The sequence below is a fragment of the Amycolatopsis circi genome (assembly GCF_003385235.1).
GTDB classification, from domain to species: Bacteria; Actinomycetota; Actinomycetes; order Mycobacteriales; family Pseudonocardiaceae; genus Amycolatopsis; species Amycolatopsis circi.
Genome location: NZ_PQIA01000023.1, coordinates 1 through 202,078 on the forward strand (window position 1 = coordinate 1; position 202,078 = coordinate 202,078).

Annotated in this window: 219 protein-coding genes and 3 tRNA genes; 114 read left to right on the forward strand and 108 right to left on the reverse strand. The window is 68.5% G+C overall.

Annotation, left to right across the window (positions count from 1 at the left end):
- Positions 1–128: 128 nt before the first annotated feature.
- The 3 genes from D0D37_RS46535 to D0D37_RS12315 form a co-directional block, all read right to left on the reverse strand.
- Positions 129–269, reverse strand: a complete 141-nt coding sequence (locus D0D37_RS46535; RefSeq protein WP_158242475.1) for a hypothetical protein — start codon at positions 267–269, stop codon at positions 129–131.
- A gap of 99 nt (positions 270–368) precedes the next feature.
- Positions 369–1,118, reverse strand: coding sequence for an SGNH/GDSL hydrolase family protein (locus tag D0D37_RS12310; protein ID WP_116200643.1), 750 nt, complete (start codon positions 1,116–1,118; stop codon positions 369–371).
- A gap of 212 nt (positions 1,119–1,330) precedes the next feature.
- Complete coding sequence (locus D0D37_RS12315; RefSeq protein WP_116200644.1) at positions 1,331–1,960, reverse strand: NAD(P)-dependent oxidoreductase; 630 nt, start codon at positions 1,958–1,960, stop codon at positions 1,331–1,333.
- 88 nt (positions 1,961–2,048) lie between these two features.
- Between D0D37_RS12315 and D0D37_RS12320 the strand changes: the two genes are divergently transcribed.
- Positions 2,049–2,612, forward strand: a complete 564-nt coding sequence (locus tag D0D37_RS12320) for a TetR/AcrR family transcriptional regulator (protein WP_116200645.1) — start codon at positions 2,049–2,051, stop codon at positions 2,610–2,612.
- Here D0D37_RS12320 and D0D37_RS12325 read toward each other — a convergent pair.
- Positions 2,609–3,094, reverse strand: coding sequence for a GbsR/MarR family transcriptional regulator (locus D0D37_RS12325; protein WP_116200646.1), 486 nt, complete (start codon positions 3,092–3,094; stop codon positions 2,609–2,611). The two genes, D0D37_RS12320 and D0D37_RS12325, sit on opposite strands and share 4 nt — an antisense overlap.
- 94 nt (positions 3,095–3,188) lie before the next feature.
- Here D0D37_RS12325 and D0D37_RS12330 point away from each other — a divergent pair, with 94 nt between their 5' ends.
- Both D0D37_RS12330 and D0D37_RS12335 read left to right on the forward strand, forming a co-directional pair.
- Positions 3,189–4,088 (forward strand): ABC transporter ATP-binding protein, encoded by a 900-nt coding sequence (locus D0D37_RS12330; protein WP_116200647.1) that lies wholly within the window; start codon positions 3,189–3,191, stop codon positions 4,086–4,088.
- Complete coding sequence (locus tag D0D37_RS12335; protein ID WP_116200648.1) at positions 4,085–5,680, forward strand: ABC transporter permease; 1,596 nt, start codon at positions 4,085–4,087, stop codon at positions 5,678–5,680. The genes D0D37_RS12330 and D0D37_RS12335 overlap by 4 nt, the downstream gene beginning before the upstream one ends.
- Positions 5,681–5,682: 2 nt before the next feature.
- Here D0D37_RS12335 and D0D37_RS12340 read toward each other — a convergent pair whose 3' ends face one another.
- Positions 5,683–6,024 carry a hypothetical protein gene (locus tag D0D37_RS12340; RefSeq protein ID WP_116200649.1) on the reverse strand — a complete coding sequence of 114 codons (342 nt, stop codon included), beginning with the start codon at positions 6,022–6,024 and terminating at the stop codon, positions 5,683–5,685.
- Positions 6,025–6,143: 119 nt separating this feature from the next.
- Between D0D37_RS12340 and D0D37_RS12345 the strand changes: the two genes are divergently transcribed.
- Positions 6,144–7,385: an MFS transporter gene (locus D0D37_RS12345; protein WP_116200650.1), complete on the forward strand. Its 1,242-nt coding sequence runs from the start codon at positions 6,144–6,146 to the stop codon at positions 7,383–7,385.
- On the opposite strand, the gene D0D37_RS12350 is transcribed toward D0D37_RS12345, so the two are convergent.
- On the reverse strand, positions 7,356–8,525 hold the full coding sequence (locus D0D37_RS12350) for an MFS transporter (RefSeq protein WP_116200651.1): 1,170 nt from the start codon (positions 8,523–8,525) through the stop codon (positions 7,356–7,358). The genes D0D37_RS12345 and D0D37_RS12350 overlap by 30 nt on opposite strands.
- Positions 8,525–9,508 (reverse strand): NAD(P)/FAD-dependent oxidoreductase, encoded by a 984-nt coding sequence (locus tag D0D37_RS12355; protein ID WP_116200652.1) that lies wholly within the window; start codon positions 9,506–9,508, stop codon positions 8,525–8,527. Before D0D37_RS12355 ends, D0D37_RS12350 begins: the two co-directional genes overlap by 1 nt.
- A gap of 91 nt (positions 9,509–9,599) precedes the next feature.
- Between D0D37_RS12355 and D0D37_RS12360 the strand changes: the two genes are divergently transcribed.
- Positions 9,600–10,178, forward strand: coding sequence for a helix-turn-helix domain-containing protein (locus D0D37_RS12360; RefSeq protein ID WP_116200653.1), 579 nt, complete (start codon positions 9,600–9,602; stop codon positions 10,176–10,178).
- Here D0D37_RS12360 and D0D37_RS12365 read toward each other — a convergent pair.
- On the reverse strand, positions 10,175–10,720 hold the full coding sequence (locus D0D37_RS12365; RefSeq protein WP_116200654.1) for a TetR/AcrR family transcriptional regulator: 546 nt from the start codon (positions 10,718–10,720) through the stop codon (positions 10,175–10,177). The genes D0D37_RS12360 and D0D37_RS12365 overlap by 4 nt on opposite strands.
- 183 nt (positions 10,721–10,903) lie before the next feature.
- Between D0D37_RS12365 and D0D37_RS12370 the strand changes: the two genes are divergently transcribed.
- Positions 10,904–11,662 (forward strand): nuclear transport factor 2 family protein, encoded by a 759-nt coding sequence (locus D0D37_RS12370; RefSeq protein ID WP_116200655.1) that lies wholly within the window; start codon positions 10,904–10,906, stop codon positions 11,660–11,662.
- Here the strand turns inward: D0D37_RS12370 and D0D37_RS12375 are convergent.
- Together D0D37_RS12375 and D0D37_RS12380 are read right to left on the reverse strand one after the other, a co-directional pair.
- Positions 11,646–12,740: a winged helix DNA-binding domain-containing protein gene (locus D0D37_RS12375; protein WP_341867980.1), complete on the reverse strand. Its 1,095-nt coding sequence runs from the start codon at positions 12,738–12,740 to the stop codon at positions 11,646–11,648. The two genes, D0D37_RS12370 and D0D37_RS12375, sit on opposite strands and share 17 nt — an antisense overlap.
- Before the next feature lie 23 nt (positions 12,741–12,763).
- Entirely contained in the window at positions 12,764–13,606 is an 843-nt protein-coding gene (locus D0D37_RS12380) for an NAD(P)H-binding protein (protein ID WP_116200657.1), read from the reverse strand.
- Positions 13,607–13,701: 95 nt separating this feature from the next.
- Between D0D37_RS12380 and D0D37_RS12385 the strand changes: the two genes are divergently transcribed.
- Positions 13,702–14,658, forward strand: a complete 957-nt coding sequence (locus D0D37_RS12385; RefSeq protein WP_116200658.1) for a helix-turn-helix transcriptional regulator — start codon at positions 13,702–13,704, stop codon at positions 14,656–14,658.
- A complete protein-coding gene (locus tag D0D37_RS47890) occupies positions 14,655–15,122 on the forward strand; it encodes a hypothetical protein (RefSeq protein WP_244223487.1) in 468 nt (155 codons plus the stop codon). Before D0D37_RS12385 ends, D0D37_RS47890 begins: the two co-directional genes overlap by 4 nt.
- Before the next feature lie 3 nt (positions 15,123–15,125).
- Here D0D37_RS47890 and D0D37_RS12400 read toward each other — a convergent pair whose 3' ends face one another.
- The 3 genes from D0D37_RS12400 to D0D37_RS12410 form a co-directional block, all read right to left on the reverse strand.
- On the reverse strand, positions 15,126–15,911 hold the full coding sequence (locus D0D37_RS12400) for a metal-dependent hydrolase (RefSeq protein ID WP_116200659.1): 786 nt from the start codon (positions 15,909–15,911) through the stop codon (positions 15,126–15,128).
- A gap of 150 nt (positions 15,912–16,061) precedes the next feature.
- Positions 16,062–16,415, reverse strand: a complete 354-nt coding sequence (locus tag D0D37_RS12405; RefSeq protein ID WP_116200660.1) for an STAS domain-containing protein — start codon at positions 16,413–16,415, stop codon at positions 16,062–16,064.
- 220 nt (positions 16,416–16,635) lie between these two features.
- Positions 16,636–16,941: a WhiB family transcriptional regulator gene (locus D0D37_RS12410; protein ID WP_116200661.1), complete on the reverse strand. Its 306-nt coding sequence runs from the start codon at positions 16,939–16,941 to the stop codon at positions 16,636–16,638.
- A gap of 152 nt (positions 16,942–17,093) precedes the next feature.
- On the opposite strand from D0D37_RS12410, the gene D0D37_RS12415 reads away from it, so the two are divergent.
- The 4 genes from D0D37_RS12415 (at position 17,094) to D0D37_RS12430 (ending at position 20,037) form a co-directional block, all read left to right on the forward strand.
- On the forward strand, positions 17,094–17,510 hold the full coding sequence (locus tag D0D37_RS12415; RefSeq protein WP_037807276.1) for an ATP-binding protein: 417 nt from the start codon (positions 17,094–17,096) through the stop codon (positions 17,508–17,510).
- Positions 17,507–18,283 (forward strand): SigB/SigF/SigG family RNA polymerase sigma factor, encoded by a 777-nt coding sequence (locus D0D37_RS12420; RefSeq protein ID WP_116200662.1) that lies wholly within the window; start codon positions 17,507–17,509, stop codon positions 18,281–18,283. Before D0D37_RS12415 ends, D0D37_RS12420 begins: the two co-directional genes overlap by 4 nt.
- Before the next feature lie 64 nt (positions 18,284–18,347).
- Positions 18,348–18,767 carry an ATP-binding protein gene (locus D0D37_RS12425; protein ID WP_162834185.1) on the forward strand — a complete coding sequence of 140 codons (420 nt, stop codon included), beginning with the start codon at positions 18,348–18,350 and terminating at the stop codon, positions 18,765–18,767.
- Between the two features lie 259 nt (positions 18,768–19,026).
- The gene (locus D0D37_RS12430; protein ID WP_116200664.1) at positions 19,027–20,037 is read left to right on the forward strand and encodes a helix-turn-helix domain-containing protein; all 1,011 of its coding nucleotides are present in this window, start codon (positions 19,027–19,029) and stop codon (positions 20,035–20,037) included.
- Positions 20,038–20,065: 28 nt separating this feature from the next.
- On the opposite strand, the gene D0D37_RS12435 is transcribed toward D0D37_RS12430, so the two are convergent.
- From D0D37_RS12435 to D0D37_RS12445, 3 genes are all read right to left on the reverse strand, one after another.
- Positions 20,066–23,779 carry a S8 family peptidase gene (locus D0D37_RS12435; protein ID WP_116200665.1) on the reverse strand — a complete coding sequence of 1,238 codons (3,714 nt, stop codon included), beginning with the start codon at positions 23,777–23,779 and terminating at the stop codon, positions 20,066–20,068.
- Between the two features lie 86 nt (positions 23,780–23,865).
- Positions 23,866–24,519 carry an alpha/beta fold hydrolase gene (locus tag D0D37_RS12440; protein ID WP_116200666.1) on the reverse strand — a complete coding sequence of 218 codons (654 nt, stop codon included), beginning with the start codon at positions 24,517–24,519 and terminating at the stop codon, positions 23,866–23,868.
- Between the two features lie 234 nt (positions 24,520–24,753).
- Positions 24,754–25,416, reverse strand: a complete 663-nt coding sequence (locus D0D37_RS12445; protein ID WP_116200667.1) for an HNH endonuclease family protein — start codon at positions 25,414–25,416, stop codon at positions 24,754–24,756.
- Positions 25,417–25,657: 241 nt separating this feature from the next.
- On the opposite strand from D0D37_RS12445, the gene D0D37_RS12450 reads away from it, so the two are divergent.
- The 5 genes from D0D37_RS12450 to D0D37_RS12470 all read left to right on the forward strand — a co-directional run bounded on the left by D0D37_RS12450 (position 25,658) and on the right by D0D37_RS12470 (position 29,430).
- On the forward strand, positions 25,658–26,695 hold the full coding sequence (locus D0D37_RS12450) for a tetratricopeptide repeat protein (protein ID WP_116200668.1): 1,038 nt from the start codon (positions 25,658–25,660) through the stop codon (positions 26,693–26,695).
- Positions 26,696–26,770: 75 nt separating this feature from the next.
- Positions 26,771–27,661 carry a hypothetical protein gene (locus D0D37_RS12455; RefSeq protein WP_244223488.1) on the forward strand — a complete coding sequence of 297 codons (891 nt, stop codon included), beginning with the start codon at positions 26,771–26,773 and terminating at the stop codon, positions 27,659–27,661.
- A gap of 10 nt (positions 27,662–27,671) precedes the next feature.
- Complete coding sequence (locus D0D37_RS12460; protein WP_116200670.1) at positions 27,672–28,037, forward strand: VOC family protein; 366 nt, start codon at positions 27,672–27,674, stop codon at positions 28,035–28,037.
- 18 nt (positions 28,038–28,055) lie between these two features.
- On the forward strand, positions 28,056–28,592 hold the full coding sequence (locus D0D37_RS12465) for a helix-turn-helix domain-containing protein (RefSeq protein ID WP_116200671.1): 537 nt from the start codon (positions 28,056–28,058) through the stop codon (positions 28,590–28,592).
- Positions 28,593–28,650: 58 nt separating this feature from the next.
- Positions 28,651–29,430, forward strand: coding sequence for a class II aldolase/adducin family protein (locus tag D0D37_RS12470; RefSeq protein ID WP_116200835.1), 780 nt, complete (start codon positions 28,651–28,653; stop codon positions 29,428–29,430).
- A 6-nt stretch (positions 29,431–29,436) separates the two neighbouring features.
- Here D0D37_RS12470 and ppk2 read toward each other — a convergent pair whose 3' ends face one another.
- From ppk2 to D0D37_RS12490, 4 genes are read right to left on the reverse strand one after another with little or no spacing between them, the layout of a single operon-like run.
- The gene (ppk2, locus tag D0D37_RS12475; RefSeq protein ID WP_116200672.1) at positions 29,437–30,327 is read right to left on the reverse strand and encodes a polyphosphate kinase 2; all 891 of its coding nucleotides are present in this window, start codon (positions 30,325–30,327) and stop codon (positions 29,437–29,439) included.
- 51 nt (positions 30,328–30,378) lie between these two features.
- Entirely contained in the window at positions 30,379–31,890 is a 1,512-nt protein-coding gene (locus tag D0D37_RS12480) for a hypothetical protein (RefSeq protein WP_244223489.1), read from the reverse strand.
- 48 nt (positions 31,891–31,938) lie between these two features.
- Entirely contained in the window at positions 31,939–32,691 is a 753-nt protein-coding gene (locus D0D37_RS12485; protein WP_116200673.1) for a hypothetical protein, read from the reverse strand.
- Positions 32,691–33,284, reverse strand: coding sequence for an RNA polymerase sigma factor (locus tag D0D37_RS12490; protein ID WP_116200674.1), 594 nt, complete (start codon positions 33,282–33,284; stop codon positions 32,691–32,693). The genes D0D37_RS12485 and D0D37_RS12490 overlap by 1 nt, the downstream gene beginning before the upstream one ends.
- Before the next feature lie 122 nt (positions 33,285–33,406).
- On the opposite strand from D0D37_RS12490, the gene D0D37_RS46540 reads away from it, so the two are divergent.
- On the forward strand, positions 33,407–33,556 hold the full coding sequence (locus D0D37_RS46540; protein ID WP_162834186.1) for a hypothetical protein: 150 nt from the start codon (positions 33,407–33,409) through the stop codon (positions 33,554–33,556).
- A gap of 87 nt (positions 33,557–33,643) precedes the next feature.
- Here the strand turns inward: D0D37_RS46540 and D0D37_RS12495 are convergent.
- From D0D37_RS12495 to D0D37_RS12525, 7 genes are all read right to left on the reverse strand, one after another.
- Positions 33,644–33,717 (reverse strand) — tRNA-Arg (locus D0D37_RS12495).
- 42 nt (positions 33,718–33,759) lie between these two features.
- Positions 33,760–33,848: transfer RNA gene (locus tag D0D37_RS12500), tRNA-Ser, on the reverse strand.
- A gap of 66 nt (positions 33,849–33,914) precedes the next feature.
- Positions 33,915–35,624 carry a phosphatidylglycerol lysyltransferase domain-containing protein gene (locus D0D37_RS12505; protein ID WP_116200675.1) on the reverse strand — a complete coding sequence of 570 codons (1,710 nt, stop codon included), beginning with the start codon at positions 35,622–35,624 and terminating at the stop codon, positions 33,915–33,917.
- 46 nt (positions 35,625–35,670) lie between these two features.
- On the reverse strand, positions 35,671–37,650 hold the full coding sequence (locus D0D37_RS12510; RefSeq protein ID WP_116200676.1) for an acetoacetate--CoA ligase: 1,980 nt from the start codon (positions 37,648–37,650) through the stop codon (positions 35,671–35,673).
- Positions 37,647–38,255, reverse strand: a complete 609-nt coding sequence (locus D0D37_RS12515; RefSeq protein WP_116200677.1) for a TetR/AcrR family transcriptional regulator — start codon at positions 38,253–38,255, stop codon at positions 37,647–37,649. The genes D0D37_RS12510 and D0D37_RS12515 overlap by 4 nt, the downstream gene beginning before the upstream one ends.
- A gap of 11 nt (positions 38,256–38,266) precedes the next feature.
- On the reverse strand, positions 38,267–39,157 hold the full coding sequence (locus tag D0D37_RS12520; RefSeq protein ID WP_208719920.1) for a quinone oxidoreductase family protein: 891 nt from the start codon (positions 39,155–39,157) through the stop codon (positions 38,267–38,269).
- 86 nt (positions 39,158–39,243) lie between these two features.
- Positions 39,244–39,876 carry a dienelactone hydrolase family protein gene (locus D0D37_RS12525; RefSeq protein ID WP_116200678.1) on the reverse strand — a complete coding sequence of 211 codons (633 nt, stop codon included), beginning with the start codon at positions 39,874–39,876 and terminating at the stop codon, positions 39,244–39,246.
- Between the two features lie 104 nt (positions 39,877–39,980).
- Between D0D37_RS12525 and hisC the strand changes: the two genes are divergently transcribed.
- Entirely contained in the window at positions 39,981–41,039 is a 1,059-nt protein-coding gene (hisC, locus tag D0D37_RS12530) for a histidinol-phosphate transaminase (RefSeq protein WP_116200679.1), read from the forward strand.
- On the opposite strand, the gene D0D37_RS12535 is transcribed toward hisC, so the two are convergent.
- Positions 41,032–41,793, reverse strand: a complete 762-nt coding sequence (locus tag D0D37_RS12535) for a sulfite exporter TauE/SafE family protein (RefSeq protein WP_116200680.1) — start codon at positions 41,791–41,793, stop codon at positions 41,032–41,034. The two genes, hisC and D0D37_RS12535, sit on opposite strands and share 8 nt — an antisense overlap.
- Positions 41,794–42,124: 331 nt before the next feature.
- Positions 42,125–42,469, reverse strand: coding sequence for a VOC family protein (locus tag D0D37_RS12540; protein ID WP_116200681.1), 345 nt, complete (start codon positions 42,467–42,469; stop codon positions 42,125–42,127).
- Between the two features lie 78 nt (positions 42,470–42,547).
- Here D0D37_RS12540 and D0D37_RS12545 point away from each other — a divergent pair, with 78 nt between their 5' ends.
- Together D0D37_RS12545 and D0D37_RS12550 are read left to right on the forward strand one after the other, a co-directional pair.
- Positions 42,548–43,246: a FadR/GntR family transcriptional regulator gene (locus D0D37_RS12545; protein WP_116200682.1), complete on the forward strand. Its 699-nt coding sequence runs from the start codon at positions 42,548–42,550 to the stop codon at positions 43,244–43,246.
- 108 nt (positions 43,247–43,354) lie between these two features.
- Positions 43,355–44,167: a class I SAM-dependent methyltransferase gene (locus D0D37_RS12550; protein ID WP_116200683.1), complete on the forward strand. Its 813-nt coding sequence runs from the start codon at positions 43,355–43,357 to the stop codon at positions 44,165–44,167.
- Positions 44,168–44,295: 128 nt separating this feature from the next.
- Here D0D37_RS12550 and D0D37_RS12555 read toward each other — a convergent pair whose 3' ends face one another.
- On the reverse strand, positions 44,296–44,784 hold the full coding sequence (locus tag D0D37_RS12555; protein ID WP_116200684.1) for an FBP domain-containing protein: 489 nt from the start codon (positions 44,782–44,784) through the stop codon (positions 44,296–44,298).
- An 88-nt stretch (positions 44,785–44,872) separates the two neighbouring features.
- On the opposite strand from D0D37_RS12555, the gene D0D37_RS12560 reads away from it, so the two are divergent.
- Positions 44,873–46,345 carry an adenylate/guanylate cyclase domain-containing protein gene (locus D0D37_RS12560; protein WP_116200838.1) on the forward strand — a complete coding sequence of 491 codons (1,473 nt, stop codon included), beginning with the start codon at positions 44,873–44,875 and terminating at the stop codon, positions 46,343–46,345.
- Positions 46,346–46,387: 42 nt separating this feature from the next.
- On the opposite strand, the gene D0D37_RS12565 is transcribed toward D0D37_RS12560, so the two are convergent.
- Positions 46,388–46,846 carry a MarR family winged helix-turn-helix transcriptional regulator gene (locus tag D0D37_RS12565; RefSeq protein ID WP_208719921.1) on the reverse strand — a complete coding sequence of 153 codons (459 nt, stop codon included), beginning with the start codon at positions 46,844–46,846 and terminating at the stop codon, positions 46,388–46,390.
- A gap of 73 nt (positions 46,847–46,919) precedes the next feature.
- Between D0D37_RS12565 and D0D37_RS12570 the strand changes: the two genes are divergently transcribed.
- Positions 46,920–48,110 carry an FAD-dependent monooxygenase gene (locus D0D37_RS12570; RefSeq protein ID WP_116200840.1) on the forward strand — a complete coding sequence of 397 codons (1,191 nt, stop codon included), beginning with the start codon at positions 46,920–46,922 and terminating at the stop codon, positions 48,108–48,110.
- A 39-nt stretch (positions 48,111–48,149) separates the two neighbouring features.
- Here the strand turns inward: D0D37_RS12570 and D0D37_RS12575 are convergent, their stop codons facing one another.
- Positions 48,150–49,148, reverse strand: coding sequence for a beta-ketoacyl-ACP synthase III (locus D0D37_RS12575; protein WP_116200685.1), 999 nt, complete (start codon positions 49,146–49,148; stop codon positions 48,150–48,152).
- Positions 49,149–49,351: 203 nt separating this feature from the next.
- Here D0D37_RS12575 and D0D37_RS12580 point away from each other — a divergent pair, with 203 nt between their 5' ends.
- The 3 genes from D0D37_RS12580 (at position 49,352) to D0D37_RS12590 (ending at position 50,909) form a co-directional block, all read left to right on the forward strand.
- Positions 49,352–49,822, forward strand: coding sequence for an Lrp/AsnC family transcriptional regulator (locus D0D37_RS12580; protein ID WP_116200686.1), 471 nt, complete (start codon positions 49,352–49,354; stop codon positions 49,820–49,822).
- A gap of 165 nt (positions 49,823–49,987) precedes the next feature.
- Positions 49,988–50,395, forward strand: a complete 408-nt coding sequence (locus D0D37_RS12585; protein WP_116200687.1) for an SsgA family sporulation/cell division regulator — start codon at positions 49,988–49,990, stop codon at positions 50,393–50,395.
- 79 nt (positions 50,396–50,474) lie between these two features.
- A complete protein-coding gene (locus D0D37_RS12590; RefSeq protein ID WP_162834187.1) occupies positions 50,475–50,909 on the forward strand; it encodes a hypothetical protein in 435 nt (144 codons plus the stop codon).
- A gap of 42 nt (positions 50,910–50,951) precedes the next feature.
- Here D0D37_RS12590 and D0D37_RS12595 read toward each other — a convergent pair whose 3' ends face one another.
- The gene (locus D0D37_RS12595) at positions 50,952–52,049 is read right to left on the reverse strand and encodes a S1 family peptidase (protein WP_116200689.1); all 1,098 of its coding nucleotides are present in this window, start codon (positions 52,047–52,049) and stop codon (positions 50,952–50,954) included.
- A 389-nt stretch (positions 52,050–52,438) separates the two neighbouring features.
- Here D0D37_RS12595 and D0D37_RS12600 point away from each other — a divergent pair, with 389 nt between their 5' ends.
- From D0D37_RS12600 to D0D37_RS12610, 3 genes are all read left to right on the forward strand, one after another.
- Positions 52,439–55,213 (forward strand): ATP-binding protein, encoded by a 2,775-nt coding sequence (locus tag D0D37_RS12600; RefSeq protein ID WP_341867981.1) that lies wholly within the window; start codon positions 52,439–52,441, stop codon positions 55,211–55,213.
- A gap of 204 nt (positions 55,214–55,417) precedes the next feature.
- Positions 55,418–55,978, forward strand: coding sequence for a DUF1345 domain-containing protein (locus tag D0D37_RS12605; protein ID WP_162834205.1), 561 nt, complete (start codon positions 55,418–55,420; stop codon positions 55,976–55,978).
- A gap of 43 nt (positions 55,979–56,021) precedes the next feature.
- A complete protein-coding gene (locus tag D0D37_RS12610; protein WP_116200692.1) occupies positions 56,022–56,342 on the forward strand; it encodes an antibiotic biosynthesis monooxygenase family protein in 321 nt (106 codons plus the stop codon).
- 46 nt (positions 56,343–56,388) lie between these two features.
- Here the strand turns inward: D0D37_RS12610 and D0D37_RS12615 are convergent, their stop codons facing one another.
- The 4 genes from D0D37_RS12615 to D0D37_RS12630 all read right to left on the reverse strand — a co-directional run bounded on the left by D0D37_RS12615 (position 56,389) and on the right by D0D37_RS12630 (position 60,026).
- Positions 56,389–57,102: a G1 family glutamic endopeptidase gene (locus tag D0D37_RS12615; protein WP_116200693.1), complete on the reverse strand. Its 714-nt coding sequence runs from the start codon at positions 57,100–57,102 to the stop codon at positions 56,389–56,391.
- A gap of 198 nt (positions 57,103–57,300) precedes the next feature.
- Positions 57,301–58,356, reverse strand: a complete 1,056-nt coding sequence (locus D0D37_RS12620; RefSeq protein WP_116200694.1) for an ABC transporter substrate-binding protein — start codon at positions 58,354–58,356, stop codon at positions 57,301–57,303.
- Position 58,357: 1 nt separating this feature from the next.
- Positions 58,358–59,233 (reverse strand): ABC transporter permease, encoded by an 876-nt coding sequence (locus D0D37_RS12625; protein ID WP_116200695.1) that lies wholly within the window; start codon positions 59,231–59,233, stop codon positions 58,358–58,360.
- Positions 59,223–60,026, reverse strand: coding sequence for an ABC transporter ATP-binding protein (locus tag D0D37_RS12630; RefSeq protein WP_116200696.1), 804 nt, complete (start codon positions 60,024–60,026; stop codon positions 59,223–59,225). Before D0D37_RS12630 ends, D0D37_RS12625 begins: the two co-directional genes overlap by 11 nt.
- 184 nt (positions 60,027–60,210) lie before the next feature.
- Between D0D37_RS12630 and D0D37_RS12635 the strand changes: the two genes are divergently transcribed.
- Together D0D37_RS12635 and D0D37_RS12640 are read left to right on the forward strand one after the other, a co-directional pair.
- Positions 60,211–61,803, forward strand: a complete 1,593-nt coding sequence (locus tag D0D37_RS12635) for a sensor histidine kinase (RefSeq protein WP_116200841.1) — start codon at positions 60,211–60,213, stop codon at positions 61,801–61,803.
- Positions 61,800–62,456 (forward strand): response regulator, encoded by a 657-nt coding sequence (locus tag D0D37_RS12640; RefSeq protein WP_116200697.1) that lies wholly within the window; start codon positions 61,800–61,802, stop codon positions 62,454–62,456. The genes D0D37_RS12635 and D0D37_RS12640 overlap by 4 nt, the downstream gene beginning before the upstream one ends.
- 57 nt (positions 62,457–62,513) lie before the next feature.
- Here D0D37_RS12640 and D0D37_RS12645 read toward each other — a convergent pair whose 3' ends face one another.
- Both D0D37_RS12645 and D0D37_RS12650 read right to left on the reverse strand, forming a co-directional pair.
- On the reverse strand, positions 62,514–63,170 hold the full coding sequence (locus tag D0D37_RS12645; protein ID WP_116200698.1) for a hypothetical protein: 657 nt from the start codon (positions 63,168–63,170) through the stop codon (positions 62,514–62,516).
- A 121-nt stretch (positions 63,171–63,291) separates the two neighbouring features.
- Complete coding sequence (locus D0D37_RS12650) at positions 63,292–64,128, reverse strand: SDR family NAD(P)-dependent oxidoreductase (RefSeq protein WP_116200699.1); 837 nt, start codon at positions 64,126–64,128, stop codon at positions 63,292–63,294.
- Between the two features lie 66 nt (positions 64,129–64,194).
- Between D0D37_RS12650 and D0D37_RS12655 the strand changes: the two genes are divergently transcribed.
- A complete protein-coding gene (locus D0D37_RS12655; protein ID WP_116200700.1) occupies positions 64,195–64,950 on the forward strand; it encodes a trypsin-like serine peptidase in 756 nt (251 codons plus the stop codon).
- Positions 64,951–64,963: 13 nt separating this feature from the next.
- Positions 64,964–65,185, forward strand: a complete 222-nt coding sequence (locus D0D37_RS12660; protein ID WP_208719922.1) for an RNA-binding S4 domain-containing protein — start codon at positions 64,964–64,966, stop codon at positions 65,183–65,185.
- A 367-nt stretch (positions 65,186–65,552) separates the two neighbouring features.
- Here D0D37_RS12660 and D0D37_RS12665 read toward each other — a convergent pair whose 3' ends face one another.
- A complete protein-coding gene (locus D0D37_RS12665; RefSeq protein ID WP_116200702.1) occupies positions 65,553–66,494 on the reverse strand; it encodes an Ldh family oxidoreductase in 942 nt (313 codons plus the stop codon).
- Positions 66,495–66,586: 92 nt separating this feature from the next.
- Between D0D37_RS12665 and D0D37_RS12670 the strand changes: the two genes are divergently transcribed.
- A complete protein-coding gene (locus D0D37_RS12670) occupies positions 66,587–66,868 on the forward strand; it encodes a DUF2277 domain-containing protein (protein WP_116200703.1) in 282 nt (93 codons plus the stop codon).
- 8 nt (positions 66,869–66,876) lie between these two features.
- Here the strand turns inward: D0D37_RS12670 and D0D37_RS12675 are convergent, their stop codons facing one another.
- The 3 genes from D0D37_RS12675 to D0D37_RS12685 form a co-directional block, all read right to left on the reverse strand.
- Entirely contained in the window at positions 66,877–67,089 is a 213-nt protein-coding gene (locus D0D37_RS12675; RefSeq protein ID WP_116200704.1) for a KTSC domain-containing protein, read from the reverse strand.
- Between the two features lie 397 nt (positions 67,090–67,486).
- Positions 67,487–67,981 carry an ImmA/IrrE family metallo-endopeptidase gene (locus tag D0D37_RS12680; protein WP_116200705.1) on the reverse strand — a complete coding sequence of 165 codons (495 nt, stop codon included), beginning with the start codon at positions 67,979–67,981 and terminating at the stop codon, positions 67,487–67,489.
- Between the two features lie 35 nt (positions 67,982–68,016).
- Positions 68,017–68,484, reverse strand: a complete 468-nt coding sequence (locus tag D0D37_RS12685; protein ID WP_116200706.1) for a helix-turn-helix domain-containing protein — start codon at positions 68,482–68,484, stop codon at positions 68,017–68,019.
- A 165-nt stretch (positions 68,485–68,649) separates the two neighbouring features.
- Between D0D37_RS12685 and D0D37_RS12690 the strand changes: the two genes are divergently transcribed.
- The 16 genes from D0D37_RS12690 (at position 68,650) to D0D37_RS12760 (ending at position 78,293) form a co-directional block, all read left to right on the forward strand.
- On the forward strand, positions 68,650–68,910 hold the full coding sequence (locus tag D0D37_RS12690; RefSeq protein WP_116200707.1) for a helix-turn-helix domain-containing protein: 261 nt from the start codon (positions 68,650–68,652) through the stop codon (positions 68,908–68,910).
- Positions 68,907–69,812 (forward strand): YqaJ viral recombinase family nuclease, encoded by a 906-nt coding sequence (locus D0D37_RS12695; RefSeq protein WP_116200708.1) that lies wholly within the window; start codon positions 68,907–68,909, stop codon positions 69,810–69,812. The genes D0D37_RS12690 and D0D37_RS12695 overlap by 4 nt, the downstream gene beginning before the upstream one ends.
- Positions 69,809–70,618, forward strand: a complete 810-nt coding sequence (locus D0D37_RS12700) for a recombinase RecT (RefSeq protein WP_116200709.1) — start codon at positions 69,809–69,811, stop codon at positions 70,616–70,618. The genes D0D37_RS12695 and D0D37_RS12700 overlap by 4 nt, the downstream gene beginning before the upstream one ends.
- Entirely contained in the window at positions 70,615–70,983 is a 369-nt protein-coding gene (locus D0D37_RS12705) for a hypothetical protein (RefSeq protein WP_116200710.1), read from the forward strand. Before D0D37_RS12700 ends, D0D37_RS12705 begins: the two co-directional genes overlap by 4 nt.
- Positions 70,980–71,246: a hypothetical protein gene (locus D0D37_RS12710; protein WP_116200711.1), complete on the forward strand. Its 267-nt coding sequence runs from the start codon at positions 70,980–70,982 to the stop codon at positions 71,244–71,246. The genes D0D37_RS12705 and D0D37_RS12710 overlap by 4 nt, the downstream gene beginning before the upstream one ends.
- Positions 71,225–71,569: a hypothetical protein gene (locus D0D37_RS12715; protein ID WP_116200712.1), complete on the forward strand. Its 345-nt coding sequence runs from the start codon at positions 71,225–71,227 to the stop codon at positions 71,567–71,569. The genes D0D37_RS12710 and D0D37_RS12715 overlap by 22 nt, the downstream gene beginning before the upstream one ends.
- A gap of 148 nt (positions 71,570–71,717) precedes the next feature.
- Entirely contained in the window at positions 71,718–71,954 is a 237-nt protein-coding gene (locus D0D37_RS12720) for a hypothetical protein (RefSeq protein WP_116200713.1), read from the forward strand.
- Complete coding sequence (locus D0D37_RS12725) at positions 71,954–72,838, forward strand: helix-turn-helix domain-containing protein (protein WP_116200714.1); 885 nt, start codon at positions 71,954–71,956, stop codon at positions 72,836–72,838. The genes D0D37_RS12720 and D0D37_RS12725 overlap by 1 nt, the downstream gene beginning before the upstream one ends.
- Positions 72,835–73,350, forward strand: coding sequence for a zinc finger domain-containing protein (locus D0D37_RS12730; protein WP_116200715.1), 516 nt, complete (start codon positions 72,835–72,837; stop codon positions 73,348–73,350). Before D0D37_RS12725 ends, D0D37_RS12730 begins: the two co-directional genes overlap by 4 nt.
- Before the next feature lie 16 nt (positions 73,351–73,366).
- Positions 73,367–73,900 carry a hypothetical protein gene (locus D0D37_RS47395; RefSeq protein ID WP_208719923.1) on the forward strand — a complete coding sequence of 178 codons (534 nt, stop codon included), beginning with the start codon at positions 73,367–73,369 and terminating at the stop codon, positions 73,898–73,900.
- Positions 73,897–74,406, forward strand: coding sequence for a WhiB family transcriptional regulator (locus tag D0D37_RS12740; RefSeq protein WP_116200716.1), 510 nt, complete (start codon positions 73,897–73,899; stop codon positions 74,404–74,406). Before D0D37_RS47395 ends, D0D37_RS12740 begins: the two co-directional genes overlap by 4 nt.
- 46 nt (positions 74,407–74,452) lie before the next feature.
- Positions 74,453–74,734: a hypothetical protein gene (locus tag D0D37_RS12745; RefSeq protein ID WP_162834188.1), complete on the forward strand. Its 282-nt coding sequence runs from the start codon at positions 74,453–74,455 to the stop codon at positions 74,732–74,734.
- 40 nt (positions 74,735–74,774) lie between these two features.
- A complete protein-coding gene (locus D0D37_RS12750) occupies positions 74,775–75,638 on the forward strand; it encodes a hypothetical protein (RefSeq protein WP_116200718.1) in 864 nt (287 codons plus the stop codon).
- Between the two features lie 3 nt (positions 75,639–75,641).
- The gene (locus D0D37_RS46545) at positions 75,642–76,364 is read left to right on the forward strand and encodes a hypothetical protein (protein ID WP_162834189.1); all 723 of its coding nucleotides are present in this window, start codon (positions 75,642–75,644) and stop codon (positions 76,362–76,364) included.
- Between the two features lie 176 nt (positions 76,365–76,540).
- Positions 76,541–77,035 (forward strand): helix-turn-helix domain-containing protein, encoded by a 495-nt coding sequence (locus D0D37_RS12755; RefSeq protein ID WP_208719924.1) that lies wholly within the window; start codon positions 76,541–76,543, stop codon positions 77,033–77,035.
- Complete coding sequence (locus D0D37_RS12760) at positions 77,028–78,293, forward strand: PBSX family phage terminase large subunit (protein WP_116200720.1); 1,266 nt, start codon at positions 77,028–77,030, stop codon at positions 78,291–78,293. Before D0D37_RS12755 ends, D0D37_RS12760 begins: the two co-directional genes overlap by 8 nt.
- Here D0D37_RS12760 and D0D37_RS12765 read toward each other — a convergent pair.
- On the reverse strand, positions 78,250–78,531 hold the full coding sequence (locus tag D0D37_RS12765) for a hypothetical protein (RefSeq protein WP_116200721.1): 282 nt from the start codon (positions 78,529–78,531) through the stop codon (positions 78,250–78,252). The two genes, D0D37_RS12760 and D0D37_RS12765, sit on opposite strands and share 44 nt — an antisense overlap.
- Before the next feature lie 33 nt (positions 78,532–78,564).
- Between D0D37_RS12765 and D0D37_RS12770 the strand changes: the two genes are divergently transcribed.
- From D0D37_RS12770 to D0D37_RS46550, 3 genes are read left to right on the forward strand one after another with little or no spacing between them, the layout of a single operon-like run.
- Positions 78,565–80,163: a phage portal protein gene (locus tag D0D37_RS12770; protein ID WP_116200722.1), complete on the forward strand. Its 1,599-nt coding sequence runs from the start codon at positions 78,565–78,567 to the stop codon at positions 80,161–80,163.
- Positions 80,135–82,048, forward strand: a complete 1,914-nt coding sequence (locus tag D0D37_RS12775) for a phage minor capsid protein (RefSeq protein WP_116200723.1) — start codon at positions 80,135–80,137, stop codon at positions 82,046–82,048. The genes D0D37_RS12770 and D0D37_RS12775 overlap by 29 nt, the downstream gene beginning before the upstream one ends.
- Complete coding sequence (locus D0D37_RS46550) at positions 82,036–82,290, forward strand: hypothetical protein (RefSeq protein ID WP_162834190.1); 255 nt, start codon at positions 82,036–82,038, stop codon at positions 82,288–82,290. The genes D0D37_RS12775 and D0D37_RS46550 overlap by 13 nt, the downstream gene beginning before the upstream one ends.
- Before the next feature lie 5 nt (positions 82,291–82,295).
- Here the strand turns inward: D0D37_RS46550 and D0D37_RS12780 are convergent, their stop codons facing one another.
- Together D0D37_RS12780 and D0D37_RS12785 are read right to left on the reverse strand one after the other, a co-directional pair.
- Positions 82,296–82,568, reverse strand: a complete 273-nt coding sequence (locus D0D37_RS12780; protein WP_116200724.1) for a hypothetical protein — start codon at positions 82,566–82,568, stop codon at positions 82,296–82,298.
- On the reverse strand, positions 82,565–82,786 hold the full coding sequence (locus D0D37_RS12785) for a hypothetical protein (RefSeq protein ID WP_116200725.1): 222 nt from the start codon (positions 82,784–82,786) through the stop codon (positions 82,565–82,567). The genes D0D37_RS12780 and D0D37_RS12785 overlap by 4 nt, the downstream gene beginning before the upstream one ends.
- 135 nt (positions 82,787–82,921) lie before the next feature.
- Here D0D37_RS12785 and D0D37_RS12790 point away from each other — a divergent pair, with 135 nt between their 5' ends.
- From D0D37_RS12790 to D0D37_RS12895, 22 genes are all read left to right on the forward strand, one after another.
- The gene (locus tag D0D37_RS12790; protein ID WP_116200726.1) at positions 82,922–83,599 is read left to right on the forward strand and encodes a hypothetical protein; all 678 of its coding nucleotides are present in this window, start codon (positions 82,922–82,924) and stop codon (positions 83,597–83,599) included.
- A 20-nt stretch (positions 83,600–83,619) separates the two neighbouring features.
- Positions 83,620–84,624 carry a major capsid protein gene (locus D0D37_RS12795; protein ID WP_116200727.1) on the forward strand — a complete coding sequence of 335 codons (1,005 nt, stop codon included), beginning with the start codon at positions 83,620–83,622 and terminating at the stop codon, positions 84,622–84,624.
- The gene (locus D0D37_RS12800) at positions 84,624–84,905 is read left to right on the forward strand and encodes a hypothetical protein (RefSeq protein ID WP_116200728.1); all 282 of its coding nucleotides are present in this window, start codon (positions 84,624–84,626) and stop codon (positions 84,903–84,905) included. Before D0D37_RS12795 ends, D0D37_RS12800 begins: the two co-directional genes overlap by 1 nt.
- 69 nt (positions 84,906–84,974) lie before the next feature.
- Positions 84,975–85,397 carry a head-tail connector protein gene (locus tag D0D37_RS12805; protein ID WP_162834191.1) on the forward strand — a complete coding sequence of 141 codons (423 nt, stop codon included), beginning with the start codon at positions 84,975–84,977 and terminating at the stop codon, positions 85,395–85,397.
- Complete coding sequence (locus D0D37_RS12810) at positions 85,388–85,717, forward strand: hypothetical protein (protein WP_116200730.1); 330 nt, start codon at positions 85,388–85,390, stop codon at positions 85,715–85,717. The genes D0D37_RS12805 and D0D37_RS12810 overlap by 10 nt, the downstream gene beginning before the upstream one ends.
- Before the next feature lie 13 nt (positions 85,718–85,730).
- Positions 85,731–86,075 carry a hypothetical protein gene (locus tag D0D37_RS12815; protein WP_208719925.1) on the forward strand — a complete coding sequence of 115 codons (345 nt, stop codon included), beginning with the start codon at positions 85,731–85,733 and terminating at the stop codon, positions 86,073–86,075.
- Positions 86,072–86,500 (forward strand): minor capsid protein, encoded by a 429-nt coding sequence (locus tag D0D37_RS12820; protein WP_116200731.1) that lies wholly within the window; start codon positions 86,072–86,074, stop codon positions 86,498–86,500. Before D0D37_RS12815 ends, D0D37_RS12820 begins: the two co-directional genes overlap by 4 nt.
- 28 nt (positions 86,501–86,528) lie before the next feature.
- Positions 86,529–87,050: a hypothetical protein gene (locus D0D37_RS46555; protein WP_162834192.1), complete on the forward strand. Its 522-nt coding sequence runs from the start codon at positions 86,529–86,531 to the stop codon at positions 87,048–87,050.
- A 30-nt stretch (positions 87,051–87,080) separates the two neighbouring features.
- Complete coding sequence (locus D0D37_RS12825; protein WP_162834193.1) at positions 87,081–87,599, forward strand: phage tail tube protein; 519 nt, start codon at positions 87,081–87,083, stop codon at positions 87,597–87,599.
- The gene (locus tag D0D37_RS12830) at positions 87,599–88,144 is read left to right on the forward strand and encodes a DUF7426 family protein (RefSeq protein WP_116200733.1); all 546 of its coding nucleotides are present in this window, start codon (positions 87,599–87,601) and stop codon (positions 88,142–88,144) included. The genes D0D37_RS12825 and D0D37_RS12830 overlap by 1 nt, the downstream gene beginning before the upstream one ends.
- Positions 88,145–88,329: 185 nt before the next feature.
- On the forward strand, positions 88,330–90,735 hold the full coding sequence (locus D0D37_RS12840; protein WP_116200734.1) for a phage tail protein: 2,406 nt from the start codon (positions 88,330–88,332) through the stop codon (positions 90,733–90,735).
- The gene (locus D0D37_RS12845) at positions 90,735–91,619 is read left to right on the forward strand and encodes a phage tail family protein (RefSeq protein ID WP_116200735.1); all 885 of its coding nucleotides are present in this window, start codon (positions 90,735–90,737) and stop codon (positions 91,617–91,619) included. Before D0D37_RS12840 ends, D0D37_RS12845 begins: the two co-directional genes overlap by 1 nt.
- 15 nt (positions 91,620–91,634) lie before the next feature.
- Positions 91,635–92,834 (forward strand): hypothetical protein, encoded by a 1,200-nt coding sequence (locus D0D37_RS12850; RefSeq protein WP_116200736.1) that lies wholly within the window; start codon positions 91,635–91,637, stop codon positions 92,832–92,834.
- The gene (locus tag D0D37_RS12855; protein ID WP_162834194.1) at positions 92,834–93,964 is read left to right on the forward strand and encodes a hypothetical protein; all 1,131 of its coding nucleotides are present in this window, start codon (positions 92,834–92,836) and stop codon (positions 93,962–93,964) included. Before D0D37_RS12850 ends, D0D37_RS12855 begins: the two co-directional genes overlap by 1 nt.
- A complete protein-coding gene (locus tag D0D37_RS12860) occupies positions 93,964–94,713 on the forward strand; it encodes a hypothetical protein (protein ID WP_116200738.1) in 750 nt (249 codons plus the stop codon). The genes D0D37_RS12855 and D0D37_RS12860 overlap by 1 nt, the downstream gene beginning before the upstream one ends.
- Positions 94,714–94,749: 36 nt before the next feature.
- Complete coding sequence (locus D0D37_RS12865; protein WP_116200739.1) at positions 94,750–95,136, forward strand: hypothetical protein; 387 nt, start codon at positions 94,750–94,752, stop codon at positions 95,134–95,136.
- Between the two features lie 27 nt (positions 95,137–95,163).
- The gene (locus D0D37_RS12870; RefSeq protein ID WP_116200740.1) at positions 95,164–96,156 is read left to right on the forward strand and encodes a glycoside hydrolase family 25 protein; all 993 of its coding nucleotides are present in this window, start codon (positions 95,164–95,166) and stop codon (positions 96,154–96,156) included.
- Between the two features lie 2 nt (positions 96,157–96,158).
- A complete protein-coding gene (locus D0D37_RS12875) occupies positions 96,159–96,467 on the forward strand; it encodes a hypothetical protein (RefSeq protein ID WP_116200741.1) in 309 nt (102 codons plus the stop codon).
- Positions 96,468–96,470: 3 nt separating this feature from the next.
- Positions 96,471–96,821 (forward strand): hypothetical protein, encoded by a 351-nt coding sequence (locus tag D0D37_RS12880; RefSeq protein ID WP_116200742.1) that lies wholly within the window; start codon positions 96,471–96,473, stop codon positions 96,819–96,821.
- Positions 96,808–97,110, forward strand: coding sequence for a hypothetical protein (locus tag D0D37_RS12885; RefSeq protein WP_116200743.1), 303 nt, complete (start codon positions 96,808–96,810; stop codon positions 97,108–97,110). Before D0D37_RS12880 ends, D0D37_RS12885 begins: the two co-directional genes overlap by 14 nt.
- Before the next feature lie 12 nt (positions 97,111–97,122).
- Entirely contained in the window at positions 97,123–98,166 is a 1,044-nt protein-coding gene (locus tag D0D37_RS12890) for a hypothetical protein (RefSeq protein ID WP_116200744.1), read from the forward strand.
- A 29-nt stretch (positions 98,167–98,195) separates the two neighbouring features.
- Positions 98,196–98,783, forward strand: a complete 588-nt coding sequence (locus D0D37_RS12895; protein WP_162834195.1) for a hypothetical protein — start codon at positions 98,196–98,198, stop codon at positions 98,781–98,783.
- An 8-nt stretch (positions 98,784–98,791) separates the two neighbouring features.
- Here D0D37_RS12895 and D0D37_RS12900 read toward each other — a convergent pair whose 3' ends face one another.
- The 6 genes from D0D37_RS12900 to D0D37_RS46560 form a co-directional block, all read right to left on the reverse strand.
- A complete protein-coding gene (locus tag D0D37_RS12900) occupies positions 98,792–99,253 on the reverse strand; it encodes an NUDIX hydrolase (RefSeq protein WP_116200746.1) in 462 nt (153 codons plus the stop codon).
- Between the two features lie 80 nt (positions 99,254–99,333).
- Positions 99,334–99,975 (reverse strand): dTMP kinase, encoded by a 642-nt coding sequence (gene tmk / locus D0D37_RS12905; protein ID WP_116200747.1) that lies wholly within the window; start codon positions 99,973–99,975, stop codon positions 99,334–99,336.
- Positions 99,972–101,432 (reverse strand): B12-binding domain-containing radical SAM protein, encoded by a 1,461-nt coding sequence (locus tag D0D37_RS12910; protein WP_116200748.1) that lies wholly within the window; start codon positions 101,430–101,432, stop codon positions 99,972–99,974. The genes tmk and D0D37_RS12910 overlap by 4 nt, the downstream gene beginning before the upstream one ends.
- Positions 101,410–102,228, reverse strand: a complete 819-nt coding sequence (locus D0D37_RS12915) for a DNA glycosylase family protein (RefSeq protein ID WP_244223490.1) — start codon at positions 102,226–102,228, stop codon at positions 101,410–101,412. The genes D0D37_RS12910 and D0D37_RS12915 overlap by 23 nt, the downstream gene beginning before the upstream one ends.
- Positions 102,229–102,302: 74 nt before the next feature.
- Positions 102,303–102,689, reverse strand: coding sequence for a hypothetical protein (locus D0D37_RS12920; RefSeq protein ID WP_162834196.1), 387 nt, complete (start codon positions 102,687–102,689; stop codon positions 102,303–102,305).
- Positions 102,690–103,084: 395 nt separating this feature from the next.
- Positions 103,085–103,429, reverse strand: a complete 345-nt coding sequence (locus tag D0D37_RS46560) for a hypothetical protein (protein ID WP_162834197.1) — start codon at positions 103,427–103,429, stop codon at positions 103,085–103,087.
- Between the two features lie 609 nt (positions 103,430–104,038).
- Between D0D37_RS46560 and D0D37_RS12930 the strand changes: the two genes are divergently transcribed.
- Entirely contained in the window at positions 104,039–105,379 is a 1,341-nt protein-coding gene (locus tag D0D37_RS12930) for an NsdA family TPR-like regulatory protein (protein WP_116200751.1), read from the forward strand.
- A 3-nt stretch (positions 105,380–105,382) separates the two neighbouring features.
- Here D0D37_RS12930 and D0D37_RS12935 read toward each other — a convergent pair whose 3' ends face one another.
- Complete coding sequence (locus tag D0D37_RS12935; RefSeq protein ID WP_116200752.1) at positions 105,383–105,940, reverse strand: NUDIX hydrolase; 558 nt, start codon at positions 105,938–105,940, stop codon at positions 105,383–105,385.
- 76 nt (positions 105,941–106,016) lie between these two features.
- Between D0D37_RS12935 and D0D37_RS12940 the strand changes: the two genes are divergently transcribed.
- A tRNA-Ser gene (locus D0D37_RS12940) sits at positions 106,017–106,105 on the forward strand.
- Between the two features lie 323 nt (positions 106,106–106,428).
- Here D0D37_RS12940 and D0D37_RS12950 read toward each other — a convergent pair.
- Together D0D37_RS12950 and D0D37_RS12955 are read right to left on the reverse strand one after the other, a co-directional pair.
- Positions 106,429–107,349 (reverse strand): tyrosine-type recombinase/integrase, encoded by a 921-nt coding sequence (locus D0D37_RS12950; RefSeq protein ID WP_116200753.1) that lies wholly within the window; start codon positions 107,347–107,349, stop codon positions 106,429–106,431.
- 206 nt (positions 107,350–107,555) lie between these two features.
- Positions 107,556–108,047, reverse strand: coding sequence for a MarR family winged helix-turn-helix transcriptional regulator (locus tag D0D37_RS12955; RefSeq protein WP_116200754.1), 492 nt, complete (start codon positions 108,045–108,047; stop codon positions 107,556–107,558).
- Between the two features lie 516 nt (positions 108,048–108,563).
- Between D0D37_RS12955 and ypfJ the strand changes: the two genes are divergently transcribed.
- Positions 108,564–109,499: a KPN_02809 family neutral zinc metallopeptidase gene (gene ypfJ, locus D0D37_RS12960; RefSeq protein ID WP_116200755.1), complete on the forward strand. Its 936-nt coding sequence runs from the start codon at positions 108,564–108,566 to the stop codon at positions 109,497–109,499.
- 20 nt (positions 109,500–109,519) lie between these two features.
- On the forward strand, positions 109,520–110,497 hold the full coding sequence (locus D0D37_RS12965; RefSeq protein ID WP_116200756.1) for an NAD(P)H-quinone oxidoreductase: 978 nt from the start codon (positions 109,520–109,522) through the stop codon (positions 110,495–110,497).
- Positions 110,498–110,548: 51 nt separating this feature from the next.
- On the opposite strand, the gene D0D37_RS12970 is transcribed toward D0D37_RS12965, so the two are convergent.
- Positions 110,549–111,748 carry a cysteine desulfurase-like protein gene (locus tag D0D37_RS12970; RefSeq protein ID WP_116200757.1) on the reverse strand — a complete coding sequence of 400 codons (1,200 nt, stop codon included), beginning with the start codon at positions 111,746–111,748 and terminating at the stop codon, positions 110,549–110,551.
- 102 nt (positions 111,749–111,850) lie between these two features.
- Here D0D37_RS12970 and D0D37_RS12975 point away from each other — a divergent pair, with 102 nt between their 5' ends.
- Positions 111,851–112,432, forward strand: coding sequence for a bacterial proteasome activator family protein (locus tag D0D37_RS12975; RefSeq protein WP_116200758.1), 582 nt, complete (start codon positions 111,851–111,853; stop codon positions 112,430–112,432).
- A gap of 251 nt (positions 112,433–112,683) precedes the next feature.
- Here the strand turns inward: D0D37_RS12975 and D0D37_RS12990 are convergent, their stop codons facing one another.
- Positions 112,684–113,835 (reverse strand): epoxide hydrolase family protein, encoded by a 1,152-nt coding sequence (locus D0D37_RS12990; protein ID WP_116200759.1) that lies wholly within the window; start codon positions 113,833–113,835, stop codon positions 112,684–112,686.
- Between the two features lie 69 nt (positions 113,836–113,904).
- A complete protein-coding gene (locus tag D0D37_RS12995; protein ID WP_116200760.1) occupies positions 113,905–115,158 on the reverse strand; it encodes a polysaccharide pyruvyl transferase family protein in 1,254 nt (417 codons plus the stop codon).
- Positions 115,159–115,272: 114 nt separating this feature from the next.
- Between D0D37_RS12995 and wzm the strand changes: the two genes are divergently transcribed.
- The 3 genes from wzm to glfT1 are packed head-to-tail and all read left to right on the forward strand — an operon-like array spanning position 115,273 to position 117,953.
- The gene (wzm, locus tag D0D37_RS13000; protein ID WP_116200761.1) at positions 115,273–116,226 is read left to right on the forward strand and encodes a galactan export ABC transporter permease subunit Wzm/RfbD; all 954 of its coding nucleotides are present in this window, start codon (positions 115,273–115,275) and stop codon (positions 116,224–116,226) included.
- A gap of 3 nt (positions 116,227–116,229) precedes the next feature.
- Complete coding sequence (wzt, locus tag D0D37_RS13005) at positions 116,230–117,045, forward strand: galactan export ABC transporter ATP-binding subunit Wzt/RfbE (protein ID WP_116200762.1); 816 nt, start codon at positions 116,230–116,232, stop codon at positions 117,043–117,045.
- Positions 117,045–117,953, forward strand: a complete 909-nt coding sequence (glfT1, locus tag D0D37_RS13010; protein WP_162834198.1) for a galactofuranosyltransferase GlfT1 — start codon at positions 117,045–117,047, stop codon at positions 117,951–117,953. Before wzt ends, glfT1 begins: the two co-directional genes overlap by 1 nt.
- A 59-nt stretch (positions 117,954–118,012) precedes the next feature.
- Here glfT1 and D0D37_RS13015 read toward each other — a convergent pair whose 3' ends face one another.
- The 4 genes from D0D37_RS13015 to D0D37_RS13030 all read right to left on the reverse strand — a co-directional run bounded on the left by D0D37_RS13015 (position 118,013) and on the right by D0D37_RS13030 (position 121,082).
- The gene (locus D0D37_RS13015; protein ID WP_116200764.1) at positions 118,013–119,203 is read right to left on the reverse strand and encodes a hypothetical protein; all 1,191 of its coding nucleotides are present in this window, start codon (positions 119,201–119,203) and stop codon (positions 118,013–118,015) included.
- A complete protein-coding gene (locus tag D0D37_RS13020; protein ID WP_116200765.1) occupies positions 119,200–119,622 on the reverse strand; it encodes a hypothetical protein in 423 nt (140 codons plus the stop codon). Before D0D37_RS13020 ends, D0D37_RS13015 begins: the two co-directional genes overlap by 4 nt.
- 32 nt (positions 119,623–119,654) lie before the next feature.
- A complete protein-coding gene (locus tag D0D37_RS13025; protein WP_116200766.1) occupies positions 119,655–120,422 on the reverse strand; it encodes an ESX secretion-associated protein EspG in 768 nt (255 codons plus the stop codon).
- Between the two features lie 81 nt (positions 120,423–120,503).
- Positions 120,504–121,082, reverse strand: a complete 579-nt coding sequence (locus tag D0D37_RS13030; protein ID WP_116200767.1) for a TetR/AcrR family transcriptional regulator — start codon at positions 121,080–121,082, stop codon at positions 120,504–120,506.
- A gap of 117 nt (positions 121,083–121,199) precedes the next feature.
- Between D0D37_RS13030 and D0D37_RS13035 the strand changes: the two genes are divergently transcribed.
- On the forward strand, positions 121,200–122,039 hold the full coding sequence (locus D0D37_RS13035; protein ID WP_116200768.1) for an NAD(P)H-binding protein: 840 nt from the start codon (positions 121,200–121,202) through the stop codon (positions 122,037–122,039).
- Between the two features lie 78 nt (positions 122,040–122,117).
- The gene (locus tag D0D37_RS13040) at positions 122,118–122,360 is read left to right on the forward strand and encodes a hypothetical protein (RefSeq protein ID WP_116200769.1); all 243 of its coding nucleotides are present in this window, start codon (positions 122,118–122,120) and stop codon (positions 122,358–122,360) included.
- On the opposite strand, the gene D0D37_RS13045 is transcribed toward D0D37_RS13040, so the two are convergent.
- The 3 genes from D0D37_RS13045 to D0D37_RS13055 all read right to left on the reverse strand — a co-directional run bounded on the left by D0D37_RS13045 (position 122,357) and on the right by D0D37_RS13055 (position 125,818).
- Positions 122,357–123,355 carry an acyl-CoA dehydrogenase family protein gene (locus D0D37_RS13045; RefSeq protein WP_167493522.1) on the reverse strand — a complete coding sequence of 333 codons (999 nt, stop codon included), beginning with the start codon at positions 123,353–123,355 and terminating at the stop codon, positions 122,357–122,359. The two genes, D0D37_RS13040 and D0D37_RS13045, sit on opposite strands and share 4 nt — an antisense overlap.
- Positions 123,356–123,431: 76 nt before the next feature.
- Positions 123,432–125,342 carry a glycosyltransferase gene (locus D0D37_RS13050; protein ID WP_116200770.1) on the reverse strand — a complete coding sequence of 637 codons (1,911 nt, stop codon included), beginning with the start codon at positions 125,340–125,342 and terminating at the stop codon, positions 123,432–123,434.
- Between the two features lie 5 nt (positions 125,343–125,347).
- Positions 125,348–125,818: a GtrA family protein gene (locus tag D0D37_RS13055; protein WP_116200771.1), complete on the reverse strand. Its 471-nt coding sequence runs from the start codon at positions 125,816–125,818 to the stop codon at positions 125,348–125,350.
- A gap of 145 nt (positions 125,819–125,963) precedes the next feature.
- Between D0D37_RS13055 and dprE1 the strand changes: the two genes are divergently transcribed.
- From dprE1 to D0D37_RS13070, 3 genes are all read left to right on the forward strand, one after another.
- Positions 125,964–127,331 (forward strand): decaprenylphosphoryl-beta-D-ribose oxidase, encoded by a 1,368-nt coding sequence (gene dprE1, locus D0D37_RS13060; protein WP_116200847.1) that lies wholly within the window; start codon positions 125,964–125,966, stop codon positions 127,329–127,331.
- Positions 127,328–128,083 (forward strand): decaprenylphospho-beta-D-erythro-pentofuranosid-2-ulose 2-reductase, encoded by a 756-nt coding sequence (gene dprE2, locus D0D37_RS13065; protein WP_116200772.1) that lies wholly within the window; start codon positions 127,328–127,330, stop codon positions 128,081–128,083. The genes dprE1 and dprE2 overlap by 4 nt, the downstream gene beginning before the upstream one ends.
- A gap of 92 nt (positions 128,084–128,175) precedes the next feature.
- Positions 128,176–128,808 carry a VC0807 family protein gene (locus D0D37_RS13070; RefSeq protein ID WP_116200773.1) on the forward strand — a complete coding sequence of 211 codons (633 nt, stop codon included), beginning with the start codon at positions 128,176–128,178 and terminating at the stop codon, positions 128,806–128,808.
- On the opposite strand, the gene D0D37_RS13075 is transcribed toward D0D37_RS13070, so the two are convergent.
- The gene (locus tag D0D37_RS13075) at positions 128,805–129,050 is read right to left on the reverse strand and encodes a helix-turn-helix domain-containing protein (protein ID WP_116200774.1); all 246 of its coding nucleotides are present in this window, start codon (positions 129,048–129,050) and stop codon (positions 128,805–128,807) included. The two genes, D0D37_RS13070 and D0D37_RS13075, sit on opposite strands and share 4 nt — an antisense overlap.
- Positions 129,051–129,256: 206 nt before the next feature.
- Here D0D37_RS13075 and D0D37_RS13080 point away from each other — a divergent pair, with 206 nt between their 5' ends.
- On the forward strand, positions 129,257–129,976 hold the full coding sequence (locus D0D37_RS13080) for an ESX secretion-associated protein EspG (RefSeq protein ID WP_244223491.1): 720 nt from the start codon (positions 129,257–129,259) through the stop codon (positions 129,974–129,976).
- Here the strand turns inward: D0D37_RS13080 and D0D37_RS13085 are convergent.
- The gene (locus tag D0D37_RS13085) at positions 129,973–130,341 is read right to left on the reverse strand and encodes a MerR family transcriptional regulator (protein WP_116200775.1); all 369 of its coding nucleotides are present in this window, start codon (positions 130,339–130,341) and stop codon (positions 129,973–129,975) included. The two genes, D0D37_RS13080 and D0D37_RS13085, sit on opposite strands and share 4 nt — an antisense overlap.
- A 108-nt stretch (positions 130,342–130,449) precedes the next feature.
- Here D0D37_RS13085 and D0D37_RS13090 point away from each other — a divergent pair, with 108 nt between their 5' ends.
- On the forward strand, positions 130,450–131,142 hold the full coding sequence (locus D0D37_RS13090; protein WP_116200776.1) for an SDR family oxidoreductase: 693 nt from the start codon (positions 130,450–130,452) through the stop codon (positions 131,140–131,142).
- A gap of 45 nt (positions 131,143–131,187) precedes the next feature.
- Here the strand turns inward: D0D37_RS13090 and D0D37_RS13095 are convergent, their stop codons facing one another.
- From D0D37_RS13095 to glf, 4 genes are all read right to left on the reverse strand, one after another.
- Positions 131,188–131,835 (reverse strand): hypothetical protein, encoded by a 648-nt coding sequence (locus D0D37_RS13095; protein ID WP_116200777.1) that lies wholly within the window; start codon positions 131,833–131,835, stop codon positions 131,188–131,190.
- Positions 131,836–132,051: 216 nt separating this feature from the next.
- Entirely contained in the window at positions 132,052–133,104 is a 1,053-nt protein-coding gene (locus tag D0D37_RS13100; RefSeq protein WP_116200778.1) for a decaprenyl-phosphate phosphoribosyltransferase, read from the reverse strand.
- Positions 133,101–133,619, reverse strand: a complete 519-nt coding sequence (locus D0D37_RS13105) for a phosphatase PAP2 family protein (RefSeq protein WP_116200779.1) — start codon at positions 133,617–133,619, stop codon at positions 133,101–133,103. The genes D0D37_RS13100 and D0D37_RS13105 overlap by 4 nt, the downstream gene beginning before the upstream one ends.
- Positions 133,612–134,835 (reverse strand): UDP-galactopyranose mutase, encoded by a 1,224-nt coding sequence (gene glf, locus D0D37_RS13110; protein WP_116200780.1) that lies wholly within the window; start codon positions 134,833–134,835, stop codon positions 133,612–133,614. Before glf ends, D0D37_RS13105 begins: the two co-directional genes overlap by 8 nt.
- Positions 134,836–134,924: 89 nt before the next feature.
- Here glf and D0D37_RS13115 point away from each other — a divergent pair, with 89 nt between their 5' ends.
- Positions 134,925–136,937 (forward strand): DUF6541 family protein, encoded by a 2,013-nt coding sequence (locus tag D0D37_RS13115; protein ID WP_116200781.1) that lies wholly within the window; start codon positions 134,925–134,927, stop codon positions 136,935–136,937.
- A gap of 40 nt (positions 136,938–136,977) precedes the next feature.
- Here the strand turns inward: D0D37_RS13115 and D0D37_RS13120 are convergent, their stop codons facing one another.
- Positions 136,978–137,865: an LLM class flavin-dependent oxidoreductase gene (locus D0D37_RS13120; RefSeq protein ID WP_116200849.1), complete on the reverse strand. Its 888-nt coding sequence runs from the start codon at positions 137,863–137,865 to the stop codon at positions 136,978–136,980.
- 57 nt (positions 137,866–137,922) lie between these two features.
- Between D0D37_RS13120 and D0D37_RS13125 the strand changes: the two genes are divergently transcribed.
- Positions 137,923–138,747, forward strand: coding sequence for an HAD family hydrolase (locus tag D0D37_RS13125; RefSeq protein ID WP_116200782.1), 825 nt, complete (start codon positions 137,923–137,925; stop codon positions 138,745–138,747).
- 115 nt (positions 138,748–138,862) lie between these two features.
- Here D0D37_RS13125 and D0D37_RS13130 read toward each other — a convergent pair whose 3' ends face one another.
- Both D0D37_RS13130 and D0D37_RS13135 read right to left on the reverse strand, forming a co-directional pair.
- The gene (locus tag D0D37_RS13130) at positions 138,863–139,594 is read right to left on the reverse strand and encodes a lysophospholipid acyltransferase family protein (RefSeq protein WP_116200783.1); all 732 of its coding nucleotides are present in this window, start codon (positions 139,592–139,594) and stop codon (positions 138,863–138,865) included.
- 65 nt (positions 139,595–139,659) lie between these two features.
- Complete coding sequence (locus D0D37_RS13135; protein ID WP_116200784.1) at positions 139,660–141,177, reverse strand: hypothetical protein; 1,518 nt, start codon at positions 141,175–141,177, stop codon at positions 139,660–139,662.
- A 194-nt stretch (positions 141,178–141,371) separates the two neighbouring features.
- On the opposite strand from D0D37_RS13135, the gene D0D37_RS13140 reads away from it, so the two are divergent.
- Positions 141,372–143,294 (forward strand): DUF6541 family protein, encoded by a 1,923-nt coding sequence (locus tag D0D37_RS13140; protein WP_244223492.1) that lies wholly within the window; start codon positions 141,372–141,374, stop codon positions 143,292–143,294.
- Positions 143,295–143,513: 219 nt separating this feature from the next.
- Here the strand turns inward: D0D37_RS13140 and D0D37_RS13145 are convergent, their stop codons facing one another.
- The 3 genes from D0D37_RS13145 to D0D37_RS13155 form a co-directional block, all read right to left on the reverse strand.
- The gene (locus tag D0D37_RS13145; RefSeq protein ID WP_116200785.1) at positions 143,514–143,933 is read right to left on the reverse strand and encodes a hypothetical protein; all 420 of its coding nucleotides are present in this window, start codon (positions 143,931–143,933) and stop codon (positions 143,514–143,516) included.
- Complete coding sequence (locus D0D37_RS13150; RefSeq protein ID WP_116200786.1) at positions 143,930–144,397, reverse strand: hypothetical protein; 468 nt, start codon at positions 144,395–144,397, stop codon at positions 143,930–143,932. Before D0D37_RS13150 ends, D0D37_RS13145 begins: the two co-directional genes overlap by 4 nt.
- 115 nt (positions 144,398–144,512) lie before the next feature.
- Positions 144,513–148,484, reverse strand: a complete 3,972-nt coding sequence (locus D0D37_RS13155; protein ID WP_162834199.1) for a nucleic acid/nucleotide deaminase domain-containing protein — start codon at positions 148,482–148,484, stop codon at positions 144,513–144,515.
- Between the two features lie 264 nt (positions 148,485–148,748).
- Between D0D37_RS13155 and D0D37_RS13160 the strand changes: the two genes are divergently transcribed.
- The gene (locus D0D37_RS13160; RefSeq protein WP_162834200.1) at positions 148,749–149,282 is read left to right on the forward strand and encodes a hypothetical protein; all 534 of its coding nucleotides are present in this window, start codon (positions 148,749–148,751) and stop codon (positions 149,280–149,282) included.
- 47 nt (positions 149,283–149,329) lie between these two features.
- Positions 149,330–150,850 carry a tachylectin-related carbohydrate-binding protein gene (locus tag D0D37_RS13165; protein ID WP_162834201.1) on the forward strand — a complete coding sequence of 507 codons (1,521 nt, stop codon included), beginning with the start codon at positions 149,330–149,332 and terminating at the stop codon, positions 150,848–150,850.
- A gap of 179 nt (positions 150,851–151,029) precedes the next feature.
- On the opposite strand, the gene D0D37_RS13170 is transcribed toward D0D37_RS13165, so the two are convergent.
- Genes D0D37_RS13170 through D0D37_RS13200 form a run of 7 tightly spaced genes read right to left on the reverse strand, consistent with a single transcriptional unit; the run spans position 151,030 to position 157,555 of the window.
- The gene (locus tag D0D37_RS13170; RefSeq protein ID WP_208719926.1) at positions 151,030–152,043 is read right to left on the reverse strand and encodes a lysylphosphatidylglycerol synthase transmembrane domain-containing protein; all 1,014 of its coding nucleotides are present in this window, start codon (positions 152,041–152,043) and stop codon (positions 151,030–151,032) included.
- Positions 152,044–152,057: 14 nt separating this feature from the next.
- On the reverse strand, positions 152,058–153,302 hold the full coding sequence (locus D0D37_RS13175) for an acyl-CoA reductase (RefSeq protein ID WP_116200790.1): 1,245 nt from the start codon (positions 153,300–153,302) through the stop codon (positions 152,058–152,060).
- Positions 153,299–154,351: a LuxE/PaaK family acyltransferase gene (locus D0D37_RS13180; protein WP_116200791.1), complete on the reverse strand. Its 1,053-nt coding sequence runs from the start codon at positions 154,349–154,351 to the stop codon at positions 153,299–153,301. The genes D0D37_RS13175 and D0D37_RS13180 overlap by 4 nt, the downstream gene beginning before the upstream one ends.
- On the reverse strand, positions 154,348–155,757 hold the full coding sequence (locus tag D0D37_RS13185) for an AMP-binding protein (protein WP_116200792.1): 1,410 nt from the start codon (positions 155,755–155,757) through the stop codon (positions 154,348–154,350). Before D0D37_RS13185 ends, D0D37_RS13180 begins: the two co-directional genes overlap by 4 nt.
- A 56-nt stretch (positions 155,758–155,813) precedes the next feature.
- Positions 155,814–156,545, reverse strand: coding sequence for an SDR family NAD(P)-dependent oxidoreductase (locus tag D0D37_RS13190; protein ID WP_116200793.1), 732 nt, complete (start codon positions 156,543–156,545; stop codon positions 155,814–155,816).
- Entirely contained in the window at positions 156,538–156,810 is a 273-nt protein-coding gene (locus D0D37_RS13195) for an acyl carrier protein (RefSeq protein WP_116200794.1), read from the reverse strand. The genes D0D37_RS13190 and D0D37_RS13195 overlap by 8 nt, the downstream gene beginning before the upstream one ends.
- Before the next feature lie 13 nt (positions 156,811–156,823).
- Positions 156,824–157,555, reverse strand: a complete 732-nt coding sequence (locus D0D37_RS13200) for an acyl-ACP--UDP-N-acetylglucosamine O-acyltransferase family protein (protein WP_116200795.1) — start codon at positions 157,553–157,555, stop codon at positions 156,824–156,826.
- A 191-nt stretch (positions 157,556–157,746) separates the two neighbouring features.
- Here D0D37_RS13200 and D0D37_RS13205 point away from each other — a divergent pair, with 191 nt between their 5' ends.
- Entirely contained in the window at positions 157,747–158,853 is a 1,107-nt protein-coding gene (locus tag D0D37_RS13205; RefSeq protein WP_116200796.1) for a DegT/DnrJ/EryC1/StrS family aminotransferase, read from the forward strand.
- Complete coding sequence (locus D0D37_RS13210; RefSeq protein WP_116200797.1) at positions 158,850–159,803, forward strand: Gfo/Idh/MocA family protein; 954 nt, start codon at positions 158,850–158,852, stop codon at positions 159,801–159,803. The genes D0D37_RS13205 and D0D37_RS13210 overlap by 4 nt, the downstream gene beginning before the upstream one ends.
- Here the strand turns inward: D0D37_RS13210 and D0D37_RS13215 are convergent, their stop codons facing one another.
- From D0D37_RS13215 to D0D37_RS13250, 8 genes are all read right to left on the reverse strand, one after another.
- Positions 159,804–160,538, reverse strand: a complete 735-nt coding sequence (locus D0D37_RS13215) for a hypothetical protein (protein ID WP_116200798.1) — start codon at positions 160,536–160,538, stop codon at positions 159,804–159,806. It abuts the gene before it with no gap.
- The gene (locus D0D37_RS13220; RefSeq protein WP_116200799.1) at positions 160,535–161,035 is read right to left on the reverse strand and encodes a SigE family RNA polymerase sigma factor; all 501 of its coding nucleotides are present in this window, start codon (positions 161,033–161,035) and stop codon (positions 160,535–160,537) included. The genes D0D37_RS13215 and D0D37_RS13220 overlap by 4 nt, the downstream gene beginning before the upstream one ends.
- 121 nt (positions 161,036–161,156) lie before the next feature.
- Complete coding sequence (locus D0D37_RS13225) at positions 161,157–161,387, reverse strand: hypothetical protein (protein WP_116200800.1); 231 nt, start codon at positions 161,385–161,387, stop codon at positions 161,157–161,159.
- 15 nt (positions 161,388–161,402) lie between these two features.
- Positions 161,403–161,999: a Uma2 family endonuclease gene (locus tag D0D37_RS13230; RefSeq protein ID WP_279630287.1), complete on the reverse strand. Its 597-nt coding sequence runs from the start codon at positions 161,997–161,999 to the stop codon at positions 161,403–161,405.
- A complete protein-coding gene (locus D0D37_RS13235; RefSeq protein ID WP_116200801.1) occupies positions 161,980–162,597 on the reverse strand; it encodes an acyltransferase in 618 nt (205 codons plus the stop codon). The genes D0D37_RS13230 and D0D37_RS13235 overlap by 20 nt, the downstream gene beginning before the upstream one ends.
- Entirely contained in the window at positions 162,597–163,781 is a 1,185-nt protein-coding gene (locus D0D37_RS13240; protein WP_116200802.1) for a glycosyltransferase family 4 protein, read from the reverse strand. The genes D0D37_RS13235 and D0D37_RS13240 overlap by 1 nt, the downstream gene beginning before the upstream one ends.
- 70 nt (positions 163,782–163,851) lie before the next feature.
- On the reverse strand, positions 163,852–164,781 hold the full coding sequence (locus tag D0D37_RS13245; protein WP_116200803.1) for an NAD-dependent epimerase/dehydratase family protein: 930 nt from the start codon (positions 164,779–164,781) through the stop codon (positions 163,852–163,854).
- Between the two features lie 26 nt (positions 164,782–164,807).
- On the reverse strand, positions 164,808–165,956 hold the full coding sequence (locus D0D37_RS13250) for a DegT/DnrJ/EryC1/StrS family aminotransferase (protein WP_116200804.1): 1,149 nt from the start codon (positions 165,954–165,956) through the stop codon (positions 164,808–164,810).
- A gap of 114 nt (positions 165,957–166,070) precedes the next feature.
- On the opposite strand from D0D37_RS13250, the gene D0D37_RS13255 reads away from it, so the two are divergent.
- A complete protein-coding gene (locus tag D0D37_RS13255; protein WP_116200805.1) occupies positions 166,071–169,148 on the forward strand; it encodes an AfsR/SARP family transcriptional regulator in 3,078 nt (1,025 codons plus the stop codon).
- A 61-nt stretch (positions 169,149–169,209) separates the two neighbouring features.
- Entirely contained in the window at positions 169,210–170,394 is a 1,185-nt protein-coding gene (gene lhgO / locus D0D37_RS13260) for an L-2-hydroxyglutarate oxidase (protein WP_116200806.1), read from the forward strand.
- Positions 170,395–170,490: 96 nt separating this feature from the next.
- Here lhgO and D0D37_RS13265 read toward each other — a convergent pair whose 3' ends face one another.
- The 3 genes from D0D37_RS13265 to serS all read right to left on the reverse strand — a co-directional run bounded on the left by D0D37_RS13265 (position 170,491) and on the right by serS (position 173,338).
- Positions 170,491–171,492 carry a DUF3558 family protein gene (locus D0D37_RS13265; protein WP_116200807.1) on the reverse strand — a complete coding sequence of 334 codons (1,002 nt, stop codon included), beginning with the start codon at positions 171,490–171,492 and terminating at the stop codon, positions 170,491–170,493.
- A gap of 77 nt (positions 171,493–171,569) precedes the next feature.
- Positions 171,570–172,043: a hypothetical protein gene (locus tag D0D37_RS13270; protein WP_116200808.1), complete on the reverse strand. Its 474-nt coding sequence runs from the start codon at positions 172,041–172,043 to the stop codon at positions 171,570–171,572.
- Positions 172,044–172,069: 26 nt separating this feature from the next.
- Positions 172,070–173,338 carry a serine--tRNA ligase gene (serS, locus tag D0D37_RS13275; RefSeq protein WP_116200809.1) on the reverse strand — a complete coding sequence of 423 codons (1,269 nt, stop codon included), beginning with the start codon at positions 173,336–173,338 and terminating at the stop codon, positions 172,070–172,072.
- A 153-nt stretch (positions 173,339–173,491) separates the two neighbouring features.
- On the opposite strand from serS, the gene D0D37_RS13280 reads away from it, so the two are divergent.
- Positions 173,492–174,772 carry an aspartate aminotransferase family protein gene (locus D0D37_RS13280; protein ID WP_116200810.1) on the forward strand — a complete coding sequence of 427 codons (1,281 nt, stop codon included), beginning with the start codon at positions 173,492–173,494 and terminating at the stop codon, positions 174,770–174,772.
- Between the two features lie 49 nt (positions 174,773–174,821).
- The gene (locus D0D37_RS13285) at positions 174,822–175,358 is read left to right on the forward strand and encodes a DUF4240 domain-containing protein (RefSeq protein WP_116200811.1); all 537 of its coding nucleotides are present in this window, start codon (positions 174,822–174,824) and stop codon (positions 175,356–175,358) included.
- A 33-nt stretch (positions 175,359–175,391) separates the two neighbouring features.
- Here the strand turns inward: D0D37_RS13285 and D0D37_RS13290 are convergent, their stop codons facing one another.
- Genes D0D37_RS13290 through D0D37_RS13305 form a run of 4 tightly spaced genes read right to left on the reverse strand, consistent with a single transcriptional unit; the run spans position 175,392 to position 178,638 of the window.
- A complete protein-coding gene (locus D0D37_RS13290) occupies positions 175,392–176,306 on the reverse strand; it encodes a haloalkane dehalogenase (protein WP_116200812.1) in 915 nt (304 codons plus the stop codon).
- Between the two features lie 37 nt (positions 176,307–176,343).
- On the reverse strand, positions 176,344–176,796 hold the full coding sequence (locus D0D37_RS13295; RefSeq protein ID WP_116200813.1) for a DUF350 domain-containing protein: 453 nt from the start codon (positions 176,794–176,796) through the stop codon (positions 176,344–176,346).
- A 54-nt stretch (positions 176,797–176,850) separates the two neighbouring features.
- The gene (locus D0D37_RS13300) at positions 176,851–178,017 is read right to left on the reverse strand and encodes a glutathionylspermidine synthase family protein (protein WP_116200814.1); all 1,167 of its coding nucleotides are present in this window, start codon (positions 178,015–178,017) and stop codon (positions 176,851–176,853) included.
- Positions 178,018–178,638, reverse strand: coding sequence for a hypothetical protein (locus D0D37_RS13305; protein WP_116200815.1), 621 nt, complete (start codon positions 178,636–178,638; stop codon positions 178,018–178,020). It abuts the gene before it with no gap.
- A 97-nt stretch (positions 178,639–178,735) separates the two neighbouring features.
- Here D0D37_RS13305 and D0D37_RS13310 point away from each other — a divergent pair, with 97 nt between their 5' ends.
- The 4 genes from D0D37_RS13310 to D0D37_RS13325 all read left to right on the forward strand — a co-directional run bounded on the left by D0D37_RS13310 (position 178,736) and on the right by D0D37_RS13325 (position 181,983).
- On the forward strand, positions 178,736–179,719 hold the full coding sequence (locus tag D0D37_RS13310) for a septum formation family protein (RefSeq protein WP_116200816.1): 984 nt from the start codon (positions 178,736–178,738) through the stop codon (positions 179,717–179,719).
- A gap of 3 nt (positions 179,720–179,722) precedes the next feature.
- A complete protein-coding gene (locus D0D37_RS13315) occupies positions 179,723–180,073 on the forward strand; it encodes a metallopeptidase family protein (protein ID WP_116200817.1) in 351 nt (116 codons plus the stop codon).
- 141 nt (positions 180,074–180,214) lie between these two features.
- Positions 180,215–181,468, forward strand: coding sequence for an MFS transporter (locus D0D37_RS13320; RefSeq protein WP_279630288.1), 1,254 nt, complete (start codon positions 180,215–180,217; stop codon positions 181,466–181,468).
- Between the two features lie 56 nt (positions 181,469–181,524).
- Positions 181,525–181,983 (forward strand): hypothetical protein, encoded by a 459-nt coding sequence (locus D0D37_RS13325; RefSeq protein WP_208719927.1) that lies wholly within the window; start codon positions 181,525–181,527, stop codon positions 181,981–181,983.
- A gap of 27 nt (positions 181,984–182,010) precedes the next feature.
- Here the strand turns inward: D0D37_RS13325 and D0D37_RS13330 are convergent, their stop codons facing one another.
- The 3 genes from D0D37_RS13330 to pheA form a co-directional block, all read right to left on the reverse strand.
- Positions 182,011–182,676: a DUF4232 domain-containing protein gene (locus D0D37_RS13330; RefSeq protein ID WP_116200820.1), complete on the reverse strand. Its 666-nt coding sequence runs from the start codon at positions 182,674–182,676 to the stop codon at positions 182,011–182,013.
- A 188-nt stretch (positions 182,677–182,864) separates the two neighbouring features.
- Positions 182,865–183,482, reverse strand: coding sequence for a histidine phosphatase family protein (locus D0D37_RS13335; protein WP_116200821.1), 618 nt, complete (start codon positions 183,480–183,482; stop codon positions 182,865–182,867).
- Positions 183,479–184,384: a prephenate dehydratase gene (gene pheA / locus D0D37_RS13340; protein WP_116200853.1), complete on the reverse strand. Its 906-nt coding sequence runs from the start codon at positions 184,382–184,384 to the stop codon at positions 183,479–183,481. Before pheA ends, D0D37_RS13335 begins: the two co-directional genes overlap by 4 nt.
- A 98-nt stretch (positions 184,385–184,482) precedes the next feature.
- On the opposite strand from pheA, the gene D0D37_RS13345 reads away from it, so the two are divergent.
- The 4 genes from D0D37_RS13345 to D0D37_RS13355 all read left to right on the forward strand — a co-directional run bounded on the left by D0D37_RS13345 (position 184,483) and on the right by D0D37_RS13355 (position 188,077).
- Positions 184,483–185,106, forward strand: a complete 624-nt coding sequence (locus tag D0D37_RS13345) for a macro domain-containing protein (protein WP_116200822.1) — start codon at positions 184,483–184,485, stop codon at positions 185,104–185,106.
- Positions 185,107–185,238: 132 nt separating this feature from the next.
- Entirely contained in the window at positions 185,239–186,174 is a 936-nt protein-coding gene (gene coaA / locus D0D37_RS13350; protein WP_116200823.1) for a type I pantothenate kinase, read from the forward strand.
- A 162-nt stretch (positions 186,175–186,336) separates the two neighbouring features.
- Positions 186,337–186,486 carry a hypothetical protein gene (locus D0D37_RS47120; protein ID WP_167493523.1) on the forward strand — a complete coding sequence of 50 codons (150 nt, stop codon included), beginning with the start codon at positions 186,337–186,339 and terminating at the stop codon, positions 186,484–186,486.
- A gap of 34 nt (positions 186,487–186,520) precedes the next feature.
- On the forward strand, positions 186,521–188,077 hold the full coding sequence (locus tag D0D37_RS13355; protein WP_162834203.1) for a DUF1841 family protein: 1,557 nt from the start codon (positions 186,521–186,523) through the stop codon (positions 188,075–188,077).
- 12 nt (positions 188,078–188,089) lie between these two features.
- Here D0D37_RS13355 and D0D37_RS13360 read toward each other — a convergent pair whose 3' ends face one another.
- Positions 188,090–189,004: a hypothetical protein gene (locus D0D37_RS13360; RefSeq protein WP_208719928.1), complete on the reverse strand. Its 915-nt coding sequence runs from the start codon at positions 189,002–189,004 to the stop codon at positions 188,090–188,092.
- 108 nt (positions 189,005–189,112) lie between these two features.
- On the opposite strand from D0D37_RS13360, the gene D0D37_RS13365 reads away from it, so the two are divergent.
- The gene (locus D0D37_RS13365) at positions 189,113–189,433 is read left to right on the forward strand and encodes a nucleotide pyrophosphohydrolase (RefSeq protein ID WP_116200826.1); all 321 of its coding nucleotides are present in this window, start codon (positions 189,113–189,115) and stop codon (positions 189,431–189,433) included.
- Here D0D37_RS13365 and D0D37_RS13370 read toward each other — a convergent pair.
- A complete protein-coding gene (locus D0D37_RS13370; RefSeq protein WP_116200827.1) occupies positions 189,422–190,846 on the reverse strand; it encodes a 3'-5' exonuclease in 1,425 nt (474 codons plus the stop codon). The two genes, D0D37_RS13365 and D0D37_RS13370, sit on opposite strands and share 12 nt — an antisense overlap.
- Before the next feature lie 192 nt (positions 190,847–191,038).
- Here D0D37_RS13370 and D0D37_RS13375 point away from each other — a divergent pair, with 192 nt between their 5' ends.
- Both D0D37_RS13375 and D0D37_RS13380 read left to right on the forward strand, forming a co-directional pair.
- Positions 191,039–191,851, forward strand: a complete 813-nt coding sequence (locus D0D37_RS13375; protein ID WP_116200828.1) for an excalibur calcium-binding domain-containing protein — start codon at positions 191,039–191,041, stop codon at positions 191,849–191,851.
- A gap of 61 nt (positions 191,852–191,912) precedes the next feature.
- Positions 191,913–192,539 (forward strand): response regulator, encoded by a 627-nt coding sequence (locus tag D0D37_RS13380; RefSeq protein ID WP_009085782.1) that lies wholly within the window; start codon positions 191,913–191,915, stop codon positions 192,537–192,539.
- A 1-nt stretch (position 192,540) separates the two neighbouring features.
- Here D0D37_RS13380 and D0D37_RS13385 read toward each other — a convergent pair whose 3' ends face one another.
- Entirely contained in the window at positions 192,541–193,497 is a 957-nt protein-coding gene (locus D0D37_RS13385) for a helix-turn-helix transcriptional regulator (RefSeq protein ID WP_116200829.1), read from the reverse strand.
- Positions 193,498–193,555: 58 nt separating this feature from the next.
- On the opposite strand from D0D37_RS13385, the gene D0D37_RS13390 reads away from it, so the two are divergent.
- Together D0D37_RS13390 and D0D37_RS13395 are read left to right on the forward strand one after the other, a co-directional pair.
- Complete coding sequence (locus D0D37_RS13390; RefSeq protein ID WP_116200830.1) at positions 193,556–194,695, forward strand: epoxide hydrolase family protein; 1,140 nt, start codon at positions 193,556–193,558, stop codon at positions 194,693–194,695.
- Between the two features lie 999 nt (positions 194,696–195,694).
- On the forward strand, positions 195,695–195,976 hold the full coding sequence (locus D0D37_RS13395; RefSeq protein WP_162834204.1) for a hypothetical protein: 282 nt from the start codon (positions 195,695–195,697) through the stop codon (positions 195,974–195,976).
- A 317-nt stretch (positions 195,977–196,293) separates the two neighbouring features.
- Here D0D37_RS13395 and D0D37_RS13400 read toward each other — a convergent pair whose 3' ends face one another.
- The 3 genes from D0D37_RS13400 to cydB form a co-directional block, all read right to left on the reverse strand.
- Positions 196,294–197,475 carry a GAF domain-containing sensor histidine kinase gene (locus tag D0D37_RS13400; protein WP_116200832.1) on the reverse strand — a complete coding sequence of 394 codons (1,182 nt, stop codon included), beginning with the start codon at positions 197,473–197,475 and terminating at the stop codon, positions 196,294–196,296.
- Between the two features lie 70 nt (positions 197,476–197,545).
- A complete protein-coding gene (gene cydD / locus D0D37_RS13405; protein WP_116200833.1) occupies positions 197,546–200,836 on the reverse strand; it encodes a thiol reductant ABC exporter subunit CydD in 3,291 nt (1,096 codons plus the stop codon).
- A 50-nt stretch (positions 200,837–200,886) separates the two neighbouring features.
- Complete coding sequence (gene cydB / locus D0D37_RS13410; RefSeq protein WP_116200834.1) at positions 200,887–201,888, reverse strand: cytochrome d ubiquinol oxidase subunit II; 1,002 nt, start codon at positions 201,886–201,888, stop codon at positions 200,887–200,889.
- Positions 201,889–202,078 lie beyond the last annotated feature (190 nt).

A 202,078-nucleotide genomic window follows, 5' to 3' on the forward strand; every position in this document is an offset into this window, starting at 1 on the left:
ACAGGGGAGCGGGCCCCCATGGGGGCCCGCTCCCCTGTCGGGCCCCGCCGGAGAAGAGTTCCTCCCCGAACTCCCTCCGGCTGACGACGTCCGGCAGCCCCCTCGGCTCCCGGGCGCCGCCCGTCTCGCTACTTGGCAGTGCCGGTGTCGTCGAGCGGCTCGTGGTTGCCGTCCGGCTGCACTCCCCGGTTCGCCCCGGGAGCGGGGCTCGTCTTGACGGGCGGAACGGTGGTTCCCGGCTGCCGCTCGTCCTTCTGATCCGCAGGCATGTGGCCCTCCCTTTCCTTGGTTCGCCCTTTAGGACGCATCCAGGGTGCGCCTAGATACACGGAGCGCCAAAGTTTTGGGGACTTTTGTGAACCTGCCGGTCAGGACGGCCGCGTCACCTCCCCCGGATGCCGACTGTCAGTGACGATCGGTAATCCCTCCGAGAGCGCGGCGGCCCAGGCGCGGTAACCGTCCGGGCCGGGGTGGAAACGGTCAGCAGCGAACATTCCCGGAAGGAGCAATCCCGGTGCCAACGGAACATGCGTGACCCCGGGAAGCCGGGTCAACGTGCGTGCCGCCCGGTCGAGCGCGACGGACCGCGCGCCGAGCACGTCCCGCAGCGGCCGGGGCAGGGACGGGAAACTCGCCAGCGGCGGCACCCCCGCGAGGACGACCGGGACGTCGCCGACCCTTCGCCGCACCTCGACGACGATCGCCAGCAGATCACGCCGGTACCGGGCGGCCGAGTGCAGCTCCAAGGTGTCGTTCACGCCGAGGACGACGACCACGACGTCAGCCGCCCGGACGCGCGGAACCAGTTCGTCGAGAACCACTCGCGCCGACGCGCCGGTGATGCCCAGCGCGTGCCACTGCACCTCCCGGTCCGGGTACGCGCGGGAAAGCCCCACCGCGAGCTGGCCGGTGAGCGCCTCGGTGTGGGTGAGCGCGCCGACGCCGTCCACTGTCGACTCGCCGATCACGGTGAGCCGCAACGGTCGCCCGAAGCCGAGAGTGCCCTCGATCGGTCCGTCGGCGCCGGGAAGCCGCGGAGTCGCCCGACGCACCCGAACAGCCTGCGCGACCAGCACCGGTGCCATCAGGAAAAGGAGGAACAGCCGAAGAACTGCCATGCCTCCGACAGTAACGAGGGCCCACGACAGAACCGGGCCCGCGGAGGGAGTTGTCCACAGGGGATGCGAGTTGTGGACAACCCTGGGGATAGTTTGGGGAGCAGCTGTGGACATGTCTGCGACTGCCGACAAAACCACCCGGCAGAAATCCGCTCAGCAGGCACGTCCGCCGCCAGGAAAGCCGCGGGTGTCGGCAACAGCAGACAGCCGCGTTACTGGCTGATCGACACCGTCTTCCCCGCCAAAGACTCGTCCTCAGCCGCGTCCAGCAGATACCGGGCCACGTTCGCCCGCGAAACCTGGTAGCTCCCCCGCACATCCGACCCCACCTGGCTGCGGATCCGAGTCCGCGCGGGCTTGTCCGTAAGCCTCGTCGGACGCACGATCGTCCACCGAACGTCCGAGGCCTCGTGCAGTACCGACTCCATCCGCCGCAGGTCGGCGTATCCATTGCGCAGCACTGCCCCCAGCAACGGCTTCAGCAGCAGCCGCGAGAACAGGCTGTCTCCCTCCGCAGCCAGACCGGACGCGCTCACCACCACAAACCGCGTCTGGGACCCGCGCAGCGCGGACACCACCGAGCGGGTGCCGTCGGAGTTGACGGTCGTCGGCTTGAGGTCCGTAGGGCCCAGGGCCAGGACAACAGCGTCACGACCAGTCACGGCGTCGGCCAGGCGCGGGTCGGTCAGGGAGTGAACCGCGACGTCCAATCGGGGATGCGCGGGGACGGTCAACCGCGCAGGGTCGCGGACCACGGCGGTTACGTGCCATCCGCGCGCCAGCGCTTCCCGCACCGCCAGGCCGCCGATCCGGCCGCTCGCGCCTAGGACGGTGATCTTCATCAGAGGCCTCCAAGGAGGGGTGAGTGAACACTTACCAGCTAGGGTGAGTGAACACTCACCACGCTGAGAAGACCCTCAGGGAGCACGCATGGGAAGCCGCGAGGAGATCGTCGCCGCGGCAGCGACGATCATGCGGGAACGCGGATACGCGCACGCCACGACGAAGGCGATCGCGCAGGCCGCGGGCTACTCGGAAGCCTTGCTGTACAAGCACTTCCGCGACAAGACCGCACTCTTCCTGGCAGTGCTGAAAGAGGAGTTGCCCGACCTCGTCGCCACGGCGGCGAGGCTAGCCGAGAACCCCGGGAAGGCAGAACTCGGCGACAATCTCGCCGAGCTGAGCACCACGGCGTTGGCCTTCTACTGCGCGAGCTTCCCGATCTCCGTCTCGATCTTCTCCTCGCGCGACCTGCTCCGCACCCACCGGAACACCCTCGAAAACAGCCCCGGCCTGCCGATTCAGCACGTCGCCGGCTACCTCGCCGCAGAGGTCGAACTAGGCAGGCTGCCCAGCGATCTCGACGTCGAAGCGGCGGCCCGGCTGCTGCTCGGCGCGTGTTTCCAGGAGGCGTTCCTCGCGTCCTTCGAAGAACGAGAGCCGCGCCCAGACCTCGCACACCGGCTCGCCGCGACCCTCGAAAAGCTTGGCTAGTCGCGGTTTTTCCGCACCTCGTGCCACCGGTCGTACAGGTTGTTGACCTCGACCAGCATGAACGCCAGGAAGTCCCGCATCTCGGCGAGCCGTTTCCCGGCGGGCGTGTCCGCGCCAAGCGCGTCGATGCCGTCGCTGGCCGCGTCGCGCCACATGATCAGGAAGCGGTCGCGCTTGAGGAAGGTCGCGTACCAGAGGTCGTCGTAGAGCCGGTAGTGGTCGCGGCGCTCGCCGGGTTCGCGGACCTTCTTCACGAGGCCGATCTGGTCCAGATACCGCACCGCGCCGGAGATCGCGGCCGGGCTCACCGACAGCTGCTCGGCCAGTTCGGCGGCCGTCAGCTGCCCCGAGTCGGTCGTCATCAGTGCCGCGAAAACCCGCGCTGACATGCGCTGCATGCCGATCTGAGCCATCACGAGGCCCAGGCTTTCGACGTACCGGCGGACGGCGTCCTCGTCCCGCTTTGTCTCAGGCGTCGTCATCCGTCCATCCTCTCCCACGAGCGTCCAGAAGATCACTCGGTCCAAACGTTTTCTTAACTTCACAACTTCGTGAAAAGAGTGTAGCTTCCGAACCATGGGAAACGCCATTGCGATCTCCGGCCTGCACAAGGCATTTGGCCGGGTGAAGGCCCTCGACGGCCTTGATCTTCAGGTTCCCGTGGGGGAAGTCCACGGATTCCTCGGCCCGAACGGCGCCGGGAAGTCCACCACGATCCGGGTGCTGCTCGGGCTGCTGCGCGCCGACGCCGGCGAGGTCCGGCTGCTCGACGGCGACCCGTGGCGCGACGCCGCGAGCCTGCACCACCGGCTCGCCTACGTGCCCGGCGACGTCAACCTCTGGCCCAACCTGTCCGGCGGAGAGGTCATCGACCTGCTCGGCAGGCTGCGCGGCGGGCTCGACCAGAAGCGCCGCGAGGAACTCGTCGAGCGCTTCGACCTTGACCCGCGCAAAAAGGGCCGCACATACTCCAAGGGCAACCGGCAGAAAGTCGCCATCGTCGCCGCTCTAGCGTCCACTGTGGACCTTCTGCTGCTCGACGAGCCGACCTCGGGCCTCGACCCGTTGATGGAGGCCACTTTCCAGGAGGTCATTCAGGAGGAACGCGCGCAGGGCCGCACCGTGCTGCTGTCCAGCCACATCCTCGCCGAGGTGGAAGCCTTGTGCGACAAGGTAAGCATCATCCGCAACGGCCGCACGGTCGAGTCCGGCACGCTCGCCGAACTGCGCCACCTCACCCGCACCTCGATCTCCGCGGAGCTGTCCGGACCGCCGAACGGCCTGGCCAAGCTCTCCGACGTGCACGACCTCAAGGTCGACGGCAACCGCGTCCGCTTCGACGTGGAAACCCGCTCGCTGGATGACGCGCTGCGCCAGCTGACCCAGATCGGCGTGCGCAGCTTGGAAAGCAGGCCGCCGACGCTCGAAGAACTCTTCCTGCGCCACTACGCGGACGAACTCGAGGCAGGGAAATGACCGGCGCGCTCAACGGCATCGGACCGCTGACCCGGCTGGCCCTGCGCCGCGACCGGATCATCCTGCCGATCTGGATCGTCCTGCTCAGCTTCATCCCGGTGGCCACGATCAGCAGCTACGACCAGTTCTATCCGACCGCCGCGAGCCGGGCCGGGCTCGTCGCGTCGGCCGCCGCGAACCCGTCGTTCGCGCTGCTTTACGGCCCGGCGTTCAACCTCGGCACGGCAGGCGGGTTCATCGCCTGGCGGATGGGCGGGTTCCTGGCGCTGCTGACCGGCCTGATGGCGGTCTTCACGCTGACCCGGCACACCCGAGCCGAGGAGGACACTGGCCGCGCCGAACTGCTCGCGTCCACTGTGGTCGGTCGATACGCGCCGCTCACCGCCGCGCTCGCGGTGACCGGTGGCGCAAGCGTGCTGATCGGGGTGCTGCAAGCGATTACGCTGGCTTCGAAGCTGCCCGCAGCGGGTTCCGTCGCGCTCGGCGCGAGCACTGCGCTCGCCGGCCTGGTCTTTACCGGCGTCGCTGCGGTAGCCGCGCAGCTCGGTGAGTACTCGCGCACCGCCAACGGCATCGGCACGGCCGTGCTCGGCGTCGCGTTTCTGTTGCGTGGTGCGGGTGATTCGACCACCGACGCGCACTGGCTGTCGTGGATTTCGCCGCTCGGCTGGGCGCAGCAGATCCGGCCGTTCGCCGAAGAACGCTGGTGGGTACTGATTTTGCCCGTCGCGACCATGCTCGTGCTGTTTGCCGTGGCCTACGCGCTGCTGCCGCGCCGGGACGTCGGCGTCGGCCTGCTTCCGCCGCGGCTCGGACCCAGTGAGGCCGCCCCGTCGCTGCGGTCGCCGTTCTCGCTGGCCTGGCGGCTGCAGCGGGGTCCGCTGCTCGGCTGGCTGGTCGGGCTCGCGGTCGGCGGCGCGCTGTTCGGGACGATCGCGCAGGGCATTTCCGGCCTGGTCGGCGGCACCGAACAGAGCAGGCAGATCTTCGAACGGCTCGGCGGCTCGCACGGACTCGTCGACGCTTTCCTCGCGACGATGGTGAGCCTGTTCGCGATGCTCGCCTCGCTTTACGGCGTGCAGGCGACGCTGCGGATGCGCACCGAGGAAACCGCGATCCGGCTCGAACCACTGCTGGCCACGCGGGTCGGACGGCTGCGCTGGGCCGCGAGCCACCTCGTGTTCGCGTTCCTCGGCAGCGCGTTGCTCGTGCTCGTCGGGGGCGTGCTGCTCGGGCTGTCGAACGGGCTGCGCAGCGGTGACGTCGGCCGTTCCGTGGGGAACATGGTCGCGGCCGTCGCGGTGCAGGTGCCCGCGGCGTGGGTGATCGTCGCGGTGGCCGCGCTGATCTTCGGGCTGCTGCCGAAGCTGGCGACCGCCGCCTGGGGCGTGGCGGCGCTGGCGTTGCTGATCAGCATGTTCGGGCCGGTCGTCAACGCGCCGCAGGTGCTGCTGGACGTGTCGCCGTTCCAGCATCCGCCGAAGGTGCCCGGCGAGGTGTTCACCGCGGTGCCGCTGGTGGTGCTGCTGGCCGTCTCGGCGGTCGTCCTCGCGGCGGGCTTGACCGGCTGGCGACGGCGCGACGTCGGCTGACGTCAGCGTTCGTCGCGGACGAACCCGGTGGTCGGAGCCAGCGTGGTCGGCGGGGGTGCCGACGGGCTCGACGGCGTGGGGGTGACCGACACCGTGGCCGTGGTGGTGCGCGGCGGCGGAGCCGGAGGTGCGGGCGGGCGGTGGGTCACGGTGATCGGCGGCAGAGGGAGGCCGGTCACCGTGACCGTCACCGGTTGCACGGACGGCGGGGTGGGCGGCGCCGACTCTCCGGCTGGTCGCGGAGTGCGACCGGCGACCAGCAGCGCGGCGACGAGCAGGCCGCCAGCAAGCCCGGCGAGACCGGTCACGACGACATAACCCCAGGTGGGAGCGGTGTCCGACATCCGGCACCTCCTCGCCGCACAGTCACTCGGCTACGAGGGTTTCGTCGCGTTGATCATAGGCGTCGTTACGCACTGTGCAACTTGATATATACCGACTCAACTTATGTCACACTGCTCTTATGAGGGGGATTCTTCGCTCGCCGGACTTCCGGCGGCTCTGGCTAGCCGACGGCCTCAGCCAAGTCGGGAACCGCATCGACTTCCTGGTCATCCCACTAATAGCCACCACGACGCTCGCCGCCTCCGTGACCGAGGTTTCCCTGTTGCGGACCCTGAGCACGCTGCCGTACCTGCTGATCGGGCTGCAGGTGGGAGCGTGGTGCGACCGGATGCGCAACCGGCCGGTGCTGATCACCGCCGACCTCGCCCGCGCGGTGCTCATCGGTTCGGTGCCGGTCGCCGCGGTGTTCGGGTCGCTGACGCTGGGCCATCTGTACGTCGTCGTGCTGCTGGCGGGCGGGTTCACGGTCTTCTTCAACGTCGCGCACCAGGCCTACCTGCCGAACCTCGTCGAGCGCGGCGAACTGCCCGACGCGAACGCCCGGCTGCAGACGAACCTGTCCGTCGCCGCGATTGCCGGGCCCGGCCTCGGCGGGATGATCGTGCAGTTCATCGGGGGCGCGGGCGCGATGGCGGTCGACGCGTTGACCTACCTGTGGTCCGCCGCGTGGCTGCGCCGCATTCGCACGCCTGATCTGCGACCTGAGCCCACTGAACGGAACCTCCGCCGCGAAATCGGCGAAGGCTTGCGGACGGTGCTGCACAACCCGATCCTGCGCGCGATCGCCCTCCACGGTGCCGCGTCGAGCCTGTTCCAGTCGATGTTCATGGCGGTGTCGATGGTGTTCATGGTCCGCGACCTGCACGTCGCACCCTTCATGATCGGCTTGCTCGGCACCATCTCGCTGCTCGGCGCCCTGCTCGCGAGCGGAATCGCGCAACGGCTCGGTGCTCGCTTCGGTGCCGCACGGGCGCTGTACTTCGGTGCCGCCGTGTACAGCGTTTCGTTCCTGTTCAACGCTTTCGCGACGCAGGGCTGGGGTCTCGCTTGGTGGGTCGCCGGCGGTTTCGGGTCGAGCTTCGGGATCATCGTGCTCGGCGTGTTCGAAACGAGCTTCCGGCAGGCGATCACCCCGCATGAACTGCTGGGCCGCGTCTCGTCGGTGTCGCAGACGGTCATTTTCGGCGTTGCCCCGCTCGGCAGTCTGATCGGCGGCTTCATCGCCGAACTCACCACCACCCGGGTCACGCTGTACGTGTGCGGCATCGGAATCCTTGTGGCGTCGGCGATTCTGGTCGCTTCGCCGCTTCGCAAGATGCGTGCTCTGCCGCTAGCCGAGGGAACGGTCAAGAAAGATTAGCGGGACCGCAAGCGCGGCCAGGACAGCGCCGATGAGGCTGACCCACGTGAGAGCAGTGCCCTGGGTGAGCACGGCTGCCGCCAGGACGGGAGTCGCGCTGATGCCCAGCTGGAAAGCCGAAACCGTGGTCGCTCCGGCCAGGGTCGGAGCGTCGGCGGCGATGGCGAAGACCCGGCCGTAGATCGCCGGATTCAGTACGAAAGCAGCGATCCCGAGCAGGAACACCGCGGGAATCACCGCCCACGAACTGTGGATCGCGAGGACCATGACTACCGAAAGAAGCACGATCGCGACGGCTCCGCTCAGGAGCGCGGTGTGCGGCCGCTGGTCGGAGACGCGTCCGCCGATGGACAGGCCGACGAAAGCGCCGATACCGAAGAGCGCGAGGATCGCGGGGATCCAGACCGTGGGGACGCCGGTGATCTCGGCGAGCATGGCCGACAGGTAGTTGAACGTGATCATGTACGCCGCCGTGGTCAGGATCGTGATCACGTAAATGCCCCACAGCCGCGGTTTGCGGATCGTGGCAAGCTCCCGCGACACGCTTGGCCTAGCCATCGACCGGGTCGCCGCGGGGATCCCGAGCGAGCACGCGACGACTCCGGCGAGCGTGAGCGCGACCACCGCCCAGAATCCGCCGCGCCACTGGGTGAAATGGCTGATCAAGGTGCCTGCCGGTCCGCCCGCGACCATGGCCACGCTCAGGCCGCTGACCACCACGCCGGACGCGCGGGCGTTGCGGTCCGGGGTGACCAGGCTGATCGCGGTCACGGACGCGACGGCGAAGAAGCCGGCGTAGGCGACTCCCGAGACCACCCTGCTCACCAGCAAGACCTGGTAGTCCCCCAGCAGCCCGGCGGCGACGCTGACCGCGAACACTCCCTGGGTGGCCATCAGCGCGGTGCGCCGGGGCCAGCGCAAGCTGAGCACAGCGAACGGCGGCCCGCCGATGACGACCCCGAGCGCGAACGCGGTGATGAGAAACCCGGCCGAGGACAACGAAACCTGGAGATCGTCGGCCACCGCGGGCAGCACGCCCGCCAGAAGGAATTCCGCGCTGCCCATCGCGAACAGGCTGAAGGCAAGCAAGTACACGCCGACGGGCAGCCGCCGGGACGTTTCGACGGTGTCGCTGGTCATCAACGGTTCCCACCTTGCCTGGAGACCGCGGCGGACAGCTCGCGGTCGAGCAGCCAGCCCGTCATGGCGATGCCCGCGGCGGAACCCGCACCGGCCGCCGAAACGACTTGGGCACGCGGATTGACGACGTTCCCGGCTGCCCACACCCCGTCAACGGCCGTGGCACCGGCGGCGTCGACCGGGACCAATCCGCTCACCGGGTCCCGTTCCGCACCGAGCGCGGTGAGGAGCGCGTCGTGCGGCTCCGGGCGAGTGCCGACGAAGATCGCGTCACACGGCACCGTCGTGCCGTCTGCCAGTTCGATTGTCACCGGCGCTTCGTCGCCGTCGCTTGCTACGACTCGGCTGACGGGCGCGTCGATGAGGCGCACACCGTAAGCACCGAGCCGCTGTCGTTCAGCGGCGTCGACCTTGGCCCCGTTGACGCAAAACGTCACCGACGGGCTGTAGCGGCGCATCAGCGCGGCCAAGTGCGCCGAGTGCGGCGCTATCTCGCTGCCGACGACCGCGATGGCGCTCCCGCGGACCTCATAACCGTGGCAATGCGGGCAGTGATGCACCAGCGACGCCCACCCCGCGGCCAGGCCGGGAACCTCGGGGAGTTCGTCGGTCAGCCCGGTGGCGACCAAGATCGACCGGGCACGCAGACAGCTCCGGTAATCCAGCCGCAGCTCGAACATCCCGTCCTCGGCGCGCCGCACGTCGGTCACCGTCCCCCGCGCCAGCGTTCCGCCGTACCGGGTGAACTCCTCCTGCCCGGTCGCGACGAACTCCTTGGGAGCCATGCCGTCCCGCGTCAGATACCCGTGCATGTGGTCGGCCGGTCCGTTGCGCGGCGCGCCGCCGTCCACGACCAGCGTCGCGAACTGGGCCCGCGCCAGCACGATCCCCGCCGACAGACCGGCGGAGCCGCCGCCGACGATGATGCTGTCCCACACCGTCTCCGTGAGCGATTCGGCCGAGGGGCGTGTTGTCGAATCCATGTGGATCACCTCCACGACCAGGATCGGAAGACGGGACCGGCAGCGGCAAGAAACGTTGCCGTTTCCGGGACACCTTGGTTGACTGCGCCGCATGAACGACCATCCGACCGTCGACGGCGTGCTCGAACAGATCGCGCCCCGGCTGCGGCGTGCCAGGGACAAGCAGGGCATCAGCCTCGCCGACCTCGCGCGGTCCACCGGCATCTCGACCAGCACGCTGTCCCGGCTGGAATCCGGGCAGCGCAAGCCGAGCCTGGAGCTACTGCTGCCGATCACCGCGGCGCTGGGCATCCCGTTCGACGAGATCGTCGCCGCGCCCCGGATCGTCGACCCGCGCGTGCCCCAGCAGCCCGCCAAGAGGGACGGGCGCGTGCTGATCCCGCTGTCCCGGCACCAGGGAGAACTCCGCGCCTACAAACAGATCATTCCGGCGCACGACGAAGAGCCCCACCTGCGCACCCACGACGGGCACGAATGGCTCTACGTGCTTCGCGGGCGACTACGCGTACGGCTGAGCGATCACGACTTCATCATGGGGCACGGCGAAGCAGCCGAGTTCGACTGTCACATCCCGCACTGGTTCGGCGCCGCGGGCAAGGGCGACGTCGAAATCCTCAGCCTCTTCAGCAAATCCGGCGAACGCATCCACCTGCGCACCGGCCGTCGCTAGACCTTGCGCAGACCGTCGAGCAGCACGCGCACGAGATGCCGACTGTCCGGCGTAAACCGCTCCACCGCGAGCGCGCCGACGATGAGCGCGCGCAAGTCTTCGCCGTCGATGTCCGCGCGTACAGCGCCTACGGCTTGCGCGCGTTCCAGAAGCGCAGTGAGGTTCACGCGAAACCGCTCCGCTGCTTCGGCCTTGTACGCGGAACCGCTTGTCTCACCGAGCGCTTCGCAGATCGCACGGTTACGCGACGCCTGTTCGATGACGCGCGTGAAGTAGTCGTAGAACGCTTCGCCGGGCACGTCGGAGTCGATCAGCTGCTGCGCCTCGACGCCGTACTGCTCCAGCCGCTCCACCACGACCGCCTGGAACAGCGCTTCCTTGCTGGGAAAGTGCCGATAGACAGTGCCCGCGCCGACGCCGGCGAGCCGCGCGATGTCGTCGAGCGGCACAGAGAGCCCGTCGACGGCGAAGGCCGCTTCGGCGGCAGCCAGCACGCGGGCGCGGTTCCGGCGCGCGTCCGCGCGGAGCGCAGGCTTCTCCACCGGCGATCTCCTCTGCTCTCAAAGTGGTGCGGTCGTCCGATTCTTCCCCGGAACGATCGCCGCCGCTTCTGACCGTGTCTCAGATCTCCAGGTCACCGTTGACAACCGGAGTGACAACTCCGTATCTTCGTAAGCGGGTGCCCCGTTCCGATTATCCGCTTGTCTTCCCGAATGAGGTTTCTGATGCCCCGCACCGTGTCCGAAGTGGCCGAGATCGTCGCGAACGCGTTGAGCGCCTTCGACGCCGCGCCGTTCGCTGATGTCCTCGCCGAGGACGCCGTCTACGAAATCCCGTTCACCGGCCACCGCTCGACCGGCCGCGACGCCGTACTGGCCACGCTCGGCGCGGGCAGCGCCGTCGCGGCCCGGATCGGCCTGGAGAAAGTCGAGGTCACCACTACCGAAACCGCGGACGGATTCGCCGTCGAACTCGTCGCCGCGGGCCGGAACCCGCACACCGGACACAGCTATCGGATCCCGTCGTCCGCCGGGTTGCTGACCGTGCGGGACGGCGAGATCACCCAGTACCGCGACTACCCGAACAACGGCGCGGCAACCACGTTGATGGGGACGAAGGAGGTCTTCCAGCGCTTCCTCGACGCGGCGGTCGACAACCGCTGGGATGACCTCGCCGACCTGTACTCCGAGGATGTCGTGATCGAAATCCCGTTCGCGCCGGCGGGGGTGCCGAAGGTGACGCGCGACCGCGAGGAGTTGCGCAAACGCTTTCACGAGGCAGGAGCGCGCCGCCGGATCACCAAGGCGGACCGGGTCGTGGTGCACGAGACCGGCGACCCGGAGGTGCTGGTGGCGGAGTATGACCTGCACGGGGAGTACGAGGGCAAGCCGTATGTGTCGACGTACGCGATGGTGCTGACGGCGCGGGACGGGCGGATCGTGCACTCGCGGGATTACTCGGGGGCGCCTAGGTTCGAGGAGTAGTCCCGCGGATGTCGTGGTTCGCGTCTGGAGCCGCGAACTCCAGCAGGAGAGAACCTTCAGTCTCGACCTCGGTGCGTTCGGCGGCGGTCAGCGTCCGGAACGGCTCGATCTCCAACGTCGCCGACGTCTTGTCCCGCCGGAGCTTCCAGGCACCGACGACCTGACCGTCCACCAGGAAAGCGGCGCGCATCCCGTTGCCGGTCATGACGCGTTTTCGGTCTTCGGCGGAGATCACCCGGGTGCGGTCGGCGTGCGAGGCCAGCAGGTTGTCGTACTCGGGCAGGAAGCGGGCCGGCGCGGGAATGTCGGCAGCGGGGCGTGGTGCGTCCGGCAGGTCGAACAGTTCCGTCCCGCGTTCGTCCCGGAAAACCGCCAGCCTCGGCCGCAAGCTTTCCAGGACCGGACGCAGCCGGGTTCGGCCTGCCCAGGTCTGCACGTCGGCGGCCGAGGCCGGGCCGAAGGCGGTGAGGTAGCGCAGCACGATCTGCTCGGCATCGGCGGCGGAGTCCGGTTCGGTTCCGGTCCAGTCGGCCGCCGCCGCGTACCGAGTCGTGCCGCCGACGCCCCAGACCGCGCGGGGCGGCACCTGCACCAGCGGCACGCGGTTGCGCACGACGGTGGTGAGCGCGTGGGGATCGCGGTCGGACCACCGCTCGTGCAATGCCGCCCGGAGTTCCTTGGGGGCAAGAGGCCGGGCGCTGAGCAGCGCCCGGCCCGACTCCGCCACGGCCGCGCGGTCCAGACCGGCCAACGGAGCCTTGAACGCGGTGTCGAGTTCGCGGTCGAGCGCGTCTTGCGACCACGGACGCAAGACGCGATAGTCCGCCACGGTGACCAGGTGAACGGTGCTGCGCATCAGCGCGACCCGCACCAGGCGACGCTCGGTCAGCGCATCCGCCAGGTCGGCGGTGCGGAACGCCCGAACCCGGCTCCAGAGTCCGAAGTAGGGCGCATACGGTGCCTGCGCTTGCATGCCGACCAGCCGCGCAACCGCCTCCTCGACGGTCGCGTCGGCTCGTTCCAGCAGCCACTGGCGGGCCAGCAGGGCTCGTCCCAGCGCTCGCCGCCCGAGTGTCACGATGCGGTCCTCCCGGTCGTCGATCAGCTGCTGAAGTCGGCTCGGTGGTCTGCGGCCCACTGGGCATAGGTGCGAGCCGGGCGCCCGGTGATCTGCTCGACGATGTCGTTGACCGGCGCGGGTTTGCCGACCGTGTGCGCCATGAGGTCGAACAGGGCCGCCAGGAACTCGGGATCCATGAACTGGCTCATCTGTTCGCGGACGGGTTCCGGGTCGAGGTCTTCGACGGTGAGCGGGCGGCGCAGTGTCTCGCCGAGAATCCGGACCTGGTCCGCCTGGGTCAACGAGTCCGAGCCGGTCAGGTCGTAGGCCCGCCCGGCGTGTCCGCCGCCGGTCAGGATCCGTGCGGCCACCTCCGCGACGTCTCGCTCGTGCACGGCGCTGAACGCCGCTTCCGCGTAGGGCGCGCGAATGACGTCGCCGCTCTGAAGCTGCATCGCGAACGTCAGCGAGTTGACGGCGGGGAACAACAACCGCAGGAACGTCCACTCGATGCCGGTCTCCTCGACGGCCCGCTCCACGTCGCGGTGGTACTGGGCGATCACGTCGGGCTGCTGTTCGGCACCGGGAACGACCGCTCCCGAGGACAGCAGCACCAGCCGTCGCACCCCGGCCTGGACCGCGGCCGCGAGCAGCGGAGCGACGTCCATCCCGTACTGGAGGACCAAGAAAGCGGCCTCGACACCAGCCAGCGCCGGCGGCAGCGTCTCGGGCTTGGTCAGGTCTCCGCGGACGACGTCGACTACGTCCGGGAGCCCGGCCCGCTCCGGAGCACGGGTCAGCGCCCGCACCGGGACGCCCGCGGTGATCAGCTCCTCCACCGCCTGACGTCCGAAGTGGGCCGTGGCTCCGATGACGAGATACATGAGTTGGTCCTCCGAGCGGTTCGTTTCCTGACTTGTCCTGACCATAGGAGCGGATTAGGCAAGCTACGTTCCTATTCGCGCGGGATACTGCGGAAATGCTGGAAACCTCGGCGCGGCTGCTGCGCTTGCTCTCGCTTCTCCAGACACCCCGCGAGTGGACCGGAGGCGAACTGGCCGAACGGCTGTCGGTCAGCGCCCGCACCATCCGCAACGACGTGGAGCGCCTGCGCACCCTCGGTTACCCGGTGCACGGCAGCCGCGGCGCGGTCGGTGGCTACCGGCTCGGCGCCGGAGCCGCGCTGCCGCCGCTGCTCCTCGACGACGAGGAGGCGGTCGCGGTGGCGATCGGGCTGCGGACCGCTGCCGGAGGCACGATCACCGGAGTCGAGGAGACTTCGCTGCGCGCGCTGGCCAAACTGGAGAAGGTCCTGCCCGCCCGGCTCCGGCGGCGGGTCGAAGCCATCCAGCGCTACGCCGTCGCGGTGCCCCGGGACGACCTCGGCCCGCGGGTGGACGCGGACGTGCTCAGCACCCTCACCGCCGCTTGCCGCGACCACGAACGCGTGCGCTTCGACTACCTCGGCCACGACGGCGCCGAGAGCCGACGAGACGTGGAGCCGTACCAACTGGTCAACTGGGGACGCCGGTGGTACCTCGTCGCGTTCGACGTCGAGCGGGCCGACTGGCGGACCTTCCGGGTGGACCGGCTCAGCCCGCGCACCCCGGGCGGTCCCCGGTTCGTTCCTCGCTCGCTTCCGGAGGAGGCTGTCGACCGGGTACGCCGGGGCGCGTCCTCAGCTTCGTGGCGTTACCGAGCGCGGGTCTTGGTGCAGCTGTCCGCGGAGCGGCTTGCGGAGCGGATCAATCCCGCTGTCGGCGCTGTCACGCCGGTTGACGACAACCGGTGCGTGCTGGATACGGGTGCGGACAGCGTCGAGACTCTTGCTGTTCATCTCGGTTCGCTCGGGGTCGATTTCACGGTGACGGAACCGGCTGAACTCGTTGAAGCGCTGCGGGTTCTCGGGGAACGGTATCGGCGGGCTATCGCGTGAGTCTCACTGAGCCGATTGGCCCAGAGCACCGGCAGCGCGGCGAGCACGCCGCCGAGGCCAAGCCGCGCCTCCCGGTGGGCGTAAGCGCGCTCGGCTTCCGTGAGCGTGTCCGGGAAATCGAACGCTGCGGGGTCGCGATACCAAATCGCGCCGATGTCCTCCAACTCGACGGTTCGATGCTCGGCGAACAACGCCCCTCGCCAGCGTCCGTCGCGCCCGATGCGGGCATCCCCGGCACCGAACGACGTGCCCGGTTTCTCGTCGACGTCGCTCTGTGTTTCGCGCAATGGAACAAGCCCGACCGCGCGTACCGGACTCTGCTGGCCGCCGAACGGACCGCGCCCGGGGAAGTTCGCACCCGAGCGACCGTCCGCCACCTGGTGAGCGACCTGTTGCAGCATCCCGGGCAGGCGTCCCTCCCCGGTCTGCGCCAGCTCGCTGCCCGGACTCATGCACGGGCGTAGTCGCTACTGAGTCGCGGTCTGGGAGACCGGAGGGGTGAACAAATGCTCCACCGTCCCCACCGTCCAATCCCACACTCCCGGCACCAGCAGCACTCCCGCCAGCGCGAACACCGGGAACACCAGCCGCGTCTCCACCTTCTTCCCGGTGTGCAGCCGCAGCGGCTTGGGCGGGCGGAGTTCGTACCAGGTCTCCCCCGCGATCGGCAGCGGGAACAGGAACGGGCAGCCCGACTCGGTCAGCGAATCGCCGAGGCAATGGACGAAACAGCCAGCCGCGACGGCCACCCCGAGCCAGCCCGAGATGTCGGCCAGCTGGGCCACCCGGTCGTCTGGTGCGGTGAAGTACCACCAGACCACCGCGCCGCCGTACGGGAGCAGCAGCCAGTCGCCTAAAGCGGCGACGGCGAGCAGCAGACCGAACAACAGCACGCCCAGCACGGCCCAGGCCCCACCGGCGGTACAGCCAGCGGAGGTAGCCGCGCCGAGGGCGATGGCGAACAGGAGGGTGTGCGACAGGTGCCGGTGCGTGCCGGTCACCTTTTCGTCGCGCGGACCCTTGGTCAGGGCGTATACAGCTGCAGACACCCGGCGCAGCAGCCAGGACAGCGCGCCGGTCAGCCAGCCGAACAGGCGGGTGGCGCTGGCGCTGGGGTGGTCCAGGTCCGGCAGCAGCGCGAACCCGGCCGTGGTGGCCGCGAAGACCACCGCCTGGTGCACTGTGCCGACGCCGACCGCGGGCGCGAGGGCGAGCCCCGCGCACCAGCCGGTCAGGGCGTGCGTGCGCCCCATCATGATGGTCGTCCCCCAGGTCGCGAGCCAGTCACTGATCCGGCCAAAAGCAGGCCGGGCACGTAACCGTTGTTACGAAGCCATTAGGCCGTGCCTGCGGTCGGATCAGCAACGATCGGCACAGTCAGCCCGCGCGACCGTATCGGGAGATCAGGCCGGAGGTTCCTCCGACACGCTCAGGTGTTCGGCCACGCCGGTGAGTTCGATCACCCGGCTGACGGCCGGGCTCGGCACGACCTCGAGTTCGACGTCCTGTTCCCCGGCCTGCCGCTGGGCGTGCAGGACGACGTTCAGCGCCGAAGAATCGAAGAAGGTCACCCCGGTGAGGTCGGCCACCACGCGACGGGAATTCTTGTCCGCGATCAACCCGGCAAGTGCTTCCTGCAGCTGCGGGCTGGTGAGCAGATCGAGTTCACCCGTGACCACCACCCTCGGCTCGGCGGCCGCGGTGTCCAGCGTGAGGCCGAATCCGGGCGGAGTGGCGTTCTGGTCGGCTGCGGGCATGCAGTTTCTCCTCGTCAGGCGCTGCTCCTGCGCCGGTACGCGCCTGTAGTACTCAAGCGGCAACCGTGTCACGGTCCCAAGCATCTGGAGACTCAACCCTAACCCAGTGGGTGACCGCCGCCGCGTCGGCACACGGATACACCTTGGCGCGCGGGCGACCGGCGGACGCACGACACCCCGCGCGCCGCAGGTGGGCACGCGGGTATGGGGGTCGGTCGGCTCAGGCGGACACTGTCTTGCGCTTGGCCCGCCGTTCGCGCATGAACAGCTCGCGGCGCTCGATCTCGCCGAGGCCGCCCCAGATTCCGTACGGCTCTTCGACGGTCATCGCGTGCTTGCGGCACTGCGCCAGCACCGGACAGGTCTGGCAGATCGCCTTCGCACGGGACTCGCGGCGCTCGCGCGCGGAACCTCGCTCATTGTCGGTATGGAAGAACAGGCTGCTGTCCGCTCCGCGGCAAGAGCCTTGAAGCTGCCACTCCCACTCCTCGGCCACCACGTTGGGCAGTCGGCTCACGTCAGCCATGTCGTCCCCACCTTTCCCGGGATCAGCACACTCGATTCGCTACATGCCCGCCGGTCGCGGCGGTCAAACGCGGGTTTGGTTTGCTCACCCCCCGGGCATGTGGCAGATCGGGCACGAAAGACTGGCGTGGGACGCCGGAGAGAGGACAGCACGTGGAGGAGAACGCCCCGCTCGAGCGCGAGGACGCACAGCTCATCGAGGTGCGAACGGCGGCTATCCCGCACGTGGTGCCCACTCTGCGCACCATCGTGGCCGACATCGCCATGCGCCAGGACTTCGACCTGGACGCGGTCGAGGATCTGCGGATGGCCGTGGACGAGGCCTGTTCGATGCTGCTGCCCTCGGCCGCCGACGGCAAGCTGACCTGCGTGTTCTCCTGGCTGGAGGGCCGGATCGAGGTCACTGTGTCGGTGGTCTCGGACCGCGCCGAGCACGGCGACGAGACGGGTCTGTCCTGGCAGCTGCTGACCGCGCTCGCGACCTCCGCGCGGCGCACCGTGACTCCGGCCGACGGCCGGTACCTCTCCCGGGTGCAACTGGTCCGGGAGAGTGAGGCGGCCAGCTCGTGACGAACCCCGCCGGCGGCGACAAGCCCACCGACGTGGCAGCACTGTTCCACGAGCTGACCGAGCTGCCGGAGCATTCGCCCCGCCGCGAGGAGATCCGGGACCGGCTGGTGCGCGAGCATCTCGAACTGGCCCGCAATCTCGCCCGGAAATTCCGCAACCGCGACGAGGCGATGGACGACCTCGTGCAGATCGCGACCGTCGGCCTGATCCACGCGGTGGACCGCTACGACCCCACGCAGGGCACCGACTTCCTCGCCTTCGCGGTGCCGACGATCTCCGGCGAACTGCGCCACCACTTCCGCGACAACAGCTGGTCGGTCCGGGTGCCGAGACGGCTCAAGGAACTCAACGCGACGATCTCGGCCGCGCGCGAGGAACTGACCGTGCGGCTCTCCCGCGCGCCGAAGCCCAGTGAGATCGCCCACCATCTCGGCGTGCCGATCGAGGACGTCTACGAGGGCCTACGGGCCGGACAGGGCCGTTACGGGGCCTCGCTGGACAACCTGCTGGAGAACTCCGCGCACACGCGCTTCGGCGCGCCGGACGCGAACCTCGGCCAGGCCGAACTGCGCGAGGCGCTGCGGCCGATGCTCGACAGCCTTCCCGAGCGCGAGCGCAAGATCGTGGCGTTGCGTTTCGGGTCCGGGATGAGCCAGTCGGACATCGCGCGCCGCGTCGGGGTTTCCCAGATGCAGGTGTCCCGGCTGCTCGCGGCGACGCTCAAAAAGCTCCGTACCGGACTCGCCGAGACCGACCTCACCGAGGGCACCTGATTCGTCTTCGGCCGAGTTGGGTAAACACCACATGCGAGCGAAGCGTTCGGGAGGTGCAGAGGCCATGACGACGTCGAGGATGCCAACCAGGAGCACCGGGGCGGCCGCCGCCACCGTGCGCCTGGAGCTCCCGGACGACGTCACCGCGCCCGCCATCGCCCGGGCCCAGGTTCGCGCCGCGCTCGCCCGGCTCGACGTTCCCGCCCCGGTGTGCGACGACGTGCTCCTGGCGACCTCCGAGCTGGTCACCAACGCCTTCGAGCACGGCGACCGGCCCGACCGGCTCGAGCTTCGCCTCGAAGACGGCGAACTGATGATCCGGGTTTTCGACACCTCGGCCTCCCTTCCGCAGTTGAAAGAACCGGTCGCCCCCTCCGCGACGCGCAGCCGGGGGCTTCAGCTGGTGCGCGCGCTGTCCCGGCGCTGGGGTTACGCCCCGGCCGAAGGCGGGAAGTGCGTATGGGCGGCGTTCGGCCTCGGCTGACGCCGGCCGCCCATCAGAAGTCCGGCCGCGCCGAGCACTCCCAGTCCGACACCGAGCCAGCCCACGAAATGCCTGGTCGTCCGAACCTGGGGAAGTCGCGGGCGGGAGCGGCAAAGTCCGTGAGGGGAACCCTGGGGGACTCAGAGTCCCTCAGGGTTCCCCTCACGGACATCAGCACCCCCGCCGCCCGCGCCCGGCAGAGCCGCGCTGTCCGGTTTTGTCTCGTTCGCTCCCGTTGCCGGTGCCTTACGCTCGCCGGATGCTGGACGCAATCGGGGTGACCGGGGACGAGGAGCGGGTCTACCGGCTCCTCGTCGGGATGTTCGACGCCGGACCGCGGCAGGTGGCCGAGCAACTGGGGCTCAGCCCGGCGCAGGTGTCGGCGATCCTGCGTTCGCTGCACGCCAAGGGGCTGGTCAGCCTGGTCGCCGGGGACGAGCCGAAGTACGCGCCGTCGCCGCCGGACGTCGCGTTCGGGCCGTTGCTGATGCGCGGGCAGGAATCGCTGGAGTGGGCGCGCACCGCGGTGAGCCGGATGGCCGAGGAGTACCGCGGCGGCGCGCGGCGGCGGGACGCGACGCAACTGGTCGAGGTGATCACCGGCAGCGCGGCGATCCGCCAGCAGCTGACGAACATCCAGGTCGGCGCCCGGCACGAGTTGCGGTGGTTCTGCCGGGCCGGGCACATCGCGATGGCGTCCGGCGAGAACGCCGACGAGTACGACGCGCTCGCCCGCGGCGTGCGGTACCGGGTCGTCTACGAGCGGGCGATGCTAGAAGAGCCCGGCATGATCGAGAACGTCGCGCACGGGATCCGGCACGGCGAGGAGGCGCGTTCGTCGACCGTGGTGCCGGTGCGGCTGGCGATCGCGGACGGCACCATCGCGTTGTGTCCGCTGGTGCAGAACCTCGACGGCTCCGGCGAACCGACCGCCGCACTGATCCGCGACAGCAGTCTGCTGGCCGCGCTGATCGCGTTGTTCGAGAGCTATTGGGAACGCGCGTGGCCGTTGCGCGCGGACGGGACTCCGCAGGACGCCGAGCGAACAACTGGCGGCTCCGGCCCCGATCGGGACGAACTGCATCTGTTGTCGTTGCTGGTCGCGGGAGTCACCGACAAGGCGATCGCGACCCGGCTCGCGGTGAGCCAGCGGACCGTGCAGCGGCGCATCCACGACCTGATGACCCGGATGAACGTGCAGACCCGGATGCAGCTGGCGTGGGAGGTCAGCCGGCAGGGCTGGCTCGACGAGCCCGCGGCAGCCGGATAACCGCGAGGGTTATCCGGCTGCCTCTTTCTCAGGAGAGCCCGTAGGCCCGGATCACGGTTTGCTGGACCGCATTCCCGGCACCGTCGGAGCCGTGCACGCGCAGCGCGACGAATCCGTTGGTCCGGTCCAGCCGCGGATGGTCGACGACGGCACGGAAGCGGCCGCCGCCGAGGCTGTCCATCCGCTTGACGTTCGTCCACGTGCGACCGTCGTCATAGGACACTTCGACCGACAGCTGCGGATTCTTCGGCGCTGCCATGCCGTCCTGGTTGCGGACGGTGAACTCGACCGGCAGCGAACGCCCGGCGCGCGCCTTCTGCGTCAGGTCGGTCTGCACGCCGTAATCCACCTGCAGCAACGGAAGCAGGTCCGTTTTGCCTTCGGCGGGCCGCTTCGACCCGAAGGTCCACGACGTTTCGGTGTGCGTGCCGTACGCCCAGTCCGGAGTGGACTTGGTCAGCGACAGGTCGAGCCGGTACTTCGCCGGGTCCGCCGAAGCGGGGAACTCGCCCCACGCCGCCGGGCCTTCCTTGACGAGGTTTCCGTCCTGGTAAAGCTTCGCGCTCACCTGGTCCGGCTCGTCGTCCCAGCCCGACTCGGAAAACGCGTAGTGCGAGGTTTCCGGGTCGGCGAACTCCGGGATGCGGAAGGCGAAAGTGTCGCCGGTGCGCGACGTTTCCAGTCCCGCGCCGCGCGGGATCGCCGGCCGGACCACTGGCGCGTACCAGTTTTCCGTCGCCCGCTGGCCGGGGTTGAAGGTGTGCGGCTGTTCGAGCATGCCGACCGCGAGCGGCTGGAAAGTGTCCCAGCTGAGCTTGTTGTTCACCCGGTGCTGCCAGATCGTCTCGTCCGTCGAAACGATCTCCTCGCGGGCCGTTCCGGTGTGCGCGTACCGCTGATACTGATTGATCGCGGTCTTTTCCCAAGGCCGCCAACCGAACCGCTGCTCGGAAAGCCACTCGTCCTTGCCGGTCGCGTGGTAATTCGCGGTGACCGTCGCGCTGTTGCGCTCGTTGACCTGATAGACGATCTTCTGCGGGATCTGGTCGTGTGTCACCTGCATGATGTCGTACAGGTACGGGCTCACCGGCGTGCCCTGCAGGAACATGCTCGTGAAACCGGATTTGGCCCGGTCCGCCAGCTTCATGCCTTGTTCGTTCGTGATCCGCACGGCGGGAATCGGCAGGCGATTGCCGCGCGGCTGCCAGTGTGCGTAGGTGTGCTCGTCGGGCAGGCTGACGACCATCACCATCGCGGCGCCCGCGGCAGCGGCCTGTTTCGCTGCGGTATCCGGGTTCGTGCCGTCCTTCGCGGGGGTCACCAGTGCGATTTTCCCGCGCGCCTTGGCATATTGCTCTGGCTTGTCGCCGTCGACCGGAACGACGCCGAGCCACTTGAACCCGGAAATCGCCGGAGACGACGCGTAGTAGAACAGTTCGGTCTTGATCCCGAGCCACGGCAACGTGGTCGCGGTCAGCATCGGCGCGGTGAGCTGCCACCGGGTGCCGAATTCGAACGTCCCGTTCTTCACCTTCTGCGTCGGCGTCACGTAGATGTGCCGGACGCCGGGGAATTCCATGACGTAGTTCGAGATCTTGCGCGAGCCGAATTCACGGTGCGCGTAGCTGCTGATGATGTTTTCCAGCGTCGACGGCCGCGGCGTCTTGATCTCCACCGGCACCGCGTTCCGCGCGTCCAGCACCAGGTTCAGGTCCTTGGTGATGGAGAACTCGGGGTTGAGCACGATCGCGAGTTCCTCGTCCGGAGCCAGTCCGGTGTGGAACATCGCGCGGGCGTAGTAGGTGCCTTCCGGAAGTTCGGTGACGAACGGGTGGTCGCTGACGACGTCCCGGACGATGTCGTAGCGCATGTCGTCGCCGAAGATCTGGAGATCCATCGGGTGCGCCTTGCCGTCGCGGCCGATGCCGGTGACGGTCACCTTGTGCTTCGGCGGCTCCTTCACCAGGCCGACCGTCGTGTGCACCGCGCCGACGAGAACGCTGCCGGTGTAGTTGCCCGGCACCAGCGCGGCCGAGTCGACGGTGATCGCGACCGTCGCGGTTCCGTTCGCGGGAACCTCCACAGTGGACTTGTCGAGCTTCACCGCGGCACCCGGCGTCGCACCGTCGCCGCGGCGCAGGTCGAGCTTCGGGGTGATGGTGACCGGCGCGGAAGTCGTGTTGCGGTAGGTGATTTCCTTGCGCACCGGACCGCTGTCGTTGGTGACCGGGCCGAGGTTCAACGTGCCCGTCGCGAAGACTCCGGGATGCACCGCCGCAGCGGCGACGTCCACTCGGCCGCCGCCCTGCTGGAAGGCGTTAAGCCCCGCAGACGGTTTCGACGTGCTGGCCAAGCCATCCTTGAGCTGCTGCGCGGTCCATTGTGGATATCGCTGGGCCAAGATCGCCGCTGCACCAGCAACATGCGGCGTCGCCATCGACGTGCCGGACGCCGCGGTGTAGTACTGGTCCACTACTTCACCGAGCGAGGTACCAGCCGCGCGCGCCGCGACAATTCCCACGCCAGGCGCGGTGATGTCCGGCTTCACAGCCTGGTCGCCCTGACGCGGACCCATGCTGGAGAACGGAGCCAGCTCGTCCTTGCGGTCCACCGCACCGACGGTCAACGCGGAATCCGCGGTACCCGGCGTGCCGATGGTCGACGCGCCGTTCTGGCCGTCGTTGCCCGCGGCGACCACGAACAGCGCGCCAGTGCGAGCGGTGAGTTCGTTGAGGCCGACGCTGAGGTCGTCCGTGCCGTCGGTCGCGCCGCCGCCGAGGCTCATGTTGATGACCTTGGCACCGGACGTCGCGGCCCACTCCATCCCTTGCAGGACTTCGGAAGACGAGGCCGTGCCGTCGTCGCCGAGCACCTTGCCGACGTACAGCTTCGCGCCAGGCGCCGCACCCTTGCGCGTGCCGCCCGCAGCAGCGCCGGTGCCCGCGATGGTCGCCGCGACGTGCGTGCCGTGGCCGAACCGGTCGATGACGTCCGGGCTGGTCGAGAAGTTGACCGACTTAGCGACCTTGCCCGCGAGATCCGGGTGGTTGGGGTCGTAGCCGGTGTCGAGCACGGCGACGGCGACGCCGGATCCGTCGAATCCGGCGGCCCACGCCTCCGGCGCCCCGATCTGCGGGACGCTGCGGTCGAGCGACGCGTGCACCTTGCGGTCCAGCGTAATCCGTTCCACGCCACCGGAAGCGGCGTGCGGACCGGTGAAGGACTGCCAGAACTCGCCGGCGCGCTTCTTGTCTTCCCGCACCGCGCGGCCGTTCACGCTGGGCAGTTCGGCACCCTGCGTGGTGGCGGCGAGCGTCGGCACGGAAGCGATCGAGACGCCCTTGGAGTAGTGCGCGATCATCGGCACCGTCGGGCTCGACTCGTCGGCGTACCCCTGCGCAATCAGGTCGGTGACGTTGAACAGGGCCTTGTCGAGGCGCTTGTCCGCCACGAGCGACACCGCGTCGGCCGGGATGACCTGCAGTTTGCCGTCCACTTCGGACTGCGTGAAGCGGATGTTCTCCCGCCCCTTGCCCGGCCGGACCGTCGCGATCTGCCGGCCGCCTTGAACGCTTTCGACTTGCACGACGTCACCGGTGAGCAAGGTGACCGTGTGCCGCTCACCGGGACCAGGCGCCGGTGAACCGCTCGCGGGCTCAGCCGCCGCGGGCGCCGCCTGGCCGAGTGTCGCGACCAGTGCGCCCGTGCAGCCGAGAGTGATGGCTCGTGATCTCCACGTCATCGCACAAGATTCGGGGCGAGCCGGGGTTCACGTCACTACCTCTCGGTGTCGCGGTTGTGACATGTCGCAACTGGGACAGCGCCTGGTTAGCCAGCCACAGTCGCGTAATAGGCCATTAGGCGGTCCGCCAGTTCGTCCGGACGGCTCAGCAGCGCGAGATGGGAACCGGCCATCTCGTCCGCGTCGAGCCCCAGCCGCTCGCGCGCGACCCGGCGCAGCAGGTCTGCGGAGAAGAACCGGTCGTCGCGGAAGAGCAGGACTTTCGTTGGCACGTCCGGCATCCGCTCGCCCGGCCACGCCGCGCTGTACTCGACGCTGTTCTGATCCCGGCCGCGGCGCTCGTTCTCCGCGGCCAAGTCGGCCGGGAGATCCGCCATGAACTGCTCGGTGACGCTCAAGCCGTCGGCCGATTCGAAGCCGACGTTGCCCCACCACTCCCCCGGAGCCTCGCCCGGCGCGGGCACCATCCCGGCGACGAACACGAGAAGCCGCGCGCCGACCCGGTCCGCCACCAGCGGCGCGGTGAACCCGCCGTAGGAATGGCCGACCACGACGACGTCCCGCGCATCGCCGATCGCCGAGACGACGGTGTCGGTGAAGTCAACGAGCGTGGCCCGCGGGTTCTCGATCGGCAGGTCCGGGGCCACGACGTCGTGCCCGGACGCCTTGAGCCGCTCGGCGACCAGGTGCCAGTCCCAGCCGCTGCCGCCGCCCCCGTGGATCAGTGCGAAAGTCGCCATAGGGCCCAGCTTGTCATGGGTCGTGAGTGTTTATCCCGGTTAGAACCCAATGCCGCGTAGCTTAATTTGATCATGGTCTCTGACCTGCGGTTTCTTTGCGACAAGCAAGGGCATCGCGAATCTCCGGCGGCGACCACTAAGTCCGTCGTCGCTGGTCACGAGCCTTACAATATGAGACCGGTTTTCATTGTCAACATAAGCTACGTGGCATTGGGTTAGAACCGGGATAAACACTCACGAGGCCGGGCAGCGCTTCAGCATGTCCTGCAGCGCGGTCTTCTCCATGTCCGTGATCGTCAGCCCGTAGAAGTGCTTCACGGTGACCCAGTCGGTCGCGTAGGTGCACCAGAACGACACGAGCGGCGGCTTCCACTCGTCCGGAGCCTTGTCGCTCTTCTGCCGGTTCACGCTCGCCGTCACGGCGAACAGCTGCGGGCGCGTGAGGTCGTTCGCGAACTGCTCGCGCTTCTCCTGCGTCCAGTCGCGCGCGCCGCTCACCCAGGCCTGGCCGAGCGGGACCATGTGGTCGATGTCGAGCTGAGTCGCCTTGGTCCAGGTCTGGCCGTCGTACACGCTGACCCACGTGCCCGCCGTCGGCTTGCAGTCGCTGCCCGCCTTGACGTCCTTGCCCGCGCGCTTGAGGACGACCTCGCGGGTGTCGCAGCTGTCGCCCTGGCTGTCCCAGTGTTTGAACTTGTCTCGCGAATAGCCGGTCATGGTGCCGCGCGTGCCGATTTTCAGCTCGGACAGTTGCTTCGTCGCCTCCGCCGCCGACGCCGGTGCGGCCTCGGACTTGGTGTCGCCGACTTCGCGCTGGCCGTACCAAAACCCGGCGACAGCGATGAGCAGCACGACCGCGAGCAGCACGGTGCGCTTGGTGGGGAACGGCCGGGCCATGGTGCGCGGGATCCTCTCGGGCGGGGAGTTCGGGGAGCCGGAGTATGCCTGTCGCCGGGCCGGTAATCGCGCAGACACTCTCGGCAGTGCCGGAGGCGTGGCAAGGACCACGTCGGACCAGTTGTTGCCCGGCAACGAAAAACCCCAGATCAGCGGGGGTGGATAACGCTCGCGAAGGTGTCACGTCCTCGGCCGCGCGAACGATTGCTTCAGTGGGGAGCCGGAAAGGAGCGGGTCCGAGATGCCCGGGCGGCTGCGGAACTGGAACACACGCGTTGACGACTACTTGCGCCGGAAGGCGGCGGAGGGCGGCAACGTCGTCGCGATGACGCGCGTCGCCGCTGACCTGCGCGAACGCGGCGATTCGGCGGAGGCTGAGGAGTGGTACCGGCGGGCCGCCTCGGGCGGCGACCGGATCGCGATGACCGCGCTGGCCCACCTGCTGGCCGAGCGCGGTGCCGAGGACGAGGCTGCCCGCTGGTATCACGAAGCCGCGCAAGCCGGTGAACCGCACGGGATGCTCGGATACGCGCGTACCTGCGAAAACCAGGGTCATCTCAACGACGCCGAGCACTGGTATGCCGCCGCGTTCCAAGCTGGTGCGCGGGAGGCGGCCGGACAGCTCGGCCACTTGCTCGTCGAAGACGGCCGGTACTCCGATGCCGAAGGCTGGTGCCGTGCTGCCGCGGAGGAAGGCGACACGACGGCGATGCTGGACCTCGGCATCGTCCTGCGAGAACTCGGCGCACCCGACGAGATGGCCCGCTGGTGGCGGGCCGCAGTGGAAGCGGGCGAACTCTCCGCGACCTGCCTGCTGGGCCGGGAAGCAGAGCGGGCCAACCGGGAAGGCGACGCCGAGCGGTGGTTCCGTCGCGGCGCGAAGGGCGGACACGTCGAGGCGAAGGTGCGGCTGGGGCTGCTGCTGCATCGCCGAGGCGACCTCGAAGAGGCGGAGAACTGGTACCTCGAAGCCGCCGAGACGGGCGACGCGGCGGCGATGACCAACCTCGGCGTCCTGGCCCGCAACCGCCGCGACGACGGCGAGGCCGCCGCCTGGTACCGCAAGGCCGCCGAGCACGGCAGCATCCCGGCGCTCACCAACCTGGGACATCTCGCCGAAGCCCGCAGCGACCTGGCACAAGCGGAACGGTGCTTCCGCGTCGCCGCGGAGACCGGCGACGTGCAGGGAATGCTGAGCCTGACCCGGATGCTGCGCGCCCGCGGCGCGACCGCCGAGGCCGACCACTGGCAGGCCCTCGCCGCCGACCGTCCACAGTAGACACTGAGTTCTCGGGGTCGATCTCCGGGATCTTCCCGGATGTTCCCCGGCACCGGGGCGGCTAGCGTCGATCGAGTGTTCAGACGCGTGCTTCTCGCCATCCTCGCCGGTATCGCGGTGTTCCTGGTGCCGTGGACCGTCTACCTCGGACTGACCCTGCCCGAGCACTTCGACACGAGCCAATGGCGGGTCGCCTGGGTCGGCTTCGACATCGTCCTGCTGCTGTGTTTCGCCGCGTCCGTGCTGCTCGGGATGCGCCGCAGCCGCGCTGCCGTCCCGATGCTGGCCGCCACCGCCGCGCTGCTGTGCTGCGACGCCTGGTTCGACGTCGTCCTCGACTGGGGCGGCTCCGACCAGTGGGCCAGCCTCGGCACCGCGCTGCTCGCGGAAGTGCCGATCGCGGTGTTCCTGATGCTGCGTGCGCGCGCTCTGCTCGCCGGCAACGCGCGACCGCGGCCGCTGACCATGCGCGACATCACCGTGCACACGAACCCGAACTACCAGCGGGTGCTCCGGCTCCTGCCCGCCACTTCGGCCGAATTGCGCGCGCAGCTCCCCTCGATCGACGTCCCGGCCGCGCTGCTGACCCTGAACCACGCGGGGTACACCCGGCGCACCCGCGACGGCCGCTGGCACCCCGTCCCGCAGAGCACGAACGAGGCGAAGCTGGAGGACTACCCCGAGGAGGACCGGCCGAAGCTGGCCGCCTACCTGGACGCGAAGTACGACCGCGAGGTGCGCCTGATGGCCTGGGCCGCCGAACGACGCGACACCTTCGACGGCTGGACCGCCGGGAGCCGTGCCGCCATGCGGCTGAACTACAAGGACTTGAAGGAGTTCGAAGCGGAGTACCTGGAACTGGTGCACCGCTACGCCGCCCGCAAGCCCGGCCCGTCCGACGACGCACGTGCTCTGGCGGTGCGGTTCTACGCTTTCCCGGAGCCGAAACCCGCTGAGCTGGCGTAGGTTTCGAGGCATGATCCATCACGTGCAGGTCGCCTGCCCAGCGGGCGCGGAGGACGACGAGCGCGCGTTCTACACCGGCGTGCTCGGCTGGACGGAACTGCCGAAGCCGCCGCTGCTGGCCGCCCGCGGCGGCTGCTGGTTCCGGGTCCCCGGGGTCGGCGGCCCGGACGGCGAGCTGCACGTGGGCGTCGAGGAGGATTTCCGTCCCGCGCTCAAGGCGCATCCGGCGTTCGTGGTCGACGTGGACGCCGTCTCCGCCGCGATCGAAGCCTCCGGACGCTCCGTGACCTGGGCCGATCCGGCGGAAATCCCCGGCAGGCGGCGGTTCCACGCCTTCGACCCGGTCGGCAACCGGCTGGAGTTCCTCGCCGGCTGAGCCGCTTACAGTGTGGGGATGAGCCAGGAGGCGGCAGAGGCCGAGCAGCGGATCACGCGACGCTTGCGCGAGCTTCGCCTGGAACGCGGGCTCACCCTGGAGAAGGTCGCCGCCGCCGCGGACATCACCCCTGGCTACCTGTCGCGCGTCGAGAGCGGACAGCGCGTGCCCAGCCTCGGCACGCTCGTGGTGCTCGCGCGCGTGCTGGACGTCAGCGTCGCCGATCTCGCCGCTTCCGAGGAACGCAGGTCGCCCATCGTCCGGCGCGCGGACGCCATCACGTATGGCACCAGCGGCGCGTCCATGACCCACCTGTCCCCTCCGTCGTCTGGCCTTGAGGCGACGTTGGTGACGCTGCGCGGCAAATCCGTCCCGCCGCGCCCGACCCAGCACCGCGGCGAAGAGTGGCTGCACGTGGTCAGCGGCCAGCTCGAACTGACCCTGAACGGCGAAACCCACCTGCTCGCGGCCGGTGATTCGGCCCAGTTCCCCGGCACCACCGAACACACCCTGCGCGGCGCGCCCGACGCGGAAGTGCTCGTCGTGATCGCTTGACACTCATTGTGCCTCGGAGGCACCCTGATTGCCAGACAGGCAACACAGGGAGATGCTGATGACCGACGCCCCGGTAGCCGAACTCGACCTCGACACCCTGCCTGAGCAGCTGGATTCCGTCGCCGCCGAACGCGCGCAGCGCAAACGTCAGCTCGCCGTCGCCTTCCGCCTGTTCGCGCGGTACGGGTTCGACGAGGGCATCGCTGGCCACCTCACCGCGCGCGACCCGGAGTTCCCGAACCGGTTCTGGGTCAACCCGTACGCGGTGCACTTCTCCCGGATCAAGGTCAGCGACCTGCTTCTCCTTGACGAGAACGGAAAAGTGGTCGAAGGAACGCGGCGTACGAACAAGGCCGCCTTCGCCATCCACTCGACCATTCACGAGGCGCGCGAGGACGTCGTCGCCGTCGCGCACGCACACACGATCCACGGGCGCGCCTGGTCGGCGTTGAACCGCCTGCTGGACCCGATTGTCCAGGAATCCTGTGCGTTCTACGAAAATCACGTGCTCTTCGACGAGTACAAAGGCCTGGTCCTGGAACGTGACGAGGGCGTGCGTATCGCCGCCCGGCTCGGGTCGAAACGGGCCGCGATCCTTCGCCACCACGGTTTGCTGACCGTCGGACGCAGTGTCGGCGAGGCAGCGTGGTGGTTCATCACCATGGAACGCGCCTGCCAGATGCAACTTCTCGCCGAAGCCGCGGGTACGCCTCGCGTCATGACCGCCGAAGAAGCCACGCTCGCCGCCCGCCAATTCGGCAGCGCGAACATGGCACGCAACAACTTCCATTTGCTGGAGGACCTGATCGTCGAACAGGAACCGGACGTGCTGGACTGACCGGTTTCAGTCGCCGACCGCGTCCCGCCCGCGCTTCACGATCAACGGATCCGGCTCCCCGACCACGGTTTTGTCCTTGCCCTCGTAGTCGAAACGGGACAGGAAATACCGCATCGCGTTGATCCGGGCGCGCTTCTTGTCGTTGCTCTTGATCGTGATCCACGGCGCGAGATCGTTGTCCGTGCGGAGGAACATCGCTTCCTTGGCCGCGGTGTAGTCGTCCCACTTGTCGAGCGACTGCAGGTCCATCGGGGACAGTTTCCACTGCCGCACCGGATCGACCTGCCGGATGATGAACCGCGTGCGCTGTTCGGCCCGGGTCACCGAGAACCAGAACTTCGTGACCGTGATCCCGCTCTCCACCAGCATTTCCTCGAACAGCGGCACCTGGTGCATGAACTGCTCGTACTGCTCCGGCGAGCAAAACCCCATCACCTGCTCGACCCCGGCGCGGTTGTACCAGGACCGGTCGAACAACACCAGTTCGCCCGCGGTCGGCAGATGCTGGACGTAGCGCTGGAAATACCACTGGTGCGCTTCGCGGTCGCTGGGCTTGGCGAGCGCGACCGTCCGAGCGTGGCGCGGGTTGAGGTGCTCCATGAACCGCTTGATGGTGCCGCCCTTGCCCGCGGCGTCGCGCCCCTCGAAGAGAAGCACGTGCCGGCTGCCGGTCTCGCTGATCGAGTTCTGCAGCTTGAGCAGTTCGACCTGCAGCAGGTACTTGGTCTCGTCGTACTCCTCGCGCGGCATGCGCTCGTCATAGGGATAGTTCTCCCGCCAGGTGTCGACGGCCTTGCCGAACGCGTCGATCAACACGGGATCGTCGTCGTGATCCTCGCCGACCGAATGCCCGTCGATCTCGAGCCGATCGATGTACTCCCGCACGTCCCGCAACATGCGGCCGACCTTAAGCAGGGCAGGTGAACGGCAGGTGTCCCGCGCAGGCAGTCAGGACGCCGGAACCAGGTACAGCCGCGCGGTCCCGTACATCGGCGCGGAAATCGTCCAACTCCCCAGCGAGTCGGGCGGCGGCGCGCCCTGGACCCGCCGCAATGCGAGGTCCAGCTTTCGCGGCCGCACGGTGTAGTCGAAGAAGGCGAAGTTCACCCGAAGCAGCCCGCGCGACAGCCGTCCGGCCCGCGCCTCCAACTCGTCGATCGCCCCGGGCATGCGGCCGCGATCGGAGAACACGTCGATGATCGCGCAGTCGCAGGTGTAGGCCAGCACCCCGATCTCGTCGGCGCTGGCCACCGTTCTCCCGGCCGCCAGCCTGCCTACTTCACGGCCGATTTCGGCGTACTGCGCACTCGTCGTGTAGTTCGACGTGAACGGGGCGAAGTCGCGCGGCAACCCGGCCCCGGCATAACCGACCACGCTGGCACCAATCAAAGCTACGACGGCAGCCGTCCCGGCCGCGCGCTCGATTCGGAGGGCGGAACCGGCCACGACCGCGCAGACGAACAGTGTCGCCGCGACGATTCCGGGGCCGTAATACCAGTGGTACGGCGGCACTTTCAGGGAAACGTACGCCAGAGCGTGCCCCGCTCCGGCCATGGCGAGCGCCGCGAACGGGAGTATTTTGCGGCAGGCCGCGTTGCCGCGCAGCACCAGTACCAGCCAGCGCGACCCGGCCAACGCCGCCAATCCGACGCACAAGAACGCGAGCACCGTTTGCCCTGGCAGGTATTGCCAGTACAGTCCGACGCCGTTGCCGAATTCCCACTTCCCCCAAGCCTGTCGCGCGCCCTGCAGGGTCTTGATGACGAGAGTGTCCGGAACGGCGGCTCCCAAGACGACCCAGCTGAACGCGAACCAGGGCACCGCGACCAGCGCCGCGCCTTGCACGCTGCGCAGGCCGTCGACCCAGAACCGCCGCCGGATCAGGAAAATCACTCCCGCGAAGAGCAGCAGATCGACCCGGACCAAGGTCAGCGCGCCAGCCACCAGCCCGAAAGCGAACGGCCGCCGCTCCACCGAAAAGACCAGCAGCCAGCAAAGCCCGGCCGCGCCGAGTTCGACTTCCATGCCGATCGACGACACCAGCAGCGGGTTCACCGTCAACGCGGCGATCGCGAGAACCGGGAACCAGCGAGGCAATCCGGCAACCGCGCCCACCCTCCGGAGCGCCTGCACCAGTAGTACCTGACCGGCCACATACAACACCCCCGCGGCGAGAACCGCGTCCCGCAGCACGAACGTCAACGCCGCCAAGGAAAGCACGTTCAACGGCGAGGTCGCCGTATTCGAGGTGCTGTCGGCCAGCAATCCCCAATTTCCGTGGAAGGCGAGATTACGCGCGTAGCTCAAGGTGATATAGGTGTCGTCGATGAGATGGCCGTGCACCAAAAGAAAGAACAATGCCGACGTGGCCGCTACTCCGAGCAGCAGCCAATCCACCCGCCTTCGGGCCGGAATCAGCTGTTCCTGCCCTGTTTTAGGCGTCGTCAAACCCAGTGCCATTATTACGTTTCCCCCAGCAGCAGTCTTCGTGCGACGACCGGTCCGGCGCTATCTCCCCGGAAAGTCGTGGACGCTTCCGTCGCGCATGGTCACTCGGAATTTCCGGCTGTAATCGTCAAGCGGAGAACCGCCCTCGACGAATTTCACGACGAAAGTGCCGTCGTTCAGCAAGGCGGGAGTCATCGAGTCGTCCGGCCCGTACAACTCCACCTTGGCCACGTCGGGGGTGGCGACCCCGAACACGACGCTCGGCCGGTGGGGATTGGTGACGCTGGTGAAGCCGCAGATCGGGCGAGTGGCGTTGAGGTAGGCGTAGCTCTCCCGCCCGTGGATCCAGTTCTTGGCGTCGGTGACCATCAGGCCGGAGTTCTGGTCGTAAAGGCCGGAGCCTTGGCCGTGATAGAGAACGCAGACCGCCGCGAGCGAGGCGTTGCGGATGACGAGGTAACCCCGCTCCGCGTCCTGATCAATCTTGAGCGTCGAGCGCCAACTGCCCCGGTCAGGCAACGCGACTCCGAAAGCGGGGGCGCTGTCGAGGCAGGCCTTGAGCAGTCGCGCATCCCCGGTGTCCGGCTTGGCACCAGCCGGAACCCGCGTCAATTCCGGACTGGCGTCGTGCACCGGCGAGAACACCATCGTCGCGCCCAAGGCCAGCGCGCCGACTCCCGAGGCGACCGCCAGCGGGAACCCCAGCTTCCGGCGCCGCCGCGCGCGCAGTCCCGGAGCGAGCCGGTTCCACATGGCTTCCTTCAGGAGGTCAGGCATCGGCCGGTCGGGCGGCAGGTGGAGATCGTCGGCCATCAGAATTCCCCTCCAGCCAGTACGTCGGTGTCCTTCAGCAACTCCCGCAACCGGGTTCGCGCCCGCGAAATCCGCGCGCGCACGCTCGGTTCAGCGATCCCGAGCACCGCGGCCGCCTCCGCGTTCGACAAACCGCCCAGCAGGCAAAGCTCCACCGCCCGCCGCTCCGCCCGCGGCAGTTTCGCGACCGCGTCCAGCACCGCCTGGAGCCGCCGGTCCGCGTCGACCTGGCCAGCCACGTCCTCGGCATGATCGCGGACCACCGGATTGCGCGGCAGCCGCGTCAGCACAGCCGCGAACCGGCCGAGGCGGCGTTGTTCCCGGCGGGCCAGATTCGCGGTCACGGTGTACAGCCACGGCCGGGCGCTGTCGTTCACCAGCGTCACCTCGCCGAGGCGACGCCACGCGGTGAGGAAGGTCAGCGAGGCCAGATCCTCGGCGGTGGCCCAGGAACCGGTCAGCCGGTAGGCGTAGTTCCACACCCCGGCGACGTGCCGGTTGAACAACTCTCCGAACGCCGCGACGTCCCCGCCCGCGGCTAGCGCCCACAACTCCTGGTCGCCGCCGGAGGAATCCGGTCTCTCGGCCGGCATCCCCCACCCCCAGCTCTGCTCCGCAACTGTCGTCACAACCCCATGTCCCCGCACCGAGCGGGAGCGTTGCATCCGGATGATCCGGCCCGCCACCACGTATACCGCGGGGATTCATCGAGAGGATGTCCGAGTACGGCCGCGCAAGGGACGAGCTGTCTTCGATCGCGCACTCGCAGACGCGAGCCATGCTGGAGCAGCCCAGGAAGCCACTGCCCGAAGACGCGGTCAGCACACTGGTCCGGCTCGCCGCCCACGGGCGGGAGAAATGGTGATAGGCCTTGCCTCCGGAAACAAGTGAGGGCCTTGCTTCCGTAAGCGGAAACAAGGCCCTGACCTGTTTTACTGTCTCGACCAGACAGTGCGCCCGAAGGGATTCGAACCCCTGACCTTCTGATCCGTAGTCAGATGCTCTATCCAGCTGAGCTACGGGCGCGTGTTCAGTTGTTAACCTAGCACCCGCCGAAACAGGCACCAGCGGAGGCTCCGGGATTTGAACCCGGGAGGGGGGGTACCCCCAACCGCATTAGCAGTGCGGCGCCATAGACCAGACTAGGCGAAGCCTCCTGGGTCCTAACGACCACTGCTCAGATAGGTTACACACCCCTCCAGCCTCTCCGGAAGGGACCCCCCTCAACGGTGCAGCACCCTGCGTAACCAGGGCGAACGGCCGCCGAGGCCCTCTGCCTCGAAGGTGGCGATGCCGACGCGAGGCAGTGACCCGACGCCCGGGTACACGAGGTAGCGCGGGACCCACCGGGGCTGGAACTTGGCGTTGAACCGGTAGAGGCTTTCGATCTGGATCCAGCGCGAGAAGAAGTGCAGCACCTTCGCCGAGAGCCGCGCGACCGGGCCCGCTCCGATGCGCTGGCCCTGTTCCATCAGGGCGCGGAAGGCGGCGAAGTTGAGCGACACGTGGTCGATGTCGTGCTCGCGGGAGTACAGCAGCAGCTCCGAAATCATCAGCTCGTTCACGCCGTTGTCGACGGTGCGGTCCCGGCGCATCACGTCCAGCGACAGGCCCCGATCGCCCCACGGCACGAACTGCAGCACGCCTCGGACGCGCCCGCCCTGTTCCGCGGTGACGATCACCGAACCGGGATCGCCCATGCGGCCCAGCGCCATCGAGAAACCGCGTTCGGTCTCGGTGCCGCGCCAGGTGGCGGCCAGATGGACCAGCTCGGGCAGTTCGCCGGGACGCAGATCCTCGGCTCGGCGCACCAAGACCTTGTAGCCAGCCCGCTTCGTCCTCGACGCGGCCTGCCGCACGCCGCGCATCACGCGGCCTTCCAGCGTGAACGTCTCGGTGTCGACGACCGCCTCGTCGCCGATTTCCAGGACCTCCAGGCCGAACCGGGCCCACACCGTCGCGCCCAGTTCGGACGCGCCCATCGCCGCGGGAACCCAGGCGTTGCGCTGGCAGATGTCCAGGTACTCCTCGATCGCGCCCGGCCACGCCTCGTGGTCGCCGAGCGGATCGGCGGACGTCAAGGCCACCCCGGCGATCACGCGGAACGTGACGGCTGCCTTGCCGGTCTTGGAGAAGACCGCGAACTTGTCGCGGCGCAGCGCGAAGTAGCCCAGCGAATCCCGTTCCCCGTGCTGCTTCAGCAACTCGTGCAGCCGCGCCAGTTCGTCGTCGGTCAGCTCCGGCGCGGGTTCGGACGAGCGCAGCAGGAAGTACGCCGACACCAGCACGCCGGTGATGCTGAAGACCAGCCCGATCGACGCGGACAGATCCTCGAACCACATCTCGTGGAACACCGCGGGCCCGCTGACGCCGGTGAGCGCGAGCGCGGACTGGGACAGCCGGTCGCCGAAGCCCAGCGGATCGAGCATCCGAACCGGCGCGACCGACAGCAGCGCGAAGTTGAGCACGAACCCGGCGAGCACCAGTTGAATCAGCACCCGCAGTGCGCGCCAGCGGCCGACGGTCGGGTCCGGGCGGGCGATGAAGTACCGCCGTGTGCCGAGAAGCCCGGCCAGCAGCACCATCGACACCACGCCCGCGCCGAACACATGCCGCAGCCCGAGGTGTGACAGCGTCAACAGCGCCGCGAAGCCGACCGCCAGCTGCCAGGCGCGGCGCTTGCGGCGGCGGAGCCCGGCGGCGAGCATGATCAGCAGCACACCGGTGACCAGCGACACAGCGGCGGCGGCAGTGGTCGCTTCGCTCGGCAGTTCCAGCCATTTGGCCACGTGCCCGCGCACGTCACGGCCCACCGGAACGACCGTGGACACGACCGTCAGCAGGCCGGCCAGCCTGGTCACCCATGTGATCGCGACGACCGACGTGACGCCGGCCGCCTGCCAAGTGTGCTGCGCGCGTGTCCCCGTCACCACGCGTGCAACACGCACGGCCTTGCCATGCTTCCCCCCATTGGCGCGTTCAGTGCGCGGCGAGTTTGACAAAGGGGCCCAGCGCGGCCGGGTTGGCCAGCGCGTCCCTGCTCACCGCCCTCTCCGGCGCGACTCCGGAGAGGATCCGCTTCACTGGTACTTCGCACTTCTTACCGTTCAACGTACGGGGAATCTCGGAAACGACCAGGAACCGATCGGGTACGTGTCGTGGCGACAGCGCGTTGCGAAGCTCTTTCCGCAGGTCAGGCTCCACTTCTTCGAGGGTGACACCAGCGGTGAGTACTACAAAACACAGCAGTTGCCCGTCGTCGTTGCCCGCCGCTGACGTGTCGATGACCAGCGAGTCGGCGACCTTGGCGAAGCTTTCCGCGACCCGGTAGAACTCGGCGGTGCCCATCCGGACGCCGCCGCGGTTGAGCGTCGAATCGCTGCGCCCGTAGACCACCGCCGAACCGCGGCGCGTGATCTTGACCCAATCGCCATGCCTCCAGATACCCGGATACGTCTCGAAGTACGCCTCGCGCAGCCGGGAACCGTCCGGGTCATTCCAGAACGAGACCGGCATCGACGGCATCGGTTCGGTGATCACCAGCTCGCCGACCTGCTCGACCACCGGCTCGCCGTGGTCGTCGAACGCCGCCGCGGCCACGCCCAGCGCGCGGCAGGACAGTTCGCCGAGCCACACCGGCACGTCCGGCGCGGCCGCGACGATCGCCGCGCACAGGTCGGTGCCGCCGGAGACCGAGCAGATCTGCACGTCCCGCCCGATCGCGTCGGCGATCCAGCGGAAACCCTCCGACGACAACGGAGAACCGGTCGAGCCGACCACGCGCAGCGCGCTGAGGTCGTGGCGCTCGGCCGGGGCGAGGCCAGCTTTGAGGCAGCTCTGGATGAACGGCGCGGACGTGCCGAAGTAGGTGACGCGGTGCTGTTCGGCCAGATGCCACAGCGCGTTCAGGTCCGGATGGCCGGGACTGCCGTCGTACAGCACGATCGTGGCTCCGACGAGAAGTCCGGAGGCGACGAAGTTCCACATCATCCAGCCGGTGGTGGTGAACCAGAAGAACCGGTCGCCCGGCCCGAGCCCGCTTTGCAGGCCCAGTGCTTTGAGGTGTTCGACGACGATGCCGCCGTGCCCTTGCACGATCCCCTTCGGGAGCCCGGTCGTGCCCGAGGAATACAGGATCCACAACGGATGCGCGAACTCCACCGGCTCGTACGCCAGCTCTCCGCCAGCGTGTTCGGCGAGCATCGCGTTCCAGTCGATGACGCCGTCGAGAGTCCCGTCTCCCAGGTATTTCACCAAAACAGTGGCTGCCAGCGCCGGAATCTGTTCCCGCAGCTGCTGAACAGTGTCGCGGATGTCGAATTTCCGGCCGTTGTAAGCATATCCGTTCACCGCGATGAGCACCTTCGGCTCGATCTGGGTGAACCGGTCGGCGATCGCACGGATCCCGAAGTCCGGGGAACACGACGACCAGATCGCGCCGAGGCTGGCGGTGGCGAGGAAAGCGATGAGCGTCTGCGGGCAGTTCGGCGCGAGCGCGACGACGCGATCTCCTTTGCCGACACCGAAAGCGCGCAACGCGGCCCGCGCAGCGGCGACGTGCGCGCGCAGGTCGCCGTAGGTGAGTTGCTCGGCGAGACCGTCTTCGCGGTGGAAGATCACCGCGAGTTCGTCGTCGGCCTTCGTCGCGCCGCCTGTGTCCGGGCTCAGCGAGTGTTCGGCGTAGTTGAGCGTGCCGCCGTCGAACCATTTCGCGTCCGGCATCGCGCCGGACAGGATTTCCCGCGGCTGCTCGTGCCAGCGCACGCCGAAGAACTCCGCCACCGCGGTCCAGAACTCCGGAACGTGCTCGACCGAGTAGTGCCACAGGTCGTCGTAATCGGCCAGGTCGACGCCGCGTTGCTCGCGCAGCCATCGGCGGAAGGCTTCGATCTTCGTGTCAGCGACCCGGTTGGGGTCGGGTCGCCAAAGCACCTCGGGAACTGCGGCGTTCTCGGTCACTCGCCGATGCTAACCCCGGGATGCTCGCAAAGTCCGGTTACGCCAGTGCCCACTCCGGACAGCAGCGCGCGGACGACGTCCAGGACGAACTCGCGCGTCAACTCCTGATGGCCGAACAGCGCACGGAACACGACGGGAGCGGCGAACAGGTCCAGCAGCAGGTCGACGTCCTGGCCGGGGCGGAGTTCCCCGCGTTCCTGCGCCTTGCGCAGCGACCCGACGCAGGCCTCCCGACGAGGGGCCCAGAACGTGGCCAGGAAGTCTTCCCGCAGTTCCGGGTCGTCCGCCAGATCGACGGTCAGCGCCGGGAGGACCCGACCGAAAACCGGGTCCTCCAGCCCGATCCGGAGGGCGTCGAGGTGGCCGACGAGATCGCAGGACGTGCACCCGGTGTCGAGGTCCACGACCCCGGTGCGCGCCTCCGCCAGCGCCGCGACCACCACGTGCTTCTGGCTTTTCCACCGGCGGCGGATCGCGGGTTTGGTGGTGCCCGCGCGCTGGGCGATGGCCTCCATGGTCAGCGCCGAATAGCCGGATTCCCGGATCAGTTCGCACACCGCGACCAGCACGGCGTGGTCGATCCGCTCGTCCCGTTGGCGCGCCATGGATTCTCCCGCTATTCGTTGAGCAGAACGACCTTACCGAACGATTTCCCGTGCTCCACGTGCTGGAGGGCGGCCGCGGCGTCGGCGAGCGGGAACACGCGGTCGCGCACGACGGATAGCTGGCCATCGGCGACCAGCTTGAGGACGCGGTCCCACGACTTCCGGCGTTCTTCCGGCGACACCGAGGTGAGACTGAACGCGAACAGCGTCGGCGACGTCTGGAAATTGCTCATCAACGCCCCGAAGGCTTCCGGTTCCGGAATGCCCGCGGTCCCTCCACAAAGGACATAGCGGCCGTTGGGACGCAACAGTTCCAGGTGCTCGCGGACCTGCGGGCCGGCCACGGTGTCGATGACGACGTCGTAGGTCTCCCCGGGACGCTCACGGGTGCGGTCGACGATTTTCGCGGCACCGAGCGCTCGCAGCCGTTCGCCGTACTCCGGCGAGGAAGTCACCGCGGTCACCTCAGCTCCGCGGGCGTGGGCGATCTGGGTCGCGAGCACGCCGATCCCGCCGCTCGCGCCGCGGACGAGCACTCGCTCGCCGGGCCGCACCGCAGCACGACGCACGGCACCTTCCGCGACCAAGGCGTTGACGCCCAAGGCGACCGCGTCGGCCGGGTCGAGGTTATCGGGCACGGGGTACAGCTGATCCGTGTCGGCCACGGCCTGCTCGGCATAGCCGCCGGAAAGGATCAGCGCCAGCACCCGCTGGCCGTTTTCGATCCGCCCAGCGACCTCGACGCCAGGCACCGAAGTAACACCGTTCCGCAGGTACATGAGGTCGACGTAACCCACGCCGATCGCCTCGACCTCGACCACGGCTTGCCCTGGCCCGGGAGCCGGGTCGGGTGTTTCGGCCAGGACGAGCCGCTGCTGGGGTTCGACAAGCACCGCTTTCACGGGGTGGTTCCTCTCGCTTTAACATTCCGATCCGGATCGGAACATTATTCGAGCACGCAGCGCCCCGTCAAGGGCACTGCCGGAGATCAGCGGAGGTGCGCGTCGAACCAGGCGAGGGTGCGCTGCCAAGCCTCTTCCGCCGCGCTGGGGTCGGCGTCGAAGCGGTGGTTCGCGCCCGGATAGCGCACGACGTTCGTCGCGACCTTCGCCGACGCCGCGGCCTCGCGCAGCTGCTCCACCTCGGCCTCGCCCGCCTCGTCGCCGGCGTCGCCGTACATGCCGAGCCACGGGCTGGTCACGCGGCCGGCGATCTCGAGCAGCTTCGGTAGCTCCGTCACCGCCTGGCCGCCGACGCTCACCGCCGCGCCGAACTTGCGGTGCGAGGCGACTACCAGCGCCGCCGTGCCACCGAGGTCGAAGCCGACGACGCCACGCAGATCGGCGTCGACACCGCGGTCGGTGAGCCATTCCAGGGTGCGGTCGGTGGCGTCGAGGAGATCGCGCTGAGTGAGCTGTTCGCCGGACTCGATGTGCGGCGTGACGGTGAGCCAGCCTTCGCCGGCAAGGCTTTTGACCAGCAGCAGAACGCCGTCGGTGACCCCGCTGCCCTCGTGCAGGACCACCAGGCCGCCGCGAAGCGCGCCGTCGGGTTCGGCGAAGGTGAGGCGCAGGGTGCTGCCGTCGGTACGCTGGTGATCCACGGTGGTCGTCGACGTCATCGCCTCATGCAATCACCTTCGGGTGAACATTGGGAACCTTTCCGGATCGGCCGGGGCGAGATACGGTGACCCCGTCGTCCCGTGAAAACCGAGGAGTTCCGACGATGCCGTCCCTCGCCCCCCGCCCTGACCTCGATTCGTTGCCGAAGTACGTCCCTGGCCGGACGATCGAAGGGGCCATCAAGCTCGCGAGCAATGAGGTGCCCGGCGGTCCGCTGCCGAGCGTCCAGGCGGCGATCACGGCTGCGGTAACCGGAGTGAACCGGTACCCGGACAACGGTTCCCAGGCCTTGCGCGAGCGGCTTTCGCGTCGGCTGGACGTTCCGGCCGAACGGCTCGCGATCGGCTGCGGCTCGGTTTCGCTGTGCCAGCAGATGATCCAGGCGCTGTGCGGTCCCGGCGACGAGGTGCTGTTCGGCTGGCGGTCGTTCGAGGCCTACCCGATCGTGGTCCAGGTGGCGCTCGCGACGGGCGTGAAGGTTCCGCTGACGCCGGAGCACGGGCTGGACCTCGACGCGATGCTGGCGCGGATCACCGACCGCACCAAGCTGGTGTTCGTCTGCAACCCCAACAATCCGACCGGCACCGTGCTGCACCGGGACGAGATCGAGCGATTCCTCGAAGCGGTGCCGCCGCACGTGCTCGTGGTGCTGGACGAGGCGTACAAGGAATTCGTCACCGACCCCGAGGTTCCGGACGGCGTCGAATTCACGCGGACGCACAGCAATGTGGCGGTGCTGCGCACGTTCTCGAAGGCGTACGGGCTCGCCGGGCTGCGCGTCGGGTACGCGGTGGCGCCAGAGCCGATCGCGCAGGCGCTGCAGCAGGTGTACGTGGCGTTCTCGGTGAACAGCATCGCGCAGGTGGCCGCGATCGCGTCGCTCGACGCGGAGGACGAACTGCTCGCCCGGTGCCGCGAAATCATCTCCGAGCGCACCCGCGTGCGGGACGCGTTGCTGGAGGCGGGTTACGAAATCCCGCCGACGCAGGCGAACTTCGTGTGGTTCCCGCTCGGCGAGCGCACCGCGGCTTTCGCGGAGCACATGCTCGACCGGAAGCTGATCGTGCGGCCGTTCCCCGGCGAGGGCGCGCGGGTGACGATCGGGACGCCGGAGGAGAACGACCTGATGCTGGCCGCGGCCAAGGAATTCCAGGCTATTTGAGGATGAGCTGCACGACCGCGGCGAGCCCGATCACGACGATCACGCCGCGGAGCACGGTGGGCGGCAGCTTGCGGCCGATCCTGGCCCCGAGCTGCCCGCCGATCGTGGACCCGAGCGCGAGCAGCCCGATCACCGGCCAGCTCACCGGGGCGACGAACGCGTAAATCGTGCCCGCGACGATGTTCACGACCGCGGACAGCACGTTTTTGACGCCGTTGAGGCGCTGCAGCGGTTCGGACAGCAGCATGCCCATGACGGCCATCATCATCACGCCCTGCGCGGCGGTGAAGTAGCCGCCGTAGATGCCGATGACGAAGAGCAGCCCGAACAGCAACGGCCCGGCGTGATGCTCGCTCCCGTTGGCCTCGCGGCGCTTCTGCACCCACTTCGACACCTTGGGCTGAACGATCACGAGCACGACGGCCAGCCCGACGAGCACCGGCACGATCTTCTCGAAGGCGTCCTTGGGAAGCGTCAGGAGGAGAATGGTGCCGCCGATGGCCCCGAAGAACGAGGCGACGGCGAACCGCACTACCTGCGGCCAGTACCCGACGAGTTCGTGCCGGTAGCCATACGCGCCGCTGATCGTGCCGGGCGCGAGCCCGACCGCGTTGGACGTCGTAGCGGTCACCGGCGGATACCCCAGCGCGACGAGCACCGGGAACGTCACGAGCGTCCCGGAACCGACGACGGTGTTGATGGTCCCGGCCCACATCCCGGCGATGAAGATGACGACGGCATGCCACCAGGTCATAAAGCACTCACCCGGAGACCCTAAGCAGGACCCTCGGCACTCGGCGACGCGATGTGTCCGGTCAGACACTCGAAGGAACCGCCGGAGGGCGCGCTGACGGCTTCGTGCCGGGCGCGATTTCGGCTCGCCGACTATCCCGTCGGGCACGCGCATCCGACGGGATCAGTCCTGGCGCGAACGTGCGCTCAGCTTCGCGCTTCGACCTCACCACCCCTCCGCAACCGCATCTCCGTCGGCGCACCTGTCGCCCGCGTTCCGGCTCAATCGCCGATCCGCACTCCGTCGGCCGTCAGCCCGAGTCCCGGCTCCGCCTCAGCCGCTCGCCGGTACCTCACCGTTCAAAAACGCAAAACTCGTTCCCCTCCGGATCCGCCATCACGTGCCACTCCCGGTCCCCTCCTCGCTGCGCCACCATCCGCGCCCCGGCCGCACTCAGCTCCTCCGGATCTCCCCACACGTCCAGGTGCATCCGGTTCTTCACCGTCTTGCGCTCCGGCACCGGGTTCAGCCAGATCAGCGGCCCCTCGCCGCCGGGGTCGACGATCGCGACCGGCCAGTCCGGCGAGCGCTCGCCGGGCGGACTCCGGCGGACATAACCCAGCGCCGAGCACCACCAGTCCGCCAGTGCCTGATGATCAAGAGCGTCGAGCGCCAGGTCTTTGAACTTCGCGGGCATGATCCCCTCCCCTTCCTGCCAAGGATGGTGACACCCGCCACCGACAATTTCCCGCGTCCCGAGTCGCCACCTGCCAGGATGGGCGGCGTGGCCCACGAAACCGACCAGGTCTGGAGCGCCACGGTCGACCATCTGCGCGCGATGATCGACTCGGGCGAGCTTCCGCCGGGCTCGCGCCTGCCCGCGGAACGCGCGCTGTGCGAGCAACTCGGCATCAGCCGCGGGTCGTTGCGGCAGGCGTTGCGCGTCCTGGATTCGATCGGTTACGTCCAGATCCGCGCCGGTTCGGGCACTTACGTCCGCGAGCAAGGCACCGCGGAAAGCCCGCTGAGCAGCTGGTTTTCCGAGCATGAGCAGCTCGTGGAGAAGCTGTTCGACCTGCGCGCGACCGTCGAGCCGACGTTGGCCGAGCGGCTCGCGCGCCAGCACACGCCGCGCATAGTGCAGCGGCTCGCGGACAACGTCGCGGAGATGGAAGAGGCCGCGGCGGCTGGCGACATGTTGCGCGTCATCGCGACCGACGCCGAATTCCATCGGGTGATCGCGGGCAACGCGGGCAATGACGACGTCGCTGACCTGCTCCGTTCGGTGCTCGCCCTGGTCGGCGAGGAGCGCCGGGCCGCGCTGCGATTGCCTGGCCAGATCCGCAAGGCCGTGGCCGAGCACCGCGCGATCCTCGACGCCGTCAGCCGTTCGGACGCGGCGGCGGCCCGCGAGATCACCCTCAAACACTTGCTGGACGCGAAAACCTACGCCCACGACTACGCGTCTTCCTGAAACCCGATCCACAGGCGCTTCGCCACCCCTCCGGTTGATGCCGCGCCCGGCAATCAGCGCTACAGTCTTCACAAGTTTGTGAAAACTTTGCCGCGACGGGGGCTGACCGTGGAGAAAGTGCACTTCACCGAGGAGAAAGCGACCAACCTCGGCACGCTGTACGCCCGCGCGCTCGACGCTCGCCGAAAAGACCCGATCCTCGGCGACACCGCCGCCGACGAAGCGGTCAAAAAGATCGACTACGACTTCCGCAAACTCGGCGTGAACGAGAACGCCGCGGTCTCCGTCGCGATCCGGGCGCGCGCGATCGACGAAATGGCCGCGAAGTGGCTGGCCGAGCACCCCGACGCGGTCGTCGTGCATCTCGGCTGCGGGATGGACACCCGCGTGTACCGGCTCGATCCGCCGGTGTCGGTCACCTGGTTCGACGTGGACTATCCCGAGGTCGTCGACGTCCGCGGCCGGATCTACCCGGAGCGGCCCGGGTACTCGACGATCGGCTCGTCAGTCACCGATTTCGGCTGGCTCGACCAGGTTCCCGGCGACCGCGAGGCGCTGATCGTGGCCGAGGGGCTCACGATGTACCTCACCGCGGAGTCCGGCACCGAACTGGTCCGCAGGCTCGTCGGCAAGTTCCCGTCCGGCCGGATCGTGGTCGATTTCTTCAGCTCGCTCGGCATCAAGGCGCAGACGATCAACCCGGTGGTCCGCCGCGCGGGCGCGACTTTGCATTGGGGCATCGACGATCCGCACGAACTGGAACGCTACGGCCTCCGCCTGGTGTCCTGTTTGGACGCGACGGACTGGGCGAGCGACGAAACCCTGGCGAAGATCCCGACCGCGTCCCGGCTGGCATTGCGCGCGTCGGCGTTGTTCCCGGTGATCCGCAAGATGGGGCGGATCGCGGAGTGGGATTTCTGAATCGCCAACCGACCTGACGCAACTGCTCGGGCGCACAGCCAGCCGCTCGATCAGCATCTCGTACGGCTCACCCAGCGCCACGCGGCACGATCCCGTCTCGGTCGGGGCAAACCGTGCGATAGCGGCAGTTACCGGGTTTCCAGCACCCGAGCCACGAACCGGCTGATCTTCTCGGTCATCCGCTCGACCAGTTCCTCCTCCGAAAGCGACTCCTTCGGTTGCGGAACCGCCGGCCGGAGTTCGCCGCGCAGATAAGCGCTGCACGCCAGGTCGGAGCACAAATACGTGCCCACCGTGTTGCCGTTGCGACCGGGTTTTCCGGCCAGCCGTGCGGTGAACAGCGTGATGTCGGCGAGCGGATGCGTCGTGGAGCAGAACGCGCACATGTTGCTGCGCAGCCGCGATTTCGGCGGCGACGCGGCGCGCAGCGACAGGCCGATCACCTCGTCTCCATGCGCCACGACGAGGTACGCCCGGCCGGGCGCTTTCACGTCGCGCCAGCCCAGGAAGTCGCGCTTCTCCCACGGAATGTCCGCCGGGAGCGTGACGGACTTGGCTTCCCCGCGGGAACAGTTGACGAACGAGGCGCGGATCTCGGCGGGGTCGAGCGGTTGCATACGACCACGCTAACCATCACCGGCCCGCGGCGGCGACGGGTTTTTCGCTCCCAGGCCCGGCACCCCATACGATCTGCGAGTGCGCACGATGATCGCGGGGAGGTTCCGGCTGGTTCTGCGCACCAGTCTGGGCTTCGCCGCGCTCGGTGTCGGGTCGAGTGTCGCCGGTGCCGGAGTCGTCGCGTTGCTGCTGCTCCTGCAGGGTTTGCCGGAGGACGTCGACGACCGCGGCTGGGTGCTCGGCGTCACCGCGGCGGGAGTGGTCGCGCTCGCCCTGATCGTCGGCACGCTCTGGACCGCCTACCTGCAACGTCGCACCGTGGTGTGGTTCACGATCGGCCGCCCGCCGACCGCGGACGAGGCCAAACGGGCGCTGCGGCTGCCCTTTGACATGGCCGTGGTGAGCGGCACGCTCTGGCTGATCGGCGCGCTCGCGCTCGGCATTCTTGCCGGCGTCCTCGGCTCGATCGGCGACGCGGCGGGCATCGCGCTCACCATCGGGCTCGGCGGGCTGACCACGGTCGGGCTCACCTATCTGGCCGCGGAATGGGTCGCGCGGCCGGTGATGACGATGGCGCTCGACGTGCTGCCGCCGCGTGGTTCGCTGCCGGTCACCGTGCTGACGCGGCTGGTCGTCACGTGGGTACTGGCCAGCGGCGTGCCGCTGATCGGCGTGCTGCTGGTGACCACGCCGCCCGATCTCGGCCGCCACGGGAACCCGACCGCGAGCCTGATCGTGCTGTCCGTGACCGGCCTGACCACCGGCGCGATCGGCACCGCGCTCCTGTCCCGTGCGGTCGCCGCGCCGCTGCACCGGCTGCGGATCGCGCTGGACGGAATCGCGCGCGGCCGCAAGGACGTGCACGTCGACGTGGACGATTCCAGCGAGATCGGGATGCTGCAGACGTCGGTCAACGACCTCGCCGCCGGGCTGCGCGAACAGGACCGGATGCGCGACCTCTTCGGCCGCCATGTCGGCACCGACGTCGCCCGGCACGCGCTCGAATACGGCGCTTCGCTCTCCGGCGACGTCCGCGAGGTCACCGCGCTGTTCGTGGACGTCGTGGACTCGACAGCGCTCGCGTCACGCACTCCACCGCAGGAATTGGTCGAGAAGCTGAACCGGTTTTTCGCGAGCGTGGTGTCCGCAGTGGACGCTCGCGGCGGGCTGGTCAACAAGTTCCAGGGCGACGCCGCGCTGTGCGTCTTCGGTGCGCCGACCCGGCTGTCCGACGGACCGACGATGGCACTCGCCGCGGCCCGCGCGATCCGGGACGCGGTCATGTCGGAAGGCGAGCTGGACCTGGGCATCGGCGTCGCGACCGGGCAGGTGTTCGCTGGGCAACTCGGCGCGTCGAGCCGCCTGGAGTACACCGTGATCGGCGACGCGGTGAACGAAGCCGCGCGGCTCACCGAACACGCGAAAGCCGTGCCGTCGCGCGTGCTCGCCAGCGAAACGACGGTGAAGTCCGCGCTGGGCGGCGAACGCGAACACTGGCGGCTGCACGGCGAACTCCACCTCCGCGGCCGCCATCGCGAGACCCGAACCTGGACGACCTAGCGCCTCGTGAGTGTTTATCCCGGTTCTAACCGGGATTGCCACTCACGAGCCTTCCCGGCCCTCGTTCATCACCGCCGTGATCCGGACCAGAAAGTCCCGCACCACGGCGTTCTCAGCCACGCTCAACTTCCGCGTCACCGCGTCCAGCTTCTCGATCGCCGGCCGCCACACCGCTGCCGCGACCGCGCGGGCCTGCTCGGTCGCCGTGACCGCCACCCGGCGCCGATCGGTGTCGCTGCGAACGCGCGCCAGATAACCGGCCTCTTCCATCCGGTCCACCAGCGTGGTCGCCGACGGGCCGCTGATCCCGAGGCGGCGGCCTAATTCCACCGGACCCATCGGCCCGTGATAGTTCAGGAGCGCGATCGCGGTGAGGTCGTTCGCGTTCATCCCGACGCTCTTCGCCATCCGCGCCATCAGGTCGCGGCTGGCCTCGATGACGTCCCGCACCGCGAAGGTCGTCTCGTTCACGCGCTCGATCGCTGCCTGGTTCTCGTCCACGCGATCTTCCTTGTCAGTAGGGAAACTAATAGATAGATTATCTATGTACCTAGTCAACGGCAAGGAGGGCATCATGACCCGTCGCAGTCTTCTCGTTTCCGGAGCCAGCATCGCCGGTCCCGCGCTCGCTTCCCGGCTCGCGCGGTCCGGCTGGGACGTCACCATCGTCGAGCGGTTCGACCATCTGCGCGAGGAGGGCCAGAACGTCGACATCCGCGGCGTCGGCCGCCAGGTGCTGCGCAAGATGGGTCTCGAAGAAGCGGTCCGCGCCGCGCACACCGGCGAGATCGGCACGCAGTTCGTGGACGAACGCGGACGCGTGGTCGCCGAGTTCCGCGCCGGGGAAGGCGACTCCGGTGGTGGAACCGCCGAGATCGAAATCCTGCGCGGCCAGCTGTCGAGGCTGCTGTATGAGCAGTCAGCCGGCGAGACGACGTATCGATTCGGCGACCAGATCCAGGCGCTGCACGACGACGGAAGCGGCGTGGACGTCGACTTCCAGAGCGGCCAAACCCAGCGCTTCGACGCCGTGGTCATCGCCGAAGGCCTGCGTTCCCGCACCCGCGCGATGCTGATGCCGGACGTACGTCCGCACGAGCTTGGCCTCTACACCGCACACCTCGCGCTCCCGCGCATCGCCACCGATAACGCTTGGTGGCGCACGATGTTCTGCGGCCGCGGCCGGATGTTGTTCCTCCGCCCGGACAACGTCGGCACGATGCGCGCCGGGCTGTTCTTCCTGTCCGACGTACGCGGCCTCGACCGGCTCACGCCCGAAGACACGGTGTCCGTGCTGCGCAAGACGTACGCCGACGTCGACTGGGAAGGACCGCGCGTTCTGGCCGAAATGGACAACGGCTCGCTGTACCTGGAGGACGTCGGCCAGGCGAAACTCCCGACGTGGAGCCAAGGCCGGATCGCGCTGCTCGGCGACGCGGCTTACTGCGCTTCGCCGGTCAGCGGCATGGGCACGACGCTCGCCCTCACCGGCGCGTACATCCTGGCTGGCGAACTCATGACGAACGAAGACCCACGGGCCGCGTTCGGTGAGTACGAACGCCTGATGCGACCGTTGGTCACCGAGGCGCAGCGGCTTTTCCCCGGCGCGCCGCAGGTGACGATGCCGCGCGCGCAGGCGCATCGGACCGCGATCCATGCCGCGCTGCGGATGGCGAGCACGCCGTTGGCGCGGCGGTTGGGCAAGGCGGCGGGAAGGGTGGGGAAGCCTCGGTCGGAGGCGATCGTGCTGCCGGAGTACGCGTAGCTCGTGAGTGGCGATCCCGGTTCTAACCGCGATCGCCGCTCACGACAGCTCAGGCCAGGTCAGCACCGTCGAACCCCAGGTCAGCCCGGCCCCGAACGCCGTCAGCAGCACCCGGTGCCCCGGCGTCAGCGTCCCGTCGGCGACCGCGTCCGCGAGCGCCAACGGGATCGACGCCGCGCTGGTGTTGCCGACCCGGTCGATGTTCGCCACCACCGCGTCCGCGGGCATGCCGAGCTGTTTCGCGGTCGCCTGCAGGATGCGGATGTTCGCCTGGTGCCCGACGAACCGGTCGACGTCGCCGACCATCCAGCCCGCCTGTTCCAGCACCTCGCGCGAGGATTCCGCCATCCGCGCGCACGCCTGCCGGAACACCGCCGTGCCCTGCATGACCAAGTACCGGTCCTTCGGATTCTCCGGCACCCGCTGCGCCGCTCCGCCCGCCTCGACCCACAGCAGCTTGGCCAGTTCACCCTCGCTGTGCAGGTCGAACGGGCCCAGCGCGCCGCGTTCGCCGGGCTCGCCCGCGCGCAGCAGCACGGCGCCGCCGCCGTCGCCGAAGATCGGCACCGTGGTGCGATCGTCCGGGTCGACCAGCGAACTGAACACGTCCGCGCCGATCACCAGCACCCGCTCGGCGATTCCGCCGGCGATGAACCCGGCGGCGGTCGCGAGCGCGTAGATGAAGCCGCTGCACACCGCGTTGACGTCGAGCGCGGGCACCGTGCCGAGGCCGAGCCGGGCCGCGACCTGCGGCGCGGTGGCCGGGCACAGCTGGTCGGCGGTCGAGGTGGCGAGCACGACGGCGTCCGCGTGCCCGTCCGGGCCGAGCGCCGCCCTGCCCGCCTCCTCGGCGAGGTCCACTGTGGACTGGCCGGGCGCGACCCGGCGGCGCTCGCGGATGCCGGTGCGGGTGCGGATCCACTCGTCGCTGGTGTCCAGGCGGGCCGCGATCTCCTGGTTCGTCACCACGTGTTCGGGCAGCGCGCCGCCGATTCCGGCGACGACGGCGGCACGGTGGCGCGACCGGACAGCGCTCATGGCGGAACCTCCCAGACCGGCTTGTTGGCGGACGTCGCCGGTTGCCTCCCTTGTATGGCCTACCCCTGGGTAGACCGGTCAGTTGTGTTCCACGTCACTAAGAGACCTCTTCCACATTCGCTCGATAGGAGGTATTGCGAGCAGCGCTTCTGCGGCGTGGTAAACCCGAGGCTTTTTGTCGGTCCGCCCGGTTAGCCTGAAGCGTGCGCACTCCCGACCTGGACCAGCTCGATCTCGCCATCCTGTCCTGCCTGCAGAACGACGCCCGCACGATCGCCGAGGTCATCGGCTCCAAAGTCGGCCTGTCCGCCGCGGCCGTGCAGCGGCGGATCAAGCGGCTGCGCGAAGCCGGAGTGATCGAGAAGGAGATCGCGGTGCTGTCCCCGGCCGCGCTCGGGCTGGACATGACGTTCGTCGTCATGGTCGAGATGGAGCGCGAGAGCGTGGCGGTGCTCGACGGCTTCCGCGCCCAGGTCCTCGCCGACGACTGCGTGCAGCAGTGCTACTACGTCACCGGCACCGCGGACTTCGTCCTCCTGGTCACCTGCCCGGACATGGCGGCGTTCGAGACTTTCGCGCGGCGGATGTTCTTCGACAACCCCCACGTCCGGCACTTCACCACGAGCGTGGCGATGGACCGGGTCAAAGTGGGCCTTACGCTGCCGCTTTCCTGATCCGCGCGGAAACGCAAGGGTTCTGTGTCCGGTGTTACGCGCATCCGGCCTGATGCAACCGATCGCGTGAACGTCGGCGGAACGACGTCATGTGCCCCCGGGTCGATCATCTCCCTGCCGACCAGTTCGCGAGGCGCGAACGACCGGAGGACCCCAGGAGCAGCCGTGCACACCACCGACGCCGTACACCAGACCCAGTTCGTACTGCTGAACGAGAGCACTACGCCGGTGCTGTCCCGCCTCTCCTTCCACGTGTCGGAGCCTTACGCGGTCACCGTGGCGTTCCGGACCGAACGCGGCCGGTGGATCGAATGGACCTTCGCCCGCGAACTGCTCGTGTCCGGACTGGACGAGCCCACCGGAATCGGCGACGTGCGGATCCGGCCGGACCTGTCCGAGGACGAAGCCTTGCTGACGCTGGAAATCGAGTCGCCCGACGGTTACGCATCGTTCGAGCTGGAGCGCGCCGACCTCGAGGCGTTCCTGGAATCTTCCTACGAGCTGGTGCCGTTCGGAGCCGAGAGCGAGCACTTCGACATCGACGGGCTGATCGAGGAGATCAGCAACGTGTGACAAAGACCTGCCGATCCCGCGGCAATTGAGGACAGGGGCGGTTCGAGTGCGCTGGAGGCACTCGAGCCGCCTTTGTCGCATGTGGACCCCGCGTAAGCCAGAGCACAGCGGCGTCCGGAAAAACCGGCGCATAGTCCTGGTGATCTTGGGCATCAACCGGTTGCCCGCGAAGCACGCGGCGAAACCGGCTGGCAGCCAGCTCGAACTGCCGCTGACGTTCAAGAACACTTCGTCCCGCGACTTCGACCTGCACGGACCGGTGGACTCGCTGCTGCGCCGGGAAAACGGCCCGGCGCACCACATCCTGGCCCTGGGGCGCACCGCGATCGCGAAGATCACCGTGCTCCCGTCCGGCCCGAACCCTCCGGCCTGGACCGCGCAAAGCCTCACGATCCCGCCGGGCCAGACCAAGGCGCTGAAGGCCGCGTGGCCATCGAACGTCGCGATCACCCGCCAGGACGGCGCGCCCCATCCGGGTGCCTGGGCCGACGGGATCACCGCCGACGCGTCCTGAAAAGGAGTGCCCGCGCCGGGACTGGCGCAGGCACTCCCAGGATCAGCCTCGGACGAGCGTCGTGCCGGTCGCGGACAGCGCGACGTTCACCGGGTAGTAGTAGCTGTTGACGGTGTCGCCGCCGGAAACCATGCCCTGCGCCTGGTTTCCGCTGATGAACGAACCGCCGGAGTCGCCGTGGTCGGACCGGGCGTTGGTCAGCACCATGCCGGTCACGGTGCCCTCCTGGTAGCGCACGGTCTGGTTCTTCGCGCGGATCGTGCCGCAGGTCCAGCCGGTGGTGGAACCGGACTTGCAGACCGAAGCGCCGACCGCGGCCTCAGTGGAACCCGCGACGCGAGTGCCGTTGTTGATCTGGCCGACCGGGGTCCAGTTGCTGTTGACCCGCGCGGCCGCGTAGTCCGCGCCGGGGAAGCGGTAGGTGGAGAACTGGCCCATCGCGACGCGGTTGTAGCCGGACAGCGCGCCGCCGCCGGTGAGCGCGGCGCAGTGGCCGGCGGTCAGGAATCCGCCGTTCACCGAGAATCCGACGGAGCAGCGGGACGAACTGCCGATGTAGTACGCGTCCCCGCCGAGCACGTTGTAATGCGCCTTGGGCACCGCCGAGGTTTCCGTCACGCTGACCGCCGCACTGTCCACACTGGACTGCCGGACGAACTGCTCCGCCGCGCCGCGCTGTCCCTTGAGGACAGTCAGGCTGATCCGGTTGCTCGCGGTGTCGATGCCCCAGCCGGTGACCGACTTCGGCGCGGCCTTCTCCTGGGCGTTGAGCTTCTGCACGGTCGAGTCGAGCTGCCGGGCGCTGAACCGGACGACCTGTGCCTCGGCACCGGCCGCGCGTACCTGGCCGACGAGCGCCGCGTCGGTCACCGAGACCACGGCCTTGCCGGTCGCCGCGTTGAAGCTCGTGCCGCTGAAGCGTTCGCCGAGCGCCTTCTCCAGTGCCGCGCCGACCTTGTTCGCGGCCTCCTCGTTCGCGAGCCGGGCGAGTGCCTGGCCGTGGGTGAGGCCGAGGTCGCGCTGCATCGCCGGGACCATGTCGGGGTTGAGCGGGGCGGCGCTCGCGGCCGGGACACCGGCGAAGATCGCCGTCACCGCCGCGGCAGCGGTTGCGGCACCGAGGAATCTGATGGCTTTCATGCTTCTCCCTCGCGTTCGGTTCCCCCCGGCCTCGAAGGGTGCGGCGGTGGTCCAATCCACTGCAATAAGGGGGCGGGAGAATAGGTAGCGGAGCAATCCTTAAGTAGGGACTTGCGCGACTACCGAGCGTTGGCCGCCGGAGCGGGCGTCCGTGGGTTGTTCCGCTGAACCGGGCAACTCCGCGCGGTTTCGCACTCTTTGTGACCGCACGCCGGGTTTTCTTCTGCCATTCGGTGACCGCAGGAGAGGCAGACGTGTGAGGAGCGTGCCCGCGTACCCGCCGAGAGTCGGTTTACCGCGCCCCGCGCACTGCTTAAGCTCCGGGCGAAACGGACAAGACGCTCGCTGGGGAGGTCGTGATGTGGCCGGCCGTTCCGACGTTGGTTTCCGTGCGTCCGCGTCCGGCGGCTTTCGTCGGACGCGACCGCGAACTCGCCGCCGTCGCTGAAATTCTCGTTCACCGTCCCGCCGCGGTGCTGGTCGAGGGCGCACCCGGAATCGGCAAGACCCGGTTGCTCGCCGAACTCGCCGCCCGGCCGGAGCTTTCCCGGATCCGCGTGCTGCGCGGCGCGTGCCCGCAGCTGGCCGAGCCCTTTCCGTACGGTCCGGTGCTGGAAGCATTGCGCACCGCCGGGGATCGCCTCGGTCCGCTGAGCCCGGTTGCCGGTGCGCTGCAACCGCTTCTGCCGGAGCTGGCCGACGTTCTGCCGCCCGCGCCGGAACCGCTGCCGGACCCCGGCGCGCAACGGCATCGGGTGTTCCGCGCGTTCCGGGAACTGCTGATCGCTTGCGGCCCCACCGTTCTGCTCATCGACGATCTGCATCGCGCCGACTCGGGAACCGGTGATCTGCTGCGGTTTCTCGCTGTCGACTGGCCGCCGGACCTGGGCGTGGTCGCCACCTGTCGCACCGGGAACTCCAGCGTCCGCAGGGTTCCCGGGGTACCCAGCGCGCAGGTCACGCTCGGTCCGTTGGACTGTGCGGCGGTCAGCGCGATGGCTCGCGATCTCCTGGGTTTGCCGCGGATCAACGCTGAGTTCGCCGCGAAGCTGCATGAGTACACCGCCGGGATTCCTTTCGTTGCTGAGGAAACTCTCCGCGCACTGCGTGGGGTCGAGCTGACCGACTCGGTGTTGGATCGGCTGGACGTTCCTGCCGCGCTTCAGGATTCGGTGTCCAGACAGCTGTCCGCGCTGCCGAAAGCCGCTGTGCAGCTCGCCAAAGCCGCAGCCGTGCTCAACATGCCTGCCGAACTCTCGGTGTTGAATGAGCTGACCGGGTTGCCCGAGGACGAGATCGCGTTGTCCGACGGCTTGCTGGACGAGGTCGACGACAATCGCTACGGCTTCCGGCATCCGTTCGCGCGCAAGGCAGTGTATGCTGGGTTGAGCGCGCCGGAACGAAAACTCTTGCATACCAAGGCAATGCATCTGCCAGGTCAATCACTGTCGCTGCTCGCCGCGCACGCCCACGCCGCCGGATGCGTCGAGGAATGGCAGCAGTACGCGGAAGAAGCTGCCGACGAAGCGATCGCGCACGGCGATACCGCACGCGCGATCGACTTGCTGCAGGCGATCGTCGCGAAAGCGGACGAGGACGCGGTCGGCCGGTTGGCGAAGAAGCTGAGCGACGTCGCGCTACGCGTCTTCCGCCCCGATGTCCATCTGACGTTGGAAAGAGTGCTCGAAGACCGGCCACTGCCACCAGCCGTGCACGGGACGATCCGGCTCGCGCTGGGCATGCTGCTGGTCCGCGTCGCCGGTCGGCTGGAGCAGGGTCGCGCGGCGGTCGAACGCGCCGTCGCCGAGCTGGCGGATCGCCCGGAATTGGCCGCGCGCGGAATCAACCTGCTCGCGTTGCCGTTCGACGGGCTCACGCCGCTGTCGTGGCACGAGCAGTGGATGCGCCGCGCCCGGGAAGTCCACTCTGGACTGTCCGATCCCGAACTGCGACTGACGCTCACCGGGGACCGGATCGCGACCGCCTCGCACATCGGCGACGGTTCGGCGTGGACGGAGTTCCAGACGCTGCCGGACACCGCGCCGAGTGTCGCCGAACGCGTCCAGCTGGCCCGGCTGTGGTGCAACCTCGCCGACGCGCAGTCGTGGGCCGGCCACCTCGACCGGACCGAAAAGCTGGTCGCCGAAGGCCTGCGCCGGGCTTCCGAAGCTGGCGCGCTGTACCCGAAAGGCCTGATCGAAGGTACCGCGGTGCGGCTCGCGTGGTTCCGCGGCAAGTGGGACGGCCTGGCCGAGGCGACCGAAGACGTCCGGACGCGGCATCCGGCGCTGGGCGCGATCGTCATGGAGACGTCGTTGGTGCTGGGCGGCCTGGCCGCGGTGCGCGGTGAGTTCGCGGCGGCGCGAAGACACTTGGCCGACGCCTCGGCGCACCGTCCGGGCGAAGGCCCTATCCCCGTTGTGTTGTGCGCGGCCTCGGTGTTGATCGGCGTGCACCTGTCGACCGACGACGTCGCCGCAGCCTGCGAAGCCGCTGATGTCGCTGTCGACGCCGCGCGCCGCAAAGGTGTGTGGGTCTGGGCAGCGTCGCTCGTCCCAGCCGCCGCGGAGGCGTACACGCGCGCAGACCGTTGGCACGACGCTGACGCGTTCGTCGAAGAGTTCGCGCGCGGCATCGAAGACCGCGACGCACCTCTCGCCGCCGCAGCCCTGCACGCTGGCCGCGCTGTCCTGACAAACGCCCGCGCGAAACACCTCGCCGCCGCGACGCTCTTCGACACCGCAGCCGACGCGTACGCAGAACTGCCGATGCCGTACCTCGCCGCAGGCATGCGTGAACGCGCTGCGCACTGTCGTCTCGAAGCAGGTCAAGACGGTGCGACAGCTGCGCTCAGCGAGGCCGCAACTGCGTACGTACAGCTAGGTGCCACACGCGACGCTGGCCGCTGCCATCACGTGCTTCGCGAACACGGTGCCTGGGCACCGTCGCAACGCGGCCGTCGCGGCTACGGTCGCGAACTGTCGCCGCGAGAGCGCGAAGTCGCCGAGATGCTCGCGGAGGGCCGGACGAACCGGCAGATCGCCGACGGTCTGTTCCTGTCGCCGCGCACGGTGGAGCAACACGTCGCGAAGGTGCTTCGCAAGCTAGGTGCGCGAAGCCGCACTGACGTCGCGCGGAAGCTGCCGAACGTTCCGTCACCCTGACACCGGTTCGTCCTCTTCGACCGCACTGCCCCACGACACGACTATCGCTGCGACGCGCCAACCCGCGGTCCGCGCCCTACCGTTGTTCGGATGGCTGACGAACGAGTGCCTGCCTGGCGGCGGGCGACCAAAGGCGAGACCCGGTGGCCCGCGGCGATCGTCGTCATCGGGACCCTGGCCCTGCAGCTCGCACTGCCCGACGAAATGGTGCTGCACCCGTGGTGGCTGCTGCCCTCGCTGACCGCCGTGCTGATCGTCGCGCTGCTGTTGCTCAACCCCGGCCGGCTCACCGAGTTCAACATCGTCGAGCGGATGGTCGCGCTGACCGCGCTCGCCGTCGTCAGTGTGCTCAACGGCGCGTCCGCGGTGCAGTTGGTGATCGGAATCGCGCAGGGCGCGCAACGCGGGCACGCCGTGCAGGTGCTGATCAGCGGCGTGGTCATCTACTGGACCAACATCGTCGTCTTCTCGCTCTGGTACTGGGAGTTCGACCGCGGCGGCCCGGCGCGACGCGCGGCGGGCCGGGCGAACTTCCCCGACCTGCAGTTTCCGCAGATGAGCGACCCGTCGATGGCCAAGGCCGAATGGGAACCGCGGTACCTGGACTACCTCTACACCTCGTTCACCAACGCCACCGCGTTCAGCCCGACCGACGTCATGCCGCTGCGGATCTGGGCGAAAATGACCATGATGGTCCAGGCCGGAATCTCGCTGCTGCTCGCGCTGATGGTGTTCGCCTGGGCGGTCAACGGCCTCCAGGGCTGAAACCCGCTGGCCTCGCCTGCGTCCGCCAGGTATATCTCCGGCCATGGAGCTTCCCGAACCGCCGTACTACGCGGTGATCTTCACGTCCCGGCGCACCGACGGCGACCGCGGTTACGCCGAGCGCGCCGCCTACATGGCCGAACTCGCCGCCAAACAGCCCGGCTACCTCGGCATGAACTCCGTCCGCGACGAGTCCGGGCTCGGCATCACCGTGTCGTACTGGAAGGACGAGGACTCCATCACCGCGTGGCGCACCAACCTGGAGCACACCGAAACCCGCAACCAGGGCCGCGCCGAGTGGTACCGCTCCTTCGACGTCCAAGTCTCGCGGGTCGAACGCGCCTACCGCTTCGAACGTCCGTGAAGGGAACCCTGAGGGACTCTGATTCCCTCAGGGTTCCCCTCACGACTTACTGCCGGTTCATCGAGAAACTCTGCCCGTCTGAGCCGATCGCGCCGGGCACCCACGTCGCACTGCCGCCGTCGTCCGCGTTGAGACCCTGCGGGCTCGTGTCCGCCAGGTTCTTGCCGTCGAATTTGACCCCGTCGAAGTTCACGCCGCCGTTGATCGCGGGGTACGAATCGGTCGGCGATTCGATGATCGCCTCCGCCGACGAGTGCTGCGCGTTCAACGACTGCGTGGTCGTCTTCGTCCAGCCCTGCGTGTCGTTCTTCAAGTCGAGTTTGTAGCTGTCGCCGCTGCGCGTGACCGTCGCGGTCAGGTGATCGCCCGCCGCCACTGGTGCTTCGCTAGCCGAGTAGTACACCGGCGCGGCCGGGTACATTTCGTACCACGCCTGGTATTGCGGGCTGCCGCTGGAGCAATCGGTAGCGACGCCGGTTTGCTCCACAGAGGACGATCCGTCGCCGTCGATGCCCACCCACGGCGCGAAGAGGTCGTTGCTGGAATTGCAGGTCGCCGACGGTTCGGTCCAGCCGGCGGTCGCGGTGGTGAAACTGCCGAAACTGACGTAACCGCCCCAGTTTCCGCCGGAGTAGTGGTCTCCGTGGAAGTGCTTGCCGAAGGTGACGGGCCCGGCTCCCGCGCCGGCGACGAGGGTCGCGGCCGCGAACGCGCCGACCGCCAGCAAACCGAGGGGACGACGGAAAGATCGTGAACTCATGGGCATCCAATCTGGTCACGGGAGTGCCTGCGCGTACCAGTGTTGAATTCGGTTGCCGGAGTTGGTAGCTACTTTCGAAGGGTATTCACATCTCGGGAAATCCTCACCAAATGTCCCGATTCTCCTGTGTGTACACGGAAGTCCGTGCCCGCCCGCCAGGGGAGGCGGCGGGCCGGCACGGACTCCTTCCGAAGTGGACTACCGCGCCGTACGGGCGTGCGCGGCGTCCACGAACTGGGTGGTGTACGTCTTGGACAAATCGATCTTGTCCTTCTTGGGCTTGACGTTGCTGGAAGAAGCGCCCAGCACCTTCAGCACGTTCTGCGCGCCGGACGGGTCCATCCGGCCGTCCTTGGTGAACATCGGCAGACTGTCCTTGAGCGACTTGACGTACAACGCCTTGTCGCCGCCCGCGAACGACGGCGGCATCAGATCGGCCACCTGCTCCGCGGTGTGCGTGGAAAGCCACTTCAGCGAATTCACATACGCAGTGGCGAGTTTCTGCACCACGTCCGGATAGCGTTTCACGATTTCGCAGCTCATGTACAGCGAACTCGCCGGGTACAGTCCGCCGAGCGCCGCGCGCGTGCCTTCCGGCGTGCGCATGTCGTAAAGCACCTTGGCCTGTCCGGTGTTGGTCAGCTGCGCGATGGTCGGGTCGGTCGTCATGCCCGCGTCGATCGAACCTTGTTGCATCGCAGAGATAAACGTCTGCCCGGCCCCGACCTTCACCGGCGTGTAATCCTTGCTGCCGACGCCGCCGCGGCTGGCGAGCGCCTTGGTGAGGAAGTCCGTCGACGAGCCCAGCGACGTCACGCCGAGGTTCTTGCCGCGGAAGTCCGCACCGGATTTGATCTGTCCGGCCTTCGGCGTGGCAACCATTTCCGCTTCGCCAGGCACATTCGCGAACTGCACCACGCTGGTGATGCATTGGTCCTTGGCCTGCAGGTCGATCGTGTGGTCGTAGAACCCGACCACGCCCTGCACCTCACCGGCCAGCAGCGACGTTTCCGCGTTCGCTCCGGACGGCTGGTCGAACAGTTCGACGTCCAGCCCCTGCTTCTGATACTCGCCCAACTGCTTCGCGAGCTGACCCGGCAGATAGATCACTTTGGACAGTCCGCCAACCATGATCTTGATGTGCGGCCGCCCGCCGTTGCCGAGGTCGATCTCCCGGGAATCCCGGCAGGCGCTCACCCCGGCCACGGTCACCAGTGCGGCCGCCGCGACCGCGAGTGTCCTTTTTAGCCGCATCTCAGATCCCCTGGCTCGCCTGGGCCGAAACCTGCGGACGCCAGCGCAGCAACTTGCGCTCCGCCGAACCGATCAGCCATTCCGCGAACAACGCGACGACCATGATCACGAGCATTCCGGCGTAAACCCCGGCGGTGTCGAACGTGCCCTGCGCGTTGGCGATCAGGAATCCCATGCCCGCCTTGGCCCCGGTGTACTCACCGACGACCGCGCCGATCAGCGCGAAGCCGAACGCGACGTGCAGCGAAGAAAGAATCCACGACGTCGCACTGGGCAACACGATCGACTGCAGCACCTGCCACCGCGTCGCACCGAGAATGCGGGCGTTGTCGATCAGATTGCGGTCCACCTCGCGCGCACCGGTGAACGCGTTGAAGAACACCGCGAAGAACACGAGCACGAACACCGTCGCGACCTTCGACGACAGCCCGAGACCGAACCAGATCACGAACAGCGCGGCGAGCACGATACGCGGCATCGCGTTGGCTGCCTTGATGAACGGAGCCAGCACCTCAGCAAGGTAAGCACTGCGGCCGAGAATGACACCGCAGATCACGCCAGCGACCGCGCCGAGCACGAAACCGATCACGGCTTCTTCGACGGTCACCAGGATCTGGTACCAAATCGTCCCGAAGTCGGTCCCGGTCGTGAACCATTCGGTGAGCCGTTCCCAGATCTTCGACGGCATCGAGTAGAAGAACGGGTCGATCCAGAACCGGCCCGCCACCTCCCACAATCCCAGCCAGGCAACGAGAATCGCGAGCCGCAGCAGCCAGACGTTGCGCTTGTGCCGTCCGGCGGAGCGCTTCGCGCGGGAAAGAATGTCTTGTTCGGTTTCGAAGACCGGCGCCGGCGCGGTCTGAGTCTCAAGCGACACCGGTCGCTCCCTTCTGGCGGGCCTTGTCGACCTCGCCGCGCAGCGATTCCCAGATGTCGGAGTAGATCTTGCGGAATTCCTCGGTCAGCCGGAGTTCTTCCACCTTGCGCGGACGCTCCAGCGGGATCTCGAAGACGTCCTTGACCGTCGCCGGGCTCGTGGTCAGCACGACCACCTTGTCCGCCAACGCGATCGCCTCGTCGAGGTCGTGCGTCACGAAGATCACCGCGGCGCCGGTGCCGGACCACAGCCGCAGCAGTTCGTCCTGCATCAGCGCGCGAGTCTGGACGTCGAGCGCGGAGAACGGCTCGTCCATCAGCAGGATTTTCGGCTCGGTGACCAGCGTCTGCGCCAACGCGACGCGCTTGCGCATACCGCCGGAAAGCTGGTGCGGGTAGTACTTCTCGAACCCGGCCAGCCCGACCCGGCCGATCCAGTCGGCCGCCTTCTTCCGGGCGTCCTCTTTGGACACGCCGCGGAAACGCGGTCCGGAAGCGACGTTGTCCAGCACCGAACGCCACGGCATCACCGCGTCGGTCTGGAACATGTAGCCGACGCCGTCCGGAATGGACTTCACGTCGGAGCCGTGCACGACGACCCGGCCCGCCGACGGCGGCTGCAACCCGGAGACCAGGGACAACGTGGTGGATTTGCCGCACCCGGTCGGCCCGACCACGGCGACGAACTCCCCTGGTTCGACGGTCATGGTCAGCTCGCGGACAGCGGTGTGGACAGAACCTGATCCGCTCGGGAACCTTTTGGTGGCGCCGATCAGTTCGATGAGTGGGGCCATCGAGGTGACTCCTTCGTCACGGTGGGGACTCGCTCGACGCAGGTTAAGAGCGCGTTTCGCGGCGGAGAAGCTTGTCGACGTTCTGCGTGCGCTCTGCGCGTTCTCCACGTTTTGCTCGTTTAGCGCACAGCGCTGAGCTGGGGGTATGTTCCCTGGCATGCCGAAGTGGGCGCTTTTTCCGCGGATGCGGTTCACCCGTCAGGTGCTGCTGTTGCAGATCGGCGTGGTGGTCCTCGTCGTGGGCCTCGGCGTCGCGCTGGTCAGTTCGCTCCTGCGCACGACGCTGACCGAGCAGTACGGCCAGCGGGCTCTGGCGATCGCGAAATCGGTGGCCACGGAGCCGGTGGTGATCGCCGGTGCGGCTTCCCGGAAGCCCAACCCGGATCTTCAGCAGCGAGTCGAAGCCGAGACGCAGACGGACGACGCGCTGCTGTTCGTGGTCATCACCGACGATCACGGCATCCGGCTGGCTCACCCGACGCCGTCCCGGGTCGGCGAAAAGGTGAGCACGCCATGGGAGGAGGTGATCGCGGGCAACGACGTGGTCAGCGAGTTCAACGCGGGCACCTTGGGGCCGTCCGTGCGCAGCAAGACCCCGATCAAGCAGGGCTCGCGGGTCGTCGGCGAGGTGAGCGTCGGCTACCGCATCGGCGAGCTGACCGGCGACTTCAACCGGCTGTTCATCCTGACGATGGTCTTCGGCGGCGGCGCGCTCCTGATCGGCGCGGGTGCGTCCGCCCTGCTCAACCGCCGCCTGCGCCGCGTAACCCACGGCCTCGAACCACACGAACTGACCGAACTGCTCTACGAACACGAAGCCGTCCTGCACGGCATCGGCGAAGGCGTCCTGGCTGTCGACGCGGAACACCGGGTGACCGTCCGCAACGACGAAGCCGAACGACTGCTCGACACCCCGCTTCCAGTCGGCACCCCCCTGGAAAACCTGGGCCTCTCCCCACGAGTCCACAAAGCCGTCGCCGAAGGACGCCCCGTCGACAATCTCCTGGCCGTAGCCGGAAACCGAGTCCTGGTGATCAATTCCCGCGCCGTACAACGGGATGAACGCTCACTGGGCACCGTGCTGACCTTCCGCGACCGCACCGACCTCGACACCCTCACCCGCGAACTCGACGGCATCCGCTCGCTGTCCGACGGCCTGCGCGCGCAACGGCACGAGTTCGCGAACCGCCTGCACACGTTGTCCGGCCTGCTGCAGCTAGGCCACCACACCGAAGCCGAGGAATACCTGCAAACCCTCACCGAATCCACCGCCTCTCGCGCGGAACCGCTCGACGACCGGGTCACCGATCCGTACCTGCAAGCCTTGCTCGTCGCGAAAACTGAGCAGGCACAGGAAAAAGGCATGGAACTAAGACTGGCCGACGACGCCTGGGTCCCCGCCTCGGTAACCGATCCGATCGCCGCGGGCACGGTCATCGGCAACCTCGTCGACAACGCCTTGCACGCCGCGCGCATGGGCCCACGCCGCCCAGCGTGGGTCGAAGTCGGACTGCTAGCCGATGGTGCCGCCTTGCACGTGTCCGTTGTAGACAGCGGCCCTGGAATTGACGAAACCTTGAGGGACAGGCTTTTCGACGAGGGAGTGTCCACAAAGCTCAGTCCCGGACACGGCCTCGGACTGGCCTTGGCCCGCCAAGCCGCACGGGCCCGCGACGGCGACGTGTGGCTCGCCGACCCCGGCGGCGCGACGACCGGCGCGTTGTTCGTCGCCAAACTTCCCGGCCTGCTGGACCGACCCGAGGAGACCGACGCATGATCCGCACCCTGATCGTGGACGACGACTTCCGCGTCGCCGGCGTGCACGCGGGATTCGTGTCGGAGGTACCGGGATTCACCGTCGCCGGGGTCGCGCACACCGCCGCCGAAGCCCGCGCCCGCGTGCGGGAACTGGCCCCGGACCTGGTGCTGCTGGACGTCTACCTGCCGGACGAGCCCGGCCTTTCCGTCCTGCCGGACCTGAAAACGGACACCATCGTGCTGTCCGCCGCCACCGACGCCGCGTCGATCGCCGCCGCGATCCGCGCGGGCGCGCTGAATTACCTGATCAAACCGTTCACGACGCGGCAATTGTCGGAACGGCTCACGTCGTACGCCCGCTATCGCAGCCTGGTCGCCACCGAGCGTCCACTTTCCCAGGACGATGTCGACCGAGCCTTCCGCGCCCTGCACGACCAGGACCGCGCCGCGACGCCGAAGGGCCAGTCAAGCGCGACGGCACGCCTGGTGTCGGAGCGGCTGCGCGGTTCGCCGACACCGCTGTCAGCCGCCGAAGTCGCCCGCGAACTCGGCATGGCCCGTGCCACCGCGCAGCGATACCTCACCGCACTAGCTGAATCCGGAGCGGTGGAAATGCGGCTCCGCTACGGCGCGACCGGGCGCCCAGAGCACGAATACGACTGGATCGGCTGACGCCGTCGTGAGTGTTTATGCCGGTTAGAACCGGCATAAACACTCACAAGCCCCCGCTCAGTGCCCGCCAGCCATCCGCTGCGCGGCGTCGAACCACGGCTTCCAGTCGAGGAACTGGTCAATCCCCGCTCGCGCCGGAGTCTTGCTCGGAGCGGTTGAATCGACGTCCGCCCGCGGGTCAGCCTGCTCCGACGCCGCCGGAGCCTCCGTCGCGCGCGGCGTGGCCGGGCGGATCGGGGCGTGCTGCCGCACCGGGCTTTGACGCGAAGGCACCGGGACGTACACCGTGACCGGCGGCGCGGTCTCTGTCACCTGCGGCGTGATCGTCTGCGGGACCGGAACCTGCTGCTCCGCGACGGGAACGCGCTGCTCGGCCTGCGCGACGGTGTCGTCGGAGGACTGGCCGGGAAGCGCTCCAGTGAAGAACCCTCCGGCGAGCCAGCCGAGTCCGACCAGGACCACGGCCACCCCGGCGCCGACCCAGACCCGGGCTCGCCGCCGCGACGCCACCGCGCGCGGGCGTTCCTCGGCGGGCGCACATCCGGCGATCACCGGGATCTGCTGGGTCGATTCGCAGCTCGTCTCCGGAGCCGCTTCCTCGGGCAGCCGCGGCCCGCGCGGCATGCTCGCGGCGATGATTCCGGTGCGGTCGACCAGTTCCCCGGAGGCGCGGTCAGCGTGCGCGGCCAATCGGCGCTCGGCAAGGCGCAGCATCGAGGGCTACCTCCGGGGTGCGGACACACGAGTGGACTGGCAGCATTCTGCGGCATTTCCGCGAGGTTCGGCGAAAATGCAACTCTATCGAGTGATCAAGAATGCGGACAGTCGCGGCGCGTTATCCGTTCCGTTCGACGCGCTTGAGCCCTTGGCGCGCCAAAATCGCGAGCGGACGCTGGTACGCCGAACCGAGCACGCGCGGGATCGCATCGATCACGTACGCGTCCGGTCCGATGAGGATCCGCGCGGACCGCCGCCGCACGCCGCGGAGGATCGTTTCGGCCGCTTTCTTCGGTGTGGTAAGGGCGATTTTGTCGAATCCGGCCGCCGCCTTGGCCTGATCGCCGCCGGTTCCGCCGCGGGCGTTGCGTGCGATGTTGGTCTTGATGCCGCCCGGGTGCACACAGCTGACGCCGACCGGATGCCGAGCCGCGAGCATTTCTTCGCGCAGTGACTCGGTGAATCCGCGAACGGCGAACTTCGCCGCGTTGTAGGCACTCTGCGTAGGCACTCCGACGAATCCGAACACGCTGGAGATATTGACGACGTAGCCGTCGCCGGAGTCGATGAGGTGCGGCAGGAATGCCTTCGTGCCGTTCACGACGCCACCGAGGTTGACGCCGAGCAGCCAGTCGAAATCCTCGAACGTCATGTCCTCGACGGTCGCGCCCAGCGCCACCCCGGCGTTGTTGACGACAAGGTTGACCCGGCCGTGCTCCTGCTTTACGTCCTCGGCATGCGCGAGGACCGCAGGGCGGTCGGCGACGTCGAGCGAATGGCCCCGCACCTCGGCGCCGCGTTCGCGGACTTCGCGCACGGTGCCGTCGAGTCCTTCGGCGTCGACATCGGACAGTTCGAGAAGCGCGCCGCGCAACGCGAGTTCGAGCGCCAGCGCCCGGCCGATGCCCGAGCCCGCTCCGGTGATCACTGCGACTTTGTTCGAGAAGTCCTTCATCGTCTCCCCACTCCGGTCTCACCGTTTTCTCGGATACTAGTGACGAGAACCAGTACAGGAGGTGGCATGCGGCGCACGGTGATCGGGCTGTTCGCACTGATGAGTGCGAGCGGGACCATCGTGGCATGTGCTGAGCGCGCAGCGGACGAACCGACGGTCGCGCCGTCGCCGGCCCCGGCGAAGCCGATCCACGCGTCGATCGGCGCACTGTTCGTCGACGGCTCGCATTACTGCACCGCGAGCGTCGTGCACAGCCCGCGCGGGGACGAACTGCTCACCGCCGCACACTGCATCCACGACGGCGAAGGCGGCGGCTACCTGGCCAATGTCACGTTCGCCCCAGGTTTCCACGACGGCGTGGCACCTTATGGGTACTGGCAGGTCGGCGGCGAACTGGTCGCACAGGGATGGATCGATTCGTCCGACCCCAACCTAGATGTCGGTTTCGCGACCGCGCGCCAGGAAGGCTCCCCCGAACCCCTAGAAGCGGTGACCGGAGCCAACCAGCTAGGCACGAACGGCCCCTTCGCCCGCCCAGTGACCGTGGCCGGCTACCCAGACGGCGTCGACGAGGTCGCCACCTGCGAAACGCACACCCAGCAGCAGGACGAACACCAGGTAAGAGTCGACTGCCCCGGCTTCGCAACCGGCACGAGCGGCAGCCCGCTGGTGGCAGACCCCTCCCCAGAGACGAAGACCGGCACGGTAGTCGGCGTAATCGGCGGCTACGAAGCAGGCGGGTACACCGACGACGTCTCGTACTCGAGCTACTTCGACGACCAGATCACCGATCTGTACAACCGAGCAACAACGATGCCGTGACATGATGCGGCCCATGAGCACGCGCGACGTCCCGATCACCGGTGAACCGATCCGGCTGGGCCAATTCCTGAAACTGGCCGACCTCGCGGACAACGGCTCGCACGCGAAAGACCTGATCGACGCGGAAGAAGTCACGGTAAACGGCGAGGTAGAAACCCGCCGAGGCCGCCAGTTAGCAGACGGCGACGTAGTCGCGGTCTGCAACGAGAAAGCCCGCGTCTCCCTGGAGCACTGACTCCGGCCCGACGTCCGTGAGGGGAACCCTCACAGACTCAGAGTCCCTCAGGGTTCCCCTCACGGCCCTCAAACCCGCGCGAAGCGACCCCCTTCACGGACCGGCATTCCCTCAAGGGGCCCCTCACGGAACTGGATTCCCTCAAGGAGCCCTTCACGGACCACCACCCAACCGCAGCAGACGCACCCAACGATCGAGGCACCCGGCCCTCCCCCGCACCCCGATACGAAGCCTCCCTGCGGTTCGGGGGTGCTTGTCAAGGCATCTTTCCCGCCTTGACAAGCACCCCCGAACCGTCAGCACAATCAACCTTCGGGGTGCCCCACGCAACCAAGGGGCGCAAGGTCGCCGCCAGGCGACGAGCCGATCACCCCACGGTAGTCAACGGCGCCCTCCCCAACTTCAACGCCAAAGAATCCAACTCCCGCCGCACCGCCCCAGGCAACGGCACCCCCAACGCCCGGCACTGCTCCAAATACTGAGCCTCCCGCCACCCGGGATACCGAACCGGCGTGCCGCCCTCCCACCCGAGCATGCTCCCGAACACCGCGCTAGCCGCCCGATAGAACCCATCTGCACTACGCAACGTCGTAGGAGCAATCGCAAGCACCAGCAACCCAGTGTCGTGCTCATGATCAGCAACCCCGGACAACACCCCGGCCAGCACATCCACCATCAACGCGAACCCAGCGAACTGCGGATTACGAGCAGTGTCAGCAAGATCAATATCCAGCACAAACTCCGGATAAGCCCCAGCAGGCGCGGCCATCCCCAACGGATGAACCGGCTGATCGGCATACCCGCCGGCAGCCATGACAATTCCGATCATCCCGTGCGGCAACGCCTTCGCCGCATGGTGCCCGACCCGCCCAAACGGCCCGACCCCACGCAACGACAGCAGCCCGACGCCGAACCGCCCAGCCCGCTGCACAGCCCGATCCATCGCATCACCTACCGCCCACAGGCCGGACGCACGCCGATAATCGACAAGCGCCGCAGCCCCGCGGTCCGCGATCAGCAACGGCTGCGCACCAGGACTGACGAATCCGCTTTCGATCGCGGGCAAGTGGACGCGAGTCAACTCGCCGACGCCGGTTTCCGGCGAACCAGTCAGATCGCCGTGGCACAACGCTTCCGCGGCCGGACGCGCGCGGTCTTCGGGAAAGCCTTGTCCCATCAGGACAACGGAAACGAGCGTGACCAGTTCGTCGGCGGGAACACGGTGCCAGGCCTGCTCGGGAATCGGGGTGTCGGCGGGAACTTCCGGGACGGGGCGGCTGAGCCGGGGAGCACGCGGTCTGAGGGGCACTTCATCAAGGTTGCCGGGCGATCTCGGACCCCGTCAACGAGGTTGGCCCTAGAGTGTGATGCGGTCAGCCGCAGAGACGTACCCTGAAGCACATGTGCCGAAACATCACGACGCTCCGCGGCCTGCAGCCCGCCGCCACCACGGACGAGATCGAAGCCGCGGCACGCCAGTACGTGCGCAAAGTGACCGGGGTGCAGTCCCTTTCGGACGCGACGCGCGAACCGTTCGAAGCGGCGGTCGCCGAAATCGCCGAGATCACCGCGCGGCTGCTGGAAGAACTCCCGCAACGCCGCCAGCCGCCGGCGACCGTGCCGCCGCTGCGCCGCCCGGAAGTCCAGGCGCGGATCGCCCTGCGCGAGGCCAAGAAAGCCTGACGCCGCAATCACTCCACGGCTTGTCCCGGGAATCGCGGCTTGATCTCCTGGTTGAGGTAGCGCCCCGGGCTGTCGGCGGCCATCAGCGCGCGGTGCACGCGCGCGGGCACGAGGTGGTAGCGGTAGACGCCGCCGTTGTGGAACCCGATTTCCAGCACCGACTTCGCGGCGTCGTAGCCGACGTCGCGAATGACGGAAGACTCCACGGGAACCCGGCGCACAGCACGGCCAGGGTACCCGCGCGACCGGCGGATCCAGGCAGCCGAATCCGTCGCGCCGGACCGCGTCTTCGGCCAAGACCGGGCGCGAACCGAGTGCGACAGCCGCCCGGCTTCGCCGCTTCGGCGTTCACCCGGTCGATCGACAGGCGACCCAGCACCTCCGCTGCTCCGCCGAGGAGAACCGCCGAAGAAAACAGCCCCGGTCTCCCGCGCGAACACGGAATCCGGGGCCGGACACTCGAGGCGTCAAGCGGAAGCGGAGGGATTTGAACCCCCGGTAGGTTTCCCTACGGACGCTTTCAAGCTGAGCGGTACTTAGCGCTGTGCTCACCTGGCTTTTTGCAGCTTACCAGCGAACGAATGAGGCCCAAGCGAGTGTAGTGCACTTGATCTTGAGTTATGCCTGCTGGAACCCCGGGAGGCTCCGAGCGGCGAACCGTCGAAGCTCTGCGAGGGGACGGCGAGCCCTTCCTCGCGTTCGCTTGCCGATCTCGCGGTACTCCCCGGCAGAGAGATCGAGCAGCCGGACGTACAGCGTCCGCGCGTCCACGACGAGCTGTTCGGCGATCTCGCCGGCGTTGTCCGACCAGAGCGCCGCGTCGGCAAGATCGGCAACGGTGATCAGTCGCCGGGCGGCGACGGCGTGTACCTGCCGCTCGAGTCGCGTGTCAAGCCAACTCACGCCGCAGTAGCCGAGGACGTCGTCGCGTCGTTCGTGGTGGACGATCTCGTGCGCCGTCGTGCACCGCGCCTCGACCTGAGTCAAGATCGGGTTAAGCCGGATCAAGCCACCCCGGTAAGCGCCCCACCCGGCGACAGCAGCCGACACGATGACCTCGGCTCCGAGCTGCTCGGCATGTCTGTACGGGTCGTAAGCCCGTCCCCACTCCATGCGTGTTTCCTCCCCAACACGCAAGCGGTGGGAAGTCAGGCGCCGGTCTCTGGTCCGGGTTCGTCGGGCCGTTCGGCGTCGCTGAGCCACTCGCGTTCTTGTTGAACTCTCATCGGTTCTACGTCTGGGCTGTCGGCGACGAGATGGAGAGAGTTACCGGGCGCAAACGTGGGATGTTTCACGGGCGAACGGGGAACTTCCGAGGTAACGCGCTTGAACCTGAGGTCGATCTCGTCGAGCAGCTCGCGCACCGAGTAGGCGGCGAGGCCCTGCCTCGACTCCTCCACGGTGAGCAGGCCGGCACCGACGAGCAGGGGCACGAGCGGCTCGTCGAGCGCTTCGGCGACAGCTCGCGCGTTGCCGATCGTGGGTGGTGAACCGCGGTTTCGCCAATCCGAGATGCGGCTCTCGGACACGCCGGCAGCCCGCGACAGGTGCGCCGGTTTCCAGCCGCGCCGGTCGAGTTGCGCCTGTAGGTACGTCCACCACTGCCCGTCAGCCATGACGCCATGTTACTTCCGTGTACGGAACTAGCGGAACCCGACTTGCGTCGTTCGTCCCGATACTTGCGCACACGGAAGCGTTGAAAGTGCGTCCTATCTGCACGTATGGTCGATCTTCCTAGGGGCCGGGGATCTTCCACACACGGAAGCAGAGGGGAACTTTCTGTGACATCGCACGTCCGCATCCGACCGGATGCGCTGAGCAAGGTCGCAACCGCGAAGGGGTTGCGGTCGCGGTACGCATTGGCGAAGGCCCTCGGGGTGAGTCAGTCGACCGTTGGGCGCGTGCTCGACGGCGAGCAGTGGCCGGGAAACGAGTTCATCGCCGCGACTATTAACGGGCTCGACATCCCGTTCGACACGGTGTTCGAGGTGACCGTCGGCGAGGTCGCCGCGACGAACGAGCACGCGAGCGTGTCCGGATGAGCGCCGCGGCTGTCCGCGTCGGCACCTTCGAGCCGGGCTCGGCCGAATGGTTCACCGCTCGCGCGTCCGCGCTTGGCGGCTCCGAGGTCGCCGCCGTCCTCGGGTTGTCGCCGTGGGAATCGCGTTTCTCGCTCTGGCACCGCAAGAAAGGCACCGCGAGCGCAGCGGACGACAACGATGTCATGCGGTGGGGCCGCTGGCTCGAGGACCCGATCGCCCGCGCGTTCGCCGCGGCACATCCCGAGTACCGGGTGCGCCGGTCCGGGACGTGGGCGAGCCGAGCGCGCCGGTGGCAGGTCGCCACGCCCGACCGGCTGCTGTCCAGCCTGACCGAGCGCGCGCTGCTCGAGATCAAGACGGCCCACAACGCCGACGAGTGGGGCGAGCCCGGTACCGACGAAATCCCCATCTACTACCGGACTCAAACCCTGTGGCAGCTCGACACGCTCGGTCTGTCCCGCGCACACATCGCCGTGTTGATTTCCGGCTCGGACTACCGCGAGTACGCCGTCGACTGGAACATTGCCGAGGTTTCCGTGCTGCGCGAAGCCGCCCGCGAGTTCCTCGACACCCTCGAACGCGACGAGCGCCCCGACATTGACGAGCACACCGCGACCTACCGCACGGTGCGCGCGTTGCATCCGCTCATTGACGACGTCGAGGTCGAGATCGCGCCGGCCCTGGCCAGGCGCTACCGCGCCGCGGTCTCCGCATACAAGGCCGCCGAGGACACCAAGCGCCACGCGGCCGCCGAGGTGCTCGACGCGCTCGGCACCGGGCGCCGCGCCGTCGTCGACGGCGAATCGATCGCCATTCGCGTACCGGGCACCGGCGACTCGCCGCCGTCGCTGCGCCCGTCTCCCATCCGTTCGACACCGCAGAAGGTGAGCGCTGCCGCATGATCTCGCAGACCGTCACGACCGCCGTCGCGCAGCAGAAAGACAGCTCGCCGGCCGCGCTGGTGCGCAAGTACCGCACGGACTTCGCAACAGTGCTCCCGAGTCACATCAAGCCCGAGACGTGGCTGCGCATCGCTACCGGCGCCCTGCGCCGGAGTCCCCAGCTTGCGAATGCCGCCAAGCGGAACCCGTCGTCGCTCCTGGTCGCGCTGCTCGAGGCCGCGCGCAAGGGACTCGAGCCCGGAACGGAGCAGTTCTATCTCGTTCCCCGCAAGGGCAAGAACGGCCCCGAGGTACTCGGCATCACCGGCTATCAGGGCGAGGTCGAACTCATGTACCGGGCCGGTGCTGTCTCGTCGGTCAAGGTCGAGGTTGTCCGCGAGCACGACACGTTCGCCTACAACCCCGGCGAACACGACCGCCCGGTGCACGAGATCGACTGGCGCGCCGACCGCGGCGACCTGGTGCTCACCTACGCCTACGCCGTCATGCGCGACGGCGCGACTAGCAACGTCGTAGTGCTCTCGGCCGACGACATCGCCGTCATCCTCAAGAAGGCCGACGGTGCCGACTCGCCGTTCTCGCCCTGGCAGTGGAATCCGAAAGCGATGTGGCTCAAGAGTGCCGCGCGCCAGCTCGCGAAGTGGGTACCAACCTCGGCCGAGTACGTGCGGCTGCCCGACGTGCCGCTCGAATCCCTGCCGCCGGCGAAGCCGCTCGATCTGCCCCGGGTCGACGACGTCGTCGACGCCGAGATCGTCGAGGACTGGCCCACCGCGCCGGACGACACCGCGGACGGTGCCCGATGACCGCGACCAACGCGAAGGGGTTCGAGGTGATCGCCGACGAGCCGACCGAGGCGCCTATGCGCGCCAAGGGCGGCGCGCCGGTGCTGTGGCGGCAAACGCGAACGCTGCTGCTCGCCGACGGGTCGACGACGTACGGGTGCCTGCACTGTGACTACACCTCGGACAACATGCACTCGATCCGACCGCACCTGAACAAGCACCGGACCACACCGGCCGTCGAGGTGGAGGTCGACCCGCTCGACGGGCTCACCCTCGGCGAGATCCGACAGCAGCTCGCCGCGGCCGACGACTGGAAAGCGCGCGCCCTGCGCGCCGAGCAACACCTGTCGATGCTGCGCTCGGCCCTGCGGGAGGTGACCGCATGATCGCCTCCGCGCTTGTGCCGACCGGCCGCGTGGTCGTCTGCTGCGTCGAGCACGTCGGCACCGACTGCTGCGACCCGATGGACTGCTCGCCATGCTGCCCGCAGTGTCCGACGTGTCCGGTGGTCGCCGAGCGAACGCCGGCACAGCGGGTCTACGACATGTCCGGACACCGCGAGCTACTCGCCGACCTGGCCGAATGGGCTCGCGAGATTCGGTCACGTCCTTGGGAGGGGGCCAAGCCGTGGCCGACCAGCTCGCCCTAGGGTTCGCCGATCGGCACGCCGGACAAGAGGCCAACCTCGCCGCCGCGGTCGCCGTGAACCGCGACTACCGGGCGGCCGCCGAGGCAGTGCTCGCCGAGCTGGTTCGCGAGGGCCGGCCGTTCACCGCCGAGGACATCCGCAAGGCCGTTCCCAAGGACGTCGAGCCGCACTCGCCGAATGTCCTTCCGTCCGTGCTCGGCACGTGGGCCGCGCGTCGACTGATCGTGCCGTGCGGCGAGTACCGCAGCCGCCGGCGGAGCCGCCGCGCCAGCCGTAACCGGGTGTGGATCGCCCGAAGGCCAGTCGCGGAAATGAATTCGTAGGGCGAATCTGTGTCACTTTCGTGGCGCTTCACGATCCTTTTTGGCCTTAGCTTTTGAGCCCAACACAGCAATAACAGCACGTCATCGACCAGTGGCGGGCGCGGTGAAGCGCGCCCGCGTCCGCCACTGCACCACCCCAGGGGGACCCGTGATCATCGAATTTCCCGGCACCAGAACCGCGGCCGCACTGGTGCGCAAGCTCGACGCGCTCGCCGTCGAGGCCGCGCTCAACGGACGGCGAGCCTACGACGAGTTGCACCCACGCGAGGTGTTCGAGGTTGTCCGGATCGCTCGCCGGCGCGGCGACACCCTCGACCAGGTTGCCGCGCTGCTCGACGTGGATTTCTTCGTGATCGCCGACGAGTACGCCGCCGCGGGGGTCTGATGAGCGTTCAAGCCCTGCGTTGGGCCGCCGAGCAGCAGGTCGGCGCGCCCATGCCGAAACTCGTGCTCTACGCCCTGGCCGAGCACGCCAACCGCGACGGCTACGCCACAACGTCACTTACCACGCTCGCGCGAGAGACCGAGGCGTCGCGTCGAACCGTGCAGCGCGGGCTCGACACGCTCGTCGAGCGACGGCTCATCGCCCGCACCCGACGCCAGCGCGGCACCGGTGCCGACACGTCCAGCGAGTACCGCCTCATGCTCAACCGGCCCGGTGACGGTGCCACACCGACACCCCAGCGGGAGGGACACACCGACACCCCCGAGGGTCAGAACGACACTCCCCCCGTGCCGGAGCGACACTCCGGGAGTGTCGGACAGGCACCCCACGCGGGTGTCACGGTGGCACCCCAAGGTGAACCGGAACTACTGAACCGAACTACGGAACCAGGCCGTCACGCGCGCCCGCACACGCGAGGCACCACCACCGCGGCGGAACTCTCGGCGACCGCGTCTCAGCCCGACGCCTATCGGCTGGTGACGTCCTGGCGCGACCAGACCGGCGCGCCGTATCGGCCGGCTACGATTCGTGCGCTCGCCAAGCAGGTCGACGGCATTTTGCGCGACGGTGGCGCGCTGGTCCCGTTGCGAGCCGCGCTCGACGAGTGGGACCGCCGACCGGATGCTCGGCCCGGTCTGCTGCCACACCTGTACGACGATGCGGTCAAGGCCACCCGGCACGCCGAGCAGCCGTCGACCCGTTCGCCGGCACCACGTAGCGCCCGGGGCGAGAAGGTCCGCGGGTGGCTCGCGCTCGCCGCCGAGTCCGCGCCGGCCGGTGGCGAGCCCGTCGAACTGCTCGTCGCCAGCGGGGGCAACTCGTGAACCGCACAGAGGTCGCCGCGCTGCTCGGTGCGGCCTCGGCCGTCGACCCGAAGGTGCCGCAACCCGACCCGGACGTGCTCACCATGTGGGCCGGCATCCTCGACGACGTCCCGGCCGACGTCGCCGGCGCCGCGGTCCGCGAGCACTACCGGCACAACGGCGAGACCGTCATGCCAGCCGACATCGTCGAATACTGGCGCGCCGTTCGTCGCGACGTCGCCGAGCGCCGGCACACCGCCGAGTTGCGAGCCCGTGCCGCAGATCGTCGGCCCGATTTCCATGCCATCCGCGACGGCGTCGCCCGCGTCACCGCGGCACTCGCCATCACCCGCGGAGTCGACCCCGAGTACGCCGAGGCCGAAGCCGAAGCCCGTCGCGCGTTCCTCGCTGTGCCGTGCCCCTGGTGCAAAGCCCAGCCGGGCGCACCGTGCACCGGCCCCGGCGGCAAGCCGCTCACCAAGCAGGCCGCGCACGATGCCCGGCTCGCCGAGGCGCTCACGTCCACACGATGAACACCAGGGGGAACCGATGAACAACCACGATGAGACCGCCGCGGCGACCGGTCGCCGGCGCCGCCGCGCGCACGCGCGCGTCGACGCCGGCTCGGTGGACGCTCCCGGTTCGGGTCGCCTGTTCACCCTCGAGCGGCTCGACGACGTCACCGGCGTTTCCGGTGTCGGTGTAGTCGCCGAGGGCGCGCAGTTCTTCGACGGCACGGTCGCGGTTCGGTGGGCCGGTGCCGACGCCTCTACCGTCCTGTGGCCCGACCTCGATACCGCGATGCGCGTGCACGGACACGGCGGCCGCACGCGTGTCGTCTGGCAGCCGATCACGGAGCCCGCACCTGTCGACTCTCCGGTGCTCGACCAGCTCGCCGAGCTGCTGCGCCACGCCGGCGAGCGCGCGCCGGCCGTTGTCGAGGGCGATCTCGGCCGCCGGCTCGGCATCGCGCTCGAGGCGCTCGCGCGTCAGCCCGGAACGGGGTTGCTGCCCTACCGGCTGCACCGGCTCGCCGAGACTGTGCTCGCCGCGCCGCTACTCGTCGACGAGGCGCCGCAGTGACGCGCCAGCCGCCGTGGCGCGAGCGAGCAGCGTGCCGCGGCCGCCTCGACCTCGATTTCATCGACCCGGCCGACGAGCAGGTCGACCGGTGCCGCGCCGTGTGCGCCGAGTGCCCGGTGCGCGAGCTGTGCCTCGCCGACGCGCTCGCCGCCGGGGAAGCGTGGGGCATCTGGGGAGGGCTCGACGCCGACGAGCGCGCCGAGGTCGCCGAACAGGCCGGGCACCCCGCGCCCGCAGTTCGGCCAGCGCACGGCACGAATGCCCGGTACGCGAAACACGGGTGCCGCTGCTCGGCGTGCACCGCGGCGCACGCCGAGTACGAACGCGAGCGCCGCGCCCGTCTCCGGGCTCGCCGCCGCGGCACGGTGCCGCGCGCGTACGTGCTCGCCGAGCCGGTTCGGTGCGGCCGCACGTGGGCCGGCGCCGGTCAGTACGTGATAGCGCTTCCCGGTCTCCCGATCCCGGCCGAAGCCGAACCCGACGAGCCGCTCGCCGCGGTCGCGTGAGCGGCGCTCGCCGTAGTCTGTCCGGACTCGACATTGAGGGGATTCGTTGAGCGCACGCGCATTCGCCCGAAGCACACTCATCGCCGGCGACCCGGTGAATTGTCGGCACGAACACCCGCACAAGCAGGGGCGCGTGTGCCTGCTGGCACGGGCGCACGGCGGATTCATCGACGTTGAGCCGCACCGTTCGATCGAGGGCGACGAGTGGTTCGACACGCTGTGCCGAGACTGCCGCGGCGCCGGCTCGGTCGACGGCGTCGACTGTGTACCGTGCGCCGCCGGCGGATGGGTGCTCGTCGACCACACCGCGGACGACGCCGAGGTGTAGCGCATTCGTCGGTGACACCGTCGGCTCGAGGCTCGAATACGTGATCATCACGTGCGACGCTCCATTCTGCGCCAACGCAACCGCCGGCGGCACGGTGTGCCTGTCCTGCCTCGGCCGGCTCCGGTCCGACCTGGTCGACGTCGCCGAACTGGTCGACGAACTCGAGGACACCGTCGCCCGGCTCGCGAACACCGGGCCGCCGCGGGTCGGCTCGCGCCCTGCCGAGACCGGGTTGCCGTTCAACGTCGGCGCCGCCGAGGTCCGCGACGTCGTGCGCAACGTGCTCTCGACGTGGGTGCGGGACCTGTGGGAGACACACGGCCTACGCCAACCGGTGCCCACCGGCGAGACCGCGCCGGACGGGACGCCGCTCACCGTCGCCGAGCTTGAACCGCTCGACCTCGACGACACCTTGCCCGAGATGGCCGCGTGGCTTCGTCGACACCCGTCGTGGGTCGAGTACCACCCGGCCGGCGGCCAAGTGGTCGACGAGATCGGCGACGCCGTCGAGCAGGTCCGCCGGGCCGTCGACCTTCCGCCGGCGCGCGTGTACTGCGGGCCGTGTCCGGACTGCTCGGCCGACCTCTACGCCCGACCCGAACGGGCCGTCGTCGCCTGCCGCGAATGCGGGATGCGACACGACGTCGAGACCCTGCGCGAGAAGCTGCTCGACGCTGCCCGGGACGTCGAGGCGACCGCGGCGGAGATCGCCCGCGCGTTGCCGCAGCTGCTCGGCCGCGAACTGTCGGCGAACACGCTGCGCACGTGGGCGCGCGTCGGCAAGCTCGACAAGCGGGAGCCCGACGAGAACGGCCGGCCGCAGTACCGCGTCGGCGACGTCATCGACCTTGCACTGTCGACACCAACCCGCTCTCGGTCCCGCCCCGCGGGGATACCCTGCTAGACCATGACTGTTAGAGCGTGGCTGACCGGCCGCACGTCCGACCTGGAAATCTTGGCGCGTCATTTCGATGGTCGGAAGCCGACGGTTGGTCGCGGCGACGACGACAACTTCTATCTTGCCTCCGACCCCTTCGACGATTTATTCGATCAAGGGGACGCCTTGCATGAGGCCGCAAAGTGTGAGATAGCGCTCGTCAACGGAATCACCAGCGCCCTCGAACAATCATTTCAGCCGGTTGAACTCACCGGAAGATTCGACGACGACTCAGGACGTCGGCACGGTGTCGTGTTCGCAGAGTTAGCCATAGGCGTCACCGCTACCGCATCGGTCACCGCTACCGTCAACGGGAAGGAAGTACTGCCCCCGCCGTCGCAAGCACCCGAGCTTGTGGCGGTTGCGCGGGACCATCCGGACGCCACCGAGGCGCTCAGCATCCTGACCAAGGCAAAAGGCGATGCAGGCTGGGCCGATCTCTACAAGGTTTTCGAGATCATTAGAGAAAATGTTGGCGGACAGCCACGCCTAATCGAAAAGCAATGGAAAACAAAGATCGAAATCAGCGCTTTTACAGCGTCCGCAAACTCACCGCATGTAAGCGGGAGTGCTGCCCGGCACGCTCGTATGCAGGCAGGAAAGCCCCAACACACGATGAGCCTCTCAGAGGGGCGAGCCATGATCAGCGATCTCCTGATCGCGTGGCTACAGGCGCTTGCCGTCACACCGTGATCGGCGCACACATCCCCCGCAGTCAAGGCCGACCGGTGTAACCCCTGTCGGCCGAGGTTGTGCTTAGAATGACGATTAGCAGCGGGTGAGCTGTACCCGCACCACGATCCGACAGCCCCGGACTACCCTCCCCCCTCGGTCCGGGGCTGTCTGCTGCCCAGGGCGAGGTGATCACCTTGCCGCGCAACCTGATCACCGACGCCGACCGTGAGCGCGTTCGCGAGCTGCACGCCGAGGGCAAGACACGCAACGACATCGCCCGGGAGATCAACCGCTCGCCCTCCACGGTGACCGGCATCGCCCGCGCGCTCGGCCTGTCCTTCGACCGCTCGGCCACTGCCGCCGCAACGCACGCTCGCCAGGTCGACAACCGCGCCCGGCGCACCGACATCGTCGGCCGGCTCTACGGCCGCGCCGAGCGCATCCTCGGCCGACTCGAGGCCGACCGGTACACGTTCACCGCGACCACGATCAACGGCATTGAGTCCAAGGTGCTCGACCACGTGCCGGCACCGGACGAGAAGGCGCTCGCCTCGGCGATGTCGACCCACCTCGGCGCCGCGGCCAAGCTCGAGCAGGTCGACGCCGACACCGGCGCCGAGGGCGTTCGGTCGATGCTCGGCGGGCTCGCCGTCGCGCTCGGCATCGCGACCGGTCCGGCGAATGGGTGAGCCAGCGCTCGACCTCCCCCTCTCGCCGGCGCAAGTCGAGTCGATGCGCGGGGCGAATGCCCGCGTGAACATCTGGTCGGGCGCCATCCGTTCCGGCAAGACCATCGCGAGTCTGTTGCGCTGGTTGATCTACGTCGCACACGCGCCCCGCGGCGGGCAACTCGTGATCGTCGGTCGCACCCGAGACTCGGTCGCCCGCAACGTGTTCGCGCCGCTGCAAGACCCGACCCTGTTCGGCCCACTCGCCGACCACGTCAGCTACACCGCCGGCGCGCCGTCCGGCTGGATTCTCGGCCGACAAGTGTTCGTGCTCGGCGCCTCCGACAGCAAGGCCGAGAAAGTCTTGCGCGGGTTGACATGCGCCGGCGCGTACGTCGACGAGGTCACCGTCGTTGCCCGCGAGTTCTTCAAGCAACTACTAGGCCGGATGTCAGTTCCGGGCGCGCAACTGTTCGGCACCACCAACCCGGATACTCCCGCGCACTGGCTGAAACACGACTACCTCGACCGGCTCGCCGAGCTGCCCGACTGGCGCTCGTTCGCGTTCACCCTCGACGACAACCCCTCATTGTCCGCTGAGTACCGCGCGAGCATCCGCCGCGAATACACCGGCTTGTGGTTCCGCCGGTTCATCCTCGGCGAGTGGGTCGCCGCCGAGGGCGCCGTGTTCGACATGTGGGACCCCGACCGGCACGTCGTACCGTGGGCCGACCTACCCGACCTACGGCGACTGCTCGCCGCCGGCGTCGACTACGGCACCACGAACGCAACCGCAGCGCTCGCGCTCGGCCTCGGCACCGACAACCGGCTGTACCTGGTTGACGAGTGGCGCCACGACCCCGCGCACGCACGGACCCGGCTCACCGACTCCCAGCTCGCCGCCGGCCTGCGGGAGTGGCTCGACCTCGACCACCACCCGCGCCAGCAGGGCCGCCCCGAGTTCGTCGTCGTCGACCCCGCAGCCGCGAGCTTCCGGGTGCAACTCCAGTCCGACGGCGTGCTCACCCAAGCCGCCGACAACGACGTCGCCTACGGCATCCGGACCGTGTCGAGCCTGCTCGCCGAGGACCGGTTGCGCGTTGCCGACCGGTGCCGGGGCTTCATCGCCGAGGTACCCGGCTACTCATGGGACGACAAAGCGACCGCCGCCGGCGAGGACAAGCCGATCAAGATCGCTGATCACTCGCTCGACGGTGGCCGCTACGCCGTGACGACTACCGAGGCGCTCTGGCGGCCGGCGCTGGCTGCCGCCGCCTGAAAAGCGGGTACGCCTCCGGCTTGCCGTTCTTGTCCTGGACGACGGACCAGTCGACCATTTGCCAGCCCTGAGCCTCGATGGATTCGATCATCTCGGCCCATCCGGCGATTGAACCGGACATCGTGTGTTGCGTCGCGGGCGTGTTCAGCCGCGGCGTGAACACGGTCCGACCTTCGGCGATCGCTCGGCCCGCTTCCTCGGCGACCATGTTCGCCTTGGCGTTCTTGATGAATCCCACGTTTCTCCCTGCTGTGGTGAAAGGGGGTGCGTCATGCCGTCTTCGTGGCCTCCCCCGCCGTTCGACGACGCGCACGCGCGTATGCGCGAGTGGGATGCCTGGTACACCGGTGATCCCGAGCGGCTCGTCGAGGTCTACACCGGCGAGCGCCGACGAGCCATTACACCTCGACTTCGCCCGTCGACCTACCGCGGCGGTCTGGTGGGCGGACTCGCCCGGTTCTTCTGGGGCCGTCCGATCCCCGTCGGCCAGACGCGACAGCGGTTGCACGTGCCGCTCGCCGCGGACATCGCGACTGCCTCGGCCGACCTCCTATTCTCCGAACCTCCCCGCATCGTCGTCGACGACACTGCGGCGCAGGCTCGGCTCGACCTCGCGCTCAACTCGCCAGCGATGCACTCGCGGTTGCTCGAGGCGGCCGAGATCGCCTCGGCACTCGGCGGCGCATACCTGCGCGTGGTCTGGGATACCGACGTAGCCGAGCACGCCATGCTCGACGCCGTCCACGCCGACGCCGCAGTGCCCGAATGGCGATGGGGCGAGCTGTCCGCGGTCACCTTCTACACGCGAGTGCGCGTCGACGGCCCGGCCGTGTGGCGCCACCTCGAGCGCTACGAACCTGGCCGGATCGTGCACGCGCTGCACGTCGGCACCGAGACCGAACTCGGCCGCACCGTGCCGCTCGACGAGGCCCCGGCGACCGAGTGGGCGTCGCCGCTGGTCGACGCCGAGGGCAGTATTGCCACCGGCACCAACCGCCTCGCCGCCGCCTACGTGCCCAACGTCCGCCCTAACCGCGTGTGGCGCGGCACCCCGCAGCTCGCGCCGCTGGGCCGATCGGACTTCGACGGGGTCGAAGGTCTCTTCGACGCGCTCGACGAGGTCTACACGAGCTGGATGCGCGACGTCCGGATCGCCAAGGCCCGGCTACTCGTGCCCACCGGGTACTTGCAGGACAACGGCGCCGGCAAGGGCGCGAGCTTCGACGAGGACCGCGAGGTCTACACCGAGTTGAACGCGCTGTCGCGTGGCGGCTCGGACACCCTCACCGTCTCGGCGCACCAGTTCGCTATCCGGGTAGCAGAGCACCGCGACACCGCCGAGGACATCACCCGTACCGCGCTTCGGTCCGCCGGCTATTCGCTGGCAACGCTCGGCGACAACGACGGCGACGCCTCGATCACCGCAACCGAGGTCACCGCCCGCGAGAAGCTGTCGAACCGCACCCGCGACAAGAAGGCGCGCTATTGGGCATCGGGGCTTGCGCACGTCTCCGCCGCGCTGGTCGAGGTCGACCGGGCCGTCTTCGGCGGCACGGCGACCGTGTCCGAGCTGCCGAAGGTCGAGTTTCCCGACCGGACGCAACCGGACCCCGAAGCGCTCGCGCGCACAGTGCAGGCGCTCGGCGCGGCCGAGGCAGCCTCGACCGACGTGCGGGTGCGGATGGTTCATCCCGATTGGGACGACGACCAGGTCGACGACGAGGTCGCCGCCATCCTCGCCGAGTCCGGCCGGACCGTGCCCGATCCGGCGACGTTCCGCGGGCTTGACCAGTTCCCCGACCCGCCGGCGCCCGGCGACAACAAGGTCGAGGGGGCCGCCGATGCCGTGGGAGCCCCCGCCCGGAAGTGATCCGGCCGACGTCGTCGAGCGGCTCGCCGCGGACATTCTCGCCCTGTACACGCAGGCCGAGGCGCGGTTGCTCGGCGACATCGTCCGTCGGGTCCGCGCCGGTCAGGACGTGCCCGAGTGGGCCGCGCAGAAGGCCGCCGCGGCGCGTGAGCTTCGGCTCGCCGCCGAGCGGATCGCTACGCAGGTCACCGGGCAGGCAGGCCAGGCGGCCGCCGATTCCGTGTTCGCCGCGTGGCAGGCCGGCGCCGAGCAAGGGCTCGCGCAGCTCGCCGACCTCGGCGCGCTGTCGCCCGCGCAGCTCGAGCAGCTCGCCGGCGTAGTGCCCGGAATGCAGGCGGCCGCCATCCTCGCCGCCGACCTCACCAGCCGACTCGAGGCGTTGCCGCTGCGCGTCTTGCGCTGGCAGCAGGATGCCTATCAGACGGCGGTCGCCGCCGCGGCGCCCGATCAGTTACTCGGTACCGGCACGATCCACTCGGCGCAGCGCGCCGCGTGGGACCGGCTCGCCGCGCAAGGCGTGACCGGGTTCGTTGACCGCGCCGGCCGCGACTGGAACCTCGCGAGCTACGTCGAGATGGCCGTGCGCACCGCGACCGGGCGCGCGTGGAACGACGGGCACCTCGCCCGGATGGCCTCCGCCGGCGTCGAGCTGGTCACGATCACCCGCTCGGCGCACGCTTGCCGACTGTGTACCCGCTGGGAAGGGCGGGTGTTGGCGCTGTCCGGTCCGGCCGGCGAGCGCCAGGTCGAGCACACCCTCACCGACGAGACGGTCACCGTCGACGTCGCCGCCACTGCCGAGCAGGCGCGGCTCGAGGGGCTCATGCACCCGAACTGTCGACATCAGTTCGTGCCGTTCCTCCCCGGGGTAACCAAGCTCGACGAGATCCGCGAACACGACGCCAAGGCCGAGCAGGACCGCGAAGACCTGCGCGCGCTCGAGCGCAAGGTGCGCCGGAACAAGCGCAAAGCCGCGGCCGCGCTCACCGACGACGAGCGCCAGACCGCCGAGCGTCGGGTGCGCGAAACACAAGCCGAGATCCGCGAACACGTGAAGCGGACCGGGCTCAACCGCAAGCGCTACCGCGAGCAAGTCAACCTCGGACACGGCGACCTCCGGGCCGCGGAACGTCGGCGCGACCAACTCGCCGACCAGGTCACCGGGGGCAGCGCCGAGCAGAACCGGCTCGACGCCATCGCCGCCGAACAGGCCCGCCGGCGCGAGGCCGAGCAGCTCGCCGCCGAGCACGCCGAGCGCCAGGCCACCGAACAGGCCGAGCGCGAAGCCTCCGAGGTGAACCTGCGGGAGCTGTCCGACGAGCAGCTCTCCGACCGGCTCGCCGAAGTTGGCGACGACGAGGACGCCGTCGCCGCAGTGCTCGCCGAGCTGGACCGGCGAGAAGCCGACCAGCAGTACGCCGACGCGGTCGCCGACGACCCGGACGCCGAGAAATGGGCAGAGGTCGACCGACTCGTCGAGACCGGACTCGACTACGAACAGGCGTACGCCGAGGTGTTCGACAAGGACGTCGAGAAGATGCGCCGCGAGGACGCTATCGCCCGGCTTCGGCGCGAGGGCTACACCGGCCGCGGGTTCGACGAACTCGCGCGCGCCGCGTACGCCGAGCGGCTCGAACGCGACTACTTCGCCGCCGAGGCCGCTACAAACGGATTCCTGCTCACGCAAGAAGGCCAGCGCAACGGACTCGACACGCGGAACCTGTGGCGTCAGAACGAGAACTACGCCCGCCGTTGGGCATCCGACGAGCTAAAACAGTGGTGGGACGAAAACGGTAGGGTCACGTTCGACCAGTTCGCCGCCGAGTTGCTCGACGGCGGCAACGGAGAACGGTTCCGCACCGGGGGTGAGTCGTGGCTACAGTGACCGCCGAGCAAGTCCGCGCCGCCCGGGAACAGGGTTACGCCGCTGGCTACGGACTCGCACCGCCGACGCCGAACCCTTACGCGCCAAGGCATACGCCCGAGTGGCTCGGCCCACGAACGCCGGCCGAGCGCGCCCACAAGGAGAACGCCGAGCGTGGGCCTCTCGCGCTCGCGCGTGTGTGGCGACTGGCATATCAGGACGGACAGGCCGCTTACGCGCGCGAACACTCCGAGACGAACTAGTCGACTCACTCGAGGCTGTTACCGCTTCCGGGCATACCTGCGCGCCACTGCCTGATCTCGGGCACGCGCTCGGCGTCCCACCCGGGTACGTCGTCGATCTCGACGTCTGGCTCAGGGAACGGGTGCAGCGAGTCGGCCGGGTACCGCTTGCGCCACTTGCTCACCGCCGAGCGGCTCACGCCGAGTCGCTCGCCGAGCGTTGCCGCTCCAATGAAATGACGGCCGGGCGCCGCAGCTTTCTTCGCGGCGCCCTGCTTGGTGTCGCGTCGCCTATTCACGCGAGCACCGCCCCGCCGAACAGCTCATCGCGCACGTAGAACGACAGAGGGCCGACAGGTTCCGGCCACGCGAACGGCGTCGGCTCGGCAGCCGAGCGTTCGGCGGCGACCTCGGCGCACGCCTCCCAGATGTCGACCTGCCCCGGGACCTGGTCGGCGATGTGCTTGCGCATGGCCTCGGCCTCGAGCAGCGGCCCGACCTCGAAAAGTGCCTGCATTTCGTTCCTCTCTCCGAATGTCCGCGTTGTTGACACTCTACGGGCCATTCGCAGCGAGTGTCAACAACGCGGACACCTTCGTTTCCTCGGCCAGGCGCCGAGTTTTCCCACCCCACGACCGCCCAGGAGGCAACCGTGTCCGCACCTATCACCCCGGCCGGCGCCGCCGGCGCGCCCACTGGCGAACCGTCCGACGAACCGAACACAGCCGGCCAGCCGTCTACAGGTGAGCAGCCATCGGCGACCGGTCAGCCGAGCACACCGGCGCCGACCGATCCACCTGCGGCCGCGGACGAACTCGCCGCGCTCGAGCCGGCCACGCTGGCGAAGATGGTTCGCGACTTGCGCGCCGAGAACGCATCGGACCGCACGAGCGCGAAGACCAAGGCGGCCGACGAGGCGCGGCAGCGGCTCGCGCAGGACATCGGCAAGGCCCTCGGCCTGGTCGCCGGTGAGGATGACAAGGCGGACCCGGCGAAGCTTGCCGAGCAGGTCACCGCCGAGCAGCAGCGCGCCCGCGCCGCCGCGGTGGAGCTGGCCGTGTTCAAGTCCGCCGGCCCGCTCGACGCCGACCCTGCCGCGCTGGTCGACTCGCGCGCGTTCCTCTCCGCGGTCGAGCAGCTCGACCCGACCGCGGCCGACTTCGCCGACAAGATCGGCGCAGCGATTACCAAGGCCGTGACCGACAACCCGAAGTTGCGCACCGTCGGCCAGGTGCCGCCACGCAGCAGCGGGCAGCACGCCGGCGGGACCGGCGCCAAGCCTGCCGCGAAGTCCCTCACGGACGCCATTACCCGCCACTACGGCAACTGACCACATAGGAGAGTCACCCCATGGCCGTCACTCTGGCCGAAGCGAAGAACAACGCACAGACCGACTACGACCCGGCCGTGATCGACGAGTTTCGGAAAGAGTCGGCGATCCTCGATTCGCTGATTTTCGACGACGTCGTCAACCCGTCCGGCGGGGGCGCGACGCTCACCTACGGGTACCGCCGGCTGATCACACAGCCGACCGCGGATTTCCGCGCGCTGAACGCGGAGTACGCGCCGCAGAACGTCACTACCGCCCCGTTTTCGGTCAACCTGGCCGTGCTCGGTGGCGCGTTCGAGGTCGACCGGGTTATCGCCAAGGTCGGCCCGGCCGCGTCCGCCGCGGTGTCGCTGAACATGTCGCAGAAGATCAAGGCCGCGAACACCCGGTTTCAGGATGCCGTGATCAACGGCGACACTGCCGTCGACACCAACGGTTTCGACGGGCTCGACAAGGCGCTCGTGGGCTCGACGACGGAGTTTCGCGCCGGGCAGGTCACCGACTGGACCGACTTCGACACCAACGCGCGCGCCGAGCACAAGGCGCTCGACGCCATCGACGAATTTCTGTCGCTGCTCGACGGCGCCCCGTCGGTGGTGATCGGCAACGCGAAGTCGCTTGCTCGTGTCCGGGCAGCAGCTCGGCGCGCAAGCATGTACACCCGCGACCCGGTCGAGGGGCTGCTCGGCGTCAACGGCCGGCCCGTCGTGCGTGAGACCTACGGCGGGGTGCTGCTCGTCGACGCCGGCGCCAAGGCCGGCACGAACAACCCGATTGTGCCGATTCTCGGCCGGACCGTCGGAGGCACGGCCGCGACCGGACTTACCGACCTCTACGCGTACCGCGTAGGGCTCGACGGATTCCACGGCGTTGCGACCGTCGGCACGCAGCTCGTCGAGAGCTGGCTGCCCGACTTCACCCTCGCCGGTGCCGTGAAAAAGGGCGAGGTGGAACTCGGCCCGGTCGCCGTCGCGCTCAAGGCCACCAAGTCCGCCGCCGTCTTCCGCAACATCAAGGTGCAGTGATGCCACAACACACCATCAAAACCCCCGTCGCCGACTACACCGGCACCGTCGCCGGCGTCCGATTCACCGCCGGCCGCGGCGAGACCGGCGACGAAAACGCGGTCGCCTACTTCCAGCGCCAGGGCTACACCGTGACGCCGGTCGAGGACGACATCGAGCCCGACGAACACCCCGCCGACGACCCACCGGTCGATACCGCACCCGTCGACGAGACAGCGGTCGACGCCTCGCCGGCCGCCGACGGGGCGAAGCGCACCAACCGCCGCACGCCGGCGAAGTAGCCGCCGCGGTTGGTGCCCGCGCCCCCGACCGGGCACCGGCCGCGGCTTCCACCGACGAGAGGGGGCACCGTGGCGCGTGTGTACGCGACCGCCGAGGACTACGCGAACTGGCTCGACCTCACCACCCCACCCGAAGGCATCACCCGGTCACTCGCGCGCGCGTCGCGGCTCGTCGACTGGCTGCTCGTGACCGCGGTCTACGTCACCGACCCGGCCGGATATCCCACAGACCCGGACAAGCGCGCCGCCGTGCGGGATGCCACGTGCGCGACCGTCGCATGGTGGGAAGACACAGGCGACGACACCGGCGCGGCCGCCCGCTACACCTCGACCGGCATCGGGTCCGTCACGCTGTCCCGCGCGAACACACCAGCCGCCGCGACCCCCGCCGGCGCGCAGGCCGCCCGCCTGGCCCCCGAGGCTATGCAGCTTCTCGCCGACGCCGGTCTCGGCGACGGCCCGGTCGAGCAGGAGGTCGCCCGGTGGCGGTGACCATGCCGGCGTTCCTACTCCCGCACACCGTGACCGTGAAGCCCTACGCCGGCGCCGGCGCATACGGGCCGAGCTTCGGTCGGCCGTTCACCATCCGCCGCGCCTACGTCGAGGACCGGCGCCGCCTGGTCCGCGCGTCCGACGGCGCCGAGACCATCAGCGAAACGACCGTGATCACTCGGCCCGGCCCCTCGATTCCGGCGGGCTCGGAGGTGACCGTGTGGCCTGGTACGCCGGCCGCGCGCTCGGCGACCGTCATCACCTCGAGCACGTTCGATCACCCCAGCGCGCCGGCGCATGTCGAGATCACGCTCACGTAGGGAGATACCCGCCGTGCGGCTCAAGACTGAGTTTCACTGGAAAGGCGACCACCTCATCGACGAATTCACCCGCGGCGCAGAGAAGGGCGTCAAGCTCGCCGCCGAGCATGTTCGCAGCGTCGCCGTGAACCGAGCGCCGAAGGACACCGGCGCGCTCCGCAACACCGGCACGGCGACCACCGACGGGCTCGACGGCGCCGTCTCGTTCGACACCGAGTACGCCGTGCGCCAGCACGAAGAGACCACCTGGCACCACGAAGACGGGCAAGCGAAGTACCTCGAGACCGCGCTCGACGACGAGATCGACGTCGCCCGGCAGATCATCGCCGCGCAGATCCGCAAGGCGACCCGCTCGTGAGCTTCCTCGCCGAACTCGGCGACATCCTCGCCCGCCACTTGGCCGCAGTCGGCGCCGGCGTCTACCGGCCCGACGGGGTGTACACGCCCGGCGAGACCGGCATCGTGTTCGGTGCCATACCGGCCGAGCCGCCGCAGGTGGTCGCGCTGCTGCTCTACCCGCTCACCGCGGATACCGACGCCGACGCCGAGTACGGCCTGCGCATCCGGTACCGCTCGGCCGGCCAGGACCCGCGCGACGCGCTCGACCTAGTCGACGTCGCGTTCGACGCGCTCGCCGGTGCCGGCGAGCAGCAGCTCGGCCTCGGCGTCCACCTGGTCACCCGCGAGACCTCGAACCCCAGCGGCACCGACCAGAACGGCCGCTACTTGCACACAGACACCTACAACATTCGGGCGCACCACCCAACAAGGTACCGAGAATGACAGGATACGCACTCACTACGCTTACCGTATGCAGAGTGCACAAGTTTCCATTTGGGTACCACTAGCGGTCGCAATTCTTGGCATCTTCGGCGTGGTCGCCGGACAACTGGTCAATGCACGCAGGGAAAGTGTCCGCCTAAAAGCTGAACGTGAAGCGCGAGCATTTGAACACTGGCGCGACAAGCGACTAGAGCTATACAGCGATACGACTAAGATCCTCCACGAATGGAGTGCGCGAACAATTGACCTATGCGTCGAAGAACTCGATCACGAAGAGACATGGTCGATCATCGAAGACTTACATTCGCACGACGACAAGGTCGAAGCCCTTGAGTTTCAACTCGCACTAATAGGATCAAAGGATGTCGTTGAAACCTTGCATGATGCCATGAAGGTGCTTCGCAAAGTCTCAGAAATTGCGCACAGTGAGATGAAGAGCAAGGGTCACTTAGATCCGGCCGGCCCCATTTCCGAGGCATCCAAAGCTACATACCGCGAAATCGGCTATGTAACGCACGTGATGCGAACAGAACTCGGAAACCCCGAATGATGTTACTTCGACAGAACCAGGAGAAGAGAAATGGCCCTACGGTCCATGCTTGCGAGCGACTGGACACTTGAGGTCAATACCGCAGCGACCGCGACCACCCCCGTGTGGACGCCCGTTCGCGGGCTGTCGAGCTTCTCGGAGTCCAGCGACGACAACACCGAGGATGACGCGACGAACGACGCGCCCGGGTGGGGTTCGGACGTCATCACACAGCGGAAATGGAAGATCGAGGCCGAGGGCAAGCGCAAGCGCGACACCAAGGCCAGCACCTACACCCCTGACCAGGGACAGGAGTTCATCCGCAAGGCCGCGCGCAAAGTCGGTTTCGAGGCTGACGTGCATGTGCGCTGGTACCGGCGCGACGGTTCGCCGGATGCGTCCGAGGGGTACGCGCAGGTGTCCGAGTTCGAGAAGGGCGGCGAGACGACCGACCTCGAGCCCTTCAACTTCACGTTGCTGGGCCAGGGCGCGCCGCTCGAGATCACCAATCCCGCGACCGTTCCGCCGGCCGGTGGCACCGCGGCCGCGTTGACGAGCGGGGGTAAGTGATGGCGTATCGGGATCTCGACGAGCTGCTCGACGGCGGGCTCGAGCTGCCCATCGGCGGCAAGGTCTACACCGTCCCGCCGGTCGATGCCGAGACCGGTCTGCGACTGCAACGGCTGCACGACTGGATGTTCGGCGTAGCGGCCGCGGTCAAGGCGCACGAGGACGACCCCGACGCCGGCGAGCTGTCGGTGCCCGAGCCGGGCGGCGAGCTGCTGAGCGACGCGCAGGAAATCGACATGTACCGCAAGTCGCTCGGCACCGCCTACGACGAGATGCTCGCGGACGGCGTCGCGTGGCCGCGGTTCAAAGTCGCTGGCATGACGGCGTTTCTGCACCATACGCAGAGCGCCGAGGCCGCCGAGGCGTACTGGAACACCGGCGGCCGCCCGGAAGCCTCGGCGGGGAATCGGGCCAGCCGTCGCGCGGCGGCCCGATCGACCCCGCAACGGGCATCCGGGAATGGTACGAGCCGGACACGGAAGGCGGTGCCGGCGACGGCCCGCAGTGGCGGCAAATCCTCGAGCGCTGGTCGCTCGTCGAGCTAGACCTGCACGAAATCTACGGCGTCGACCTCGAGGCGCCCGGCCTGCTGCGCGCCCGTTCGTGGCGCTGGCTGCGCATCCGTATCGCCGGCCTGTTCTCCACCGACGCCAGCCGACTACGCCGAGCGCTCTACCCCGAGGCTGATCGCCCCCGCCCCTGACTGATCAGCGGGCGGGGGTGATCCCCTGTGGCGCTCACCATCGGCGAGCTTGTCGGTTATCTCCGCATCGACGACAAAGGCGTCGCCGGCAAGCTCGCGCAGGCCCGAGCGAGGTTCGCGGCCGCGGCACGCGACACCGACGTCTACGACAACGCGCTCGTGCGCGCGGGCAAGTCCGCGCGCGACATGGCGATGTCTGCCGGTGCGAGCGCGCTCAAGATCGGTGCTCTTGCCGGCGCGGCCAACCTCGCCGGCGGGGCGCTCGGCGCTCTCGGCGGCGGACTGGTCACCGCGTCCGGCGCGCTGCTGATCCTGCCGGGCGCCGCGGTTGCCGGTGGCGCCGCGCTGGTCTCGCTCAAGGTCGGCATGTCCGGCTTCGGCGACGCGATGAAGAACATCGACGACCCGAAGAAGTTCGCCGAGGCCACCGCGAAACTCGCCCCTGCGGCACGGGACGCCGCGAACGCCGTGCGCGAGATAAAACCCGCGTGGGACGCGGTGAAAAGCTCGGTACAGCAAGAGCTTTTCTCCGAGATGGGCTCGGTTGTTCGCCAGCTCGGCGGACAGTACATGCCGATTCTCAAGCGTGGCATGACCGACGTCGCCTCGAGTTTCGGTGTCGGTGCCGCCGGCCTGGCTGCGTTCCTGCGCGAGGCGCAGACCGGGCGCGACGTCACGACAATCTTCGACAACTCTTCGACCGCGGTGTCGAACCTGGCCGAGACTGCGCGGCCGCTCGCGCAGGTGTTCCGCGACGTGGCGACCGTCGGCTCGACCGTGTTCGCCGATCTCACCACCGGTGCCGGCTCGGCCGCCGAGCGGTTCGCCGCGTTCATCGCGCAGGCCCGGCAGTCCGGGCAGCTCGAGGCGTGGATGCGCAACGGGCTCAACGCTCTACAGCAGCTCGGCCAGCTCGCCGGGAATGTCGGCGGCATCGTCGCCTCTGTCTTCCGGGCGATGTCGACGAACGGCGTGTCGACGCTCGACGTGCTCGTGCAGGCAACCGGCGCGGTGCGGGAGTTCCTCAACTCCGCGCAGGGCGCCACCCTGCTACAGCAGATTTTCGGCGGCATCGCCGCGGCCGGCCGCGGCTTGGCTCCCGTGTTCGCCGAGGTCGGCCGCGTACTCGTGTCCGACGTCGGACCGGCGATTGCGGTGCTCGGTCCACAGCTCGGCGCCGCGCTCGCCTCCCTGGCCCCCGCGGTCGCCCCGCTCGGTCGAGTTCTAGCGGCCCTGGCACCCGTGGTCGGTGCCGTCGCGCAGTCCTTGGCCGGCGGGCTGGCCTCGGCGATCGTGGCACTCGAACCGGCCGTCGTGGCGCTCGCCCCCGGGCTCGCGACCCTGGCCGGCCAGATCGGCACCGTCCTAGCGACCGCTCTACAGATCGTCGGCCCGCTGCTCGCTCTGCTCGCCGGTTTCCTTTCCGACAACATGAGTTGGCTCGGCCCGCTCGCGATTGCGTTCGGCACCACGGCCGCCGCGATCGGCCCTCTGACGACATTTGTCGGCGGACTGTCGACCGCTTTTCGTGTAGCTACAACGGTTTTCAACGCGCTACGGGTCGCGATGCTAGCTAACCCGTTCCTCGCGATCGTGGCCGCGGTAGTAGCGCTGGCTATCTTGATCATCTCGAATTGGGACACGATCAAGGCAGCTCTAGCGGCTGCCTGGGAGTGGATCAAGAGCACAGCTTCGGCGGTTTTTGGGGCTATAGCTGACTTTTTCTCCGGAATCTGGTCCACGATTACCGGTGCCGTCTCGGCCGCCTGGGACTTCATCACCGGACTCGTCTCCGCAGCGCTGAGCACTGTCCGTTCGGTTGTCCAAAATGGACTAAACGCGGTGCTGGGATTTTTCCGCAATATTTGGTCGAGTGTGTCCGGCGCCGTCTCGAACGGAGTGTCGGCCGTGCTGTCGTTCGTCGGCAGCCTACCCGGCCGAGCGCTGTCGGTGCTCGGCAACTTCGGCTCGCTGTTGATCAACATAGGCGGCGACCTGCTGCGCGGACTCTGGAACGGCATTTCCGGCGCCGCCGATTGGCTCTGGTCCAAGGTAAAGAGCTTTTTCGGCTCGCTGCTTCCCGGGTGGGTTAAGGACATGCTCGGTATCTCGAGCCCGTCGAAGGTGTTCGCCGACATCGGCCGTTGGATACCGCCTGGCCTCGCCGGCGGTATCGACAAGGCCGCCGGCGTCGCGACGCGCTCGGCGTCCGACCTGGCCTCGCGTGTGTCCGCCACGATGGCGGACGGTCTGAACACCCCCGCGCTCGCGTTCGCGGGCGCGACTGGAACGGGTTCCGGCGCGGCCGCAGGCATGTACGCCGCGACCGGAGGCCGCGCGACTGTCCACATTGACCAGTTCCACGCGACACCGGCGCAGTCGCCCGCCGACATCGCCGGAGAACTGGACTGGCTGAGCCGCGGGGGTGGGTAGTGGCTGCTGGTGACCTCATCACCCGCGACGGACAACTCGAGTGGCGCGGCGAACTGCTCGGCGCCGGCACCGCCTACGGATGGCGCGCCCTCGAGGGCTGGCTCGACCTGCCGCAGATGCGCGGCGGCGACATCGACCGGCCCGGCCAACATGGCGCGTTCCCGGGGCAGTTGCTCGCGCAGTCCCGCACCGTCACCTACTCGTATGTGATCTCGGCTCGGCGAGCCACCCGCGCGCAGTACGCGGCCGCGGTCGCCCGGTTGCGTGCCATCACCACGCCGAGCGAGAACCCCGACGAGGAACCGCTCGTGATCCGGCTCGACGGTCAACGCTGGCAGGCGCTCGCCCGGTGCACGCGCCGGTCGGTGCCGACCGGGCTCGAGTACGACGTCGGTTACGTCGCCGGCGCGCTGCAATGGGTCGCCACCGATCCCCGGTTGCTCGAACTGCCCGGCTTCACCGCGTCGACGATGCTCGGCGCGACGGATTCCGGCGGGCTCGGCTTCCCGGTCCGGTTCCCGATGCCGTTCGGCGCCGCTGCCCGCGGCGGGGTGATCACGTGGACGAACACCGGCACGGCCGAGGCGTGGCCGGTATGGCGGATCGCCGGCCCGGTCCGCGGCCCGTCCATCACTCGCCGCGATACGGGGCAGGCGCTCGAGTTCGACCCGGATTGGTTCATTCCCGCGGGGCAAGTCGTCGAGGTCGACACGCTCGCCCGAACCGTGCTGTTCGTCGGCAGCAACGTCTCGGCGTCCGACCGCCTGTTCACCCGCGGATGGTTCAGCTTCCCACCCTGCCGAGAGACACAGGCCGTTTTCGCTTCTGCCGCACCGAGTTCCGACTCTCGCCTGTCGGTGACCGTGCACAACACCGCCATGTGAGACGGAGGTTTCCTCATGCCCGAGCGCAACTCGTGGGCCGTCGGGTCCACCGATAAACCGCTCATCAGCACCGAAGACGCGCGACTCGCCGTGTCCGCGCTGCTCATTCCCGGGGCGAACGCCGTCACCGCGCGCAACGGCATCCGGCCCGCCCCGGGAACCCCCGGGCGCGTCCACGCGGCCGGCACGGCAAGCGGCTCGATCGTGGTCGAGCCGTTCCAAGGCGCCGTACGCGCTTCCCGCGGTATCGGGTCCTACCTGGTGTCGCTGGATACAGCGAAGACCCTCGACGTGCTCGCCGTTCCTGCCGATCCAGCGAACGACCGCTACGACCTGGTGATCGCGCAGCAGTTCGACGAGTTCTACCTCGACGCCGCGACCCGGTTCGATGTGCGGCTCGTTCGCGGCAGCGCCTCGGCGACACCGAGCGACCCCGTCGTCGACGGTTCGCGCGATTGGTTTCCCCTCGGCCGCGTCCGCGTGACCGCCGGCGCGAACAAGATCACCGACGCCATGATCGACCAGCTATCGCCCGGGTGGACGGTCGCCCTCGGCGGGCTGCTGCCCGTCGGCAGCGTCGCCGAGCGCAACGCGCTCGCCGCGTATCCCGGGCAGTCGGTCTACCGCATCGACAAGGGATGGAGCGAGGTCTACGACGGTGCCGCGTGGCGCGTCCCCGGACAGGTGACCGCGGTCGCCCTGGCCGACATCACCGACCCGTACCCCAGTCAGCTCGTCGTACTCGCCAGCACTGGCCGGCTCTACCGCTGGAACGGCGAGAAGTGGCTCTACGCCGCGATGCTCAACGGAGCGACCCCGGGCGGCGACTGGACGATCACCACCAACCAGCCGACCTCGAACGCGCCGACTCTGCTCACCTTCCCCCAGATCAACCGGCCACCGGGCGGCATCACGCTCGCCGGTGGGGTGTTCACCATCGAAGAACCCGGCTGGTGGGACCTCTCGCTGAACCTGCGATACGGGATCGCCGTCACCGACAAGTACGCCATGATTGGCGGCTCGTCCGCGGGGAACCTGTGGGCGAAGGACAGCACAGCCGGCGGCAGCAACAACGTCTCGGCGTCCACCTCGAGGTGGCTCGACAAGGGCGCAACATTCCGATGCTACGGCTACTCGGGCACCGCGAGCGCAGTCACCAAGGAATCGCCCGGCGACCTGATCAGCGGCTTTACCGCCGTGTGGCGGGGGCCGTGATGGCGCTGCCTACGTACACGTTCCTCGTTGCCGACATGCGCAGCGGCAACGTGCTCGACGAGCTGCCTCTGTCCGGCGTCAAGTACAACCGGCCGTTGAACGACGCGGGGAAGTTCTCCGGCACGTGGGATCTGTCCCGGCACCCGTCGACGCGCCGGCGCGACCCGTACGAGCTGACGATGCCGGCCCGGCGCGCGCTCTACGTCCTGCGGGATGACCGGCCGATGTGGGGCGGGCTCATCTGGACCCGCAAATACGACAGCAGCACCGGCGCCGTCGAGATCCAGGGGTCGGACTGGTGGAGCTACTTCGACCACCGCAAGGTGTTGCCGCTGCTGCCCGACCCGGTCGCCGTCGACCGCGTCGCGAAGCTCACCACCCGCTACAACGACGCCGAGCAAAACGACATCGCGCGGCGCCTGGTACAGCTCGCCCAATCGCACGCCGGCGGCGACATCCGGGTCGAGGTCGACGACTCGCAATCGTTCATCTACCGCGACCGCGAATACCCCGGCCACGCGCTCACCGACACCGGCGAGGCCCTGCGCCAGCTCTCGCGCGTCATCAACGGCCCCGACATCATGTTCGGCGTCGCCCCGGGCACCAGCGGCCGCGTCCGTCGCATCATGCGCGTGGGCACGCCTCGACTCGGCCAGACCGGCACCGCGCACGTGTGGGAGACCGGCGGCAACATCCTCTCCTACGTCTGGCCGTCGGACGCTACGCGGATGGCAACGCGCACGTTCGCCACCGGTGACGGCATGGCCGAGGGAACCCCGATCGCCGTCGCCGAGGACACCGCGAAGTACCCGGCGCACTGGCCGTTGCTCGAATCCGAACAGGGCTACTCGAGCGTGAGCGACGTCGAAACGCTGCAAGGTCACGCCGACGCCGACCAGCTCGTCGCCCGGCTGCCCGTCGTGCTCCCGACGCTCACCGTGCGCGGCGACACCGCGCCCTACGTCGGCGAGTGGGACACCGGCGACGACGTCCGGGTCGTCATCCGCGACGCGTTCATGCGCCGCGGACTGGACACGGCAATGCGGATCGTCGACGCGCAGTACGCGCCCGGTGAATCCGTCGAAACCGTCACCATCACCATGAGCCCGCTCATTGAGGACGCCGCCTAATGCAGGTCAACCAGCCGTCAAACATCATCGACCGCGTCATCGCCCTTGAACGCGAGTTGGCCTCCGTGCGCAAGAAAGTCGGCTTGTCCTCGGCCGTCATCGCCCGCGGCGGGTTGACCCTCGTCGACGACAGCTACATCAAGGTGACCGATTCCGACGGCGTCGAAATCCTCTACATCGGCCCGGATTCCCAAGGCAAGCAACGGTTTGTGCTCCGTCGCGAAGGCGGCTCGACCCTCATGTTCACCGCGGGCGCCGAGCAGTTCGGCCGCGACTACTGGTCCATGACCGACTCAACCGGCCGCGGCATCGTCTCCGACAACGCCGAGGTAGGCGTCGGTCTCGCGCGCCCGTGGCTTCCCATTGTCCTGTATCCGATGTTCATCACGCACACCTACAGTTCCGACCCCGGGCTCGGCGAGACCTTCGGCTATATGGACATCGACACCCGGAAGCTCAGCGGCGAAACGACGTTGTGGGAAGGCCGCGCGTCCGTCTCGCACCCGTGGGTCACGATCGATGGTGTCTGGGGCCAGTCCTTCGGCAAGCCGAACGTCACCTACCGGCTCAAGTTCGACGGCAACGAAGTCGGTTCGTGGGACGCGAATGTCGGGCCTGTTGTCAGCCGGCAAGGCCGGTTCAGCGTGGCCGAGTTCGTCGGCCGCGACTGGGTCGAAGTCACCTTGACCGCCTCGACGTCCGGCGCCGGCGCGATCGCCTGCCAAGTCCTTGGCTGCTACTGCATGTAGCCCGAACTATCCCATCCAGCAAGGAAAACCGAACCCGTGAACCTCGCCAGTCTCGGCGTGCTCGACATCGCCGGGACGGCGGGTGTCGCTGTCGCCGCATACCTCGTCATCCGTCGCGTGTGGACAGCCACGCGCAACGCCGCCCGCGGACTGCGCCGGCTCGGTCACTTCGCCGACGACTGGTTCGGCGAGCCCGAACGCAACGGCTCGCCGGCGCGGCCCGGCGTCATCGAACGCATTGCCGCCATCGAAACCGACGGCGCCGCCACCCGCGACGACGTGCGCGACCTCGTCGAGCGCGTCGAACGGGTCGAGCACGAGTTGCGCCCCAACTCCGGCGCGAGCTTGCGCGACGCAATCGACCGTGTCGAGAACGCCGTCGCCGACCCAACCGAGCCGCTCAACGACCGCAAGAACCGTTGACACACAACCCCTTTTCGAGAGGTGACCATGCTCTACGGCATCGACATCAGCCACCACCAGGGCGGCGCGTTCGACCTACGTCGCACCCGCGCCGAGGGATTCGACTTCGCCTTTCTCAAGGCCACCGACGGCACCGGATGGGTCGACCCGCAGTTCGGCCGTAACCTCGGCGAAGCGCGCGGCGCCGGCCTGCTCGTCGCCGCTTACCACTACCAGCGCGGCAACGCCTCGGCCGCGGCGCAGGTCGACACCATCACCCGCACCGTCCCGCGCGACGTGCCCGTGATTCCCGATGTCGAGAAGGACGGCGGAAACCTCGCGCTCACCCGCGACATCGTCGCCCGGCTCCGCGGCGCCGGCTACACCGTGCCGCTCGTCTACGTCCCGCGCTGGTACTGGCGAGACACCCTCGGCTCGCCGGCGCTCGACGGCCTGCCGCCGTTGTGGTCGAGCCGATACCCGGACATGAAAGGCGGATACGCCTCCCAGATTTACGAGCGCGTGCCGGCGAACTACTGGGACGGCTACGGCGGCGCCGGTGTCGAGGTCTTGCAGTTCACCAGCTCGGCCACCGTCGCCGGACACACCCCCGTCGACGCCAACGCCTACCGCGGCACCCGCGACCAGCTCGCCGCGCTGCTCTCGTCCCCATCCCAGCCACAGAAAGAGGTCGACATGCCCGCCATTCCCGTATCCCTGCCCTACTCCGCCGACTGGAACTACGTAGCGCTCCCGTTCGAGAGCAACGCCAACTCGACGGTAGTCGGCGACGCCTGGTTCACGATCTTCGCCGCGTGGGGCGAAGTCGAGTACGAAGTCGTCACCATCGGCGGCGGGCTCAAGCTCGTTGGCCTGATCGGCACCGCACCGACCACCGGCCGGCTCGCCGACCGACAGCGGAATTTCTGGCAGGTGCCGAGCGGGCTCGAGGGCATCGCGCTCCGGTACCGGGCGCGCAACGCCAAGGGCGAAGCCACAAACGGCCGCATTGGTTACTCGTTCCCGCAGAAGGGGAAGTGACCATGACCGAACCCACTCCGCAGCGCCAGCTCGGCGAGCGGCTCGTCGCGTGGCTGCGCTCGGACCGCGTCACGTCGTGGGTGCGCACCGTCGTACCCGCACTGTGGTCCGCCGGCGTCGCCTACCTCGTCGCGCTCGGCCTGCCCGACTGGCTCACCGAGCCGGCGAACGGGCTCGGCCAGACCGCCGCCGTTCCCGTCGTGCTCGGTGCCGTGTACGCCGCGCTTCGCTGGCTCGAGCCGCGGGTGCCGAGCTGGCTCGCGCGGTTCCTGCTCGGCTCGCCCCGTCCACCGACCTACCGTCAGGAGTAGCCCGTGCCCGCCTTGCACGACGACGTCGTGATCGAGAAGGGCACCGAGTGGGGTCGAGCGTGGCCGGTCACCTCGGGTGGCCGGCCGCTCGACCTTTCCGGGTGGACCGTGCGCGCGCAGGTCCGCGAACGCATCGACGCCGGCGACGTGCTGCACGAGTGGTCGACCGCGGCCGGCAACGCCAGCACTGCGGACTCGCGGGTCACGCTCACCGTGACCGCGGCGACCTCGCGCGCCTGGTCGTGGCTCGCCGGCGTCTTCGACGTGTTGCTCGTCGACCCCGGCGGCCGTGTCGCCCGGATTGTCGAGGGCACCGTGCGCGTGTCTCGGGGGGTGACCCGTGACAGCCCTTGAGCCCGAAGCCGGCCCGCCGGTCGCGCTCGACTGGCTCGCCGTCGGCGCCCCCGTCGACACCGCACCGCCCGGCGAACCGGGCGACGTCCTCGAGTTCGGCCACCGCCACGAGCAGAATATCGCCGCCGCGGTCTGGAACGTCTTTCACCCGCTCTCGTTCACCCCCGCCGGTGTGCACGTCATCGAGTCCACCGGCGAGCCGCTGCTCGGTGTCGTCACCTACCCCGCCGCCGGACACGTCCGCGTCGAGTTCTCCGCGCCGTGCTCCGGCGCGGCCTATCTCAGCTAGGAGACCCCGCACATGGCCGATGTACGTTTCGGCACCAACACCGACCACGGGCTCAACGAAGCTCGCAACCTGGTCGCGCACAAGGTCGCCAGCCTCCCGGCCGGCGCCGAGGCGCAGGTCATCTACCACAACGGCCGGTTGAAGATCCGCGACGCCGCCGGCAACTGGATCGACCCCACTGCCCGCGCGAACCACACCGGCAACCAGCCAGCCTCGACCGTGTCCGACCTGCACGCGACCGTCACCGGGTACCGGCTCGACGAGTTCGCCCCGCCTACCGCGCCCGTCAACGCCGGCGCGCAGCGGATCACCAACGCGGCCGCGGGCTCGGCCGCCGGCGACCTCGCCACCTACGGACAGCTCCAAGACGCCGTAGCCGCAGCGGCCGCCGGCGTCTCGTTCAAAGCGGCCGTGCGCCTGGCCACCACCGGCCCCGTGACCCGCTCCGGGCTCGCCGCCGTCGACGGCATCACCCCGAACGCCGACGACCGCGTGCTCGTCAAGGCGCAGGCCGACCCGGTCGAGAACGGCATCTACCTCGCCAAGGCGGGAGCGTGGGCACGCTCGGCCGACGCCGACAGCCCCGGCGACCTGCGCGCCGGCGCCGTCGTCGCCGTCGAGGAAGGCGCCACCAACGGCGACCGGCTCTACCTGCTCACCACGAACGGCAGCATCACCCCAGGCGAGACCGGGCAGGCGTGGGCCGTCTACGGCACCGGCTCGGATGGCTTCACTCTCGCCGGTGCCGGCCTGCTCGCCGTCGGCGCGGACACGATCGCAGTCGGAGCCGGCCGGGGCATCGTCGTCACTGCGGACGCCGTCGCCGTCGACACCGCCGTCGTCGCCCGCAAGGTCATCGCCGACGTGTCGCCGACCGCCGCCGGCGGTGTCGGCATCCGACACGGGCTCGGAAACCAGTTCGTCGACGTCTCGGTCTACGACATCAGCGCCACCATTCCGACGCTAGTACTCGTCGGCGTCGACCTCACCGACGCCGACAACGTAGCGTTGTCCTTCGGCGCCGCCGGCACCTACCGCGTGGTGGTGGTCGGGTAGTGGGCGGCGCACTCGAATACCGCGGACCGGTGCCCGTCGACGGGGTCGACCTGGCCACGATGGGGCAGCTACCCACCGTCGAGGCGCAGGCCACCGACACCACCCTCTACGGCGACCAGGTCTCGACGCTCCGGCGCGCCGATGCCATCTGGGGCGAAACGCTCTCACCCGGCTACCTCACCGTGTGGGCGACCATCGCGCCGCGGTCGCTGATCGCCAGCGTGGCGAAGTTCTGCGTCTACGCCGCGCACACCGGACTCGCCGGGTTTGACTTCGGTGTCTACGTCGGCCCGAACCTCTCGAGCGTCGACCGGAAGGCGACGGTAAGCGGGCTCGCGTGGATTGCCACCGTCGGTATGAAGTCGATCAACCTCGGCACGCTCACCGTGAACCGCGGCGATGTCGTCGCGTTCGCCGGACTCACCACGGGCAGCGGGACAGCGCCGAGGCTCGCCTCGACAACGCCGGCAACCGGGGCCGGCGCGTCCGCGCTGCTCAACGAAACCCCGTACAGCGTGTACCGGTCCGGGCAGGCCGCGCCGTTGCCGACCACGCTCAACCTGAACGATGCCGCGTGGACTCGGGCGAATCAGAAGTTTTGGGGCTCGCTTCGCTGAGCAGGCGGTCAGGCCAGGACGGGCCGCGGCTGGTCGGTCCAGCCGAGCAGGCCAAACGGGACGCCGTCGAGGTAGGCCCGAATGCCGGCGAGCGGGTACGGGATCACGTCGTCAGGCAGGTTGTCGAGCGGGAACCATTCGACGGCCGAGCACTTGTCGGGTTCACGGTTATGCGGCTCGCCGGACCAGCGTCGAGCCTCGAAGAACACGCCGAGCCGCGGCACCGGCCCGGAACCGGCGACATGCACGGTGTGCACGTGCCGCAGGTCGTCCGGATCGATGCGCACGCCGACCTCTTCGGCGGCTTCGCGTGCGGCACCGGCCGGTAGTGACTCGCCAGCGTCGAGCTTTCCCGATGGGAGGTGCCACATGCCGCCGCCGTAAGTTCCGCGCCGCTGCGTGAGTAGCAGCTCAGCGCCGCGGACGAGCAGAACGTGCACGTCAATGATGGTGTGTTGCCCGTCTTGCATCCGGCGAGATCCTCACGAGGTGGCGTTGCAACTCTGCGAGCCCGCAGGTGCCGGACGGCACGCCGCGGACCCGCAGGAGGCTACGCCGTCGCCGCTGGCGCGTCGGGACGCTCCACCAGTTCGGCGATTCGTGCAGTGAGGTAGGTCGCGACATCGACCGGGGAAGCTTGTCCGGTATCCACGGCGAGAACGGGATAGCCGCGCGCAGCGAGTCGCTTCGCGGCTTCCTCGTAGAGGTCGCTCTCTTGCTTACTCGAGCATTCACCAGTGTGGAATCGGTCGTGCGCGCCGCGGGCTGCGACCCTTGCCGCCATGACCGCCGGCGGCGCTTGCAAGATCACGGCGAGGTCTGGCCGGTCAGCCGCCGAATTGATCGCCTCTATGAACGGCAGCGGCACGCCGTCCATGCGTTGCAACACATAGGACGACGCGACGTAACGGTCGCACACGACGGTGAACCCGGCGTCGAGGTGCGGACGCACCTCGGTCTCGAGATGGAGATAGCGATCGGCAGCAACCAGGCACGCAAGGCTACGCCCGCGGTAGATCTCGGTGTTGTGCCGAGCAATCTCGCCGAGCGCAGCGTGCGACGGCTCGGTCGTGTCATACACGTGGTAACCGCGCTTCCCGAGGTATTCGCGCAGCATCCGGGTTGTTGTGGTCTTGCCGACGCCTGCCGGCCCATCGAGCGTGACGAACACCCCTCGGCTCGAGTCGTTCACGCCGCCGCCTTCCGGTCGAACTGCGCCCGAGAGACAGCGACCAGATTGCGCCGGACGTAATCAATCGGCGCCTCGCTCAACTGGATGTTGACGGAGAAATTGAACTCGTCGCGCGCACGCATCGACTCGTCGACACCGTCCGAAGTGAGGTCAACGGCGGTGTAGTTGAGCAGTTGCTCGGCCGTGTACTTACCGGACTTCATCAGCTCGCCCCAGTCGGGCGTACCGGGGTATGGCCGGTACTCGAACGCCGACGCGCGGAACCGGCCCGGCAAGGGATCGGTGATGTCCCATAGGTCGTGAACGAGCCGCACGGTGTCGTCGATCTCGGCACAGGTCTCGGTCGGAAACCCCACGATGAAATAGCCCTTGATGTTGATCCCGCGCTCAGCGAGTCGACGGACCACGGTGCGCGCCATGTCCGGGGTGATGCGTTTGTCGATGCGGGTCAACATGCGTTCATTGCCCGACTCGACGCCGAGCGCGACCTCGCGCAGGCCGTTCGCCGCGAGCGTGTCGAGCACGTCATCGCTCGCCCTGTGCAGCACGTTAATCCGGCCGGTGGCGTCCCATCTCGCCCAGTCGCCAACATGGTCCGCGGTGAACGCGCGCATCATCGTGTCGATAACGCGCCGAGCGCCGAGGAACAGGTCGTCGACGAACCGGAAGGCGTTCACACCTGCCCCGCGAAGCTCGTACATCTCGTTGAGGATGTTGTGCGGCTCGCGCGTGCGGATCGTGATATCCGGGTTCGCCGACTTCGCGGCACCGCAAAACGAACAGTTGTATGGGCAGCCGCGGGCGCCGACCATGTTCGCCTCAAGTCGGCCGTTGTCCTCGTGTGGGTCCTGCGCGAGGTATCCCCGGTCGACGAATGGCAAGCCGTTGATATCGGGCGTGAGGTGGTGCCCGCTGTTTCCTACCCCGCCCGTGACTGGGGTGCGCATGATCGGGTCGAGCCACATCACCCCCGGCAGCTCGGTTCGTCGCCGGTGGTCGTCGAGCAGGGCGGCGACCCGCGTTTCGCCTTCCCCGATCACCAGGGCTTCGCACTGGCTCATCCGATGGTCGCGCAGGATCTCGACCGGCATCGCCTTCGCCTGGTGCCCGCCGAGCATGAGCATGATGTCGCGGTTGAGCCGATCGGCGATTCGCGCGCTGATTTCGTACGTGGGCGCAAGCAGGTTGAAGCCGACCCATCGCGGTGCGGCCGCGTTCACCAAGCGGGCAGTCTGCTCGACGCCGAGCCCGTACGCCTCGGCGTCGAGCACGCCGACGTTGAAACCCTGCGCGGCCGCGTACGTCGCGATGTAGGCCATACCGAGCACGGGCAACGTGAAGTCGTTCACCCGCGGCCGCTGGTCGTAGTCCCGCAACGGCGCATTGACGAACAGAATGTCGATTTCCCGGCGAAGGTCGGCGCCGGCGATCAGATCAGAGAGCAACTCCGGTTGCATGTCGAACTCCCCAAGCGAGGGTGAGCAGCGTCCACTCGGACAACTGCGCGCCGGCCATCGCTTGCCACAGCCGCCCGAACTCAGGTTCGGGTTCCGGCCAGGAGACCGAAGGCGCGAGCTTGCCCGCCCAGGTGCGCACCGCGAGGTCGGCGAAGGGATAGAGGCTGTAGTCGTTGGTGACGTCGGCGGCAGTGGCACCAGCCGTCCAAGGGCCGATCCGGCGCACACTTTGCACAGCGGCGACGAGGTGCTCACCGGTCATGTCCGCCCAGTCGTCCGCGGCTTTGAGGCTCGCCTCGGCGGCGGCACGTAGACCCCTGCGGAAGAACTTCATGCGCAGCACGTCGAACTCGTCGTCGGACAAGGCGAGCACCTTCTCAGGCGAGGGGAACAACCACGCCGGACCGGCTGCGGTGTCGTACCGCTCGCCGTAGGTTTCGCAGAACCGGCGGTAGTTCTCGCGTGCGTGCGCGGCCTTGATGACCTGACGGGTAACCGCTGTGCCGAGCGCTTCCCAGACGTCTGAGGTGCGCACGCGAGCGACCGGGCCGTCGGCCCGCAACGGGTCACACATCACCGCATCGCCTACCAGCGTCCGCGGGTCGATCGTGTCGACGACCGGTGCGACGTCGGTGTCGCCAGCAAGCTTGACGGCGTCGATCCGGTGCCCGCCGACGGGCACCGGCGTGCAGATCACCGACCACACCGAACCGGCCGACCGGAGCACACGCCGAGCGCGCCCAGCGTCGTCACGCAGCCATCCGGGGTGGTCAAGCATCATGATCGGTTGCGACACGTTCGGCCCTTCGTTCGTTGATTCCCGACATTCTCGCGCGGGTGGCGCTCGCCCGACTCCGCACCACGTGCGTGTCATGCGACCAACTCGAGTTTCCCGCTCACGCTTTGGTATTCGTCGCCTTCTTCCGCCCACGCGAAAGCCGCGAACTCGGCAGTTTGGTCGATGAGGTGACGCCCCGAGGTTCGCCAGTACTCTTCGAGATAAGGCCGAGCACCAACGGAGTTGACCGGGAAGTCGTCATCTTCGCCTAAGCCGATGCCGCATTGGTCGATAACCTCTCCTCCCACAGGCGCGTAGACGATTTCCTCAACCTCGGCAAACTCAACATCGATATAACGGTCGCACTCGGCGACATCGAGCGCATGCCGCCCTGTACTCGACGAGAAAACATAGCAACGCAGGAAAAACCCGACGAGCGCCGCAAGCGCAAGCGTGATAATAGAACCGACGATAGTCACGAAAGGCATAAGAACCTCGCAGCTAGTAATTTGGCGAGAACTACGAACGAACTTCTATTCGCGCACTCGGCGGAATCCACAGATTCCCCGGCGTCGGTATCACAAGCCTTGGCGCATTGGGGTTAGACGGATGCGGTAGACGATGCAGGATTTCGTCGACCACTTCCAGGACCGATCCGTCTTTGAACCAGACGACATGCTTACGGTCGGAGAAGTCGATTCCATTCTCAAGCCGGTGACGGCACGCCGTAGCGTCCTCTTCATCTCGGATGAGAACCTCATCCATGTATGGCTCGTCCCAGCCGAGCGTAAATAAAACGCTCTCTGGTTGACTCGGCGACCCCGCAAGGGGTATCGCTCGAAAACCGCGAGATACCAATTCGCCAATAGCATCTTCACTTGTCCGCATCTTCTACCCCCTTGCAGGCGACCGCGTACACACCAGCCGCCAGGTTTAGAGCCTGCCACGCGATACGGTGCAGTTTGATCGCGGGAAGTCCGATAAGTACCGCACTAGCCGCCAGTGTTGCAATCAGAAAGACAGACGAATATTCCCCAAGCACGACAACAATCGACGCTATGAAAAAAAGAACACCTAGCGTAAAGAATTTTCCGAAACTTGTCGCCCACCAATACGCAACCCGAATAGGTCGACTCTCATAGGTGAGATGATGCCAAACGATCGCACGATCGCGTTCGGGTATCTGCGCTCCGGCATGAGCGAAGACCTCACCAGTCATGGCGACCTTCCGCCGGGCCGCAGCGTTGGAACGTGGCGGATACGGAGGGCCGGGGGGCTCACTCCCCGCATCCGCCACGAACTCGAGGGGGTCGCCGGACGTGCCGCCCGGTTTCCGGCCGTCACGAGGTTTAGCCGACTCCTGCTCGTCCAGAAAGCGAGCACGGTCTCGACGGACCCGACGCAAGTACGGGACCACGGCAGCAGCCACCGCGGCGCCAGCCACGGCCCCGACAACCGCTCGCACGACAACCTCACCGACGCTCACGCGGCGACCCACTCAACCTGGGTCGCGACGTAGTGCGACGTGGCGTTGTTACCGTCAGCTACCTCGTACATGCATTGAGCGTCCGCCGGAGACCACCCGCGGAAAACGACAAGCGCGCATGAGATCCGGCAGGTACAGCGCCTTAACGTCGGATTCCATACATACCCCGCATGGAATCCGCGACATAGCGTGGTGGGTCACATACACTGCGCGGTGAACAGTGAACGAGGGGTGACCACTGTGCGGAGAGCAGCGCGAACGTGTGAAGCGTGCGGCGCACGACTGGCTCGTGACCGCGTAAGCGACTATTGCGGCTCCTGCACACGCCGGCTGATCTCCCACGTGGCGCAGCCCCAGCCTGAACCGTTCTGGGAAGCGGACAGCATCCGCACCGCGCTCGAGGCGCGTCACTTCGGCTGGTTCTTTGCGGCCTACCGCCAAGAACACAAGCCCCGCGTCTCACAAGCCGCGCTCGGCCTGTGGCTCGACCTCACGCAAGCGCAGGTGAGCCGCCTCGAGGCTCCCGACGCCCGACGTCCGAGCGATCTGCACAAGCTCGAGCGTTGGGCAACGGCACTACACGTGCCGCGCTCACTGCTCTGGTTCAGTGTTTCCCATACGTCCGAAGAATCGGCCGAGCCCACAGTCGCGGTTAGCCTCGATGACGTGCAACGGCGACAGTTCTTCAAGACCGCAAGCGTAGGCGTCACAGCGATTGGCACGTCCCTGCTCGGCTCGCCCCCGGCGACCGCGTCCGGATCAACGAAGTCCCGAAGCACCGACGCCGAGATCGTCCGTCAGATGACGGAGACGTTCCGCCAGCTCGACAACCGGTTCGGTGGCGGGCACAGTCGCGGAACGACCACGATCACCAGTTACTTGACCTCGAGCGTGACGCCGATGCTGAACGACACCAGCAGGACGACAGCCGCTCGAAACGAACTGTTCGCCGCCGCCGCTGAGCTACACCAGGTCGCGGGGTGGAGCGCTTACGACGTCGGTAACGCAGCGGACGGGCAACGGCACTTGCGCGACGCGTTGAAGCTGTCGCAGGACGCCGGCGACGATGCGCTCGAGGCCGAGATGCTTGCCGCCATGTCGCACCACGCGGCGTTCAACCGGTCCCACGACATCGCGGTCGACATGGCGCTCGCGTCCAGGCGAACGGCGAAGCGTTCCGGCCTGGTTGCGCTGCAAGCCGAGGCGGCAGTGCTCGAGGCTCACGGCCAGGCGCTCAAGGGGAACACCGCGGCGTGCTTCGCGGCACTCGGCGAGGCTGAACGCGCTTTCGAGCGATTTGTGCCCGGCTCCGGGCCGGCGTGGCTGAGCTACTTCGACAGCGCCTACCTGTCTGCCAAGTTTGCTCACACCTTCCGCGACCTCGGTCACCCTGCGGAAGCCGAACAGTTCGCCCGGCGGTCACTCAGCATGAGCGACGGGTACGACCGAGGCCGGTTGTTCAACACGGCACTTCTCTCGTCGATCCTGGCCGATCAAGGCCGCGTCGACGAAGCGTGTGCCGAGGCGACAAAGGCGGTGCGGATGAGTGAGAACGTACGGTCGATCAGGGGCGGCGCCTACCTCGCCGACATTGGCCGACGCCTTGCTCCCCATAGGACCGACCGCCGGGTGCGCACCCTCTACGCGCAGATGAGCGCCGTTGGTGTTCCCACACCGGTGTAGGGCTCAGCGGTAGAACGCGAGGATGTGAAGTAGCGCGACCTGTGACGCTGCACCGACAATCTCGCCCTTGATGATGCGGTCCCGGACCGTGTCGAGGGGAATCCATGCGACCCGCTCGGCCTCGTTGATGTCCTCCGGCTCGCCGATGTACTCAGACCTCCGAGCCACGTACAGCAGGTTCTCAGCGTCGGCGCTGCCGACGATGGGCTGCAACGAGCCGAGCGGTTCGACGTCGAGGGGCCGCCAGCCCGTCTCTTCCTCGACCTCACGCGCCGCAGTCACCGCAGGATCTTCGTTCGGATTGACGTAGCCGCCGGGCAGCTCCCAGACCCACCGATCGATGATGAACCGATGCCGCCACAGCATGAGCACCCGGTCCTGATCGTCAAGGACGGCCATCATCGCGGCCTTGCGAATGCGGAACACCCACTGCTCAAAGGTCACGCCGTCGGGTAGTTCGACCGAGGCGATACTCACCCGATCACGACGTGTGTCGTCGACGAGCCGCTCGCCGTGGATCTTCCAACGTGTCAGCTCTTGCCCGTCCGCTTCGGTAGCCACGTGGCGACATGCTACGGCCCTGTAGCGAACTCGGCGGTTGCTCACCGGCGATCGGGGATCGGCTACCCTCGTACGCGGTAGCGTGTCCGAGCGGCCGAAGGAACATGTCTTGAAAACATGCGAGGGTTCTGCCCTCCGCGGGTTCGAATCCCGCCGCTACCGCCAAACTTCGGTGACCAGCGCAAACTAGCCGCGGTCACTGCTGCTTCCGCCGAGCGCGAGCACTGCGGAGCGCGAGCGCCGAGAAGTAGGCGCGGCGCGCAGACTCGGCCCTGAGAGCCCGCTCGCGCGGCGGCAGCACCCCCTCGGGGTCGACCTGCTTCTCGAATCGATCACGAGCGGCACGTCGAGCCGGAGCGGTGCGTGCTGAGCGATCCGAGGTATTCGCCCACGAAGTGTGAGCAGCGATCTTCGCGCGCGTGGTGCGCTGCGCCGGTGTCATCCCCTCGGGCTCCATGACACCAGCACAGCGCACCGCGTGGCACCGACTAGACCCGGTCGCCGATGGCCATCTCACGGGCCGACTTGTGCGCGCGTTCGCTCGCCGCGCTCGAGCCGTACCGGCCGAGCATCTCGCGCGACTTCCATCCCATGATCCGCATGAGGTCGTTCTCGTTGCCGCCCTCTAGCTGCCAGTAGTGCGCGTAAGCGTGGCGGAACATGTGAGGGTGCACGTGCCCGATACCGGCCTGCGTGGCTCGCCGAGCAACGATCGCTCGGACGCCCTCGGGTGAGAGCCCGCCTTGCCCAGTCGCGCCGAGCCACAACGCCGGTAGAGCGGCCTGCGGGTGTCGGTTCCGCACGCGCAGGTATCGGGCGATGGCTTGGCCGGTTTTCGCGCCGTACGGGATCGTGCGGAAGCGTCGCCCCTTGCCGAACACTTTCAGCTCGTCGTAATCCTGGTCGACGTCGTCGAGGTTGAGCACCGAGACCTCCTGGCGCCGCCCGGCAGTAGCCCACAGGCATCGCAAGATGGCGTTGTCGCGTCGGTCGACGAAGTCACGCCCGGGGCAGGTTTCCAACAGCGCGCCCATCATGTCCTGATACAGGATCGGGACATCCGGCGGTTCGTAATGCGGTGCCTTCATCGTGGCCATGGGCGACCGATCGATTTCTTCTTCGGTCACCAACCAATTGAAGAAGGTACGCATCGTTCGGAACTGGTTGTGCGCGTTGCCGGGGCTCGTCGTGTCGAGGACTTTCTTCACGTAGTCGCGGAGCGCGGACGTAGGGATTTCCGTCGGCTCGTACGGCTCGTCGAGAGCCATCGCCCAAGTGCCCAACTGGCACAGCACGCCGAGGTAGATCCTCACCGTGTTGTCTGATTTGTTGTCCGCCTCGAGGGAACGGCGCCACTCGCGCCCGAGCGTTCCCCACTCGCCGGGTGCGTACTTGTAGTCGTGCCTCATGCTCACCAACCTGGTCTCGTAGTGGCACCAGGCGAGCGTGTTGGAAGCGCTGTGCTCGCTCCCCGACGTACTGCAACTTGATCTTCTAACCGGCGTTTTAGCTGGTCAGAGGCTCAAATTTCTTCGGGTGGGGCTCTCGGTCGAGGTGGATTTCTCCACTTTCGCTTTCAAGGCGTCTGCATTCGGCCGCTCTGCCACGCTTCCTTCTAGGTGAGGGTATCGCGCCGTCCTTCGACGTCGTCCAGGTGTTCGAGGACTCGGGTGAACGCCGTGGCCACCGCGGTCTGCTCGTCCGGCGTCAGCAGGTCGATCAGGTGCTCGCGGGCGCCGCGCACGTGCGTCGGCGCGGCTTCGTCCAGTACGCGCTGGCCGGCGTCGGTCAGTTCGGTGAGCACGCCGCGCTTGTCTTCCGGGTCCGGGCGGCGCGCGACCAGCCCGGCTGTCTCCAGTTTCCCGATCTGGTGCGAGAGCCTGCTCTTCGTCGAGCCGAGCTGCGCCGCCAGTTCCGTCATCCGCGTGCACCGGCCCGGCGCCAGGTTCAGGCACACCAGGACCTCGTAGTCCGCGAGCGAAATGCCGTGGCTCTCGGTCAGCTCCCGGTGCAGCCGCTGCCGCAGCCGCAGCGACGCGACGATGTAGGCCCGCCAGGCGTGCTGTTCGGCCGGGTCCAGCCAGCGCACGCCCTGGTCATCGCTCATGTCCGGAAGCGTAGAAGGCCGGTTTCGCGCCCTCCGCTCCGGCCCGGCGTGAAATTTCCGGGCGAACTTCCCCCAATGGAGGGTTACGAAAAGGTTGAGACTCGGCGCGAAGAAGCGCATCCTCGGGGGACAGGCGGAGGGACGACGAGGATCCCGGAGCGCGCCGCAGGGCACGCCGGTCCGGTCTCCCACCGAGAAGGGCCAGGTGGTGGCATGGCAGGTAGTTTCCGCGGTTGACCGCCCGCTGTGTCCCCGCGATCGGCACGGCCCCGTTCCGGTTCGGTCGCGATTGCGAACAGCACGAGCACCCCGTGCGCTCCGGCGTCTGCCACGCGCACCCGGCGTCGTCATGCCGCTGCTTCTCTTCGCGGCCTCGGCACCGCGAAGGCAGCGCGCCGGACGCCTGCCCGGCCAGTGGCCAACCGCTGTCAACGAAACCTCGGTAGTACCTGGGTGCGGCTCCTGCGCAGGGGCCGCACCCAGCCTCGTTCCCGGCTTTGCGGCTACCCTTTCCGCGTGCGATTCGACGACAACGCGGATCTGGACTCCTCCGAAATCCAGGACATGCGCGGCAGCGGAGGCGGCGGGGGCGGCATCGGCGGCCGCGTGGCCATCGGCGGCGGCGGGCTCGGCATCGTCGGCCTGGTCATCTACTTCCTGTTCTCCCAGTTCGGCGGCGGCCCCAGCACCGGGACCTCGCCCGCGGTGGGCGGGGTCGGGCTCGGCGACGTCCAGTCCGGGCAGCAGCTGGACTCCGGCACGCTCGCGAAGAAGTGCCGCACCGGAGCCGACGCGAACCGGGACCACGACTGCTCGATCGTGGCGATCGTCAACTCCATCCAGGACTACTGGACGCAGGAGTTCTCCCGTTCCGGCCAGACCTACCGCAAGGCGACGACCCGCTTCTTCACCGGCGGCGTGCGCACCGGCTGCGGCGGCGCGACGTCGGACACCGGCCCGTTCTACTGTCCGGCCGACTCCTACGTGTACATCGACCTGTCGTTCTTCAACGAGCTGAAAACCCGCTTCGGCGCGCAGGGCGGACTGTTCACCGAGGCGTACGTGCTGGCCCACGAATACGGCCACCACGTGCAGAACCTCACCGGCACGTCCAAGCGCGGCACCGGCACCGGACCGACGTCCGGCTCGGTCCGGCTGGAACTGCAGGCCGACTGCTACGCGGGCGTCTGGGCCAACCACGCCAGCACGACCCCGACCAGCTCCGGGAAACCGCTGGTCCAGGACGTCACGAAGGACGACATCTCGCGCGCGCTGGACACCGCGTCCCGCATCGGCGACGACTACATCCAGAAGAACCTCGGCAACGGCCACGTCGACAAGTCGAGCTTCTCGCACGGCACCTCCGCGCAGCGCGAGAAGTGGTTCACCACCGGCTACCAGACCGGCCAGCCCGCGCGCTGCAACACCTTCAGCACCAACGATCTCGGCTGACCCGGGATACAGTCGGGTGCATGCACGCGATCACTATCCGCGAACCCGGTGCCCCTGACGTGCTCGAATGGACCGAGGTCCCCGATCCGGAACCCGGTCCCGGCGAGGTCCTGCTGGACGTCACGGCCAGCGCGGTCAACCGGGCCGACCTGCTGCAGCGCCAAGGCAACTATCCGCCGCCGCCCGGAGCGAGCGACATCCTCGGCCTCGAATGCTCCGGCACGATCGCCGAACTCGGCGAAGGCGTCGAGGGCTGGCAGGTCGGCGACGAGGTGTGCGCGCTGCTCGCCGGCGGCGGGTATGCCGAGCGTGTCGCGGTCCCGGCCGGACAGTTGCTGCCGGTGCCCGCCGAAGTCGAGACGGTCGCCGCGGCCGGGCTGCCCGAGGTGGCCTGCACGGTGTGGGCGAACGTCGTGATGCACGCCGGTCTCGGCGAGGGCCAGGTGCTGCTGGTGCACGGCGGCGCGGGCGGCATCGGCACGCACGCGATCCAGGTGGGCAAGGCACTCGGCGCGACCGTCGCGGTCACCGCGGGTTCGCCCGAGCGGCTCGAACGCTGCCGTCAGCTCGGCGCCGACCTCACGATCAACTACAAGGAACAGGATTTCGTCGAGGTGCTGCGCGCCGAGACGAAGGGCGCCGACGTCATCCTCGACAACATGGGCGCGAAGTACCTGGAGCGCAACGTCGACGCGCTCGCCGCGGACGGCCGTCTGGTCATCATCGGCATGCAGGGCGGGATCAAGGGCGAGCTGAACATCGGCAAGCTGCTGGGCAAACGCGCGAGCGTGTTCGCGGCCGGGCTGCGGTCGCGGCCGCTGGACCAGAAAGCGGCGATCGTCGCGGATGTCCGGAATCGGTTGTGGCCCTTGGTGGAGCAGGGTTCGGTGCGGCCGATCGTCGGCCACGTCGTGCCGATGGCCGAGGCCGCGTCCGCGCACCGGATGCTCGAGGAGGGCAGCATCTTCGGGAAGGTCCTGCTGGCCGCGAAGTCCTGATCCTCGTGAGTGTTTATGCCGGTTCTAACCGGCATAAACACTCACGAGGGGTCAGCGCAGTTCTTCGAGCACCCGCACGAGCTGGTTGATCTCGAACACGTTGGAGTAGTGCGCGAGCCCGATCCGCACCGCTCCGCCGACCTCGCCGACGCCCAGCGACGCGAAAACGCCGCTGGTGCCGTCGTCGGCGAACGCGCACAAGCCTTGCGACGCAAGGTATTCGGCGACCTGGGACGATTTCGCGCCGGCCACGGCGAAGGCGAGCGCGGGGATCCGGCGCATCGCGTCGCCGATCACCATGATGTGCCGCAGCGAGCGCAGTTCCGTGGACAGCTGCGCGAGCAGGCCCGCGTGGTACGACTTGGCCGAGCCGAGCGACGTCACCAGGCGTTCGCGGCGGGAGCCGGTCGCGGCGTCGTCCAGTCCGGCGAGGTAGTCGATCGAGGCGATGAGACCGGCCAGCAGCGGGTACGCGTGCGGGCCGAGTTCGAGCCGCGCGGGACCGGTGGCGGCCGGGTCGAGCGATACCGACGAGATGCGCTCCAGCAGCTCCGGATCGCGGAACACGAGCGCGCCGACCGCCGGTCCGCCCCACGAGGGAGCGGAGACGACCATGACGTCGGCACCGAGTTCTTGCAGGTCAAGCGGCACGAACGGGGCCGCGTAGGTCGCGTCGACCACCACGAGCGCGCCGACGCGCTTGGCGAATTCGATCACCGTCGGCACGTCCGGCCGGGTCCCGACCGACCCGGACGCCAGCGTCACCGACACCGCTTTCGTCCGCGCGGACACGAGATTCTCGTACTGCCACGCGGGCAGTTCACAAGTCTCGATGTCGATCTCGCTCCACCGCAAGACCGCGCCGACGCGTTTCGCGGCACGCCGCCAGGGCGCGATGTTGGCCTCTTCGTCGAGCCGGGAGACGACGACCTCGTCGCCGATCGTCCAGCGTTCGGCGAGCGCGTCGACGAGCCTGCGCAGCAGCACCGGCGCGCTCGGACCGAGCACGACGGTGGCCGGGTCCGCCCCGACCAGATCAGCAACGGCCCGGCGGGCCGCGGTGACGATGCTTTCCGCCCGCTGGGAGGCCGGAAATGCTCCGCCCGGCCCGGACACCGGTGCCCGCATCGCCGTCGAAACGGCCGAAGCGACCTGTTCGGGCACGAGCATTCCGGCGGCGCCGTCGAAGTGAATCCAGCCGTCGCCAAGCGCGGGGAACAGCCCACGGATACGAGCGACGTCGAACGCCATGGGGACACGGTACGGACGTGCGGTTTCGCGGTTGCCGCGGGGTTGGGCAGAACTGCCCGAACGGCCGCTAGGCTCGGGGCAGGACCGCCAACAGCGACGGGGATGGAGCACATGAGCGAGCCGAACTTCGGGGGAACGGGCGCGACCAGGGACGGAACGGACGCGCCGCACGTGGTCGTCGTCGGACCGGACGGGGTTCCGGTCGGCACCGCGCAGGTCGCCCCCGACGGCGAGGAAAACGAGACCGTCGGGGAACTGGTCGAGGAACCGGCCAAGGTGATGCGCATCGGCACCATGATCAAACAGCTGCTGGAAGAGGTCCGCGCCGCACCGCTGGACGACGCCAGCCGCAACCGGGTCCGCGAGATCCATCAGACCTCGGTGCGCGAACTGGAGCAGGCGCTGGCCCCCGAACTGCGCGAGGAACTGGAACGGCTCGTGCGGCCGTTCACCGAGGACGAGACTCCTTCGGACGCCGAACTGCGGATCGCGCAGGCCCAGCTGGTCGGCTGGCTGGAAGGGCTGTTCCACGGCATCCAGACCGCGCTGTTCGCGCAGCAGATGGCCGCGCGGGTGCAACTGGAGCAGATGCGCCGCGGCCTGCCCGCGGGCTCGTCGGGCTCCGTCGGGCAGACGGGCGAGGGGCACGGGCACGGCATCACCGGGACCGGGCAGTACCTCTAACTCTCCTCGGAGAAGAACGCTCGAAGATCACCGATCACCAGATCGGGCTCTTCGAGCGCCGGGAAATGCCCACCACGCGGAAACTCCGTCCACCGCACCACCCGATCAGTACGCTCAGCCAACGACCGCAACGGAAGCCCGATGTCATCCGGGAACACCGCGACCGACGGCAGCGCCGCGGGCTCGTGCAGTTCCGGCCGCCAGCCCGGCGAAGGACACCGGCACGGCATCACCGGGACCGGGCAGTACCTCTAACTTTCCTCGGAGAAGAACGCTCGAAGATCACCGATCACCAGATCGGGCTCTTCGAGCGCCGGGAAATGCCCACCACGCGGAAACTCCGTCCACCGCACCACCCGATCAGTGCGCTCAGCCAACGACCGCAGCGGAAGCCCGATGTCATCCGGGAACACCGCGACCGCGGTCGGCACGGTCGACGACGGCAGCGCCGCACCCCACTGGACGTCCTGATCGGCGTAGATCCGCGAGGACGACGCGGCGGTGCGGGTGAACCAGTAGATCGAGACGTTGGCGAGCAGATCGTCACGGTCGATCAGGTCGTGGTCGGTGTTCGAAAAGGCACGGAACTTCTCGGCGATCCAGGCCAGCTGTCCGGCCGGGGAGTCGGTGAGGCCGTAGGCAAGCGTGTGCGGCTTGGTGGACTGGATCATCGCGTAACCGATGCCGGTCTGCTGGAAGGCCCGCGATTTGTCCAGCGACCGCTGTCCTTTCGCCAACTCGGCCCCGCTAAGCCCGTCGAGGTCAGCCTCGCTGCGCGCCACCGCGGACGGCAGCATCGTCACGTGCGCACCGATGATCCTGTCGGGGAATTGCAGGCCGAGTTCGCGGGAAATCAACGCGCCCCAGTCGCCGCCGTGTGTGCCGAACCTTTCGTACCCGAGGCGGGTCATCAGCTCCGCCCAGGCGCGGGCCGTCCGCGCCGGGCCCCAGCCGCGGTCGGGGGTCGGGCCGGAGAAGGCGAATCCGGGTACGGAGGGAACCACGACGTCGAACGCCACGGCTGGGTCGCCGCCGTATGCGCGAGGGTCGGCGAGCGGGCCGATGAGGTCGAGGAATTCGACGATCGAGCCGGGCCAGCCGTGGGTGAGGAGGAGCGGGACGGCGTCCGGTTCCGGGGATTTGAGGTGCAGGAAGTGGACGTTCGCGCCGTCGAGGACGGTGGTGAACTGGGGGAAGCCGTTGAGGCGTTCTTCCTGCGCTCGCCAGTCGAAGCCGAGCCGCCAGTGGCGGGCCAGGTCTTGGACCTCGGCCACTGGAATGCCCAGCTCCCATGCCGGGTCGTCGAACGGATCCGGCCAGCGGGTGTCGGCCAGGCGACGGTGGAGATCGTCCAGGTCGGACTGCGGGAAATGGACGCGGAAGGGAGCGGGGTCTTGGGCCATGCGGGGAAAGCTATGCGGGATTGAGGACCGTTCGAGTCCTCAATCGGCGATCGGCCCTCGCTGTTCGGGCTAGTTTCGAATCCGCCGCGGCCACCGTCGCCGTTGGGCGGGCGGCTCCACCTCGACCGGCGGCTCCGGCTGCGGCTCCTCGGCAACCGGGCGGACAACCGGCGCGTAAACCTGTTCGGCGACCTTCCGCTTGCTGTCCTTGAAGTCCGCCAGCGTCTCGCCGGCGTAGCCGCCCTCGTCCGGACGGTCCGGGACCTGGGAGAGGTCTTCGAGCAGCGTCCAGTTCGATCCGAGCCCGACCAGGGAACGGTGCTTCGTGGCGTAATAGTCCGGGTGGATGCTCACCGCGACGCCAGAGGCGCCGGCCGCGGCGGCCAGCATGTGGATGTGGAAGCGGGTGGAGATCCAGGTTTGTCCCGGCGCGGCGGGAAGACCGTGCGTCCAAATGTGCGAAAACGGATAAAACCGGGCACCCGGTAATTCCCGCTCGATCAACGAAAAGACTTCGCGGTCGACCCGGGGCACTCCCTCGACGACGCCGATCTTCGCCGGGTCCGTCTTCCACGCGCGCAGCATGGAAAGCACCGCGCCGGCCACCGCGCCCACCCCGACCTCGACCAGATCGGATTGCAGGCACAGCATCACTTCGGGCAGGTCTTCGGACTGGTCGTACCGGTCCGGCCCGATGGTGAGAAAGGCGTCGTCCAGCCCGACCGGGCGGCCCAGCAGATCCGCTGACGCGTCGTCGCGGACCTCGACCACCTCGAACCGGTCGGCAAGCGCTTTCACCAGCGGGATCGAACCTTCGCAGGCGGGCAGCAAGCCCTGTCCGGTCATCGCGGCCCGGCCGCCGGAACGTTCGACCGCGGCGACCGCGCCCGCCAGCAAGCCGATCTGCCTTGGCCACAGCTTGTTGATGTATCCGCCGCCGACGACGTGCACCACGTCGGCCTCCGCCAGCAGTTCGACGCTGTGGTGCAGCCGCGGCAGCATGCCCGGGTTGTGCACCGCGTCGCGCACCCAGGCCGCGGTGCGCCACGGATCGTCGTCCGGCGCCTCCGCGCACAGCCGCCACAACGTGTCGGTGAACTTCGCCCGCGGATGAATGCCGTCGAACAGGACGCTCGCCGGCCCCGGCGAGTGAGTGTCCACCCACACCTCGGCGTCCGGGGCGGTTTCCGCGAGATAACGCAGCCAGCCGGCGGTGATGAGCTCGTCACCGTAGTTGGGGTGGCCCACAGGTGCGACGAGGTGATACCGCGCACGTGAAGAACCAGACTCCGGGTGCGAAGTGCTGATTTCGGGGACCGGCATTGGCTTATCGTAACGTCGCGCACACGGACTCGGGCAGGACGGGGGATACCGGCCGGAGCGACCGCGCGACGGGTCGGGCCTAGCCCGCCTGGCCTCATCGGTACCCTCGTCCACGTGCATGCCACCAGCACGGTTCACGCAGCCGAACCCGATGTCTCGACTCCGGTTCCACCGTCGTCGGACAGCAAGACGTTCGGGCGTGCGATCGACGACATCAAGACCGGTTTGGCCTCCCGCGAGCTGTGGACCCATCTCGGCTGGCAGGACATCAAGCAGCGGTACCGCCGGTCCATCATCGGTCCGTTCTGGATCACCATCAGCCAGGGCGTCATCGCGCTCGGCCTCGGACTGCTGTACTCGCAGCTGTTCCGCACGCCGATCGAGGTGTTCCTGCCCTACCTCTCCACCGGTTTCATCATCTGGGGCTTCATCCAGGGCTGCCTCACCGAAGGCATGGAAACGTTCATCGCGAACGAGGGGCTGATCAAACAGGTCCCCGCGCCGATCAGCGTTTACGTGCTGCGCACGATCTGGCGGCAGACGCTGCTGCTGGCGCACAACATGATCGTCTACGTCGTGCTGCTGATCATTTTCTTCTCGGCGCTCGATTCCCCGTATTCGCTCGGGACGAAAGACGGCACGTGCGTACCGGACAAGTTCTGCCACCCCGGTCTGAGCTGGAACATTTTCCTCGCCATTCCCGGGTTCGTGCTGCTCGCGCTCACCGCGGGCTGGGCCGCGCTGCTGCTCGGCATCATCTCGACGCGTTTCCGCGACATTCCGCAGCTGATCAACTCGCTGATCCAGCTGATGTTCTACGGCACCCCGATCGTCTGGCCGGTCGACCAGCTGCTGTCCGGCGGCGCGCGGGACGGCGCGTCGTGGGCGCTGCCGATCATCAAGCTCAACCCGCTTTACCACTACATGCAGGTGGTGCGGTCGCCGCTCATCGGACAGGCGGTGAGCTGGACCAGCTGGGTCGTGGTCGGCGGGCTCACCGTGGTCGGGTGGGCGCTCGCCCTCATCGCCATGCGCAATTACCGGTCTCGCGTCTCGTATTGGGTGTGACAGATGGTCAGCATTGACGTCCACAACGCGTACGTGGACTTCCCGATTTTCGACGCGAAGACGCGTTCGATGAAAAAGCGCGTGCTCGGCAAGGTCGGCGGCAAGATCAGCTCCGACCAGAAGGTGCCGATCATCGAGGCGCTGCACGACGTGTCGATCAGCCTCCGCGAGGGCGACCGGGTCGGTCTCGTCGGGCACAACGGCGCGGGCAAGTCCACGCTGCTGCGGCTGCTCGCCGGGATCTACGAGCCGACCCGCGGATCGTCGCGGATCGTCGGCCGGATCGCGCCGGTGTTCGACCTCGGCATCGGCATGGACCCGGAGATCTCCGGCGTGGAGAACATCCTGATCCGCGGTCTGTTCCTCGGCATGAGCGCCAAGGAAATGGAGAAACGGGTCGACGACATCGCGGAGTTCACCGAACTCGGCGACTACCTGCAGATGCCGCTGCGGACGTACTCCACCGGCATGCGGGTGCGGCTCGCGCTCGGCGTGGTGACCTCGATCGACCCGGAGATCCTGATCCTCGACGAGGGCATCGGCGCGGTCGACGCGGCGTTCCTCAACAAGGCCCGCGACCGGCTCAAGGACCTGGTCAAGCGCTCCGGCATCCTGGTGTTCGCGAACCACTCCGACGAGTTCCTGATGGAGCTGTGCGACACCGCGATCTGGATGGACGAGGGGCACGTCAAGCAGCAGGGTTCGCTGCGCGAGGTGCTCACCCAGTACAAGGGCCGCGACCCGTTCGAGAACATGAGCCAGGAAGGTCTCGAGCGCCTCGGCATCGAGCCCGCGACCACCACGAACGGCGGGGAATGATGACCGGCGAGACGCGAGAGCTGCCCGAGGGCGCTGTCGTCGGCGTGGTGGTCACGCGGCACCGGCGCGAACTGCTCGCGGACTCGCTGAAGATCATCGCCGCCCAGACCCGCCCGGTCGACCACCTCGTGGTGGTGGACAACGGACCGGACAAGTCCGCGCGGGACGTGGTGGAGGCCTACCCGCTGCCGTACACGTACCTGCCGTCGCACCGGAACCTCGGCGGCGCGGGCGGTTTCGCGCTCGGCATGCTGCACGCGCTGTCGCTCGGCGCGGACTGGGTCTGGCTCGCCGACGACGACGGCCGCCCGGCGGACGAGCACGTGCTCGAGATTCTCCTTGAGGAAGCCGAAAAGCGCGGCCTCGCCGAGATTTCCCCGGTGGTGGCCAACATTGACGCCCCGGCGAAACTGGCGTTCCCGCTGCGCCGCGGCCTCACTTGGAAGCGCTCGTCGGCCGAACTGGGCACGGATTTCCTGCCCGGCATCGCGTCGTTGATGAACGGCGCGCTGTTCCGTTCGTCCACTTTGGACGTCACCGGCGTGCCCGACCTGCGCCTGTTCTTCCGCGGCGACGAGGTGGAACTGCACCGCCGCCTCGTCCGGTCCGGCCTGCCGTTCGGCACGTCGCTGCGCACGACCTACCTGCACCCCGACGGCTCGGACGAATTCAAGCCGATGCTGGGCGGGAAATTCCACGCACAGGACCCGGAGAACGAGGTCAAGCGGTATTACACGTACCGCAATCGCGGGTATTTGCTGTCGCAGCCGGGAATGCGGAAGATCGGGGCGCTGGAGGTGCTGCGCTTCGGCCTGTATTTCGTGGGCGTGAAGCGGGACCCGAAGGCCTTTATGCAGTGGCTGAAACTGGTCCGGCAGGGACGAGCGGAGAAGTTCTACCGGTACTGAACCCGGTCAGTCCGTTGTGGACAGTGCACTAACCCCACCGTCCACAACGGACCTCCACGCTACTCCCCGATGACCGGCGGCGCGGAACGATGCCCGCTGCCGAACACCTCGTCGTCGTCCTCGATTTCCATCACGAACGCGGGCTGGTTGAGGCTCTCGTCGTACGGGCGGGCTCCGAAGCCCATGCCCGGACGGGCCGGAGCGCCGCCCATTCCGCCGGCCGCGACGTCCGCCGCTCCCGGTTCCATCGCGCCGTCGCCGGGGCCGAACGAGCCGCCTCCTCGGCCGACCTTGCTCTGGTGTTCCTCGTCGGCGCCGAAACCTCCGCCGCCACCGCCCATCGGCATGCCACCCATCGGCATGGCACCCATGCCCGCCCCGGACGCACCGCCGCTGCCGCCGCTCGGGGCGGCCTGCGCCGCGGCCGGAGTGGTGCCCGCCGCCGTTGTGCTGGGGTCCGGCATCGACTGGTGCACGGCACCGGTGAACTGGCTCGGGCCGCTGACGGTCGGGGCGCTGGCGTGCCCGGCCACGGCCCCGCCGCCACCAGCCGCGGCACCCGCCGAGGACGAGCCAGCGTCAGCCACCGCAGGAGCGGGAGCAGGCGCGGGGCTGGCCGGAGCAGGAGCAGCGTCGTGGTGCTCCGGACCGGTCGGCATCGCTACCGCGGCACCGCCACCGGCCGCGACGCCGAACTTCGGCGGGTGCGCGAAAGCCGGCTGCTTCGACCCTGTCTCGTGCAGCGAAGCGTCGTACTTCGACATCGTCTCCGCGGCCTGTTCGTGCGCGGAACGGCTGTCCTGCTGCTTTTTCAGAGTCGCGTCGATCTCATTGCTCATTTCGAGCGGGCTCGCGTGCGACCATTTGTCGAATTCCTCGGACCAGTCGAACGGAACCGCGTCCGGCATCGAGTGCTTCGCCGCCTGCGCAGCGGACGCCTGCTCCTCGACGATCTGCGCGGCCAGCTTCGCGTTCTGGCCATTTGCCTCGGCCCATTCGGCGAGGCTCACGAAATACGCCTGCGCACCGGCCGCGGCCTCGCCGCTCCAGGCATGCGCGGCCTTCTTCACGGCCTCGCCCAGCTGCGTCGCGAAATCCTCGAACGCTTTCTGCACCTCGGTGTACGCGTGCGAGACCGAGGAAACCTGCTCTACGTCGAGATTCGTCTCGACGTACGACTTCAGCTGCTGGTGCGGGTGCCCGAGGTAGTCGGCGTCCGACGGCGCGAGCCCCGGCTGCGGCGTGCTCATTCGGTGCTGCCCTTCACGGTGCGGTGGGAGTCGATGGCCTGGCTCTCGTTCTCGGTGTAGACGCCGCCGGCGCGCGCGAGAGCCTCGTCGGCTTCCTTCAGGATCCGGCCGAACTGGTCCAGCACGTCGAGGGCCGCCCCGGGTGCGTCGGCTCCGCTCTTGCGGTCGTGCTCGGCCACGGTGTGCCCGTACGGATGGCTGCCGAGCTTCGGCGCGGTCGTCAGCGCCTGCGTCTGCGGCTTGAGCCGTTCGAGGCGCGTGACCATGTCGGTGAGCGCTTTGCGCAGGTCACCGAGTGCGTCGCCGTCGATGCTGAACCCGCCGGCCTTCGCGGTGCCGGCCAGCTTGTGCGTTTCGGCCGCGGCTTCGGCGATGCCCTTGGCGTTCAGCCCGCCTGCCGCCAGCGGATCAGTGCTCATGCGCCGGAGTTTACCGACGCGAGCCGCTCCGGTCAGGCGTTTGCCGAATAGCCTTCAAGCTGGGTGAACAGTTGTTGGGCCAGACGGGCATTGTCCGCCGGGGCGTAGGTGAGCCAGCGGTTGCCGTCGCTGGAATCGCGCGTGCTGAGCAGGTAGCGGCCGAGTTCGGTGTCGAACCACGCGAGCGACGGCAGCGCCCGCTCGTGGCCGTTGCCGTCGCTGACGTACGGCGTGAACTGGCCGACCGCCAGCCGCGGCTTTTCGAAGATCCGCTGGACGGCCCTGAGCTGCGGATTGTGCGTGCGCGGACCGCTTACCCCGGCGAACGGGTCGTACGCGTCGCCCCGGACCGGCTGCTTCGACGGCCGCGCGACGGTCACCGACTGCCCCGCCGCGGCGGGCGTGAGCGGCAGCAGGTCGACGATCGCCGGGACGATGCCGGTCGGGCGGACCTCCTCGAAGCTGAACATCCCGTCCCGCTGGACCACGAGCACCGCGAACTGACCGTTGGACGCCACCCGCGCGAAGAGTTGCTCGTCGCCGATCTTGGCCGCCGCGGACACCGCGAGGCCGGGCTGGGCGAACGTGGCGAGCGCGATCTGGACGTCGTCGTCGATCGTCCCGCGCCGCAGCAGACCGCGGTTGTCGAGGTCGCGGAAGACGGCATCGCGCACCGCGGCGCGTTCTTCGCCGGTGATGCCGATGTGCGGCACCACGAACGGCACCGGCGCGCGGCCGAGCCCGAGTTCGCTCAGCAGGAGATCCATCGCTGCCGGTGACAGCGTCAACGTGTACGGCACGACCCACCCCTAAATCCGGTCTCTCCCCGGCGAAACCGTAGTCCACTCCGCACTGCCGCGGCCATCGGCGCCAAGAGCGCGTCATCCGGAGCGCGGTGAGCGGATTCCGTTCAGGAAGTAAGCGGTGCGACGGTCGTAGGCGTCCCGGGGAGGCCGGTCGCCGTGTTTGAGGGCGAGGGCGGTTTCGACGACGAACGCGTGAAGGTCGCCCGCTGTGAACTCCGGCCGCAGAGCCCCGGAGGCCCGCGCCGCCGCGACGAGTTCTTCGTTGGCCTCACTCCCGACCCGGCAGATCTCCATGAGCTGCGGCGAGTTCGGATAGGTCTGCAGCAGGACGTCGTTGACCGCGGGCTGGCGGTACTGGAGGTCGCGCAGCGCGGTGACGTAGCAGACGAGCCGCTCGCCGACGTCGTCGATGGCCCGCATGCGGTCGATGACCGCGAACAGCTCCGCCGCGACGACCTCTTCGACGACCGCCTCGATGAGCCCGATCCGACCGCCGAACCGGTTGAAGATCGTGGCTTTGCTGACTCCCGCCGCCTTGGCGACCTCCTCCAGCGGGACCGTCAGGCCCCGCCCCTGGAAGGCGCCGATCGCAGCGTTTCGGATCTGTTCGGAATTGCGCCTGGCGTCGGCGCGCAGCCGGGATTCCGCGGGCATCGCGCTCCTCGTCTCTCGGCGTAAGTTGACTCCCCCGGTCAGCTTACCTACAGTCGGTGACGGAAGAAGTTGACCCGTGTAGTCAACTTATGCTCCCGAAGGGAAAGATCAGGGAAAATGATCGTTGTCACCGGCGCTACCGGCGGGCTGGGCAGTGCCACCGTCGAGCACCTCCTCAAGCGTGTTCCCGCCGACCAGATCGGCGTCAGCGTCCGCGATACCGCCAAGGCGCAGCACTTCGCCGACCGCGGCGTCCGCGTACGGCAGGGCTCGTACGAGGACCCAGGCGACTCTTTCGCCGGTGCCGAGCAGGTCCTGCTGATCTCCGGCAACGACCCCGCCGCCGATCTGGTCAGCCTGCACCGAAACGCCATCGACGCAGCCGCCGCGGCCGGTGTCCGGCGGATCCTCTACACAAGCCAGCACGGCGCCGCCCCCGGCAACCCGTACCGGCCGTCGGACCTCCACCTCGCCACCGAGGCAATCCTCGGCGAATCCGGAGTCGCCTGGACCGCACTGCGCAATGGTGCTTACGGCCCACTCGACCAGGTGCTCGGCCCGTGGCAGCGGACCGGCGAGATCGCTCAGCCGGAAGACGGCCCTGTCCCGTACACCGACCGTGCGGACATCGCCGAGGCCACCGCGGCCCTCCTCGCCGGTGACCGCTCCGTCGACGGCCCCGTCACCCTCGCGGCGACGGCCGCCGTCACTTTCGCCGATTTTGCCAAGATCGCTTCCGACCTCACCGGTCGCCCCGTCAATCGCGTCGTCCTGGACGACGAACAATGGGTTGCCGAACAAATCGCGAGCGGCGTCCCGGAGCAGGCGGCCCGGTTCATGCTCACCTGGTACCAGGCCACCCGGGCTGGTTATTTCGCCGAATCGGGCCCGCTGCTGGCCGAGCTTCTCGGTCGCGAGCCGCGCACCGTCGCGGACCGGCTCGCCGAATCCGCCTAGCCCGCTTCCGCTGTGAGCGGATCCGCTGTCGGCGAACCGCTCTTGCCGCCGATGATCACCCGCTGCTGCGATGGGTCCATGGCAGATCCCAAACCAGCACTTGTCCTGCACCTCGCGGCGGGCGGCGAACCGCTGATCTTCCCGCTCACCGCCGACAGTTCCTCAGCCGTTCAGGAAAAGCTCCCGGACCTTCTGAAACACGGTGGCGTTCATTCGCTGGAAACCCGGGACGGCAACGCTGTTTCAGTGAATTTCGTCCACGTGGCGGCGGCTTATGTGGACGATCTGAGCCGAAAGGGCAAATTCGGCCTGTCCGTTTAACGACGGGCGAGGGCGAGCAGTCCTGCACGGATCTCCGGTCTGCTCGCGGCCACGAGCAGGAACGTCGCCTCGCGCACCAGCCGGCCGGCGTGCGCCCCGGCCAGCACCGCGCGGCTGCCCGTCGCCGCGGCGAGTGCGCCCGCTGACCGGTACGCCAGATCGGCACCGGCCGCGCGGGCGTCCGGGAGCGTGGCCGGGTCGGCGAGACCGGCGTTGAGCCGACGCCGGATTCCGTCCTGTTCGGACCGCAACGCCGTCGCCGTTTCCTCCTCGCCAGCGGCCTCGATCAGGCTGGCGCAACGCTCGGCCAACCCGAGCGGAGCGCATCCGTTGAGCCGGGACGCAAACGTATTGCCAGCCACGAACTTTTCGTAGCTGACCCGCGCGAAGACCGACTCGTCCGGAATGAAGTGGTTGTCGAGTTTCAGCCGCACCGTCGCGGTGCCTTGTGCGGCCATGAGCGTCAACGGCTCGGCGACCAGGCTGTGCCCGACGATCGGCGACACCAGGGCGTTGACCACCGTGTCCCCCTCGCGTCCGGACAGCTGCAGCAGGTCGATCGCGTCCCATCCGCTCACGAACGGTGCCTCACCGTCGAACCGATAGCCGCCGTCGACGCGCTCTACCCGCACTCTCGGCGGCGTCGGAATCACGCCCGCATACGCGACTCCCGCGCGCAACCGTCCGCTGATCAGGTCCGGCAGGTACCGCTCACGCAGGTCCGCCCGATCCGTCGCGGCCAGCCCGGCGACGAGACCGTGGTGCTGCAGCCAGGTGAACGCGGTGCTCAGACACCCACCGGCCAGCGCCTCGAGCACGCCGACCAGCTGGTCCAGCTCGACCCCGGAATCAGGCGCGGCGAGACCATAGAACCCTTCCTCGGCGAGCGCGTCGAAATGCGACCGCGGCACCACGCCGAGCCGGTCCACTTCGGCGGCCGCGGGAAACAACAGGTCGTCGGCGAGAGCGCGCGCACGGGAAACCAGGTCGGCCATGAAACCAAGCTACCCAAAAAGACAAAAAGGGCGTCTCGCCGAACGCGAGACGCCCTTTTCGGACCAGCTCAGTCAATCACAGCTCGTACAGCCGCTTCCAGTTGTCGCGCGAGGTGAGTTCCGGCATCGCGCGCTTGTACTGCTCCTGCACGCCCGCGCCTTCCTTGCGCAGCCGGTTGAGCACCTTCGCGCCGCGCTTGGCCAGGTCGAACATCTTGACCTTGTCGTAGGTGCGCACGCGCACGCCTTCCTGCGACGCGTCGGTGACCACAGCGGTGTCGAACAGCGCGACGTGCCACCAGTGCGCCTCGTCGATCGACACCGCGCCGAGCCCGAAGCGGCTGCGGCCGAGCACCTTGTCGAGGACGCGCTTGATCAGCACGAGCCGCTGCATGCTCGGCCGCGGCGCGCTGTTGATGATGCCGATGTCGTTGGACGCGATGCCCGGCACGTCAGTGGCCTTGTGCCGCTTGGTCTCCGGGTACGCGTCGCGGATCCGGCGGATCTCCTTCATCGCCTCGACGCCGCCGTCGCGCAGGATCTCCGGGCCCTCCAGGAAGTCCTCGACCGCCTTGATCAGCGTCGCGGACAGGCCGTACTGCATGCCGAGCAGGTAGCGCACCAGCTGCGCCAGCAGCACGCGGGAGAGCAGGTTCAGGTTGAACGGCGAGTGCAGCGCGGCGGTGATGATCGAGTTGCGCAGGTTGAAGTACCGGTGCCACTCGTCCCAGTCCTTCCAGTGGAAGTCCGCGTGCCACACGCCGGCGCCCGGCAGGGTCACCGTGGGGAAGCCGTATTCGCGGGCGCGGTAGGAGTACTCCGCGTCGTCCCACTGGAAGAAGAACGGCAGCGGGTAGCCGATGGCCTTGACGACCTCGTACGGGATCAGGCACGACCACCAGCCGTTGTACCCGGCGTCGAGGCGGCGCTCCTGGCGGTTCGGCGCCCCGGTCTCCTCGTCGACGCCGAGCAGGTCCGCGGTGGACAGCGAGTGCTGCACCGGCTGTCCCGGCTCCAGCGTGTTCAGCCGGGCGTACTCGGCTCCGACGTGCAGCTGGTTCGGGTGCAGCAGGTTGAGCATCTGGCCGCCGACGATGATCGGGTTGGCCGAGCGGTTGGAGAACGCCGTCATGCGCACGACGAGGTCCGGCTCGAGCAGCACGTCGTCGTCCATGAACAGCACGTTCGCGTGCTCGGTGGCGGTGTGCCCGGCCACCTCGTACAGGCCGCGGGTGAAGCCGCCTGCTCCGCCGAGGTTCGGCTGCTTGATGTAGTGCAGCTTCTCGCCGAGGTCCTTCGCGACCTGCTCGAAGCCCTCGCGCGATTCGACCAGGTCGGTGCCCTGGTCGGCGACGTAGATGGCGTCGAGCGTGTCGAGCGAGGACACGTCGGCGGCGAGCGCCTGGAGGTTCTTCAGGCAGTCGTCGGCGCGGTTCATCGTGCAGATGGTGACCGCGGTCGGGCGGATCGACTCCGGCGCGTCGACGGTCCAGCGGACCTGCTCGACCCGCAGCGTCTGGCCGCCCTCGGTCTCGAGGTCGAGCCACAGCGCGCCGCCGTCGTGGAACTTGTCCAGCTTGCCGGTCAGCTCGACCTTGACGCTCTTCGCGCCGGACACCTGCTGGGCGTCGACGACGCGCGGGTCGCCGAGCATGTCGGACGCGCCGAGCGACAGCAGCCCGTCGCCGGTGACGACCGCTTCGGCCTTTACCTCGGTCGCGGTGGTCCAGCGCTGCCAGTAGCTCGCCGGGAAGCGGCCGAAGTAGGTGTTGCCGGTGACCTTCGCGGACGGCTCGAGCGTCACGCTGCCGCGCTCGCGCTGGGCGTTGCCCTGCACGACCTCGGCGTACATGTCCTTGCTCACGATCGGAGCCGGCCCGGCGTACAGCCCGCGCTGGGCCGTGAGCCTGCCTTCGGGGGCGTGTTCGGCGAACCGCGTCTGGCCTGCGGGGGCCGCCTCCGCGACCGGGGCTGCTTTACCGGGCATCGAACTCAGTTCTCCTTTTTTACCGGCCGTACACGGAACACGACCCACTTGAGCATCACAAAATTGATCACGGTGGCCGTCCCCTGGGAAACGACCCAGGCGAGGGTGGCCTTCCACGCCATCTCCGGCAGCACGTTCAGCATGAGCCGATTCACGCCGATCGTCACGAAGAAGGTCACCGCGTACAGCAGAACGAACCCGCCGACCTGGGCGTTCCCGTCGCGCTTGCCCGCGGCGAAGGTGAACCGCCGGTTCAGGAAGAACGCGGTGGTCGTGCCCACGACGAAGCTGATCGCGCGAGCGACGTCCGCCCACGGGGCCCCGTCCATGCCGACCGCGCGCAGCAGCGAGTACGTGCCCAGGTCGAGCAGGGCGCAGAAGCCGCCGATCACCCCGAACCGGATCAGCTGGCCCAGCAGCCCGGGTCCCGCGGGCGCCGGCTGCGCTTGGTCACTCTGCGGTTCTGTAGCCACCACTTGGAATACCTTCTCGGCCTATTGCGTCAGTGTCCTTATTACCCACTTCGACGCTCGGACGCTTGTGCCTTGATGCGCAAAGTGTAGAAGCGAGCACTTCAGGGTCACGTTCCGGGCGGTGTTCGGCGTGGCTACCCTGGTCCGCGTGACCCAAGCACCCGAGACACAGCGCCGCACGCTCACCGGCTGGGGCCGCACCGCCGGGACGGTCGCCGACGTGCTGAGCACGCGCGACGTCGAGGCGATCGCCCGCGCCGTCGCCTCCGCAGGCCCGCGCGGGGTCATCGCTCGCGGCCTCGGCCGGTCCTACGGCGACCCGGCGCAGAACGCGGGCGGCCTGGTCGTCGACATGACCGTGCTCGACCGCATCCACTCGATCGACCCGGACTCCGGCCTCGTCGACCTCGACGCGGGCGTCAGCCTCGACAAGCTGATGCGCGAGGCGCTGCCGTACGGCCTGTGGGTCCCGGTCCTGCCGGGCACGCGCCAGGTGACGATCGGCGGCGCGATCGCCAACGACATCCACGGCAAGAACCACCACTCGGCGGGCAGCTTCGGCAACCACGTGGTGTCGATGGACCTGCTCACCGCCGACGGATCCGTGCGCACGCTCACCCCGGAGGGCCCGGATTCGGAGCTGTTCTGGGCGACGGTGGCGGGCATCGGGCTCACCGGGATCATCGTCCGCGCGACGATCCAGATGACGAAGACCGAGACCGCCTACTTCATCGTCGACAACGACCGCACCGACGACCTCGACGGCACGCTCGCGCTGATCAGCGACGGCTCCGACGACAAGTACACCTACTCGTCGGTCTGGTTCGACACGATCAACAAGAACAAGCTCGGCCGGGGCGCGTTCGCTCGCGGCTCGCTGGCCAAGCTGGACGAACTGCCGCCGAAGCTGCGCGCCGAGCCGCTGAAGTTCTCCGCCCCGCAACTGCTCACGGTGCCGGATTTCCTTCCGAACGGCCTGATGAACAAGCTCTCGCTCAGCGCGATCGGCGAGTTCTACTACCGGTCGACTCCCAAGCACGGCCGCGGCGCGATCCAGAACATCACCGCCTTCTACCACATGCTTGACCTGGTCGGAGAGTGGAACCGCGGCTACGGCAGCAAGGGTTTCCTGCAGTACCAGTTCAGCACTCCGATCGGTGCGAACGAGAGCCTCCGCGGGATCGTGGAGAAGGTCGCGCACTCCGGGCACTACTCGGCGCTGAACGTCTTCAAGCAGATGGGCAAGGGCAACCGGGCTCCGCTGTCGTTCCCCGACACCGGCTGGATGGTCTGCCTCGACTTCCCGATCAAGCCCGGTCTGAGCGCGCTGTGCACCGAACTGGACCGGATGGTCCTCGAAGCAGGCGGCCGCCTCTACACCGCGAAGGACTCGCGCACCTCGCCCGAGACGTTCGCGAAGATGTACCCGCGGCTGGAGGAGTGGCGCAAGGTGCGCGCTTCCGTTGACCCCGAAGGCGTTTTCGCCTCTGACATGAGCCGGAGGCTCGCACTGTGATCGACGCGGTCGGTAACCCCCAGTCCCTGCTGCTGCTCGGCGGCACGTCCGACATCGCGCTGGCGATCGCGGAGAAGTACCTCGCGGAGAAGCCGCTGCGGGTCGTGCTGGCCGCCCGTCCTTCGCCGCGGCTGGAGGAAGCCGCGCAGCGCCTGAAGGATCTCGGTGCCGAAGTGTCCACTGTGGCCTTTGACGCCAAGGACCTCGCGTCGCACCCGAAGGTTCTCGACGAGGCGTTCGCCGGCGGCGACATCGACGTCACGGTGGTCGCGTTCGGTCTCCTCGGCGAGGCCGAGGAGCTGTGGCAGGACCACGGCAAGGCCGTTGAGCTGGCGACGGTCAACTACACCGCCGCGGTGTCGGTCGGCGTCGCGCTGTCGGAGAAGCTCAAGACGCAGGGCCACGGCAAGGTCATCGCGCTGTCGTCGGTGGCGGGCGAGCGGGTTCGCCGGTCGAACTTCGTGTACGGCTCGACCAAGGCCGGTTTCGACGGCTTCTACCTCGGTCTCGGCGAGGCGCTCGCGCCGCACGGCGTGCAGGTGACCGTCGTCCGGTCGGGCCAGGTCAAGACCAAGATGACCGCCGGGATGAAGGACGCTCCGCTGACCCGGACCGCCGAGCAGGTCGCCGACGTCGCGGTCGAGGCCGCGCGCAAGGGCAAGGAACTCGTCTGGTCGCCGTCGGAGTTCCGGCTGGTGATGTCGATCCTGCGGCACGTGCCGCGGCCGATCTTCCGCAAGCTCCCGGTCTGACGTTTTCGCGGCCCGGCCTCCACCGTTCGGTGGATGCCGGGCTGACCAGCTCGACGATGCCCTGAGGGTGCCCACGCGCCGAAACTCGGGGCATGGGGAACGAATTCCGCTCGTCGCTGGCCGCGCTGCTGATCGACCTCGGCGCGCCAGTCGGCGGCTACTACCTGCTCCGCGCCTTCGACGTCCCGCCGGTGTGGGCGCTGCTGCTGAGCGGTCTGCCGCCCGCGCTGCGCGTGCTGTACACGCTGGTCACCCGACGTCGCGTGGACGGGATCGGCCTGCTCGTCCTGATGTTCCTGGCCATCGGCCTGGCCACGACCCTGCTGACCGGCGACGCCCGGCTGATGCTCGTGCGCGGCGCCTGGTTCAGCACTCTGGCCGGTGCCTGGCTGCTCGCGAGCATGTTCGTCGGCCAGCATCCGACGACCTACCAAGCGGCCCGCGCCCTACTGCCCGGCCGCGGATCCCGGCTGGACGCGGCTTGGGAAGAGCGGCCGTCGTTCCGCCGAGCGTGGCAGACGCTGACCGTGGTCTGGGGCGTCGGCAGTCTTGTCCACAGTGGACTAAGCATCGGAATGGCGTACACGTTGCCGGTCGACGACGTTCCCGCGCTCGATGCCGGGCTGTCGATCGCGTTCTTCGTCGGACTGCAGGTGATCACGCAGATTCTGCTGATCCGCGAGGGCACGCTGCGCCAGGTAATGCGGCCGTCCACAGTGGACTAGTCGGCGGACGGCGGTCGCAGCCCGTCCACCAGCCGGGCCGGATTCACCCCGAGGCCGGCGGCGAACTTGAGCAGGTTGTGCAGATTGATGTTGCGCAGCCCGCGTTCGACCTGGCTCACGAAGGTCCAGTGCACCCCGGCCAGTTCGGCCAGCTGTTCCTGACTCAGTCCCGCCTCGTTCCGGAATTCGCGTACCCGCTCGCCAATAGTGCGCGTCGCGGCGGAGATCGGAGGCTTGGCCATCGTCGGTTAATCACACACGTCTACCGCCGCCAAGGCCAGAGCAGGAATGCTCAGAGCATTGATATCTATAGCGTCTACGTCTAGGCGGAGTCGGTTTCGCTAATAACTGCTACCTGTTCTCAATTGCAGACACCAACACCACGCGGGTGATCAATCGGCTACCGTGCTAATGGCGATTGCGAAAGCCGGGGGCCGAGGGGGCACAGGTGCGGGAGGACGTCGAGCAGACGGTGGCCCTGCCCGTCGAAGCATTCTCCGCCGTCTGGGAGATGCTCGACCTCGGGGATCAGCATCCGATGCTGCGCGCGAAACGAGTCTGGGTCAAAACCGGTGCACAGCGCGAACTTCACGCCGCCACGGTCGATCTCCTCGCACGGCTCGGCCTCGCGGACGACGACGCGCCGTCCGCGTATTTGCGGGCCACCCTGCAAGTGCTCGCCTACGCCGAACGCGAGTACTTCGCCTGGTCGGCATTACGCGGCGGAATCCAGCGGACCGTCATCGTCGCCCAGCGAGAGCAGGCCGCGATTCTGGTATCCGCGCAGGACGGCCTGGTCGAAATTCAACCCGCCGCGCCGACCCGCCTGGCCACGACGCTTTTCGGCGCCCTTCCGCAAATTCCCGGCGCGCCAGTCCGCTCTGTCTCGGTAACGCCCGCCTCGGACACGGCCCCGGACCCGTTCGACGAAACCAACAGCCACGAATATCTCGCTTCGACGCTGAATCAGCCCGTGGAAGCCACCCACGCGCTCTATGTCGCCCGGCGTGCGAACGGCCGGCACAGCACCGGCGGACCGATCCTCGCCGCCGACGTGAAATCCGGCCGAATTCTCACCTACCGAACGACCGACGGCCGGACCGAACTCATCCCCGGCACTCCGCGGGCGATCGTGAAGATCCTCAACGACACTCTCGCCGCCCTTTAGCCCAGCACGACCGGGCAATGCGGATTCGGCGTCTCCGCCAATTCGATCATCGCCTCGAGCCGCTCACGCGTGCGTTCGAGACCGGAGATGTACTCGTCCAGCCGGGCTTTCTCCCCGCGCAACCGATCGCGCGACTCCGGCGTGCTGACGCCCGCGTGCAGGCACGGCATCAACTCGCGGATCGTCGCGCTGGACAGCCCGGCCGCGTAAAGCTGCTGGATCAGCCTGACCCAGGACACCGCGTCCTCGTCGTAGCGACGCTGCCCGCCGGACGTGCGCGTCGACTCGAGCAGCCCTTGCTGCTCGTAGTAGCGCAGCGAACGCACGCTGACCCCGGCGCGCTCCGCCACCTCTCCGATCCGCATCCCCAGCCTCCGGCGTGATCCGCACAACAAACACGAGAACCTGACACCAACGTCAGGATCCAGGATAGCCGTTGTCCCCTTCCGACGGCTTTTCCGAGGAGAACTCTCATGCAGATCGCAGGCTCGACCGCGCTGGTCACCGGTGCCGGACGCGGACTCGGCACCCACTTCGTCCGCGCCCTGCTGGACCGCGGCGCGGCCAAGGTCTACGCCACCGCACGCGGCCCGATCGACCTCGACGGCGCCGTGCCGCTGCGGCTGGACGTCACCGATCCCGACTCGATCACGGCTGCCGCGGCCGCCGCGCCCGACGTCAACCTGCTGATCAACAACGCCGGAATCGCCGGCTTCACCGACCTGGTGACCGGCGACCTTGGCGCGATTCGGCGCGAAATGGAGACCAACTTCTTCGGCCCGCTGCAGGTCGTCCGTGCCTTCGCGCCCGGATTGAAGGACGGCGCGGTTCTGAACGTCCTGTCGGTCCTTTCCTGGGCGGCCTACCAGGGCTCAGCGGGATACGCGGCGTCGAAATCGGCGGCGTGGAGCCTGACCAACTCGGTGCGGCTGGAACTGCTGGCCCAGCGCACGCTGGTGAGCGGACTGGTCATGGCCAGTACGGACACCGACATGATGGCGGGCTTCGACATCCCGAAGAACGACCCGGCCGAGGTCGTCCGGCTCGCGCTGGACGGCCTGGAAGCGGGGGAAATCGAGATCATCGCGGACGCGGACAGCGCGGCGGTGAAAGCCGGGCTGTCCGAGCATCCGACGGTTTTGTACCCGGCGCTGCTGGGCGAATGAGGTCCCGCGGGCAAGGATTCTGCGCGAAAAGCCTGGGCCGTTGAATCAGTTCCCTGATCCGGTGCCAGGGCCAGAGCCGGTGTTGCCGCCGTTCCCATTGCCGAAGCCGGGGCCGTTGTTCTGGTTGCCGCCGTTCTGGCCGTTCGGAACGCGGTGGCGCTGGCCGGGGCCGCCGTCGTTAAAGCGGTGGCCGCCCTGGTGCTGACTCATGCCGGGGTGGTGCGTCGCGGCCATCACGCCGCCGACGATTCCGCCGCCAACGACCAAGCCCAGTACTCCCACCGCGACCAGCTGCGTCGCCCGATGGGCCACGAACCGGCGGAAGCCGCTCTGCTTCGGCGGCGGCAGCGGCATGCCCCACGGGCCGGGTTGCGCGAAGTGGCCGGGCTGAGGCGGCTGCTGGGCGAACGGACCGGGCTGCTGGCCCGCCTGGGACGCTTGTTCCGCAGACGGCGCGGGGTGCCCTGCCTGATCGGCGGGCGGCGCGGGCTGCCCAAGCTGACTGGTCTGCTCAGCAGGCGGCACCGGCTGGCTCTGCTGCGTGGCTTCCTCGGACGCGCCCGGCTGACCAGCCGAAGCAGCGGCCGGACCCTCGCCAGCGGAAGCTCCGCCCAGGTCCCCGGCCCGGCCGAACTGCTCAGTCGGCTCCTGCCCGGCGCGCTCGCCGGACGAGGGGTTCTCGTTGTCGTTCATCGTCGGTCCTCCGGGCTGAGCGGGTGGGAGGCGGGCTGTCCCGGCTCCCACCCCCGAGGGTGACCGTCGATGCTGTGGAGAAGCTGAATCCCAGCTGTGTACTAATCCGACCAAAAGTAGGCCGACCCCCACCCGGCACGTAACCGTTGCTACGAAGTCATCAGGCCGTGGCTGTGGTCGGATTAGTACTGATCAGCACAGTAATCCGCGCGCCGTTCACAGGTAGAACGACAGGAACAGGGTCACGACCCAGGTCGCGCCGAGCACCTGCAGCACGCGGTCCTTCAGGGCGATCTCGTCGGGCGCGCCGGCGTTGCCGCCGTCCACGTCGACCGCGTAGCGGAGCACCGCGATCACGAACGGGACCATCGACACGACCGCCCACACCGAGTTGTGCTCGGCCTGGCGGATCTCGAACGCCCACAGGCAGTAGGACATGATCAGGATCGCCGCGGACGTCGCCCACACGAAGCGCAGGTAGCTCGCCGAGTACTTCTTCAGCGAGGACCGGATCTTCGCACCGGTGCGCTCGAACAGCATGATCTCCGCGTACCGCTTGCCCGCCACCATGAACAGCGAGCCGAACGCGGTGACCAGCAGGAACCACTGCGACATCGCGATGCCGCCGGCGACACCGCCGGCGACCGAACGCATCAGGAAGCCCGAGCCGACGATCGCCAGGTCCACCACCGGCTGGTGCTTCAGGCCGAAGCAGTAGCCGAGCTGCACGGCTTCGTAGACCGCCAGCACGATCGCCAGCCGCCAGTCCGCCGCGAACGACACGGCGAGCCCGGCCAGGAAGAACACCACGGCCGCCGCGTAGGCCACCGGGACCGGGACGATGCCCGCCGCGATCGGGCGGTTGCGCTTCGTCGGGTGGGCCCGGTCGGCCTCGACGTCGACGGCGTCGTTGATCAGGTAGACCGACGAGGCGGTGAGCGAGAAGGCCACGAACGCGATGAGCGCGTCGATGACCAGCTCGGTCCGGTTCGTCGCCTTCGAGAACGCGAAGAACGGCGCCGCGAAGACGAGGACGTTCTTCACCCACTGCTTCGGCCGCGCGGTTTTGATCACTCCGAGCACGAGACCCACTGGGCTCGTGCCGGAAGCCGGGGCCGGGGCGGCCGGGGTCGAAGCCGGAACCTCGGCGTTCTCGACCTTCTCGGTCTCCTCGGCGACGTCGGTCTTCTCGGCAGCCGATTCCGTCGCTTGCGCGGATTCGGCCGTACCGGACGCGTTTTCGGTTCGCTCGTCGGTCGTTTCGCTCATCGCTTCTTGGTCAGCTTCCGTCGGATCAGACCGCCGACGACGCCTCCCAGGGCGGCTCCGGCAAGAACGTCTGTCGGATAGTGAACGCCGAGCAGCAGCCTCGAGGCGAGCATCGGCGGTACCAGGGCGGGGACCAGGTTACGCCCGGTCAATCCGGAGTAGAGCACCGCCGCCGCCGTCGTCGACGTCGCGTGCGATGACGGGAAGCTCAGCTTGCTCGGCGTGCCGACCAGAACCTCCACGCTGGGATGGTCCGGACGGCGCCGCCGCACGACCCGCTTCACGGCGATCGACGCGGCGTGCGCGCCCACCACTCCGGCCGACGCGACCAGCCAGTCCTTGCGCCGGTCGCGGTCCACCGCCGCTCCGAGCAAGCCCAGCGCGAACCATCCCGCGCTGTGCTCCCCGAACAGCGACATTCCCCGCGCGACCTTTACGGTGCCCGGCTTCTTCAGCACCTTCTGGGTGCTGGAGAGCACGGCCATCTCACCGCGCGGGGTGTCCTTCTCAAGCATCGATCGAACCGTCCAGCGGCGCACCGTCGGTCAGGTGCGGGGCGATCTTGTTGTCGAACACCGACAGCGCCGACCCGATCGCCATGTGCATGTCGAGGTACTTGTACGTGCCCAGCCGTCCGCCGAACAGCACGTTCTTCTCGCGCGCCTCGGTCTTCGCCAGCTCGCGGTAGCTTTCCAGCTTCTCGCGGTTCTCGGCGGTGTTGATCGGGTAGTACGGCTCGTCGTCTTCCTTCGCGAAACGCGAGTACTCGCGGAAGATGACCGTCTTGTCCTTCGGGTAGTCCCGCTCCGGGTGGAAGTGGCGGAACTCGATGATCCGGGTGTAGGGGACCTCTTCGTCGTTGTAGTTGACGACCGAGGTGCCCTGGAAGTCGCCGGTCCGCGCGACCTCGGACTCGAAGTCGACGGTGCGCCAGGTGAAGCGGCCCGCCGAGTAGTCGAAGTAGCGGTCCAGCGGCCCGGTGTAGACGGTCGGGGTGCCCGCCGGGATGTGCTCGCGGACGTCGAAGTAGTCGACGTTCAGCCGGATCTCGATGTTCTCGTGCTCGGCCATCTTCTCGAGCCACGCGGTGTAGCCGTTGACCGGCAGACCCTCGTAGGTGTCGTTGAAGTACCGGTTGTCGAACGTGTAGCGGACCGGGAGGCGGTTGATGATGTTCGTGCCGAGGTTCTTGGGGTCGTTCTCCCACTGCTTCGCGGTGTACCCGCGGATGAACGCCTCGTAGAGGGGGCGGCCGATCAGGGAGATCGCCTTCTCCTCGAGGTTCTGCGCGTCCTCGGTCCGGAACTCGGCCGCCTGCTTGGCGATCAGCTCGCGCGCCTCGTCCGGCGTGTGGGACTTGCCGAAGAACTGGTTGATCAGGCCGAGGTTCATCGGGAACGAGTAGACCTGGTCCTTCACCCGGGCGAAGACCCGGTGCTGGTAGCCGGTGAACTCGGTGAAGCGGTTGACGTAGTCCCACACCCGCTTGTTGGACGTGTGGAAGAGGTGCGCGCCGTAACGGTGCACCTCGATGCCCGTTTCGGGCTCGACCTCGGAGTAGGCGTTGCCCCCGAGGTGGTGGCGGCGCTCGAGGACCAGGACCTTCTTGCCCAGCTCGGCCGCGGCCCGTTCGGCGATGGTCAAGCCAAAGAAACCGGACCCGACGACGACGAGGTCGTAACCGCGAAAGTCGTCTTCAGTAATCTTGGCGGAGTTCGTGTGCTCGCTCACGGGCGCTCAGGGTACGCAGTCGCGCGACCGCCGCCCGAACCGACCTCGGCATCCCGCCAGGTTTTACCGGCACTACACACGTGAGAAGCATGCCTGCACCAGACACCTTCTGGACCTATCTCGGCGCGGTCGCCGCCTACGTGGCCGTGCTGGCAGTCCCGGGCGGCCTCATCGGCCGGGCCGCGGGAGTGCGCGGCTGGGCCCTCGCCGGGCTCGCGCCGCTGCTCAGCTATGCCGTCACCGGCCTGGCCGGGCCCTGGCTGTCGGCTGTCGGCCTTCCGTACAACGTCTTCACCGCCGCGGCGTGCACCGTGCTGCTGGCGGGGATCGCGTGGGGAATCCGCCGGCTCTTCCTGATCCGCGGCTGGCTCAAACCCGGCGCGGAGGAGCCTCCGGTCGCCTGGAGCACGCGTGCGCAGTGGTCGGTCGCCACGTGCGTCGTGGTGGCGACCGCGCTGTCGATCGCCGTGGTGCTGTCCGCGCGCGGCGGAACGACCGCGGTCTTCCAGCGCTGGGACACCGTCTTCCACGCGAACGGCATCCGCTACATCGCCGAGACCGGCGACGGCTCGCTCATCGGCATGGGCAAGATCAACTGGTACCCGGACGGCTCGTTCTACCCGAACGGCTACCACCTGGTCGGCGCGCTGGTGTACCAGATCTCCGGGACGAGCATCCCGGTCACGCTGAACGCCATCACCATGCCGATCGCGGGCATCTTCGCGCTGTCGATGGTCGCGCTGGTCCGTCAGATGGGCGGCCGGGCGGTCTTCGCGGGCTGCGCGGCTCTCATCGCCGCCACGGCAACCACGGGCGCGTACGAGTCGGTGTCGAGCGGCCTGCTGCCGTACGCGCTGGGCATCGTTCTCACGCCGCTTACGGTGGTCGCGCTGCAACGCTTCCTCGTACGCCCGGGCGTCGACTCCGGCCTGGTGTTCGCGCTGGCCGCGGACGGTCTGCTCACCGCCCACTCAAGCGCGCTGTTCGGCGGGATCCTCTTCGCGGCGCCGCTGGTGCTGCAGCGCTGGTATCGGTCGCTTCGCCGGCTTCGGGTGGACGGGGTGCCCGAGGGACGCAGCGGGCTGCGCGTGATCGGCGGCGACATCGTGCGCACAGTGCCGGTCATGGCGGCCGCGGTCGTCTTCGCCGCGCCGCAGATCCTGGGCGCGATCAGCTTCACCTCCGGCGCGTACCCGTATCAGCCGTGGAATTCAGACCTGCCAGTCCTGTCGGCGCTGAACATGCTCGGCACGTTCCAGCAGGTGCTGCACACGCCGCAACTCTGGCTCACCGTGCTGCTAGTGGTCGGCGTGCTGAGCTTCCGCACGCTCGGCCGGATGCGCTGGCTGACCTTGTCCGCGATCGGGCTGTCCGGGCTGTTCGTGCTGGTCACGTCTTACGGCGCCTCGCCGCTGGTGATCTCGCTGTCGCGGCCGTGGTGGAACGACCGGTTCCGTCTGATGGCGCTGGCCGCGATCCCGCTGTGCCTGCTCGCCGGGCACGGCATGGCGGAGCTGCAGCGCTGGACCGCGCAGCGGATCCGCTCGATCAACTGGGCGAAGGCGCGGCCGAAGGTGGTTTCGCGGCTCGGGATCGCGGCGGCGGCGGTCGTCGTGGCCCTGACCGCCGTGCTGACCGGCGGGTTCTACCGCACCGCGAACGCCACCGCGGTGTCGTTCCTGTACTACAACGGGCCGGAGGGCGAGGTCACGCCGCCGGTCAGCCCGGACGAGATCGCGGCGATGGACTTCCTCGGCCGGATGGGCATCCCGGCGGACCAGAAGGTGCTGAACGACCGGCTGGACGGCACCGCGTGGATGTACGCGCTGACCGGGGTGCACCCGGTCGCCGGCCACTACGACGGCGGCGGCCCGGTTTCGCCGGACGCGACGTACCTGTCGCTGCACTTCCGCGACTACGACCACGACGTGCGCGTGCGCGAGGCGGTGCGGCGGCTGAAGGTGCACCACGTGCTGGTGGGCAGCGGTTCGATCGCCAGAGGAGCGCCGATCTCGCCTGGGCTGCGCGACCTCATGGGCAGCGATTTCCTGCGCCTCGACTACAACAACCCCGGCGCGCAGATCTACACGATCATCAGGTGACCCTCGTGACCGCGGCCTCCCCTGCCGCGGTCACGAGCGGTTACTCGGCCTTGAGGCCCGGCAGCACTTCTTCGACGACCTTCTCCAGCACCGACTCGTGCCCCTCGTACGGCCCGCTCGAGCGCGGCCAGTGCGCGATGACGTCGGTGAAGCCCAGCTCACGAGCCCGTTCGGTGGCCTCGCGGAACGCCGCGACGCTGCTGAGCGAGAACACCGGAGCCGCGTCGAGGCTCAGGTACCGCTGGATGCCCGCCGGTTCCCGACCGGCCGCTTCGAGCCGCTGGTCGAACGTGCGGACCAGCTCGGCGATACCCGTCCACCATTCGTCGAGGGTGTCCCCGCCGCGGCCGGTGGTGACCCAGCCCGCCCCGAACCGCGCGGCCAGCGTCATGGTGCGCGGGCCGTTGGCCGCGACCAGGAACGGCAGCCGCGGGCGCTGCACGGTGCCGGGCAGATTCCGCGCGCCGCGCGCGGAGTAGTACTCGCCGGAGAAGTCGAAGTTGTCGGTCATCAGGAGCCCGTCGAGGGCTTCGACGAACTCGGTGAAACGGTCGACCCGCTGCCGCGCGGTCAGCTCCGGCGCGGCGAGCACCTGCGCGTCGTACCGCGAACTGTCCACGCCGGCTCCGACACCCAGCACGAACCGTCCGTCGGAGACGTCGTCCAGGGTGATCAGCTCGCGCGCGAACGGCACTGGGTGCCGCGCGACCGGCGAGGCGACGAAGGTGCCCAGCCGGATCGTGGAGGTGACCATGGCGGCCGCGGTCAGGGTGGGCACGGCGGAGAACCACGGCCCGTCGACCAGCGATCGCCAGCCGAGATGGTCGTAGGTCCACGCGTGGTCGAAGCCGTACTCCTCGGCCGCGCGCCATTTCGGTTCGGCCGCCCACCAGCGGTCTTCAGGGAGAATTACGATGCCTGCTCGCACGAGGCCGACCGTAACGTCCAGCACTGACATTCGCTCGAACGGGCGGCGACCGGGAGAATGGGACGCGTGGAGAAACCCCGGTTGATCGCGTCCGATGTCGACGGCACCCTGCTCGGACCCAGCGAACAAGTGACGCCGCGCACGGTGTCGGCCGTCCAGCGGGTACTGGCCGACGACGTGCCGTTCGTGCTGTGCACCGGCCGCCCGCCGCGCTGGATCGCGCCGATCGCCGGTCCGCTCGGCCTGACCGGGTACGCGGTGTGCGCCAACGGAGCCGTGCTGCTCGACATCGGACGCGACTCGGTGGTCGCGGTGCACGGCGAACTCGAGCCGGTGCTGCTGCACGACCTGGCCTCGGCGCTGGACAAGGCGCTGCCCGGCTGCCGGCTGGCCGCGGAACGGATCGGCACCGGATCGGTGGAGGCCGAACTGCGCAATTTCGTGATCGAGCCGGAGTACCACAACCCGTGGGGCGACGAGGAGAGCCGGATCGCGCCGCGCGCCGAGGTGCTCGGGAAAACCGCGATCAAGCTGCTGGTCAGCCGCCGCGGGATGACGTCGGGGGAAATGGCCGAGGCGGCGAGCGCGGTGCTCGACGGCGCGGTGGACGTCACGTACTCGTCCACCGGCGGGCTGATCGAACTGTCCGCGCACGGCGTGACGAAGGCGACCGGGCTCGCGGACATCGCCGAACGCTTCGACGTGCCGCAGTCATCGGTGATCGCCTTCGGCGACATGCCCAACGACGTCGAGATGCTGCAGTGGGCCGGGCACGGCGTCGCGATGGCCAACGGCCACCCGGCCGTGCTGGCCGTGGCGGACGAGGTGACCGGCCCGGCCGCGGAGGACGGCGTGGCGCAGGTGCTGGATCGCTGGTTCTAAGCGCGGCGTCCCTGGTGCGCGATGCCAAGGTCCGTGAAGGACTCCTTGAGGGAATCTGATTCCCTCAAGGAGTCCTTCACGGACGTCTGAGGGAGAGCATCGGGGAGTTACGCGGTTACTGGCGGCGGTCGAGTGCGGCGGCTTCCTCGGGAGTCGGCGCGCTGCCGCCCAGGTGCGCGGGCAGCCACCAGCGTTCGGCGTCGCTCTCCGGGGCCTCCGGGTACTCCGCCTGCGCCTTTTCCAGCAGCTCCGACATCCGGGCGCGCAGGTCGCTCGTCAGCGCCTCGCACGAGTCGTCCGGGCCGGGGCGCATCGGCTCGCCGATCACCACGGAAATCGGCACGTGCCGATGAGTGAGGTCCTTCGGACGGCCCTTCGTCCACAGCCGCTGCGTGCCCCACAGCGCCATCGGGATCACCGGAACGCCCGCCTCGGCGGCCATGCGGACCGCGCCGGTCTTGATGTCCTTCACGGTGAACGACCGGCTGATCGTCGCCTCCGGGAAGACGCCGACGACCTCGCCCGCGCGCAGCCGGGCCACGGCCTCGTCGTAGGACGCCTGCCCGGCCGCGCGGTCCACCGGGATGTGGTGCATGCCGCGCATCAGCGGACCGGCGACCGGGTTGCTGAAGATCTCCTGCTTGGCCATGAACCGCACGAGCCGCTTCGCCGGACGGGCGCCGAGGCCGCAGTAGATGAAGTCCAGGTAGCTGACGTGCGTGCAGGCGAGCACCGCGCCGCCGCGGGCGGGCACGTGCTCGGCCCCGGTCACCCGGAGCCGGTTGTCGAGCAGCCGGAACATCAGCCGCGCGGCAACCAGGACGGGCGGGTACACGAAATCAGCCATGCGACCCAGGTTACGGGACCGTAGGTTTCCCGCCGGTAAGTCGCGCGGGTCGGCTCCGCCACACTTCAGGGGCAGGATACGTAGCGGAAATCCGGGGCGCGGTCGAGTTCGTCGACGAGCCGGCTGGCGTCGTCGGCGCGCGGGTACACCGAGATCCAGAACGGCGTGCCGGTGCGCCGGAAGGTCGCGACGCGGTACCAAGCGGGCAGGTCGTCGGCACAATTCTGCCGATCGGCGTACCCCGACCGGCCGGGCATGGCGAGCGTCGACCGTTCCGCGTCGAGCCCGACCACCAGCACCCGCGAACCGGCGCGGCTCGCAAGCAGCCCCGGCGATCCAGCGCTCACGACGGACCCGGGCGGCAGGTAGCGGGCGAGCCAGTCGCCGACCTCGGCCAGTTGCGCACCCTGCGTGCTCCAGGCCTGCACGCGCTCCAGCACCTCGGGGCTGAGCACCGAGACCGCCACCGCGACCCCGGTGAGCGCGGCAGTGGCGGCCGGAACCACCCGAGAAACCGCACGCGGCCGCGGTACCGGCGTGAGGACGCCGCAGCCGGCCACCGCCGCGACCGCCAGCAGCGGCGGCACCGGCACGAGCAGCCGCCACGAAAGTCCCGGATCCTCTTCGAAGAGCACCACGAACGCGGTGTGCCCGAGGGCGAGCGCGAGCAGCAGCCACAGCGCTGACCGGGCTTCCGTCGCGCGTCCCCGGGCCGCCACCAGTACCGCGACCGCCGCGGCCGGGACGAGAAAACCCAAGTGCGCCAAGGTGAAGCCGCCCAGATACGGCCAATCCGGCCCGGGCGGCAGGCTCGCGTCCGGCACGAAACGGTCGTAGTAAGTGATCCGCCAAGCCGTCCACGGAACCAGGAACACCAGCGCGCCCAGCACGAAACCGACCGGAGCCCACCAGGTGTGCCGCCCGCGCGCCGCGGCGAAAACAAGCCATCCCGCGCCGACGACAGCGAGCACGAGCCCTTCCGGCCGCGTCATCACCGCGCTGGCCACGAGCACCCCGGCAACCAACGGACGGCCCGCCACCAGCGCGTACGCGACGCAGAGCACGAGCAACGCGAACATCGGCAGCTCAGTGCCCGAAAGCCCGTACACCGCGAGCCCGTTCGCCCCCGCGGTCAGCAACGCCGCCGCGACCCCGACCGCCCGCCGCGGCTCAACCCCTTCCGGCGACGCGAGCGCGGCAATGCGATTGGCGAGGAAATACGCCATCAACACGCATCCCAACGCGGCCGCGCCACTCAATACGACGGCTCCGGTCGGCACTTCCGCACCGAATGCCCCGCGCGGCAAAGCGATCACCACGAGCCAGAGGAAATTGGCGTACGTCTCGCTGCGATCGCCGGTATTGAAAACCGGGCCGACGCCGTCGGCGATGTTCTGCGCGTACCGGAAACTGACGTACGCGTCCTCGGTGGCAGTGGCGAACAACAGCTGGTGCAGCAGCGAAAACCCGAGAACGAGAAGAAGGACCGCGACCCGCCACCGCCGGTCCTGGCCCATCCGCCGCCAGGCGGCGACGACCAGCGCGGCCAGCGCCAGCCATCCCCCCACGACCGCGTAAACCACGCGTCCCCAGCCTCCCGAGCCCCTCACCCGTCCAGCCGACCCCTGGTGGACGGTTCCTCACCGCTTCCAGTCAAGCGCGCGGCCACGCTCCCCGGACATCAGCCGTTCGGGTGCATATGGGGTGCGGCTAGCCTAGTGCCCGATTCCCATCCGCCACGGGGAGACAGGCGGACGCCCAGGATTTGAGGAAGACTGTGCCGAGCGACCCCACCTCGTTGTCCGTGGCAGCCAGCATCGCCTGCTGTCTGCTCGTGCTCGGGATTCCCGGGCTCATCACCGGCGCCGCCGCCGGATTGCGCGGTTGGCTGCTGGCCGGCCTGACCCCGCTGCTGAGCTACGCCGTCGGCGGCCTCGCGGGTCCGTGGACCGCGGCGATCGGACTGCCCTTCAACGCCTGGACCTATGCGCTGGCCACCGTGCTCTTCGCGGCTGTCGCGTTTGGACTCCGGCGGCTCACCGCGCACCGGTGGCCGCACGAGCCGGAGGTGCGGGCCTGGGAACCGCGGGCGAACTGGGCGGTCGGCGCGTGTCTCGTGCTCGCGACCGTGATCGGGTTCTACACAGCCGTGCACGGCATGGGCCACCTCGGCGCGATCGCGCAGGGCGGCGACGCGCCGTACGCGGCCAACGGCGTGCGCTACATCGCCGAAACCGGCGACGGCAGCCTCTTCGGCATGGGCAAGGTGAACTGGTACGGCGACGGTTCGCCGCCTTTCTACCCCAACGCGTACCACCTGCTCGCCTCCGTGCAGTACACGCTCAGCGGCGGTTCGATCCCGCTCACCCTGGACGTGAACACTGCCTTGCTGCCGGGTTTGCTGGCGCTTTCCCTCGTGGTGCTGGTGCGGGCGTTCCGCGGCCGCGCCGTGCTGGCCGGAGCTGTCGCGCTCGCCTCGGTCGCGCCGGTGATGGGCATGTACGAGTCGATGGACCGCGGGCCGCTGTACCCGTTCCTGCTGGGCATGGCGCTCACCCCGTTGGCCGCCGTGGTGCTGCGCCGGTACCTCGACCGGGTCGCCCCGGACACCGGCTTCGTGCTGATGGTCGCGGCGGTCGGGTTGCTGTGCATCCACTCGTCCACGTTGTTCGGCGCGATCCTGTTCGCCGGACCGCTGCTGGCCCAGCGCTGGATAGAGAACTGGCGCTCGATCGGCAGGGACCTGCTGGCGCTGCTGCCGATCGCGGCGGTGGCGATGCTCGCGGCGTGGCTGCAATTGTTCGGCGCGCTCGGGCTGGCGAACAGCTCGACGGTGGAATATCTCGGTTGGCCCCCCGAATGGCGCGCGACAACCGCGCTCGGTGCGCTGCTCGGATTTCAGCATTACGAACCACAGCCGCAGATCCTGCTGTCGGTGGCCCTGCTGGCCGGTTTCATCTTCTTCCGCAGGCTGGGCGCACTGCGCTGGATCGGCTTGACCGCGCTGGTCACCGGCCTGTTCTACCTGGCGGTCTCGTCCTCGGACGCACCGCTGGTGATGGCGCTGGCGCGGCCGTGGTGGGACGACCCGTACCGGTTCATCACGATGGCGATCGTGCCGCTGTCGTTCATCGCGGGCCACGGAATCGCGGCGCTGCACGAGTGGCTGAAGGAACGGCTGCCCGCGCGAGTGCCGCCCGCCGCGCTCGCCGCGGTGGTGCTGCTCGCCTTCGTGGGAGCCACGAACGGCCTGTACACCGAGTCCAACAGCGAAGTGGTCGCGAAGGGGTACCACCGTCCCAACCCGCGCACCCTGGAAATCACGCCCGGCGAAGAACGCGCGATGGCGGAACTGGGCAAGCTCGCGAAACCGGGTCAATGGGCGATGAACGACCGATGGGACGGCACGCCGTGGACTTACGCACTCAGCGGCGTCCGCACCGTCGCCGCCCACGACGACGGCACGAAACCGCCGTCGGACGCGGTGCTGCTCGCCGCGAAATTCCGCGACTACGACACGGACCCGGCAGTCCGCGCCGCGGTACAGCGGCTGAACATCCACTGGGTGATCCTGGGCCGCCCGGCGGACCCGCCGAAACGCCCGTACGCGGACCCAGGCGTGAACGGACTGGCCGGACTGCCGTTCCTGAAAGAGGTGTACCGCAATGAGGACTCGGTGATCTACCAGCTGAATCGCTGACACTTTTCTGGTCGGCGGCAGGTCTTCCGGTGACACCTCCTTGTCCCCGGGACGACCGGGCACCTCGCGCGCATTACCCCTCCACGAAAGCGTGCTCGGCCGGGCAGCCGCGCTGGATCGGCATGAGCAAACGACGAGCGAAGAACGGGACGAACTCCTGAAGCCTGGCGAGGTTGCCCCGGCAACCTGGTATCGACCCGGGCTAGAGATGCGGTTCGCCTACTCCAGGATTACATACGGCGCCTGAAGCACCCGAAAGATGCAGCCGCCACGTGCGTCCCGGTCGATCAACGTGCGAAAATATGCCGCACTAAGCACGGCGTACGTCGTTTCCTCAAGGAACTCCTTCGCGGAGAGAAGGTGGCCGTCCTTCGAATCGTCCGATTCGACAACCGCGGGCTTCCACTTGACGATTACCCCGTAAGGCGGCCCCGCGTTGACCTCGATCACCGCGCCGGCCTCCGCGGCGGCCCACGGCCCGCCCTCCGTCCGCACGGCGGCGGGAATCCCCATCCGCGCCAGCTCGGCACGGGCGAGTTCCGCCAGTTCGATCCACGACCGGACCGCTTCCGCCGAAGCCTTGACCGACGCTTCGCCCCCCGCCAAGAAGTTTTCCATCAACTGAAGCGGCTCGGTCACAGCGCACTCCCTGCTTCGCCTGTCGGCGCGGCCAGCACTCGGAACTCGTGGTCCATATGCGCTGAATTGTCAACAAGCACTCGGAATCCGGCCTTTTCCAGCAATTTGTGCGCAGCACGCGACATGAGGCTCTGGACATGTCGCTCATAAACAAGAAACGGGTCGTCATTCGCTTGCGCGATCAACTTGGCACGGTAGCCCGGCGAATCGAAAACCGCGGTTTTCCATCTCACCTCGACTCCATACGGAGCCCCTCTGCTCACGTGAACGTCCACCCCGGGAGGCACGCTGCGAGAATCGCCTTCCACCGAGATCGACGCGGGCACTCCCATTCGCCCGAACTCCGCACATGCCAGCTCCGCCAGTTCGATCCAGGATTCAACCGCATCGGCAGGGGCCAGGAGTTCGTCTTCATCATGCTCCCGAAGCAGGCTTCTCCTCGAGAACGTGAAGGGATCAGTCATCTCGTTTCCTCGCATAGCCGAACCTGCCCAGGGTGGCCCGGCGCGCCGCCGGACCACCCTCAGTTGCTGTCAGAACGCCCCGAACAACTACTCAGCAGTCAACGCCTGACCGCCCCTACCATGCCGCAACACGATCTTTCACGAGTTCCCATAATGTTTGCCAGTCGTAATCCTTCATATACGTTACCGCAAACTCCACCACCGTACCAGGGTTCAATTCGCTCTCCAAGAGCGGACCGCACACGGGACAGGGAGAACGTTCGGTGAACATTCGTTCAATGTTTTTCGGAGTGAAACCCTGAGCGCGGATAGCGTCGAATATCAACTGCTCAGAGTGCTGCCCCGGCCCGTTGCTTACCGCGCCAACATATCCATCTGGAAGAAGTTTGAGCGGATCTTTATAACCTGGAACTTTAGCGATCGCGATGTTCTTCTTCATCGCATCCATGAACGACCATCTGCGGTCCATGCGATACTTGAATGCAATATTCGCCAGATCCAGCTCGTTCGCGCTCGCGTGCCGGTACAGGACCGCCACGACGTTGATCGGGCAGGGAACACCAGCCGCGACGCCACGGCTCGCGGGCGCGAAGGTCGGGCACGACACCCCGACGTTGCGGATGAAATTCAGGGCGAGGTCGCCCAGTTTGTTGCGGACTGTGATCCCCTGGAGGAACTCCTCCTGGCTCAGCGCGCCCAACCTCGACGCGAGCAGTGAATCGCTCGCGGCACCCGTCAGGAGATCCGCTCCGATAGTGATCTCGATACCTACACCGGCCGCCTCCGCCAGTGCGCCGGCTGAGGCACCAGCCAAGGCACCCACCAATGGGGCGGTGCACGTCTCGGCACAAACGATCCCCACTACAACAGCGACTCCGGCGACGATCGCGCCCGCGATCCCCCACCAGCGGTCCGTGTCCGCCTCGTCCTCGGCCTTTTCCTTCGCGTCCGAGATCGCCTTGTTGATCAGGTACGTCAGCGCCGGGTTGTACGCGCCCTTGAGGCAGTCGTTGAACGTCTGCTCGCTGTACTGCTTAAGCTGGTTGCAGACAGCGACGTTTCGCTCCGACTCACCCTTCGGGTCGTTGACCATCCGAGTAGCCCGCGCAACGCAGTCATCGTGATCCGGGCCCCCCGGAATAGCGTTGCAGGCGTTGTTGACGTCGTCGGAGAACTTCTTCTTGGCGTCGGCGATTTCTTGATTCGCCTTGGCTATCGCCTTGTCCCGCGCCTCGTTCGCGGCCTTGACCGCGTCGTTCGCGTCCTTGCCGGCATCGATCGCGTCCTGGTATGCCTGACGCGCTGCGGCGATAGCGCTCTGCGCGTACCGCGTTGCGATGTTCGCCGAGTGCCGTGCGGAAGCCGCCGACTGCGACGCCCGAACAGCCGCTTGCGATGCCCGCTTCGCCGCATCAGCGGCTTGCGCGGCGGACTGATTGGCTTGCCGCGCGGATTCCTGCGCGTCCCGTGCGGACTGGACAGCCTGAGTTGCCGACGCCACCGCGTCTTTGGCATAGCCACGAGCCTGTGCGGCGTAGGCTTCCGCGTCCTTGGCCGCGTTGCGCGCGGTCGCCGCGACAGACTGCGCGGTAGCCGCGTTTTCCGCCGCCTTAGCCGCGATCGACGTGGCTTCCGAGACCAAACCCGCGACAACCGCGTTGTGTGCGACGGATTCCTGGTCATGCCGGGTCGCGGTGTACTGGCCGTTGAGCCGGTACTGCCGCACTATGTCCGGCGAACCCGCCAGCGCGGCCTGCGCGAGCATCCGCGCTTCCGGACCGGTGTTCTGGTTCGCGATGAGCTGATTCAGCGCGATCCGGTCGTCCTTCTCCCGGGCGATGTTCTGCCCGGTGTCCAGGAAATTCCGGTAGGCCTCGACCGTTCCGGTGTCGAGCGCCTTCTGTGCTTCGGACACGACGACGGCATCGCCGGACGTGCGAGCCGCGGCCAGCACCTGGTCGACCTGGATCCGGAAGTCGTTGTTCTCGCCCGGATAATCCGGAGCCGCCAGGAACTGCTTGACGTCGGCGTCGCTTCCGGCCAGTGCCTTTTCCGCCGCGGCTTTCTTCGCAGGCACCGCGTCGGCGATAAGCTCCTGCAGCGTCTCCCGGTCGTCCTGTCCTGCGGCACGGGTGATGCCGGTCTGGACGAACTCGAGTACCTCGCGGTCGGTGCTGGAAAGCGCCCCTTCGGCCGCCGATTTCGTCCACGGGCCGCCGGTCGTCAGCAGCCGCAACGCCACCTTGCGACCATCGGTCACCGCCAGTGCCGGATCTGTTCCCGGCGCGATCGCTTCAGCAAGCAGCCTGTTCGTTTCGGCGTCACGCTGCGCTTCCTGCGCCGCGTTCCACTTGCGAGTGAGCCCGAGTTGGTCCTGAACCTCGAGTGCCTGGTGCGCTGCTTCCGTCGCCTGATCAGCCTGGATAGCGAGACGGTCGGCGTCGGCCTTCCGGGCGGCGTCGTAAATGCGTTTGGCCTGCGCCGCCGCATCACTGGCGATCTTCGCCGCGGCTGTCGCCGCGTTCGCGTGCTCCGTTGCCAGCTGAGCAGCGTGCTCAGCCTCGCCCGCGTGCTGCGCGGCATCGTCCGCAGCGGCCGCGGCCAACGCCGCGTCCACCACAGCCCGGCCGGCGAGTTCGCGAGCCTGTGCCGCGGCGGCGTCAGCCTCGTCGGCGAAGGCCCGAGCCGCAGCAGCCGAACGATTCGCCCGGTCGGCCTCGCGGGCTGCCTTCGCGGCCGCTGCCTCCGCCTGGCGGGCATCCGCACCGGCGCTCTGCGCCCATTTGACCGCTGCCCGCGCGGATGCGGCGGACTTCTCCGCGTTTTGCCCGGCCGAACCTGCCGCGTCGACCGCTTCTCGCGCATGACCGAGTGCCACCCGGGCCAAATCGATCGCGTCCTGGGCCTGCTTCGCATCGATCGACGCGGCCGCCGCGCTCTTCGCAGCCTGCGAAGCTTCCCCAGCCTTGCCACGATCCACCCGTGCCGCGGCGGCCGCGTTCCACGCAGCCGCCGAGGCGTTACCGGCCTTCGATGCCGCGGCGGCCGCGCGCGAAGCAGCTTGTGCCGCGACCCGCGCCGCAGCGGTAGCCGCGTTGGCCGCACCCATCGCGGCCTGAGCCGCGCTCGCTGCCCGATTCGCTGCCGTCGCCGCGCGGCCAGCCGCGTCCGCTGCGCCGGCCGCGTTGTCCTTGGCCGCTTCAGCGGCCTTCTCCGCGAATTCGGCGGCTTGCCTGGCCTTGTCGGCTTCCTCCAGCGCGCGGGCCGCGGAGTCCTTCGCCGCCTGAGTCTTCTCCGCAGCCTGTTGCCCGGCGATCTTCGCCGAGCCCAGCAGCTGCTGGATGCTGTCAGTCTCCTGATCACGAGCCGCCGCGACTTCCCACTCGCGGTCGAGGAAGATCCGCAGCGCGTTCGGGGAACCGTCGCCAAGGGCGGTCTGTGCGGCGGCCTGCACTTCCTTGCCACCGATGGCCAGGATCTGGTTGACCCGCACCCGCAGGTCGACTGCCTCCGCCTTCGCCGCGGTGGTATTCAGGAACTCGTGCAGGGCGTCCGAACTGCCGTCGTCCAACGCCGTCTGGGCGGCCTTGCGCACCTGCGGACCGCCGGCGGCGAGGATCTGATTGACCCGCACCCGGAGATCGGTGGTCTCCGCCGTGCCCCAGCCGGTGTCCAGGAAATTCCGCAGCGCCTTGGGATCCGTGTCCGCGGCGTCGAGTGCCCGCTGAGCGGCACTCTTCATCGCGGGACCGCCGGAGGCGAGGAGCTGGTCGACCGCGATCCGGTCGTCCAGCGTGGTCAGCCGGTCGAGGTTGTCCTGCAGGAACGCGTTGACATCCGCGTCCGATCCGGTCAACGCTCGCTCTGCGGCAGCCTTCGTCTGGGATCCGGCGTCCCGCCAAATGATCAGGACCTTGCCCCGCGGGCTCAAGATCGGACCGTCTGATGCGGACGCCGCGGTCGCCGCGGCTGGCTGGGCCGGTTCGGCCGTTGCTTGCCGGACGCCGAGTTGCATGGTCAGAGCCATCACGAGGATGGCGATCAGGCTGGCGCGCCATGCCCGCCACGTTCTTCGAACCAGTTTCATGACCCTCTTCTCGAGAATGTCTTGTTTTTGACAAAAGGACATGACAAAGAAAGCCGAGCAGCAGAATCGAGATCGGCGAACAGGCCTGGAAAAGACTCGGACTAACCCGCAGAGAAGCCGCGAACGCGACGCGGCAATATCAGGTTAGCAATCAACGGTAATCAGAATGACTGTGACGCTCATCACGTCAAGGACGAGTAATATCCGCACTTCACCGGCGATAGCAATGCGGACGAGCTGTTGCGATCAATCGAACGGATTGACATGCACATCAAGAAACTGGGGATAAGCGCCGTCGCCGCGGCGGCAGTTATTACCTCATTCAGCCTATGGACCGCGGAAGCTTCTACTGATAATCCGCGTGCCGCGGCCGACGAAGCCGGTTCTCTCGTGGAGGACTATTCCTACCCGGGTGCCGCCTTAATTCAGCAGAAGTACAACGTGCTTCTCACGTCCGGTGACGGGCACATTGTTTTCGCTGACTGCGCGACCCCGGCCGACGGAAACGTTGGCGTGCTCCAGATCCGCTCTACGGAAAACGTAGGAAAGGACGGACTCGTCTGCTTCAAGGTTCTCGCGGCCACCGGACGCCTCGCGCTTCGGGTCCCCGCGGTCTTCGAGATCCGCGGTGACGGCCGGGTCTCCGGAGCCGGCCACAAGATGAAGGCCGACCTCACCACCGACGCCGGCCAGCACTCGACAGTCGATGTAGCCGGTTACGGCAGCACCCCGGTCGGGATCGGAAGCAACCCGAACAACGCTCCCACCACGCTCCTCCAGCTCACGGTCAACCCTTGAGCCAGCACAAGGCCAGCACACCACCGCACCGCGAAGGAAGACCGTCTGTGCCTCGAAAAACCCCGAGAATCCTAGTTCTCTCCGCCACTCTGCTCACCGGCGGCGTGCTCACCGCGATCCCGGCGCACGCGGTTTCCGGCGGCACCACCGTGCCCGCCGGAACGTCCGGTTACCTCGCGCGCATCGCCACTCCCACGAAGGCGTGCTCGGCCGCGCTGATCGATCCGTCCTGGGTCCTCACCTCAGCGAGCTGCCTGACCGCTGAAGCGAACGGGGCTCCGACGGAGAACGCGACTGTCAGCGTCGGCGCGGTCGATGTCGGCACCGGAGCCGGGACGAGGGCCAAGGTCGTCAAGGTGATCGGCCGCAGCGACCGCGACGTCGCGCTGGCCAAGCTCGACAAGCCGGCCGCCGGGATCACGCCGGTCGCGCTGGCCACCACCGCTCCGACGAGCGGGGAGACGCTCCAGCTGGCCGGATTCGGCCGCACCGCGACCGAATGGGTGCCCGCCCGGCCGTCCACCGCGTCGTTCGCGGTCTCCGCAGTGAATGCCACTGAGGTATCGGTGACCTCCGCGAGCGGTTCGGACACCTGCCTCGGCGACGCCGGCGGCCCGGCTCTGCGCACCGTGGGCGACAAGGTCGAGGTCGTCGCGGTCAACAGCCGGTCCTGGCAGCACGGTTGCCTCGCGGTGACCGAAACGCGCGAAGGCAGCACCGAAGCCCGAGTAGACGACCTCGCCGACTGGGTCCGGCAGAACACCGTCCCGGCCCCGGTGAGCTGCCCGAACGGCGCGACCGTGTGGGACGCCCGGTCCGACGGCTCGATGTGGCGCTACGTGCACCGCGATCCGGCGAACGGCACCGTCTCCTGGGCCGAGCCGACCGGGGCGGTCGGAACCGGGTGGACCGGACGTCAGGTCGCCGGCAAGGACGGGGTCGTCTGGGACGTCCACCGCAACCTCGGCGCGGGCGACAGCGTCCCCAGCGGCGTGCTCCGGCGCTGGACGTGGAGCGCGGCCAACGGCTGGGGCGGCGGCAACGGGGTCGGCGGCGGCTGGGAGAAGTTCCTCACTCCGGAGTTCCAGAACCGCGTCACCGTCGACCAGGCCGGACGCATCATCACCGTCGACCAGCAGGGCCAGCTGAAGGTGTACCTCTGGAACGACGCCACCAGCACGTGGGTCAACGGAAACGGCCAGGTCATCGACACCGGCTGGGGAAAGTTCGACTCCATCACCGCGGCCGGCGACGGAGTCCTCTATGCCCGTACCCCGGCTGGCAACCTGTACCGCTTCGTCTACGACTTCGGCGCCGGAAAGTGGACCCAGCGCGACAAGTCCGCCGGCGTGGGCTGGAACATGTTCACCGAGATCTTCTCGCCGGGAGCCGACATCCTGTACGGCCGCGGCGCGAGCTTGTCGGGCAATCCGACCCTGCTCTGGTACCGCTATTCGCCCAACACCGACACCTGGTCCGCGAACGGCGCGGGCACTCCCGTCGGATACGGGTGGAACACCGACATCCACGTGACCGCGGCACCGGACTCCTGCCGGTTCGCCGACTGAGCCCGCTCCGCTGAACCGAGGAGGCCGTCCGGACCGGACGGCCTCCTTCTTTATCGCTTCCGGCGCGCAGGTGAGAAGCCGCGCCCGCGTCGTCGGCCTGCCACGGCGGCTTCCCCCTCCGCCGGATTCCATGAAAAAGGAGGCCGCCCGAATCCGGACGACCTCCTCGTAAAGCGGAATCAGGCAGCGTCCACCGGAACGGGCCGTCGAGCGGCCAGCTTCGCGGCGAGCGCGGCGAAACCGGCCGTGAGCAGGTCCGCCACCGTGAACATCACCCGGGAGGCGATCGCGAACGCCGTCGCTTGGCCGACCGTCAGCCCGCTCGCCGTGAGGACCGCGACCTGGGCGACCTCGCGAACGCCGACGCCGCTGGGGAGGATGAACGCGAAGGTGCCGACCGTCATCGCGACGGCCATCGCGCCCACGCACAAGATCAGGCCGCTGAACCCCGGGGCGCCGACCGAGTTCGCCAGCAGCCACAGGTGCACGCCCTGCAGCACCCAGGCTCCCATCGACGCGCCGAAGGTCTTGCACACCACGCCCCAGCCGAGCGGCTCGGCGAGCGGCGGACGGCGCAGGAGCTTCAGCACGAGCGACGTGCCCCAGGTCAGGATGCGCGGGTGCAGCAGCGCGAGCCCGACCGGGATCAGCACGAACAGCCACATCGCCCTCGGGCTGTTGCTGAACACCGCGGGCGCGGCCAGCAGCGACACGACCAGCGCAGAAACGACGCCCACGCCCAGCTGGATCAGAGAGCCGGTGAAGATCCGGGCCCTCGCCAAGCCTGCCTTGCGGCCCAGCTCCATCTGCAGCAGGTACGCCCACACCGAACCGGGCACGTACTTGCCGAGCGAGCCGACCAGGCAGATCTGCGCGCCGCGGGCGTAGCCGATCGGCTTGCCGAGGTGATCGACCAGGACCTGCCAGCCCCAGGTCGACACGAGGATCGACACGATCAGCGCCACCAGGCTCAGCGCCGACGACTGCCAGGCGACGTCGGACAGCGTGTGCCAGAACTCGTCCCAGTTGGACGCCAGGCTCTTCGCCGCGAAGCCGATCACCAAGAGGATGGCGACCCACCGCACGACGTCGAGCACTCGCGCCTTGGTGGACTTGCGGGCTTTTCCGGTGGTCGCGGTGTCCTCAGTGGACGGGGTGTCGTCCCCCGGCGTCTCCGTACGAACGGTCGTCACTGCCTCTCAGCTCCTCAGGCCTGTACCGTGACCAGGCGGCTGAACTCGGACAGCAGATCGTAGCCGTCCCAGACCCCGGCGAACGTGAGGGCCGAGCCGAAGGGCACGACCCGGTCCACCCCGCGTCCGGCGAGCGCCGTCACGAATCCGGTCAGTTCCTCGCGGGTGAACCCGAACTGGCTCACCGTCTGGTCTTTGCGCTGCACGATCGGCACCAGCTCGTCCAGCGACGCCACCGAGGCGTTCGCGAACGTGCCCGCGCCCAGCCATTCGCGCGGCATCACCGTGGCGTCGGCCAGCTCGAGCGTCGCCAGCGCGTTGCCGTCGAAGCGGATCGACGACACGAGCCCGTCGACCGCCGCGCCGTACGCCGACACCCGCTTCTGCACGGCCATCGCCGGCTCGGTGACGTGCTGCTTCGCTGTCAGCACCTGGGCGAGCAGCTCGCGGAACTCATGTCCGGCGGCTTGCGCGCCCGACGCGTCGCCGACCCAGAACACCGCGCGCGGCGACGAGCAGGCGGCCTGGTCGAACCAGTACGAGTCGTTGTAGAAGCCCTCGGCGGCAGCCTTGCGCTCCTCCGGGGCGGCCTCCTGCCAGCCGCGCACCGACGCGATCGCGAACGACGAGCGGTCCGGGAACGTGAGGTCGCGGGCGTGCGGGGCCAGCGGGTACTTCCGCAGCGCGGCCACCGAACTGTCGCCGCCCCAGATCACCCGCAGGTCCGCGGCCAGCGACAACGCGCCGCTGACCTCGTCGCTGCGGTCATAGGTGACCATGCGCTGGGTGGCCCGGATGGCGGCCGCGGTTTCCGGCGACACGTCTTCCATCGCCGCGTTCAGCGCCTCCAGCACCGCCTCGGCGGCGCCGGCCGAGCGCGAAGACACGCGCACGACGTTGCTGTTGCCCGCCAACGCGGACAGCGCCCAGGAGTACACGAAAATGGTGTCCACGTTGGCCGGCGGCACGTGGAAAACCAGGCCGCGCGGGAACCGCAGCGAATCGCCGCTGGTTTCCAAAGTGGACAGTGATTTCGCCAGTTCCCCCTTGCGCAGGAAGAAACCCAGCGACGCCAGCTCCGGGAAGCGCCGCGCCAGCGCGGGCGCGAGCAGCTTGCGCGCGAACTTGGTGACGAACTCGACCACCCGCGGGTCGCCGACTGTCAACCGGCCGCCGGACGGCTCCTCGCGCAGCTCGTCCAGCAACGCACCGGCCGAAACCGGGTCACCGAGCGGAAAACGCTGTTCCAAGGCACTCACGCGGCGGCTCCAGTGAACGTGTCCGAGCACCCGCGGGCCTCGGCCTTCGGCAGCCTGCCGAGCACGGAGAAGTGCTTGCCCGGCCAGTCGCCGTCGTCGATTCCGTTGCAGACGCCCAGATCTTCGGTGAGCAGCACGTGTCCCGGGTAGGACCGCGGCAGCGTGCTCACTACCTCGATGACGCCCGGCTTGCCGACCGGCTGCTCTTCCCAGGTCTCCGGGTCGCGGATCACGACGTCGGCGAAATCGGGGCAGTACAAGGAGTTCCCGGACGGACCCTCGAGGAACACGGTGCCGATCTGCTCGATCATCCCGTAGTAGTTGTGGATTCGGGTGAGCCCGGTGTCCTCTTTGAACCGGCGGCGGAACTCGCTGTTGTCGACCGCGCGGTCGATCAGCTTCTTCCAGCCGCCGGAGTGGATGAGGATGCCGTTCGACAGGTCGAGCTTGTGCTCGCGGGCGACCTCGTACAGGTATTGCCACACCATGAAGGTGAAGCCGAAGATCAGGAACGGCCGGTCGCCGTACTCGGCGAGGAACTTCTTCACTGCCTCGACGTCCGGCTTGTCGTTCTCGTCCAGCACGTAGGTGTGCTTGCGGCCGAAGTTCGCCATGCCGAGCACCCCGGCGCCGCGCGCGGAGAACGACCGGCGGTTCTTGATGATGCCGATGGTGTCGACCATCAGCATCGGCAGCCGCTCGCCGCCCAGCACCTCCTGCAGGGTGGCGCCGAGCTGCTTGGTCTGCGCGCCCGCCGCCTCCTTGTCCAGGTAGATCCGCGACGCGCCGGCCCCGGTGGTGCCCGAGGACGTGAGGGTTTTGAAGACCTCCGCGTCCGGAATGGACTTCAGGTCGTGCGTTTTGAACATGCGCACCGGTAGCCACGGCAGGTCGGCGATCGTGCCGAACGACGCGTCCGGCGCGAAACCGAGCGAGGCCAGGATGCGCTCGTACCCGGCGGAGTTCGCCCGGTGGTGCGCGGTCAGCTCCGCCAGCTCAGGGAGCAGCGCCGCCTCTCGCTCCGCCTGCGAGCGCGTGAACACACTCATACCCGTCCTTCCAGCGACCGGTAGTCGATCTTCCCGCTGGCCAGCAGCGGCACTGTGTCGATCGGACGCACGTCGAACCCGCTGGCGTGCAGGTGCAGCCGCTCCGCCAGCGCCCGCGCCGCGTCCTTGCAGATCGCCTTCGCGCCGTCGCCCTCGGGCAACTCGGCGAACAGCACGACCTTGTCGCCTGCAGGCACCGCGGCCACCACGTCGATGCCCACCGCGGCCGTGCGCACGGCCTGCTCCAGGTCGTCCAGGCTGACCCGGTTGCCGAACACCTTGCCGATCCGCTTCAGCCTGCCGGTGATGTACAGGTACCCCTCGTCGTCGAGGTACCCGAGATCCCCGGTGGCCAGCATTCCGGCGTATTCGTCGCCCGCGGCCAGCCCTGCTTCGTCCTCGGCATAACCCATCATCACGTTGGGTCCACGGTAAAGGACCTCACCGACAATTTTGGGATGCGTCGTTTCCTCGCCGTCGTCACGGCGGATGGCGAACGCGCCGCCGGGCAGCGCCGGACCGGCCGAGCCGATCTTGTCCGCGAGCCGCTCGGCGGGCACCGTCGTCATGCGCGGGGACGCCTCGGTCTGGCCGTACATGACGTACATCCGGCCGCCGACCGCGAGCATCTTGTCGTTGAACTCGGCGACCAGTTCGTCCCGCAGTTTTCCCCCCGCCTGGGTGAGGGTCCGCAGGGTCGGGTACTTCGCCGGGTCGAACTTCAGCCGGCGCAGCATTTCGTAGTGATAGGGCACCCCGGACAGCGAGGTCACGCCGTGTTCCTTCACCGCGTCCCAGAATCCGCGACCAAGCACGCCAGAGGTTTCGATAACCACGGTCGCGCCGCGCAGAAGATGCGAATTCAGCACCGAAAGGCCGTAGCTGTAGTGCAGCGGCAGACAGGTGGGCGCGACCTCGTCCGCGTCGATCGCCAGCACCTGCGCGATGGCGTCGGCGTTGGCCAGCAGGCCCTGCCGGGACAGCCGGACGAGCTTCGGGTTGCCGGTGGAACCGCTGGTGGGGAGCAGAACGGCGAGGTCGGGATGCGGGACGGTGCCGTCGGCCGCCTCGCGCACCCAGTGCCCGTCTTCGGCCCGGTAGCCCTCCGGCGCGTCCGCTTCAGGCGCGGCCAGCACGGCGGCCGGCCGGAAACGGGTGATCAGGCCTTCGAGCACCTCCGCGTCCAGCGCCGGGTCGATCAGCGCGATCGCCCGTCCCGCTTCGAACGCGCCGAGATACCGCAGCACGCTGTCGAGGTCCAGCGACATCCGCGCGAACAGCACGCCGGGCGGGAGGTCCGCCAGCGCGGCCGCGGACCGCTTGACCTCCGCCGCGAGCTCGTCGCCCGCCAGCGTGCGGCCCCCGGCCACGTCGACCAGCCGGGACCCTTCGCCAACCAGATTCACCGAACCTCCTCGTCGTGCTCGTGTGCGTTCACACCGGCTCTACCCGGCATGAACACTCACAACACCAAGCCGCCGTCGATGCCGAGGATCTGACCGGTCACGAAGGCCGCCTCGTCGCTCGCCAGGAAGCGGATCGCCTTCGCGACCTCCTCCGGCTTGCCGAGCCTGCCCAGCGCCGTGTCCTCGATGCGCTCGGCGATGACCTTTTCGCCGAGGTGGGAGGTCATGTCGGTCTCGATCACGCCGGGCGCGACCGCGTTGACCCGGATGTTGTGCCTGCCCAGTTCCTTGGCCGCGGACCGGGCGATGTTGCCGACGGCGGCCTTGGACGCGGCGTATGCGGTCTGTCCCGCACTGCCGTTCTCGCCGACGATCGAAGCCAGCAGGACGATCGCGCCGGACTTGCGCCTGCTCATCACGCGCGACGCGGCCTGCACGGTGTTGATCGTGCCGCCGACGTTCGTCTTGAACATGCGGTCGACCAGGTCTTCGCTGATCATGCCGAGCAGCGCGTCCTCGAGGACACCGGCGTTGGCGACGACGATGTCGAGCGCGCCGTGCTCCTTCGCGACGCCGCGCACCAGCGACGAGACCGCCTTCGCGTCGGTGACGTCGAGTGCGAGACCGGCCGCGGCCCCCGCGTCAGCGGCGACTTCCTTCGCCCGGTCTTCGTCCCGCCCGGTCAGCACGACGGTGGCGCCCGCTTCGACGAGCGCGCGCACGGTGGCCAGCCCGATGCCGCGCGTCCCGCCCGTGACGAGCGCGACGCGTCCGGTCAGATCAGTCATTCTTCGACACGAGGCCGGCGACCATGTCCACGGCGACCTTGAAGCTCGACATGTCGATCACCTGGTCGGTGTCGAATTCGATGTCGAAGTCGTCCTCGATCGCGGCGACGAGCGCCATGTGGCCGACCGAGTCCCAAGCGTCGATGTCGCGGTACTTGAGGTTCTCGACGTCCACGTCCCCGTCGAGGTCCAGCGCCTCGACGAAGACCTCGCGCAGCTTGGGGGCGACTTCTGGCGTCGCGGCCTGAGCGTCAGACACAGTCATCGTTCCTTCGTCTTCAATGTTCGTCGCGCGGACGTGCGTCCCACGCCCTCACCAAGGTAGAGAGGTCTTCGGGCAGGCCGTCGTCCGGGAGGTCGCCTTTGCCCTTGACCCACGGACCGAGTGCCTCTACGGCGGCCTCGTCGAGGCCGCGGCGCGACAGGCCCACCGTATTGACGCCGGTGACCCGGGCGGGGTTGCCGACCGTGATGGTGAACGCACCCACCTCGCGGCGGACCGCCGAACCCATCCCGACCATCGCGCCGGGGCCGATGCTGCCGCCCTGGTGCACGACCGTGCCCATGCCGAGGTTGGCGAACGGCCAGACGTGCGTGTGACCGCCCAGCATGACGTTGCAGGCGAGCGTGACCTGGTCGTCGACCAGCACGTCGTGCCCGATGTGGCTGCCGCGCAGCACGTAGCAGTCGTCGCCGAGTGTCGTGGCGCGCCAGGTGCCCTGCTGGATGCTGGTGTACTCCCGGATCCGGTTGCGGCTGCCGATGACGACGCCGTGGCCGTCCTCCGCCGGGTCTCCGGTCGGTGCGCCCTCCCAGGCGACCGGGTGCGGACCGCCCCGGTCCTCGCCCGGAGTGCCGATGGTCACGTGCGGGCCGATCCAGTTGCCGTCGCCGACGCGGGTCGGGCCCACGATGACCGCATAGGGGCCGATGATGTTGCCTTCGCCCAGCTCCACGCCCTCGCCGAGGACTGCCGTGGGGTGGATCCGGTTGGGTGCCGCAGGTGACACAGTCGGTGATCCGTTTCGTCGCTTCCGGCCTGGACGGCCTGGGGTCAAGGGCTGGCTGCGGCGCCCGGTAACGTGTGGCCCGCGTGCATGCAGGGCGGCCGGGCGCAGAACCGGCGGCTTTCCGGCCTCGCGGCCGGAGCGCCTAGCACTGTACCGGACGCATCGATTTCCCCAGCCGAGAGAGACTGCCGATGATCCCCATTACCGTGGTCGACGTCCGAGACGCGGAGGACCTGGTCGTCGAGGTGCTGCGATCCGGCGCCATCGCACAGGGGCCGATGGTCAAGCGCTTCGAGGACGCGTTCGCGCACGTCGCGGGCACGAAGCACGCCATCGCCGTGAACAACGGGACGACCGCGCTCGTCGCGTCGCTGCAGGCGTTGGACCTTCAGCCCGGGGACGAGGTGGTGACCTCGCCGTTCACCTTCGTCGCGACGCTGAACGCGATCCTGGAGGCCGGCGCGACCGTGCGGTTCGCCGACATCCGGCGCGACGACTTCGCGATCGACTCGGACGCCGTCGCCGCCGCGGTCACCGATCGCACCAAGGTGCTGATGCCGGTGCACCTGTACGGCCAGACCGCGGACATGGGCAAGCTCGCGCCGCTCGCTGCCGAGCACGGGCTGCAGGTCATCGAGGACTCCGCGCAGGCCGTCGGGGCGTCGTTCGAGGGCAAGCAGGCCGGGTCGTACGGCATCGGCTGCTTCTCGCTGTACGCGACGAAGAACGTGACCACCGCCGAGGGCGGCGTGATCACCACGGACGACGACGCGCTGGCCGACAAGCTGCGCGTGATGCGCAACCAGGGCATGAAGGCCCGCTACCAGTACGAGATGGCCGGGCACAACTACCGGATGACGGACCTGCACGCCGCCGTCGGCATCCCGCAGCTGGAGAAGCTCGACCAGCTCACCGCGGCCCGCCAGGCCAACGCGAAGCGGCTGTCCGAGGGTCTCGCCGGCACGCCGGGCATCGAGGCGCCGCAGGTGCTGCCCGGCCGCGAGCACGTGTGGCACCAGTACACCGTGCTGGTCGGCCCGCACGCGATGCTCTCGCGCGACGAGCTCGCCGCCGCGTTGACCGAAAAGGGCATCGGCAACGGGATCTACTACCCGAAGATCGTCTTCGACTACGACTGCTACCGCGGGCACCCGCTGATCCCGGACGCCCGGGTCGAAGACTTCCCGGCGGCCGCCGCTGTCGCCGCGCAGGCGCTTTCGCTGCCGGTGCACCCGCGGCTGACCGAGTCCGAGCTTGACCAGATCATCGAGGCCGTTCGCGAGGTACTGGGCGCATGACACACCGCATCGCACTCGTCGGCACCGGCAACATGGGCTCGCTGCACGCGCGGGTCCTCTCGCAGAACGACCGGGTGGACCTGGCCCGTGTGATCGACCCGCGCGAGGAAGCCGGCCGCGCGGTCGCCGACCGCTACGAAACCCAGTGGACGCCCGAAATCGGCTCGCTGTCCGATGTGGACGCGGTGGTGCTCGCTTCGGCCACCGAGGTGCATTACGAGCTGGCACAGGAGATTCTCGGCCAGGGCAAGCCGCTGCTGGTCGAGAAGCCGGTGTGCAACAGCCTCGAGTTCTCGCAGGAAATCGTTGCCCTGTCGGCGAAGAAGGACGTCCCGCTGATGTGCGGGCTCCTGGAGCGCTACAACCCGGCCGTGATGACCGCGCGGGCTCTGGTGAACGAACCGGTGCACCTGATGGCGCGCCGGCACGGCCCGTACGCGCCGCGGATCAAGACCGGCGTCGCGTGGGACCTGCTGGTGCACGACGTCGACCTCGCGATCCAGTTCTTCGGCGGCGCCACGCCGGGCCGGGTCACCTCCAGCGCGGGCTACTTCCACCCGCAGTCGGTCACCGGGGCCGAGGACACCATCGAAACGGTGCTCTCGTTCCCCAGCGGGCTGGCCACGGTTTCGGCTTCGCGGCTGGCACAGCGCAAGGTCCGGTCGCTCATGGTGTCCGAACTGGACCGCATGGTGGAGGTCGACCTGCTGCGCCGCGACGTGACGATCTACCGGCACGTCTCGCACGATTCGGTCACCCCGGACGGCCTCGGCTACCGGCAGCAGACCGTCATAGAGATTCCGGAACTGGTCACCGCGCGCGAACCACTGGCGACTCAGCTGGACCGGTTCGTCGATCTGCTCGAGGGCAAGGTCGACGCGGAGGTCGAGCGGGCGCTGATCCTGCCGTCGCACGAGGTCGTGGCGCAGGTGCTGGCCGAGGCCGCCTGATTACTTGGTGAGGCGTTTGCCGTCCGCGGAGTAGGCGACCAAGGGGGTCGCCCTCTCGGCGGACGGCACGTCGTCCTGGTCGAACCAGAACACGACCACCTCGGGGTCCTCGCTCCAGCGCGCCGTGTGCGCCGGGATCGTGCGACCGTCCACTGTGGTCTCGATGCGGGCGGCCGGACCGCTGAAATAGCCGTACACCGGCACCCAGATGTCGGAGACGGTCGTGCCGCCTGACGTGGCGTGGAAGCCGAAAGAGCGGTCCTTGCCGTCGGATTCGTTGGCGAGGTAGAGCGGACGCAGGTTTCCGTCCGGCTCGTACAGGCTGGCCATCACTCCGAATTGGACAGCCGGCAGGTTCTCCGCGTCATCGATTTCCGTCGCGTAGAAGACAAGTTCCGCGCCGTCGGTGTAGGTGCCGGTGGAGATCACCTCGCCGAGCGGCCGCTCGGCCGACGTCGGAGCCGGGACCGGGGTCGACGAGGCCACGCTCGTCACCATTGGCGCTGGCGACGCCGCCGCATGCACCTGCTCCGGAGCACCGCCCGGCGAACGCAACCAAGCCGCACCGAACACCACCGCGACCACCGCCACCGCCGCGCCCGAGGACGTCAGAAACCGCCGCCGACGCCGAATCCGGCCGCCTTCTTTGATGATCCGGTCGAGATCGGGTTCAGCGAAGGGTTCCGCGGGCGCTTCCTGAAGCGCGGCACGCAACCGGTCGAGTTCGTCGGTCACGCGGTCACCTCCCCGACCAGAGCGTCACCGTCGACGCGCAGTTTCGCCAGCGCACGCGAATTGGTGCTCTTGACCGTGCCGACGGACACGCCCAGTTCCTCGGCCACCTGGTGTTCCGGCAAATCGAAGAAATGCCGGAGAACCACTACGGCGCGTTCGCGGGCGGTGAGCCGGGTCAACGCGTCGGAAAGCCATTCCCGATCGGTGACGGCGTGCGAGATGTCGGGCACCTTCGCCGGTTCCGGCATTTCCTCGGTGGCGTATTCGCGAATCGGCCGGCGCCAGATGTCGATGACATGATTGGCGAGCACGCGGCGGGCGTAGGCGTACGGATTCTTGCGCCGCACCCTCGGCCATGCGGCATAGGTGCGGGTGAAGGCGGTCTGCGCGGCATCCTCGGCCTGATGACGGTCGCCGGTGAGCAGGAAAGCCGCGTGGGTGAGCCGGGCAGAACAGGACCGCACGAAGTCGGCGAACTCGTCGTCCCCGCGCACCATCCCACCCCTGTTCCCGGTTGCCTTGCTGTCCAGGTTACGGGGGCGGGGGACGTGCGTCGATGTAATGGCTGGTCAGTCTCGTCTCAACGGCGACGCATGGTGTTCGGGGAGGTGCTTGGCGTCAGCGTTGGGCTCGCGGGTCGAGCTTCACCGGCGGATCCACAATCCAGTAACGCTCAATCCCGGCATCGGCATACACGGCTTCCGTGACCTCAGCCGAGGTCACGACGACGTCCGGGACGCGGATCGTCAGCGGGGTCTCGCCCAGGAGCAACTCCGCCTCGGCACCGACGACTTCGACCCGGACCCCCGGTTCCTCCGGAAATCCCGCCCAAACCTCAAGAGCCAGCAAAGTGCGATACGAGAGTCAGCGTTGGGCGCGCGGATCGATCAACGCGTTCAGGTCGAGCTTCACCGGCGCACCCGCGATCTCCAGCTCGACGCTGCCGGAATACTCGCCGAAATTCTCGTAATCGCCGCCGATGAGCCGGTACGCGATCATGCTGACCGGCGGATCCACATCCACAATCCAGTAATGCTCGATACCCGCATCGGCATACTCGAAAAGCTTCGCACCCTGGTCGACGTGCTTCGTGCCCGGGGAAAGCACCTCGATCACCAGCTCGGCGTCGGCCGCCTCGATGCGCGCCGGGTTGGCTTCCGCGACCTCAGCCGAGGTCACGACGACGTCCGGGACGCGGATCGTCAGCGGGGTCTCGCACAGGAGCAGCTCCGCCTCGGCACCGGCGCTCATCTCCGGGCAGAGTTGCTCGTCGAGAAGGAACGCCAACCGCGTCACTGACCGCAGGTGGAACCACATCGGACGCGGCGACGGGACAAGAACCCCGGCAACGACCTCAGTTCGTCCCTCTGGCAGAGCTGCCCAGCCGTCTCGGGTCAGCAGATACTGCCGAGGCTGATTTCCTCTGTGGCCAGAGACCGGTTCACTTCCCGCTGAAGTCACCTGACGGGGAACCCCAGCCGGACGAGTCGTCCGACAACTCGCGGCGGCGGGCGTTTTCCTCGCGGACCCGCTTCACCTCCGCCTCGATGTACTCCTCGTCGTAGCGCTGGAACACTCGCGCCGGGTTGCCCGCGACCAGCGAGCGCGCCGGGACGTCCTTCGCGACCACCGAGTTCGGCTGCACCGTCGCGAAGTCACCGATCGTGACTCCCGGCATGATCACCACTAGGCCGCCGATGAAGCAGCCCTTGCCGATTTTCACCGGCTTGCGTTCGATCAAATCGCTGCCGGAATGGTTTTCCAGCGCCATGTTCGCGAGCCAACTCGAATGCGTGAACACCAGCGTGTTCAGCCCGATGCTGGTGTGCTCGCCGATTTCCAGCCCGCCGCTGGCGTCGAGGGTCGCGCCCTCGCCGACCCAGCAGTGCTCGCCCATGGTGAGGTTGTCCGGGCTGACGATCTTGACGCGTTCGCGCACCCGGCACGACTCCGGCAAGCCGTAGAAAGCGGCTCGCTCGGCGTCGTTCAGGTACTGCGAAACCACATCGGTAAGGATCATCGGGCGCAACCGGTTGCTGCGCTCGTCGTCGAAGAACATCAGTTGTCCGCCACCAGTTTCGTGAGCACCCGCAGGTGTTCTTCGGCCACTACGTCCAGTCCGAAGTTGTCCCGGACCATCGACGCTTCCCGCTCGGCGATCCGCGCGCGTTCCTTCGGGTCGTCCAAAAGGGACAGCACAGTGGTCTTGACCGCTTCGGAATCGTTCGGCCGCACCAGCAGGATGTTCTCGCCGTTGTGCAGTTCGATGCCGGGGTAGTTGTCCTCGGTGACCGACGCGATCGTCGCGGTGCCGGACAGCATCGCCTCCAGCGACGCGGTGCCGCAGCCGCCGTTGAGGTCGTGCGTGACGATGTCCGCGGCAGCGAAGTACGCCGGCACGTCCGCCTTCGGCACCGCGCCGGTGACGATCAGCGCGTCCGCCACACCCAGTTCCTCGGCCCGGCGCTGGAACGCGTCGTGGTACACCCGGCCGACGATCACCACGCGCAGCCCGGGGTGCTTCTCCAGGATCGCCGGCAGCGCCTCGATCAGCGGCAGCCGGTTGCGCAGCGGGATCACGTGCCCGAGCGACACGATCAGCGGCGCGTCCCCGATTTCCAGTTCCGCCCGCACGTCCTTGGTCACCGGCTTGGCGAAGTGCCCGGTGTCCACCGCGATCGGGAAGTACTCGGAGTTGTCGTCGCTCGTGCCGTAGCGCTCGACGCAGTAGTCCACGCCGAGCTTGTCGAGGATGACGTAGCGCGGCCGGAGGTATTTGAGCACCGGCTTGACCAGCATCGCGTCCAGTGCCCGGAAGACCCGGCCGTACATCTTGTTCTCGCTGATCAGCAGCGTGTGGATGGTCAGCAGAACGGGCAGCTTGTGCCGGCGCGCGTAGATGCCGACCATCCAGGACAGGTCGAAGAACTGTCCGTGCAGGTGCACCGCGTCCGGTTTGAACTCGTTCAGCAGCTTCCACAGCCGCCGCCAGTTGCCCGGCCGCATCGACGCGAACGTCATGTCGAAGTCGATCGACAGGCCGAGCTGCGGCATCTTCACCGCGGGCAGGCGCACGACGCGGTAGCCGTCGCGCTCCTCTTCCGCCGGCGCGTCACCGTAGGCAGCGGTGATCGCCAGCACTTCGTTCCCGGCGGCCGCGTACTCGGCGGCCAAGGAGGCCGACATGTGCGCGCTTCCGCCCACTCGCGGCGGGAAGAAGTTGTTCACCACCACGATTCGCATGGGCTTTCCTTCGGCCGGGCCCGCAGTGCTCATTCCGCTTCCTCTACAGAAGACGCGCCGACGGGGAGGCTCACTCGGAGTCCCGCACCAGGGCGCGCATGCCTTCTTCGACGGTGATCTGCGGTTCCCAGCCGAGCACCTCGCGGGCCCGGGTGATGTCCGCGGCGCGGCGCGACACGAGGACGTCGCGCTTGTTGAACACCGGCTCGACGTCGACGCCGACCGCCTCGATCAGGATCTTCGCCAGCGTGGCGATCGAGGTGTCGATGCCGGTGCCGATGTTGATCGGCAGGTTCGCCTGCTCCGACTCCAGCGCGGCGACGACGCCCTTGGCGAGGTCGGTCACGTGCACGAAGTCCATCGACTGGTCGCCCGCGCCGTCGATCGTCGGCGGCTGGCCGGCGCGCAGGCGCTGGATGAAGTGGTTGATGACCGAGGTGTAGTACGCCTCGATCTTCTGGCCCGGGCCGTACACGTTGAAGAAGCGCAGGGCGTTCCAGGAGAGGCCCTTGGTGCGCTCGTAGAAGCCCAGCAGGTCCTCGCCCGCGCGCTTGGAGATGCAGTACGGGGTGAGCGGGTTCAGCTTGTCGTCCTCGTGCATCGGCAGCTTCTCCGGCTCGCCGTACACCGAGGCGCTGGAGGCGAACACCAGGCGCTCGACGCCCTCGTCGGCCGCGGCCGCGAAGACGTTGTTGTTGCCGACCATGTTGATGTCGATCGACTCGCCCGGGTCCGCGATCGACTTGTTGATCGACACGGTGGCGAAGTGGATCGCGTGCGTGCAGCCGCGCATGGCCTCGCGGACGCCGACGCCGTAGCGCACGTCCTTCTCGATCAGTTCGACCTTGCCGGTGGCGACGAACTCGTTGACGCGGTCACGGTCGCCGCGGGTCATGTTGTCGAAGATCCGGACCGTGTAGTCCTTCTCCAGCAGGATCGGGATCACGTGCGAGGCGATGAAACCGCCGGCGCCGGTGAAGAAAACTTTCTTGTCGGACATGGGTTCTCCTCAGGAAGGTCGGCGGGTCAGGAAAGAGCGGACACGGCTTCGCGCACGGTGGTGACCACGCGCTCGACTTCGCTGTCGGTGAGTTCCGCGTGCATCGGTATCGCCAGCTGGCGACGGAAAGCGTCGGCGGAAACGGGCAGCGGCTGCTGCTCGCCGTACACCGGCTGCAGGTGGGAGGCGTAGGTGCCGAAGTTGCACTGCACGCCCTGCTCGCGGATCCGCAGCGCCAGGGCGTCGCGGCTGACCTCCGGGGCCACCGTCATCAGGTATGCCTGCCAGGGGTGCTCGCGGTCCGGGGCTTCGACGGGCACGGTCAGCGCGTCGACGTCCTCGAAGGCCTCGTGGTAGCGCTTGGCCACCGAGCGGCGGGCGGCGAGCAGGTCGGGCAGCCGGTCGAGCTGGACGCCCATGATCGCGGCCTGGATGTCCGACAGCCGGAAGTTCCAGCCCAGCTCGTGGAAGGTCGGGATCGGCAGCGTGTCCGAGCCCTCGCGGCTGATCGCCGGCTCGATCCCGTAGGTGTGGATCTTGCGCGCGTGCGCGATCAGATCCTCGCGGTTCGAGACCAGCGCGCCGCCCTCGCCCGCGGTGATGCCCTTGCGGCCGTGGAAGGAGAACGCGGCCAGGTCGGCGAGGCTGCCGGCCGGGCGGTTGCGGTAGGTCGCGCCCGCGGAGCAGGCGGCGTCCTCGAACAGCCACAGGCCGTGCTTGTCGGCGATGGCGCGGTATTCGTCGAAGTCGCCGGGCTGGCCCGCGACGTCGACGGCCAGGATGCCGACCGTGCGCGGCGTGATGAGCGCTTCGATCGCGGCCGGGTCGGCGCTGAAGATGTCCGGGCGGATGTCGGCGAAGACCGGCTTCGCGCCGGCCTGCAGCACGGCGTGGCCGGTCGCCGGGAAGGTGTAGTCGCCGACGATCACCTCGTCGCCAGGCTGGACGCCGAGCACCTTCAGGCCCAGAAACAGGGCAGAGCCGCAGTTGCTGGTGGTCAGAGCGTGCGCGGTGCCGGTCAGCTGCGCGAACCGCTCCTCGAAACGACGGCAGGCCGGGCCCGCGCCGGCCAGCCAGCCGGAACGGAACACTTCGGCGACGGCTGCGAGCTCTTCGTCGCCGACGGTCGGCTTCCCGAGCAGGACGGGTTCGCCCACGGTAGATCTCCTGTGCATCGGGGTGTCCCGCATTGCGCGGGGTCGCGCCAAAGTGTATAGAAGTCGCGTTTGACGCCCTTTTCGGGGATAGAACCCACGGGTAAGCACCCGATTGGGGCATAGGCTCGCGGAATGCGGATCGGGGTGCTGGGGGGCGTCGTCGCGTGGGACGGCGCGGGCGGGACGGTCGCCGTCGGCGGGCCGCGAGGCCGGGCGCTGCTTGCCTTGCTCGCGGCGGACGCCGGGCGGTTCGTGTCCGCCGAGCGGCTCATCGACGGCCTCTACGGCGAGGAACCTCCGGACGGCGCGGCCAACGCGCTCCAATCGCAGGTCTCGCGGCTGCGCAGCGCGCTGAAACTGCCGATCGAACTCACCTCGGCGGGGTACCGCCTCCGGATCGAACCGGACGAAGTGGACGCCCACCGCTTCGAACGACTGGCCAGCGAGGGCCGCCGCGAACTGGCCGAGGGCGACCCGACGCGGGCCAGCGACCTGCTCGGCGAGGCTCTGGCGCTGTGGCGCGGACCGGCGTTCGCCGACGTCTCTGCCGCTGAGGTCCAGTCCACCCGGCTGACCGAGCTGCGCGCCGAGGCGGCGGCCGACCGAGCCGACGCGGAGATCTCGCTCGGGCGCGCCGCCGATGTCCTCGACGAACTGCGCACCGCCATCGCCGAGGATCCGCAGCGCGAACGGCCGCGGGCCCAGCTGGTGCGAGCGCTGCACGCGGCTGGCCGGACAGCCGAGGCGCTGGCCGCGTTCGAGGACGCCCGTCGCACGCTCGCCGACGAACTGGGCGCGGACCCTGGTCCAGACCTCACCGAGGCGCATCTGGCCGCCCTGCGCGGCGAGTCCGCGAACGCCGCGACGCCGTTGCCCGCACAGCTCACCAGCTTCGTCGGCCGGGACAGCGAGCTGAAGCAGGTCGCGGATCTCCTGCGGCAGGCCCGGCTCGTCACGCTGCTCGGCCCGGGCGGGACCGGGAAGACCCGGCTGGCCGTCGAAGCCGCGGCGGACGCGGGACCGTGCGTCTTCGTGGAGCTGGCCCCGCACGTCGCCGACGACGTTCCGCAGGCCGTTCTCACCGCGCTCGGCCTGCGCGAAGGGGCCCGCGGTCGGCAGGATCCCGTCGACCGACTTGTCTCGGCATTGCGCGACCAAGCGACGTTGCTGGTGCTGGACAACTGCGAACACGTCATCGCCGCGGCCGCGCGGTTGGTCGCGCAACTGCTGCCCGCCTGCCCCGGCCTGCGCGTCCTCGCGACGAGCCGGGAACCGCTCGGCATCACCGGCGAACAGCTGGTGCCGATCCCCCGCCTGGCCGTTCCGCCGCCCGGCGCGCCCGCCGCCGAGATCTATCCCGCGGTCCGGCTGTTCCTCGACCGCGCTCGGGCGAGCGACCCCGCGTTCCGGCTGACCGACGAGACGGCGGCCGACGTCGTACGGATCTGCACCGCGCTCGACGGCCTTCCGCTCGCCCTGGAACTGGCCGCCGCCCGCGTGCGCACTCTGCCGGTCGCCGACATCGCCGCGCGGCTCGACGACCGCTTCCAGCTCCTCGCCCGCGGCAGCCGCACTGCCGACGAGCGGCACCAGTCGCTCCGCGGCGTCGTGGAGTGGAGCTGGGATCTCCTCGATGACGACGAACGCCGCCTCGCCCGGAGGCTGACCGTCTTCACCGGCGGCGCGACCCTCGCGTACGCCGAGCAGGTGTGCGACGTTCCCGTCGATCTGCTCCCCGAACTCGCCGACAAGTCGCTTGTCGAACCTGCGAGCGGGCGCTACCGAATGCTGGAGACGATCCGCGCGTTCTGCGCGGAAAAGCTCGATGCCGCAGGCGAGACCGAGCGTTTCCGGCACGCCCACGCACAGGCCTTCCTGCGGCTCGCCGAAGAAGCCGACCCGAAGCTGCGCACTGCGGAACAGCTGGACTGGCTGCGGAAAATCGACGCTGAATACGACAACATCGTGGCCGCGCTCAGATGGTCGGCCGCGGCAGATCCGTCGACTGCCTTGCGGATCGCCACCGCATTGTCGATGTATTGGTGGCTGCGCGGACGACGTTACGAAGGCGCGGCGCTGTCGATGGACGTCGTGCGCCACTGCGAAGCGGAGCCGCCGGAAGGACACCGCGAGCAATTCCTCATGTGCCTGCTGACCGCGATGGCCGGTGCTCCCGAAGCCGCCGAGACGGCCAGCTCTCGGTCCTATGTGGAGCGATACCTGGTGGACAGTTCCTGGACCCCGGAGCATCCGATGATGCTCATGCTGTCCGGCGTCGTGCTCGGACCGCCGGAGGACGACGACGCGCGGCTCCGGCTGTCCGGGCTCGAGAAGCATCCCGACCCGTGGCTCACCGCGCTCGTGCCGATGGGCGACGGGCTGCGCTCGATTCTCGCCGGGAAACTCGACGAAGCCGAACGCGGTCTCCGAGAAGGCGAAGCACGTTACCGAGCGCTCGGCGAACGCTGGGGATTGTCGATGGCGCTCGACCACCTGTCGCAGCTGCTGGTTTTGCGCGGCCGTCACGAAGAAGCACTCGCCGCGATGACCGAGTCCCTGTCGCTGATGCAGACGCTCGGCGCGACCGACGACTACGCGGACCTGCTGTGCCGTCGCGGCGACAGCCGGGCGTTGCGCGGCGATTTCGAAGGCGCGAAGGCCGACTACGAGCGAACCGTCGAGCTGGCCCACCGCACCGGCATGCCCGAGACGCGAGGCAGCGGTCACGTCGGCTTGTCGCACCTCGCGCGCCGCTCCGGCGACCTGGCCGGCGCGCGGACCCTCGCCGAGCAAGCGCTCGCCGAATGCGCCGCGGACTCGTTCTCGGCCGCCATCGTGCGGGCAGTCGCGTCGATCGCGCTCGGCTGGATCGACGTGGCCGAGCACCGCCCGGAGGACGCCCGCCGCCGGATGCGGCTGGCGGTCGAGATCGCGCACCGCTGGCATGACCACGGGTCACTGGCCACCGCGTTCGAGGGAGTCGCCGGGGTCTTCGCCGAGGAAGGCCGGTTCGCCGACGCCGCTACTCTGCTCGGCGCGGCCGCCGCGGTGCGCGGGACCGCCGTGCCCGGCCAGCACGATGTCGCGCAGGTCACCGTGGCCGCGGAGAAGGCACTCGGATCCGGCGGGTTCGCCGCCGCCTACACCGCCGGCAAGCAGCTCGAACCGCATCAACGGCTCGCGTTGGCCGGATTGTCCCCGGTTCAGTGAACGGGTACCACGCCGTCGGGGGGTACGCAGCGCCGCACCGGAGCGCGTAGCCTTCCCTGCCGTGCGGAATGTAGTTGTGATCGGTGGGGGAATCGTCGGGCTGTCGGTCGCGTGGGAGCTGTCCCAGCGCGGTCAGGACGTGACGGTGCTCGAAAAGGAAGCTAGCTGGGCGGCGCACCAGACCGGGCACAACTCCAATGTCGTGCACGCTGGGCTCTACTACAAGCCGGGCTCGTTCAAGGCGCGGATGTCGGTCGGCGGCAACCGGTCCATTGTGGATTTCGCCCGGCAGTACGGGGTGCCCGTCGAGGTGTGCGGCAAGCTCGTCGTGGCCACGCGGGAGGAGGAGATCCCCGCGCTGGACACGCTGGCCCAGCGGGCCGAGGCCAACGGCGTGCCGGCCAAGCGGATCACCCCCGAACAGGCCCGCGAGTACGAGCCGGAGGTGTCCTGCGTCGCCGCGCTGCGCGTCGAGTCGACCGGGATCATCGACTTCCCGGCGGTGTGCGCGGCGCTCGTGCGACTGCTCGACGAGGCGGACGCGGACCTGCGGCTGAACACGCCCGCGCTGGGCATCCGCCCGGCTCGCGGCGGCGGGGTCGAGGTGGCCACCGGCTCCGAGGTGCTGCACGCGGACGCGCTGGTCAACTGCGCCGGCCTGCACGCGGACCGCGTCGCCGAACTGGCCGGCCTCACGCCGAGCGCGCGCATCGTGCCGTTCCGCGGCGAGTACTACGAGCTGAAGCCGGAGCGCCGCCACCTCGTGCGAGGCCTGATCTATCCGGTGCCGGACCCGACGCTGCCGTTCCTCGGCGTGCACCTGACCCGCATGCTGGACGGCAGCGTCCACGCTGGCCCGAACGCCGTGCTCGCGCTGCGCCGCGAGGGTTACCGCTGGGCGGACGTGTCGGTGAAGGACCTCGCCGACGTCGCCCGCTTCCCGGGGGTCTGGAAGCTCGCGCGGAAGTACGCGTACCCGACCGGCCTCGAAGAGGTGCTGCGGTCGTTCTCGAAGAAGCGGTTCGCCGCCAGCCTCGCGCAGCTCGTGCCCGCGGTCACCGAGGACGACATCGTGCGCCACGGTTCGGGCGTGCGGGCACAGGCGCTGCGCCCGGACGGTTCGCTGGTGGACGACTTCCTCATCGAGTCCGCGAAGGACCAGGTGCACGTGCTCAACGCGCCGAGCCCGGCGGCGACGAGCGCGCTGGAGATCGCCAAGTACATCGCCGACCAGGTGACTGACTGACGCCTGGCCAAGTGCCGTGAAGGGCCCCTTGAGGGAATCTGATTCCCTCAAGGGGCCCTTCACGGCTCCGCAGCTGGCAAGTCCGATGTAGACGGTTCAGGAGGGCAGATTCCCCGACACCATCGGGATTCCCGCCTTGATCACGTCGCACGCCTTGGTCTTGTCGGACAGCTGCCCGCTGACGATCTGGATCGAGGCGGTGTCCGAAACCGAGAGCCCGGCCGCGCAGATCACGCCGCCGGAATCGTTGAAGTTCGGGAACAGCGACCACTTCCGGCCGTTCGCGTCGATCTGCTCGGTCGGCGCGACGTCCATGCCGGGCCAGCGTTTCAGCGGCACGTCCGGGCCGACCCAGACCTCGAACGGCTTCTGCCCGCCGTCGCCGTCGGTGTCTTTCCACAGGCAGTAGGTCACGTTGGGCGTGATGACCTTGGAGCTGTCCAGTTCGCCGTTCGGCACCATCTTCAACTGCTGCGCCTGCTCCGGCTTCAGCAGCTGACACGGGTTGACCGACGCGAGCGGCCCGGTCGGCGCGGTGCCCTCCGGCGGGGTGCTCGGCGTGATCGGCGGCGCGGGCTGCCCGCCCGGCAGATGCGCGGCCGCCTGCGGAATGACCTTCTTCGCGCGCTCGCACGCCTGTGCTTCGTCCGAAAAGGACACGCTCACGAAGGCGAACGACTTCGGCCCGAGCGTCGTGTACAGGTCGCAGCTGCCGCCCATGAACCCGGCGTAGCGCGTCCACGGAAACCCGCCCAGTTGCACCGGATCGGCCTTCTTGATCGCGCCCTGGAGGTAGTCGTCGAGGCTCAGGTCCACCGACCAGCCGACGGACATGACGATCGTGTGCTCGGTGTCCGTCGCGGTCCACAGGCACATCGCGGGCGCGCGCTGCGCCTTGCTGGCCTTCACCGACCTGCCCGGCGGCTTGTAACCGAGCCCGGCGAGCTGCTTCGCGTCGAGCAGCGAGCACGGGTCGACGACCTGCGTGACCGGCCCCTGTCCCGGCACCGGCGAAGCCACGCCGCTCACCTGCTGCGTGCACCCGGCGAGCAGCATCGCGACCGCCGCCAGGGCGACCGCCGCTCCCTTGAACCTCATCAGCTGCCTCCTCCGCTCCGCACCCTACTGACCAGCGGGGTCCGGCACCTGCGGAACGGGAAGGAACAACCCGGCGATCACGGTTTCGGTACCGCGCGGCGCAGAACGGCCGCGCTCACCCCGGAAGCGAGCACGACCGCTGCCGCCGCGACGAGCACGATCGCCATCGTGGCCCCGCTCACCTGCGGACGGTTCGGATGCGAGTTCGGCACCGTCAGCACGACCCCGGCGCCTGCCGTCGCGACCACCAGCCCGAGCAGCCAGATCCGCAGCGAGCCCTGGCGAAGCGTGGTGCTGAATTTCGCGTCGGCAGAACGGAAAAACGGCCGCCGGTCCCGCCCGCGGAGCAGCATGACCCCGCTGATGACCGCGCAGAACGCCGCGGCGGCGATCAGCATCAGCCCGAACTGGAACGACGGATGCGTGCGCGGCTGCGCGGTGAACAGCAACCAGCAAGCGGTCGCGAACACCGCGAAGGCCAGCGCATAGTCCACTGTGGCCAGTAGGCCCGCCTTGCGCAGGGCAGGGAAGAGGGCTCTGTCGGATTCCATCTGAGGTTGTCTCGCCTTCGCGAAGATCAGCGCTTGACCGGCTCCAGGACCTCAAGCCCGCCGAGGAACGGACGCAGCGCCACGGGCACCCGGACCGAACCGTCGGGCTGCTGGTGGTTTTCCACGATCGCGACGATCCAGCGCGTGGTCGCCAGCGTGCCGTTCAGCGTGGCGGCCGTCTGCGGTTTGCCGTTGTCGTCGCGGTAGCGGACCGACAGCCGGCGGGCCTGGAACGTGGTGCAGTTGGACGTCGAGGTCAGCTCGCGGTAGGTCTCCTGCGTCGGGACCCACGCCTCGCAGTCGTACTTGCGGTAGGCGGACGTGCCGAGGTCGCCGGTCGCGGTGTCGATGACCCGGTACGGGACCTCGATCGCGGCGAGCATGTCCTCTTCCCAGCCCAGCAGCCGCTCGTGTTCGGCCTCGGCCTCCTCCGGCTTGGCGAAGACGAACATCTCGACCTTGTCGAACTGGTGCACGCGGATGATGCCGCGGGTGTCCTTGCCGTACGACCCGGCCTCGCGGCGGTAACACGACGACCAGCCGGCGTAGCGGCGCGGACCGGCTCCGAGGTCGAGGATCTCGTCCGAGTGGTAGCCCGCGAGCGGGACCTCCGACGTGCCGACCAGGTACAGGTCGTCGTCGCGCAGCCGGTACACCTCCGACGAGTGCGCGCCGAGGAAGCCGGTGCCGGCCATGATCTCCGGGCGCACCAGCGACGGCGTGATCATCGGCGTGAAGCCGTTCGCCATCGCGCGCGCCACGGCCATGTTCAGCAGGGCCAGCTGCAGCTGCGCGCCGACGCCGCACAGGAAGTAGAACCGCGAGCCCGACACCTTCGCGCCGCGCTCCATGTCGAGCGCGCCGAGGCCTTCCATCAGCTCGAGGTGGTCGCGCGGGGCGAAGTCGAACGACGGCACCTCGCCGACGGTCTTCAGCACCGCGAAGTCGTCCTCGCCGCCGATCGGCGCGTCCGGGTGCACCAGGTTCGGCAGGACGCGGAACAGCTGGTCGAACTCCTCCGAGGCCTCGTTCTGCTCGACCTCGGCGGCCTTGACCTGCGCCGACAGGTCCTTGGCGCGGGCGAGCAGGGCGGGCTTCTCCTCCGGGGAGGCCTTCGGCACCTGCTTGGACACGGACTTCTGCTCGGCCCGCAGCTTGTCGGCGGTGGCGATCGCAGAGCGGCGACGCGTGTCGAGGCCGAGCAGCTTGTCGACCACTCCCTCGTCCTCGCCACGGGCACGCTGCGACGCGCGCACGGCTTCCGGGTCTTCGCGCAGAGTCCTGGGGTCAATCACGGACAGAAGGGTAGTCGCAGGCCAGCCGTGAGTTCGACGCGGTTTCCCGTACACACTGTGCGGCGCCCTGAAGACAACCCGACAGTCTGATCGTTGTCGCCCGTTTCCCGCGCTCCCCATACTCGCTAGAACCCCGGAGCGGAGGGAACTCACATGACCGACGACCTGCTCTCGCGCCACCGCGCGGTGCTCCCGTCCTGGATGTCCCTGCTGTACGACGAGCCGATCGAAATCGTGCACGCGCAGGATCGCCGGCTCACCGATTCCGCCGGCCGCACCTACCTCGACTTCTTCGCCGGCGTGCTCACCAACGCCATGGGCTACGACATCGCCGCGATCAGCGACGCCGTCCGCAAGCAGCTGGACACCGGCGTCCTGCACACCTCGACGCTGTACCTGATCCGCTCGCAGGTGGAGCTTGCCGAGCGGATCGCGGAGCGCTCCGGCATCCCGGACGCGAAGGTGTTCTTCACCAACTCCGGCAGCGAGGCGAACGACACCGCGCTGATGCTCGCCACCCAGTACCGCCGCAGCAACCAGGTGCTGGCGATGCGGAACTCCTACCACGGCCGGTCGTTCGGAACGGTCGCGATCACCGGCAACCGCGGCTGGTCGGCGTCTTCGCTGAGCCCGATCAAGGTCAACTACGTCCACGGCGGCTACCGCTACCGCAGCCCCTTCCGCGACCTGCCCGACGCGGCCTACATCGACGCCTGCGTCGCCGACCTGGTGGAACTCCTGGAAACCGCCACCGCGGGCGACGTGGCCTGCCTGATCGCCGAGCCGATCCAGGGCGTCGGCGGTTTCAGCTCGCCGCCGGACGGCCTGTTCAAGGCGATGAAGGAAGTCCTGGACGAGCACGGCATCCTGTTCGTCTCCGACGAGGTCCAGACCGGCTGGGGCCGCACCGGCGACCACTACTGGGGCATCCAGGCCCACGACGTGGTGCCGGACATGATGACCTTCGCCAAGGGACTGGGAAACGGCCTGGCAGTAGGCGGCGTGGTCGCCAGGGGCGACGTCATGGACTGCTTCCAGGCAGAGTCGTTCTCCACCTTCGGCGGCAACCCGGTGTCCATGCAGGGCGCGCTCGCCGTCCTGGACTACATCGACGACCACGACCTGCAAGCCAACTGCAAAGCCCGGGGCGACCAGCTGATGCGGGGCCTGCGCGCGGCGAACAGCCCCTTCGTCGGCGAAGTACGCGGCAAGGGCCTGATGATCGGCGTGGAACTCGTCGAACCCGGCACCACGACGCCGAATGTCGCCGCCGCCAAACAGATGCTGGAAGAAACCAAAAAGCGCGGCCTGCTCATCGGAAAGGGCGGTCTGCACAAAAACGTACTGCGCATCGGCCCGCCGATGACGCTCACCGAAGCCGAGGCCGCCGAAGGGCTGCAGATCCTGCTCGACTCACTGGCCGCTCTGTCCTGACCGCTCGGCCCCGCGGTTTTGTCGTACCCCGGTGCGAAGATCCGTGCTCATGAAGACCGAACAGTTCTGGGCCCTGATCGACGAGGCACGCGGTCAGGCGTCCGCACCGGACGACAGCTACGAAGTAGCCGAACAAGCCTGCGCGCTGCTCGCCGCGCGTCCGCGGAAGGAGATCGTGGCCGCCCAGCAGATCATCTGCGACCTGCTGGACGACTCCTACCGCGGGCCGCTGTGGGCAGCCGCCTACCTGGTCAACGGCGGCTGCTCCGACGACGGCTTCGACTACTTCCGCGGCTGGCTGATCCTGCGAGGCCGGGAAGTCTTCGAGCGGATCGTGGCCGCCCCGGACGAACTGGACGACCTGCCCGCGGCGCGCGAGGCCGTGACGGACGGCGAAGAACTGGAGTGCGAAGCCACCCTGGGCATCGCTTCGAGCGCGCACCTCGACGCGACCGGAGAGGAGCTTCCCGCTGACTCGTTCACCATCCGGTACCCGCCGCTGGACCCCGACTGGGAGTTCGATTACGAGGACGCCGCCGAGATGCGGCGCAGGCTGCCTCGCTTGGCCGCGGTCTGCTTGAACTGATTCCGCGGCACTGCATCCTGCCCGGCTGGCCGGTCAGCGCCGGACGAAGCGGGCCACGTGCTCGGCGAGCGCCTCCCCCGCGTCCTCCTGCAGGAAGTGCCCGGCGCCGGCGATCGTCGGGTGGTCCAGACCAGCCGCCCCGCGCATCGACCGCTGCAGAATCGGCCCCATCGCCCCGGTGATCGGATCCCCATCGGAGAACGCACACAGGAACGGCACGTCCAACTCCGTCAGTACAGCCCAAGCCGCCCGGTTGGCCTCCGACGCCGGATCATCCGGCCGCGTCGGCACCAGCCCGGGCATGGCCCGCGGTCCAGCCTTGTACATCTCGTTCGGGAACGGCGCGTCGTAAGCCGCCCGGACCTCCTCCGACAGCGGCGTCTGGCACCCAGACTGCACACACCGCCCGACGTCCAGGATCTGCGCGCCCTCGACCGCCTCGCGGAACTTGTGCCACACCGGCGGCATGTCCACGTCTCCGGTCGGCAGCCCGGTGTTGGCCGCGACCACCCCGGCGATCCGCCCCGGGTTCTCGGCCACCAGCCGCAGCCCGATCAGCCCGCCCCAGTCCTGCCCCACGACCGTGACGCCGTTCAGCCCCAGGACGTCGAACGAGAACCGGCGCATCCACTCGACGTGCCGCGCGTAGCTGTGGTCGACGATCTCCGCGGGCTTGTCCGACCGGCCGAACCCGACCAGGTCCGGCGCGATCGCCCGCAGCCCGGCGTCGGCCAGCACCGGAAGCATCTTCCGGTAGAGGTAGGACCAGCTCGGCTCGCCGTGGAGCAGCAGAACGGGCGGCCCGTCCGCGGGCCCGGCCTCGACGTAGCCGACTCTGATCAGCCCGCCGTCCGGGTCGGACAGATCGGTGTAGCGAGGTTCGAAGGCGAAATCGGGCAGGTCCGCGAACCGGTCTTCCGGCGTCCTGAGGAGTCGCACGGTTCCCACGTTAGTGGGAACGGGACCGCGCGGCAGTGCGCGAACGCTACGAAATCGCCACCGCGACGACCAGCCCGAGCCCGAGGTGCGCCGCCGCGACGACGACGCTCGCCGGCGCGAACTTGTCGCTCTGGATCGTGGACCCGACGTCGATCCGGGTCGCCCACTCCAGCAGCCGTACCCCCAGCACCTGCACGATGACCCCGATCAGGCCGTAGACCAGCGACGTGATCAGCCCGGCGGTCAGGTCGCTCGCGGAGCTGTAGATCGCCACGACCACGATGAACGCCATCGACAGCAGCCCGGACGCGGTCACGATCACCGCGTTCGGCAGCCCTCGGGTGACCAGCTTCGACAGCTTGCCCGGGGTGGTGAAGTCGATCGCATAGAAGCCGGCGAACATCAGCAGCAGGCCGACGATGCCGTACAGCAGGATCGCGCCGATGCCGCGCACGAGGTCGGAACCGAACGTTGCGGGCAGCGCGAGCGTCGTGGACACGAAGTCTCCCTGGATGGCCGAGTCAGCTCAGCAAATCGGACATCCAGGGTTTTATCACGACTCCGGAATGCGGTGCGGGACAAACGCCGCACCGTCGTCGGTGACGAGTCCGCTGGTCTCGCGGATGCCGAGCCCCGCCGAGGAGTCCCCGACGATCCACGCGCCGAGCGCGGGCCGGTACCCGTCGAACTCCGGCAGCGGATCGAACGCCTGGTAGACGTAGCCCTCCGCGCCGTAGACGCCGTCGGTCTGCGTTTCGTACCCGGTGGCGACGATCTGCACGTTCGCGCCCTCGCGGCCGAGCTTCGGCTTGCGCACGTACTCGGTGAGCAGGCCGGGGTCGTCAGCGAACGCGGGCAGCAGGTTCGGGTGCCCGGGGTAGTTCTCCCACAGCACCGCCAGCAGCGTCTTGTTCGACAGCAGCATCTTCCACAGCGGCTCGACCCACAGCGTGCGCGGCATGGTCTCGATCGCGAACTTGCCGAACTCCTCGTCGACGACCCATTCCCACGGGTACAGCTTCACCACCGTGGACATCTGCGCCTCGGCGAGGTCGACGAACCGCTTGAGCACCGGGTCCCAGCCGATCTCCTCGATCGCGAGCCCCACCGTGTCGAGCCCGGCCTCGGCCGCGGTCTCCTGCAGGTACGCCGTGGTCACGTGGTCCTCGCCGCTCGGGTCGGCCGCGGACCAGGTGAAGTGCAGTTCGTTCGACGGCAGCTTGCCGCCGATCTCCGCCCAGCGCTCCACCAGCTTCTCGTGGATGGAGTTCCACTGGTCGTCCTCCGGGAAGACGTCGGTCTTCCAGTGCCACTGCAGCAGCGACGCCTCGAGCAGCGTGGTCGGCGTGTCCGCGTTGTACTCCAGCAGCTTGGCCGGCGATTTGCCGTCGTAGCGCAGGTCGAAGCGGCCGTAGACGTGCGGATCCTGGCGCTTCCACGACTCCGCGATGTGCGGCCACACCCACTCCGGGATGCCGAAGCGCTGGTACTGCTCGGTGGTCACGACGTTGTCGACGGCCTCCAGGCACATCGAGTGCAGCAGTTCGACGTCCGCCTCGAGCGAGAGCACCTCGTCCATGTCGAAGACGTAGTGCACCGACTCGTCCCAGTACGGCCGCGGCTTGCCGGTGCCGTCGCGCGCCGGGGTGCCGTAGACCAGGCCCTGCTCTTCGACGATCCGCTGCCAGTCGCGGCGCGGTTCCCGCCGGTCCCGATACACCTACGAGCCTCCGCTCTTGCCGGTTCCGCCGGTGCCTCCGGAGGTGCCGCTCTTGCCGCTGATGCCGAACCCGCCCCGCTGGATGCTGGAGCCCGACTTGGTCGAAACGTTGGTGTTGCCCGACGGCGCGGTGTAGCTGCCGCCGGAGACGCGCTGCCCGACGTTGCCGGTGCCGCCGTAGTTGTAGTGGTACTGCGAGTAGCCGCCGCCCGGGAGCGGGATGAACCAGAACCCGCCGCTGTAGTGCCCGCCGTGGGTCTGGGCGTAGTTCTCGGTGCAGTAGTCGTCGTTCTGGATGACCCCGTCGGACGTGGTGCAGACCGCGGTGACCTCGGCGGGCTTCGCGATCGTGTAGAACGTCGCGACCAGCCCGACCAGACCGACGGTGACCCCGCTGCCGATCAGGATCTTGCGTTTGGTGGCCGCCTTCGCGTCCGCCGCCTCCCGCGCCGCGGCGGCTTCCTGCCGTTCGCGTTCCTGGTCGGCGAGGGCCTGTTTGCGGGCCCGTTGTTCGGCCACCGAGGGCTGCCGCGGCTGCGTGTTCGCGTCCTGGAACCGCATCGAACCCGGCTTCGTCGGCTCCTCGGGCGGCTGCACGCCGCTGTTGTCGTCTTGCGTCATGTGCGCTCCGTAATCCCCCAGCACTGCAAACCCCGCGTTCCACCCTAATCGACCCGGCACACGCGCGGTTCATGCGGCGCGGGCATCATGGGTATCGATGTCTCAACGCTCGGAGCGGTTCCCTTCGCGTATGCAGACCCTGACCACCCGCGTGGTGATGGCCGGGGTGTTCTTCGGCGCGGTCATCGCGCTGGCCTTGAGCGTCGCCTTCTCCTGGACCGACACGCTCGCCGGCGGCGCGGGCGGCGGGGAGGGCAAGCTCAGCGAGGCCGCTCAGCAGGCGTTCCACTCGCCGCCGGGCACCTGCCTGGCCTGGAACGCCAAGGACGCCTCGGACGCGCACCAGGTGCCGTGCGAGCAGCCGCACCTGTTCGAGGTCACCACGGTGGTCGACATCGGCGCGAAGTTCCCGCAGCAGGCTCCGTTCCCGAGCCTCGACCAGTGGCAGGACATCGCGCAGCAGCAGTGCAACAGCGACGTGCGGCCGTACCTCGGCCACCCGCTCGACCCGTACGGCAAGCTCACCACGAACCTGCTGCGGCCGACCTCGGCGCAGTGGTCCCAGGGCGACCGCCAGCTGCGCTGCGGCCTGCAGTTCGCCGGTCCGGGCGGAACCCTGCAGCCCACCACGGGCGCGGCGAAGACCCAGGACCAGTCGATGGTGTGGGCCCCGGGCACCTGCCTCGCGCTGGTGGGCAAGGGCGTCGGCGATCCGGTCGACTGCAGCAAGCCGCACTCCTACGAAATGATCGCGACGCTCGACCTCGCCTCGCACTTCAAGGACGGCTACCCGAAGCTGGACGACCAGAAGGCCTGGCTCGACACCGAGTGCAACAAGGCCGCGAAGGACTACACCGGCACCTCCGACCTGTCGTCGAAGAAGCTCACGCTGGGCTGGGACTCGCGCGAGCAGGAGAGCTGGGACGCCGGGTCCACCAAGGTCAACTGCAAGGTCGCGGCCACGCTGCAGGACGGCAGCGGGTTCCAGGCGGTCACCGGCAGCGTGAAGAGCGGGTCGTCCGGATCGTCCGGTCAGCAGCAGAGCCCGCCGCCCAGTTCGGGCGCCACCGGAGGCAACTGAGGCATGCCGGTCGAGATGAGCCAGGCCCGGTTCGAGGAACTCGTGGCCGACGCGCTCGACCAGGTGCCCGCGGAGTTCGCCGCGGCGATGGACAACGTCGTGGTGCTGGTCGAGGAGTTCAATGAAGAAGCGCCGGACATCCTCGGGCTCTACCACGGCATCGCGCTCACCGAGCGCACCAGCCACTACAGCGGAGCGCTGCCGGACCGGATCTCGATCTACCGGGAGCCGATCCTCGGCATCTGCGACACCGAGGACGACGTCGTCGAGGAAGTGCTGATCACCGTGATGCACGAACTCGGCCACCACTTCGGCATCGACGACGAGCGGTTGCACGAACTCGGCTGGGGCTGATTCCGGCGGAATCCCGCCGGCCCGTTGATCTTCCCTGCTCGACTTCGCACCGCCACCACGGAAAACACCGAAGGTCACCAAAGCGTCACGGAACGCCGTTGATCTCTTTAGACTGTCCTGATCAGGCAGTTTCCTGTTCCCGTGAGGTGGTTTGTGTCGCATCGGACGACGGACGGCCGGCTGCGCTGGCTGCTCGCTTCGAGCGGCATGTCGAACCTCGCCGATGGCATCGCCAAGGTCGCCTTCCCGCTGCTAGCCACCAAGCTCACCCATGATCCGGTGGAGATCGCCGCGCTGTCGGCGGTGCAGTTCCTGCCGTGGCTGCTGTTCGCCATCCCGGCCGGCACGCTCGTCGACCGGATCGACCGCAAGAAGGCGATGGTCGCCGCGAACGCGGTGCGCGCGCTCGTGGTCGCCGGGGTCACCGCGCTGCTCGCGTTCGGTTCGGTGGAGATCTGGACGATCTACGTCGCGTCGCTGCTCGTGGGCATCGCGGAGACGGTCGCGGAGAGCGCGGCGAACGTGCTGCCGCCCTCGCTGGTCGAGGCGGACCGGCTGGAGAGCGCCAACAGCAAGCTGCAGGCCTGCGAGATCGTCGGCCAGACCTTCCTCGGCGGGCCGGTCGGCAGCGCCACCTTCGCGATGTTCGCGGTCTTCCCGTTCCTGCTCTCCTCGGTCGGGTTCGCGGTCGGCGCCGCGGTGCTGCTGGGCATGGCGGGCAGCTACCGGCCGCGGCAGGAAACCAAGTCGCAGATCCGCGCGGATTTCGCGGACGGCTTCCGCTGGCTGCGCGGGCATTCACTGCTGTTGCGGCTGCTCACGATCGCTGGCCTGCTCAGCCTGATCAGTGAGCTGGCCCAGGCGCAACTGGTCCTGTACGCGCTGGAAGACCTGCATTTGTCCGACGCCACGTTCGGCGCTTTCGCGTTCGTCGGCGGTGCCGGTGGCCTGCTCGGAGCCGGGCTGACGCCGCGGCTGGTCCGGCGCATCGGACGGCGGACGGTCCTGGTCGGCGGGGTGTTGTTCTGCGCGCTCGGCTTCGGTGGCATGGGGCTGGTTCGCCAGCCGGTGGTGTCCGCGGTGCTGTTCGGCGTCTTCGCGGCAGCGGTGGTGGCGGTGAACGTGGTGCTCGCGACAGCGCGCCACACGCTCGTGCCGGGCGAGCTGCTCGGCCGCGTGCTCGGGGTCTGGCGCACCGTCGTCTGGGGCGCGATTCCGCTCGGCGCGCTGCTCGGCGGACTGCTCACGAAGTGGCTCGGTTCGGCGGGCGACACCTTCACCGCTTCCGGCGTTCTGCTGCTGTTCGTGACCGCCTATGCACTGTTCGCGCTGCGTGGCCGCCCGCTCGATGACAAAACGGCCTCGACCGGGGACGGAGCCCGTTCGCAGCAGTGATCCGGCCCGGTTTTGGTGCTGAAATAGCAGCTCACCCCGGCCGCCGGAGGTACGTGATGACTGCGCTCGACACTCCGCCGCTGCCAGACGACGACCGCGACACCGAGCTTGAATCACCACCGCCTGCTTCACGGCGGCCGCTCGTTCTCGCCGCCGTCGCCGGGTTCGTGCTCGGCATCTGCGTGGTCGGGCTGCTGTGGGGGTTGTCCGGCCAGCGCGCCGGAGCGAATGTCGACGCCGCGGCCGCGTGCGCCGCTTTCGCTCGCGCTGGGCACATCCCGGACACCACCGGCGGCGTCGACGCGGCACAGTTCACCCGGATGTCCGACGATTCGGTGCACCGCGTCACTGGCGCGACGGAGCTGGCCAAGGCGGCGGCGACGTTCGACGGCGAGTACCAGCCGCTGGCCAAGAGCCTGGACGCGGTGAACAAGATGGTGCTCAGCAGCCGCTTCGACAACCGCGATCAGCAGGCCGCGGTCGTCCAGGTCGAACAACTCTGCGCGCGGGGCTGACCCCACGCGCAGAGCTATTTGCGCTGGTCAGTCCTTGTGCACGGTCTTCACGCCGAGCTGCTTGCCCGGGATGTTCGTGCCCGCGCAGCCGAGGCCGTCGAGCGGCACGAACTTCGACGCCGTCTCCTGCGGCAGGTATACGCGAAGCCCCTTGACCTGGGTCGGCTTGCAGACGGCCGGGTCGAAGTTGCGCACCTGCGCGAACTGCAGGTCGGCCGCGGCAGTCTGGCCGGGAGCCAGCTTCACCGGCGCGCCCTTGGTGCCGTCGCGATCGGCGGCCGGGCCGATCTGCGCGCCGTTTTCACCGCCGACATAGGACACGCCCGGGAAGCCCTGGATCGTGCACGGCGTGCTGCTGGTGTTCTTGATCAGCAGCGGCCGGTACTCCGAACCCGCACCGGCGTCGCCGCCGCCCAGCGACAGGGAAACGTCGCCCGCCTTGCACAGGCCGTTGTCAGCTGGCGGTTTCTCGGCCGGTGCCGCACCGCCGCTCGGGGCGGCCGACGTGGAAGAAGGGGCAGAAGACGCGGCGGACGATGCCGACGACATCGGACTGCTCGACGGGGTGTCCGAACTCGCCGGGCCGCTCGCGGCGGGAGCGCCCTGGCCGCACGCGGAAAGCAGCAGCGCCCCCGACGCGCCCACTGCGGACAGGAAGACCAGGGAAAACCACGGTTTCTTCGTGTTTGCCATCTCACTCGCCTCGCTGTGCTGGTGAACGCCGAACTGGTGGAACCTTCATCCGGAGGACGTGCCAGGTCCGGACGGGGTTGCTCCGCATCCGGTGAGTTCCCCACCGGCCCCGGCTTCACTCAGCGTTTCCCCGCACGAGTGAGCTGGCTCTCGTGAGTGGCAATCCCGGTTCTAACCGGGATTGCCACTCACGACAGCCACGTGTCCACCCACCGCACGCACTCCCACCCGCTCTCCCGGGCCCGCAACTCCACAAACTTCGTATTCGGGATCAACGCTTCATTCGCCAGCTCCGCAGGCACGTTCGAGGCCAGCCACTCCCCGGCGAGCCGAATCGCCCCGCCGTGACTCACCAACACCACCACCCCGTCCGGCGAAGTTTCCTCGTGCTTGGCCCGCAGCTCGTTGGCCGCGCCGAGCATCCGGTCGCGCACCTGCGTGCCGGTCTCGCCGCCGGGGATCGCGACGTCCAGGTCGCCTTCGGTCCACGCCTTCACGACGCGCAGGTAGATCCCGATCGAGTCCAGGTCGGTGTTGCCCTCGAGATCCCCGGCGTCGACCTCCTTGACGCCCTCGATCACCTGCACGTCGAACCCGAACGCCTCGGCCAGCGGCGCCGCGGTCTGCTGCGCACGCACCGCTTCCGACGCGTACACCGCCACGATCGGCTCGGATTTCAGCTGCTCAGCGAGCGCCGCAGCCTGCTCCCGGCCGAGTTCGGTGAGCGGCGGACCCGGCAACGCGGTGTCCAGCGCGCGGCGGACGTTGCCTTCCGTCTGCCCATGCCGGACCAGCAACAACCTCATGCGCCTTCTCCCTTCAAAACCGCATCGACCCACGCCTGCGCGTCGAGGAAATCCTGGTTCCCCGCACCGTCCTCGATCGTGGCCGCGACCTCGTCAGCCCGTGGATACGAACCGAGAAAGCGCAGGTGAGAGCGTCGGCGCAGGGCGGCCATCGCGTCGATGATCCGCGGCTCGGCGAGGTGGCCCTCGAAGTCGATGAAGAACCGGTACTCGCCGAAGTTGTTGCGGGTCGGCCGGGCGTCGATCCGGGTCAGGTTGATCCCGCGACCGGCCAGCTCGACCAGCAGGTCGGACAGCGTGCCGGTGCGGTTGACCGCGGCCGCGACGATCGACGTGCGGTCGGCACCGGTGGGCGCGGGCAGTTCGCCGGGGCGGCGCACCATCAGGAACCGGGTCTGCGCGTCGCGGACGTCGGCGACACCGGTCGCCAGCTCCTCCAGCGGGTAGTGCTCGATCGCGACCGGCGCGGACACCGCCGCGTCGAAATCGCCCTCGACCACGCCGACCGCCGCCGCCGCGGTGGACGACGAGGCGACCGGGGTGGCGTCCGGCAGGTTCGCCTCCAGCCATTCGCGCACCTGGGCGAGCGCGTGCGGATGGCTGGCGACGGTGCGGATTTCGCCGCTGCCCGGCCGTTTGAGCACGCTGAAGTGGATGGGCAGGATCGTCTCGGCGGTGGCGACAAGCGGGTCCCCGTCGCTGAGTCCGTCGAGCGTCGCGGGGACGACGCCTTCGACGGAGTTCTCGATGGGCACGCACGCGGCGTCCGCGGTGCCGTCGCGGACGGCCTGCAGCGCCAGCCGGACGGTCTCGTAGGGGGTCAGGTCCTCGCCCGGCGCGAGCGCGCGGGCGGCCTGCTCGGTGAACGTGCCCTGAGGGCCGAAATACGCGATCCGCAACACGACCGTCAGGCTAGCGACCGCGCGCGTGGCGCTTTTCACTCGGACAGCCGGTGGCTAAACCGGTTACGCCGGGTGGCGTTTTTTGCCATGCTTGCACGGTGACCGCCGACTCAGGCACACACGCCGGGCACGGGGAAGCCGTTTCGCCGGATCCTCCCCGAACGCCGGAATTGGTGCTGTGCGCCGTCGATGAACCGCTCGCCGCGGCGTGGACCTCCGCCGTGGCGGGCTTCGGCGGCTCCGTCCGGGTGCACCGCGGTTCGGTGCTCGACATCGCCGCGCAAGCCGTCGTCAGCCCGGCCAACTCCTACGGCTGGATGCGCGGCGGGATCGACGCGGTCTACGCGCGGGCGTTCCCCGGCATCGAGCAGAGCGTGCGCAGCGCGGTACTGGCTTCTTACGGCGGTGAGCTGCCGATCGGCGAGTCGGTGATCGTCCCGACCGGCGAGCCCGAACCGGCGTGGCTGATCAGCGCGCCGACCATGCGCGAGCCCGGCGAACGGCTGCCCGCCGACACCGTCCACCCGTATCTCGCGGCGCGCGCGGTGTTCCTGCAATGGCGGCGCGGACAGCTGGATTCCGGCCCGGTCGCCTCGGCCGTGCGGACGATCGCGATGCCCGGACTCGGCACCGGAGTCGGCGGCGTGGCGCCGGCTACGTGCGCCCGGCAGGTCGCCGCGGCGTGGCAGGAAGTCTTCGGGGCCAACGGTCACCTTCGGTGATCGCTCCCTCCCGGATCCGGGGTGCGTGCATCACATCACAGCGCGTTCACGCGCGGTAAGCCCTACCGTTGATACGGCGTTACGGAAGTAGCGCAGACGGAGCCAGCGCAGGCGACGGCCGAGGAGTGTGCGATGCCCACACGGGTCCGTGAACTCAGCCCTTATGTAGAGCTGCATCGGGAACAGTGGCGGGAGCTGCGCAGCTCCACTCCGCTGCCGCTGACCGCGGACGAGCTGGTCCGGCTCCGCGGGCTCGGGGAGCAGATCGATCTCGCCGAGGTCGCCGACGTGTACCTGCCGCTTTCGCGGCTGATCAACCTCCAGGTGAAGGCCCGGCAACAGCTGTACGAGGCCACCACGACGTTCCTCGGCGAGGACTGTCGCAACACCAAGGCTCCGTTCGTGATCGGCGTCGCGGGCAGTGTCGCGGTCGGCAAGTCGACCACCGCCCGGATCCTGCGCACCCTGCTCGCCCGCTGGCCCGACCACCCGCGCGTCGACCTCGTGACGACCGACGGGTTCCTCTACCCGCGCGACGAGCTGACCCGGCGCGGGATCATGCACCGCAAGGGTTTCCCGGAAAGCTACGACCGGCGCGCGCTGCTGCGGTTCGTCACCGAGGTGAAGTCCGGGGCCGAACGGGTCGCCGCGCCGGTGTACTCGCACCTGGCCTACGACATCCTCCCGGACCAGGAACAGGTCGTGGAACGGCCGGACATCCTCATCATCGAGGGGCTGAACGTCCTGCAGCCCGGGCCGAGCCTGACCGTTTCCGATCTGTTCGACTTTTCGATTTACGTCGACGCGCACATCGACGACATCGAGCATTGGTACGTCGAGCGATTCCTGAAGCTGCGGCACACCGCGTTCGCCGACCCGGCCTCGCACTTCCACCACTTCGCCGGCCTGGACGACGACGAGGCCCGCGAAGAAGCGCGGCACCTCTGGCGCACCATCAACGAGCCGAACCTGATGGAGAACATCAAGCCGACTCGTCCCCGTGCGACTCTCGTGCTCCGCAAGGACGCCGACCACGCCATCAACCGTGTTCGACTGCGGAAACTCTGACCTTCACCCACACGCGTCTCACTAGTCTCCCTCTGCACAACGGCGGGGTAATTGACCGATCGGCCAGCGTCTTCGTAACCACTTGGCCGATACCAGCGCACCCGTCCGCAAGCGACCCTGAAAGCAGCAGGAATTCGCACTTGACCTGCGAAGGAGGCCACGATGTTGACTATCGTCCTGACGTGGGTCGGCGCGGTATTGGGGTTGATGCTGCTGGTCGCGATGGCTGCGGGGGCGTTCGTCGTCGACTTCGACGACGCACTGCGCGAACGGCGCGTGAAGGCCCGCGGCACGGCGGAGCCGACCAGCTGAGGCCCGAGCTTGCGGTCCGGGCAAGATGTGCGGCATGAGTCCGGTGAGCCGCGCGCGCAAGAAGAGTTCCCTACCCACCGCCCCCAGCGTCAACGGTCTGTTCAAGGACGTGCTGCGGGACTTCTCCGCGGTCGCGGCCGAGCCCGGTCCGTTCGACATCGACCTGCTCGGTTCCGAGATCGTCGGGCAGTGGCGGGACGTCGTCGTGGAGGACGAACCGGAAAGCCAGCTCGGACTTGAGCTGATCGCGTTCGCACAGCGCAAGATCACGCCCGGCGCGGCCGCGCTGCTGGCCGCGCTGAAGGTGCTGGCCGAGTCCGAAGAGGAGCGTGCGGCGGCGGCCGAGGCGCTCGGCGTCGTGCTCGGCCGCGGCATCCCGGAGCCGGAGTGGGCCGCCGAGGTCGGGCAGGTCAGCGTCGGCGACTGCTGGCGCACCGGGGACGTTTACGGCGACGAATCGTCGCTGCTGTGCGTCTTTTCCCGCGGTGACCACTCGCTCGGCCTGCTCGCGCTGCTGGACTTCACCGAGGGCGGCCGGGTGCGCGACCTGGTGGTCATCGAGGAGCCGCACGAGGTGCTCGCCGAAATGCGCTCGCAGGTCGAGGAAGACGGCGAGCTGGTCGTCATGGAAAAGATCGAGCCCGCCGACGCGCACCGGCTGCTGGTGTCCGGAATCGCGGCCACGGACGCGCTGGACGAGCCGGACGTCGGCGAAGACTACACGCGATTCCACGCCATCGCGCTGACCTGGGCGCGTTCGCTGCCGGAGCCCACTGAGGTTCCGCCGGTTGCCGAGTGGACTGCCGCACAGCGCGAGGAAGCGGTCACCCAGTTCCTCGCCGACACGAACCTGCCGGACGCTGACGCCGCCCGCGAAATCGCCAACCTGCTGGTGGACCACGGCTGCCGCACCGAACCGGCGAACCCGCTGCGCGTCGGTCCGGAAAAGCTGGCGCGGTTCCTCGAATCCTTGCTGGACGGCGAATACGAGCTGGAAGACGAGGACGCCGTCGCGCCGGTCGTGCTGTCCTGGGCCCGTTGGGCCGCGACTCGCGCCGGACTGTCCGAAGTCGCTGTCGCGGCTTTGCTGGAAGAAGTCACCGAATACCTCGGCGAATACCTCTCGGACGACGACGAGGAAGAAGACGACTTCAGCGACTACCTCGACGGCACCGAATCCGCCGAGGAAGCCCTGGAAGTGGTGGAACGACGCCGTTTCGCGGTGCCCGAACTGTCCACAGTGATCGGTGACGAGGAACTGACCGACCTGGACCCGGGCGACCCGGAACAGCGCCGCCTGCTGGTGATCGGCGCGCACCCGGAGTACCACGAGTCGCTGGCCGCGGAAGAATTCGACGGCGCCGACGGGCTCCGCCTCGCCCTTGAGACGTCCATTGTGGATCAACTGTGGGACGACGAGCCCGCCGAAGTGTGGACCGCCGCGCAGAACCTGTTGCAGCAGGACCTTTCCCGCACCGACGTCCTCGAACGCTTGGTGACTGTCCTCGAAGGACAGCTGACCGAGACCGAGGAAGAAGACCAGCTGGACTACGACCTCGACGCCTACCGCGCCGCACTGGCCGAAATCTAGCCCTGCCGAAATCTAGCCCTTCGGAAGCGCGATCCGGGCCGACCGGATCTCCGCGAGCAACCGGGTTTTGCGGCGGTGGACGTTCACCAGCTCGGCGACGTAGCCGGTGAACTCCTCCGCCGTACCCGCTTGTTTGTGCAGGGTGCGCAGTTTTTTGAGGCACTGCGCCGCTTCCCGGTACGCGCCAGCTTCTTTCTGCGCGATCAACTGCTCGATCCGCTCGCGATACTCCGGAATGGAGTCTTCTTCTTTTTGCGGGGCGTCCGCCTGCCGCGGTACCTCTTTCCGCTGCGGCTTCTCCGCCCGCTGCGTTTTCTCCGCCCGTGGTTTCTCCGCCCGCAGCCGCGTCGCTGCCCGCTGTGGAGTCAGCACCCGCGCCGCGTAAGCGATCGCCTCGCTGTGCCGTCCAGCCGCCCGCAACACCCGGACGATCTTGAGGCTGACGTCGACCCGCGGCGGCTTGGCCGCGAGAATGGCGACCAGCCCGTCCACGTCCCCGCTGGCCTCGGCGATTTCCTCCTGCAGCCGCTGCGCGATCTCGACCTTTTCGGGCTGTTTTACGCGCAACACCTCGTCCACAATGGACTTCATCCGCGCGAGACCGGCGTCCCCGAGTGCCGCCGCGAAATCAGCCACCGCGACCGCCCGCCCGCTGAACGCCGCCTCCAGCACCCAGTCCGCGAGCTGCTCCGCATCCGGCGGCCGAGCCGCACAAGCCCGGGCGTACAAGGCGACCGCCTGGTCAAGCCGCTCCTCGAGATCCGCCGCGAGGTCCCCGTGCTGTTCGAGCATGCCCACGATGTCGTCCACCGCCCGCCGGGCGAGCGGCGCGAGATCAGCGCGGCTGCCGGAGTCGAGCAGCCGCCGCACAGTATCGAGAACCGCACCGATTTTGGCGGTGTACTCGACCGGGTCGGGGACGCTCACGCGAACAGTCTGCCGTATGGCCCGTAACCGGCGTGTGGGCCAACGGCGTACTCTTTTCGGCCCAACCCGGACACCCCAGGTGAGCACTGCGCGTGATAGTCAGGTCCAGTGACCCTAGACGACCTCACCCAGCGCCTCCGCGACTTCGCCGCCGCCCGTGAATGGGAACCGTTCCACACCCCGAAAAACCTGACGATGGCCCTGTCCGGCGAAGTCGGCGAGCTGATCGCCCTGTTCCAGTGGCAGACCCCGGAGGAAGCCGCGAACTGGCGCGCGGACCCGACCCAGGAGTTCAACGTCCAGGACGAAATCGCCGACGTAATGCTGTACCTGGTCCGGCTGGCGGATGTGCTGGGAATCGACCTGCTGGAAGCGGCGAACGCGAAGGTGGACCGGAACGAGAAGAGGTTCCCGCCTCTAGCCCGTTAACCCGGCCGCGGCCCGCTTCGTCTCGTCGAGATACCAGCCGCCGACCAGCGCCCCGACCGCGAAGACGGCCAGCACGATCCCCGGCCCCAGCCCGGCGCCGCCGAACATCGCGGCCACGGTGAGGACCATCAGGACGAGCCCGACCCCGATCAGCGCCCGGCCGCCGGTCAGCTTGCCCGGCGCTGCCTGAGCGACCCGCGGGGTCTGAATGCCCGCCTGCGGCTTCGGCTCGAATCCCAGCAGGACCGGAGCCTCGTCCAGCCTCGCGACGTGCGCACCGAGTTCGAGCGCCCGAGAAAGCCGCGGTTCGGACTCGCGCACCCCCGAGTCGTACACCAGGTGCGTGACCGAACCCGTCAGGTTCTTCGCGAGCTGGAGCCCCTCAGACAGCACCCTCGCCCGCAGCTGGTCCGCGTCCGCCGTCGCACCGAGCACGAGGACCCTCGTCGGCTTGTGCCCGTTAGCGGTGATCTTGAGGTCCACCGCTAACTCCAGCACCCCGAGCGCCTCCGCGACCTGACGCAGTTCGCGGTACTCGGTGGAGGTCACCACCCCGTCGGCCTCCGCGACCCGGCGCAGCTCGGCCACGAAACCGGCATGCACCCGCCGCACCTCCGCCACGGGCATCCCGGCTCCCGCCGCGAGCCCGGCGAGCGCCGAGACCTCCTCGTCGGTCAGGAACTGGTCGCCGACCGCTTCGGCGAGCAAGTCGAGATAAGCCTGCGCGACCGGCCCGCCGTCGCCCGCGGAAACCCGGTCCACTGCCTCGGCCATCCAGCCCTTCTCCGCACCGGCCGCCGACCGGCGCAGGGCTGCCGCCCCGGCGGTATAACGCGGCAGGTCGGGGAAACGCACTGGTTGCGCCAACCGCAACCCATGCGTGCCGACGAGCGCGATCATCGCCTGCGCGCACGCCCGGGCGGCTGGCTCGGCGAGGTAGCCGGGGAAGTCGTCGATGCCGAAGGCGCGGGCGATGGTGGCGAGCCGGTAGTTGGGCAGCGGCAATACCGCCCGCGCGGTGTCCTTGAGCGAGATCCCCGGCAGCGGCGGCAGCCGGACGCCTAACTGGCCGATCTCGGAAAGAAGGCCCTCCACCGAGGCCAGATCGTGGGCCACGACCACCGCGCCTCGGCACAGCTCGAAGAACCGGCTGAGGATGTCTCCCAAAGCCGGTGCGTCAGCCAGTTCCGCCGCGCTGATGCGATGCGGATTGCGCCGGTTCGCGTCCGCGGCGACGACCGTCGCGAAGTCGCCGAGGAACGTGCCGTCCCCGCGGAACCGGATCGCGGCGACCTCCAGGGCGCGGCCGGTGTGCAGTCCGGTCGTCTTCACGTCGATCGCGGTGAATTCCGTGCCGCTCGCGGGCACCTGCCCGGTCGGAGACAGGGACAATCGTTCGATCAGCTCGGCCATCGTGGATGCGCTTTCTCCTGGACAGTTCCGATAACCATCGCGGGGCAGGCGCAAATCGTCACAGTCGTTGCGTAAAACGCTTGCTTTGTGATTGATCCGTAACTTTTTCCTTTCCAGGAAGCCCTGGTGCGTAACGCTGACCGCCGCTTTTGCGAAGTCCATTCGGCACCCGCCTCAGGAAGAGGATTCCGAATGCACTCCACACCCGCGCCGCCCTCGCGTCCCAAGCTGAAATTCCCGACCTGGCTGACGGTCGTGCTCAGCGTCTTCGCGGTTCTCTTCATTCTGGGCGCGGTGTTCGGAAAGCCAGCACCGACGCCGGAGCCGGTTGCCGCGCCGGTCGCCCCGCCTCCGGCGACGGTAACCACATCAGTCACTCCGGCACCGGTGACCTACACCGTGGACAAAATCACCGACGCCGCTAACGTCGAACTGGCCGGCTCGGACGGCAGCCATCGCATCGTGCGCGTCCTCGGCCTCGAAGTGGCAACCGGGAACAACTGTTATGCGACGGAAACCGCTACTTGGTCTAACAGCAAGCTTGCTGGCACGGCAGTAAAGATCACCACGGACACCACTGACGGCGTCGCACTGGCATTGAGCGACGGCACCGACTACGCGACCACGGCGCTCTCCGCTGGGTATGCCCGGCTGGCTGGAAACGTCTCCGACTCTTTGCGCAACGCGGCGAACGCGGCCCAGCAAGCTGCGACCGGATTGTGGGCGGAACCCTGCAAAGGCGTGATCAACGCGCCGACTCCAGTACTGACACCGACGCCCACGCCTACGCCGCAGAAGGAAACGCCCGCCCCGCGCACGTCCGAGCAAGCCGCGCCGCCGCCTCCCCCGGTGGAGGACCAGCCGGAACCTGAGCAGCCGAGCAGTGCGTATTACAAGAACTGCGCGGCCGCGAAAGCCGCTGGGGTGACGCCGCTGCACCGCGGAGACCCGGGCTACCGTCCCGCTCTGGACCGCGACGGCGACGGAATCGCCTGCGAGCGGTAACTCCTGGTGTCGTGCGGCACCACCGGCAGACGAACCGCCCCAAGCCCCGTAACCTGGAGATATGCCGATCCAGGTGCTGCTTGTAGACGACCACGAACTCGTCCGGCGGGGCCTGCGCGACCTGCTCAGCGACGAGGCTGACCTGGAAGTGGTCGCCGAAGCCGGGAGCGTCGAAGAGGCGCTCGCGGTGGCCATGCACGTCGAGCCGGACGTCGCGGTCGTGGATGTTCGGCTCGGTGACGGCGACGGCATCACGCTCTGCCGCGAACTGCGGTCCAAGCCGAATCCGCCAGCCTGCCTCATGCTCACCGCGTTCGACGACGAGGAAGCCATGGTCGGCGCGATCATGGCGGGCGCTTCGGGCTATCTGCTCAAGCAGGTCCGCGGCCAGGATGTCGTGAACGCGGTCCGCGAGGTCGCCGCCGGACGGTCGCTGCTCGACCCGGTCAGCACTGCCCGCGTGCTCGACAAGCTGCGCCATCCGCCGACCGACGAGCTGGCCGCCCTGACCGACCGCGAACGCGACGTCCTGGAGCTGATCGGGCAGGGGCTGTCGAACCGCGAGATCGCCGAACGTCTTTTCCTCGCCGAGAAAACGGTGAAGAACTACGTGACGTCGGTGCTCGCGAAGCTCGGCATGCAGCGCCGCACGCAGGCCGCGGCGTGGATTGCCCGGCGCGGCAAGTAAATCAGCTGCCCGCGACGGCGCGACCGTAGCGTTCGGACAGCAACTGCAGCAACGGGATCAGCTCCGGCGGCGACTCGACGGTGAAGTCCATCATCAGCATTCCAATGTAGACAGCCACGGTGTCCAAACTGTCCGCACCGGTGACGAGGACGCATTGGTTCTCACCGATGGGTTCGACGACACCGACCGTCGGATTGATCCGCGCCAGCACCTTCTCCGCCGGGGCGTCGACGCGCAGGCGCGCGTGCACGAGCCAGCCGCTCGCCGCGATCGTGCGCATCGCGAAGGCGGTGTAATCCCCGCCGGGCAAGGGATTCGGCTCGAACCGGCGGCGGGTCGGCATCCGCGGCTGCATCAGGTCGATGCGATAGGTCGCCCAGCTGTCGTCCTGCGGGTCGCGGGCGACCAGGTACCAACGTCGTTGCCAGCTGAGCAACCGGTACGGCTCGACCAGGCGCAACTCGTCCGCGTAGTCGAACCGGAGCCATTCGACGTGCCGGATCGCCCGTGCGACCTCCTGCAGCACGGCGCTGTCGATCTCCGGATCGGGCGCGTCGGTGCCGATGTTCTCCGGGCCGCGGTCGATCGTCGACCGCAGAGCGTCGACCGTCGGACGCAGCCTCGCCGGCAAGACCTGCTCGAGCTTCGCGAGAGCCCGGGTGCCCGCCTCGTCGATCCCGGAGATGCCCGCCGCCGCTCGCAGCCCGACCGTGACCGCCACCGCCTCCTGGTCGTCCAGCAGAAGCGGCGGCAGCTTTCCACCCGAACCGAGCCGGTAGCCGCCGACGTTCCCGCGCGTCGCCTCGACGGGATAGCCCAGGTCACGCAGCCGTTCGACGTCATTCCGGATGGTTCGGGCTGAGACGCCCAAGCGCTCCGACAGCTCCCTGCCGCTCCGCCCGGCCGCGCTCTGAAGCAGAGCGAGAAGCGCCAGCAACCGCGCCGTCGGATCGGCCATCGAAACTCCTTTTCTATTAGGAACTGATCCTACCTAATAGCCTCCTAGTGTTCTTCTCATGACGAACGCAACCGCCTCCCTCGCCCTCCGCCCCTTCACCGTCGAGATCACCGACGCCGAACTCGCGGACCTGCACGACCGCCTCGCCCGCACCCGCCTGCCGCAGCCGTCGCCGACCGACGACTGGGACGCCGGCACCCCGAACGCCTACCTGCGGACGGCAATCGAGGCGTGGCGGACCTTCGACTGGCGCGCCGCCGAAGCGCGGATCAACTCGTTCCCGCACTTCACCACCGAAATCGACGGCCAGACGTTCCACTTCGTCCACGTCCGCTCCGCCCACCCCGGCGCGACACCGCTGCTGCTCGCGCACACCTATCCCGGCTCGTCGGTCGACTACCTCGACCTGATCGACCGCCTCGTCGACCCGGTCGCTTACGGCGGCCGCGCCGAGGACGCCTTCGACGTCGTCGTCCCCGACGCTCCCGGCTACGGCTTTTCCCAGCCCGTCACCGAATCCGGCTGGACGGTCGCCCGCGTCGCCGCCGCGTACGACCGGCTGATGCGCGGACTCGGGTACGAGAGCTACGGAATCCACGGCTCGGACAACGGCGCGATGGTCGCCCGGGAGCTCGGTTTGCTGAACCCGGACGGTTTTCTCGGCCTGCACGTCCTGCAGCTGTTCTCGTTCCCGTCCGGCGACCCGGCCGAATTCGAACGCCTCGAACCGGCCGACCACGCCGGTCTCGCGCACATGCAATGGTTTCAATCAGTCGGTGGCTACAACACGATGAACGCCTCGCGCCCGCAAACGGTTTCCGTCGGCCTCAGTGACTCCCCGATCGGATTACTCGCCTACAGCGAGCTGTTCAACTCCTTCGGCAACGGCACCTCCCTGGTGCCGCTGGAAAAGATCCTGCTGGAGGTGAGCGTGAACTGGTTCGCCAACGCCGCTTCCGGGATGAGCCGCAGCTATCTGGAGAACGCCCGTGCGGAGGCCGAGCCGCGAGTGAGCGACGCGCGCACCGGAGTCGCGGTGTTCAAGGACGACTTCCAGACCATCAAGACCTTCGCCGAACGCGACAACACGAACATCGTGCACTGGAGCCGCTTCGAGGAAGGCGGCCACTTCGCGGCACTGGAACGCCCCGACCTTCTCGCCGGCGACATCCGCGTTTTCTTCGCTGCGCGCGACTGACCCCTGCTGATTCCGCGCCCCAACCCCGCCCGCGTTGCTGCGGACGGGGTTCTCGGCGTCCAAGACGGAGCTGAGGGTAGCCGTCCGCAGTGGATTGTTTCACCCAATTGAGTGCCGAATAGATGTTCGATTATCGCTACCATGGGGAATGGCTCGGTGGCAGACGGAAACGTGGGGAAGGAGCGTGTTCGATGACTCGTGAAGGCTGAATCTCTTGGTGCGCGGTGTGTTCACAGCGGTGGGTTCACAGCGGCGCGAGGTTGAGACAGCGTGTTTGCTGCGAGCGATTCGGTACAGATGCGGTGCGTTCGCCGTGATTCCACGGCGACGGATTCGATACGACGGTTGCGAGACTGCTGATTCCAGGCGGCGGCTTCTTGGCTCCTGTTTTGAGGTGGCGGCCCGAAACAGCACTAGACCGACGTGGCGTTTCGACGCGGCGCTAGGTCGCCGCAACGCGGGATCGGCGACACAGTGCAGGCTACGCAATGCGCTGCCGCGACGAGTCCGACGCAACGACAGCTCGGTTGGCATGACAGCTCGGTTGGCGATGTGGTTACCGCGACGCGCTCGTCGCGGCGCGGTAACTGCCGCTCAGACTCGATGCGGGTTGAGCGGGCTATTGCGTTGCAGGACAGGGCAATGCGGTTGCTGCGGCCGATGCAGCGCAAACCGTCACGACTGTTCGCGACGGCGGCCTGTCACAGCTCGTCGCGGCATGACGACCTCGTCACGGCCTGACGGCTTGGTCGTGGCGCGACTGCCTCGTCGCGGCCTGACGACTTCGTCGCGACACAGCGGCTTGGTGGTGGCGTGACGGCTTCGTCGCGACACGGCGACCTCGTCGCGGCATAGCGGTTTCGTCGCGACACGACAGCTCGTCGTGGCACGGCGACCTCGTCGCGGCACGGCGGTTTCGTCGCGACACGACAGCTCGTCGTGGCACGGCGACCTCGTCGCAGCACGGCGGATCATCGCCACACGACGGTTCGTCGCAGCATGACAACCGCGACGCGACATGGCGGCTCGTCGCGACACGGCGACCTCGTCATGGCATGGCGGCTTCGTCATGGCATGGCGGCTTCGTCGCGGCTCCGCGGCCTGCTCGCGGCACGGCGGCTTCCGTCGCGGCGTGACGGCTACGTCGCGACACGACAGCTCGTCGTGGCACGGCAACCTCGCCATGGCATGGCGGCTTCGTCGCGGCTCAGCGGCCTGCTCGGCGGCACCACGACCTCGTCGGGGCACGACGCCTCGTCGCAGCACGGCGAGACTTCATAGACCTCGTCGTGGCGGGCGGCCCGTCGCGAATGTCGAGTCGAAGCCGCGATGCGAACCGTCACACTGCGACACTCCGCCTGCGGCACGACTGTTCGCCAGCCGCGCAGCGCGACAGCTGCACCGTGGTTCGACCGCATCGCCAACTGCCGCAGCGAGGCACCGCATTGCAGGCAGCGCAATGGCACTGCGCCGCGAAACGGAGCCGCGTGACCGTCCTCCAAGACGCCGCATGACGTTGCCACACGAGTCGGCACAATGCGGTCACCGCGATGCGACTACCCAAAACCCAGGCGTAGCAACGTGATCACCAAAGGCACTCACTCAAGCGGCAAGTCAAACGCGACAAGCGTCCCCAAACTAGGCGAAGAATTGAGGAAAAACCGCCCCCCAGCAGCATCAGCACGCTCAGCCAAATGCCGAAGCCCCCGAGTCGCAACCCCTTGCGGCACCCCGGACCCATTGTCCCGCACGCGAAGCTTCACGCCCTCAGCATCCCGAGTCAGCGTCACCCGGGTCTCGCTCGCACCAGAGTGCCGGACCACATTGGACAGTGCCTCGCGCAGCGCCGCACGGATGTGATCGGCCCGCTCGGCCGGGATGTCGGCGAACTCGCCGGACAGCTCCAGGGTCGGCGGGTACCCGAGCAGCTCGCCGGCGATGCGCACTTCGCCGCGCGCGGATTCGGCCAGGTCCGTCGGGCTGCCGGGGTCGTGCCGCGGCTCCGGGGAACGCAGCGCGCGCACGGTGCCGCGGATTTCCTCGATGGTCTGGTCCAGCTGGTCGATCGCGTCGGACAGCCGGGCCCCGTCAGCCTGCGCGAAGCGTTTCCGCATGTTGCGACGCACCCGGTCCAGCTGCATCCCGGTGCCGTAAAGCCGTTGCACGATCACGTCGTGCAGCTCGCGGGCGATGCGTTCGCGCTCCTGGTACAGGGTCACGCGGTGCCGCGCGTTCGCGCCCTCCGCGAGCGCGAGCACCACCCCGGCCTGCGCCGCGAACGCTGCGAGCATCTCGACCGTGCCTGCGGAAAACGGCTCGCGGCCCTGCCGTCGGTACACCGTCAGCGCGCCAAGCACCCGCCCGCCGGAGCCGAACGGCGCGGCCGCGAACGGTCCATACCCACGCAGCTCATCCGGCACGTACGGCGCCGTGCGCGGGTCGACGATGAAGTCTTCCGCCGCGATCGGCTCGCTGCCGCGCGCGACCTGGCCCGCCGCGGAGTCCGTCTCAAGGGTCAGCCCGCGCAACTCACCGACCGGCCCGCCTTCGGCGTCACCCGTCGGCACTTCCGCGAGCAAGCCGTCGACCCCATACGCCGCCTCGACCACCACGCGCCCGTCGTCGGCGCTGACCATCGCCAGGCCGAGGTCGGCGTCCGCGAGTTCGACGGCCCTGGCCACGACTGTTTCCAGCACCCCCTCCGGGTCGTCCCCGGACAGTGCGGTGCTGGTGATCTCCGTGGCCGCGGAAAGTGCGCGCGCGGCAAGTGTCGGATCCATGAGCAACTCCGACCTTAGCGCGGCCCCCTGCCCCAGACCCGAAATCGTGACCGTCACCAACAACCCTCCGTCACGCCGCCACCCGCGGCAACGCCCGCCGCACGACACGCCCGTCCCGTACCTCGAAAACGACGTCCGCTTGCAGCTCTTCATCCGCATTGTGCGTTACGTGCACGACTGTCCGGCCAGCAAGCTCCGTACGCAACGTCGCCCGCAACGCCCGCGCCGTCGGCTCGTCAAGGTGCGACGTCGGCTCGTCCAGCAACACCAACTCCGCCGACGGAGCCGCCAGCAACGCCCGCGCCAACGCCACCCGCTGCGCCTGCCCACCGGACAACCCGGCCCCGGCGCTGTCGAGCACCGTCGCCAAATCCAGCTCCGGCAACTGCGCCTGATCGAGCACCCGGCGCAAATCGGCCGTCTCGGCCAGCGGATCCGCGAGCCGCAGATTCTCCGCCACAGTGGTCGACACCAACATCGGCTCCTGCGGCGCCCAAGCCACCTTCTCCGGCACGACCACCTCGCCCCGCCGCGGCTGAAGGAACCCCAGCAAGGCCGCCACCAGCGTCGACTTGCCAGCCCCGCTCGGCCCGACGACCGCCACGTAAGCCCCGGCCGGCACGCTCAGGTCGACGTCCTTCAGCACCGCCTCGCCGCCGGGCCACCCCAGCTCAGCGCCCCGCAACCGGACTGCGGCCGGGCAGTCGAGGTTCTGCTCCCCCGCGAGCTGAGCAGCGACGGACTCTGCCTCACCCGACGCTCCGGCCGATCCAGCAACCGATCCGCGCGCGACCCCGGAAGAACCAGCAACCTCCGACTCGCCGACCACAGCGCCAAGCCGAACCCGAGCCGCCCGCAGCGTGTCCCAATGCACCGCCGCCTGCGGCAGCAACGCCAACACCTCCGCCAGCGCCAACGGCACCAACGCCAGCAGCGGAGCCATCACCCCGGCCAACTCCCCACGGCTGACCGCCCCCGCAGCCAGCATCGTGCTGATCACCGCGGCCGCCCCGGTCGCCAGCGTGATCAGCGCATCCGCCGCGCCGGCACCGAACGCCTGCCGACGAGTGTCGATCGCCAGTTGGGTGTCCGTCGAAGCTAACTCGCGGCGACGCGCAGCTGCTCGGCCATACGCGAGCAACTCCGCCGCCGACGAGAACAGCACCAACACCCGCGCCGCGACATCACGCCGTCCTGCCGCGAGCGCCGACGTCGCCCGTCGCTCCAACCGCAGCGCGACCGCTGGAGCAGCCAGCCCGACCAGCACTGTCAAGGCGAGCACCAAACCGGCCGACGGCAGCACCATCGTCTGCACCGCGATAGCTCCAGCCGCGACCAACCCCACCACGATCGGCGGCGAGACGACTCGCGGCAGCAAATCCCGCACCGTGTCGACGTCCGTCACCAGCCGCCGCTGGCTCTCCCCGGCTTCGAGACTGCGCGCAGGACCCAAGCGCACCAACGCATTCCACAGTCGAACGCGCAACCGTCCGGCGATCCGGAAGGCCGCGTCGTGCGTCACGAGCCGTTCGGCATACCGCAGTCCGGCCCGGCCGAGTCCGAACGCACGCACCCCGACGACCGCGACCGTCAAGGTCAGAATCGGCGGCTGCAACGACGCTTTGGCGATCAGCCAGCCAGAAGTCGCGGTCAGGGCGATGCCTGCCAGGAGCGCCAAGGCACCCAAGAAGGCACCGGAGAACAGACGTCGGTCAAGCAACATGGGCCAGGAAAGCGGTCGCGCGTCCGCACTGTCCGAAGTGGACTCAACGACGGCGGCAGAATCTGAGTCCGCAACAGCTACTGCGGCAGAACGTTCGTGAGCAGCGATTACCGCCGCTGCCCCGTTGTCGACGGCGCGCTCGACGGCGTCCAACACGCGCCGCGCGTTGACGTCGTCCAGGTGCGCGGTCGGCTCGTCCAGCAGCAGCAACCACGCTCCCGACTGAACGCGCAGCAGCGCCCGAGCTACGGCGACGCGCTGGCGTTGTCCCAGGGACAGCCGGTCGACGGGACGGTCGGCGAGGCCGTGCAGGCCCAGTTCGCCGAGCACTGTGTCGACGTCAGGTCCAGCAAGTTCTTCCCGCACTGTGCCGCCGCTGAAAACCGGCGACTGCGGGACCCACGCGATGCCAGCGCGCCACCGTTCGAGGTCGGCTTCGGCGAGCGGAACGTCACCGGCCAAGACCGACCCGTCATAGGACGGCACGAAGCCCAGCAGCGTCGCCAGAGTTGTCGATTTGCCGCCACCGCTCGGCGCGCGCAGCCACACGATCTGGCCACGCTGGACCGAGAAACTCTCGCCGTCCGGAGCGAATCCGCCGCGCCGGGCGACTTTTAGGTCGGACACAACCAACGATCCACAGGGTGCGATCCGCGTCCCTTCGTCCGGGACTGGCTCCGCGAGCACCTCGGTCACCCGGCGGACCGCTTCCACGCCGTCCTCGCTCGCGTGGAACGCCGCGCCGACCGCACGAATCGGCTGGTAGCACTCGGGAGCGAGGATCAGCACGCCGAGTCCGATCGCCAGCGGGAGCGATCCCGAAACCAGCCGGACGCCGATGACGACAGCCACCAACGCGACCGAGAGCGTCGCCGCGAGTTCGAGCACGAACGCCGAGGAGAACGCGACTCGCAACGTCTTGAGCGTCGCGCGACGATGCCGTTCCGACAGTTTCCGCACGGTTTCCGCCTGTGCGTCAGCCCGCCGGAACGCGGTGAGCACCGGCAACGCTCGCACGAGTTCGAGCAGCAGACCGGACATCCGGTGCACCGCGTCCGTCGCGCCGGAAACGCGGTCGGCGGTGAATTTACCGACCAGGACAGCGAACATCGGCAGCAACGGGACGGTCGCGGCGATGATCACCGCCGACGGCCAATCTGTCCAGAGGATCGCCGCGCCCGCCGCGAGCGGGACGACCGCCGCGGTGACGAGAGCGGGCAAGTACTCGCGGAAGTAGGAGTCGAGTGCGTCGAGGCCGCGGGTGACGAGGGTGGTGAGTTCGCCGTGGCCGCGCCGGGCCAGCCATTCCGGGCCGAGGCGCAACGTGTGGTCGACGACGCGGGCACGCAGGTCGCGTTGCGCGGTCGCGGCGGCGCGGGCGGAGACAACCCGCACCGCCCAGTTGGTGCCTGCCCGGCCCACGACGAGCGCGAACAGAACAGCCAACTGGACGGTGCGGCCCCCGATCCCCTGGGAGACCACGTCCGCGAGGATGTCCGCTAGCAGAAACGCTTGTCCGACAAGGAAAACCGCGTTCCCGAACGAGAGCACCGCGACCAGGATCAGCGCTCGGCGCGCGGCCGGCCCCAGGGCCGAGAGCGCGCCGAGCGGACCCTTGCCCGGCCGCACTGGGTCCATGGGGGACCCGGTGGCGGAAAGGGGTGCGCGGCCGGGAAGTTCAGTCATGATCAGTGCGCCGCCGGGATGTGCTGGACGCCGATGCGCTTGCGGAAAACCCAGTAGGTCCAACCTTGGTAGATCAGCACCGCTGGGGCGCCGAACGCGCCGACCCAGGTCATCACCGTCAGCGTGTAGTGGCTGACCGCGGTGTTCATGATGGTCAGCGAATGCGCCGGGTCCAATGTGGACGGAAGGACATTCGGGTAAAGCGCGCCGAAGAAGGTCACCGCGGCGGCCGTGATGACGACCGCGAGCGCGGCGAACGCCTGCCCGTCGCGGTCGGCGTAGAGCCGCAGCCACGCCACCACCGCGGCGAGGACGACGATCACCAGCGAGATGAGCGTCCACAGTTTGCCCTCGCGGACCTGGACGACCACCAGGAACGCGACCAACGGCAGCAGCCCGACCGGGAGGATTCGCAATGCGAGCGTGCGGGCGCGTTCCCGCAGGTCACCGCTGGTTTTGAGGGCGAGGAACGCCGCGCCGTGCACAAGCGAGAACCCGACGATGGCGAGCGCGCCGAGCAACGTGTCCCACCGGACGGACTCGAACGGCGACCCGACGCGGTTGCCCTGCGCGTCGAGCGGCAGGCCGAGCACGGTGGTCGCGAGCAGCAGCCCGACGCCCAGCGGCGGGACCCAGGAACCGATGACGATCACCCGGTCCCAGATGCGCCGCCAGCGCTCGGAGTCGACTTTGCCGCGGTACTCGAACGCGACGCCGCGTCCGATGAGCGCGATGAGGACGGCCAGCAGCGGAAGGTACGCGCCCGAGAAAAGCGAGGCGTACCAGCCGGGGAACGCGGCGAAGGTCGCCCCGGCCGCGACGATCAGCCAGACCTCGTTGCCGTCCCAGACCGGCCCGATCGTGTTGACGAGGACGCGCCGCTCGGTGTTCGTCTTCCCGAGGACCGGCAGCAGCATCCCGACCCCGAAGTCGAACCCTTCGAGGAAGAGATACCCCAGCCAGAACAGCGCGACGATCGCGAACCACAGCGTTTCGAGTGTCATGCCCACTCACCTCGTCCGGCGACCGCCGGCGTCATCCGGTCGGCCACCGGGTTGTCCCCACGATGGCCCTGAGTTATCCACAACCCGACGAGTTGTCCACAGATTTGCTGTGGGTAACCCGCGAGAGCCACCACGCGATTACGCTGGGTACGGGGCGTCCCCCCGGTGAGGGTGGGGGCTGCCTTCGCGC

Excerpts from the sequence above, each read along its gene's own strand:
- D0D37_RS46535 (WP_158242475.1), bottom strand. The coding sequence starts at position 269 with ATGCCTGCGGATCAGAAGGACGAGCGGCAGCCGGGAACCACCGTTCCG.
- D0D37_RS12310 (WP_116200643.1), bottom strand. The coding sequence starts at position 1,118 with ATGGCAGTTCTTCGGCTGTTCCTCCTTTTCCTGATGGCACCGGTGCTG.
- D0D37_RS12315 (WP_116200644.1), bottom strand. The coding sequence starts at position 1,960 with ATGAAGATCACCGTCCTAGGCGCGAGCGGCCGGATCGGCGGCCTGGCG.
- D0D37_RS12320 (WP_116200645.1), top strand. The coding sequence starts at position 2,049 with ATGGGAAGCCGCGAGGAGATCGTCGCCGCGGCAGCGACGATCATGCGG.
- D0D37_RS12325 (WP_116200646.1), bottom strand. The coding sequence starts at position 3,094 with ATGACGACGCCTGAGACAAAGCGGGACGAGGACGCCGTCCGCCGGTAC.
- D0D37_RS12330 (WP_116200647.1), top strand. The coding sequence starts at position 3,189 with ATGGGAAACGCCATTGCGATCTCCGGCCTGCACAAGGCATTTGGCCGG.
- D0D37_RS12335 (WP_116200648.1), top strand. The coding sequence starts at position 4,085 with ATGACCGGCGCGCTCAACGGCATCGGACCGCTGACCCGGCTGGCCCTG.
- D0D37_RS12340 (WP_116200649.1), bottom strand. The coding sequence starts at position 6,024 with ATGTCGGACACCGCTCCCACCTGGGGTTATGTCGTCGTGACCGGTCTC.
- D0D37_RS12345 (WP_116200650.1), top strand. The coding sequence starts at position 6,144 with ATGAGGGGGATTCTTCGCTCGCCGGACTTCCGGCGGCTCTGGCTAGCC.
- D0D37_RS12350 (WP_116200651.1), bottom strand. The coding sequence starts at position 8,525 with ATGACCAGCGACACCGTCGAAACGTCCCGGCGGCTGCCCGTCGGCGTG.
- D0D37_RS12355 (WP_116200652.1), bottom strand. The coding sequence starts at position 9,508 with ATGGATTCGACAACACGCCCCTCGGCCGAATCGCTCACGGAGACGGTG.
- D0D37_RS12360 (WP_116200653.1), top strand. The coding sequence starts at position 9,600 with ATGAACGACCATCCGACCGTCGACGGCGTGCTCGAACAGATCGCGCCC.
- D0D37_RS12370 (WP_116200655.1), top strand. The coding sequence starts at position 10,904 with ATGCCCCGCACCGTGTCCGAAGTGGCCGAGATCGTCGCGAACGCGTTG.
- D0D37_RS12380 (WP_116200657.1), bottom strand. The coding sequence starts at position 13,606 with ATGTATCTCGTCATCGGAGCCACGGCCCACTTCGGACGTCAGGCGGTG.
- D0D37_RS12385 (WP_116200658.1), top strand. The coding sequence starts at position 13,702 with ATGCTGGAAACCTCGGCGCGGCTGCTGCGCTTGCTCTCGCTTCTCCAG.
- D0D37_RS12400 (WP_116200659.1), bottom strand. The coding sequence starts at position 15,911 with ATGGGGCGCACGCACGCCCTGACCGGCTGGTGCGCGGGGCTCGCCCTC.
- D0D37_RS12405 (WP_116200660.1), bottom strand. The coding sequence starts at position 16,415 with ATGCCCGCAGCCGACCAGAACGCCACTCCGCCCGGATTCGGCCTCACG.
- D0D37_RS12410 (WP_116200661.1), bottom strand. The coding sequence starts at position 16,941 with ATGGCTGACGTGAGCCGACTGCCCAACGTGGTGGCCGAGGAGTGGGAG.
- D0D37_RS12425 (WP_162834185.1), top strand. The coding sequence starts at position 18,348 with ATGACGACGTCGAGGATGCCAACCAGGAGCACCGGGGCGGCCGCCGCC.
- D0D37_RS12430 (WP_116200664.1), top strand. The coding sequence starts at position 19,027 with ATGCTGGACGCAATCGGGGTGACCGGGGACGAGGAGCGGGTCTACCGG.
- D0D37_RS12435 (WP_116200665.1), bottom strand. The coding sequence starts at position 23,779 with ATGACGTGGAGATCACGAGCCATCACTCTCGGCTGCACGGGCGCACTG.
- D0D37_RS12440 (WP_116200666.1), bottom strand. The coding sequence starts at position 24,519 with ATGGCGACTTTCGCACTGATCCACGGGGGCGGCGGCAGCGGCTGGGAC.
- D0D37_RS12445 (WP_116200667.1), bottom strand. The coding sequence starts at position 25,416 with ATGGCCCGGCCGTTCCCCACCAAGCGCACCGTGCTGCTCGCGGTCGTG.
- D0D37_RS12450 (WP_116200668.1), top strand. The coding sequence starts at position 25,658 with ATGCCCGGGCGGCTGCGGAACTGGAACACACGCGTTGACGACTACTTG.
- D0D37_RS12460 (WP_116200670.1), top strand. The coding sequence starts at position 27,672 with ATGATCCATCACGTGCAGGTCGCCTGCCCAGCGGGCGCGGAGGACGAC.
- D0D37_RS12465 (WP_116200671.1), top strand. The coding sequence starts at position 28,056 with ATGAGCCAGGAGGCGGCAGAGGCCGAGCAGCGGATCACGCGACGCTTG.
- D0D37_RS12470 (WP_116200835.1), top strand. The coding sequence starts at position 28,651 with ATGACCGACGCCCCGGTAGCCGAACTCGACCTCGACACCCTGCCTGAG.
- ppk2 (WP_116200672.1), bottom strand. The coding sequence starts at position 30,327 with ATGTTGCGGGACGTGCGGGAGTACATCGATCGGCTCGAGATCGACGGG.
- D0D37_RS12480 (WP_244223489.1), bottom strand. The coding sequence starts at position 31,890 with ATGGCACTGGGTTTGACGACGCCTAAAACAGGGCAGGAACAGCTGATT.
- D0D37_RS12485 (WP_116200673.1), bottom strand. The coding sequence starts at position 32,691 with ATGGCCGACGATCTCCACCTGCCGCCCGACCGGCCGATGCCTGACCTC.
- D0D37_RS12490 (WP_116200674.1), bottom strand. The coding sequence starts at position 33,284 with ATGCCGGCCGAGAGACCGGATTCCTCCGGCGGCGACCAGGAGTTGTGG.
- D0D37_RS46540 (WP_162834186.1), top strand. The coding sequence starts at position 33,407 with ATGTCCGAGTACGGCCGCGCAAGGGACGAGCTGTCTTCGATCGCGCAC.
- D0D37_RS12515 (WP_116200677.1), bottom strand. The coding sequence starts at position 38,255 with ATGGCGCGCCAACGGGACGAGCGGATCGACCACGCCGTGCTGGTCGCG.
- D0D37_RS12525 (WP_116200678.1), bottom strand. The coding sequence starts at position 39,876 with ATGACGTCGACGACCACCGTGGATCACCAGCGTACCGACGGCAGCACC.
- hisC (WP_116200679.1), top strand. The coding sequence starts at position 39,981 with ATGCCGTCCCTCGCCCCCCGCCCTGACCTCGATTCGTTGCCGAAGTAC.
- D0D37_RS12535 (WP_116200680.1), bottom strand. The coding sequence starts at position 41,793 with ATGACCTGGTGGCATGCCGTCGTCATCTTCATCGCCGGGATGTGGGCC.
- D0D37_RS12540 (WP_116200681.1), bottom strand. The coding sequence starts at position 42,469 with ATGCCCGCGAAGTTCAAAGACCTGGCGCTCGACGCTCTTGATCATCAG.
- D0D37_RS12545 (WP_116200682.1), top strand. The coding sequence starts at position 42,548 with ATGGGCGGCGTGGCCCACGAAACCGACCAGGTCTGGAGCGCCACGGTC.
- D0D37_RS12555 (WP_116200684.1), bottom strand. The coding sequence starts at position 44,784 with ATGCAACCGCTCGACCCCGCCGAGATCCGCGCCTCGTTCGTCAACTGT.
- D0D37_RS12560 (WP_116200838.1), top strand. The coding sequence starts at position 44,873 with ATGATCGCGGGGAGGTTCCGGCTGGTTCTGCGCACCAGTCTGGGCTTC.
- D0D37_RS12570 (WP_116200840.1), top strand. The coding sequence starts at position 46,920 with ATGACCCGTCGCAGTCTTCTCGTTTCCGGAGCCAGCATCGCCGGTCCC.
- D0D37_RS12575 (WP_116200685.1), bottom strand. The coding sequence starts at position 49,148 with ATGAGCGCTGTCCGGTCGCGCCACCGTGCCGCCGTCGTCGCCGGAATC.
- D0D37_RS12590 (WP_162834187.1), top strand. The coding sequence starts at position 50,475 with ATGTGGACCCCGCGTAAGCCAGAGCACAGCGGCGTCCGGAAAAACCGG.
- D0D37_RS12595 (WP_116200689.1), bottom strand. The coding sequence starts at position 52,049 with ATGAAAGCCATCAGATTCCTCGGTGCCGCAACCGCTGCCGCGGCGGTG.
- D0D37_RS12605 (WP_162834205.1), top strand. The coding sequence starts at position 55,418 with ATGGTGCTGCACCCGTGGTGGCTGCTGCCCTCGCTGACCGCCGTGCTG.
- D0D37_RS12610 (WP_116200692.1), top strand. The coding sequence starts at position 56,022 with ATGGAGCTTCCCGAACCGCCGTACTACGCGGTGATCTTCACGTCCCGG.
- D0D37_RS12615 (WP_116200693.1), bottom strand. The coding sequence starts at position 57,102 with ATGAGTTCACGATCTTTCCGTCGTCCCCTCGGTTTGCTGGCGGTCGGC.
- D0D37_RS12620 (WP_116200694.1), bottom strand. The coding sequence starts at position 58,356 with ATGCGGCTAAAAAGGACACTCGCGGTCGCGGCGGCCGCACTGGTGACC.
- D0D37_RS12630 (WP_116200696.1), bottom strand. The coding sequence starts at position 60,026 with ATGGCCCCACTCATCGAACTGATCGGCGCCACCAAAAGGTTCCCGAGC.
- D0D37_RS12635 (WP_116200841.1), top strand. The coding sequence starts at position 60,211 with ATGCGGTTCACCCGTCAGGTGCTGCTGTTGCAGATCGGCGTGGTGGTC.
- D0D37_RS12640 (WP_116200697.1), top strand. The coding sequence starts at position 61,800 with ATGATCCGCACCCTGATCGTGGACGACGACTTCCGCGTCGCCGGCGTG.
- D0D37_RS12645 (WP_116200698.1), bottom strand. The coding sequence starts at position 63,170 with ATGCTGCGCCTTGCCGAGCGCCGATTGGCCGCGCACGCTGACCGCGCC.
- D0D37_RS12650 (WP_116200699.1), bottom strand. The coding sequence starts at position 64,128 with ATGAAGGACTTCTCGAACAAAGTCGCAGTGATCACCGGAGCGGGCTCG.
- D0D37_RS12655 (WP_116200700.1), top strand. The coding sequence starts at position 64,195 with ATGCGGCGCACGGTGATCGGGCTGTTCGCACTGATGAGTGCGAGCGGG.
- D0D37_RS12660 (WP_208719922.1), top strand. The coding sequence starts at position 64,964 with ATGAGCACGCGCGACGTCCCGATCACCGGTGAACCGATCCGGCTGGGC.
- D0D37_RS12670 (WP_116200703.1), top strand. The coding sequence starts at position 66,587 with ATGTGCCGAAACATCACGACGCTCCGCGGCCTGCAGCCCGCCGCCACC.
- D0D37_RS12680 (WP_116200705.1), bottom strand. The coding sequence starts at position 67,981 with ATGGAGTGGGGACGGGCTTACGACCCGTACAGACATGCCGAGCAGCTC.
- D0D37_RS12685 (WP_116200706.1), bottom strand. The coding sequence starts at position 68,484 with ATGGCTGACGGGCAGTGGTGGACGTACCTACAGGCGCAACTCGACCGG.
- D0D37_RS12695 (WP_116200708.1), top strand. The coding sequence starts at position 68,907 with ATGAGCGCCGCGGCTGTCCGCGTCGGCACCTTCGAGCCGGGCTCGGCC.
- D0D37_RS12700 (WP_116200709.1), top strand. The coding sequence starts at position 69,809 with ATGATCTCGCAGACCGTCACGACCGCCGTCGCGCAGCAGAAAGACAGC.
- D0D37_RS12705 (WP_116200710.1), top strand. The coding sequence starts at position 70,615 with ATGACCGCGACCAACGCGAAGGGGTTCGAGGTGATCGCCGACGAGCCG.
- D0D37_RS12710 (WP_116200711.1), top strand. The coding sequence starts at position 70,980 with ATGATCGCCTCCGCGCTTGTGCCGACCGGCCGCGTGGTCGTCTGCTGC.
- D0D37_RS12725 (WP_116200714.1), top strand. The coding sequence starts at position 71,954 with ATGAGCGTTCAAGCCCTGCGTTGGGCCGCCGAGCAGCAGGTCGGCGCG.
- D0D37_RS47395 (WP_208719923.1), top strand. The coding sequence starts at position 73,367 with ATGAACAACCACGATGAGACCGCCGCGGCGACCGGTCGCCGGCGCCGC.
- D0D37_RS46545 (WP_162834189.1), top strand. The coding sequence starts at position 75,642 with ATGACTGTTAGAGCGTGGCTGACCGGCCGCACGTCCGACCTGGAAATC.
- D0D37_RS12760 (WP_116200720.1), top strand. The coding sequence starts at position 77,028 with ATGGGTGAGCCAGCGCTCGACCTCCCCCTCTCGCCGGCGCAAGTCGAG.
- D0D37_RS12770 (WP_116200722.1), top strand. The coding sequence starts at position 78,565 with ATGCCGTCTTCGTGGCCTCCCCCGCCGTTCGACGACGCGCACGCGCGT.
- D0D37_RS12775 (WP_116200723.1), top strand. The coding sequence starts at position 80,135 with ATGCCGTGGGAGCCCCCGCCCGGAAGTGATCCGGCCGACGTCGTCGAG.
- D0D37_RS12785 (WP_116200725.1), bottom strand. The coding sequence starts at position 82,786 with ATGCAGGCACTTTTCGAGGTCGGGCCGCTGCTCGAGGCCGAGGCCATG.
- D0D37_RS12795 (WP_116200727.1), top strand. The coding sequence starts at position 83,620 with ATGGCCGTCACTCTGGCCGAAGCGAAGAACAACGCACAGACCGACTAC.
- D0D37_RS12800 (WP_116200728.1), top strand. The coding sequence starts at position 84,624 with ATGCCACAACACACCATCAAAACCCCCGTCGCCGACTACACCGGCACC.
- D0D37_RS46555 (WP_162834192.1), top strand. The coding sequence starts at position 86,529 with ATGCAGAGTGCACAAGTTTCCATTTGGGTACCACTAGCGGTCGCAATT.
- D0D37_RS12825 (WP_162834193.1), top strand. The coding sequence starts at position 87,081 with ATGGCCCTACGGTCCATGCTTGCGAGCGACTGGACACTTGAGGTCAAT.
- D0D37_RS12830 (WP_116200733.1), top strand. The coding sequence starts at position 87,599 with ATGGCGTATCGGGATCTCGACGAGCTGCTCGACGGCGGGCTCGAGCTG.
- D0D37_RS12850 (WP_116200736.1), top strand. The coding sequence starts at position 91,635 with ATGCCCGAGCGCAACTCGTGGGCCGTCGGGTCCACCGATAAACCGCTC.
- D0D37_RS12855 (WP_162834194.1), top strand. The coding sequence starts at position 92,834 with ATGGCGCTGCCTACGTACACGTTCCTCGTTGCCGACATGCGCAGCGGC.
- D0D37_RS12860 (WP_116200738.1), top strand. The coding sequence starts at position 93,964 with ATGCAGGTCAACCAGCCGTCAAACATCATCGACCGCGTCATCGCCCTT.
- D0D37_RS12870 (WP_116200740.1), top strand. The coding sequence starts at position 95,164 with ATGCTCTACGGCATCGACATCAGCCACCACCAGGGCGGCGCGTTCGAC.
- D0D37_RS12875 (WP_116200741.1), top strand. The coding sequence starts at position 96,159 with ATGACCGAACCCACTCCGCAGCGCCAGCTCGGCGAGCGGCTCGTCGCG.
- D0D37_RS12890 (WP_116200744.1), top strand. The coding sequence starts at position 97,123 with ATGGCCGATGTACGTTTCGGCACCAACACCGACCACGGGCTCAACGAA.
- D0D37_RS12900 (WP_116200746.1), bottom strand. The coding sequence starts at position 99,253 with ATGCAAGACGGGCAACACACCATCATTGACGTGCACGTTCTGCTCGTC.
- D0D37_RS12910 (WP_116200748.1), bottom strand. The coding sequence starts at position 101,432 with ATGCAACCGGAGTTGCTCTCTGATCTGATCGCCGGCGCCGACCTTCGC.
- D0D37_RS46560 (WP_162834197.1), bottom strand. The coding sequence starts at position 103,429 with ATGACTGGTGAGGTCTTCGCTCATGCCGGAGCGCAGATACCCGAACGC.
- D0D37_RS12950 (WP_116200753.1), bottom strand. The coding sequence starts at position 107,349 with ATGAGGCACGACTACAAGTACGCACCCGGCGAGTGGGGAACGCTCGGG.
- D0D37_RS12955 (WP_116200754.1), bottom strand. The coding sequence starts at position 108,047 with ATGAGCGATGACCAGGGCGTGCGCTGGCTGGACCCGGCCGAACAGCAC.
- D0D37_RS12965 (WP_116200756.1), top strand. The coding sequence starts at position 109,520 with ATGCACGCGATCACTATCCGCGAACCCGGTGCCCCTGACGTGCTCGAA.
- D0D37_RS12970 (WP_116200757.1), bottom strand. The coding sequence starts at position 111,748 with ATGGCGTTCGACGTCGCTCGTATCCGTGGGCTGTTCCCCGCGCTTGGC.
- D0D37_RS12975 (WP_116200758.1), top strand. The coding sequence starts at position 111,851 with ATGGAGCACATGAGCGAGCCGAACTTCGGGGGAACGGGCGCGACCAGG.
- D0D37_RS12990 (WP_116200759.1), bottom strand. The coding sequence starts at position 113,835 with ATGGCCCAAGACCCCGCTCCCTTCCGCGTCCATTTCCCGCAGTCCGAC.
- D0D37_RS12995 (WP_116200760.1), bottom strand. The coding sequence starts at position 115,158 with ATGCCGGTCCCCGAAATCAGCACTTCGCACCCGGAGTCTGGTTCTTCA.
- wzt (WP_116200762.1), top strand. The coding sequence starts at position 116,230 with ATGGTCAGCATTGACGTCCACAACGCGTACGTGGACTTCCCGATTTTC.
- glfT1 (WP_162834198.1), top strand. The coding sequence starts at position 117,045 with ATGACCGGCGAGACGCGAGAGCTGCCCGAGGGCGCTGTCGTCGGCGTG.
- D0D37_RS13015 (WP_116200764.1), bottom strand. The coding sequence starts at position 119,203 with ATGAGCACGCCGCAGCCGGGGCTCGCGCCGTCGGACGCCGACTACCTC.
- D0D37_RS13020 (WP_116200765.1), bottom strand. The coding sequence starts at position 119,622 with ATGAGCACTGATCCGCTGGCGGCAGGCGGGCTGAACGCCAAGGGCATC.
- D0D37_RS13030 (WP_116200767.1), bottom strand. The coding sequence starts at position 121,082 with ATGCCCGCGGAATCCCGGCTGCGCGCCGACGCCAGGCGCAATTCCGAA.
- D0D37_RS13035 (WP_116200768.1), top strand. The coding sequence starts at position 121,200 with ATGATCGTTGTCACCGGCGCTACCGGCGGGCTGGGCAGTGCCACCGTC.
- D0D37_RS13040 (WP_116200769.1), top strand. The coding sequence starts at position 122,118 with ATGGCAGATCCCAAACCAGCACTTGTCCTGCACCTCGCGGCGGGCGGC.
- D0D37_RS13045 (WP_167493522.1), bottom strand. The coding sequence starts at position 123,355 with ATGGCCGACCTGGTTTCCCGTGCGCGCGCTCTCGCCGACGACCTGTTG.
- D0D37_RS13050 (WP_116200770.1), bottom strand. The coding sequence starts at position 125,342 with ATGCCCGGTAAAGCAGCCCCGGTCGCGGAGGCGGCCCCCGCAGGCCAG.
- D0D37_RS13070 (WP_116200773.1), top strand. The coding sequence starts at position 128,176 with ATGGGGAACGAATTCCGCTCGTCGCTGGCCGCGCTGCTGATCGACCTC.
- D0D37_RS13075 (WP_116200774.1), bottom strand. The coding sequence starts at position 129,050 with ATGGCCAAGCCTCCGATCTCCGCCGCGACGCGCACTATTGGCGAGCGG.
- D0D37_RS13085 (WP_116200775.1), bottom strand. The coding sequence starts at position 130,341 with ATGCGGATCGGAGAGGTGGCGGAGCGCGCCGGGGTCAGCGTGCGTTCG.
- D0D37_RS13090 (WP_116200776.1), top strand. The coding sequence starts at position 130,450 with ATGCAGATCGCAGGCTCGACCGCGCTGGTCACCGGTGCCGGACGCGGA.
- D0D37_RS13095 (WP_116200777.1), bottom strand. The coding sequence starts at position 131,835 with ATGAACGACAACGAGAACCCCTCGTCCGGCGAGCGCGCCGGGCAGGAG.
- D0D37_RS13100 (WP_116200778.1), bottom strand. The coding sequence starts at position 133,104 with ATGAGCGAAACGACCGACGAGCGAACCGAAAACGCGTCCGGTACGGCC.
- D0D37_RS13105 (WP_116200779.1), bottom strand. The coding sequence starts at position 133,619 with ATGCTTGAGAAGGACACCCCGCGCGGTGAGATGGCCGTGCTCTCCAGC.
- D0D37_RS13115 (WP_116200781.1), top strand. The coding sequence starts at position 134,925 with ATGCCTGCACCAGACACCTTCTGGACCTATCTCGGCGCGGTCGCCGCC.
- D0D37_RS13125 (WP_116200782.1), top strand. The coding sequence starts at position 137,923 with ATGGGACGCGTGGAGAAACCCCGGTTGATCGCGTCCGATGTCGACGGC.
- D0D37_RS13130 (WP_116200783.1), bottom strand. The coding sequence starts at position 139,594 with ATGGCTGATTTCGTGTACCCGCCCGTCCTGGTTGCCGCGCGGCTGATG.
- D0D37_RS13150 (WP_116200786.1), bottom strand. The coding sequence starts at position 144,397 with ATGACTGATCCCTTCACGTTCTCGAGGAGAAGCCTGCTTCGGGAGCAT.
- D0D37_RS13155 (WP_162834199.1), bottom strand. The coding sequence starts at position 148,484 with ATGAAACTGGTTCGAAGAACGTGGCGGGCATGGCGCGCCAGCCTGATC.
- D0D37_RS13160 (WP_162834200.1), top strand. The coding sequence starts at position 148,749 with ATGCACATCAAGAAACTGGGGATAAGCGCCGTCGCCGCGGCGGCAGTT.
- D0D37_RS13180 (WP_116200791.1), bottom strand. The coding sequence starts at position 154,351 with ATGAGTGTGTTCACGCGCTCGCAGGCGGAGCGAGAGGCGGCGCTGCTC.
- D0D37_RS13190 (WP_116200793.1), bottom strand. The coding sequence starts at position 156,545 with ATGACTGATCTGACCGGACGCGTCGCGCTCGTCACGGGCGGGACGCGC.
- D0D37_RS13195 (WP_116200794.1), bottom strand. The coding sequence starts at position 156,810 with ATGACTGTGTCTGACGCTCAGGCCGCGACGCCAGAAGTCGCCCCCAAG.
- D0D37_RS13205 (WP_116200796.1), top strand. The coding sequence starts at position 157,747 with ATGATCCCCATTACCGTGGTCGACGTCCGAGACGCGGAGGACCTGGTC.
- D0D37_RS13210 (WP_116200797.1), top strand. The coding sequence starts at position 158,850 with ATGACACACCGCATCGCACTCGTCGGCACCGGCAACATGGGCTCGCTG.
- D0D37_RS13220 (WP_116200799.1), bottom strand. The coding sequence starts at position 161,035 with ATGGTGCGCGGGGACGACGAGTTCGCCGACTTCGTGCGGTCCTGTTCT.
- D0D37_RS13235 (WP_116200801.1), bottom strand. The coding sequence starts at position 162,597 with ATGTTCTTCGACGACGAGCGCAGCAACCGGTTGCGCCCGATGATCCTT.
- D0D37_RS13240 (WP_116200802.1), bottom strand. The coding sequence starts at position 163,781 with ATGCGAATCGTGGTGGTGAACAACTTCTTCCCGCCGCGAGTGGGCGGA.
- D0D37_RS13245 (WP_116200803.1), bottom strand. The coding sequence starts at position 164,781 with ATGTCCGACAAGAAAGTTTTCTTCACCGGCGCCGGCGGTTTCATCGCC.
- D0D37_RS13250 (WP_116200804.1), bottom strand. The coding sequence starts at position 165,956 with ATGCACAGGAGATCTACCGTGGGCGAACCCGTCCTGCTCGGGAAGCCG.
- D0D37_RS13255 (WP_116200805.1), top strand. The coding sequence starts at position 166,071 with ATGCGGATCGGGGTGCTGGGGGGCGTCGTCGCGTGGGACGGCGCGGGC.
- D0D37_RS13265 (WP_116200807.1), bottom strand. The coding sequence starts at position 171,492 with ATGAGGTTCAAGGGAGCGGCGGTCGCCCTGGCGGCGGTCGCGATGCTG.
- D0D37_RS13270 (WP_116200808.1), bottom strand. The coding sequence starts at position 172,043 with ATGGAATCCGACAGAGCCCTCTTCCCTGCCCTGCGCAAGGCGGGCCTA.
- D0D37_RS13280 (WP_116200810.1), top strand. The coding sequence starts at position 173,492 with ATGACCGACGACCTGCTCTCGCGCCACCGCGCGGTGCTCCCGTCCTGG.
- D0D37_RS13285 (WP_116200811.1), top strand. The coding sequence starts at position 174,822 with ATGAAGACCGAACAGTTCTGGGCCCTGATCGACGAGGCACGCGGTCAG.
- D0D37_RS13305 (WP_116200815.1), bottom strand. The coding sequence starts at position 178,638 with ATGACGCAAGACGACAACAGCGGCGTGCAGCCGCCCGAGGAGCCGACG.
- D0D37_RS13310 (WP_116200816.1), top strand. The coding sequence starts at position 178,736 with ATGTCTCAACGCTCGGAGCGGTTCCCTTCGCGTATGCAGACCCTGACC.
- D0D37_RS13315 (WP_116200817.1), top strand. The coding sequence starts at position 179,723 with ATGCCGGTCGAGATGAGCCAGGCCCGGTTCGAGGAACTCGTGGCCGAC.
- D0D37_RS13325 (WP_208719927.1), top strand. The coding sequence starts at position 181,525 with ATGACTGCGCTCGACACTCCGCCGCTGCCAGACGACGACCGCGACACC.
- D0D37_RS13330 (WP_116200820.1), bottom strand. The coding sequence starts at position 182,676 with ATGGCAAACACGAAGAAACCGTGGTTTTCCCTGGTCTTCCTGTCCGCA.
- D0D37_RS13335 (WP_116200821.1), bottom strand. The coding sequence starts at position 183,482 with ATGAGGTTGTTGCTGGTCCGGCATGGGCAGACGGAAGGCAACGTCCGC.
- coaA (WP_116200823.1), top strand. The coding sequence starts at position 185,239 with ATGCCCACACGGGTCCGTGAACTCAGCCCTTATGTAGAGCTGCATCGG.
- D0D37_RS47120 (WP_167493523.1), top strand. The coding sequence starts at position 186,337 with ATGTTGACTATCGTCCTGACGTGGGTCGGCGCGGTATTGGGGTTGATG.
- D0D37_RS13355 (WP_162834203.1), top strand. The coding sequence starts at position 186,521 with ATGAGTCCGGTGAGCCGCGCGCGCAAGAAGAGTTCCCTACCCACCGCC.
- D0D37_RS13370 (WP_116200827.1), bottom strand. The coding sequence starts at position 190,846 with ATGGCCGAGCTGATCGAACGATTGTCCCTGTCTCCGACCGGGCAGGTG.
- D0D37_RS13375 (WP_116200828.1), top strand. The coding sequence starts at position 191,039 with ATGCACTCCACACCCGCGCCGCCCTCGCGTCCCAAGCTGAAATTCCCG.
- D0D37_RS13380 (WP_009085782.1), top strand. The coding sequence starts at position 191,913 with ATGCCGATCCAGGTGCTGCTTGTAGACGACCACGAACTCGTCCGGCGG.
- D0D37_RS13385 (WP_116200829.1), bottom strand. The coding sequence starts at position 193,497 with ATGGCCGATCCGACGGCGCGGTTGCTGGCGCTTCTCGCTCTGCTTCAG.
- D0D37_RS13390 (WP_116200830.1), top strand. The coding sequence starts at position 193,556 with ATGACGAACGCAACCGCCTCCCTCGCCCTCCGCCCCTTCACCGTCGAG.
- D0D37_RS13395 (WP_162834204.1), top strand. The coding sequence starts at position 195,695 with ATGACAACCGCGACGCGACATGGCGGCTCGTCGCGACACGGCGACCTC.
- D0D37_RS13400 (WP_116200832.1), bottom strand. The coding sequence starts at position 197,475 with ATGGATCCGACACTTGCCGCGCGCGCACTTTCCGCGGCCACGGAGATC.
- cydD (WP_116200833.1), bottom strand. The coding sequence starts at position 200,836 with ATGGACCCAGTGCGGCCGGGCAAGGGTCCGCTCGGCGCGCTCTCGGCC.
- cydB (WP_116200834.1), bottom strand. The coding sequence starts at position 201,888 with ATGACACTCGAAACGCTGTGGTTCGCGATCGTCGCGCTGTTCTGGCTG.